The organism is Nonomuraea sp. CA-141351, from assembly GCF_050944675.1.
Lineage (GTDB): Bacteria > Actinomycetota > Actinomycetes > Streptosporangiales > Streptosporangiaceae > Nonomuraea.
In genome coordinates this window covers 12149181-12377214 of the sequence record NZ_CP191982.1, presented here as the reverse complement: position 1 = coordinate 12377214, position 228034 = coordinate 12149181, and the positions used below count along the sequence as shown (strand labels likewise).

Below are 228034 nucleotides of genomic sequence, written 5' to 3'. Positions count from 1 at the left end.
CGGACGGGACCCTGTACTGGCCGATGTTGCGGCCCGCGGACGGGAACTAGCCCCGCCGCGCGACGCGGCGGGGCCTTCGTGGCGGCCTACTGGCGGGTCTGCCGGAGGGTGACCGTGTACGTGTACGCCGTCTCGTCGGTCCCCTGGATGATGGTCGTGTCGTCGGCGTGCTGGCCGGCGGAGAGACCCTCGCAGGTGGACTGGTACGCCGTCGCCCAGCCCAGGTGGTCGCCGTCGGAGACGATGGGCGGGGTGACCTCGCGCAGGTCGAAAGACTCGTTCCCGCTGCCCACGACGAGGAGCGTGGTCGGGTTGCCGAAGGCGGCGGCGTACGCGGTGTCACCGCTCTTCATGGCGTGGTACTTGTCGCCGAACTTCGGGAACAGGTTGCCGTCCACCTCGAAGCGGAGCTCGTCCTGCCCGTCCTTCTCCGCCACGTTGTTGGCCACGATCTTGAAGAGGTCGACGCGGCACGACGCGGCCGTGGCGTGCGCGGGCGTCGCGGCCAGCACCGCCGGTGCGGCGAGGCCGGTTGCCAGCGCGAGCCCGGCGATCAGCTTGTGAGAGCGCATGTTGTCTCCTTGATGTCGGTACGCCTCGCGGCCCTCGCGAGACGTGGCATCAGGCTGGGCCGGGCATCGTGAGCGCATCGTTAAAGCCCAGGTCAGTAGCGCACGGCACGCTCCATCCGCGCCTTTTTGCACAGTGCGGCGGCAGGTTCGCGCCTACCTTCTGCGTCCATGGGAGACTCGCTGACCCTGCTCATGCTGGGCACGCCGGACATGGCCGTCGGCGGAGCGCCCGTGGGCATCCGCTCCGCCAAGACCCGGGCGCTGCTCTGCTACCTGGCCGTCGCGCCGGGCCCGCGCCCGCGCGCCGAGCTGGCCGCGCTGCTGTGGGGCGAGCGTCCCGACGCCAACGCGCGGGGCAGCCTACGGCTCTCGCTGTCGGAGCTGCGCAAGGAGGTGGGCGGCTGGCTGGACATCACCCGCGACCACGTGGGCTTCCGCGCCGACCACGCCTGCTTCGTGGACCACCGTCGTCTCACCCAGGCGCCGACGGTGGCGGAGGCGCTGAGGCTGTGGCGCGGCGACTTCCTGGACGGCGTCTCGTTCGGCGACGCCCCGGCCTTCGCCGACTGGCTGGAGTCGGAGCGCCGGCGGGTGCGGCTGCTGCTGCGGGGACTGCTCGTCCGCTCGGACGCCTCCCCCTCCGACGACGTGGTACGGCTGGCGCGCATCGTGGCCCGCCTCGACCCGTACGACGAGGAGGCGCATCGGCTGCTGATGAGGGCACTGGCCGGGGCGGGCAACCGGGCGGCGGCGCTGACCTGCTACGAAGAGCTGCGCCGGCGGCTGTCCGCCGAGCTGGGCGTCGAACCCGCACCGGAGACCCTGGAGGTCAGGCGGCAGCTCGCGCCCAGGGCGTCGCACGCCCCGCGAGCGGCCCTGCCCGTGCCGGGCACGGAGCTGATCGGCAGGCAGGACGACGTCCGGCGCCTGCGCGCGCTGATGGCCCGCGAGCGCCTGGTCACCCTGCTCGGACCGGGCGGCATCGGCAAGACCCGCCTCGCCATCGCCGCCGCGTCGGGAGACGAGGGAAACCCGGGGACGCGTCCGGGCCGTTGGGATGGCGAGGGGGCGCGTCCGGGCCGTCGGCGGGATGTCGCGTTCGTCTCCTTCGCGGGCGTGCGGCCCGAGGCGGCCGTCACCACGCTGGCCCGCCGCCTCGGCGTGGACCTCTCGCCGCCGCGCCCCGCCACGGACCTCCTCCTCGCCGCCCTGGCCCGCCGCTCGACCCTCCTCGTGCTCGACAACCTCGACCACCTCCCGGCTCTCGACCCGGTCATCGGCGAGATCCTCCGCACAGCCCCGCAGGTGCGGGTGCTGGCGACGAGCAGGCGCCGCCTGGACCTGCCCGGCCAGGCGATCGTCCGGGTGGAGGGGCTGCCGGGACCGGCCGCCGAGGAGCTGTTCACCGCCAGGGCGCTCAGGGCGCAACCGTCGTTCGACGCGGACCGCGAGGCCGCCCAGGTGGCCGCGATCTGCGCCGTCACCGGCGGGATGCCGCTGGCCGTCGAGCTGGCGGCCGGCCTGCTGCGCGCCATACCCTGCGCGGAGCTGGCCCAGCGCCTGGGCGCGGACGCCGGCGGCCTGCTCTCCGCCGCGGGACCCGCTGCCAGGCCCCGGCACGCCGGCATGCGTACGGTTTTCGAGACCTCCTGGCGCCTGCTGGACCCGGCCGGCCAGTCGGCGCTGGCCGCGCTGTCGGTGTTCGGAGGCGGGTGCACGTTGCGCTCGGCCCTGGAGGTGGCCGAAACCACCCCGCAGGTGCTGGTCCGCCTGGTGGACCACAGCATGATCAGCCTCACCCCGTCCGGCCGGTACGCCCTCCACCCGCTCATCCAGCAGTTCGCCGCTGCCCATCTGCGGGAGGACCCTCTCGCTCACCGGTCAGTACGCGAGCGGCACGCGGCCCACTTCGCCGGGCTGCTCGAGCACCACGCACCGGCCCTGCACGACGCGTCGGACACGGAGGTGACCCGCGTGCTCGGGGCGGAGATGGACAACATCCGGCTGGCCTGGGCCGCGTCGGGCGAGCCGCGGTTCCTCGACCGGTACTGGACGCTGTGCCTGCGGCTACGCCTCTACGAGGAGTCGGCGGCCATCGTCCGGCGCCATCTCGCCCGTACACCGCAGGCTCCGCACCTGCGTGCCCGCGGGCTGCGGATGGCGGGGGTGAGCGCGTACCAGCTCGCCAGGGTGGCGGAGGCCGCGTGCCTGGCCAGGACCGCGCTCGACGCTCTGGGCGAGCCGCTTCCCGTGTCGGCGGCCGGCCTCGCCGCCGCCACGCTGACCGCCGCCGCGCGGCAGGCCGTACACCGCGTTCTGCCCTTCGGCCGTGTGGACGCCGCCGGGCCGGAGGCCGCGCAGGCGCTCGCGTTGCTGGCCAGGCTCGCCTACCACCAGCACGATCTGCCCACGATGCTGGCCGCCTCGCTCCGCCAGCTCAACGCCGCCGAACGGGCCACCGACCCGGCGTTGCGGGCCGAGGCGTACGCGAACTTCGCCGCGATCGTCCGCATAGCCGGCCGCCACCGCCTCGCGCGCCGCTACGGCACGCTCTCCGACGAGGCCCTGGCCGAGATTCGGCATCCCACGGACGCCGCGAACCGCGCCAGGCTGTCCCGGGGGCTCGATCAGCTCCATTCGGGCGCCTTCGAGAGCGCCCGGCAGTCCTTCGCCGAGGGCCGGGCCAGGACCCTGGACCCGCGGATGGCCGAGAACTGCGCGGGCATGCTCGCGGAGACCGCGCTCTGGCAGGGGGACTTCGCGGCGGCGGCAGCCCTGTTCGCCGAGACGGAGGAGCTGGCGGCCGGCCGGGTGGGCGGAGACGACATCGGCCGCCACTGGTGCCTGACGGGCCGTGCCGAGGCGCTGCTGCGGATGGACGGGGTGGCTCCCGAGCGGATCGTGGAGGTGCTGGCGGCCGCCCGCGCGTCGACGGAGCGCCGCCGCACGCACGAGAAGGAGCTCGGCCTGCGGGACGGGCCGGTCATGCGGGCCATCCAGGAGATGCGCCTCATCACGGCGGCCGCGCGGCTGGACCTCCGCGCCCCGGAGAACCCCAGCCTGGCCGGCGCGCTCGACCGGGCGCTCGCGCTGGCCCGGCGGCTGCCGCCGGCGCAGCCCGGGATGCTGGAGTGCTGGACAGGACTGGCGGAGCTGCTCTGGACGCTCGACCCGCGGCCGGACCGCGCGACCACGCGGCTGCTCCACGCCCATCTGCGCGCGTACCTGGCGCGCCACCCCGGTGCCGCGGCCCGCATCGGCTGGGCCGGCGCCCTCGTGCTGGCCGCGGGGGGCAGGGAGAAGGCGGCGAGGAAGGCGGCGGCGCGGGCCATGGCCGACGCGGAACGCCTGGCCACACCGTACGACCACCACCGGGCCGAGCTGCTAGCCCGTACGTTGTGAAGCGAAAGCGCAGGTCAGACGGGTATTGGGTTTGCCGGGCGGCACCGGGTACGGTCGGGACCATGCACGCGTACCGGACCGGATTCGTGACACTCGCCACGGTGGCCGCGCTGTCCGCCGCGTGCGGCGGCGCCGCGCCCGCCGCGCCCGCCGCTCAGAAGACGGCGCCGCCCGCGTCGCCGTCCCGGAGCCGGTCGCCCGCCGGGCAGGCGCTGGCAGGCAAGACCGTCGTGATCGACCCCGGCCACAACGGCGGGAACGCCGCGCACCCCAAGGAGATCAACCGCCAGGTCGACGTCATCACCGGCAGGAAGCCGTGCAACACGACCGGCACCGAGACCGACGCCGGATACCCGGAGCACGCCTTCACCTGGGACGTCGCCAGGAGGCTCAAGCCGATCCTGGAGAAGATGGGCGCCAAGGTCGTGTTCACCAGGCCCGACGACAAGGGCGTCGGTCCGTGCGTCACCGAGCGGGCCGCCATCGGCAACGAGGCCAGGGCGGACGCGGTCCTGTCGATCCACGGCGACGGCGCCGCCCCGGGCGGGCACGGCTTCCACGTGATCCTGCCGGGGCTGGTCGCGGGGCACAACGACGCCATCGTCAAGCCCTCCCGCCGGCTCGGGGTGGCGATCAGGAACGCCTACCACTCCGGCACGGGGCTCCCGTACTCCACCTACACCGCCGTGGACGGGCTGCAGACCCGCACCGACCTGGGCGGGCTCAACCTCTCCACGCGCCCTGCGGTGTTCATCGAGTGCGGCAACATGCGCAACCGCGGGGACGCCGCCAAGATGTCCGACCCCGCCTTCCGCGAGCGCATGGCCCGATACCTGGCCGGCGGGCTCAGGAAGTTCCTGAGCTAGCGGCCCCGTACGCGCGCAGGAACGCCGCGACGGCGGCCTCGGAGAGCCGCTCCAGGTCGGCTTCCGTGTAGTGGTCGCCGCCTCCCCAGAACATGACCTTGTTCACCGGTATCCACAGCAGCAGCCCCACGAAGTGCTCGGCGGCCAGTTGGGGGTCGTCCAGGCGGAGCAGCCCGCGCTCCGCCAGACGTTCGAAGGCGGTGGCCATGGTCCTCAGCGAGCGCTCGAAGCCCTGCTGGTACCAGGTGCGGCCGAGGTCGGGAAAGCGGTCGGCCTCCGCGATCACCAGCCGCCGCAGGCGGAGCAGGTCCGGCCGCATGAGCGCGCCGAGGAACTGGCGGGCCAGCTCGCCCAGGTCCTTCTCCAGGTCGTCGCTGTCGTCGAGGGCCGCCGTGATCAGCTTGGCCAGTCCGTCCACCCCAGCCGTCGTGTCGAGGATGATGCTGGTGAACAGCTGCTCCTTGTCGGTGAAGTGCTTGTAGACGGTCTGCTTCGAGACCGCCGCCAGCGCGGCCACCTCGTCCATGCTCGCGCCCACATAGCCGTTGCGCAGGAAGACGGGCCGCGCCGCGTCCATGATCTGCCTGCGCTTGCGTGCCGTGCGGCCGTCCTCTTCCACTGCCATGACCACTCCTCCGCGCTTCGACGACATCAGAGTACTAGACAGTTCCGTACCGATGTGAGTACTGTACCGTCTAGTTCCCCAAGTGACCAAGGACATTCCATGAATGATCTCCAGAAGCAGGTGCAGGAAGCCGCCGACAGGCTCGTCGAGTCAGGCGAGGAGCGCGGGCTCCAGGTCGCGGTCTATCGCGACGGCGTCCAGATCGTGGACGTGGTGGCGGGGGTGGCCGACCCCGAGACCGGGCGGCCTGTCACGTCCGAGACGCCCTTCTACAACTTCTCGATCGGCAAGGGCGCCACCGCCACCGTCGCCCATGTGCTGGCCGGGCGGGGGTTGTTCGGCTACGACACGCCGGTGGCAGAGCTGTGGCCGGAGTTCGGCCGGCACGGCAAGCAGGGCGTGACCGTACGTCACGTGCTGTCGCACACGGCGGGCGTCCCCGGCGTACCGCTCGACACGACGCCCGAGGACGTCTGCGACTGGGGCAAGATGGTCGCCGCGCTGGAGGACGCCGAGCTGTGGTGGGAGCCGGGCACGAAGGTGGGCTACCACGCGTACACGTTCGGGTTCCTGGTCGGCGAGATCGTCCGCCGGGTCACCGGCAAGCCCATCTCCCAGGTGCTGCTCGAGGACGTGGCGGGGCCGCTGGGCGTGGGCGACGAGCTCTACTTCGGGATGCCGGAGAAGGAGCAGGCCCGGCTGGCCAGGCTGGAGGACGCGCCGGTGGACATGTCGGCGTGGGGGGAGATGCCGGCGGACCTGCCGATGTTCAAGGCGGGGCCGATGTCGCTGATGCCGACCGCCGAGCTGGGCAACCGGCCCGACTACCTGTCCGCCGACATCCCCGCGGGCGGCAAGACCTCGGCCAGGGCCATCGCGCGCGTGTACGCGGCGCTGCTCGGCGAGGTGGACGGGACGCGGCTGATCTCGCCCGAACGGCTGCGCGAGGTGACGGCGGTGGCTTCCAGCGGGGTCGACGAGGTGTTCGGCATGCCTTCGGCGTGGGGGCTCGGGTACGGCATCGGCGGCCCCGACTCGACGGCCGAGGCGAGCCCGACGGTCTTCGGGGTGCCGGGCGCGGGAGGCAGCGCGGCCTGGGCCGACACGGCGACCGGCACGGCGTTCGCGCTCACGAAGAACCGGCTCACCAACGACTTCGCGGCGGTCTCCCAGATCGGCGCCATCGTCAAAGGCGCCTGACGCGCTCCCACCCCTCCTTGCAAGGGCCCGTCGCCAATCCCACGGGCCACGGCGGCACCATCGCGCCCTCCCCTTCAAGGGACGGCCACCGCCCATGTGGCCGATCCCTTTCTTCCCCAAGGGACGGTCACCACTGACTGCGGTAACGCCGGTTCGGCGGGAAGCGGAGCGGCCCGTTCCCCAAAAGGGCGGCCACCACCGACCGCCGTCTCATTGAGGCCGGCTGGTCAGCCGTCACGGCACAGTGGTTTGCCGCCGACCACGCAGGCGATGTCGTCGAGCTGGCAGCTCAGCAAGGTGCCGTCCATGCCGAGCACGAGCACGAGATCGCGCCTGGACGGATGAGCCAGCATGACCCTGCCGACCACGCCATTATCCAAGATCACGGTCGGGCGGCCTGCCGCGTTGTCCATGCCCTCGTGACTCCTCTCAGCTGCGGAACGGAATCCGTTCCCCACCAGGATGCACAGGTGTGTGCCATGAGCGCATCGGCCATCCGGCTCTAATTCCGGTCCTGAGGTCGGAAAGCCGTGGAAGACTGACTCCAGCAGGCGTTATGGAGGTAGTGATCTTGCGCACCTGGCTTACTGACCGGTTCGGTTTGAGGGTCCCCTTGGTGGGCGCGCCGATGGCGGGAGTGGGCGCGGGCCGGCTGGCCGCCGCGATCTCCGGGGCCGGGGCGCTGGGCGTGATCGGGGCCGCCTCCGCCGCCACGGGGGAGTGGATCACGAAGGAGGCCGCCGTCGCGGGCGGCGGGCCGTACGGGGTCGGGCTCATGGCCTGGGCGCTGCCCGGCAACCCGGCCCAGCTCGACGCCGTGCTCGAGCTCCGGCCGGCGATGGTCTCCGTGAGCTTCGGACCGTACGCGCGCTATGTCGAGGAGCTCCGGCAGGCGGGCATCACGGTCGTCACCCAGGCGGGCACCACCGACGAGGCCCGCGCCGCCGAGCAGGCCGGGGTTGACGCGGTGGTGGCGCGCGGTGCCGAGGCCGGCGGGCACGGGCGCGACGAGGTGGGCACCTTGCCGCTGCTGCAGAGCGTCCTCGACGCGGTGAGGGTCCCGGTGATGGCGGCGGGCGGCATCGTGACGGCGCGCGGGCTCGCCGCCGTGCTGGCCGCCGGCGCTGCCGGGGCGTGGGTGGGCACGGCCTTCATGGGATGTGTGGAGACCTCCCTTTCCGCGGAGGCCGGCGATCGGGTGCTGGCCGCTGAGGAGACGGGCACCGCGTACGGCCGGGTCTTCGACATCGCCCAGCGCCTCGGGTGGCCGCCGGAGTACGGCGGGCGGGCGTTGCGTAACGCGTTCTTCGACCGCTGGGCAGGGCGGGAGGACGAGCTGGCCACTGACGACGCCGCCCAGGCCCTGCTGGAGGCGGCGCGGCGAGAGGGCGACTTCGACACCGCCTACATTTACGCGGGGCAGGGCGTGGGGATGGTGCGCGAGCGGCGTACGGCGGCTGACGTGGTGGCCGGCTTCGCCGCCGCCGAGCGACTCCTGACCCGCTTCACGGCTCCTGACGCCTGACGGCGGCCGCGGTCGCGCACGGAGCGCGCAATAACGAGAACGTGTTCTGTTTCGCCTGCCATTCCCGTTGAAGGGACTTCGCCGACCTCGGCCTTCCGCGCGGAAGCGCCGAGTAGTATGGCGTTCGAGTCGTACGCGCCTAAGGAGACGGCCCCCCGTGACCGAGCTAGAACGCGTTCCGCACGGCGTGGACCCGACTGTTCCCAGCTCCGCCCGGGTGTACGACTATCTGCTCGGCGGCAAGGACCACGTCGCGGTCGATCGGGCGGTGGCCGAGAAGCTCCTCGCGGTCGCACCGGACACGCGCCAGGTGGCCAGGGCGAACCGCAGATTCCAGGTCGAAGTCGTCCGCCATCTGGCAGAGCAGGGCGTGCGGCAGTTCATCGATCTGGGCACCGGCATCCCGACCTCGCCCAGCATCCACGAGACCGCCCGCTCGGTGAGTCCCGCCTGCCGGGTGATCTACGTGGACCACGACCCGGTGGTGCGGCTGCACGCCCAGGTGCGGCTCGCCGACTCGGCCGGCGTCGCCAGCGTCCAGGCCGACCTGCGCCGCCCCGCCGACGTGCTGTCCGACCCCAACGTCACCGGCCTGATCGACTTCGACCAGCCGGTGTGCGTGCTGATGGTCGGCGTGCTGCACTACGTGATGGACGAGGAGGATCCCGCCGGCATCGTGGCCGCGTTCAGGCAGCGCATGGCGCCGGGCAGCCATCTCGTGATCTCCCACGCGATGTCGGAGAGCGACCCTCAGGTGATCGCCCAGCTCACGATGGCGACGGCCGACACCCCTGCGCAGGCGAGGTTCAGGACCCGGGAGGAGGTGCTGCGGTTGTTCGACGGGTTCGAGCTGATCGGGCCCGGCCTGGTGCCGGTCCACGACTGGCACGTCGGCGAGGAGCCCCACATCCCCCTCCTGAACGGCATGCCGCAACTCCGCGTCGACGGTGGGGTCGGCCGGCTCAGAGCTTGATGCCGTTGATGATCTTCGCCAGCTCGGGTACGAGGGGCCGGCTGGCCATCACGGTGACGACGACTCCCTCGCGCTCGACCCAGCCCGCGTACCGGCCGTCGCCCAGCGCGCCGTCGCCCTCCTGGGTGAGCACCTGACGGCCGCCGATCTTCACGGTCCTGGTGTCTCCGGAGAACGTCCCCATGTCGAACGGCCCGTTCTTGAGCTGCGCCAGCTCGCTCGCCTTCGGCCAGCACACCACCCTGACCCACAGCGACCGCTGCTTGGGGTCCGCGTTGGGGCGGTCATCCCCCCACTGGTAGCCGTACTCGGTGATGCCATGGTGCTTGTTGACGACGACCCCGCCGTACGTGAAGCCCTTCGGGATGTGGTTGACGCGGACTCCCTTGATGGCGGCGGCGCCCCTGGGCGGCTGGTCGACCTTGGTGTCGGACGACCGCTTCACCTCCGCCTTGGTCGGCATGGGGCAGGCGGGGCGCTCCGCGGCCTGGGCCGGGAGCGCCATCAGAGCCGCGGCGACGGGCAGTGCGGACAGCACGGCGAGCTTCTGAATCTTGTTCATGTCGGAGTTGGATGCGACCGGCGTGAGAAAAGTTCAGTAGCTCTTGAGCGCGATATCGGTCGCGAACTTGTCGGTCAGCTTCATCATCAGACCGAGCAGGAAGCTGTACTTGAACATCCAGTTCCGCATCCGGAGCCTGGCCGGAGTGCCGGGGGCGAGGAAGGGGCCCGCGTTGCCGTTCTTGGCGATCTTGGCGTATCCGCGCATCTGCGCCTCGTACTGCGCGAAGGCCACCTGGTGATCGCCGGCGGCCGCGGCCAGCTCGCCCGCGAGCACGTACGCGCCGACCATGGCCAGGCCCGTGCCGAAGCCGCCCAGGGTGTTGCCGTACGCGGAGTCGCCCAGCAGCACCACGCGGCCCTGGCTGTAGCGGTCGATCGTGACCTTGCTGATGGAGTCGAGGTAGACGTCCTGGGAGCGGCGCACCTCCTCCATGACCGCCGGGACCTTCCAGCCCATGCCCGCGTACGCGCGGGCCAGGATGTCCTTCTGCTGCCGCATGTCGTACCGGTCGTAGTCGAGACGCTCGGAGGCGAAGACGAAGAACGCGGGCGCCTTCGGCCCGCCGACGGTGGCCATCCTGCCGGGCTCGTTGTACATCCTCGGCACCTCGCCGAAGGCCGCCGGGACGTCGACCAGGGCGTAGTAGTGGCCGAGGAACTCGACGTGGTCGGCCTCCGGGCCGAAGGCGAGGCGGCGCACGTTGGAGTGGATGCCGTCCGCCCCCACGACCAGGTCGAACGTGCGGGGGGCCGAGCGCTCGAAAGTGACGTGGACGCCGCTGGGGGTCTCGGTCAGAGAGGTGATCGAGTCGCCGAAGACGTACTCGCAGTCGGGGGCGGTCCTCTCGTACAGGAGTCTCGACAGGTCCCCACGCCTGATCTCGATGTCGCCGCCGATGAACTCGCCGGGGATGACCGCCAGGCCGTGGCCGTTCGCGTCGATGATCTCCTGGTCGGCGCCGCCGGTCTGGAGCGCCTTGACGTCTTCGAGTATCCCCATGCGGGTCAGGACGGTGAGGTGGGTCTCGCCCTTGAAGTCGACGGCCTGCCCGCCCAGGCGGAGGGCCGGGGCCCTCTCGACGACGGTGACGTTGAAGCCGTAGCGGGTGAGCCAGTGTGCGAGGGCGGGGCCGCCGATGCTGGCGCCGGAGATGAGGACGTTGGTGTTCTTCATGTCCGTCAGCTTCTCGACCGCTGCTGACAGCGGGGCGACCACCGGCTGACAGCCGCGATGGGCTCTGTCAGCGGCCGGGGCCTGTGGTCGCGGTCAGAGTGGCGAACGCGTCGTCCCTGCTCATCGACGCGCCCTTGGAGAACGCCGCCGCGAACCCTTCGGGCCCGAGGACCTCCGTGGCGGCGGCGGCGATCCTGGCGACGTCCCGATCCCCGGCGACGGCCATGCCGCGCAGCGCCACCCCCACGCCGAGCAGCAACGCCGCCCGCTCCGCCGAACCTCCGCCCTCCGTCGTCGCGCCGACCGGAAGGAACTGGCCCGCCAGGCCTTCCGCGGCGTCGGCGAGGTCGATGGTCAGCGGCGACTTCAGCGCCACGGCCAGGGCCTCCGCGTGCCTGCGCGCCGCCTCGGCGGCGTCGCCGGTCGCCTCGGCCAGGCGGCCGAGCGCCGTCCGTACGTGCGACCTGGCCCCGTGGGCCCTGAACCGGTCGATCTCGGAGGCAGCGAGCGCGGCTTCCAGATGGCGGGACGCCTCCGCCAGGTCGCCCTCGAAGCGGGCGATCTCGCCCAGCCGCAGACGCACCCACGCCATCAGCTCGGGGCGCCCGAGCCGGCGGGCCAGCTCCCCGGCCCGCTCGCAGTCGGCGCGGGCGGCCAGGGCGTCGCCGGCCCGCCAGTGCGCCTCGGCGCGCCGGTTCAGCACGTCCACCAGCTCCTCCAACGCCCCCAGCTCTTCCAGCAGGCGGACCGCGTCCTCCCACAGCCCCATGGCGCGTCCCCACTCACCGCGCCAGCTCGCGATCAATCCGAGCCAGTCGAGCCCCTGCGTCTTCCCCCAGCGCTCGCCCAAGGCGCCGAACTCCGCGACCATCGACTCCAGTTCCCGCTCCGCGCCCGCGACACCGCCACCCAGCAGCACCATCAACGCGCCGCTGAGCCTTTCGAGCGCCCTGCTCCAGGGATCCGACCCGAACACGTGCCCGGCCACCGGCTCCCCGGGCTCGGGCGGCCCCGCGAGCATCCCCCACAGGGCCGGGCCGAATCGGCACCGCATCGGCCCGCCGAGCGACTCGAGGACCGCCCGGGCCTGCTTCCAGTGCGGCGACCCGGAGCCGGGTACGGCGTGCAGCACCACCAGCGCGTACTCCTCCGCCGGCTCGGGCCCTATCACGTCGAGGAGGCGCACGGCATGTGGGGTCGCCTGCCCCCGCCGCCCGCTCAGCCACCAGTACATGGCCAGCGCCGCCACGAGCCGCGCCGCCGTCGGCCTGTCGTGCTCCACGCTCCACCGCAGCGCCGCCTGCAGGTTCGCGTTGTCAGCCGAGAGCAGGGCCAGCCACTGGAGCTGCTCGGCGCTGTAGAGGTGGTCGTCGGCGCGGCGGGCGAACTCCAGGAACCAGGCGGCGTGGGCCGCCCTCAGCCGTTCCTCCTCGCCCGCCTCCGCCAGCCGCTCCGCGCAGAACAGGCGGATGGTGTCGAGCATGTGGTAGCGCTCGCCGTCGGTCTCGACCAGCGACTTGTCCACCAGGTCGGCCAGTAGGTCGGCGCTGTCCGCGCCGCAGACCCGTTCCACCGCCTCCAGGCTCGCGCCTCCGGCGAACACGGAGAACCTCCTGGCCAGCTCCTGCTCCTCCGCGTCGAGGAGGCTCCAGCTCCACTCCACGACCGCGTACAGCGTCTGGTGGCGAGTCGGGCCGGTACGGTCGCCGCGCGACAGAAGCCTGAACCTGTCGTGCTCGGCCAGCCGGGTGGCGATCTCCTCCACCCCGAACGTACGCATCCGGGCGGCCGCCAGCTCGATGGCCAGCGGCAGGCAGTCCAGCGCCGCGCAGATCCGCAGGACGGCGTCCCGGTTGCCGGGCCCGACCGCGAACTCCTGCCGCACGGCCGCCGCCCGCTGGGCGAACAGCCTGACGGCCGGGTCGGTGGGCAGGGGCGCCAGCGGGACCAGGTGCTCGCCGGTGATGCCCAGCGGCTCCCTGCTCGTGGCCATGATCGCCAGGCCGGGAGAAGCGGCGAGGAGGCGGCGGGCCAGCGCGGCGACCTCGGAGAGCACGTGCTCGCAGTTGTCCAGGACGAGGAGGAGGTCCTGCTCGGCCAGCGCCGCCACCAGGCGTTCGGCGGGGTCGGGGAGCCCACGCAGCGCCGACTCGCGCAGTCCGAGCGCCGCCAGCACGGTGCCCGCCACCTGCCCGGGCCCCTCTACGAGGGACAAGTCCACGAAGCACGCCTCCCTGGCGCGATGGGCTTCAGACTCGTCGCCACCGGCCCTCCCGGTGCGCAGCGCATCACGGTCGGGCCGGGAGGCGGGTCGGGGTGCCGCACCGGGCAGGGGCGCCGGGTGAAGGCCACGGGTGGCGGCTTCGATGGCCAGGCGGGTCTTGCCGATGCCGCCGGGGCCGACGAGCGTCAACAGGCGGGCGCCGCGCAGAGCGGCCAGCCGCGCGAGCTCCTCCTCCCGCCCGACGATCTGGCTCAGCTGGGCCGGCGGCGCGACCCGCCGGACCTGGTGCCGGTCGGCGCGCAGGATCGCCAGGTGCAGGGCCGCCAGCTCGGGCGAGGGGTCGGTGCCGAGCTCGTCGGCGAGCAGGCGGCGCGTCTCGTCGAAGACCGCGAGCGCCTCGGACGGCCGCCCCGCCGCCTCCAGCGCGCGCATCAGCAGCCCGCGCGGCCGCTCGCGCAACGGGTGTGCGGCCACCAGGTCCTGCAGCGCGGCCACCGGGCTGCCCTCGGGCAGGCCCAGCTCGGCCTCCATCAGGTCCTCCATGGCGGACAGCCTGAGCTCCTCCAGCCGGAGCGCCTGCGGACCCGCGAACGGCGCGTCGGCCACGTCCGCGAGCGCCGGTCCCCGCCACAGCTCGAGAGCCTCCCTGAGCGAGGACGCGGCTCCGGGGAAACGACCGGCCGCCAGCATCTTCCGCCCTTCGCGAGACAGCCGCTCGAAACGGTGCGCGTCCACGTCATCCGGCGAGACCACCAGCCGGTACCCCGCCCCGTGGAACTCGATCAGGCCGGCAGGCAGGCTCCGCCTGAGCCGGGAGATCTGCGCCTGGATGGCGTTGGCGGCCTCCGCGGGCGGCCGGTCGCCGTACTGGCCGTCGATGAGCCGCTCGACGCTCACCATCCGCCCGGCGTCGAGCAGCAGCAGCGCGAGCAGGGCACGCGGGCGCGGACCGCCGATCGCCAGGGGGTCGCCGTCGGTGGAGCGCACCAGGAGCGGGCCCAGGATGCCGAATCGCACGTCCCCGATTGTCCCTCAACTGAGCAGTCAAAACGGAATTATCGGTATACCTACCGATGCGTATACGTATTTCCCAGTCGGGAGTGACCGTTTAGCGTCGCGGCATCAAGGCGCAACAGTCCTGCTAGCTTCCCACCCCCCAATCTCCCTGCGATCCCGCCGCCGAGGCGATCCCCGTGCGGCGCGCCGGGCCGTCGTGCGCTCACAAAGTGCGCCGGCCTCGAGGGAGAACGTCGAAAGGAGCAGCACAGCGTGAAACGTGAAGCCTTACTCGCTGCGGTCGTCGGCGTGGCCACGGCCACGACGCTGGCCTTACAGGCGCTGCCCGCGAACGCCGCCCCTCCGGGAGCGGCCCCACGTAAGGAGAGCGCGCTGGCGGGCGACCCCGCCTCGCTCGCCGCGCAGGTCGCGGACAAGGCCGTCTCCAGCCAGGTCGACGAACTCACCAGAGGGCCTGACGAGGCCTACAGCCGTGTGGCTGTCACCCCGGGCGCGGCCGACATGTACTACGTGTCGTACGAGCGCACGTACAAGGGCCTGCCGATGGTCGGCGGCGACGCCGTCGTGGTCACCGACGCGGCGGGGAACGTCAGGGACACGGTCGCGGCGGCGGGCCCGAGCCCGAGCGACGTGCCGACCAGCGCGACGATCAGCGCCGGGCGGGCCACGCGGGTCGCCAAGACCAGGCTCTCGCGCGTGGACGACACCGCGGCGCCCCGCCTGGTCGTGCTGGCCTGGGGCGAGAAGCCGCGGCTGACCTGGGAGGCCGTGGTCAGCGGCATCGCCGAGGGCAAGCCGAGCATCCAGCACGTGTTCGTGGACGCGCGCACCGGCGAGATCGCCGACTCGTACGACCTGGTACGCGCGGGCACCGGCAACGGCTACTACTACGGCCAGGTCACCATCCAGACGAGCGGATCCGGCAGCTCGTACTCGATGACCGACTCGACCAGGCCCGGCGTCCAGTGCGGCGGCCAGAACGGCAGCGCGTACACAGGCACGGACGACGCCTGGGGCAACGCCTCGGGCACCAACCTGGAGACCGCCTGCGTGGACGCGCTCTACGGCGTGCAGCGCGAGTGGGACATGCTGCGTGACTGGCTCGGCCGCAACGGCATCAACGGCAGCGGCCGCGGCTTCCCCGCCCGGGTCGGGCTCGCCGACGTGAACGCCTACTGGAACGGCAGCTACACCAACTTCGGCCACAACCAGGCCAACACCCGGCAGGCGACCCCCATCGACGTCGTGGCGCACGAGTTCGGGCACGCGATCTTCCAGACCACCCCGGGCGGCGCCGGATCGGGCAACGAGAACGGCGGCATCAACGAGGGCACCGGCGACATCTTCGGCGCGCTCACCGAGGCGTACGCCGCCAACCCGAACGACCCGGCCGACTACACGGTGGGCGAGGAGGTCGACCTGGTCGGCGACGGGCCGATCCGCGTCATGTACAACCCGAGCGCGGTCGGCGACCCGAACTGCTACTCCTCCTCGATCCCGAACACCGAGGTGCACGCGGCGGCGGGCCCGCTGAACCACTGGTTCTACCTGCTGGCCGAGGGCAGCAACCCCGGCGGCGGCAAGCCGTCCAGCCCGATCTGCTCCGGCGGCCCCTCGTCGGTCACCGGCGTCGGCGTCCAGAACGCCGGCAAGATCTTCATGGGTGCGCTGGCCCGCAAGACCTCGTCCTGGCGGTACACGAACGTCCGCGCCGCCTCGGTCGCGGCCGCGATCGAGCTGTTCGGGGCCAACAGCGCCCAGTGCAACACCACCAAGGCGGCGTGGAGCGCGGTGAGTGTGGCGGCGGCGTCGGGCGAGCCCGCGTGCGGCACATCGACCAGCGACTTCTCGATCTCGCTCAGCCCGACGTCCGGCAGCGCGGCGCCCGGAGGCCAGGCGACGGCCACGGTCGGCACGCAGACCACCTCCGGCAGCGCCCAGACCGTTAGCCTGAGCGCCTCGGGTCTGCCCAGCGGCACCACGGCGAGCTTCAGCCCGTCGTCGGTGACCTCGGGCAACTCCTCGACGCTGACGCTCTCGGTCGGCTCGTCGACGGCGGCGGGTACGTACAACATCACCGTCACCGGAACCGGCTCGACGACGCATACCGCGACGTACGCGCTCACCGTCAGCTCGAACCCGCCGACGCGTGACTTCTCGGTCTCGGCCGGCCCAGCGTCCGGCACCGTGCAGGCGGGCTCGGCGGCGACGACCACGATCGGCACGAGCACCACGGCGGGCACGGCGCAGACGGTGAACCTGTCGGCCAGCGGTCTGCCGACGGGCGCCACGGCCGCGTTCAACCCGGCCTCGGTGACCTCGGGCGGCTCGTCCACGCTGACGATCTCGACCGCGCCCACCACGCCGGCCGGCAGCTACAACGTCACCGTGACCGGCACGGGTGAGACGGCCACGCACACGGCGACGTACGCGCTGACCGTCCAGAGCACCTCGGGCGGCAGGACATTCACCAACGGCACCGACTACACGATCGACGACTGGAGCATCATCGACAGCTCGATCACGTCCACCGCGACGGGCACCGCGACCTCGCCGGTCAAGCTGTCCATCACGATCAGCCACACGTGCGCGGAGGACCTCGACATCTGGCTGCGCGGCCCGAACGGCACGTGGTACGCGGTCGACAGGTACGGCGGCACCACCTGCACGCAGTACGGCACCAGGACGTTCTCCGTCCCGGTGAGCCAGCAGGCGGCGGGCACCTGGATCCTCGAGATCGAGGACGTCTACCTCGGTGACACCGGCTACCTGGACACCTGGAGCATCACCGTCTAACTCTCCACGAGCCCCGGCCGGTCGTCCGGCCGGGGCTCCCGCACGTCCGCCCTCGTGCGCACGCCGAGCTTGCGCAGCACCTTGGCCACGTGCGTGTCCACCGTGCGGCGCGACAGGAACAGCACCTCGGCGATCTCCCTGTTGGTCCGCCCGAGCGCGACCAGCCTGGCCACCTCGCTCTCCCGCGGCGACAGCACCCCGCTCCCGCCGCCGCGGACCCTGCGCCGCGCGGCGGCCCTGCTCATTTCCGGGCCGATCTCGCGCAGCAGGTGGCGGCAGCGGGCCGCGTCGTGAGTGGCGCCGAGCGCCGCGTACCGCTCGCCCGCGTCGGCGACGAGGTCCGCGGCCGGCTCCCGGTCGCCGAGCGCGAGCCGCGCGCCCGCCTCGGACTCCGCCGCCCTGGCCGCGCCGTACGGCCGCGGCATCGCCTCGTAGGCGCCGCGAGCCCTGGCGTAGTAGTGGGCCGCCTCGCAGGCGTCCTGGGCCAGCGCCCCTCTGGCGGCGTCGAGTCCGGCCTCCGCGGACGGCGCGTTCCTGCCCTCGATCCCCGCGGCGAACTCGGCCACCAGGCCGGCCGCGTCGCCCCGCCTGCCTGCCCTGAGCAGCACGCCGACCGCGACAGGCACGAGCTGGTCGCCCCACACCCACACGCCTTTGCGCCGCAGCCTGCCGACCGCGAGGTCGGCCTCGCGCAGCGCGGACTCGAGCGAGTCACGGGTCAGGTGCAGCTCGACCAGCCCGCTGGAGGCCGCCGCGGCGACGGGCAGGAATCCAGAGTCCAGGTCCCGTACGCCGGCCGCCTCGAGGTGCTCGCCGGCCTCGTCCCACTCGCCCCTGGCCAGGGCCAGCATGCCGAGCGTCAGCCGGGCGTCGACCGCCAGCAGCGGCGCCTCGAAGGTCATCTCGACGGCGGCGACGGCACGCTCGCGCAGGCCCTCCCAGCGGCCGGTCAGCAGGTCGAGCCTGATCGACGACATCTCCACCAGGAACTCGGGATAGAGCGCGCCGGTCTCCTCGGCGATGCGCCGGCTCTGCTCCGCGAACCGCTCGGCCGCCGCGTAGTGCCCGAGCGCCACCGCGGCGTCGTACAGGTTGGAGTAGCCACGCGCCACCTGGCGGCGCACGGCAGTGGCGGGGGCGTCGACCGGCAGCGCGGCCACCAGCTCGAACGCCTCGGGTGCGCCGACCAGCATGGCGAGGCTGACCTTGTTGGCCAGCACGGCGGCGGTCAGCTCGGGGTCGCGGTCGTCGAGGAGCTTCTCGGCCTGGTCCATCCACTCCTGGTGCATGGAGAGCGGTTCGCCGCCCCAGGCGGGCATCGCCAGCAGGGCGAGGCCGCGGGCGGCGAGGCTCGGGCTGTCGTGCAGGTCGGGGAGCGCCGCGAGGATCTCCTGGCGTCCCGCGGCGACCGCGCCCGCCTGGTTGGACAGGAGGATGCCCAGGTTGAGCCTGGCCTGACCGCGTACCTGCGGGGACAGGAAGTCGTCCTTGAGCAGGTGGCGCAGGATGCGTACGACCCTCCGGTGGGACAGGCCGATGGCGGCGACCCTGCTGAGCCTGAGCGCCAGCGGGCCGCGGGCGTCGCGGGGGAGCTTGGGGTCGGCGAGCAGCCCTTCGAGCACCTCGACGGCGAGCGGGATGTCGCCGAGCGCGGCGGCGCGGTCGGCGGCGGCGCTGCCGTGGCGCTGCCAGGCCGCGAAGTCGCCGGCGCGGCGGGCGTGGTGGGCCAGCTGGACGAAGGGCGGCGGGTCGAGCACTGCCAGCGCGGCCATGGCCCGCTGGTGGATCAGGCGCCGCTCAGGGCCGGGGATCGTGTCGTAGACGGCCTGCTGGGCGAGGGTGTGGCGGAAGCCGTACTGGCCGTCGGGGTGCTCGAGCAGCACGCCCGCCTCCAGCGCCTGGCCCAGCCCGGTCTCGGAAGGGGCCGGGACGGAGACGGCGGTGATCAGGGGCTCGTCGGCGGGCAGTCCCAGGACGGCGGCGGCGCGTACGGTGCTCAGCGCGGCCGGCGACAGCCCGGCGAGCCGCTCGGCCATCGCCTCGCGCAGCAGCAGCGGCACGGCCATGCGATCGAGCGCCTCCGGCTCGGGTAACCGGCCCTCGTCATCGAGCAACGAGCGCACCACCTCCTCGATCACGAACGGCACCCCCGCGGTGCGTTCGTGCAGCTTGGCGGCGAACTCGGGGCTCGGCGCCGACCGGCCCAGCAGCGCGCCGGCCAGGCTGCGCACACCCTCGACGTCGAGCGGCGTCAGCGAGATCACCTCGCCGCGCACCCCGGGAGCCCGCCGGTACGCGTGCCCGAACGGCAACCCCGGCACCGGCAGCTCCTCCCTCCGGAACGTCACCACCAGCGCCAGCCTGTCCGGCGGCTGGTCGGTGAGGAAGCGCAGCAGATCACGCGTGCCGTCGTCGGCCCAGTGCAGGTCCTCGACCACCAGCACGACCGGACCCGCGTCGGCCAGCAGCGCGTGGACCGCGCGGAACAGCCGGTGCCGCTCGGCCCGCGGATCGTCGAGCGGCGGCGACGACGGGGCGCACGGGAGCCGGTCCGCCAGCTCGGGAAGGTAACCGCGCAGGACCCCGGTGAGCGGGCTGAGCCGGTCCCGGGGCGGCAGCGCCGCGGCGACGTGCCGCAGCGCGTCGAACACCGGCCCGTACGGGAGCGGCTCGCGGATCTGGTGGCAGTGGCCGAGCAGCACCGTCCGCTCGTCTTCGACTTCGTGCAGCGGATCGATGGCCGCCCTGATGAGCCTGGTCTTGCCTATGCCCGCCTCGCCCTGCACCTGGATGACGGAGGGCGGCTCGGTGATGGCGCCGTTGAGCAGCCGCAGCTGGGCGTCACGCCCGACCAGTGCGGGAGAAGCCGCGCTTGCCATCGGGGTCTCCGTAACAGTGCAGGTTTACTCCCTTTGTCGGAATTCCGTTATCCACTACGTGCGAGCCCGGGTCAAGCCTCCGCCCTGAGGGCCGGCGCGCTTCCTGTGGGGAAAGGCGAGCGCCCGCCCCGCGGTGCTCGGTCGGGAAGCGCGGGGCGGGCGCTCGTTCGGAGGGCCGCGGGCGGGAGCGCGTCCGCCCGCGACGGTGGTACAGGGTCAGGAGCAGGTGGCGCTGCCGGGCTGGCTCGCGGGGCCGTTGGCGGTGAAGCCGATCGCCACGGAGGCGCCCGGCGCGAGGCTCTTCGCGTAGTCGGGGCCCTTGGCGGTCCACGTCGTGCCCGACTGGGTCACGACCGCGTTCCAGGCGTTGACCAGCGTCACTCCCGACGGGAACGTCCACGTGGCGTTCCAGTTGCTGATCGTGCCGGTCCCGGTGTTCTTCACCGTCAGCTCGCCCTGGAAACCGCCCTGCCAGGCGTTGGTCTCCTTGTACGTCACCGCGCACTGCCCCGGCGGATTGGCCGTGGGCGTCTCGGAGGGCTGCCCGGTGCCGCCGGACGGCGGGATCAGGTAGGGCTGCAGGATGTCCTGCTTGGCCTGGTTGACCGTGGTCCAGTCGTCGTTGAGTATGCCGCCGGTGTCACCGGAGTTCGGGTTCCACGACCAGTACGTGAACGACATCCCGTTCACCCCGGTCCCCGTGTACTTCAGGAGCTCCTGCAGCCAGATCTTGTCCACGTTCGAGGCCAGCGTGGTGCCGAACTCGCCGATCATGATCGGTGCGATGTTCTGCTTGTACAGGTATCCCCAGTACTTGTCCCAGATCCCCGGCAGGTTGGCGGGGTAGTCGGGGGCGTCGAACCAGGTCTGGTGGTAGACCGAGGTCGCGTAGTCGTGGGGCGAGTAGACAAGGCGGTTGGCCACGTTGAGCCGTACCGGATACTGTCCCGCCTTCGACAGGTTGCCGCCCCACCAGCCGCAGTCCTCGTCGTTACTGGGATCGCCGTCCCAGACGTTGGACAGGCCGCCGCTCGGGCAGCTGACGCCCTCCACGAAGATCAGCCAGTTGGGGTTGACAGACAGGACCGCGTTGCCGGCCCGCTCGGCGGCCAGCCGCCAGTCGCGCGCCTGGTCGCCGCAGCCCCAGCACGCGCCGGTCGCGTTGGGGTTGGTGCCCTCGGCGTGCGGCTCGTTGTGCAGGTCGGCGCCGATGACGGTGGGGTTGTTCGCGTAGTGCTGGGCCAGCGTCTTCCAGTCGTTGATCCAGGTGCTCTCCGGCGTGGCGGAGACGTACCAGAGCGGGGACTGGCCCGCGGCGGTCGGGCGGTGGCGGTCGAGGATGATCCGCATGCCCTTGGTGCCCGCGTACGCGATGATCTTGTCCAGGATCTGCATCGGCGACAGGCCGATCAGGTCGGGGTTGACGTAGTCGTTGATGCCGGTGGCGGTGGCGCCGGACTTGAGCGCGTCGTTGGAGTACGGCACCCGGATCGTGTTGTAGCCCAGCGAGGCCATCTTGTCGATGTGGCCCTTCCAGGGGGTGCTCGACCACAGGCCGTGGAAGGTCCTGTTGTCGGTCTCCATGCCGAACCAGTTGATGCCGGTCAGGCGCACGGTCGCGCCCGTGCTGTCGACGATCTTGTTCCCGTTGGTGTGCAGGTAACCGGTGCCCGTGCCGGCGAGGGCCCCTGCCGGGGCGGCGGTGGTCACGGCGATCGCGACCGATGCCGCTGCCACCAGCGTGGCGAGGGCGGCCGTCATCGCCTTGGACAAGTGCATGAGGGTGCCCTTTCGGAGAGGGAGGACGCGGCGTCATGCTCGCCAGCCCGCTTCGGACGCGTCAACGCGTCGCCCGCTAATCGGCTCTGACCTGCGCGAACGCGTGAAAGTTTCACGAGGCGCCTAACTCTCGGAGACGGGGGACAACCGTCGTACGCCTGCGGCCACCCAGATCGTGCCAAGCCCGGCGTACACGGACAGCAGCGCGATGGTCGGCGAGCCGATGGTCGCGGACGCGACGATCGCGATCCCCAGCAGGCCCGCCCAGCCGTACAGGATCCCGCGGCCGCGGGCCGAGCCCGTGTGCGTGGCCTCCTGCACCGGGGTGACCAGCGCCATGACCGCCGCACCCGCCATGCCGAGCGCCTCCTGGCCGAGCGCGACGCCCGCCGCGAGCACCGCCGCCCCGGCGACGAGGAGGGCGCAGCCCGCCAAGGCCGCGCGGGCCTCGACGCCCTCGAAGAGCAGGCGGGTCGCCCTGGCGCGGGCCAGCCGCAGCACGGTCACCGCCTCGGCCACCCACGCCGCCCAGTGCAGCACGGCGATGAGGACGAACACGATGATGAGCGGCGGGATCACGGGCAGCAGGAACACCATCTGCCAGCCGCCCCTGAACCTGCGCAGGTGGGTCAGGATCCGGTAGAGCGGGTTGCGGTGCTTCAGCGCCGTCACCAGCAGTTCCCTGGCCGGGTCGAAGCCGGGGTCGAGCCGGAGCACCTCGCGGAAGGCCTCGGCGGCCGTCCTGGGGTCGCCGGCGATCAGCGCCGCCCGGCCGTACGCCAGGTGCGCGGTGGCGCTCTCCGGATCCAGCTGTACGGCGTTCGCGGCGGCGGCCCTGGCCTCCTCCGCCTCCCCGAGCTTCTCGTGGGCCACCGCCAGCAGGCTCACCAGATCCGAGACCTGCGGATCGATGGCCAGCCCGCGGCGGGCCGCATCGACCACCTCGCGGTACTGGCCCATCATCAGGTGCGCGCGGGCCAGCAGCTCCCAGGCCGACGCCTGCTCGGGGTTGTGCGCCAGCGACGCCCGCACGGAGGTGATGGCCAGGTCCGGCCGTCGAATGCGGAGGTAGACCTGCCCGGCCATGTAGTGCGGGTACGACTGGTCGGGCGCCAGCCGTACCGCCTCCTGGGCGGAGGAGACCGCCTCCGCGGCCTTGCCCTGCTGGACCAGCGCCAGGCCGAGCAGCGAGTGCGCGGTGAAGTGGTCGGGCCGTACGGCGAGCACGCCGCGCAGCTCCCGCTCCGCATCGGCCGGGCGGCGCATCTCCAGCAGCGTGCCGGCCCGCTGAATCGACTCGCGCGGGTTCACCACTTGCGCTTGATCCAGGGCATCAGCTCGTCCCACGCGCCGGACTCGTTGGCGTGCAGCACGTAGTTGCGCGCGGTGGCCAGCCACTCGCGTACCGCCGTGGGCCTGGTGCCCTGGGCGGCGGCCAGCAGATCATTGGTGGTCATCGGGATGGGGCGCCCCGCGCTGATCGACTGCTGCAGCTTGACCTCCACCGCGCGGTCCACCAGGCCCTTCAGGTCCGCGCCGACGAAAAAGTCGGTGACCCGCGCCACCGCGTCGAAGTCCATCTCGGCCAGCGGTTTGTCGCGGCAGAGGATGCGCAGGATGGCGGCGCGCGCCGCGGCGTCCGGCGGCGGCACGAACACGAGCTGGTCGAATCTCCCCGGGCGGCGGAACGCCACGTCGATGTACCAGGGCGCGTTCGTGGCGGCCAGCACCAGCACGCCCTCGTTGGCGTTCGGGTCCACGCCGTCGAGCTCGGCCAGGAACTGGTTGACCAGCTGCCGGGTGTGCGCCTGGCGCATGTCGGAGCGGCGCGCGGCCAGCGCGTCCACCTCGTCGAAGAACAGCACGCACGGGCGGTTGCGGCGGGCCAGGTCGAAGGTCGCGCGCAGGTTGCGCTCGCTCGAGCCGACGTACATGTCGAGGATGTCGGCCAGGCCGACGTTGACGAACGCCGCACCGAGCTCGCCGGCCGCGGCCCTGGCCAGGTGGGTCTTGCCCGCTCCCGGAGGGCCGTACATCAGGACGCCGCCGCCGGCGCGCTTGCCGTACGCGGCGAACAGGTCGGGCTGCTGGATCGGCAGCAGCAGTTTCACCCGCAGCGACTCCTTGACCGCCTCCATCCCGGCGACGTCGGCGAAGTTCATCTTCGACTTCTCGACCTCGGCCCCCGAGGGCGCGTCGGCCGGCGTCGCGTACGCGGGACCAGGTGGGGGCGCGTAGGCAGGGGTGGATGGGGCCGGGATGGTCAGGCGGGCGGCCAGCTCCGGATCGGCGACGGACGGGTCCCGGGAGACCGCCTCGTGGTAGCGCTGGGCCGCCCTGCCGGTCTCGCCCTCGCCGAGCAGCGCCCTGGCGGCGAGTACGCCCATGCGCGGCGGGTAGCCGGGGGCGGCCAGGAACGGCTCCAGCGCCGACAGCGCGGCGCCATGGGCGCTCTGCCGTACGAACGCCTCGGCCAGCCCCGCCGTGATGTCCGCGTCCTTGGGCGCGAGCATGAGAGCGGCGCGGAACTCGGTCTCCGCGTCGGCCAGATAACCCTTGGCCAGGAGCTGCTCGGCGAGATGCCGCCGGAGAGGGAGATTGTCCGGAGACAGGCGCGCCGCCTCGCGGAGTGCCTGGAGGCCGGCATCGTCGAGCACGTGCCTGGTCCCTTCTGTCGCAGGATTCGGTCGTCCCTAAAACTACGCAGGTTATCGAAATCCAGTGCATAGCGGCGTGGGGGAGGGTAGCGCTGGCTCTACCCCCGGCTCTCGCGGTAGCGCCCGTGTGCGCCCGCGCTCCCGGCGCTTGGATCAATGGCATGACGATCACGCACACGCTTCCCGGGCGCTGGGTCGAGGGCGCCGGTCTGGTGCTCGGCCCGGCGCTGCTCATCGCCGGGGTGCTCATCCGGGCGGGCGAGGGCGACTTCTTCCCCGACCAGCTCGCCGCCTACGCCGCCCGGCCGGACGAGATGGTCCTGTCCTACAGCCTGTTCTCGGCCGGGGTCGTGCTGCTGTGGCCCGCGGTGACCGCGCTCGCCCGCCGGATCGGCGCCGAGCAGCCGGGCTGGGCGCGATGGGGCGCCACGCTGGTGATCCTCGGCCTGTTTGGTCGGGTCTTCCACGCCGGGGTGAGCCACCTGGCCTTCCACCTGGTGGACACCCTCGGCCTGGCGGCGGCGCAGCGGGCGGTCGAGGCCACCTACGGCGCGTTCCACGTGTTCAAGGCGGTCAACATCTGCATCATGGGCGGCTGGATCGTGCTCGCCATCGGCGCCTACCGCGCGAGGGCGCTGGGCGTGATCAGGTGCGTCTGCCTGGCCCTGGCGGCCGGGCTGCCGCTTGGCGTGCTCAAGGGCAGCAGCGACCCGGTCGCGCTGGCCGCCCTGGCGGGGCTGGCGGTCGCGCTCGTGCCCCTCGGCGTCGCCGTGCTGCGCGACGGCCCGGCTCCCCGCTGGTGGGCCGTCGCCCTCACCCTCGGCCTGATCCCCGCCGCGTTCTTCTTCGGCCTGTCCGGTTGAGCTAGCTCGCCAGGAGCTTGACGATCGCCACGACGCCGATGCAGACGATCACGCCACGCAGGATCGGGGCGGGCAGCCTGCGGCCCACGCGGGCGCCGAGGAAGCCGCCGATCATCGAGCCCAGCGCCACCAGCAGCACGGCGAGCCAGTCCACGTCGGCGACCAGCGCGTACAGGATGGCGGCGGTGAAGTTCACCAGCAGGGCGAGCACGTTCTTGGCCGCGTTGATCCGCTGCAGCTCCTCGTCCAGGAGGATGCCCATCAGGCCGATGAGCAGGATGCCCTGACCGGCGCCGAAGTAGCCGCCGTAGGCGCCCGCCGCCAGCGCGCCCAGCCACAGCCACGGGCCGCCGTGCGCGTGCCCCGGGCGGGCGGCCAGCATGCGGCTGAGCCTGGGCTGGATCACGACCAGCACGCAGGACAGCGCGATCAGCACGCTCACGATCACGTTGAAGCTGCTCTCGGGCAGGTTGAGCAGCAGCAGGCCGCCGGCCAGCGAGCCGATGACCGAGGCGGGGGCCAGCCTGAGCAGCCGCTCGCGCTGGCCCTTCAGCTCGGGCCGGTAGCCCATGACACCGGTGAGGCCGCCCGGGACCAGGCCGATGTTGTTGGAGACGTTCGCCGTGATCGGCGGCAGACCGACGGCCAGCAGCGTGGGGAACGTGATCAGCGATCCGGATCCGACCACGGTGTTGATGCCTCCGCCCGCGACGCCGGCCACCAGAACCGCGACCATCTCCAAAGGTGTCATGCCTGGAGACTCTAGGGCATGTCTTATTCCCTAAGACGAATCGTACCGACATGTGAGACCTGGGGTGTGGAAAACCGCAGGTCGGTCCGGGCACATGCATCATTCCGCCGCCCAGGTCAGCGTACCTAGCGTTCCAGGTCATGATGGGAAAGTTGTTCGACGTCCCCCGCCGGGCGCCGGCCGGGGTGTGCGCTCTGCTCGCGCTGGCGGGAGTGATCATGCTGATCGCCATGACGAACAGCACGATGCAGCCGCTGCCCGCCTCCGCGCCGGCCGGGCAGTTCAGCGCCGAGCGGGCCGTGCGCCACCTCGAGAGGTTCGCCACCGAGCGGCGTCCGATCGGCAGCCAGGCCGGTGACCGGGCCAGGGACTACCTCGCCGGGCAGCTCCGCGCGGCGGGGCTCGACGTGCGGGTCCAGCGGGCGATCGGCGCGGACTCGTCGGCGGGGCTGGCGTCGTTCGGTCAGGTGGACAACATCGTGGCCACGGCGAAGGGCGCCGACCCGACCGGGACGCTGGTGATCGCCGCGCACTACGACTCCGCGGCGATGGGGCCGGGCGCCTCCGACGACGCCGCCGCGGTGGCGGCGATGCTGGAGACGGTACGGGCGCTCAAGGGCACCGCGCTCCGCAACGACCTGGTGCTGCTGATGACGGACGGCGAAGAGGACGGAACGCTGGGCGCCCAGGCTTTCATCAGGGAGCACCCGCTGGGCCGCGAGGGCGGGGTCCTGCTCAACTGGGAGGCCCGGGGCGTGAGCGGCCCGTCGCTGATGTTCGAGACGTCCAAGAACAACGCCGGGCTGGTCGAGACGTTCGCGAGCGCCGTGCCGCACCCGCGCGGTGACTCCACGATGGTGGAGATATACCGGCTGCTCCCCAACAACACGGACTTCACCCCGATGTCCGAAAGCGGCTTCACGGGAATGAACTTCGCCTACATCGAGGGCTCGTCGCGCTATCACACCGCCGACGACTCGCTCGCCCACCTCGACCGGGGCAGCCTGCAGCATCACGGCTCGAACATGCTGGCGCTGGCCCGCGCCCTCGGGAACGCCGACCTTCAGGCGCTGGCCTCCGACCACGACGTCACCTATTTCCGCGTCTTCGGGACCATGGTCACGTACTCGAACGCGCTCGTCCTGCCGCTGGCCGGGCTCGCGGTGGCAGCGCTGGCCGCGCTGGCGCTGGTCGCGCGCCAGCGGCGGCTGATCAGCCTGCCGCGGCTCGCCGTCGGCGCGGTGTCCGCCCTCGTGCCGCTGGTGCTCGCGGCGGCCCTGGCGCAGGGGTTGTGGGAGGTGCTGGTCGCCGCGCGGCCCGTGTACGACGGGATGGGCGGGCTGCTGCACCATCCGCAGGTGTTCCAGGCGGCCGTCGCGGCTCTGTCAGGGCTGGCGCTGCTCTGCTGGTACCTGCCGCTGCGCCGCCGCCTCGGGCCCGCGGCGCTCGCCATCGGGGCGCTGGCCTGGCCGGCCGGGCTCGGCCTGCTGTGTGCCCAGTTCGCGCCGGGCGCGTCGTTCGTCTTCACGCTGCCCGCGCTGCTCTGCGCTCTTGGCGGTATGGCCGCGGTCCTGCTGCGCGGCGCGGCCTGGCGGGTGGCGGCCGTGACGCTGGGCGCGGTCATGGCGGCGATGCTGCTGCCCGCCCTGGCCGGGAACGCGTTCGACGGGATGGGCCTCGCGCTCGGCGGCGTGCCCGCGCTGGTGCTGGCGCTGTTCGGGCTGACGGTGCTGCCGATCGCGGAGCTGTGCCTGCCCGAGCGAGTGCCGAGCCTGGTCCCTGTCGCCGCCGCCGGGCTCGCCGTGGCGCTGGTCGGCGGCGGTCTGGCCACGGACGGCTTCGATGCGGACGATCCGCTGCGCACGCACCTCGCGTACGTGATGGACGCCGACAGCGAGACCGCGAACTGGGTCAGCGCCGACCCGGAACCGCCGGCCTGGACCAGGAAGTACGTGTCGGGCCATGACACCACGAAGCTGCCTCCCGGCTACACCCGCGGCACCTCACTCTGGACGGGACCAGCGCCGGCGATCAGGGCGGCCGAGCCCCGGGTCACCGTGCTCTCGCGCGACGGCGACACGGTCAAGCTCCGCGTGAGCGCCGGCCGGGCCGCCCGCTCGGTCACGCTGAGAGTCGAGCGGCCCATCACGGGGGCGACCGCCGCCGCCGCGGGCATGACCCCCGTGAGCGTCGACGTCACCGGCACGCGGGCCAACACCTGGCCAGGCGAGGTCCGCTTCCGCGGTCTGCCCGGCACCGGCGCGGAGATCACCCTGCGGGTTCCGCGGGCGGACCGGTTCAGGGTGACCGCCATCGCCGAGACCGACGGTTTCCAGCAGGTGCCCGGCTTCGTCCCGAGGCCGGCGGGTGTGGTGGCGGCGACCCGCGAGGACGGCGATCTCGTGGCGGTCACGCGTACGTACACGATCAGCGCGAGATGAGAGCCCGCTTGAGGATCTTGCCCGTGGGGCTCATCGGGAGCTCGTCCACGAACGAGATGCGCCGCGGGTACTTGTAGGCCGCCACCCGCTCCCTCACGAAATCGCGCAGGTCCTCGCAGGTCACCGAGGCGCGTACCGCCACCACGGCCTCGATCTCCTCGCCGAGCCCCGGGTGCGGCACGCCGAAGACGGCCGCCTGCCGCACCGCCGGGTGCTCGTACAGGACCTCCTCGACCTCGCGCGGATAGACGGTGTAGCCGCCGCGGATGATCACGTCGCGGCGGCGGTCGACCAGGTAGAAGTAGCCGTCCTCGTCCACCCTGCCGAGGTCGCCGGTGTGGAACCAGCCGTCGCGGAGGGCCTCCGCCGTGGCGGCGGGGTTGTTCCAGTAGCCCTTCATCACGTTGGGGCCGCGCACGACGATCTCCCCGATCTGGCCGCGCGGCGCCTCGTGGCCGTCCTCGTCGACGATCCTCATCTCGACGTCCCTGATCGGCCAGCCGATGGAGCCGGGCCTGCGGTGGTGGCCGCCCCGGTTCGTGGCGGCCACGGGGGACGTCTCGCTGAGCCCGTACCCCTCGATGATCTCGCAGCCGAACCGGGTCTCGTACGCGCGCAGCACGTCCAGCGGCAGCGCCGCCCCGCCGGACGCGCAGACGCGCAGCATCGACAGGTCCGAGGCGCCGGGATGGTCGAGCAGCGAGATGTACATGGCGGGCACGCCCTGGAAGACCGTCACCCCGTCGCGCCTGATCACCTCCAGCGCCCGCCCCGCCTCGAACCGCCGCAGCAGCGTCAGCCGGGCCCCCGCGTGCACGGTCGCGTTGAGCGAGCACGTCTGCCCGAACGTGTGGTACAGCGGCAGCGCCCCCAGCACCACGTCGTCCACGCCGAGCGCGTGCATGCGGGCCACCGTGGCGGCGTTGCCGCCTAGGTTCGCGTGGGTCAGTTCGATGCCTTTCGGACGGCCCGTCGTCCCGGACGTGTAGTGGATGACGGCCGTGTCGCCGTCTCCCGTGGAGGCGATCTCGCGCTCGGCCGCCACGCCCCGCAGCAGCCTGCGAAACTCCTCGGGCACCACGAAGAAGCAGTCCGTCTTCGTGCCCGCCGAGCCCGCCTCGGCGGTCTCCGCGAACGCGTGCCAGGCGATCAGCAGCCGCGCCCCGCAGTCACCCAGGTAAGCGGCGATCTCCCGCCGCTTCAGCAGCGGGTCCAGGGGCACCACGATCGCGCCGATCCGCAGCACCCCGTAATAGACGACGCCGAACTCCGGCACGTTCGGCAGCATGATCGCGACCCGGTCGCCGACGCCGATCCCGCGGCACCGCAGCAGCCCCGCGAGCCGGGCGCTCAGCTCGTCGAGCCCGCCGTAGGTGAGCTCCGCCTCGTCCAGCGTGAGAACCGCTCTGCCGCCGAGACGCCCGGCGGCGAGGTGGAGCCGGTCAGCGAGGTTCATGGCAAGACCGTACGTCCGCTCTCCCACGCCCCTCATTGGTCGCGGTGCCCAGTCTTTCGCGTCCGGCATTGGTGGGGAGCGAGTCCTGCAGCGCGATCGCCACGAGCAGTTCGACGAGATCGCTGATCGAGCGCAGGCTGCGCCCCGTGCGCTCCTGGATCCTGCGCAACCGGTATTGAGCGGTGTTCGGATGGATCTGCAGCCGCTCGGCCGCGGCCCGCAGGTTCAGGTCGGCGGCGGCGAAGGCCCTGATCGTGGCCGTCAGTACGCCGCCCCGCGCCCGGTCCTCGGCCAGCAGCGATGTGATGCGCGGGTCCACCAGGTGGCGGGCGGTGTCGTCGGCCTTCAGCGCCAGGTACTGGAACGGCGTGATCCGCGGCAGCGCCGCCACCCCGCCCTCCTCGGGCACGAAGTCCAGCACGGCCCTGGCCTCCTGGTAGGCGTGCGGGATCTGCGCGGTCCCCGCCGACACCGTGCTGATGCCCATGGCCAGCCTGATCCCCTCACCGGCCAGGCCCTCCAGCACCGCCTGCAGCCGGTCGCACAGCTCCTCGGGGCCCGCGCCGGGGCCGAGCACGGGGATCGCCACGATCTCCGACTGGCGCACGACCGACAGCGTACGGGTGCCGTTCCCGCCGGTCCTGGCGATGGCCGCGCAGGCCGCGTGCCGGGCGTCGGCGCCCCCGTCGAAGGCCGCGGGCGGCCCGGCGAGCACGGCGATCACCACGAGCAGCGGCGTGCGCGCGTCCGGGCCGAGACCGTGCGCCTGCGCCGCCGCCAGCTCCCTGCCCCGCGTCGGCACGCAGCCCGCCAGCAGTGTCTCCAGCAGGTCACGGCTCTCACGCACCGCCTCCGCGGCCGCGTACTGCCGGAACTCCATGTACGCGTTCGCCGTGTGCGTGCCGGCGAAGTCGGCGTACCGCATCAGCGGCGCCACCAGCGACAGGGCCGCCTCACGACCGGCGTACGTGTGCCCGGCCCGCTCGACCACGGCCTCCCAGAAGACCCGCTGCCCGACCCTGAACGCGTTGATGTAGTCGGCCAGGGGCACCCCCGCACTGGCCCGGCGCATGGCCGCCCGGCGGGTGAACGAGATGTCCGCGTGCGTGACCGTGCGCTCCTCCAGCAGCACGGCCAGCTTGGCGCGGTAGTGCCTGACCACGTGCTCCCGCACGTCGGCGTGGAAGTCAGGCCCCTGCGCCGCGTAGACCGGGATCTCCCTCAGTATCGCGGCGAGCGCGGCATCGGCCAGTGCGCCGACGTCGGTGAGCAGCTCGGAGAGGATCCGCGTGCGCTCCACGCGGACGGCTTCCACGGTGTACGAACCGGTGGACATGCCCGGGATGATCCATGGCCGTCGCCGGGAGGTCAACGGGTCGTAACCGGTCCGAGACCCACCCTGTGCTCAGCGGACAACTCGCCTGAAACATCTTGGGTCACCGTGCCCAATGCGGCCTTTGACCGGCGGATCCTACGCTGAGCCCACATTCAGAACATTGTTCTCCAGGAGGCCGGATGCTGGAGGTAGACGATCTCACCGTCCGCTTCGGCGGCATCACGGCGCTGGACGGCGTGGGCTTCGAGGTGGGGCGCGGCGAGATGGTGGGGCTCATCGGGCCGAACGGGGCCGGCAAGACCACCCTGTTCAACTGCCTCACCCGTCGGTACGACCCCGACTCCGGGACGATCGTGTACGAGGGCGGGGACCTGACGGCCGTGGCGCCGTACGCGATCGCGGGAATGGGCATCGCGCGGACCTTCCAGAACCTGGGCCTCTTCCCCCAGCTGTCCGTACGCGACAACGTGCTGGTAGGCGCCCACCACAGGGGCCGCGCCGGCTTCCTCGGCGCGGGGCTGCGGCTGCCCGGCGTGCGCCGCGAGGAGCGCGGGCTGCGCGCGGACGCCGACGCCGTGATCGAGCGGCTGGGCCTGACCGGCGTGGCCGATCATCCGGCGACCGGGCTGCCGTTCGGGACGCTCAAGCGGGTCGAGCTGGCCCGCGCGCTCGTCGGCAGGCCCCGGCTGCTGCTGCTCGACGAGCCGGTGAACGGGCTGAACGCGGCCGAGGTCGAGGAGTTCGCGGGCACGCTGGGCGCGATCAGATCCGAGTACGACCTGACCGTGATCGTGGTCGAGCACCACATGGGGTTCGTCATGGGGATCTGCGAGCGGATCGTGTGCCTGGACTTCGGCCGCAAGATCGCCGAGGGGCCGCCTGGCGAGGTGCAGCGCGACCCCGGCGTCATCGAGGCGTACCTGGGGACCGCCGTATGACACTCGTCGTCGAGGACCTCGCGGCCGGGTACGGGGACGCGCGCGTGCTGCACGGCGTGAGCCTGACCGTCCGCGAGGGGGAGATCTGCGCGATTCTCGGACCGAACGGCGCGGGCAAGACGACGCTGCTTCGTGCCCTGTCCGGCATGGTCAAGGCACGTGGCCGGGTCTCGCTCGACGGCACGGACCTGGCGGGCCGCCCGCCCGACGCGCTCGCCCGGCAGGGCGTGGCCCACGTGCCCGAGGGGCGGGGCACGTTCATGCCGCTGACCGTCGAGGAGAACCTCCGGCTCGGCGCCTTCGTCCGGCGGGGTCGTGCCGCCGTGGAGGAGGACCTCGAACGCATCCACACGTACTTCCCGGTGCTGAAGACCCGGCTCAAGCAGGCCGCGGGCAGCCTCAGCGGCGGCGAGCAGCAGATGCTGGCCATCGGCCGGGCCCTCATGCTGCGGCCCAGGCTGCTCCTGCTCGACGAGCCGTCGCTCGGCCTGGCCCCGCTGGTCACCCGGGAACTGTTCCGCATCGTCCGGGCCGTCAACGCGGAGGAGCGGACCACCGTGGTCGTCGTCGAGCAGAACGCCCATCTCGCGCTCGGCATCGCCCAGCAGGCGCACGTGCTGGAGACCGGGCGGATCGTCCTGTCGGGCACGGCCGGGCAGATCAGGGCCGACGAGCAGGTGGCCCAGTCCTACCTGGGATACCGGGTGTAGCCGATGACCGGATTCCTGCAGCAGGTCGTCGAGGGGCTCGGCGCGGGCGCCATCTACGCCAGCCTGGCGCTGGCCCTGGTGCTGATCTACCGGTTCACCGGGATCGTGAACTTCGCCCAGGGTGAGCTGGCCATGTTCTCCACGTACGTCGCCTGGCAGTGCGTGGCCGCCGGGCTGCCGTTCTGGCCGGCGCTGGCGCTCACGCTGGTGGTGTCGTTCGCGGGTGGGATGCTCATCGAACGGCTGATCATCCGGCCGGTCGAGGGCGCGCCCGAGCTGACGCTGGTCATCGTCACCGTGGGCCTGTTCATCTTCGTCAACGCCGCCGCCGGGTGGATCTGGACGTTCCTGATCAAGGACTTCCCCAACCCGTTCCCGGACGGCGCGCTGGAGGCGGCCGGGGTCAGCGTGAGCTTCTCGACGCTCGGGGTGCTCGCCGTGGTGGCGGCGGTCATGGGACTCCTGTTCGTGCTCTTCCAGCACACCAAGATCGGGCTGGGGATGCGGGCGGTGGCGAGCAACCCCGAGTCGGCGCGGCTGGTCGGGATCAGGGTGGGCTGGACGCTCGCGCTCGGCTGGGGGCTGGCGGCCACCGTGGGCGCGGTGTCGGGGGTGCTGGTGGCGCCGCTGCTGTTCCTGGAGCCGAACATGATGGGCGGCGTCCTCATCTACGCGTTCGCGGCGGCGACCCTCGGCGGGTTCGACAGCCCGGTGGGGGCGGTCGTGGGCGGGCTGATCGTCGGGGTGGCGGAGACGATGGCCGGGGCCTACGTCGGGTTCATCGGGTCCGACCTCAAGGTGGGGGTGCCGCTGGTGATCATCCTGGGCGTGCTCCTGCTGCGGCCCCGGGGCCTGTTCGGGCGAGCGGTGGTGGAGCGGTCGTGACGCCCACCGTGATCTCCAAAGGCAGGCAGGCCACGACGCTGCGTACAACGCGCCTGCGGTGGGCAGCCGCGGCCGTCCTCCTGGCCGCGGCGTGCTACGCCCCCTTCCAGCTCGACCCGTTCCACGTCTTCCAGCTCACAATGGTGCTGGTCTACGCGGTGGCGCTGCTCGGGCTCAACCTCCTCGTCGGCCACGCCGGTCAGATCTCACTCGGACACGGCGCGTTCTTCGCCGTCGGCGCGTACGCGACCGCGATCCTCCTCGACCGCTGGGCGCTCCCGTACCCCGTGACCCTCCCCATCGCGGCGGGAGTGGCGTTCGTGCTCGGGCTGGCGTTCGGCCTGCCGGCCATGCGATTGCGCGGCCTCTACCTGGCGCTCGTCACGCTCGCCGTGGCGATCTTCCTCGTGCCGCTGCTCAAGCGCTTCGAGCCGGTCACCGGCGGGTCCATGGGGCTGACGCTGGCCAAGCCCGCGCCGCCCGCCTGGAGCGGCCTGGCCGAGGACCAGTGGCTGTACTTCCTCACCTTGATCGTCGCCGTCGCGGCGTTCCTGGTGGCGGGCAGCCTGCTGCGGTCGCGGGTGGGCCGGGCGCTGCACGCGATCAGGGACGACGAGGCCGCGGCCGAGGTCATGGGCGTACGGCTGTCGTCCTACAAGACGCTCGCGTTCGCGTGGAGCGCGATGTTCGCCGGAGTGGCGGGCTGTCTCTACACGTGGGTGATCGGGTTCGTGTCGCCGGACTCGTTCACCGTCAACCTGTCGATCACCCTGCTGGCCGGACTGGTCGTCGGCGGGCTCGGCTCGCTGTCCGGGCCCGTGCTGGGCGGGCTGTTCGTGATGTTCGTGCCCAGTATCGCGCAGGACATCAACGACGCCGCTCCCGGCGTCGTCTTCGGCCTGCTGATCATCGCGGTGATGTACGTGGCCCCCACGGGCCTCGCCGGGCTGGCCGGGCGCTTGATCAAGAAGGTTCCCCGGAAGGAGTAAGAACGATGCGTGTATCCGCGATCGGGGCTGCTGGGTTGCTTCTCCTGGTCGCCGCCTGCGGGGGGCGTGACAGCGGCGGCGCGGGCACGGCGGCGTCGGGCGAGTGCCGAGGACAGCAGACGACCGGCATCACCGACAAGAGCATCAAGCTGGGCGGCATCTACCCGCTGTCCGGTCCCGCCTCCGCCTACGGGGACATCCCCAAGGGCATCAAGGCGTACTTCGACTACATCAACGCGGAGAAGGGCGGCATCGGCGGGCGCAAGGTCGAGTTCGTCGTCCGCGACGACGGCTACCAGCCGCCCAAGGCCGTCGAGGAGGCGCGCAGGCTGGTGGAGCAGGAGCAGGTGTTCGCGCTGTTCCAGACGCTCGGCACGCCCTCGACCACCGCCACCTGGGACTACACGAACCAGCGCAAGGTCCCGCAGGTCTTCGTCGCCACCGGCGCCTCCAAGTGGGGCACCGACACCGCGCACCCGTGGACGATCGGCTGGCAGCCCAACTACGTCTCCGAGGCCCGCGTCTACGCCCAGTACCTCAAGAAGGAGAAGCCCCAGGCCAAGGTCGCCGTCCTCTACCAGAACGACGACTTCGGCAAGGACCTGCTCGGCGGGTTCAAGCGGGCCGTCGAGGGCACCGGGATCACGATCGTGGCCGAGCAGAGCTACGAGGTGACCGACCCCAGCATCGACCCCCAGATGCGCAACCTCGCGGAGTCGAAGGCCGAGGTGTTCCTCGACATCACCACGCCCAAGTTCGGCTCGCAGGCGCTGGCCGCCGACGCCAGGAACACGGCCTGGAACCCGCTGCACCTCATCAACAACGTCTCCGCCTCGATCACCGTGCTCAAGCCCGTCGGCTTCGCGAACGTGCAGGGCGTCGTCTCGGCCACGTACTACAAGGACCCCAACGACCCGACGTGGCAGAACGACCCGGAGATGACGCTGTACAGGCAGAAGATGCGGCAGTACGCGCCCGGCGCCGACCCCGATGTCCCCTACCACACCTTCGGCTGGGCCGTGGCGAACAGCTTCCACAAAGCCATGGAGGCGGCCAGGTGCCCGACCCGCGAGGGGCTGCGTGACTCCGTACGCGACCTCAAGGGCGTCAAGATCGACATGCTGCTGCCGGGCGTGACGCTCGACACCGGTCAGGGAGACGGCTTCCCGATCGAGTCGATGCAGCTCATGAGGTTCAAGGGCGAGCGCTGGGAGCTCTTCGGCGACGTCATCGACACGCGGAAGGAGTTCGGCCCCCTCACGGGGTGATGGTTCCGGCTCTGACCAGCCAGTCGACCGCCTCGGAGACGGCCTCGAGCGGCGTGTGGCGGGGCCGGTGCCCCAGGAGCCGCTCGGCCTTCTCCATGCTGCAGTGGGGGCTGTACGAGATGTGGTCGAGCGTGATCCGCCTGTCCTCCTCCGACACCGTCTCCCGCCACCGCTCGAACGGCAGGAAGGTCAGCCGCGCCTCCCTCCCGAACCAGCCCGCCACCGCCTCGGCGTAGCCGCGCAGCGTCAGGGCGGTGGTGGCCACGGAGTGGAAGCTCTCGCCCACGGCGACGGACGGGTTGACCATCGCGTCCATGAACAGCCGCGCCACGTCGTCGGCGTGCACGTGCTGGACGGTCTCCATGCCGAAGTTCGGCAGCGCCAGCTCGGCGCCGTCGGCCAGCGTCTGGAACACGGCGGGGTTGACGTTGCCCGCGGGGTTGACCGGCACCCAGCCCGGCCCGGTGATGTGCCCGGGATGGATGATCGTGGCGGGGAAGCCGTCGCGATGCGCGCGTTCGAGGAGGTGGGCCTCGATGGCGGCCTTCTGCTTGCCGTACTCGCCGATCGGCCGCTTGGGCCGGTCCTCGGTGGTCGGCACCCGGCTGCTGGGCCCGTGCGTCCAGATCGTCCCGCAGTGCAGGAAGTGCCGGACCCGCCCGGTCAGCGCCGCCGCGAGGTCGCGGGCGCTGGTCTCCGTGAAGCAGATGAGATCGATGACGACGTCCGCGTCCAGGTCCGCGATCCGCCGCCCGAACGTCCCGTCGGCGTCCTCCGCGTCGCGGTCGGCGGTGACGGGGGTGACCCACTGCCAGGCCCCGTGCGGGCTGTAGGGCCCCCGCTTGCCCCTGCTGACGGCGACGACGTCGTGTCCGGCGTCGACCAGCCGGGGGATGAGATACGTACCGATATGACCGCTGGCGCCAATCACCGCTACTCGCATGCGCCCCAGCGTAGACCCCCGTCTGGACCCGCCACCCTCACACTGTCTCCCGAAGAACCTTCACCGAAGTGCGGCGGAGAGGTGACGTGCGGAGCCCGATACGCTGCTGAACGTCCCATTTCGGAGGTTGGTGCGTGTCGGGGGTTGTCGCGGCGTTCGCCGCACTGGTGTCCGTTGCCGTGCTGGGTTACCTGGTCGGAGTGGGCGGCCTGCTGCGGGCCAGCGACGAGTTAGTGCTGTCGCGGCTGGCGTTCTTCGTGGCGACTCCCGCGCTGATGTTCGCCACCGTCTCGAGGGCGGACCTGCACACACTCTTCTCGCCGGTGCTGCTGACCGAGGTGGTGGCGGTGGTCTGCGTCCAGCTCGTCTACGTGCTGGTGGCGAGGCTGGCCTGGCGGCGCGACCGCCGCGAGGCGACGATCGGCGCCCTGGCCTCGTCGTACGTCAACGCGGGCAACCTGGGCGTGCCCATCTCGATCTACGTGCTGGGCGACGGCGCCCTGGTCGCCCCGATCCTGCTCTTCCAGCTGATCGTCATCACCCCGATCTCGTTCCTGATCCTCGACAAGGGAGGGCGCTCGGCACGTGCGGCCCTGCTCCTCCCGTTCCGCAATCCGCTCACGGTCGCCTCGCTCCTCGGGCTCGCGTTCGCGCTCAGCGGGATCTCCCTGCCCGCCCCGGTCATGCGCCCGGTCGAGCTGCTGGGCGGCGCGGCCGTGCCCGTGGCGCTGCTGGCGTACGGTCTCAGCCTGTACGGCTCCCGGCGCGCCCCCACGGTCCCCGAGGCGAACGGCGTCGGCAAAGACATCGCCCTCGCGGTCGCGCTGAAGGCCTTCGTCCAGCCGGCCATCGCCTACCTGACCGCCAGCCTCGCCCTCGGTCTCGAGGGCAGCGCCCTCCTGGCCGCCACCCTCTTCGCCGCCCTGCCGACGGCGCAGAACATCTACGTGTACGCGGTGAACTACGACACCGGCCGGCGCCTGGCCCGCAGCGCGGTCCTGCTGACCACGGGCCTGTCCATCCCGATCATGACCGCGATCGGCGCGGCCCTCGGGTGATTACCATGAAGGAGTGCTTCGGTCCGTGTGGAACGAGCCCCGTCCTCCCGACCCTCCGTTACGCGTCTGGCGGGACTGGGCGCTCGTAGGGGTGCTCGTGCTGGTCGCGGTGCTCGAAGGGGTCCTGCGGCCGGACCTCCCGTGGCGGGCCGTCTCGGTGGCCCTCACGATCGGGCTGGTGCCCACGCTGCTGTGGCGCCGCACCAGGCCACTGCTGATGCTCGCGATCACCTTCGTGGCCACGAGCCTGGCTCCGCTGCTCACGGGCGGGGTGCGGGCGGAGACGTACACGATGGTGTTCCTGCTGATCGTGGTCTACGCGCTGTTCAGGTGGGGGTCCGGGCGGGAGGCCGCGGCCGGGCTGGCGATCATGCTGGTCTCGGTCGGCGTCTCGGTGGCCTTCTACGGGCTCGCCCCCGCCGACGCCGTCGCCGCGTTCGTCGTCATGTTCTCGGCCATCGCCCTGGGGCTGGCGGTCCGGTATCGGGGTAGGGCGCGGACACGCGAGCTCGAGCAGGTCAAGCTGCTCGAACGCGAGCAACTGGCCCGCGACCTGCACGACACCGTGGCTCACCACGTGTCCGCCATGGCGATCCGCGCGCAGGCAGGCCTGGCGACGGCGGCCACACAACCGGAGGCCGCGACCGACGCGCTCCGCGTGATCGAGGCAGAGGCGTCGCGCACTCTAGCCGAGATGCGCGCCATGGTCCGCCTCCTGCGCCGCAACGAGCCGGCGGAGCTGGCGCCGGGGCGGCAGATCGCCGATCTCGAACAGCTCGCCGGCCGGGCCCGCGTCGGCCCGTCCGTCGACGTGGAGATCTTCGGCGACCTCGACGGCCTGCCGCCGTCGGTCGGGGCAGCGATCTTCCGTATCGCGCAGGAGTCGGTCACCAACGCCCGGAGGCACGCCCGCCACGCCACCCGCATCGCGATCCAGGTCGCCGCCGACGACACGTCGGTGCGCCTGCGCGTCAGCGACGACGGCGACACCACTTCCGTACGCACGATGCCCGGCTACGGGCTCCTGGGGATGATCGAACGTGCCGGGTTGCTCGGCGGCACCTGCGAAGCAGGGCCGAACCCCGACCGGGGCTGGACCGTGACCGCCGTGCTGCCCCGCACCGGGGCGGCGACATGACCGGCGAAGGCATCCGGGTGATCGTCGCCGACGACCAGGAGATCGCCCGCACCGGGCTCAGGATGATCCTCGACGCGCAGCCCGGCATCGAGGTCGTCGGCGAGGCCGCCGACGGGCGCCGCGCCGTCGAGCTGGCGCGGCGCCTGCGCCCCGACGTGTGCCTGTTCGACATCCGCATGCCCGGCCTCGACGGCATCGAGGCCACCCGCCGCCTGGCCGGCCCGGGCGTCGCCGACCCCCTCGCCGTCGTCGTCATCACCACCTTCGACCTCGACGAGTACGTCTACGCCGCGCTCCGGGCAGGCGCCCGAGGCTTCCTGCTCAAGGACGCCGGCCCCGACCTGCTCTCCCAGGCCGTCCGCGCCGCCGCCAACGGCGACGCCCTCATCGCCCCGAACATCACCGCCCGTCTGCTCGAGACCTTCGCCTTCGCCGGGCGCGCCACACCGCCCGCCAAACCCATCGAGGCGCTCACCGGCCGGGAAGAGGAGATCCTCGCCACCGTGGCGCGCGGGCGGACCAACAGCGAGATCGCCGACGAACTGCACATCTCGCTCAGCACGGTCAAGAGCCACATCGCCAGCCTCATGACCAAGCTGGGCGTGCGCAATCGGGTCGAGATCGCCATGTGGGCGTACGAGACCAAGCGCGTGCGCAACTGATCCGGCCGATCGGCCGGTGAGAAGGTCGTACTTTCGGCTGTAGAGCGTGCCCGGGGGGTCTGGCGACACTTGTGGCGAGTCCCCGAAGAGGAGAAATGCGATGAAAGCGTTCGTCTCACGCTCGTACGGCTCACCCCTCCAGCTCACGGACATCGACCGGCCCGTGCCCGGCGACGGCGAGGTGCTGATCCGGGTGCGCGCCACCTCCGTCCAGCCCTACGACTGGCACTTCTTGCGCGGCGAGCCGTACGTCGCGCGCCTGATGCCCGGCGGCCCCGGCCTGCGCAAGCCGCCGTTCGCCATCCTGGGCGCCGACGTGGCCGGGGAGGTCGAGGCGGTCGGCAAGGGCGTGACGGAGTTCGCCCCGGGCGACGGGGTGTACGCGATGCCCAAGCAGGGCGGCTTCGCCGAGTACGTGTGCGTGCCGGAGAGCGAGCTGGCGCCGAAGCCGGAGAACCTGTCGTTCGAGGAGGCGGCGGCGGTGCCGATGGCGGCGAACACCGCCCTGATCGCCCTGCGCGACTCGGCACGCGTCCTGCCGGGGCAGAAGGTCCTCGTCAACGGGGCCTCCGGAGGTGTGGGCACGTTCGCCGTGCAACTCGCCAAGGCGTTCGGCGCGCGGGTCACCGGCGTCTGCGGCCCGCGGAACGTGGACATGGTGCGGTCGATCGGCGCGGACGAGGTCATCGACTACACCAAAGAGGACTTCACCCGTAACGGGCAGCGCTACGACGTGCTGGTGGACATCGCGGGCAGCCGCCCCGCCTCGGCCTGCCGGCGGGTGATGACCCGCAAGGGGGCCCTGGTCCTCGTCGGCGGCCCGGCCGGCCGCTGGCTGCAGCCCGCCGGTCACGTGTTCGCGACGCTCGCGGCGGGGACGTTCGCGTCCCAGAGGACGGTCATGGCGGACGTGGTGCGCTGCACGGAGAACAGGCGGAACCTGACGACGCTGACCGAGCTCATCGAGAGCGGCGAGGTCCATCCGGTCATCGATCGGAGCTACCCGTTCGAGGAGATCCCGGCGGCCGTCAGGTACCAGGAGGCGGGCCACGCGGCGGGGAAGGTCGTGATCGCCCTCTAGAGGTGCCCGGATGGAAACATCGCGCTCCAGAAAGAGAGCAGGGTGACTCTGTATCCGCGGGAGGAGATCGGGCTACTTCCCCTCTGACGGCCGGCCGAGCGCCAGGTGCAGGGCGCCGTCCGGGTCCTCGCCGCGCCAGGCCACGTGCTGGTCGGGGCGGACCAGCGTCAGGGGCTCGCCGGGCAGGTCCACCGCCTGAAGCGGCACGCCCAGCTCGCGCGCCTGCTCGGCCAGCACGGCGGCGCCAGGCGCGCGCTGGTCGCCGACCACGCTGAAGCCCCGGCCGAGCCGGTCATAGAGGGAGTCGCCGGGCGACAGCCACCGGTGCGGCAGGCGCTCGCCGGCGCCTTCCGCGACGATGGGGGAGCCCGCGTACGTGTAGCCGAGCACCAGGTCCAGGCTGTGGAACTCGTTGTCCTTGGTCCTCAGCACGGCCTCCGCCACGGCCGGGCGCACCTTCTCGAACTCGGCCTCGTCCCCCATCAGCGCCGGATCCGCGAGCTCGGGGGCGAGGACGGACATGTTCGCGGCGGCGGCCTCGATGGTGTCGGCGGCGATCGGGCGCCGCTCGGTCTCGTAGGTGGCCGGCAGCGTGGCCGGGGCCCACCCGTTCAGTACGGCGGCCAGTTTCCAGCCGATGTTGACCGCGTCCCCGATCCCGGTGTTGAACCCGTGCCCGCCGTACGGCGGGTTCTGGTGCGCCGCGTCGCCCGCCAGGAACACGCGATCGCTCGCGTACCGGTCGGCCAGCAGCATCCGGGCGTTCCACGGGTCGGTGGCCAGGATCTCGACCTCGATGCCGGCTCCCGCCAGGTTGTGGACCAGCCGCATCGGGTCCGCGCCCTCCGCGGGGACGCCCTGGGCGATGCACCACCAGGTGTCCTTCAGGTCGAGGCGGCCGACGATGCCCGGCTGGGCCGGGTTCAGCACCCAGTAGTGCACGGCGGGGCCGTGCGGCATGCGCTCGGCCAGGCCGGGGGCGCGGAAGACGACGTTGAAGTTGGGCCTGGCGTCCTGGCGGCCCTCGTAGCGGGCGCCGATGGCCGCCCTGGTCACGCTACGCGGGCCGTCGCAGCCGACCACGTACTGGGCGCGTACCTCGCGCTCCTCGCCCGCCGCGGACGTGATCCGCACCGACACGCCGCCGGCGTCCTCATTGAGCCCGGCCACCTGCCAACCGGTGAGCAGGGCGTCGCCGACGGCCTCGCGCAGCACCTCCTCCACCAGCGGCTGGGGCACCTGCTGGCCCGGCTCGGCCGCCAGGTCGGAGCCCACCAGGTCGAGCCCGAAGCACCCACCGATCCTGGTGATCTCCCGTCCGAGCAGACTGTTGACGAACACCGCCTGGTCCGACCACGAGACCGCCAGCGGCGCGCGCGCCCGTACCGTCTCGGCCAGACCCCACCTGCGCAGCAGCTCCATCGAGCGCGCCGACGTCGTCTTGGCCCGCGGCCGCAGCCACGACACCTCCTCGCGCGGCTCGACCACCAGGCAACGGACACCTTGATGGCGCAGCTCCACGGCGGTGGCCAGCCCCACGGGCCCGCCTCCGGCGATCAACACGGGCACCGACTCGGGCACATCCATGGAAACCATCCTCTTCTCATAAAGATCAGGGGCATGTTCCCCCCTGCCGCCGAACCCCCGCAACCCCGCCCCGCCCAAAGGACGGCAACCCCGTGTGGTGGGTCGCTTACGCGCCTCCCAGAAGGTCGGAAACCCCGTGCGGCGGGGCATTGGAGACCGCCCTTCCCGATTGTTACCGTTGACGCGTCAACGACGATCATCAAGGGGTTTGCATGACCGAGTCCTCGGCGATGCCGCCGCACATGCGGCGGATGGGGTTCGACCCGGCTCCCGAGCTGGCGGCGGTCCGGGACGAGGCGGGGGTCGTGCGCATCACAAGCGCGTTCGGCCTGGACGCCTGGCTCGTGACCCGGTACGCGGACGTACGTGAGGTCCTGGGCGACGCCGAGCGGTTCAAGATCGCCGAGCAGACGGTGGCGCGGCTGCCCGGAGCGCCGGAGATGACCCCGGAGCAGCTCGCCAAGGCGCAGGCGGGCAACCTGCTCGGCGCGGACCCGCCCAAGCACACGCGCCTGCGCAAGATGCTGACCCCCGAGTTCACCATCCGCAGGATGCAGAGGCTGGAGCCGCGGATCAGGCGCATCGTGGACGACCACCTGGACGCCATGGAGGCCGCCGGGGCGCCCGCGGACCTGGTGCCGTCGTTCTCGCTGCCGATCCCGTCGCTGGTCATCTGCGAGCTGCTCGGCGTCCCGTACGAGGACCGTGAGGGTTTCCAGCACCGCACCAGCAGGATGCTCGACATGTCGGTGCCGGGCGAGGAGCGCCTGGCGCTGCAGTTCGAGGCGCGGGCGTACATGGAGGACCTGGTCCGCCGCATCCAGCGGGATCCGGGCGACGAACTGCTCGGCATGCTGGTACGCGAGCACGGCGACGACCTGACCACCGACGAGCTCGTCGGGATCGGCGCCCTGCTGCTGTTCGCCGGTCACGAGACCACCTCCAACATGCTCGCCCTCGGCACCCTGGCTCTTCTCCGCCACCCCGAACAGCTCGAACTCCTCAGGAAGGAGCCCGAGCGCATCGATGCCGCGGTGGAGGAGCTGCTGCGCTGGTTGAGCATCGTCAACTCGGGCACCACCAAGGTCACGACCACGGAGGTCGAGCTCGGCGGCCGTACCATCGGCCCCGGTGAGCTGGTCGTCTGCGCCCTGCCCGCGGCCAACCGCGACCCGGCGCTGCTGCCCGACGCGGACACGTTCGACATCTCCCGCGGCGCCCCCGGCCACGTCGCCTTCGGCCACGGCATCCACCACTGCCTGGGCGCCCCGCTGGCCCGCATGGAGCTGCGCATCGCCTTCCCCGCGCTGCTCCAGCGCTTCCCGGGGCTGCGCGAGGCAGGCGCCGCGGACTTCCGCTCCTCCCACATCGTGTACGGCCTGAGCGCCCTGGAGGTGGCCTGGTAGCCGCTGTGGAAAATTGTCGGCCCAGGCGGCTAGCGTGCAAGCGTCATGCCTATCGACATCGCGGCACACGAGCTGATCGGCAGGGAGCACCCCGCCGCGCTGATGCGTGCCGAGATCGCCAGGGTGATCGGCAGCCACGGCGGCCTGGTGCTGGTCACCGGTGAGGCGGGCATCGGCAAGACCACGCTGGTCACGAGCGCGGCAGGTGAGGCCAGGGGGCAGGGCGCGCTGGTGGTCGGCGGCGCGTGCTGGGATTCCGGCAGCGCCCCTGGTTTCTGGCCGTGGGTCCAGGTCATCCGGGCCCTGCGGCGTGCCGCGGAGCCGCAGGAGTGGGCCGCGGTGGAGGCGGCGGCGGGCGACAGCCTGGCCGCCCTGCTCGGCGAGGGCAGGAGCCGCGCGGCGGCCACCGACGCCTTCCAGCTCTACGACGCGGTCACCTCAGCCCTGGTCTCGCTGTCGCAGCGGCGTCCGGTGGTGGTCGTCATCGACGACCTCCACGTGGCCGACCCGGCCTCGCTCCGGCTGCTGGAGTTCGCGGCGCAGCAGACCTGGTTCGAGCGGCTGCTGCTGATCGGCACCTATCGTGACGCCGAGGTCGAGCCGATCGACCACCCGCTGCGCGACCTGCTGTCGCCGCTCGTCGCGCGGGCCACCACCATCACGCTCACCGGGCTCGACCAGGCGGAGGTCGGCGCGCTCATGGCCCGCACGGCCGGCCAGGAGCCGCCGCCCGAGCTGGTCGCGGAGGTCCATCTGCGCACGGGCGGAAACCCCTTCTTCGTCGAGCAGACCGCCAGGCTGTGGCGCAGCGGCGGCTCGGCCAGCGCCGTCGCGCCCGGCGTGCGCGACGCGCTGCTGCGCCGCCTGTCCCTGCTGCCGCGGCAGGTGTCCGAGATGCTGCCCGCCGCGGCGGTGCTCGGGCGGGAGTTCCACCGGCAGGTGCTCGCCGCGAGCGTCGCGGCGCCCGTCGCGCACGTCGACCGGCTGCTTGACGTGGCCGTGGTGGCCAAGCTCGTGGTGGCCAAGGGCGGCGGCGTGTTCGCGTTCGCCCACGACCTGGTGCGCGAGACCCTCTACGACTCGCTGGACGACCCGCGCGAGCTGCACGGCGCGATCGTCCGCGCCCTCGACCGCTCGCCCGGGCTGGAGGGCAAGGTCCTGCCGGGCGACCTGGCCGGACACGCCCACCTCGCCCGCGACCGCCTGGCCCCTGATCGGGTGATCGACCTCCTGCTGGCGGCGGCCCGCGACGCGAAGGGCCGGCTGGCGGGGGAGGAGCAGCTGGGCCATATGCGCAGGGCGTACGAACTGAGCGCGGGCGTCGACCGGCGCAGGCACGCCGTGATCGCTCTCGACCTGGGCAGGGAGCTGCACCACCTCGGGGAGCAGGACGAGGCGAGGGAGGCGTTCGAGCAGGCCGCCGCCATCGCCCGCGAGCTCGACGACCCCGAGCTGCCGGCCCGGGTGGCGCTGACGTTGCACTCCCACTACGGCCTCGACGAGGCCCTCGATCGGTTGAGAGAGGCCCACGGCAGGCTGATCGGCGGCTCGGTGCCCGATGAGCGGCTGGCGCTCGAGCTCGTTCTCCACCTCGCCCAGCTGGCGAGGCGGGGAGGCGATGACGACGCGCTGGCGTTCAGCCTCTGGACGCACCACGACATCATCTGGGGGCCGGGCACGGCGGAGGAGCGAGTGGCGCTGACCGGCGAAATGATCGAGGTGGCCAGACGGACGTCCGACTGGGAGCTGGGCCACTTCGCCGCCGCGCTGCGCTGGGTCGCCATGATCGAGCAGGGCGACCCCCGCTACCTCGAGGCCTTCGACGACTACGCCGCCAGAGGCAGGCGCAGTGGCCGGCCCCATCTCGACCTGTCCACTTCCGTGGATGTGAGCATCGTGGCGGCCTTCACCGGCCGCTTCGCCGAGGCGGAGTCGGCGCTGTCGGGGATCCACGTGGACCCGCTGCACGACCATTTCGTGTTCATGATCGTCCATCATCGGTGGGCCCTGATGTCGCTGCAGGGCAGGGTCGAGGCGGCGGAAGAGCTGGCCCGCGAGCTCAGAGGCACCGGCCATCCGTGCGTGCCGGTACTGGAGGCGCTCACGGCCCTGCAGATCGGCGACCTCGACACCGCGTTGCGCCACTTCGCCGGCGGGGAGCCGCGCGAGCCCATGACGCAGCCGCTGTGGCTGCGGTTCCAGGCGGAGGTGGCGGCGGCCACCCAGGACCCGGAGCTGTGCGCGAGGGCCCGCGCCGCGCTGGCGCCGCATCGGGGGCGGTGGGTGGTGTCGCTGTTCGGCTGGGACATCAGCGGACCTTATGATCTCTGGCTCGCCCTGCTGGACGCCGCCGAGGGGCGCTGGGCGCAGGCCGTCGAGGGGTTCACGGCCGCCTACCGCTCCGCCGACCGGATGCGGGCGCGGCCGTGGTCGGTGATCGCCCGCGCGCGCCTGGCCGAGACGCTGCTCTCCCGTGGCGGGCCCGGCGACGCCGAGGCGGCGGAGGGGCTGCTCGCCGGGGTGCGCAGGGAGGCGGGCGAGCTGGGCATGCGCCACCTCCTGGAGTCCGTACGCCCGGCGCGGCCCGAGCCGGTCGCACCTCGGCCGGAAAGCACCTTGACCGGTGACGCGGAGTTCAGGAGGGACGGTGAGGTCTGGTCGCTGGCGTTCGCGGGCCGGACCGCGCACATGCCCGACGCCAAGGGCCTGCGCGACCTCCACACGCTGCTGAGCCGTCCCGGTGACGACGTGCCCGCCGTGCTCCTGCTCGACCCCGCAGGCGGCGAGGTCGTGGTCGCGGCCCGGCGGATGGGCGGTGACGACGTGCTCGACGAGGAGGCCAAGAGCCGCTACCGGCGCCGCCTGGCCCTGCTCGACGACGAGATCGACCGGGCCGCGGAGCTGGGCGACGATCTGCGGGCGGCCGAGTTCGACCGGGAGCGGGCGGCGTTGCTGGAGGAGCTGCGGGCCGCGGCGGGGCTCGGCGGGCGGACGCGCCGCCTGGGCGACGAGGCGGAGCGCGCCCGCAAGACCGTCACCGCCAGGATCCGCGACGTGCTGCGCAAGCTCGACCGCGCCCATCCCGAGCTGGCCGCCCACCTCCGCGCCGCCGTCTCGACCGGCTCCACCTGCCGCTACCAGCCGGACCGTCCCATCGCCTGGCTCCTCTGACCGGGGGCGCCAGGTGACGTCTCACTTCCGGTTGTATCGACCCGGCGTCTCTCTGAACTGCAGCGATGCGCCGATAAGTGCCTTGAATTGGAGAAACGTAGTCCTTGTGCCCCGAGGACCGGCACGCAACATTCCGGTCATCCGACCCAGGCGATGCGGACGACGTACACCCGCTACTCGCCGCGCTCGACGTCGACGCCGCCCGCCGTTAGCACTTAGGGACGCGGGCGAGTGGTGGCGGCCGAAAGGGACAGCAGCCACAGTCGGCGGGATCGTTGCTAGATCCGATCTAGCGGCCCTTCTAGCGCCTAAGAGGTGACGGCGCAGGAAGGGGGCGCACCATGGATCCCTTGCGGGTGGCGATGATCATCGGCAGCACCCGGGTCGGCCGCGTCGGCGACAAGGTCGGCGCGTGGTTCGCCGAGCGGGCGCGCCGCCGCCGCGACCTGGCGGTCGAGGTGCTCGACCTGGCCGGGTACGCCTTCCCCAGGTGCTACCCGGAGGAGGCGACGCCGGACATGTGCGGCTTCGCCGGGTCCGTCGGCAGGGCGGAGGCGTTCGTCGTGGTCACCCCCGAGTACAACCGCAGCTTCCCCGCCTCGCTCAAGCAGGCGATCGACTTCGCCTACGACGAGTGGCAGGCCAAGCCCATCGGGTTCGTGGCGTACGGGTCGGGATCGGCCGGCATGTACGCGGTCGAGCAGCTCCGTACCGTCTTCTGCGCCCTGCACTCCGTGACCATGCGCGACTGGGTCGGGCTCGACCTGCTCGGCGAGGACGTCGACGAGCGCGGACGGCCGCGCGACACCGACGACCGCCTGCGGACCGTCGGGGCCATGCTCGACCAGCTCACCTGGTGGGGCCAGGCCCTGCGCGCCGCCCGGCACGCGCAGCCGTACGTCTCATGAAAGGACCGCAATGCCAGATCCAGCGATACAGACCTCCGGCCTGGTCAAGGTCTTCGGCGACACTCGCGCCGTGGACGGCCTCGACCTCGCCGTCCCGGCCGGCGCCGTGTACGGCGTGCTCGGCCCCAACGGCGCGGGCAAGACCACGGCCGTACGGATGCTGGCCACGCTGCTACGACCGGACGGCGGCGAGGCGACCGTGTTCGGGCACGACGTGGTGCGCGAGGCGGACGCCGTACGCAGCCGGGTCAGCCTGACCGGCCAGTACGCCTCCGTGGACGAGGAGATGACCGGCGCCGAGAACCTGATCCTGCTCGGCCGTCTCCTCGGCCACCGCAAGCCTGCCGCGAAGGAGCGGGCGGCGGAGCTGCTGGAGGCGTTCGGGCTGACGGAGGCCGCGGGGCGGCAGGTCAAGACGTATTCAGGCGGGATGCGCCGGCGGATCGACATCGCGGCCAGCATCCTCAACACGCCCGACCTGCTCTTCCTCGACGAGCCCACGACCGGCCTCGACCCGCGCAGCCGCAACCAGGTCTGGGACATCGTGCGCGTCGTCGTGGCCCACGGCACGACGGTGCTGTTGACCACGCAGTACCTGGAGGAGGCCGACCGGCTGGCGAGCCGCATCGCGGTCATCGACCACGGCAAGGTCATCGCCGAGGGCACCCCAGGTGAGCTGAAGTCGTCGATCGGGTCGGGCTCCGTCCACGTACGGCTGCGCGACCCGGCCGCCCGCGGCGACGCCGAGCGCCTGCTCGCCGAGACGCTGGACGCGCCCGTCTACCTGGAGGCGGACCCGGTGGCGCTCACGGCTCGCATCACCGGCGACGGCGGGGAGGCGGCGCAGGCCGCCCGCGCACTCGGGCGACTGGCCGAGGCCGGCATCGTCGTCGACGACTTCTCACTCGGCCAGCCAAGCCTGGACGAGGTCTTCCTGGCACTGACCGACCGCCCCGCGACCGAGGAGGCAGCATGAGCACCACCACCGAGACCACGTACGCGCCCGCGGCCGAGATGCTCGGCACGGTGCTCGCTCCCGGGGTCAAGCCGCCGCGGCCCAGCGCCTGGTCGGCGTCGGTCACGTTCGGCTGGCGGGCCGTGTTGAAGATCAAGCACGTGCCGGAGCAGCTGTTCGACGTGACGGCGTTCCCGCTGATGATGACGCTGATGTTCACGTACCTGTTCGGGGGCGCGCTGGCCGGGTCGCCGACCGAGTACCTGCAGTTCCTGCTGCCGGGCATCATGGTGACGAGCGTCGTGATGATCACGATGTACACCGGCGTGGAGGTCAACAAGGACATCGAGAAGGGCGTCTTCGACCGCTTCCGTACCCTGCCCATCTGGCGCCCTTCGACCATGGTCGGCTACCTGCTCGGCGACGTCCTGCGGTACACCCTGGCCTCGACGGTCATCCTGCTGGTCGGTCTGGTGCTGGGTTTCCGGCCGCAGGGCGGGGTGGCCGGTGTGCTGGGCGGGATCGTGGTGCTGCTGGGGTTCTCGTTCGCGTTCTCGTGGATCTGGACGATGTTCGGGCTGCTGCTGCGGAGCGAGAAGTCCGTGATGGGGGTCAGCATGCTGGTGCTGTTCCCGTTGACCTTCCTGAGCAACGTCTATGTGGAGCCCTCGACCATGCCGGGGTGGCTGCAGGTGTTCGTGAACGCGAACCCGATCACGCACCTGGTGGCTTCCGTGCGCTCGTTGATGGCGGGCGCGCCTGACGGCGCGGAGCTCATGTGGGTGCTGGTTTCGGCGCTGCTGCTCATCGCCGTGTTCGGCACCCTCACCATGCGGCTGTACAACCGGAAATAGCGGCACCACTTAACTACCTGCATAACCCCTGCGTGGCTCTGAGAGGGTGTTACGGGTCGGCGGGGCCACCACAGCATTGTGGCTCCCTGGCACCCCGAGGACATAGGGGCGTGGCCTCCTTGTGGCCCTTACGGTGGTGCCTGTGCACCGACACGTGTGGCACCCGTGACGGTCACGGAACGGATCGGCCCGTGGCACTTGCAGGATGGTGGTGCATCTGAGCCGCCGCCCACGCGCCGCGTGCCTCGTCTCCTCTAGGGACCACAGTCCACGACGGCGGTGCACCTGTGCCGCCATCACTTGCCCGCGTCCCTCCTCTCCCCCTGAAGGACCTCAACTCACGGCGGCGATGCGCTTGACTGCGGCGAGACGGTCCCGCCTGACCCGGGTTGATGTGCCGAGTCATCGAACGACTTGGGGGAGGTCGAGGGTGAAGACCGTGTCGCCCGGCACGCTGCGTACGTCCACCCGTCCACCGTGTGCCGCCGTGACCGCCGACACGATGGCCAGCCCCAGCCCGCTCCCTCCGGCCAGCCGGGAACGCGACCCGTCGCCCCGCGCGAACCGGCCGAACACCTGCGGCAGCACGTGCGCGGGAATCCCCGGCCCGTCGTCGGCGACCTCCACGGACACCCGCTCCCCGAGCCGGACCGTCGCGGTGACCGTGGTGCCGGGTGGGGTGTGGGTACGGGCGTTCGCGAGCAGATTGCTCATCACCTGGTGCAGGCGGTCGGCGTCGCCCAGGACCACGGCGGGCTGGTCGGGCAGGTCGATCAGCCAGCGGTGCCGGGGAGCGGCCGCGTAGGCGTCGCTGACCGCGTTGACCACGAGCGGCGACAGGTCCAGCTCGACCAGATCCAGCGGCCGGCCCGCGTCCAGCCTGGCCAGCAGCAGCAGGTCCTCGACCAGCGTCGTCATCCGGCCCGCCTCGGAGCGGATGCGTCCGAGTGCGTGCGTCGTCTGCGGTCCGTGCCGCTCGCCGCCCCGCCTGGTCAGCTCGGCGTACCCGACGATGGAGGCCAGCGGTGTGCGCAGCTCGTGGCTGGCGTCCGCGATGAACCGCCGCAGCCTCGTCTCGCTCTCGTGCCGCACGGCGAAGGCGGTCTCGACGTGCCCCAGCATGCGGTTCAGCGCGCCGCCCACCTGCCCGACCTCGGTGCGCGGATCGGTGTCGGCCTCGGGCACGCGGGCGAGCCGTACGGCGTGCCCGTTGGCCAGCGGCAGCTCCGACACCCTGGCGGCGGTGGCGGCGAGGCGCCCGAGCGGGCGTACGGCACGGCGTACGAGCACGGTGCAGGCGGCGGCCATCAGCGCGACGCCCACCAGCGTCACCGCGGCCTCCACCACGACGAGCCTGGTCAGCATGGAGGTGACGCCGGCCAGCGGCAGCCCGGTGACCAGCAGGTCGCCGTCGGGCGTCCGGGCGGCGGCCATCCGGTAGTCGCCCAGCGGGCCCAGGCCGACCGTGACCGGCTCGCGGGTGACGGTGGCGAGCGACGGCGGCGCGGCCACCTCGCGTACGGTGGCGATGCCGGTCAGCACCGCGGCGCGCCGCACCACGCCCTCGCGGACCCGCGCGCCGAACGTGCCCTCGGCCTGACCGGGAGACAGCAGGAACGACACCTCCCGCGCCTGCGGCGGCGTGCTGCCCGGCGTGTCGCCCGGCCGGGCCGCCGCGCTGGTCGAGCGGTGGGCGGCCGAGGTGACCTGGCTGTCGAGCCGGTCGATGAGGAAGTCGTGGAACAGCAGCGTCGTGGCGGCGGCGATGACGGCGGAGACGGCGGCCAGCAGCGCGATCGAGGAGGCCACCAGCTTGGTCTCCAGCGACACGGTCATACGGTGGGTCTGATCGTGTAGCCGACGCCGCGCACGGTGTGGATCATCGGCTCGCGATGCGCGTCGATCTTGCGCCGGAGGTACGAGATGTACAGCTCGACGACGTTGCTCTGGCCGCCGAAGTCGTACGCCCACACCCGGTCGAGTATCTGCGCCTTGCTCAGCACCCGGCCCGGGTTGTGCATGAGGAACCGGAGCAGCTCGAACTCCGTGGGCGTGAGCCTGATCTCCTTGCCGGCCCGCCGTACCTGGTGGGTCTCCTGGTCCAACGTGAGGTCCCCGACCATGAGCCCGGCGTCGGCCCGCGCCTGCGCCGCGCCCGAGCGGCGCAGCAGGCCGCGCAGCCTGATGACGACCTCCTCCAGGCTGAACGGCTTCGTGACGTAGTCGTCGGCGCCCGCCCGCAGGCCGACGAGCCGGTCCTGGAGCGAGTCGAGGGCCGTCAGGAACAGGATCGGCACGCCCGGCAGCACCGCGCGCAGCCTCGGCAGGAGCTCGATCCCGTCCATGTCGGGCAGCATCACGTCCAGGACTATCGCGTCGGGACGGAACCCGCGTGCGGCGCGGATGGCCTCGGAGCCGTTGTGCGCGCTGCGGACGTCCCAGGACTCCTGGCGCATCACCATGGAAAGGAGCTCGGTCAGCGGGGGCTCGTCATCCACGACGAGGATGTTGATCGAGCTGCCGTCGAGGCGGCGCACGGGCTCGGACGTGGAGTTCGGGCTGGTCGTGTGCATATTCGTGACGATGACGTGCCTTGATGAAGGTTTGATGATTCCTGCTTGTGAATCGCCTGTGAGCTGCGGAGAGCCGGCCCCCGCGTGACGCGCGGAAGGGCCCGGCGGCGTGCCGGACCCTTCCTATCCCTTTAAAGCGCAATCAGAGCTACGCAGAGCTGCTACCGCCTTTTCGGTCAGAAAAGCTTCCCGGACCAGACGTTGGCCGCGGCGGCGTAGACGCTGTAGGTCTCGCCGTCGAAGTACGGCGAGCTGATGTAGTCGACCCGGTCGTTCTCGTCCTGGTCGTAGAAGGCGCTGGTCACGCCGTTGAGATAGCCGAGCCGCTTGGCGCTGCTGTACTTCAGCAGCCACGGACCGCCGTCGGCGCCGGCTGTCATGGAGCACTTCAGGCCCACGTGCTCCTCGATCTTCTTGGCGGCCGAGCCCACGGTCTTGGCCGTGGTCGTGCCGTAGCACCACTTCGGCGTGACGCCCGTGAACGGCTTGTTGCCGTCGGGCTGCGCGGCCTGCGGGTAGCCGAAGACGTAGTGCGCCTTCTTCAGCGGCTGGTTCCAGGAGATGCCCTGGCCGCCGACGTTGTCGCCCAGGCGGCCCGCGTCCGAGGCGTCGATCACGTGGTACGTGTTCGACGACCGGTCGTAGTAGCCGTGGTCCGCCTTAGTCGTGTCGGTCCCCGGCTTGCCGCGGTCGGCGTCGTACTCGGACTTGGTGACGGTCGAGTCCTTGATCGTCACACCGTTGTAGACCGAGACGAACGCGTAGTCGCGGTCGTAGTCCTCGTACACGCTGTAGTCGTAGTGCACGAACGCCTGCTTGCCGACGTAGACGCCCCACGGGGCCTTGCCCTGGTAGTAGCCGGGTACGAAGACCCAGTTGTCCATGAGCTGCTCGTCGTTGGAGGTGTCGTACACGCAGTGGCCGGCCGTGGCGACCACGTTGGCGTACTTGCCCTGGATGGACGAGGCGGAGCACCAGCGCTTGTTGCCCGCCGAGTCGACGAAGAAGACCTTGCCGATGGTCTTGGGCAGGTTGACGTTCTTCGACTTGGTGGTGGTCGTGGTGGTGCCGGTCGGGGCGACCGAGCCCGCCTTGGTGTCGGTGGACGGGGTGCCCGTGGTGGTGAGCTTGTCGACGTCGGTGGTGTCCTCCTCGACGTAGGTTGCGGCCTTCAGCGCGGCGCCGTTGTTCTGCCCATTCTCCGAGGCGGACGCCGATCCTGAGAGCGAATCCGATAAGAACCTGAAAATCGCATAAGAGAAACTATGTGTTGCAGATCACTGACCCCCGGTCGAGCCTGCTACCTGCGCTTATCCAATACATAAGTTGATCAAAGGCGTTTCTCAGATTGGGGCGGAAGGGTGTTCGGCGTGGGGACGACCTTCGGGGCTGAATTCAGAAGTTCGGCCAGGTCGTCCCGGATCGGATTACTGACTCATGCGTTTCGCCAAGCCTTTCGTCGTGACCCTCGCCAGCGCCGCCGTGCTCGCCCTGCCCCTGTCGGGCGCCGCCCTCGCTGACGCCAGGCCGCAGCCCGCGGCGACCGCCAGGGCCCCGCAGCCGGCGCACTCGAGCCCCACCGTGCCCCAGGACCAGCTGTTCAAGGGTCGCGATGACGCTCGTGCGGCCTCGCTCAAGGTCTCCGTCGACTCGGACCACGTGCGTGCCGGCGCCTCGTACGACGTGACGATCGCCGCCAAGGGCCTGCCCTCGGGCACGGCCATTGTGACCAGCCCTGAGGGCAAGAACTACCGCGTCTCGCTTTCCGCCGGCCGCGCCACCAAGACCCTGACCGTGCCGTCCAAGGCCAAGCCGGGCACCGAGACGGTGACCGTGAAGGTCGGCAACAAGGTCGCCACCGCCACGTTCGAGGTCGTCGGCGGACGGAAGCCGCAGCGCGACGACCACCGCCGCCACGAGTCGAAGTAGTAGGTGGAGGGGCAAGCCGCCCTTCACGCCGTTGCCGGGTGGGCCTCCTGGAGCCCACCCGGGCGCGTTGATCGGTTGAGGCGAGGCGTTGGCCGAGTACGCAGCTACTTGGGTCAATTAGCACCTTTCCGGCATGCTGCCGTGTCAGCGGTCGCGTCAGGACGGCAACGGCTCGGTATCAGGGCGGACGGCGATGGTGGATGCCATGAACGGTTCAGCGCCTGTCCGTTCAGTTGGATCCCATAACAGTTCGAAGGAGCTCAACGCCATGTCGATCACCCTTACCGACCAGGACACGCTCACCCTGAGGGTCGCCGCGTGGGGCGCCGTCTCGTTGATGTCCGCCGCCGGCGCCGCCGGCTCGGCCCACAAGGTCGCCACCGAGGGCTCCATCGCCCTGACCTCCGCGACCGGCCTGGTCGGGCACGTGCTCACCAAGGCGCCCAAGGGCGTGAAGTACGGCAAGTCCGTAGCCGAACTCGCCGACCAGGTGCTGCCGGCCCTGACCGCAGCCATGAGCCTGCTCAACGAGCAGGCTCCGGCAGAGGCCGACAACTTCCGCCGCACCGTCCTGGTCGCCATCGAAGCAGCCGCCCGGCCCCAGAAGGGCGAGCCCAGCCCCACCCTGGCTGAGATGGCCCGCAAGATCACCGAGGCCCTCGACGCCGCTTGATGGACGTCGACCTGCGCAGCCGCAACTTGTCACGGGGTCCTCTCCGGACCCCGTGACACCCGGCCCATCGACGCCGATGAGGATGGCGATCTGCTGGAAACCGTTGTACAGCGCACGGCACTGTCATTGACGTTCTTGCGATGCTGGGGCTGGTGCTGGTGTGCGGAGACATGGAGCCGGTGCCGGCGCGCGACCAGGTCGTCATCGGCGACGGGCTGTGCGAGCGCCCCCAGAAGGCACCTCAAAGTAATCATGTAGCTACATATGGTTACCATGGGTCAGGTTCGTGGATGTACCACTCCAGGGGGGCTGGAAATGACTGATGACACCCGGGCTGACAGCGCCGAGCTCGAGGCGGGGGCGGTGGGCGGCGAGGCCGTGCTGCTGCACAGCCAGGACGATCCGGCGGCCGCCGCCGCGGTCGATGCGGCCGTCAGGAGCGAGCTGCTCGACGACTCCTCGATGCGCGAGGCGGTCGACGTCGAGTGGCCGGCGGCCAAGGGGGAGAGTGAGCGGCAGATCGCCGAGCTCCCGTCCGAGGACCAGGACCGCCTGCGCCGGCTCCAGAGCGAGCTGCGCACCATGGGCGCGGACGTCTGGCCGGTGTCCAGGTGGTGGGGGTTCGAGATCCACCTCAACGAGAGCGCCGCGCTGCTGGCCGCCGAGATCCCGCAGCTCATCGGCCAGACCGCGGCCATCGTGCTCGGCTCCTGGGTGGCGCCGATCGTCGAGCGGCAGGTGCGGGCCAAGGCCGACCGGATCGCCGCGGTCGCCCGGCCGTACGGCGTGAAGCTGGCCTCGCCCTGGACCTCGCCCGCCATGCTCGTGCCCGCCCGAGAGGACCGGCGCGCCGGCACCGGGCTGCACTGGGCCGTTCACGAGCCCGGCGAGGGGTGGAGCGCGGACCAGAGATTCATCGAGCACTTCAACGTGTCGGGCCCGGCCCTCGCCGAGTTCCAGGACCGGCTCTACCTCGTTCACCGCGGTGACGCCAACGACACCAGCCTGTGGTGGGCGGTCTACGACGCGAAGGAGGGCTGGAGCGAGGACCGGAAGTTCCCCGGGCACGTCAGCGACTCGGCCCCGGCGCTGGCGGCGTACGACGGCCGGCTCTACTGCGCGCACCGCGGCGACGGCAACGATTCCCTGTGGTGGACGCGGTGGGACGGCTCCTCCTGGACCGCCGACGCCAAGCTTTCGGACCACCCCAGCGTCGCGGGCCCGGCGCTGGCCGCCTACGACGGGCAGCTCTACTGCGTGCACGCCGGCACGGACTCCAGCCTGTGGTGGACCCGGTGGGACGGCTCCTCCTGGAGTCCCTGCCAGAAGCTGCCCAACCACGCCTGCCGGTCCAACCCCGCGCTGGCCGTCTACCGCGGCCACCTCTACTGCGTGCATGTCGGCGCCGACTCCAGCCTGTGGTGGACGCGCTGGGACGGCTCCTCCTGGACCCCCGATCAGAAGCTGTCCGGGTGCTCCACCGCCGAGGACCCGGCCCTCACCGTCTACAAGGACCGGATCTACTGCGTGCACCGCGACAGCTCCGACCAGAGCCTGTGGTGTGCCGGTTTCGACGGCTCCGGCTGGAGCGCCGGCGAGAGGCTGCCCGGCCATCACAGCGCCGAGGGGCCCGCCGTCATCGCCTACCGCGACAGGAACGCCACCCGCGACCAGCTCCTGTGCGTGCACCAGTGCGCCCGTTAGAGACGCGGAAGTGCCGGCTCGAGCGAGCCGGCACTTTTCCGCTCTACCAACCGGCGAGCTGCTCCAGGAACCAGTCGACCAGGACCTTGGAGACGTCGCCGTGCGCGGAGTTGCCCGTGTCGCAGCAGAACGCGTCCAGGAACGTCTCGTCCTTCGGCAGGTCGCTGAGGTCCTTGTAAAGGTCGGCATGCCACTGCAACGGGTCCCTGGCCAGGGCGATCGCGCTGACTGACGGGACGAAGCAGCTGCTGCGGAACCGCTCCTGGATCGGCAGCCCGATCGCGTCGCCCGCCCTGCCCCAGGAATCCAGCGTGCCACCCGGCGCCCCGTCGAACGCGGGCACGCGCGACGTGGCGCTCGTCCACACGGGAGCGCCGAACCTGATCGTGCCGATGTTCTGCAGCTCGCCCCCGTCCGGCTGGATCCTGGCCGTGAGCTGCAGCGGGTCGTGGTGCAGGTCGAACACCGGCGTGCCCGGCGTCAGGTCGGGCCCCGCGCCGTTGCCGACCCCGTTGGCCAGGCCCAGCTTGTACGGCCGCATCGGGAACCAGCCGACCCTGCGCAGGTCGTCCAGGAAGTCCGTACGCAGCCGGCTGGCGGTGGTCACCGGGCCCGAGTAGTCCTCGCTCCCGACCCAGCCCCACAGAAGCTGCTGCGCGGCCGGGCTGCGGATCAGCTCGGCCTGACCGGGACCGCCCGACTGTGGCAGCAGTGACTCGTGGAGGTAGGCGAGCTGCTGGAGCGCCAGCGGGATCCAGGCGCCGAGGTGCGGCGTGTCGTAGGAGAAGTACTTGTCGGTCTGGTGATCGACGCCCTCGCTCTCCAGGCGCGCGAGCGCGTACCTGGTGATCATGCCGCCCAGGCTGACGCCGCCGACGACCAGCGGGAGGTCACCCTGCCGCTCCTGGATGGCGCGCCCCACGCAGGTGGCCGCCACGGCCGCGTTGGCCTGGATGTACGTCTGCCGCTCGTCGAAGCCGAGGAGGATGACGTCGATGCCCATCGCCCGGAGCTGGTCGAGGAAACCGGACCCGTTGAAGCGGCTCCACAGCGCGTCGAGGTCGCTGGGCCCGTGGTCGAAGCCGTCGGCGAAGATCAACGGCCGGGTCAGCGCGGTGTGCCTCTCCGCCAGGTAGACCGCGGCCCGGCCGGTCGCCGTGCGTCCCTCATGCGGCTGGTCGCCCACCAGATCCCAGACGTGGTCAGGTCTGGGAGCCTCGACCGTGCGCGGCCGCGGGGTCGCGAACCAGACTCCCTGCTCCCCGAGCGCGTCGACGATCCGCTCCACCTGCTCCTCGGTCAGGCTGCCACTGACCGAGTCCGCTCCGGTCTCGACGTCGATTCTCGGTTCCTGCGCCATGCTCGATCCTCTCGCTAGGTTCCGAGGCCTCACTGGGGCCACTGACTCCACCTTATGGTCACTTTCAGCAATTGACCGAGTACTGTAGGTGAGTGGCGCGTCTTCCCAAATGCGCAGGTCACTCCGCCGATGGCCGGAGATCGACGGTGAGCGTGCCCGCCTCATGCCGGACCTCGGTGCCGAGGTCGGCGCAGGCGTTGGCGAAGCGGTGGCGGATCCAGCCGGACTCGGCTTCGTCCGCCATCCTGGTGCGGCAGTAGTCGAGCGCTATGGGCACGGCGCTCAGCCGTACCGGACCGTGCTCGTCCAGGGTGACCAGGAAGATCAGCCCGAGGTCGTTGCGTAGCTCGGGATCCACGATGTAGTCGTCGATGAAGTCGCCCATGTCGTACAGGACCGGCCCGGCCACCCCGTGGAAGACGTGCGCGGAGTGTCCGGCCACCAGGGTCGCTCCCGCGCCCACCAGCGCCTTGGCCGAGCGGCGGACGTGGGTGACGGGTGCGGCGGTCATGTTCGGGCCCCAGTGGACACAGACGAGGACGGCGTCGCCGCTCATGCTCCTGATCGTGTTCGTGAGGCGGTCCGGCACCCCGGTGCCCAGGTCTGCGTACGCGACGCCGGGCCTGCGCTCGGTGGCCGCGAACTCGGAGGGATGGTCGGTGACGCCCAGCACCGAAAGGCGCATGCCCCCTGCCTCCAGCACGGCGGGCTCCCACGCCTGGTCGAGGTCGGCGCCCGCGCCCACAGTGCGGATGCCGACGGCCGCCAGGTGGTCCAGGGTGTCCAGGAGGGCGTCCTGGCCGTAGTCGAGCGCGTGGTTGTTGGCCAGCGTGACCGCGTGCACGCCCAGCTCCGCCAGCATCGCCGCGGTCTGGGGCGGAGCCCGGAAGTGGAACGGCTTGCGCAACGGGTCCCACTGCCGGCCACGGTCCGATACGCAGCATTCGAGGTTGAGCAGGACGAGGTCGGCCCGGGCGAGCACCGCGCGCACACCCGTGTCGAAGAAGTGAGCCGGATCAGCGGTCAGTTCGAGCCGGTCGGCGACGCCGCGCCCGAGCATCGTGTCACCGGCCAGCGCCAGCGTGACCGTCATCGCGGGCTCCCCCGATGCCGTCGCGTTCCCTCGGTCATATCTGTCCAGCTTCCCTGCCGGGTGGCTTCGACACCCACTCTGGCCTGCGACGGAACCGTTCACGGGACGAGTTTGCGGGTATTGGCGCGGGTAAGGACGGGATGAATCTGGATGAGGGGGGCGAGGGCGCCCCTCACGGCCCGGGGGTGAGAAAGCAGTGACTTTGCCGATAAGGCGTAATCGCGGAACGGCGCAGACGGGCGTGCCCTGGCAGAGACGGGCGTGGGATCCCTTCACGGAGTTCCAGCAGTTGTGGGATCAGATGGGGCGGCTGTTCGAGCAGGGCGCCGAGACCGACGTCGCCGCCTGGCGGCCGGTGGCGGAGACCGAGGAGACCTCGGACGCCTACGTCGTACGCGCCGAGCTTCCCGGCATCAGGCGGGAGGACATCAACGTCGAGGTCAACGACAGCGAGCTCTGCGTGTCCGGGGAGATCAACGAGGAGGAGAAGGGCAACATGCTGCGGCGGCGCACCGGCCGGTTCGTCTACCGGACGGTCCTGCCCAGCGACGCCGACACCGAGCACATCGGCGGCGAGCTGGCCGACGGCATCCTGACCGTGCGCGTGCCCAAGACCGAGAAGGGCCGCGCCCGGCGCATCGAGATCAAGGGCTGACACGGGGGAGGCGCATGGCCGGCACGCAGGCCTTCTGGATCGCCGCCACGCGAGGGCATGACGGCGAGGACCAGGGCAACGCGCAGGAACGTTACGGCGAAGAGCTGCGCAAGTGGAGGCACGCGTTCGAGGCCGTGGACGGTGAACCGGCCGCGGGCGGCGTCACGCTGGACCCGCTGCACTTCGCGCTGGGCGCGTGGGAGGTGGCCACGCGCCCGGTGGCGGAGCACGCGTACGTACGCCGCCATCCGCGGGTGCTGGACGCGACCTGCCACCGGCCCGAGGAGGCGGCGGGGCTGCTCGCTGTGGTCGAGCTCGCGGCCCCTCCCCAGGTCGGGCTGCCCACGGGGTGGTGGACCTGGCAGCGCCAGGAGCCGACGTACGTGCCGCCGCCGTACGAGCGGCCGACCGCGCTGAGCACACTGGAGCTCCGGGTGCCCCTGCCGGTGGACCGCCTGCCCACGCCCACCCACGCGCGGGCCGAGGGGCTGCCGAACCTCGACGACGCGCAGGCCTCGCTCGAAGCGCTCCTTGCCGAGCTCAACGCCGTGGTCAACCCGTTCCTGCACGAGCTGGACGAAGCCGATCCGGCGAGGTGATTCAGGATGAAGAGGCGAGACAACGATCCCGAGGACGAGTTCTTCGCTCCCGTACTGCGTGAGCCGCCGCCTCCCGAGGAGATCAGCCCCTCCGGAGTGGTGAGCGACACCGGCGTGCCCGACGTGCCCGGAGGCGGCCACGGGGAGTGGCCGAAGTCGCCGCAGCCCTCCAGCCGGCTCAGCGTGCGCCTGCTGGCCGCCGCGCTCGGGCTGCTCGCCGGGGTGGTCCTGACCGTGCTGGCCCTGCTGGCCGGGCAGCCGCTCCTGGCCATCCCGCCGGCCGTCGTGGCGCTGGCGGCGGCCGTGTACCTCGTGGGGTTCAGCGTGCGGCGAACGCGTTCCGACGGAGGCCCGCCGACCTTCGGGTGAATAGGGCGGCTATCTGGGTAAACGCCCTGCTGAAGTCCAGTCCGGGGTAGAGGAGCGGATATGTCTCTCATCGATTACGAATGCGTTCGCCAGCTGCTGCAGTCGGAGCACGCCGACGCCACGCTGGTGTACGTCCGTGGTGAGTGCGTGGTCCTGCCCGCGAGCGAGGTGGACGACGCGCACAAGGTGCTGGTCATCGCGCGCCGTGACGAGATCGCGGCCCGGCTGCCGGAGGGTGAGCTGTCCGACCAGGCCCTGGAGGACCTGGCGACCCGGCTGGACAACGTCGCCCGCGATTTGGGCGACTGATCTACTTTCCGGCGCACAGGGCGCTGTCGAGGGCGGCGTTGACGCGTTCCGCGGAGGTCAGCGAGGTGGGCAGAGCGGTCACGGCGACCGTGGCCGCGCGGCCGTCCTCGGTGATGCCGTTGCGGGTCTCGAAGCCGTCGATGTCGCCGCCGTGGCCCCACGCGTAACCCCCGCAGCTCAGCGGGAACTTGATCAGCCCGAGCCCGTAACGCCAGCCCTTCGTCAGCGCGGGGGCCTCGACCGTCTGCTTCATCTGCCGGAGCTGCGCCGGCTTGAGCAGCTTGCCGTCCATCAGCCCGACGAGGAAGCGGTTGACGTCATCGGGGGTGGCGACGAGCTCCCCGGCCGCCCATCCCCATGACGGGTCCAGGTTCGTGACGTCCATCGGGGGCTCGCCGGGCTTCTTGACCGCGTACCCCTTGGGGTGCGGCCCGCGGATGACCTGCTCGCCGAGCGCGGGCCAGTAGGTGTCGCGCAGCCCGAGCGGCTCGATGATCCGGTCCGTGATCACCTCGCCGATCGGCCGCCCGGTGACCTTCTGGACGAGCAGGCCGAGCACGGTATAGCCGGTGTTGCTGTACTCCCAGCTCTTGCCGGGCGCGAACGACGGCTTGTGCGCCAGCGCCAGGTCCAGCGTCTCCCTGGGCTCCATGTACTTGTGCTGGAGCTCGGAGATCGGCGGGATGTACTTGGTGTAGTTCGGCAGGCCGCTGGTGTGCTGGAGCAGCCGGCGGACGGTGATCTTGCGGCCGTCGTTGCCGTTGCCGCGGATGAGTTTGGGCAGGTACTTCTCGATCGGCGCGTCCAGCTCGACCTTGCCCTCGCCGGCGAGCTGCAGGACGATCACGCTGGTGAACATCTTGGTGGCGCTGCCGATCCGCGCCCGCGCGTCGGCCGGGATCTCCGCCTCGGTCTCCAGGTCCGCCACACCCGCGGTGTAGCTCCGGGTCTTCCCGTCAGCGTCACGTACGGTGGCGAACGCCCCGGGGAAATCGGGGACCAGCTTGTTCAGATCCGCCTGTACGGGGTCCGCGGGAGCCTGGGCGTACGCCGGGGCGGCCAGCCCGGCGGCGGTGGCCAGCGCCGAGATCATGAGGGTGAGGGGCTTCTTCATGGGAGTTCTCCGTGCTTGGCGGGGCGTTTCCGACACCACCAAGCCTGTCGGTCAGGGCCCTCCTTGATCGATCCCGTGCACTGGAAAGCCGGGGTAGGGCTGGCACTACCCCTTCCCGTTCTCCAGACAGTGCAGGGGACGGCCGATGACCCGATTGTTATCCGGCCGTGGAACCAGATTGTCAGAAAGTGCGTTGCACAAGTCGTGCGGAAGGGATGGTTAGGGGCGGGGGTCGCCCTGGCTGGGACAGGCGCGGCGGGATGGGGGTACTTCCTGCGGCGCCCGTTGCCCGTCGAGCTGCCGATCCTGATCAACCTCGGGCTCCTGCTGGCGCTCGGGCTGCTGATCTGGCTGGTGATCGACCTGATCCGGCTGGCGCGTGCGACGGCTCGCGCGGAGGGGGACGACACCGGGCTGGCCGAGGCGCAGGTCACCGTGCGCGTACGGGCCATCGCGGTGGCCTTCGTCGCCGTACCACTGGCTCTGTACGGGATCGGGCGGGTACGGCAGACGTTCGCAGGAGGGCTGCCGGAGTACGGCGAGATCCTCTTCGGCACGGGCCTCGTGGCCGCCACGGCCGGCATCGTGCTCATGGCGGCGGTCGTGCCCGACTTCAGGGTCAAGCCCTTCGCGGGCATGGGTACCGGGCTGGCCGCCACGGCGGCGGTGCTGGCGGCGATGTCGCTCGCCGGCGCCACGCTGCCGGTCGAGGCCGTCACCGCAGGCGAGAGCGTCCTTCCTGAGGCGGCCGTGGCCGGGACGGTGAGCAGGCTCGCCTGGCGCTGGAACGTGCCGGACGGCACTCCCGCCAGGCAGGTGGCGGTCGCCGGCGGCAACGCGCTGGTGAGGACCGGCGACGGCGTCGTGGCGCTGGACACCCGTACGGGCCGCGAGCGCTGGCACTACCGCAGGCCCGCCGCGGCGGCCACCGGTTTCGAGGTCGCCCCCGACGGGAGCGTCATGGTGCTCACCTTCGGCCAGGAAATGGGTGAGGAGCAGACCAGGGGGCGCACGGTGGTGCTGGACGCCCGCACCGGCGAAGTGCGGGCCGAGCACGCCGGGCGGCCGTTCGCGGACACCGATCCGGCCTCGCACGGCCTCGTCGGGATCTCCCGCGACGGCACGATGATCGGAAGAGACCCTGCGGATCCCGCGAAGCATGTCTGGGAGCGTCCCGTGCGGAAGGGCTGCCACATCGACCGACGGCTGGTGAAACCGTATGCGGTGCTGCGTGACGTCGTCGCCGTGGTGTCCGACTGCGGTGAGGAGACCGAGGTGACCGGCCTCGACCCCGCCGACGGCGCCGAGGTGTGGCGGCACGAGAGCGAGAGGTCGGGCTACGTCGAGATCATCCCCTCCCACGATCTGAGCGCTGTGCGGCTGCGGATCGCGGACGAGACGGACCTGGTGCTGGACCAGAAGACGGGGAAGGCGGTCAAGGCCGTCACCGGGAGCGAGGCCACGCTCGACCGCTTCGTCGCCGACGGCCACGTGCTCCCGCGCGCGGAGAACCGCTCGGAGCCGTACGCCACCGGCGGGGCGAGGACCGCCCCGAGGCCGGACCAGGGCGATCATCCCGACTGGGGGAGCGGGTTCGTTCCGCTGAAGGACGGCGTGCTCGTGGCGGAGGTGACGGCGACCGGCCAGACCTCCATGACGGTCACGGCACACGTCATGCCCTGGAACGCGGCGGGCGGCACGGACATCCCGTTCGGGATGGACGTCAACGGGAACACGCGCGAAAACCGGTTCACGCTGCTCCCCGCCGCAGGGGCCGTCGTCGTCGCCCTCAGCGCGAGCGCCACGATCGTCGGCCTCACCTGAGGGCCGGTAGGGTGACGTCGTCGTTCGGCCGTTCGAGGAGAGGAGCGCGCTTGCTGGGCGCCGAGGTACACGCCTATCTCAGGTCGGCGGCAGGTGATCGGGTTGTCCGGTCCGGGCCGTTCCTGATGCGGTTCGACGAGCATGTCGACGCGCTCCCGTTCAACTACGCCATCCCCGACGACGACGCCGCGCCGACGGCGGACGAGGTCGCCGCGCTGATCGCGGCGTTCCGGGGGCGGGCCAGGACGCCCCGGCTCGAGTACGTGCCGCAGGTGGCCCCGAAGGTGGAAGACGCCCTGCTCGAGGCCGGTTTCACCGCGGAGGGCCGCTACCCGCTGCTGGTCTGCCGGCCGGACGAGGTGGTGGACGCACCGGTTGATGTACGGGTCGCGCTCGTGACCGACGATGCCAGTCTCTGGCACGTCGCGCGGGTGATGAACGAGGCGTTCGAGGCGCCTGAGGCCACCGAGCACGACGTCGCCCGGCTCCGGCGGGTCCTGGACGGCGGCGGCCTGGTCGCGGCCGCCGTGGATGGCGACGAAGTCGTCGGCGCAGGGCAGCTCGGCCGCCCGCACCAAGGGGTCGCCGAGGTGGCGGGCATCGCGGTGCAGGCCTCGCACCGGCGACGCGGCATCGCGGGCGCGGTCACTGCGCTGCTGACTCACGAGGGCGCGGCTGCCGGGATCATGACCCCGTTCCTCACGCCCGCCGACGACGGCGCCGCACGGGTTTACGCCCGCGTCGGCTACCGGAAGGTGGGCGAGGCCCTCCACATCTCCCTCCGCTGAAGCGGGGCCGCCCTCTGGAACAGCCGCCTCCCTTGTCCTCACCCCGCAAAGGGACGCCGACGGTCAGTCGGCCGGTGTGGTCAGGGCGAGGCCGGCGATGCGGTCGGGGTCGGAGAGGATGTCCAGGGCGGCGATCCTGCCGTCCGTGACGATGAAGCTCAGCACCGACCGGGGCTCCCCGTTCAGCATGCCGACGAACCCCACAACCCCGTTCACCAGCACCGGCTCCGCCGTGTAGGTGGTGCTGAACCGCTTGAAGTTGGCCATCTGCCCGGCCACGGCCGCGGCGCCGTTGATCGTCCACATGCCGCCCTTCGCCACGGCTCCCGCGTCCACGCGCATCACCACGTCGGGATCGAGGAGGGCGAGGAGCGCCTCGAAGTCGCCGCCACGCGCCGCGGCCAGGAAGGCGTCCACGACCCGGCGCTGCCGGCTCGGGTCGGGATCCGGCGACGGCACCGTCCCCCGCACGCGCTGGCGCGCCCGGCTGGCGAGCTTCTTGGCCGTGGCCGGGGTGCGGTCCACGATCGGGGCGATCTGCTCGAACGGCACCGCGAACATGTCGTGCAGCACGAACGCCAACCGCTCCGCGGGGCTCAGTGACTCCAGCACCACGAGCAGCGCGAGTCCCACCGCGTCGGCGACCAGCACCTGCTGCTCGGGATCGCCTCCGTCCTCGCCGCTGATGACCGGGTCCGGCAGCCGCTGCTCCAGCGGGTCCTCACGCCGCGAGGTCCGCGTGCGGAGCATGTCCAGGCATACCCGGCCGACGACCGTGGTCAGCCAGCCGCCCAGGTTGTCGATCTCACCCGAGTCCGTACGGCTGAGCCGCAGCCACGCCTCCTGCACGGCGTCGTCAGCCTCGGCGAGCGAGCCGAGCATCCGGTAGGCCACCGCCTTGAGATGGCTGCGGTGTTCCTCGAATCGGCCGGCCAGAAAGTCGTTGGCGTCCACGGTCACATCCTCGATCGGGCTCATACCTCAATGACGGAACAAGCCCCTCAATGGTGACCGAAAGGGGCCCGCGACCCGCGAGGCGTGCTCCGCGCAGCGCAGTGGTCGAGCGCGCGGCCACGTAAAGGCCGTGCGCCGGAAGCCGTGGCGGCTCCCGGCGCTCGACGTGGACGGCGGAACGCTACTTCTTCTCCTCCATGGTCACCGTCACGGAGCTCGTCTTCCCGTCCCGCTGGTACGTGACCTGCACCTGCTGGCCGATCTTGAACCCGCGGACCTGCCCGACGACCGTGTCACCGCCCTGGACGGCCGTGTTGCCGATCTTGGTGATCAGGTCGCCCTGCTTCAACCCGGCCTTCTCCGCCGGGCTGCCCGCGGTCACCTGGCGGATCAGCGCGCCGGGCACGTCGCCGGTGGCGTCGGTGACGCTCACTCCGAGGAACGCGTGGCTCACCTTCCCCTTGCTGATGAGCTGCTCGGAGACCTGCTTGGCGGTGTTCACCGGGATCGCGAAGCCGAGGTTGACCCCGTCGGCGGCGACCGCGCTGTTGATGCCGACCAGCTCGCCGGCGGCGTTGACCAGGGCGCCGCCCGAGTTGCCGGGGTTGATCGCCGCGTCCGTCTGGATCATGCCGCCGAGCGTGGTCGTCTCGGATGCCTGCCCCTGCTGCCCCCAGCCCGGCGGGAGCTGCTGGTCCTGGCCGCCGCTCCCAGCGGTCACCGTACGGTCGAGCGCGCTGATGATGCCCGACGTCACCGTTCCGTCCAGTCCGAGCGGGCTGCCGATCGCCAGGACGTCGTCCCCCACCTTGAGCTGGTCGCTGTCGCCCAGCGTGGCCTTGGCCAGCCCCGACACACCCGCCGCCCTGATGACGGCGAGGTCGGTGGCCGGGTCGGTGCCGACCACGCTCGCCTTGGCCGTCTTGCCGTCGCTGAACTTCACCGTCAACTGGTCACCCTGCCCGGCCACGACGTGGTTGTTGGTCAGGATCAGCCCGTCCTCCGACAGCACCACGCCGGACCCCTCGGCGTTCTGCCCCTGGATCATCACCACCGACGGCTGCACCTTCTCCGCCACCTGCGCGACCGTGAGCTGCCCCGAGGCCGTGCGGAAGACCGGGCTCGCCACGGTCGTGGTGACGGTCGGCGCCGGGCGCGCGCCTTCCGCCACGTACGCGCCCACGGCCCCGCCCCCGAGCGCCGCCGCCGTCAACGCCGTCACGGCGGCCAGCGCGAGCCCGGCGATCGCCTTGCGCGTGAGCACGAACCCCGCCCGCCGTGGCGGAGGGGGCGGCGGCAGCACCGGCCCCGGCCGGGTGAAGGTCCCGGCTGTGGGCGGCTTGTCACCGAACTGGCTCCAGCCGCCGGCGTTGTCCTCGCGAGGCGCGTTCGCGTCCATGTCATCTCCTAGAGTCCCGATGACACCAGAGTGACGAAGGACGAGTAAGTCCTGCTTAAGGCGAAGATCCCCTCGCCCGGCGCCCCCTGACACCGGCCTTATCGCCGCAGGCAGCACCGACGCGCACCGGCCAGAAGTTTCTCATCGTGGCCGTCCATCCATGGGTGCCTTGCGCACAGCAGACTCTCATGCGTACGCTGTTCGCACAACGAGAGCGATGTACGCACACTGTGGAAGGTTTCCGATGTATACAAGTTCGCGCCGCTGGCTGATCCTGGTGGTGTTGTGCCTCAGCACGCTCGTGCTGGTGATCGACAACATGGTGCTCTCCGTGGCGAACCCGCCGCTGACCGCCGATCTGGGCGCGAGCGCGCAGGACGTTCAGTGGATCCTGGACTCGTACATCCTGGTCTTCGCCGGGCTGCTGCTGACGGCCGGCAGCCTGTCCGACCGGTACGGCAGGCGCCGCGTGATGGTCATCGGGCTGGCGCTGTTCGGCGTGGCCTCGCTGGCGGCCGCCTATGCCACCGACCCGGTGCTGCTGATCGCCGCCCGCACGGTGATGGGCGTCGGCGGCGCGCTGATCATGCCGAGCACCTTGTCGATCCTGATCACCGTGTTCGACGAGCGGGAGCGGCGCAAGGCGATGGCCGCCTGGAGCGCGGTCGCCATGGTCGGCCTGGTCGGCGGGCCGGTGCTGGGCGGAGCGCTGATCGCGTGGTTCTGGTGGGGCGCGGTCTTCCTGATCAACGTGCCGATCGCGGCGCTGGCGATCGTCGCCTCCCTGGTGCTCATGCCCGAGTCCAAGGGGCCGCAGACCAGGCCGGACCCGGTCGGCGCGGTCCTGTCGGTGGCCGGCATGTCGGCCCTGGTCTGGACGATCATCGAGCTGCCGCACGGACTGTCCGTGCCCGCGCCGGCCGTGGCCGTCGTCGCGCTCGCCGGGTTCGTGGTCTGGGAGCTGCGTACGCCGTACCCGATGGTCCCGCTCCGCCTGTTCCGCAACCGCACCTTCAGCGGCGGCAGCTTCTCGCTCACCCTCGTGCAGATCGGCAACGGCGGCCTGCTGCTGGTGCTCACCCAGTACCCGCAGTACGTCCTCGGCTACACGCCCACCGAGGCGGGCCTGGCCTTCATCCCGATGGCCGTCGCCTCGCTGGCCTGCAACACCCTGGGCGCCGCCCTCGGCTCGAAGATCGGTAACCGGACGCTGATCGTCACCGGGTTCGCCGTGAGCGCGGCCGGATTCGTGCTGCTGAGCACCATGGACCCGTCGAGCGGCCTCGTCACCGCGGCCTCGGCGCTGCTCCTGATGGGGGCGGGCGGCGGCCTGGCCATGCCCGCGGCGGTCTCGGCCCTCATGGGCACGATCCCGGCCGAGCACGCCGGCGTCGGCTCCGCGCTGAACGACACCATCCAGCAGGCCGGAGCGGCGCTGGGCATCGCCGTCCTGGGCAGCGTGCTGGCGAGCGCCTACACCGCGGCCATGCCCGCGACCGCTCCGGACGCGGCCCGGCTCTCGATCGGGAACGCGCTCAGCCTTGCGACGCAGGGATCGCGCGGGCCGCCCGCGACGCCTTCACCACGGCCATGTCCTCAGCCTTCCTCATCAGCGCCGCCGGCGTGGTGGCGGCCGCCGTACTGGCGCTGCTGGTGATGCCCAAGAAGACCGCCCTTTCCTGACCTCGAGGAGAAAGATCATGAACGCGAACTGGAACGCCACGGGCGACTGGGGAACGCTGAACTCGACCGGGCGGAGCTTCTACCCCGAGCGCTGGCAGCACCGCCTCGACGAGCTGCGCGCCGCCCACCACGTGCCGGGTGCGACCCTGGCCGTGCTGACCGGCGGGCAGGTCTACGAGCTGGCCAGCGGCGTGCTCCACCGGGGCACCGGCGTGGCGGCGACCCCCGACTCGGTGTTCCTGTCCGGCTCGATCGCCAAGGTCTACACCGCGACGCTGGTGATGCAGCTGGTCGGCGACGGGAAGCTGGACCTCGACGCGCCGGTGGTGGACGTGCTGCCGGAGTTCGCCACCCCTGACGAGGCGGCGACCAGGGCGATCACCGTGCGTCAGTTGCTCAGCCACACCGGCGGGGTCACCAACGACTTCACCTACGACTCGGGCCGCGGAGACGACTGCCTGGCCGAGTATGTCAAGGCCGCCCGGGATGTGGCCCTGGACTGCCCGCCGGGGACGGCGGTCTCTTACGGCGGCCTCGGTTACGTCGTCCTGGGCCGCCTCGTCGAGGTGCTGACCGGCAAGACCTGGGACCAGGCGCTCAAGGACATGATCTTCGCCCCGCTCGGGCTGGAGCGTTCGGTGACGTTGCCGGAGGAGGCGCTGCGGTTCCAGGTGGCGATGAGCCACCTGGGCGAGCCGGGCCAGGACCCCGACCCGGCGCCGGTCTGGGACATGATGCCGCGCTCGGCGGGCCCGTACGGCAGGATCATCACCTCATCGGGTGACCTCGTCCGCTTCGCCCGGATGCACCTGGCCGGGGGCCTGGCCCCCGACGGCGCACGCGTCGTTACCGCCGACGCGGTGGCGGCCATGCAGCGGCACGAGGTGGACGTACCGGACAAGTGGACCGTGAGCGCGGACGGCTGGGGCCTGGGCTGGACCCTGTACGACTGGGATGGCGTGTTCGGCTACGGCCATGACGGCGCCGCCATCGGGCAGTACGCCTACCTGCGCGTCATTCCCGAAGCAGGCGTGGCCGTGGCGCTGATGACCAACGGGGGCGGGGCCAGGCAGCTGTACGCCGCCCTGTTCCGCGAGCTGCTCGACGAGCTGGCCGGCGTGCGCATGCCGGAGCCGTTCGGCCCGCCGGCCGATCCGCCCGCGGTGGACATGACGCCGTACGTGGGCACGTACAAGCGCGAGGGCGTCGTCATCACCGTCACCCCCGACCGGATCCGGTACGAGTTCGTGGACGGCATGAAGGACCTGTCCCCGCCGCTGGAGGCGGAGCTGACCGCGGTCACGGAGACGGTGTTCGCCGCCTCCGGCGCCGGCCCGTCGTTCAGCGAGGACTACATGCCCGTGGTCTTCTCGACCCTGCCCAACGGAACCCTGGTGTGCTATGTCGGCATGCGCGCAACGCCGAAGATCTCCGGCTGAGGTTGTCGATTCCGGCCCGGCTCGTCCCTCGTGGTGAATGAGGGAAGGAGAAACCACATGCGGAAGCTGACGGTGACCACGTTCGTCTCGCTGGACGGCGTCATGCAGGGGCCGGGCGGGCCCGACGAGGACCGCGACGGCGGGTTCGAGCACGGCGGCTGGACCGTGCCCCACTTCGACCAGCACCTCATGGGGGTGATGACGGCGCTGGTCGAGCGGGGCGACGCGCTGCTGCTCGGGCGCAGGACGTACGAGATCTTCGCCGCCGCCTGGCCCCTGGCCCCCGCCGACGACCCGATCGGGGCGAAGCTGAACAGCATGCCCAAGTACGTCGCCTCGCGGACCCTGGACCGCGTGGCCTGGCAGAACTCGACGCTGCTCGCCGGCGACGCCGCTGAGGCGGTGGCCGAGCTCAAGCGGGGAGGGGGCGGCGAGATCCAGGTCCACGGCAGCGGCAACCTCGTGCAGACGCTCGTCGAGCACGACCTGGTCGACGAGTTCCATCTGCTGGTCTTCCCGGTGCTCCTCGGCTCCGGCAAGCGACTCTTCGCCGAGGGCACCATCCCCGCCGGGCTCCGGCTCGTCGACAGCGCGACGTCGGGCTCGGGTGTCATCGAGGCCACGTACGAGCGACAAGGGAAGGTCGAGTACGGCGAGATGGGCCCGGAGACCGGCAACTGGTGACCGCTCCCTATGAGCGGGTGAACTCCGGGCGCAGGCCGCGGGCACGCACCTCCGCGGCCGACGGACTTACTACTGCATTGTCTAGCTGTTACAGCAATAACCGAAATATCTGAATGAAGCAAGACGAGACGTCGACGGATCAGTCTTCGGGCGTGAAAGTCTGGGGGCGCTTCGGGCAAGAAGGGGCGACCGCCGTTACCCGACCCAGCGGAGACGCCTGCATGGCTGTTCCACCCGACCTGACCGACCCTCCCGATCTACGGGCCGGCTTCGAGCAGATCTTCAACGCCCACTTCGCCGAGATCCACCGCTACATCGCCAGGCGGCTGTCGGACGACACCGCCGACGATCTGGCCGCCGAGGTGTTCCTGGCGGCCTACCGGGGCGGCTACGACGCGTCCAGGGGTGGGGTGCGGCCGTGGTTGTACGGCATCGCCACCCACCTCGTCGCGCGGCATCGCCGTACCGAGATCCGCAGGTGGAAGGCGCTCAGCCGGACCGCAGAACGCGCCGAGCACGACCCCGAGGACGTCGCGCTGGCCCGCGTGGCGGCGGGGGAGCTGATCGGGAGGCTGGCGGAGGCGCTGGCCGGGCTCAACCGTGGGGACCGAGACGTGGTCCTGCTGAGTGCGCTGGGCGAGCTCAGCCACGCCGAGGTCGCCGCGGCCCTTCAGATCCCGGTGGGCACGGTGGCGTCGCGGCTCAACCGGGCACGCAAGAAGCTCCGTAAGACGCTCGGCGAAGTCAACCCCCTGAAGGAGTCCCATGGATGAGCTCGACCTCCTGGCCAGATCGCTGCCCGACGCGCCGCCGCCCTCAGCCGAGGTGGTCGAGCGGGCCCGCGCCCGGCTCTTCGCCGCCCAGCACGAGCCGACCCGGCCGTCCATGAAGTTCGGGCCGGTACGGCGCCGCTTCGGCTGGGGCTGGACCCTTGGGACTGCTGTCGTCACGATCGCCGTCGTCATGGCCGTCGTCACGCTGGTGTCGAACATGACCGCCGTACCCGCGCCCGTGCTGGTGCCGACACGGGGCAACGACGCCCTGCGCCAGTTGGCGGACCAGGTCGCGAAGCTGCCGGACGACACCGGTGCGTACTGGCGTAAATCTCTGATGGATGAGGGCCTGACCCGGGTACGCGCGGGCGGAAGGACCTTCAATGCGCTGGACTCGACGAGAACGGAGTGGTGGGCGCCACGTGACCCGAAGGATCCCGTTCAGACGCGGAGGGAGGAGACAGGACTTCGTCCGGCGACCCCCGCGGACGAGCGCGCGTGGCGGGCGGCCGGGTCTCCCGCCAAGGTCCAGAGAGTGTGCACGCCTGGCACCCGAGCGGCCGACTGTCCGAAAGTGCAGATGAGCTCCAAGCGCCTGGACTGCCAGTACCAGCGCGCGGTCGAGCCGGACGGCGTGCTCGGCGACCGGCGACTGGGCGATCTCACCATGGCGGAGCTCGCCGCCCTGCCCGCCGACGACAAGGGGCTACGGGAGTGGGTGCGCGCCCATTGGCGGCTGGCCAAGGAGACGGACGAGGAGGTGCTCGCCCGCTCCCGTCACCTGCTGGAAATGGCGATCAGGCCCCCTGCCAGGGCTGCCGTCCTGCGCCTGCTCGCCGACCTGCCGGCGACCAGCGTACGGGGCCGCTCCACCGACCCGCTGGGACGGCCTGGCCTTGAGGTGGACTTCGACAAGGGCAACCCTTACTTCGCCGAGTTCGGCAAGGACGACGAGGTGACCGAGGACCACACGACCGTCCTCGATCTGCGCACGGGCGTCATCCTGGCGGACGTCACGGCGGCGGGGGAGAGCACGGAGGGGCTCCCCAAAGGGACCATCATGTACTACACGGCATGGGCGCCGGAGTCCGGCTGGACCGACGACCGCCCCGAGCGGCCCCGCGGCTGCCGCCGCGAGCAGGGCTCACACCCGTAGCAGCGAAGGCCAGGTCTCCGGGCCGACGAACCCGTCCTCCTCGATGCCCTCGGCGTGCTGGAACCCGCGTACCAGCTCGACGAGGCCGGGGTCGCAGCGGGTGGACTTGAGCCAGTCCTCCAGCCCGACCTGCTCATAGGCGGACACGGGGACCCGGCCCCGGGCGAACAGGCAACCTCTGACGGTCTTGACGTCGTAGTTGTCGTCGCCGAGCCGGATCATCGGCAGGTCCTTCACGATCTCCTCCGTCCAGGAGAGTTTGCCCTCGATCCGGGCGGCGACGGCCGCCCGGAAGTCGTTCATGTCGATGGAGTGGGGGTCCGGCTTGGACGTGTTGACCTCGCGGTGCGCCTTCACGCGCGAGGCGGGCAGGCCGAACTCGCGGCACAGCTCCGCGCACAGCCGGATATAGGCGTCCTTCTGGGCGTCGGGCCAGGGCTGGGTGCCGTTGTTCTCGGCCTCGATGCCGATCGAGCTGGAGTTGTCGTGGTAGGGCGAGGTCGAGGGGGCGTTGTGCCAGCAGCGTCCCGCCGCGATGACGTAGATGTGGCCGGACCTGCCGAGCCCGAAGTGCGACAGCGGCCCGTCGAGGCCGGGGCGGCCGTCGCGCACGGCGGCGAGCGACGGGTAGTCGCCGCCGCCGGCCGGGCCCGCGGTGTGGTGGCACACGATGCCCTGCACCTCGGGCTGCGGCCCGTGCCCGCGGGTCTTCCACCCGGCCACTTCGGTCACCGGGCTGCCCGTGCTCCGGGCGACGTCGGCCAGCTGGGTCAAGTACGGCATGAGGGACCTCCGTAAAGCGTTTCCTCGATCTCGCCGATCGGCCCCTTCTGCCCGGCCCGCGGCGCGGATCACCATGGGCCACAGGACGGGCGCGGTCTTCCGCTGAGCACCGCCTCCGTGAAACCGGCACCGTCGCGCGGGCGATGGAGCGGAGGCGCTGGTCAGGCGCCCCTGAAGGATCCATCGCCAGGTGGTGCCGACGGGGATGGGGTGAATGATCGCGGCTTTCGTGATGATCGAGGCTCGTGCTTGCAGGTCCTTAGCATGCCCCTAATTGGGGGCGATTGTCGGTAATTCGCGGGATCTTGGGCTGGACCGCCATGGCGCTGAAACGGTGTCGGCGTAGGAGACCTCGCGTGCTCCGGCGAACGCGGCAAGCTCCGCGATCGCCGCGCCGATGGCCCGGACGGACGCCTCGTCGCCCGGGAAGCCCGGCTCCGGGAACACACCCTCGATCTCCAGCACGCCCCGGCGGCGGTCAAGACGCGGCACGAGGCGCCCGACCAGCCGCTCGCCGTGCAGGATCGGCATGATGTAGTAGCCGTACTGCCGCTTGTGCTTGGGCACGTACATCTCCGTGCGGAACTCGAAGCCCCACAGCCGCACGGTGCGGGCCCGGTCGCAGATGAGGTTGTCGAACGGCGACAACAGCGTGGTGCGCGGCTGCCAGTCCTGATCGAGCAGGCCCAGGGCGTCGCGGTGCACGTACCAGCGCTCCGGCCCGCCCTCGACCTCGGCGGGCACGACGTGGCCCGAGTGCTCCAGCTCCTGCAGGATCTCGGCGAGGCCGGGATAGCGGTCGCGGATGAAGTGGCGCTCGATGTCGGCGGCACGGGCCACGCCCAGCGCACGCAGGGCGTGCTCGGCCGCCAGCGACACCGCCTCCCGCCGCGGCAGCGGGGCGGCGCCGGACGCCCACGTGGGCAGCCAGCGCTCGGCCAGGTCCCACTGGCGTGTGCGGCCCGCCCTCCCCGCGACCATGATCTGGCCCTGGAACCACAGGAAGTCGAGCATCCGCTCGACGCCGCGGCCGTTGGTCCACCCGGTGGACTGCCAGGCCACGCTCACGCGGCCCTCGAACGCCCCGGGCGGCAGCGGCCCCGCCTCGCGTAACCGGTCGAGCACGTGCTGACGCAGCTCGTCGTTGGCCGTGAGCCAGTCGCGGACCCGCTGCGCGTAGGTCGACTCTCCCCGTGGGTAGCCGCGCATCATGACGTGGTGGATCGGATAGTCCTCCGCCAGCACGATGGACGCGGCATGCGCCCAGTATTCGAAGAGCCACCGCTCCTTCCACAGCAGCGCGTCGAGGCCTGCGGGGTCGTAGGCCCCGACCCGGCTCCAGAGCACCAGCAGGTGGCTGCGGGCCACCACGTTGATCGGGTCGAGCTGCAGGCACCGCAACGTGCGCAGCACCTGCCGCAGCCCGTCGACGTCGCCGCCGGGCCGCGGCCCGGCCAGGTGCTGACACGTCACGGCCAGCCGTCGCGCGGTCTCCAGGCTGAGGGCCAGGGGGTTCGGCATGGCCAGCAGTGTAATCGAAAAAGAGTTCGACGATGTCTCACCCGAGCCCGCGGATCAGCGCGTCGAGGGCGGCCGGGTAGGCGTGGGCCGGTGGCGTGGCGTATCCGACGACCAGCGATGGCGGGTGACGGTCGCCGCGCGCGTACCGGCCGAGCGAATGGGTGTCGACCGAGGCCGCGCGCAACGCCTCCAGGGCGGCCTGCTCCGTAAGGCCCGAGGGGAGTTCGAGCACGGCGTGCAGGCCCGCGTCGATGCCGCGGACGCGGGCGCCCGGCAGGCCGGATCGTACGGCCGCGACCAGAGTGTCCCGGCGTCGCCGGTAACCGCGGCGCACGGTTCGCAGGTGGTGGTCGTAGTCGCCCACGTCGATCATGCGCGTGAGTGCCAGCTGGTCCAGGGGGTGGGTCTCGCGGGCCCGGCGTTTGGCCTCCGTCAGGGGCTCCAGCAACAGGGGCGGGCAGGCGATCCAGCCCAGTCGTACGGCGGGGCCGATGGTCTTGCTGGTCGAGCCGACGTACACGATGCGGGACGGGCGGCGGGACTGGAGCGCGGCGATCGGATGCCGGTCGTAGCGGAACTCGCCGTCGTAGTCGTCCTCGACGATCCACCCGAGGCTGTCGTCCGCCCACGCCAGCAGCTCGGACCGGCGCTCCGGCGCCATGCTCATCCCCAGCGGGAACTGGTGCGCCGGGGTGCAGACGGCCACCTCGGCGCCCGACGCGCGCAACGCGTCCACGCGCAGGCCCGCGCAGTCGACGGGGATGTCGGCGACGCGCAGGCGGCCGGCGAGCAGGCGGACATGGTCGTCGGTGGCCGGGTCCTCCATCCCCGCGGTGCGCACGCCCAGCTCGGCGAAGACCTCCGCCAGCAGGCCGAGCGCCTGCGTGTAGCCCGAGCACACGATCAGGTTCGCCGGGTCGATCCGTACGCCGCGCGTCCGGCCGAGATACGACGCCAGGGCTGTACGCAGCTCGATCCGCCCCCGCGGGTCGCCGAAGCCGAACACCTCGGTCGGCGCCTCCCTCAGGACGTGCCGCATCGCACGGGCCCACGCCTGGCGGGGGAACGCGTACGCGTCCGGGCGCCCGGGCCGCAGGTCATGACGCGGCGAAGCTCTCAGAGCGACCGCCTCCGCCGTGCCTTCCGCGACTCGGGACTCCGCGGTGCCCTCCGCCACGCGGGTGCCCGAGCCCTGCCGCGCCGTCAGCCAGCCCTCGGCGACCAACTGCTCGTACGCCTGCGTCACCGTCCCCCGCGAGAGCCCGAGCTGGGCGGCGAGATCCCGGCTCGAGGGCAGGCGCGCCCCTGCCACGAGCCGCCCGCCGCGGATCGCGGTCCGCAACGCCTCCTCCAGCGCCCTGCGGCGGGAACCCCAGCCGGACAGGTCCAGCGGGAGCTCGGGCCCAAGTGTCTCCGCCATCAAATTGGTCCAATTTCCCGGCCGACAACTGGTCCATAGTAATGGGACGATCGCCCCCTAGCCTGGCCGGGTGAGTGTCGATCAACAGGGGCTTTCCCGTGGCCTGAGCCTGCTCATGGCGCTGGCGTGCGGGCCCGCCCGCTCCCGCCACCGTTCGCGTCTCATAACCTGAGGAACCATCATGCATGTCTTCGTCGCAGGCGCCGCGGGCGCCATCGGCCGCTACCTCGTCCCCCAGCTGATCGAGGCCGGTCACCGCGTCACGGGCACCTCCCGTACCGAATCCGGCCTCGACCGGCTGCGCGCCCAGGGTGCCACCGCCGTGCGGCTGGACGTCTTCGACGCCGATGCGGTCGCCCGCGCGGTGGCCGACGCGTCCCCTGACGCGATCGTTCACCAGCTGACCGCGCTGAACGGCGGCAACCCCGCCGACAACGGCCGCATCCGAAGGATCGGCACCCGCAACCTGGTCGACGCCGCGAAGCTCGCCGGTGTGTCCCGCATCGTCGCCCAGTCCATCGCCTGGGCCTACGCGCCGGGCGACGGCCCGGCCACGGAGGACACGCCCCTGGACGTGACCGCGCCCGCCCCGCGCTCGAACGTGATCGGCGGCATCCAGGCCCTGGAGGAGGCCGTCACCGAGCTGGACGAGCACGTCGTGCTCCGCTACGGCCTCTTCTACGGACCGGGCACGTGGTACCGGCCCGGTGGCCTCGTGGCGGACGTGCTGCGTAACGGCGGCCCCACCGACGACCCGGCCTCGGTCTTCCTCGGTGACCTGGCGGCCGACGACGCGGTCACCTCTTTCGTGCACGTCGAGGACGCGGCAAGCGCCACCGTCGCGGCGCTCCGCTGGCCGCGCGGGACCGTCAACATCGTGGACGACGAGCCCGCGCCCGCCCGCGAGTGGCTGCCCGCGCTGGCCGCCGCCGTCGGGGCTCCCGCCCCCGCTCCCACCGGCGGGCGGGCCGACTGGCAGCGCGGCGCCGACAACACCCTCGCCCGCTCTCTCGGGTGGACGCCCCGGCACTCCACCTGGCGCACGGGGTTCATGAGCTAGACACCGACCGGTGTTGTCCGTATCTGGCCGGACTCGTCCCGAGGCCCGCGTCCACCATGGCTCGGGTACGCGACATCGGGAGGTCCACGTTGCAACCGCCGCTCTTCCTGGAGACGGACCCGGCTGCGGAGGAGCCGCGGTTCGATCCCACGTTCGCCGCCGCGCGCCGTGTCCAGCTCGACGCCACCTCCTGGGTCGAACACGTCCCAGGCTGGCTGCGCGGCAGCCGGCGGCTGCTCGAATCGCTGTCGGCGAAGGCCGGGTGGGAGCAGCGCGACCGGTGGATGTTCGACAAGAAGTACGCCGAGCCCCGGCTCACCGCCGAGTACACGGACCTGGCCGACGTGCCGGAGCCCTTGCTGCTCGCGATCACCGCCGCGCTGTCGGAGCACTACGGGGTGCCGTACGACGGGCTCTGGATCAACCTCTACCGCGACCACCGCGACAGCACCGGCTGGCACGGCGACTGGCAGACCTGCAAGCGGGACGAATGCGTCGTCCCGGTCCTGAGCCTCGGCGCGACCCGGCGGTTCCTGCTCAAACCGAGGACCGGAGGGCGCAGCGTCGTGCTGACGCCGGCCTCCGGGGACCTGGTGGTGATGGGCGGCAGGTGCCAGCGTGACTGGCGGCACTGCGTGCCCAAGCAGGCCGCTCCGGCAGGCGTGCGGATCAGCGTCAACTTCTCCAGCCGCCTCCAGGCCACTCGCGGGTGACCGTGTCCGGGTCCAGCCGCTTCCCGGCCCCGCCGGTGACCGTGTCCGAATTCGGCCGGTGGACGGGCCGCGGGTGACGTAAACCTAGGGCATGACCACGTACTCCGCCGTCGTCACCACCGGCATCTACTGCCGGCCGGGGTGCGGCGCCAAGCCGCTGGCCCGCAACACGCGCACGTACGAGCACCCGGCCGTCGCCGAGGCCGCCGGGTTCCGGGCGTGCCTGCGCTGCCGGCCCTACCGGGTGGCCGCGCCGATCGCGGCGGGCGCACCCGAACTGGTGTGCCGGGCGTGGCAGCTGATCATCGACGGTGTGCTGGACGACGGCACCGAGGCGGGGCTGGCGGCGCGGATGGGCATGTCGCCGCGGCACCTGCGCCGGCTGTTCATCAAGCACCTCGGGGCGACCCCGGACCAGCTCGCCCGTTCGCGGCGGGCGCACTTCGCCCGGCGCCTCCTGGACGACACCGATCTGACGGTGCTGGACGTGGCCTTCGCCTCGGGGTTCGGGAGCCTGCGGCAGTTCAACAGGACCATGCGGGAGGTGTTCCGGGCCTCGCCGACCGACCTGCGCGACCGGCGGCGCCGTGCCGACCGGCTGGTCGCCGACGGCGGGCTGGTGCTGCGGCTGCCGTTCGTGCCCGGTTACGACTGGACGGCCGTGCGGGACTTCCTCGGCGTACGGGCCGTGCCGGGGGTCGAGGAGGTGGACGGTGACACCTACCGCCGCACGATCACCGTGGACGGCGCACCGGGGGTGCTGGAGGTGTCGCCGGGCGACGACGGGCACCTGCTGCTCCGCGCTCACCTGCCGTACTGGGAGGGGCTGATCCACGTGGTGGGGCAGGTGGGGCGGATGCTCGGCGTGGACGCCGACCACACGGCTGGGGTGGCGGCGCTGTCGGCTGACCCGGTGCTCGGCCCGCTGGTGCGGGCGCGCCCCGGGCTCGCCGTGCCGGCGGCGTGGGGCGCTCAGGAGGCCGGCGTCCGGGCCGTGCTCGGGCGCGGCAGGACCCCGCGGGAGGCGGCGGACCGGCTGGGGGCGCTCGTGACCAGGCTGGGGGCGAGGGTGCCCGGGCTGCCCGGCGGCCTCACGCACACGTTCCCCGACGCCGCCGCGATCGTCCAGGCCGAGGTCACCGAGGAGGAAGCGGCCTTGATCGGACTGCTGGCGGCCGACGTCGCCCGTGGCCACGGGGCGCTCGACCACGGCACCAGCCTGGACGCCCTGGCCACTCTGTCCTACGCCGATCACGACCTGCGCCACGACCTGGCCTTCCGGCTCGGGAGCCGGGAGGCGTTCCCGCTGGGCGACGCGTCCCTCCGCGCCGCGCTGGCCGACCTCGGCCTCGGCCCCGCCACCTGCCGGGAACGGTGGCGCCCATGGCGGTCACTGGCGGCGGCCCACCTGATGGCCTGTGGCGACGCCCGGTGAGTATCAGGAGTCCGTACCCCACCAGCCGCGGCGCGCGGCGAGCAGCCCGGCCTGGAACCGGGTGCGGGCGCCCAGCCGGTCCATCAGCTCGCTGACCCGCCGGTGCACGGTACGCAGGCTCACCCCGAGCTGACGCGCCACGGCCTCGTCCTTGAGCCCGGCCGCCAGCAGCGCGAACAGCTCCGGATCCGGCAGGTCCGCGGGGGAGGGGGAGGCCGCCAGGGGCTTGAGCGGCAGCGGCAGCGCCGACCGCCACAGGACCTCGAACAGGGTGACCAGCGCGTCGAGCAACGTCGAGGAGTGCACGATGACCGCGCTGTCGGCGTAGGCGGAGGCGTCGGTGCTCAGCGGCAGGATCGCGGTCTTCCTGTCGGCGATGGCCAGCTTCATCGGCACCTCGGGGCTGACCCTGGCCTGCTCTCCGGCCGCCGCCGACTCCTGGGCGAGGCGCAGCTTGCCGGGGATCTCCAGCGCCGAGGCGTCATAGATGCCGCGTATCAGGAGGCCGTGCGCGAGGCGATCCATCTCGGCGGCGTTCTGCTGGGTGGGGTCCTGGGCGTACGGTGGCCGGTCCAGCACCAGGAGCTCCTCGGTCGCGATCTGCTGCAGCTGTGTGAAGCGCTGCACCACGGCCGCCTGACCCTGCACGACCTCGACCAGCTCCTCGGGAGCCAGGTTCTCCGTCCGCGGTGTCTCGGCGAGCAGCGTGAGCGCGGCCAGCCGCGCCTGGGCCAGCCCCTCTTCGCGGCGGGAGATGAGGGCGGCCACCGCCACGTCGGGCCTGGTCGGCACGTACCGGACAGGACGGCCCGCCATGCGGCTGACCAGGCCGAGCGCCTCGAGCCTGGAGAAGGCCCGGCGCAGGGCCACCGTGGTACGGCCGGTGCGCGCGGCCAGCTCTGGCAGCGTGGTACGCGGCCGGCGCAGCAGGTCTCGGTAGAGCCGCTCGTCTTCTGCGTCTACTCCGACCGCCGCGAGCGCGTTGTCGTCCGTGTTCATGATCCATCAGTGTGTCAGATACCTGCAATGGCACAAACCTGCCGTCATTTGAGCTAGCCCGGGCGCTCCGCTCACCGATAGGACGGAGTCCGTAAGACCGGCTTGTCGGGGAGGCAGTGTTGAAGAAGGCATTAACTATCGGACTCGCGACCGCGTTGGCGGTCCTGTCGGCCGCCACGCCCGCCGTCGCGGGAGACGATCCCGCCGGCGACGGCCTCGCAGGCTGGCGTCAGCCGAGCTGCCATACGGTCACTGGCGACGGGTCGGTGACGTACACGCGGAACGACGGCAGGACGATCGCATCCACCAGCCAGGTGCTGCGGCCGGTCGTCTACACCACCGGACTCGTCGCACTCGACCGTCCGAACGAACTGCTCGCCATGTCCAACAACCAGCTGCTGAGCTCGAAGGACGCGGGCTGCACCTGGACGGCGGCCGGCGAGGTGAGCGGCAGGCACATCGAGCTGGCCGCGGCTCGGGACGGCCTGGCCTACGCCTGGGACCGCGACGGCGACATCACGCTCGCGACGCCCGGCGGCGTCACCCCGCTCACCTCACCAGCCGGCGAGCTGGTCGGCCTCGGCACGGACCGGCGCCGCGGCGACCACCTGCGGGTGGCCGACGGTTCCGGCCGGCTGTACGACTCGGGGGACGGCGGGCGTACGTGGCAGCCCATCGGCGTGCCCGCGTGGCCGCAGAGCGACCTGCTCATGGTCTACACCGCGGTGTTCGACCCGTACGACCTGGACCACGTGGTGCTGGGCGCGTCGGACACCGGCGCCCGCGTCACCTTCGACGGCGGCCGCACCTGGACCACGTCCAGCGGCCTGACCCAGACCGGCAACAAGATCAACGTGTTCAGCGCCGCGATCTCCCCGGCCGCCCCGAACGTCGTGTACGCGATGGGGCTCGACATCGCCGAGTCGGAGGCGGGTGCGCCGTCCGGCGGCCGGCACATCTACCGGTCGGATGACGGCGGCCGGCGCTTCACCCGCGTCGTGGACCAGGGCGACGGGGTCACACTTGTCAACGGTCCGCTGCTCGTCCCGCACCCGACGGACCCGGGCGTGCTCTATTTCGACTTCGGCACGGGGTGGTCGGGCATCGGCACGGACATCTACAAGTACGACTCCCGGCTGAACCGGGTCACCATCAACCACAACTCCTATGACCGGGTCACCTCCATCGCCTTCAACCCCTCGAACCCGAGGGTGATGTACCTGGGGGTGGCTGAGGAGGTGTGACGATGTTCTGTTACGGGTGACCGGTTTCAGGGCGGTTGTCTGTTCTTGTGGTACTCGTGATGCTACGGTGAGTGTTGTTCATGTTCGCACACTGTCGTGAAGCAGACACAGTAAGTCGCGGGGCTTAGGCCATGCCTGACCGCCTCCGCCCTGAGGACCCCCCAATGCAAGAAGACGTACCTCGACGGACCCGGCGAAGTGCCTTCCACTACCTCTGGTGACGTACGAGAAACCGCAGTCGACGCGCTGAAAATCGTGATCGTCGGTGGCTTCGGCGTGGGCAAGACGACCATGGTCGGCTCGGTGAGCGAGATCCGCCCGCTCAGCACCGAAGAGATCATGACCCAGGCCGGCGAGGCCGTCGACGACGCCGGCCGGGTGCGGGCCAAGACCACCACGACGGTCACCTTCGACTTCGGCCGGATCACGGTGACCGCCGGCAAGGTGCTGTACCTGTTCGGCGCGCCGGGGCAGCAGCGCTTCTGGTTCGGGTGGGACCAGCTGTTCGCCGGCAGCCTCGGCGCGGTCGTCCTGGTGGACACTCGGCGCCTGCAGGACTCCTGGTACTCCATCGATTGGCTGGAGCGCCACCGGACGCCGTTCGTCGTCGCCGTCAACCGCTTCGCCGACGGCCCTTCGCTGGACGCCGTGCGCGAGGCGCTCGCGCTGTCGCCCGAGGTCCCGCTCATCGAGTGCGACGCGCGCAAACGCCCCTCGTGCATGCATGTGCTCATCACGCTCATGAAGCACATCGCCCGCACCCGGCCGGGGGCGTACGAGCCCTGATCAGCGCACGGTCTCGCCCGTGGCGCTGAGGTCGCGGCGGAAGGACTCCGGCGCCTTGTACACCGCGAACATCGTGATCAGGGCGCCGATCATGACGTACGCGGCGACCAGCGGCCAGCGGGAGCCGTCCTGACCGGCCAGCGCCGTGGCGATGAACGGGGTCAGGCCGCCCGCGAAGATGGAGGCGATCTCGCGGCCCGCCGCGGCGCCCGTGTAGCGGCGCTCGGCGGGGAACAACTCGGCGAAGAACGCCGGCTGGATGGCGTTGATGGCGTTGTGCCCGAAGTTGAGGATCAGCACGTACCCGAGCACGATCAGCACCATCGACCCGCTGTGCAGCATGGCGAAGAACGGGAAGGCCATCACGAACACCACGACGGCGCCGAAGAAGTAGATCGGCCGCCGCCCGACGCGGTCGGAGATCGCGGCGAACACGCCGTGGCTGACGAAGGAGAGCACGGCGGCGATGAGGATCGCGTTGTTCAGCTGGGTCTTCTCGAGGCCGAGCGCGCTGGTGCCGTAGGACAGCGCGAACACCGTGAGCAGGAAGTACGGCACGGACTCGGCGAACCGCAGGCCGATGATCAGCAGCAGGTTGCGCCAGTCGTCCACGAAGATCGTACGGATGGGCCCGCGCTTGGGGCGCTCGGCCTCCGCGGCGGCCGTCCCGCTCTCCTGGTCCGCGGCCACAGCCTTGGTGAAGACCGGTGTCTCGTGCAGGCTGCGCCGCATCCAGAACGTCACGACGAGGACCACGGCCGACAGCAGGAACGGGATCCGCCAGCCCCAGCTCAGCAGCTGATCGTCGGGGAGCGTGTAGACGTACGCGAAGATCCCGGTGATGAGGATCTGTGCGGAGAACCCGCCGGTGTTGGGCCAGGCGCTGAAGAATCCGCGGCGGTTCGGCGGTGCCGACTCCAGCACGATGATCATCGAGCCGCCCCACTCGCCGCCGACCGCGAACCCCTGCAGCAACCGCAGCGCCACCAGCAGGACGGGTGACCAGATCCCGATCGTGCCGAATCCCGGCAGCAGTCCGATGAGGATGGTGCTGAGTCCCATCAGGGTGAGCGTGACCATCAGGGTGGACTTGCGGCCGTGCCGGTCGCCCCGGCTCCCGAAGAACAGCCCGCCCAACGGCCTGGCGAGGAATCCGACGGCGAAGGTGCCGAATGCGGAGAGCGTGGCCACGAAGCCGCTGGCGTCGGGGAAGAACACCTTCGGGAAGACGACGGCGGCGGCTGTTCCGTAGACGAGGAAGTCGTAGTACTCCAGCGTGTTGCCGAGGAAGCTGGAGGCCGTGACCTTCCAGGTGTAGCGGGCATCTGTCTTCGGAAGGGTCGCGACCATGGCGCCTCCCTTTCTGCTGGCGGCTTTCTGTTTCCGCAGTGGTTCAGTTGTCGCACACTATTACTTGGATGACGGTTAACCGTCAACAGTCATCCGTTAACGTTGACCGTATGCAGTTGTGCGGGATAGTCTCCGGTCGGGCGGAGACTCACGAGAGGAGAGCAGGTGTCGATCACCAATCCGTTGCGCAATCCACCGCTCGGAGATCAGCTGCTCGCCCAGCTTCGCTCGCTCATCGTGCGTGGCGAGCTCAGCGTGGACACGCACCTGGTCGAGGGCCGGATCGCGGAGCAATTCGGAGTGAGCCGCGGGCCGGTCCGTGACGCGCTTCGCCAGCTGGAGATCGAGGGGCTGGTGGAGACGCGCAGGCGGGGCGTCTTCGTCCGCGGCCTGTCTGACCAGGACCTTCGTGAACTCTACGCGCTTCGTGGCGCACTCGAGAGCCTGGCCATCAAGGAGGCCGTCGCGCGCCTCGACGCCGCCGACTGGTCCGCGATCGACGAGGCGGTCGAGCAGATGCGGGCCGCGGCCGACGGCTCCGACGCCGCCAAGTTCGCCGCCGCCGACCTCGACTTCCACAGCGGCTTCTACACGATCGGCGACAACCGCTGGCTCACCGCCACCTGGGCGCTGCACCGGCCGTTGTTCGCGGCGGTGCTGGAGATCACCAACACCGACCGTGACCTGGTGCCCGTCGCCCAGGACCACGCCGACCTCAGGGACATCGTCCGCTCGGGCGACGTCGATGCCGCGCTGGCCGCACTCACCGCCCACCTCGACGGATCCTGCGCCCGGATCCGCGCGACGCTGATCGAGCGGGAGCGCGCCCAGCCCGCCCTCTGACCTGCCCCCCTTCTGCCCTGGGTCCGCCCGGGGTCCCGTCCGCCTGCCATCAATGACGTACCGAGGCATCGCCGTGCCTCATCATCGACGAACCGAGGCTTTGCCATGCCACAAAACACCGCCATGCCGGCGAACATCCGGCCCCGCGCCGAAGTCCTGGCCGCCGTCCCGACCCTCTTCGACGAGGCCGGCGAGCTCGACCACGCCGCCACCAAGGCCCACTTCGCGGATCTCGCGCGCCGCGTCGACGGTGTCTTCGTGTGCGGCACCACCGGCGAGTTCCCCGCGCTCGACCGCGCGGAGCGCCGTGCCGTCGCCGAGATCGCGCTGGCCGTGTTCGGTCCCGAGCGGGTCGTGGTGCACGTCGGCGCCGCGGCCACCCGGGAGGCGGTGGCGCTGACCCGCGACGCCGTGGCGCTCGGGGCGCGCAGGCTGGCCACACTGACCCCGTACTACCTGCCTGCCGACAACGGCGCCGTGCTCAGGCACTTCGCCGCTGTGACGGAGGCGGCGGGTCCCGCCGCCGTCTACGGCTACCTCTTCAGCGAGCGCTCCGGCGTGGTCGTCGAGCCCGCCGACTTCGCTGCGATCGCCGGTGAGACCGGGCTGGCCGGGGCCAAGCTGAGCGGCCTGGCGGCCGAGCGGTTCGCGGAGTACCGCGCGGCGCTGCCGGACTCCGCCCGGCTGTGGTCGGGCTCGGACACCAAGCTCGCCGAGGTCGTCCGGGGCGGTGGCGCGGGGGTCGTCTCCGGGCTGTCGGCGGCGTTCCCCGAGCCGTTCGCGCTGCTCGCCGACTCCGTGGCGAGCGGAGACGCCGACGCGGAACGGTCCGCGCAGGCCCGGGTGGACGAGGTGCTGGCCGCGCTGGGCGGCACCGTGGAGGGAATCAAGCTGGCGCTGAGCCACCTCGGACGCGGTACGGGCGCACTCCGTATGCCCGCCCCCGAGATCGGCCCCGACATGCGCCGGCACATCGCGCGGCTGGCCGAGACGGTCCTGGGATGATCCACCGGGAGTTCGTGACCATTGACGATCCCCGCTGGACGCAGTGCCACGCGTCCACGCTCGCGGTGGTGGACGGCGCTCCCGTCGTCGCCTGGTTCGCAGGGACCAGGGAGGGCACGCCCGACAACCGCATCCGCATCGCCCGGGGCGGAGAGCTGCGCACCCTGGACACCGGCAGGCACGTCGCGCACTGGAACCCGGTGCTGGCGCCCGGGCCCGACGGCGCGCTGTGGCTGTTCTGCAAGGCTGGCGAGCGTATCTCCGAGTGGGTCACGCTGGTCACCCGCTCGCACGACGCCGGCGCCACGTGGGAGCCGGTGCGCGAGCTCGTCTCCGGAGACGGCTCCGGCGGCCGAGGCCCGGTCAAGAACCCGCCGCTGCTCGCTCCCGGGGGCCGGCGCTGGCTGGCGCCCGGCTCGACGGAGCGGTGGGGTGAGCCGCCCCGCTGGGACCCGTTCGTGGACGTCTCCGACGACGGAGGGCTGAGCTGGACACGCGCGCCGATCCCCGTCGACCACGACGTGCTGGCCGGTGCCGGGCACATCCAGCCCGCGCTGTGGTGGGGCGCGGACGGCCCCGTCGCGCTGATGCGCAGCACCGAGGGGCGGGCGTACCGCTCTGTCTCCCGCGACGGCGGGCGCGCCTGGACGCCCGCCGAGCCCACGGGCCTGCCCAACAACAACAGCGGCCTCACGGCGGTCGCGCTGCCGTCGGGACGGGTGGCCTGCGTGCACAATCCGAGCGCCGAGTCGTGGGGCAGCCGCTGCCCGCTCGTGGTCTCGCTGTCGGACGACGACGGGCTGACCTGGCACCCGGGACCGACCGTGGACGACGGCGTCGTGGCTGTCGATCCGGACGTGCCGCGGCTCCTGGAACCCGGCACCGGGCCCGGGTTCGCGCCTGGTGACGCAGGGGTCGTCACCGGCGGCGTCGCCGAGTACAGCTACCCCTCCGCCGTCCTCACCCCCGATCACCTCCTCGTCACCTACACCTGGCAGCGCAGGGGAATCGTTCTCGCCCGGCTGCCCCTCGCCGATCTGGAGCCGCAATGACCAGTACGTACCGCATGCCCGTACCCCGCCAGGAGCGGCCCGCCGAGCCGCGCACCGCGTACCTGATCGCCAGCGGAGACCTGCGCCTGTCGGCGAACGTCGCCGGCTGGGCCGCGCAGGAAGCCCTCGAAAAGGCGGTCACCTCGGCGTTCGACGACCTCGGCTGGACGGTGGTCCGCGCGCACGAGGCGGACCCCGCCAAGGGCCACGGCTTCATCGACAGCCAGCGGATGGGCCTGGAGGTCTTCAAGACCATCCCGTCCGACGCGCCGCTGATCGTCGCCGAGGCCGTGTGGCAGTACAGCCACCACGTGCTGGCCGGGCTCCGCACCCACCAGGGCCCGATCCTCACCGTCGCCAACTTCGACGGCACGTGGCCGGGACTGGTCGGCCTGCTCGGGCTCAACGCGGGACTGACCAAGATGGGCCGCCCGTACTCGACGATCTGGTCGGTCGACTTCACCGACCGCTACTTCCTGGACGGCATCGCGAGCTGGGTGCAGACCGGCTACATCGTGCACGACTCCTCCCACGTCCGCCCGCTGCCGCCGCTGCCGGCCGGCCCCGAGTCCGAGCTGGGCCTCGCGCTGGCCGAGGAACTGCTGCGTGACAAGGCCATCGTCGGCGTGTTCGACGAGGGCTGCATGGGCATGTACAACGCGATCATCGACGACGAGCTGCTCAACCCCCTCGGCATCTTCAAGGAGCGGCTGTCGCAGAGCGCCCTCTACGCCGAGATGCTCAAGGTGCCGGACGTCGAGGCCAAGGCCGCGCGCGAGTGGCTCGACGCCGCGGGGATGCGCTTCGCCACCGGCTCCGACGAGGCCACCGAGCTCACCGACCGGCAGCTGCACGAGCAGCTCAAGATGTACGTCGCCGCGCTGCGGATCGCCGACGACTTCGGCCTCGACGCCGTCGGGATCCAGTACCAGCAGGGACTGAAGGACCTCACTCCGGCGTCCGACCTGGCGGAAGGGCTGCTCAACAACGTCGTCCGCCCGCCGGTGACCAGCCGCGACGGCACCCGCGTGCTCTACGACGGCGCCCCGCTGCCGCACTTCAACGAGGCCGACGAGGGCGTGGCCGTGGACGCGCTGATCACCAACAGGGTGTGGACGGCCATGGGCCTCGACCCCGCCACCACGCTGCACGACGTGCGCTGGGGCGAGCAGTACGGCGACGACTTCGTCTGGGTCTACGAGATCTCCGGCTCGGTGCCGCCGTCCCACCTGAAGGGCGGGTACGCGGGCGCGGTGAGCCGGCGGCAGAACCCGATGTACTTCCCCGCCGGCGGCGGCACGATCAAGGGCGTGAGCAGGCCGGGCGAGATCGTCTGGTCCCGGCTCTACATCGCCGACGCCCGGCTCCAGCTCGACATCGGCCGCGCCTCCGTCGTGGAACTGCCCGATGAGGAGACCGAGCGGCGGTGGGCGGCGACCAACCCGGAGTGGCCGATCGCGCACGTCGTCCACCACGGGATCGACCGCGACCAGTTCATGGCCCGCCACAAGGCCAACCACGCCCAGGTCGCCTACGCTCCCGACGCCGCCACGGCCGACAAGGCGCTCGTCGCGAAGGCCGCCTTCTTCCACCGCCTCGGCGTGGAGGTGCACGTGTGCGGAGACGTCGACATCTAGGCGCCCGTACGCCTGGGCGGCTCGCCCGCTGCGCGCTCGGCGGGTGCCATGGCTGTCCTGCTGTGCGCATGGCGGCGCCACGGCTGACCCGCTGGACGCACAGTGGCGCCATGGCTGTCCCTGTCGATACCGGTCGAAGACCTGGCTGCGGCGCGTGGTCGGCCGCCGTGCGTCGTCGACCGTGGGGCGAAGGTGCATGACCGGCCCGCCGGGCGAAGGGCCCGGCACGGCCATGATCTCGGGCTCAGGAACGGGCGGCCGCCGCGAAGGCGTGTAGTTCGCGCTCGACATCGGGCCCGGCTGGCACGTAAACGATCTCGGTGACGCCGGCCGCGGCGGATTTGCCGATTCGTTCACCGATCGAGGCGGCGTCGCCGCTCCAGCCGGCGCGCAGGAAGGCCGGCCCGGTGGCGGCGACCAGGTCGCGGTCCCGGTCGGTCAGCGACGAGAGATGGCCCTGGTGGGCGACGAGATGGCGGAGGCCTTCCTGGCGGTCCGCCTCGAGAGCCGCCCGCCACCGGGCGCCGCCCGGCACGGAATCGACGGCCTCCTTCCCGTGCTCCCACACGGCGTGGACGGTGCTGGCGTAACCGGGACCGGCCGCCTCGACCACGCGCGGGCTGGTGTGATCCTCGCCGGGCTCCAGAACGGTGCCGAAGCGCAGCAGCGCGAAGTCGGCCCAGCCCTGGTTGCCTTCCTCCGGGACGGCGGTCACGACCACCCCGGGCACGCCGAGCTCCCGTGCCACGCCGAACCCCCTCGGCCCCGAGGCCGCGACCCACACCGGCACGCCGATCGGGCGGTCCGGGGCGAAGCCGGGCAGGTGCATCATCTGGCACGGATGGCCGTCGATCTCGACCACCTCACCACGCAGCAGCGCCCTCACCTGCCGGACATAGACTTCCAGCTTCGCCCATGTGACGGGCCTCTGCCCCAGCGTGCTCCGGCCGGTGTAGCCCGTCCCGAAGGCGACGACCAGCCGTCCGGGCGCCAGCTCCTCGACCGAGGCCACGGCCGAAGCCGTCACCATCGGGTGCCGCAGCCCTGGGATCGCGACTCCCGTGGCCAGGCCGATGCGCTCGGTCGCCTCCGCGACGCGGGCCAGCGCGACCCAGGTGTCGCCATAGACGGCCGGTGACTCGAACACCCAGACGCGGTGGTAGCCCAGCCGCTCGGCCAGCCGGGCCTTGTCGACGACGTCGGCGCTCGGCGGCAGGGCACACGAATACCGGGGCGTCATCGCCTGGCTTCCCACAGCGCGAGAGTCGCGTTGGTGGGATCGTCGATCACCGCGACCGATCCTTGCGGAAGGTCCACCCGGGCCCGGACCACGGTCGCGCCCAGGTCGACGGCCCGCTCCACTGCCCGGTCGAGGTCCGCCACAGGCGCGTAGGGAATCCACTGCGGGCGGCGCCCGTCGTTCTCGGCGAGCTGCGTGAGTCCACCCCACGGAGCGCCGCCGGCGGTGAACATCGGCACGGTGTCAGGCCCGGCGGGCACGTCGGTGACCGTCCATCCGAGCAGCTCGCTGTAGAAGCTGCGGGATCGCTCGCGGTCGGTGGTCCGGAGATCCATGAAGACGAACGGGTGGCTCATGCTTCCCTCCCTCTCGGTAAGTTGGGACACGTGTCCTGAATTTAGGACACGTGTCCCAACTCGTCAAGGCGTGAGGTACGCTGGCCGCTGTGGCGGCATCCTCAGCGAGCAGGGCGAAGCACACCGACGGCAACCGGCGGGCCAAGCAGGAGCAGATCATCGAGGCGGCCAAAGACGTGCTCGCCCGCGAAGGCGTGGCGGCCTGCACGGCACGCGCCGTCGCCGACGCCAGCCCGCTCACGAAGAGCGCCATCCACTACTACTTCACAGACATCAACGAGATCGTGGACCGTGCCGTGTCCGCGCACGTCGACACGATGCTCGACGACCTGCGGCGGGTCTCGGGGGAGACGGACGACCCGTACGAGCGGCTTCTGCGCGTGGTGGACGCCTACCTCACCACGTTCGCCGACAGGCCGCACGCCGCGTTCCTCTGGTTCGAGTACTGGATCAACGCGGGGCGGCGCGAATCCCTCGACGTGGCCGACCGCATGCTGGGCCAGGTCCACACCCTCCTGCTCGACCTCGTGGCCGAGCTCGCCCCGGAGGCCCCCGACCGGACCGCCCACGCCCTGGTGTCCTGGCTGCTCGGCACCATCGTCCAGCAGCACCTCCGTCCGAGGCCGGCCGAGGCACTCCACGATGAGATCGCGCTGATCCTCGCAACCGCCGGCACCCCACCCCACCGCACCGCGACGGATCCCACCGCCCGTTGAAAGAGTCCCAGCCGGTGACGGCGGCGAGGCGTGGCTCCGGCCGCCCGCTCTGGTTGCCTCTCCATGGGTGCGCGTGCACAGCCGTTGCGGGCTGGGGTCCCGTGGGGGAAAGGACGTGAGCGGGTGGTCAGGGCCGGACCCGGCCTGCTGAGCAGCGCATATCCCGCCGCCGCGAAATATCCGACCTGCCGCGCCCGACGTGGCAAGATTGAGCGGGCCGGACTGTGGCAAGTTGCCGATTGAGGAGCATGTATGTCGACTGCTCACGATAGGGGTGACCTGGCCGAAGCGCCCGATAGGGATACCGTCCGATCCGGGCCGACCGCGCTGCGCATCCTGGTCGGCGCGCAGCTGCGCAGGTTCCGGGAGGCCGGCGGGGTCTCTCGCGAGGACGCCGCATATGCCATCCGTGGCTCGCACTCCAAGATCAGCCGCATGGAGGGCGGGCGCACGAGTTTCAAGATGCGCGACGTCGCCGACCTGCTCGCCCTGTACGGCGTGGCCGACGAAGCCGAGCGGGAGGCCGTGCTCGCCCTGGCCAAACAGGCCAACGAGCCCACCTGGTGGCACGACTACCGCGACGTGGTCCCCGACTGGTTCGAGGACTACCTCGGACTCGAGCAGGACGCCGCGCTGATCCGCACCTACGAGGTCCAGTTCGTGCCCGGCCTGCTCCAGACCGAGGACTACGCCCGTGCGATCTTCAGCCTGGGCAACAAGGGCGACTCGGCCGAGCGGATCGAGCGCCGCGTCGAGGTGCGGATGCGCCGCCAGCGGATCATCGCCCCGCCCATGTCGCGCAAGCTCTGGGTGGTGCTGGACGAGGCGGCGCTGCGCCACCGCGTCGGCAGCCCGGAGATCATGCGTGCCCAGCTCGAGCACCTCGGCCGGATGGCCGCACAGCCCAACATCACCGTGCAGGTGGTCCCGTTCACCTCCGGCTGGATCGTCGGCGGCGTCGGGCCCGTCACCGTCCTGCGCTTCGCCCAGGCCGAGCTGCGCGACGTGGTCTACCTCGAGCAGCTGGCCGGCGCGCAATACCTCGTCAAGGAGTCCGAGGTGCTGCCGTACCAGACGCTCATGGACGAGCTCGGGGTGCATGCCTCGCCCGCGCCCGACACCCCGGCCATCCTGCGTCAGATCATCGACACGCTCTGACCGTCACGGTTTGCGGGCCACGCCGCAGAACGCGTCGACCTCCGGGGGCAGCCCGAACGCGTCTGACTCCAGCTGCCAGCGGGAGACGGACACGATGCCTGGATCCACGAGCTCCAGCCCGTCGAAGAAGCGGGCGATCTCCGCGGGGGTCCGCAGCCGGTAGTCGTACACCTCGCCCTTGTCGCGGAGGCGCTCGGCCTCCGCTGCCGCGTCGGGCTTGACCGTGTTCGTGCCGTCCTCGAACACCAGGTAGCTGCCCGGGGGCAGCGCGTCCATCAGGTGCCGCACCAGCGCGTACGCCTGGTCGTCGTCGAAGACGGTGCCCATCACGCCCAGGAGCATGAGCGCGGTCGGACGGCGGAAGTCCAGCGTCTTGGACGCGAACTCCAGGATGGTGTCCGGCTCGCGCACGTCGGCCTCGATGTAGTCGCAGGCCCCTCGTGGGTCGCTGGTGAGCAGGGCGCGCGCGTGCACCAGCACCAGCGGGTCGTTGTCGACGTAGACGACGCGGCTCGCCGGGTCCACCCGCTGGGCCACCTCATGGGTGTGGTCAACGGTCGGCAGGCCCGTGCCGACATCCAGGAACTGCCGGATGCCTGCCTTTCCGGCGAGATATCTGACGGCTCGACCCAGGAAGACGCGGGAATGGCGGGCGATGTCTTCCATGCCCGGATAGATGTCGCGGAGTTTCTCGGCGAGCTGCCGGTCGACGGGGTAGTTGTCCTTGCCGCCCAGCCAATGGTTCCAGACCCTGGCCTGATGCGGCTTGCTGGTGTCGATCCTGGAAAGGAGCGCGGGGTCCAGGGGTGAGTCATCCGTCACGAAGAGCTTCACCTCATATGTTGATATGTCGCATCTTGCGGGCTTTTGCCTTTGTACCAGGCGTGCTCGGTGATGTCATTCGGGCTCAGTGATGAACCAGGGCCGCCTGCTGAACCCGCGCGGGCGCCAGGCCGTACCTCGCTGTAGGACGAGATGGGGAGGTCGGCCACGTGCGGCGCCAGATCACGAGTGTGGGCATCGGGCTGCTGCTGTCGCTGGCGCTGGTCGCCGCGCCGGCGGGTGCGCACGGCGCGCTGCAGAGGCCGCTCAGCCGGGCGGCTGCCTGCGGCGCCGACAGCCCGCTCAAGGCCCGGCCGGCCGCCTGCCGTGCGGCCGTGGCGGCGAGCGGCGAGGCCATGCCCGCCAGCTGGGACAACCTCCGGGTGGCGAACGTCGCGGGCAGGGACCGTGAGGTGATCCCGGACGGCAAGCTGTGCAGCGGCGGCATCCCCGAGTTCAAGGGGCTCGACCTCGCCCGCGCCGACTGGCCGGCCACGACGCTGAAGGCGGGAGCCCGCTTCACCTTCAGGTACCGCGGCACCATCCCGCACCGGGGGACCTTCCGGCTGTACGTCACGAAGGACGGCTACGATCCGGCCAAGCCGCTGAAGTGGTCGGACCTGGAGCGCAAGCCGTTCCTCCAGGCCACCGACCCGAAGCTGACGGACGGCTCGTACGTCATCAAGGGCCGCCTGCCCTCCGGCAGGACCGGTCGCCACCTGATCTACACGATCTGGCAGAACTCCGACACCCCGGACACCTATTACTCCTGCTCGGACGTGATCTTCCGCAGCGCAGCCGCCGCAGCGGCGGCGGTCCAGCCCCGGCCCCGGCCGGTGGCCTACAGGACCGCCGGGTACACCGGCATCCCATGGCTGGTCACTTTGGGGGCCCTGTTCGCGGCCGGAGCCGCAGCCATGGTCATCCTCATGGTCCGGCCCCGTCGCCGCTAGGCGGCGGGCCACGTAGGCGATGTCACGGTTGTGAGGTCTCCAGCAGGGCGGCGCTGAGCCCGCAGATCGCCGTGATCAGGTGCTCGCCCAGCCGGCGCCACGACTGCTCGGCGTCGGCCGGGGCGACCCGCCCGCTGGCCAGATCGCCTTCCAGTTCGGCGCACATGTGCACGATGAGCAGGCGGATCATGGCCCCGTACTGGGCGGTCAGGTCGGGGTCGCGATCCTGGCCGCGCGGGGGCCGCAGCTTCTCCAGGCGGCGGAACGAGGGCGTCCGCAGATTCGCCTGGACGGCGTAATCACGCAAGGAGGGCTCGACGACGGCCTGCGCGAGGAACCGCCCGTACCAGGACGGCGTGCCCAGCTCGATGTGATGCTGGATGTTCGGCGCGATGACGCAGGTGATCCACTCCCGGAGCGACACTTCGCCCGACGCCTCCAACGCGGCCACCATCGGGATCCGGTGCTCGTCGATGGCGGCCGCGTGGCGGGCCAGGATCTCCTGGATCAGCTCGTCGCGGGTGCTGAAGTGGTATTGGACGGCGGACTTGTTGCGCTGGCCCGCCGCCTCGCTGATCATCCTGATCGAGACGTTCGCGAAGCCGTGTTCGGCGTAGAGCCGCTCGGCGGTGTGCATCAGCTTGTCTCTGGCGCGCATCGATCGGGGAGACGGCGTGGCGACCGCCGTACTGACTTGCATGACTGATCCTTGATCTCTTCTTTCTTCACCGTCCCCCGATGATTATCGCCTCTTATCGTTAGTGCGCGCAGGTCACCAGGTGACCCATACGTCCTGGAGTCCGCCGGTCATCGCACCGATGCGCATCCGCAGGTCCTCGGGGGAGTCCCGCAGTTGCAGGCCCGGCAGTCTACGCGCCAGGGTGCCCAGCACGACCTGGAGCTCGGCCCTGGCCAGCGGCTGCCCGAGGCAGTAGTGCGGGCCCGCGCCGAAGGTGAGGTGCTGGTTGCTGTTCTGCCGCCGCGGGTCGAACTGGTCCGGGTCGGCGAACTTGCCCGGGTCACGGTTGGCGGCGGGGATGCTGGGGATCACCGTGCTGCCGGCGGGCACCGTGGTGTCGCTGAACGTGACGTCCTCGGTGAGGTACCTGGGCACTCCGCCGACGGCCGACAGCGTGCTGTCCAGGCGCAGGACCTCCTCGACGGTGCCCGGGATCAGGTCGGGCTCGTCGATCACGGCCTCGAAGCGCTGCCGGTCGGAGAGCAGCATGGCCACCATGATTGCGATCATGTTCGAGGTCGTCTCGTGGCCGGCCAGCAGCAGCCCCCTGACGGTGGCGATCAGCTCGGCCTGGCTGAGCCGGCCGTCCTCGGTGTCGGTGATCTGGGTCAGCTCGCTGAGCAGGTCGTCGCCGGGGTTCTCCCGGTTGTGGTCGACCAGGTCCGACACGTACGCGTTGAACTCCTGGTAGGCCTGGTCGACCTCTTCCTGGGTATTGCGCGTGAGCGTGAGCATGGTGCGAGACCAGTGCGCGAACTTGTCCTGGTCCTCGGCCGGCGCGCCGACCAGCGCGCAGATGACCCGCACGGGAAGCGGCAGGGCCAGCCCGGCCGACAGGTTGCCCGGGGAGCCCTTGGCCAGCATGGAGTCCAGCAGGTCGTCGGCCATCGCCTGGACCCTGGGCCGCCACACCTCCATCTTCCGTGCGGTGAACCAGCGGCTGAGCAGGCGCCGCCAGCGCATGTGGCCCTGCCCCTCGCTGATGTCCGTGGTGCCGTCCTTGCGCCGGTTGAACAGGCCGCCGTCCTCGGTGGTGGCCAGCCGGGCGGCGCCCTCCCTGGCGAGGTTGCGGCTGAAGCGCGGGTCCGCCAGCACCGCGCGGGAGTCGTCGTACCTGGTCACCAGCGTGGCCACATCGCCGCTCGGCAGCCGTACGTGCGACACCGGGCATTTCTCCCGCAGCTCAGCCAGCTGCGGCGGCGGCTCCAAGGCCGTGGGACGGTCGAACGGGAACTCCTGGATCGCGTCAGCAGTCATCATTGTCCTCCAGCTCGGAAGCCCGACAATTCCGAATATAAGGCGACCGCCTTATTAAGGCAATCGCCTTGAAAGCCTCGCGCCAAGCTTTACCCGACCCTGGAGGACCGGCTCACAGCGTGCCGGCGCTCTGCGCCGCCTGGTAGACGGCCATCGCCTCGTTCCCGAAGAACGGGCCGAACATGAAATCGGGGGCGAAGTCGTACTTGAAGCTGTTGACGGAGTTCAGCATGCCGAGCCCGGTGGACTCGTTGAAGCCCTGGAACCACGGGCCGCCACTCGACCCGCCGGTCATGTTGCAGCGCAGCCCCTGGTCCGCGGTCATGACGGTGTCGTTGAACGTGCGCCCGCTGCAGTAGATCAACCGGGAGCCGTCGAACGGCGCCGCCGCCGGATAGCCGAAGGAGAACATCTGCCGCCCCCTGGACTGGTTGAACGCCACGCCCTGCCCGCCCACGACGTCGGTCAGCGTCCGCCCCTGCAGCGGTGCGACCACGGCGGCGGCGACGTCGAAGTTGATGTCCTCGCGGGCGTTCCACTGCTGGGTGGTCAGCAGCGTGGTGGCGACCCACGTGCCGAACGGGCGCCGGCCGTTGTCGAACCCGGGGACGAACACCCAGTTGCGGTGCGCGGCGCCGTTCAGCTTCACACAGTGCCCCGCGGTCATCACGACGCTCTCGTTGGCGCTGGTCACGGCCGAGCCGGAGCAGGACGCGTTGTTGCCGTCCGCGGTGGTGAAGAAGACACGTCCGGTGGTGCGCACGATGGCGCCGCCGTCCGTCCAGCGCAGGCCCCGGCTGTTGGGCACCGCGGCCACCTGCTGGGCGTCGACGGCCGCGGTGCCGCGGATGGACCAGGGGGCGCCCTGAGCGGTGACGCCTGAGGCGACGCCGCGGGTGGTCCAGGAGGTGCGCCGGGTGGTGGTGTCCGAGGCGCCGCGGGTGGCCCAAGGAGTGCCCTCGGTCGGCCCGCCCGAGCGGGTGCGTCGCGCCGCGAGCGTGTCCAGCGGCTGCGCCGCCAGCATGCGCTGCGGCGTCCAGTAGCGCAGGACGGTCCTGGCCTCCGACCAGGAGTCCGCGCCGGACCACCCGGCCGGCCTGGGGTCGAGGCCGTTCGTGGTGCTGGCCTGCGCGCTGCCCGTGGGGACCAGGGCGCCCGCCACGGTGAGCACGACGGCGGAGAGCAGGACGACTCTGCGGTGCATTGCGTACCTCCCGGAACCTGAATCTGCCGTTTGGAGGTACGTACGGGGATCTCCATCTTCCTCAAGCCATGCGCAAATGGGTATGACTGACGCCCTATCGGCGGAGCAGCCGGGCAGGGACCGCGTCCGCCAGGGCCTTGTAGCCGGTGGGGCTCAGGTGGAGATGGTCTCCTACGTCGAAGGCCGCGATCAGGCGGCGCGGGTCGGCGGGGTCGCGGGTGGCCCGGTCGAGGTCGATCACCGCGTCGAACCTGCCGCTCGTGCGGATCCACTCGTTGACCGTCTGCCGGGCCGCCTCGCGGTATCCCTGGGCGTCGTCGTAGAAGCTGCCGCCGAAGGGAGTGAGCGTGGCGCCGTACACCTTGATGTCCTGCGCGTGCGCGCGCACGATGATCTGGTCGTAGGCGGCGATCAGCTCGTCGGCGATCTTCTTCTGGGCGTCCTGGGTGTCACCCGCCGTGCCGATGTCGTTGACGCCCTCGAAGACGATCAGCCAGGAGACACCGCTCTGCGCGAGCACGTCGCGGTCGAGCCGGGCCAGGGCGTTGGGGCCGAGGCCGTCGTTCAGCACGCGGTTGCCGCCTGCCGCCTGGTTGGCGATGGCGACGCCCGCGGTGCGGCGATCGGTCTGCAGCCGGTCGAAGAGCTGGTCCGGCCAGCGGTTGTTCTGGTTGGTGGTGGAGCCCCTGCCGTCGGTCAGCGAGTCGCCGAGCAGGGCGAGCGTCGCGGTGGCGGGCTTGGACCAGACCTCGATGCCGCTGAGGAAGTACCAGTGGTCGACGGGGGTGGCGCCGGTCAGGTCGGCGGCCTCGGCCTGGTTGCCGCCGGCGAGGTAGGAGGTGGTGCGGGAGCCGGGGTGTGAGGTGACGTCCGCGGACGCCTGGCCGTCGGCGAGGTAGAGGGTCACGCTCAAGACGGTGCCAGGGGGCAGCGCGAGGTCGAGCGGGTCGGACACGATCTGCGCGCCGACGGGCACGACCGCCGAGGGGCGCCCGTAGAACGTCACCGGCTGCAGGGTCTCCGGCTGGATCGCGCTCACCCCGGACTTGCCGCCGCTCGGCAGCGCCACGGTGGCGCGGGTGACGGGCAGTGGCGCGCCGCCGAAGGCGTTGGAGAAGCGCAGTCGCAGCCGCTGCCCGCCGACCGACACCCGCACGGTCTGCCGCACCGTGCTGTCGGCCAGGACCAGATTCTCCTTCGTGTACGGCGGGGGCGGCATGTTGCCGGGCTCGGTGAGCTGCGGCATCGCCGTCCACGTGGTGACCCAGTGCCCGCTGGGCTCGGAGGACCCGTCAGCCACCCCCGACGCTCCCATGGCGAGTCCCAGAACCGCGACGATGGCCCATTTCAGCGCCCTACCCATAGACCGGCCTCCCGAAATGTTTCGGGCAGGTGTCGAATATTTCGATCGCGAACGTATGACAGGTGGCCGCTGCGGTCAATGGTGTCCGGGATGCCCAGTTCATGATGAGGTCATGCCGGGCTCATGATCGTGTCTCTGGTGGGCGAGTTCGCAGGCCAGCAGGGTTGCACTCAGTCGATGTGAAGGAGTCGTCATGGGTGTCCTGCCTCAGCCACGTGAACTTCGGACGTGGCATGGTCCGCTGAGCTATTGTGCGGCGGCAATGGCGGTGCTGGCCGCCGTCAGCGTGATGGGGTTCGTCGTCGACGAGCGAACGCTGCTCGGCCAGGGGGTATGGCTCAAGCCGTTCAAGTTCTCGGTCTCCTTCGCCCTCTACGCGATCACGCTGGCCTGGATGATCGGCCAGGCCGCGCGGTGGCGGCGGACGTTGTGGTGGCTGGGCACCGTGACCGTGGGCGGGTTCATCGCCCCTGAGATCACGGCCATCACCTTCCAGGCGGCACGCGGCGTTCCCAGCCACTTCAACCTCTCCACCGGGCTGGACGACACGGTATTCAAGATCATGGGTGGGGCGGCCTATCTCGGCTGGCTGATGACCCTCGCGGTGGGGGTCCTCGTGGTGGCACAGCGCAGGGTGGACCGGGCGATGGCGTGGGCCATTCCGCTCGGGGTCGTCATCTCGCTCGCCGGCATGTCCATCGGCTACCTGATGACCGCTCCCACTCCTGACCAGGCGCAGGAACTGGCCCGCGGGCTGCGCCTGGCCACGCTCGGCGCGCACAGCGTCGGCGCTCCCGACGGCGGGCCCGGCATGCCGGTCACCGGCTGGGAGACGGGCGCGGGCGATCTGAGGGTGGCGCACTTCGTCGGCCTGCACGCCTTGCAGGTGCTCCCGCTGGTCGCGGTCGGCCTGCGCCTGCTCTCCCGCCGTCTTGACGTCCTCGCGGGCAGCGCCACCCGCACGGCACTGGTGATCAACGCCGCGTTCGGCTACGCCGGGCTCACCGCGTTGGTGTTGTGGCAGGCGCGGCGGGGACAGGCCCTCGTCCACCCCGACGCGCTGACGCTGGGGGCCGCAGCCGGTCTCGTCGCTCTGGTGTCGGCCGGTGCGGCCGTGATCGTGGGCGTCTCCGCGATCCGGCGGGCCCGGAGCGCCGGGCTGGGAGGACTGCCCGCCCGGCCGGCCGGGGCACTTGCCGGGCGGTGAGCCGATCCCGCGTCCGGATCCCGGAGACGGGTCTCCTAGGCTGCACGGGTGCGCAGGCAGGCGAAGCTGATCGTGGTCGTGGCGTTCGCGGGCTTCGCGAGCATCTACCTGGTGGCCGGGTCGCCGCTCGCGCCGGCCGTGTTCGGGGTGCAGGTCGTCTTCGCCGGGCGCCGTTCGTGGTGGCTGGTCGCACTCCAGGCCGCCCTGGCGTACGCCTCGGTGCTGGTGTACGGCTCTTCCGTCGGCATCCTCGGCTTCGTCGGCGGGGCGCTGCTGCTGACCCCGCTGTGGCCGCTGGCCCTGGCGGTGGTGGCCAGCGCCGCCCTGCTCGGCCCCGCCGACCCCGTGATCAGCATGGTCCTGGTCTCACTGGTTGTCTACGGCCTGACCAGGATGATCGACCGGATCGAGGAGGTGAACGCGGCCAGGCTGTCGCTGGCGGTGACCGCGGCGGCCGAGGAACGGCTGCGCATCGCCGCCGAGCTGAGCGCGGGCCTGGGCGGGGCGCTGGCCACGATCGCCGACGGCGCGCGTACGGGGACGCCCGACGTCGAGACGGCGCGCCGATCCCTGGCCGAGGCCAGGGCCGCCGCGGCCGGTTACCGGGCCATGTCCTTGGCCCCCGAGATCACCACGGCCAAGGCGATGCTGACCGCCGCGGGCGTCACCGTGAACGTGCGCGTGGGGCACGGCGAGCCGCTCGGCCCGGCGGGCGCGCTCCTGGCTGCGGTGCTCAGGGAGGCCGTGACAGAGATCGTCCGGCGGCGCACCGCCACCACCTGCCTCATCGAGACCCTCACCGAAGGCGACACGGTACGGCTGCGCGTCTCCAACGACGGCGCGCGCACGGCCGGCGACGAGAACCTGGGCGACCTGCCGGCCCAGGTCGAGGCGGCGGGCGGCACGCTCACGGTCGAGCTCGCCGGGGACGCCTCGATGACCGTGGAGGCCGTGCTGCCCACCACGCGCCCGCCCGCCCGGCCCGCTCGCGACAGCGCGCTGTCGACGGCGCTGCTGGCGGCCGTGCTGGTGGGGTTCTCGGTGAAGGCGCTCCTGATGGTCGGCTCGCTGTGGCCGGCGGCCCTGCTGGCCGTCATCGTCTTCATGCAGCTCCGATCGGTCGAGGGGCGGCACCCGGTGGCGCTGTCGATCATGGCGGTACTGACGTTCGCCCCGATCCCGCTGTTCGGGCAGGCGTGGCTGGGAGTGGCGGGGTTCCTGGCCGGGCCTATCCTGCTCGCCTTCTCGTGGCCTGTCGCGCTGCCGCTGGTCGCGGGCATCGTCGCGGTCGTCGCGGCCGCCGGCGTGCTGCTCGGCATGCCGGTCCCGCTGACCGTGAACTACGCGATCAGCACGCTGGTCACCGGCGTGGTCGTGTACGGGCTCCTCAGGCTGGCCCAGCTCGCCAGAGAGCTGCGCGAGTCGAGGGACAGCCTGGCCCGCGCGGCCGTCGTCGAGGAACGCCTGCGTGCCGCCCGCGATCTGCACGACCTCCTCGGCCACACCTTGGCGGCCATCCTGCTCAAATGCGAGCTCGCCCGCAGGCTCGACGCCGAGCGGGCACGCAAGGAGCTCGACGACGTGCTGACGATGACCGAGCGGGCGATGGAAGACCTGCGAACGGTGTCGGGCGAGCGCGGGGAGCTGTCACTGGCCGCGGAGGCCGAGTCGGCGCGATCGCTGCTGGCGGCCGCAGGCATCGAGGTCGAGCTCGACCTCGGCCATGGCAGGCTCGGCAGCGAGGTGGACACCACGCTCGGCATCGTGCTCAGGGAGGCTGTCACCAACGTCCTGCGGCACAGTTCGGCCGGCCGGTGCACGATCACGACCTCCGCACGGGACGGCACCGTGCGGCTGGTCGTGCGCAACGACGGGGTGCGTGCCACGCTGGGACGCCGCGGATCGGCCGGGATCGGCAACCTCACCACCCGGCTGGCGGCGCTCGACGGGCGGCTGGACGTCCGCCGCGAGCACGACTGGTTCGAGCTGGCCGCCACGGTTCCGACGCAGGCCTGGGTCCCGGCCTAGATCCAGCCCGCCTCTGCGGCGATGCGTACGGCGTCGGTGCGGTTGCGGGCGTTCAACTTGGTGACGATCGCCGTGATGTAGTTGCGGACGGTCCCGGCGCTCAGGAAGAGCCGGCCGGCGATCTCCGTGGCCTCGGCGCCCGCCGCGACCAGCCGCAGGACGTCGGCCTCACGCGGGGTGAGCGGGTTGTCGGCCAGGTTCCACGCGGTGATGGCGAGCGAGGGGTCGAGCACACGTTCTCCCCGGGCCACCTTCCTGATCGCGGACGTCAGCTCGTCCGGTGAGGCGGTCTTCAGCATGAACCCGTCCACCTGGGAGTCGAGCGCGCGGCGGAGGTGGCCCGGCTTGCCGTGGCCGGTGAGCATGAGCGTGCGGCAGCCGGGCAGTCTCGAACGCAGCTCGCCGGCGGCGGTGAGGCCGTCGATCGTGCCGGGCATGTCGATGTCCAGGACGGCCACGTCCGGCCGGTGGACGAGGGCGGCCGAGACCGCCGCGTCCCCCGACTCGACCGCCTCGACGACCTCGATGTCGGGCTCGAGGGTGAGCAGGGTCACGAGGGCTTCCCTGATCACATGCTGGTCCTCCGCCAGGATCATACGAATCACCTGACCATTATGTCCGGATCATGATGATGTCATGGCGGAGTGGTGAGCGGCTCTCTGGTGGGTGAAAGCGCAGATCAGCAGGCTGGAGCCCATGACAGACGCAGTGCGGTTGGATGCGGTGAGCAAGGTGTACGGCAGGGGCCAGGGCGCGGTGGCGGCCCTGCGCGAGGTGTCGGTCGGCATCCCCCGGGGGACCTTCACCGCCGTCATGGGCCCCTCGGGCTCCGGCAAGAGCACGTTCCTGCATTGTGCGGCCGGTCTCGACGTCCCCAGCTCGGGATCGGTACGGCTGGGCGGCACCGACCTGGCGGGCATGGACGAGAACGCGCTGACCCACCTCAGGCGGCGCCGCATCGGCTTCGTGTTCCAGGCCTTCAACCTGGTCTCCGCGCTGACCGTGACGGAGAACATCACGCTGCCGCTCAAACTGGCCGGCGCCCGGGTCGACCGGGCCTGGCTGGACGAGGTCGTGCACAGGGTGGGCCTCGGCGGGCGTACAGATCACCGCCCGGCCCAGCTCTCCGGCGGCCAGCAGCAGCGCGTGGCGATCGCCAGGGCGCTGGTGACCAGGCCGGAAGTGGTGTTCGGCGACGAGCCGACCGGCGCGCTGGACACCATGACCGCCCGCGACGTGCTGACGCTGCTGAGGGAGGCGGTCCACGCGCTCGGCCAGACCGTGGTGATGGTCACCCACGACCCGATGGCCGCCGCGTACGCCGGCACCGTGTTGTTCCTGGCGGACGGCCAGATCGTGGACACGATGACGGCTCCGACCGCCGAGAAGGTGGCCGAGCGCATGACCAGGCTCGGAGCGTGGAAGCGATGATCTCCTTCGCGTTGAAGACGCTCAGGCACCGCAAGGCCGGATTCGCCGGCGCGTTCGTGGCCCTGCTGTGTGCCGGCGCGCTGGTGACGGCGTGCGGGATGTTGCTGGAGACGGGCCTGCGCGGCGGGGTGATGCCCGAGAGGTACGCGGGCGCCCCGATGATCGTGGCCGGCGACCAGTACGTCAGGCAGGCCAAGGAGAGCGGGAAACAGAAGGCCAAGCTCCTGTCCGAGCGCAGGTGGATCCCCTCCTCCATCGCGGAGCGGATCGCACGCACTCCCGGTGTCGCGAAGGTGGTCACCGAGGTGAGCTTCCCCTACGCCGGGTTCACCGCACACGGCTGGGAGTCCGCCGCGCTCACCCCCTTCACGCTCGCCGAGGGCCGCGCCCCGAGGGCCGCGGACGAGGTGGTCGTCGACGCCCGCCACGCGGATCGGCAGATCCCCGGCTACCGCGTGGTCGGGGTGACCGAGCAGGCGCTGCCCAGCCAGGACACGATCTTCTTCACCACCGGTGAGGCCCGCCGCCTGGCCGGGCGAGATGGTCTCGTGACGGCGATCGGCGTCTGGCCGCGGGTCGACGTCACCGTCCAGGGCGCGGTCGTCCACACAGGTGACGAGCGCGGCGCGGTCGAGTTCCCGGATGCGGAGAACTCCCGCGTCATGCTCATCAGCCTGGGCGGCGCGCTCGGCGGCACCTCGCTGCTGGTGGCGATCCTCGTCGTGGTGGGCACGTTCGCCCTGTCCATGCAGCAGCGCCGGCGTGAGATCGCCATGCTGCGCGCGGTCGGCGCCACGCCACGGCAGGCAAGGAAGCTCATCGGCGGCGAGGCCCTGCTCATCGGCCTGGTCGCGGGGCCGCTCGGCTCCGGCGCCGGGATCCTGCTGGGGCTCTGGCTGCGGACCCGGTTTGTCGCGCTGGGCGCCATGCCCGCCAACCTGCGGCTGGTCGTCAGCCCGTTCCCCGCGATCGTCGCGGCGGTGACCACTCTCGTGGCCGCGTGGGTGGCGGCGCGGGTCTCCGCCCGCCGTACTGCGAGGATCAGGCCGGTGGAGGCGCTGGGCGAGACGGCGCTGTCGGCGGGCGGCCTGCCGCCGGTCCGGTTGATCGCCGGCCTGCTCGCCCTCGCCGGCGGCGTGGCGCTGACGATCGTGCTGTCCTCCCTGTCCACCGAGGCGGCCTCCAGCCCCGTCACCATGCTCACCGCGCTGGTGTGGACGACGGCGGTCGCCCTGCTCGGGCCGTCGATCGCGCGGGCGGCGACGGCGCTGCCCTTGCGGGCGCCCGGCGTCGTGGGGTACCTGGCACGGAAGAGCCTGCGCGCCGGCACCGGGCGGCTGGCCTCGGTGATCACCCCGTTGACCCTGATGACGGCGATGACGTGCACGATCCTGTTCGTGCAGACCACCATGGGGCACGCCGCCCGGAGCGAGCTGAACGCGGGCGTCAGAGCCGACTACGTGCTCGGCCCGGGCGCGTCCGCGGACGCGGCACGCAAGGTGCCCGGCGTGCGCACCGCCACCGAGGTGCTGCGCACTTCTGTCCGGATCGATCTCGAGAAGTACGCGGTCCAGGCCGTCACGCCCGACGGGCTGGGCCGGACGATGGATCTGGGCGTGGTGGCGGGCTCGCTGGACGGGTTCGGCGACACGTCGGCGGCGATCAGCCGGACGGCCGCCGAACGCCTGGACGCCGGCCTCGGCGACCAGGTCCGGCTGGTGCTCGGCGACGGCACCCCCGCCACGGTGCGGATCACCGCGATCTACGCCCGGGGCCTCGGCTTCGGCGACCTGACCCTCTCCTACCGCCTCGTCGCGGGCCACGTCGACGACCCCCGGGGCACCGTCCTGGTCGCCGGAGGAGACCGCGAGGCTCTTGGCAGGCTGCCCGGCGTGACCGTGCTCGACCAGGCGCAGGCGGCGGAGGCGGGCACGCCCGACGCGGCGGTGACCTACGTCGCGATGGGCCTGATCATCGCCTTCTGCGCGATCGCCGTGGTGAACACGCTGGCCATGTCCACGCTGGCCAGGTCCCGCGAGCTTGCCCTGCTGCGTGTCGTGGGCACCACACGGCGGCAGGTGGCGCGGATGCTGCGAATGGAGACGCTGACGGCGACCGGCCTCGCCGTGGTCGCCGGCACGGCGATCTCGCTGGTGACGCTGGTGGCCTTCAGCAGGGGGATGACGGGGTCGGCGCTGCCGTACGCGCCGCCGGTCACCTACCTCGCGGTGGTCGTCGCCGTGGCGGGGCTGGCGCTGACGGCCACGGCGATTCCGGCCAGGTTCCTGCTGGGCCCACGACCGGCCGACGCGCTCGGCGCACGCGAGTGACGATGCCGAATCAGGCGAATGTTCAGCGAGGTGTAAGCATTCCACTCCAAGCTGGAGGGAATACGTCTATGCCACGGGGTGAACATGCGCCGAATGCTGATCGCGCTGGGCCTTGGTCTCGTGCTCGCGCCCGCGCCGGCTGCAGCCGCCGCACCGTCCTACACGCTGCCCAAGACGGTCGTCACCGCCACCGTGAACGGCGACGGCACGGTGAAGGTGGTCGAGGACCACACGTTCCGGTTCTCGGAGGCCGGTCACGGGGCCTACGTCGACATCCCGCGCCTGGGCGGGACCGAGGTGGAGAACGTCACGGTCGGCGAAGGCAAGGCCCTCTACCATGCCGAAGGGACGCCGGAGCTGAACGTGGCGCGCCCGGAGGAGACGTTCGCGGAGGGCGACTGCACTGACGGGCCGCATCGGGTGGTCTGGTACTTCTCCGCCGAACCCGGGACCACGCACACGTTCCGGCTGGCGTACACGCTCAGGGGCGCGGTCACGGCGTACGAGAAGCACGCCTTCCTGCACCTCCCGCTCTGGGGCAGCGGCTGGAAGCGCGACCTGGACGAGCTGCGGGTCTCGGTACGGCTGCCGCGAGCCGCCAAGGGCGGGCACCAGCAGTACCGGGCGTACGGGCGCTCGGACAGCGGCTTCAAGCCCGCCCTCTCCAAGGACAAGCGGACCGTCACCGGCACCGCCCGGGACGTGGCCGCCGGGCATCCCGTCTCGCTCGACCTGGCCCTGCCCACCGCCCAGCTGACCGACGTGACCCCCGAGAAGGGGACCGGCGCGGCCAGGCTGGCAAAGCTCGAGAAGAGCGTGCCCGAGGCGGCCACGACCTCCCAGTGCGTGCTGGACTCCGTGGAGGAGGAGGATCACGTGCCGCCTGAGACCTTCTCCGACACCGGCTCCTCGTCCACGGGGTTCGGCGGCTTCTTCATAGGCCTCGTGGTCGTGGTGGGCCTGATCTTCTTCATAGGATCCCTGATACGCAGGGCCGGGGCGGCCGGAGGGTGGACTTACGGGACGTCACGCCCGCGCAACCATTATCGGCACACGCACCATTCTCATACTTGGAGCAGCGGGAGCTCGAGCAGCGGTTTCAGCAGCTCCAGTGACTCCGGCAGCTCCGGCAGCTCCGACTCCGGTGGCTCGGGTAGCTCCGGCAGCAGCTCCAGTGACGGCGGCGGCGGAGCCTGGTGAGCCGTTAATTCGGTTGCGCCGGGTTTCGGATGGCTCGTACTGTTACGGACATGCGCCTTTACCTGTAATTCGCACTCAGCAGCGATACCGCATCAGTCCACCCAGACGCGGCAGCTGTGCATGTCGAGCGGCCTCCACGAGCCGCGTCGCGAGTTACGTAGAGGAGCTTCCTTATGCGAGTTCGTTCCGGCAAGAAGAATCGGCCCGAGTTGCCCGCGCCACGGCAAATGCCCAGGATGCCGCAACGCCCGGTCGCGCCACCCAGGCGCATCCCGTCCAAGGGCCGCTGAGGACAACTACCCGGGATGGTAGTTAGCGAGCGCCGCCTCCACCGTACGCCAGGAGGCGGCGCTCGCCCTTTTCACGCCCATGCGCTGAGCTTCGCGGGATTGCGCATGGCCCAGACGTGCTCGATGAGACCGTCCGCGAGCCCGACCGACACCACGGCGAGGGGCTGTCCTGCCTCATCACGGGCCACGAGCCCTGGCTGCCCGTTCACGGTGGTCGTGTGTATGGTCAGGTCGGGTTGCCGCCTGTGCACGCCGAGGAGGAAGCGGGCGATCCGTTCGGCTCCCTCGATGGGGTCGAGTGCGGCGCTGACGAGGCCGCCGCCGTCGGTGATGGCGGTCGCGTCCGGGTCGAGCAGTCCGACCAGGGCCGTCAGGTCACCGCTCTCCCACGCCGACTTGAACGCGGTGACGATGCGCGTGTGCTCCTCCGCGGGCACGTGATTGTCGTCGCGTTCCCGTACGCGACGGCGTGCCGATGAGGCGAGCTTGCGACACGCCTGCGGCGAGCGGCCCACGATGTCGCCGATCTCAGCGAACGTGTACGTGAACACGTCATGCAGGACGAACGTCACCCGCTCGGCCGGAGTCATCGACTCGAGCACGACGAGCAGCGCCATGCTTATCGACTCGTCCAGTGAGACCCGGTCGGCCGGATCTACAGCGCTGTCGGTGACAGTCTGGCTCGTCCACCGGGTCGAGGCCGGGACGGGCTCGGGCAGCCACTCGCCCACGTACTGTTCATGCCTGGCCCGGGCGGAGCCGAGGACGTCGAGGCAGATCCTGCTCACTGTCGTGACGAGCCAGCCCATCGGGGAGGCGATCTCGGCCCGCTTCCGATCCGGCAGGGCGTACCACCGCGTCAGGGCCTCCTGAACGGCATCCTCCGACTCCGACACCGAACCGAGCAGGCGGTAGGCGACGCTCATGAGCACCCCTCGATCCACCGCCGGTGACGTCATGCTCTCCGCTTCTCCCAATGCGCTCCTCACGACAGTAATGACGAAACACCACCCCGAAGTGTGAGGCGACGCCGGCCCCCCGCGAGCGACTTCACACTTCAGGCGGCTGCGTCGTCATCAGCAATGGGGCACAAACGACCCCACCGCCCGAGGAACCCATTGAAGGCACCACATGTCGATCGCATACGTCACGGTGGCCATCGCCACCATCGGGGCCAACGCGTGGGCCGCCGTCGCCGACTTCGCCCGCGCCAAGTTCGTCCTGGCCAACTCCGCAGAGCTCGACATCTCCCAGTCGTGGCTGCCCACGCTGGGCGCACTCAAGGCCGCCGGCGCGGCGGGTCTGCTGCTGGGGCTCCTCGGTGTGCCCGCCATCGGGCTCATGGCGGCCACCGGCCTCGTGCTGTACTTCGTCGGCGCCGTCATCGTCCACGTCCGGGCGCGCGCCTACGTCAAGATCGCTATCCCCGGGCTCTTCCTGGCGCTCGCGGCCGCCGCATTGGCCCTCACATTGACTCACTGACGGCCGCCGCCTTTTTGCTTTCTTTGATCGGCCATCGGGCAGAGCTGAACTCATTTCCGAGGGCCGTTGCTATCGTCAAGTGGGTCATGCTCATGAGAATGGCGGAGGACACGTTGCGGGCATTCGTACGGATTGTTGTGGCAGTCGTGGTCGGGGGCAGCGCGCTGCTGGGCGCGACCGCCGCGTCAGCCTCCGCGCCGCTGCCGCCGGAGAATTCCCTGCTGACCCGCCTGTTCGGCGCCGACGTCGGCACCGTGCTCGGGACACTCCCCAGTGTTTTCTGCGGCAATCGCCTGTTCAACTACAACTCGCCGTCGACCGATTCGCCGACGACGTGTGTCAATGGCCCGGTTAATTCCGGCAACTCCACGAACAGCGGGAATTACCATAGCGAGGGCGATCCCATCAACAGTGGTAACTTCGCGAACACCAACGGTTCCACAGGCAGCGGCAACACCGGCAGTGGCGGTAACTTCGCCAACGGGGACCAGTCCATTTCTCCGGACTGGTGACGGGGCATGAGGGCTTTGCCGCGGAGGGCCGGAGCGGTCGTGGCGGGTCTCGGGCTGATGGTGGCGACGGCCGCGATGTCGATGCCGCCGGCCGAACCCGCCGTGCCGGCCGAGGTCCCCGTTTTCTGGCCCCGCTTCCCCAAGGGCAGCGGCAACACGCGGAAGAGCGGCAACTACTGGAGCAGGGGCCGCCAGGTGAACAGCGGCAACTTCTCGGTCGCGAACGCCTCCCCGAAGAGCAACAACGTCTACAGCGGATCCAACTACGCCAACGGCCCCCAGTGCTTCATCGAGCGCAACGCCGTCGTCAAGCGGCGGGGCTGTTGACCGGTCCCGCGGACGGGGCGCCCATGGGCTCCCCGGCCCGAGCGCTCGGCGACGCCCTGGTCAAGGGCGGCACGTGAGGCGAAGCCGGGCCCACGAGTTGTTGTCATAGCCCTTGGGATTCCACAGCGCCGCCGGAGATTCCGGCTGCAGGGCGCCGGTGGAGTCCCAGGCGCGGGCGGTCACCACCGTCTCGCCGGGGGACAGCTCGATGGTGGTGCGCCAGTGCTGCCACGCCCACGGGCTCTGGGGCTCGTCGAGTTCGGCCTGGATCCAGGTGCGGCCGTCGTCAACGGACACGTCGAGCCGGGCAACGATGCGGTCGTCGCCGGCGAAGGCGTAGCCGGTGACCTCCACCGGGCCGGGGGGCAGGGGAGTGGCGCCGTCCGGTCGCAGAATGTCGCAGTTCAGAGCGACCGGTCCCAGAGAGATCCCGTCGCCCGGGCGGGCCCGATGAGGGTCGGCCTCGGCGGGGAGGATCTGATAGTCCACGGCCTGGAAATAGTTGGCGGACGGCTCGCTCAGAGCGGTGATCTGCCGGAGCCATTTGACGCTCCGGGCGCCGATCCAGCCGGGCACGACGGCGCGCAACGGCGCACCGTGGACTCGTGGCAGGGGCCGGCCGTTCATGCCCCAGGCGAGCAGGACCTCGCCCGACAGGGCCTTGGCCACCGGAATCGAACCGCCGAAGGGCTGGGGCGGTTCGGCGGCTTGGGACACGTCCGCGGCGGCGAAGGCTGTATGCGCGGCTTCGGGCAGTAGTCCCGCCTCGGCGAGAACGTCGGCCAGCCGTACACCGCTCCACACCGCGGTGGCGGTCGCGCACGGGCCCCAAGGATTCTCTCCGGGGATGTCGCGAACCTCCATCAGCCCGGCGCGCCGATTGCCCGCGCATTGCAGCGTCGCCGTGACGTCACATTGCTCGAACCTGTCGTGCAGTTCGCGCAGGGACAGTATCAACGGCCGCTCAACCAGCCCGCCGACCTCCAGCTGCCAGGTGTCCGCGTCGAGCTCAGGAACGGGGCCGTGGTTGCGGCTGTAGAAACTCTCGAACGAAGTGATCGTATTATCGGCCAAGGCCTGCCGAGGTGGCTCCGCGTTGTACGGCTCCCGGCTGTGCACGATCATGTCGCTTCTTTTGCCCCACGGTTTCATGGGGACGATGTACCCGGTGCCCCTTCTCAGCCTCCGTTCATGTTCTACCCAGGTTTCCAAAAGACAGCTCGGTCAGGATCGCAGCAAGCAAGGACGTCGAGGGACGGTTCAGAGTGAAATCAACGAGATTCAAGGTGGCCGTGGTCGCGCTGGCCGCGTGTGCCTCTCTCGCGGCGTGCGGATCGAGCTCCGGCGACACCTCCGCGGCATCGACCACAGCCCCCGCGAGCAGCGCCGCGAGCAAGACCGGGAAGGTGTCGGCCAACACCGCCGGCGAGAGCGAGATCGCGGCGGCGCTCCAGGCCGCGGGCGTCGACAACGCCGAGCGGTGGGCCCGCGAGGTGACGGAGTATCGCCCGTACGCCGCCGACGACCCTAACCTCACCTCGCTGCGGGACAACCTCGCCAAATACAACCCCGGCCAGGAGACCGTCGACAAGATCGTCTCCGCGCTGGTCCCGTGAACCGGACGCTCGTCCGGCGCGCCCTGCTGGCGCTGACGGCGGTCGGCGTCCTCGGCGCCGCCTTCGAGCTCGCCACGGAGCAGCACTGGAAGAGCACCGAGCAACTGATACCCTGGGGCGCCCTCGCGCTCCTCGGGATCGCGGTGCTCCTCATGCTCGTCAAGGATTCGCCCCGGCTGGTCGCCGCCGTCCGGCTGATCGCGCTGGCCGTCGTGGTCGCATCGGCGTTCGGCGTCTACGCGCACATCACGGCGAATTACGACGCGGGTCCGCTCGACCAGCGCTACGCCTCGACGTGGGATGCCCTGCCGACCCTCACACGCTGGTGGTACGCACTGACCAAGGCTGTGGGGCCGGCACCGCCGCTCGCCCCCGGCATGCTCGGACAGTCGGCCCTCATGCTGCTGCTCGCCACCCTCATCGGGCGCGGGCCCGCTCCAACTGACGCCCCCGAAGTACTGCGCCTGGAGGCCCCCGGCTCCCGATGACACCCGGCCGGGCAGCCCCGCCTCACACCAGTGGCAGGCTGCGGTCCAGGCCGGTGATACGCAGCAGCTTGGACATGGATGGGCGGGGCGCGGCCAGGGCCAGCGTGATGCCCATCAGCCGGGCGCGGTGCTGGATGCCGACCATGACGCCCAGGCCGGAGGCATCGCAGAAGGACACCGCGGACAGGTCGAGGATGAGCATGCTCCTGCTGGACTTCAGGATGCTCAGCAGACGCGAGCGCAGCGCCGGGCTGGTGAAGATGTCGATCTCACCGGACAGGCGGACGGTGGTCGGCGCCGACAGGTCCGCCCTGCCGAGTGGGAAGGTGTCGGTGCAGGTCATGCGGTGCTCCGGCGGGGGAAGGGATTCGGCTTGACCCATCCGGTGCGGGCGGGACACGTCCTGATCGATGACTTGCCCGCCCTCGTTCTCCCAGCCGGCGAAGGCGTCGTCCTCCGGCGCGCCGGTGGCCGGCTCGGCAGGCATGTACCCGCCGTAGGAGCGCGCCGCCTGGCCGGAACCGGTGCCGGGCGGAACGACCATCAGCGTGACGGGTTCGGCCCCCGCGAAGGTCAGGACGATCAGGTGCGGATCGGCTCCGCGCAAGCAGTCCACCCCGACCTCCCGGCCACGGGCGGGGATACGGTACGGGATGCCGTCCCAGAGATCCGCATGCAGGCCGATGCGTAGCGTGATCCGGTCCAGCCGCTGGTCGACCGCGGCAATGAGGCCGGGCAGTTCGGCGGCGGCGTCGCGAGAGTACGGCCACCACACTCCGTCCCTGCTGCCACGCCGGTCAGGGACGGGATCCAGCCAGAGCCGGACCGTGGAGTCGATGGCGGGGGTTGCACCGACGGCGCTCAGCGGTGGCGCGGGGTGCGTGAGAAATGCCATGATCGTCGGCCTGTCCGGGCCCCTTCACAGGGCCGATTGTCCATCGCCGGGGGCGACGCCGACCTGAATGCCAACGCTCGGAAAGTCCTCGGTAATTTCAGGTTAACCCTGCATTTCGGAATAGCCCCATTTGGAGAGTAAAATTCAGTCGTGATTTTAGAAATCATCCGAATTCGGTAAACGGCGTGCATCGAAGTGGCATTCACCAAAGAGGCCGCCCGCATCCCCGGTTCAAACCGCGCCCACGGCCGGCCTTCGTGGGATCGACGAAGCGCGCTACGACAAGCTCCACCGAGCGCCGTCCTTCCTCGCCGTGAAGCTTGCGACGTCCCTGATCACAACCTAGAAGCCACCTCCTGGCGTACGTCCGCGTCCTGTTCGGCGTCGGATCGCTCACCCCCGCCTACGTCGACGCGCTGGTCGACCGCCGGCTCGTCTTCCCCGGCAGAAGCCCAGGGGGCGCGGCCTCGATGTCCCGGACTTCGCCGCCGACGAACGCGCACGGGGAATCGGAGTCCGCGTAACACACCCACAGATCAGGATTTATCCCGTTAGGGTGCAGAAGGTCCGCCCCGGCCGTCACAGGAGTAACTCCACTCATGCCGAATGCCGAACCACTGCGCCCAGGAGACCCCCAGACGATCGCGGCCTACCGGATCGTCGGGCGGCTCGGCGAGGGAGGACAGGGGATCGTCTACCTCGGCCAGGCCCCGGACGGCCGGCCCGTGGCCGTCAAGGTGCTGCGGCAGTCCGTCGGCGGCGACAACCGGTTCGCCAATGAGATCGCCGCGGCCCGGCGTGTGGAGCCGTTCTGCATCGCCCAAGTGCTCGACGCGTCGATGGGCGCGCGTCCGTACATCGTCAGCGAGTACGTCGAAGGGCCGTCGCTGCAGCAGACGGGTCGCCATCACGGCGCCGACCTGCAGCGTCTGGCCGTCAGCACGGCCACGGCGCTGGCCGCCATCCACAAGGCGGGCATTGTGCACCGTGACTTCAAGCCCGCCAACGTGCTGCTCGGACGGGACGGGCCGCGTGTCATCGACTTCGGCATCGCGCGCGTCGCCGACTCCGCGGTCACCGTCACCAGCAGCGTCGTCGGGACGCCCGCGTACATGGCCCCCGAGCAGCTCGCCGGCGCGTACGTCGGCCCGGCGGCGGACGTCTTCGCCTGGGCCTCTGTCATGGTGTTCGCGGGGACGGGCACGCCGCCGTTCGGCGACGATTCGCTGCCCGCCGTCATCAACCGCGTCCTGAACCACGAGCCGTTCCTGGGCGACTTACCGGAGCCGCTGCGCTCGGTCGTGTACGCCTGCCTGGCCAAGGACCCCGGCGCCCGCCCGCAGATGCGGGACGTCCTGCTGCGCCTGCTCGGCGGGCAACGGTCCGCCTCCGGAAGCCCGGTGGGGCATCAGCACCCCGCACCCGGCCCCTGGCACGCGCCGGCAGGTGGCGGTCAGCCCCGTACCCTTCCGCCGCGCCGCGCGGCACCGCGTTTCCCGCTGATCGCCGGCGTCTCCGGAGCGGTCGCCGTGTGCCTGGCGGCCGGCGTCGTCGTCTGGAACGCCTCGAGGGATCCCGCCCCCCCACCGGCGCTGGCCGCCGGCTCCAGCGAGCCGTCCCCCTCCGCCACCACCACGGCCAAGCACAAGAAGACCGTCGCGCCCAAGAAGACGACGCGGACCCCACCGATCACCCCCAAGACCACGCGGCCGCGCCCGACCCCCTCGCCGTCTCAGGCGCGCACCACCATCCGTCCAACGCCCACGCGGACGCCGACGAAGAAGCCGGCCACCACGCGCCCGTCGCCCACCGCGAGCAAGACCAAGGCCGCCTCGTTCAGCCTCGCCTACGTACGGGTCGCCGGCGCGTCTAGGATCAACGACGCGGGCGTCACCTGTTACTCGGGCTCGGTGAGCTTCGGCGTCGGGCTGGACGCGTCTGAAATGGGAGCCCCGTTCTCCTACCAGTGGCTCGTCGACGGCCAGGTGATCGAGAGCGGCTCCAGGCGGATACCGTCCTACGGCCGAAGCGACTATTTCGGCTCGAAGAAGCAGGTCAGCCCCGACCTCGGGTCCAAGCACACGGTGGTCTTCCAGCTCATCTCGCCGGTGCGGAAGACGAAGTCGACCACGTGGACCATGTGCTGACCCGTACTTGGCTGTGGGGCACCGCGACCATGGTGCTGAAATCTACGAGTCGGCGACGTTTGCCATGCTCGGAAAATGTTTGTCGTGATTCGCCCTGGTTTAACGGACGGAAAGCGGGATGAAGCCGTACGAAATTCTGGGGAAAAACGTAGTCCGGGCCTGCACCCTGGTGGGTGCGGGCCCGGACTAGTGACACGCGTCGAGTCAGGCGGCGACGATGTTCTCCGCCTGCGGGCCCTTCTGGCCCTGGACGATGTCGAAGGACACCTTCTGGCCCTCGGTCAGCTCACGGTAGCCGCCGTTGGACACGATGTTGGAGTAGTGCGCGAAGACGTCGGCGCCGCCGCCGTCCTGCGCGATGAAGCCGAAGCCCTTTTCAGAGTTGAACCACTTCACGGTTCCGGTTGCCATGTCGATCTCCTTCAGATAAGTGCTGAATCCCGAGGAATTCACGTCGCGCGGATTCTGTGTCGCCGCGATGAGCCCATCCGGAAATGACCGGCAAACGAAACGCGCCCGAAGATCATACTCTGCGGGCGCGCACAAAGTCCTTATGGGTACCACAACTACAACGCAGGACAGTCTAGCACGCACTTCTGGTGCACCGCGCTAAGGCGTTTCCCGTTTTTATCGCCACCTCTGATGAGGTTTGCCCGTAATGACTGTTTCTCCTCGCGCCGACTCCGAGTAGAGCTCGCCGTTGTGGGCGCCGGAGGCGAACCGAAACGGCTGGAGCTCCTGCCCTACGACGAGTGCGGCCTGTCGGTCGAGCCCGGGGCTCGGCCGGGCCAAGGGCCTACGCCCTGGATTCCACTCTCACCAAGCCTCCATCTTCCGGCATCGGCCGTTCGAGATCCGGCACGGCGAAACCGATCACGGCCGGCCGGCATCGAGCGCGCGGAGGGTGGCAGCGACGCCGTCGGCGTTGAGCCGCTCCAGGCAGTCCGTGACCAGCTCGCGGAAGACCCGGTGCTCCCGGAGGTCGGCGCCGAAGATCTCCTCGATCGCCAGCAGGCGGTTCACGGTCGCCGCGGCGGAGCCCGTTCCGTCTCCGCGCAGCCGGTCGGCCAGCGGGTCGTCCAGCTCGCGTGACGTGGTGACGTGCCGCATCCACCCGCCCACGGCCAGCGCGATCCACCGGGGTTCGTGCCCGCCGGCCAGCCGGTCGCGCGCCGGGTCCAGCAGGCGCTGCGGCAGCTTCTGCGAGCCGTCCACCGCGATCTGCGCGACGCGGTGCCGCAGGCCGGGGTTGGCGAACCTGGTCAGCAGCGACTCCTTGTACCCCGCGAGGTCGAACCCGTCCAGCCCGTCCAAGGTGGGCGAGAGGTCGTCGTCCATCAGCCGGCGGAGGAACCCGGCGAACGCGGGATCGTCCACGGCCCCGGACACGTGCGCCGCCCCCGACAGGTAGGCGATGGCCGAATGGCTGCCGTTGAGCAGGCGCAGCTTCATGCGCTCGTACGGCCGGACGTCACCCACCAGGAGCGCCCCCGCCTTGTCCCAGGCCGGCCGGTCCCCGGCGAAGGAATCCTCGATCACCCACTGCGTGAACGGCTCGGTGACGACCGCGCCCAGGTCGGTCACGCCGAGCCTGGCGGCCATGTCGTCCAGGTCGGCCTGCGTGGTCGCGGGGACGATCCTGTCCACCATGGTCGCGGGGAACCTGACGTTCTCCTCGACCCACTGGAGCAGCGGCGGCTCGCACAGCTCTGTCACGAGCCCGGCGAGGGTGGCGCCGTTGTCGGGGAGGTTGTCGCAGGAGACGACGGTGAGCGGGCCCGCGTCCGCGGCGGCACGGGCGCGTAGCCCGGCGACGAGCCTCCCGATCGCGCCGGGCCGCGGGTCGCGGCGGTACGCCTTCTCCGTGATGGTCAACGTGACGACCGCGGTCTCCGGCGCGGCCAGCCGTGCGGCGAGGTCGTCACCAGGGGCGAGCACGTCGCGCACTGATCCGACCACGCGGACCTCGTCGCCGGTGCGCACGCCGTACAGGCAGTCCTGGGGGCGGAGCCGGTCGGCCACGTCGGTGCTGCGCTGGCTGGCTCCGCAGATGCCCCAGCGGTCGTCGCCGGTCTCCGCCATGGCGCGCTCGGTGTAGACGGCCTGGTGGGCCCGGTGGAAGGCGCCGATGCCGAGGTGCACGACGCCGGTGAGGCGCGGCTCCGCGAGCGGGCGCGCGGTGGGCGCGACCCTGGACAGGGTGGCGCGGCTGAGTCTCACCAATTGTGCATGCTCCCGTCCGTCAGCCGGTTGACCGGCAGGTAGGCCGGTTCGTAGGGATAGCGGGCGGCGAGCTTCTCGTCGATGTCGACGCCGAGGCCGGGCTCCTCGCTCGGATGGAGGTAGCCGTCGGCGAAGTGGTAACCGTGCGGGAACACCTCGTCGGTGGCCTCGGTATGCCGCATGTACTCCTGGATGCCGAAGTTGGGGACGGCGATGTCAAGGTGGAGCGCGGCCGACATGCAGACGGGGGAGAGGTCGGTGGCGCCGTGCGAGCCGGTGCGCACGTGGTGGAGCGCGGCGAGGTCGAAGATCCGCCGCAGGTGGGTGATCCCGCCCGCGTGGACGACCGTGGCCCGGATGTAGTCGATGAGCTGCTCGCGGATCAGCTGCTCGCAGTCCCAGATCGAGTTGAACACCTCGCCGACCGCGATCGGTGCCGTGGTGTGCTGCCTGATCAGCCGGAACCCCTCCTGGAGCTCGGCGGGCACCGGATCCTCCAGCCAGAAGGGCGCGTACTCCTCCAGCCGCGAACCGAGCCGACCGGCCTCGATAGGGGTGAGCCGGTGGTGGATGTCGTGCAGGATGTGCAGGTCGTGGCCGAAGCGGTCGCGTACGGCGGCGAACAGCTCGGGCACGACGCGCAGGTAGCGCTCGGTCGACCAGGTGGCCTCGCTCGGCAGCTTGGCGTCGGCGGGCTCGTAGAACATCTTGTCGTTGCTGACGCCGTAGGTCACGTCGAGACCGGGTACGCCGCACTGCACGCGGACCGCGCGGTAGCCGAGTTCGACATACTTCGCGACCTCGTCGAGCACCTCGGGAATCGTCTCGCCGTTGGCGTGGCCGTACACGGTGACGCCCTCGCGTGAGCGCCCGCCGAGCAGCTGGTAGACGGGCAGCCCGGCGACCTTGCCCTTGATGTCCCACAGGGCAGTGTCGACGGCCGCGATCGCGGTCATCGTGACCGGGCCGCGCCGCCAGTACGCGCCGCGGTAGAGGTACTGCCAGGTGTCCTCGATGCGCGCGGGGTCGCGGCCGATGAGCAGCGGGCAGACGTGGTCGCGCAGGTAGGACGCGACCGCGAGCTCCCTGCCGTTGAGCGTCGCGTCGCCGATGCCGGTGACGCCGTCCGAGGTCGTGATCTTCAGGGTGACGAAGTTCCGGCCCGGGCTGGTGACGATGACCTTGGCGTCGGTGATTCTCACTGGTAGGCCTCCAGGTCGGCGAAGAGCGTGCAGTCCGGGTGGGTACGCAGGATCGAGGCGGGACAGCTCTCGGCGACCGGCCCGTCGAGCGCGGCGGCGAGCGCGGCCTTCTTGTTCGGGCCGGGCACGGTGGCGACCAGCGTGCGCCCGGCCATCAGCGTGGGAACGGTCAGCGTGATCGCCCGCTCGGGCACGTCCGCGAGCGTGGCGAAGCACCCGTCGCTGACCTGTTGCCGACGGCAGGCGTCGTCGAGCTCGACGACCTTGACCGCGAGGGGATCGCCGAAGTCGGCCACCGGAGGATCGTTGAACGCCAGGTGGCCGTTGTCGCCGATGCCCAGGCAGACCAGATCGATCGGGCCGCGGCCGAGGAGTTCGGCGTAGCGCGCGCTCTCCGCCTCCGGGTCGTCGCCCGGCTCGATCACGTGGACCGCGCCGGGCCGTACGGCGTCCCAGAGCTCGTGGTGGAGGAAGCGGCCGAACCGCTGGGGCGCGTCCGCGGGCAGGCCGATGTACTCGTCCATGTGGAAGACGACGACCCTGGACCAGTCGATCCCCTCGGCCGTGCGCAGGCCGGCCAGCGTCTCACGCTGCGAGGGCGCGGCGGCGAAGACCACCCTGGCCTCGCCGCGGGTGGCGAGCGCCGTCCGCAACGCCTCCGCCGCGGCACGCGCCGCCGCGGAGCCGGACTCCGCCCTGTCGCTGAATATCCGGACATCGAGGCGTCCGGCGACCCGCTTGATCACGGGGTCCGTGTTCGTGGCCGTCACGGCCGGCCTCCCTGAGCGCCGAGTTCGAGGATCTGCATGAGGTTCCTGGAGATGTGGTACGGGTCCTTGACCGGCAGGGCGACGACTTCATCAAGCGGGGCCCCGGCCCGGTCCCTGATCTGGACCCACTCCTCGCCGTCCGCTCCGCCGGGGAACGTGCCGAGCGTGTAGTCCCAGATCCGGTCGAACCAGCCGGCCGCCTCCCGGTCGCCGTAGCGCACGGCCACCAGCCGGGTGGTGTAGGCGGCTTCCGTGTGGACCCACCACAGCTTGGTCGACCAGGTCCGCCTGACCAGGTCTTCGTACGGCCCGCCGTACGGCCGGCCGGAGACGCCGACGTAGCGGAACAGGCCGCCGTGCTCGTCGTCCCACCCGGCCTCGCACAGCGCGGAGACACTGGCGACCAGGTCACCGTGGTCGCCGGTCTCGCCGAGCAACTCGCCTGCCTCCAGCGCCATCCAGATCCCCTCCAGCGCGTGGCCGGGGGTGTGGTGCCTGGCCAGGACCGTGTCCCGCATGCCGGGATCGGCCACGAACGTCTCGGTGAACAGGCCGCTCTCCTCCCGGTGCGCGACCATGGCCCGGCGCGCGGCGCGCAGCTCGTCCGCGTAGGGGAGCGTGTCCGCCGACACCGCCTGGTGCGCGCGTACCTGGTCGAGCCTGGCGTTGAGGACGATCATGCGGGAGCCGAACCCCGAGCAGCCGGGCGGCAACGGGTATGGCGGCGTCGGCGGATCACCCGCCTCCACGTCGTCCGCGATCCGCTGGACGATCACATCGATCGTGGGGAGGTAATCGGGCGAGCCGGTGTATCTGGTGAGCTCCGCGAGCCCCATGGCGACGAAGGCGTCGGCGAAGATGCTGCGCTCCGCGGGCAGCGGCCCGCCCTCCTCGTCCAGGACGTAGGCGCACCGGCCGTCAGGCAGGACGGCGTGGTCGAGGAGGAAGGACGCGCCGCGTTCCGCGTGCCGTACGAGCGTGGCGGGGTCGAAACGCCGCGAGAGCAGGCCGCGGTCGGCGAGCCGGGCGGCGCGGGCGAGCAGCCAGACGAAACGCCCCTGCGACCAGGTGAACTTGTTCGTGGACAGCCGGCGACGGCCGCGATTGTCGAAGCAGGTGAAGAACCCGCCGTGCTCGGTGTCGATGCCGTTCGCGAGCCAGAACGGGAGGATGACGTCTTCGAGTTGCCTGCGGGCGATCTGCTCGGGCTGCTCGGAACCCATGCCGTCCTTTCCATGGAGGACAATGAAAGCGATTGCATGGATTCTGGCTTCGCTAGAGTACTTCGGTCAAGCCGGGGTCGAGCCAATGCTGAGGAGTGCGGTGTGAGCAAGCCGACGATCTACTCCATCGCCCAGCGGTGCGGCGTCTCCGCCGCGACCGTGTCGCGGGCCTTCAACCGCCCTGAGCTGGTCAGCGCGGAGGTCAGGGAACGGATCATGGCCGCCGCCCTCGAGCTCGGCTACCAGCCGAGCTCGGCCGCGCGCGGTCTGGTCACGGGCAGGGCGGAGATGATCGGGCTGGTCGTCTCCGACATCACCAACCCGTTCTTTCCGCTGCTCGTGCGGGCGATCCAGCGTACGGCGGAGCGGATGGGGAGCTCGGTCATGCTGGTCGACGCGGAGGAGAGCGCGGCGGCGGAAGTGAGACACGTCGCCCAGCTCCGCAGCAGGGTGGACGGGGTGATCGTGGCCTCGCCGCGCTCGTCGTCGTCGGCGCTGCGCGAGGCCGCGAGGGGGCTTCCCTGCGTCCTGCTCAACCGCCCGCTGCGCGACCTCTCCTCGGTGATCTGCGACAACACCAGCGCGCTCTTCGACGCGGGCGAGCATCTCCACAAGCATGGGCACCGCTCGTTCGCGCTGCTCGCCGGGCCGAGCGCGTCGTGGGCCGCGGGCCGGCGCTCGCACGCGATCCGCAGGTGGGCGCGGGGCCGCGGGGTCGAGCTCGTGGAGCTCGGCCCGTTCCGCGCGACGTTCAAGGGCGGCAGGCAGGCCGGTGCCGCGCTGCTCGGGACCGACGCCACCGCCGCCTTCGCCTTCGACGACCTCACCGCGTGCGGGGTGCTCGCCGAGCTGGCCGGGCGCGGCGTCTCCGTGCCGGGGGAGCGCAGCGTCGTGGGCTGCGACGACGTGCTTCTCGCAAGGACCGTGACGCCGAGCCTGACCACGGTGACCGCGCCTATGGACGACCTCGGCGCCACCGCGGTCCAGGTCCTGACCAGGCAGATCGAGGCTCCGGGCGGTGCGCCTGAGCACATCAGGCTGCCCGGCGTCTTCGTCGCACGCGACTCCACGGGCCCACGAGCCGCCTCTTGACCGGGATTCGGGCATGGACTTAAATGCCTGCAATCGCTTTCATCGGTCACGAGGAGCCTGCAGGTGCAAAACGGACGGCACGCGTCGCTCATGCGGACGTACGCCGAGCAGGTCGCAGGCCTGATCGGCAGGATCGAAACCGAGGAGGCCGACGCCATCGGGGCGGCGGCGAAGCTCATCGCCGACCACATCACCCGGCACGGGACGGACCGGCTGATCTACGTCTACGGCCCGGGAGGGCACTCGAACCTCGCCGCGCAGGAGGTGTTCTTCCGCGCCGGCGGCCTGGTCAACGTCAGCGCGATCCTCGACGAGGGCACGCTGCTGTCCGGCGGCGCGCTGCGCTCGATGGCGATCGAACGCACCCCTGGTTACGGCCGCGTCGTCATCGAGGACAACAGGCTCGGCGCGGGCGACCTGCTCATCCTGGTCAACGCCTACGGGATCAACGCCGCACTCATCGACGCCGCGCTGACCGCCCGGGAGCACGGTGTCACCGTCATCGGCGTCTCATCCAGGGACCACGCCGACCGGACCGCGCCCGGCCACCCGGCCAGGCACCCCACCAAGCAGAACCTGCACGACCTCGTCGACCTGCACATCGACACGAAGGTGCCGATCGGCGACGCCGTGCTCGAGATCGAGGGGGTCCCCGAGCGGGTCGGCGCGATCTCGACGTTCGCCAACGCCTACACACTCAACTGCGTCATGGCCGCGGCGATCGCCGAGCTGGCCGAGCGCGGCACGGTTCCCGAGATCTGGCGCAGCGGGAACGCGCCGGGCGGCGACGAGCGCAACGGGCTCTTCCTCGACCGCTTCCGCGGGCGGGTCCGATGGCTGTGAACAGGCTGTTCGCCGGGGCCGCGGTCGCCGACATCACGCCGCCGGCCGGCGGCTCGCTCGCCGGTTACGCCGCCCGTACCTCCGCTTCCACCGCGGTGCACGACCCGCTGCTGGCCACCGCTGTGGCGGTCTCCGACGGCGCGACCACGTCCATCGTGATCTCCGCCGATCTCATCGCGCTCGACCCGGACACCACCCGGCGGATCGCCCGTGACCTGCACGAGCGCACCGGGATCCCGGAGGAACGGGTGGCCGTGGCGGCGACGCACACGCACGCGGGGCCCGCGGTGACCAGGGGCGGCATCGGCGGCGTCGCCGACCCGCGATACGTCCGGGACGCCTGCTCGCAGATCGCCGGCGCCGGCGCCGCCGCGCTCGGCGCGCTGGCGCCTGCCGTGCTCCGCCGTGGCTGCGGCACGCTCCACGGCGTCGCGCACAACCGGCGCGGCGGGACCCTCACCGACCCCGCGGTCCCGGTCGTACGGCTGGAGCGCGAGAACGGCGAGCCCATCGCCACCGTGTTCTCCCACGCCTGTCACCCGGTGACGCTCGGCCCCGACAACCTTCAGATCACCGCGGACTGGCCCGGCTACGCGCGGCGGCACCTGGAGTCCACGATCGGCGGTGTGGCCGTGTTCCTCCAGGGCTGCTGCGGCCAGCTCAACACCGGGCACACCGCGCTCGACAGCCTGCGCGGCACCGAGCCACGCCCGGGCAGGACCTTCGAGGCCGCGGAGCGGATCGGGACCCAGGTGGGGGAGGCCGCGCTCGGTGCCGGCACGGAACCGTTCGCGGGGCCGGTGTCGGTGGCCGCCACGCGCGTCGACCTGCCGCTCGGCGACCCGCTCACGCCGGCCGAGCTGCGCGCGCTCGCGGACGAACCCGACGGGGTGTGGGCGGGGTGGGCGCTGGCCCAGTTGGCCGACCCCGGGCCGGCGTCGGTCGAGGTCCAGGTCGCCGTGCACCGGTGGGGCGGCGTGCCGCTGGTGTTCCTTCCCTGCGAGCCCTTCGTCGAGTTCGCCGTGGAACTGCGTGCCGCGCTCGGCGATCCCGGGCTGCTCGTCGCCGGTTACACGGGCGGGGTGCCCGGCTACCTGCCCTATCCGGAGACACACTACGACGAGGGCGGCTACGAGATCTGCGAGGCCCATCGGGCCTATGGGCTGCGTGCCGCTTTCACACCCGACGCCGGCCGCCTGGTCATGGCCGCCGCCCAGGCACTCGCGGGGGAGGCGGTGTGACGGTCTTCGAGGGCAGGCTCGCGGACGGGCGCCCCGTACGGGTCGACCTGGATGGGCCGCGGATCGCCGCGGTCACCGAGATCAGTGACGCACCCGACGAGCTCATCCTCCCGGGCCTGGTGGACATCCAGGTCAACGGGTACGGCGGGCGCGACTTCAACGCGGACGACCTCTCGACCGGCGACGTGGTCGAGCTGGTACGCGAGCTGTGGAAGCGCGGCACCACAACGCTGTGCCCCACGATCATCACGGCGCCGGAAGACAAGATCACCAGAAACCTGCGCGTGATCGCGGCGGCGCGACAGGCCGATCCGCTGGTCAGGCATGCCATACCCGGCCTGCACGTAGAGGGGCCCTACCTGGCGCCCGAGGACGGGCCGCGGGGCGCGCATGAAGCCGATCACCTGCGCGACCCCGACATCGCCGAGTTCGGGCGCTGGCAGGAGGCGAGCGGCGGGCTCGTGAAGATCGTCACGTTGGCTCCCGAGCGGGCGGGCGCCGTCGATTACATCGCCGAGCTCTCCCGGCGGAACGTCGTCGCGTCCATCGGGCACACCGCGGCGGCGCCCGCCGACATCAAGGCGGCCGTGCGGGCGGGTGCACGGCTCTCGACCCACCTGGGCAACGGCTCGCACGCGATGATCCGCAGGCATCCCAACTACATCTGGGCGCAGCTCGCCGAGGACCGGCTCGCCGCGACGTTCATCGCGGACGGGCACCACCTGCCCGCCGACACGTTCACCGCGATGCTCCGTGCCAAGGGGACCGGCCGCGCGCTGCTTGTCAGCGACTCCGTCGCGCTGGCCGGCTGCGCTCCGGGCGACTACACGACCCCGGTCGGCGGCCGGATCACGGTGCGTGAGGACGGCCGGGTGACTCTGCCCGGCGGTGAGCTGCTCGCCGGTTCGGGGAGCTCGTTGATCGAGTGCCTCGCCTGGGCGGTCACGCGTACCGAGGTCGAGCTCGGCACCGCGGTGGGCCTGGCCGCGGCGAACCCGGCCCGGCTGCTCGGAACCGGCCGCGGCCGCGTCGAACCCGGCGCGCCCGCCGACCTGATCGTCACCACTCCCGATCTGTCTGTCTTGCACACCTTTGTGAACGGCGTGCCTATCCACAGCGCCTGACCTGCACCGCTCCCCACCCCCCCGACCTGGGAGATCTCATGGGTTTTCTCGACTGGCTAGTGATCTGCGGCTACTTCGTCGTGATGATCGCGATCGGCGTCTGGGCGAAGTCCCGCATCCGCGACGCCAAGGACTTCTTCACCGCCGGCGGCAAGATGCCCTGGTGGCTGTCCGGGATCTCCCACCACATGTCGGGCTACAGCTCGGCGGTCTTCGTCGGCTACGCGGCCATCGCCTACACCGCCGGTTTCACCCTGTACGTCTGGTGGGCGATCGGCATCACGTTCGCGATGCTGGTCGGGTCGTTCCTGTTCGCGCCGCGCTGGCCGAGGCTGCGGCAGCGGCTCGGGATCATCTCGCCGCTGGAATATCTCGCGACCCGCTACAACGTGCCGGCGCAGCAGGTGCTCGCGTGGAGCGGCACCGCTCTCAAGGTCTTCGACGTCGGCGCCAAGTGGGCGGCGACCGCGCTCCTGCTCCAGGTGTTCGCGGGCGTGCCGATCGCCTGGGGCGTGCTGCTCACCGGAGGGGTCACGCTGATCTACTCGACGATCGGCGGGCTGTGGGCTGACGCGCTCACCGACCTCGGTCAGTTCATCATCCAGCTCGTCGCGGGGATCACGCTGTTCGTCGCCGTGCTCGCCAAGCTCGGTGGCCTGTCCGCGATCTGGACGCTGTGGGACCGGCTTCCCGAAGGACACGGCCAGCCGTTCAACGACAAGTACACCATGGGCTTCGTCCTGGTCTACCTGCTGATCAACACGCTTTCCTACAACGGCGGGACCTGGAACCTCGCGCAGCGTTTCATCGCGGCGCCGACCGGGGACTCGGCCCGTCGCGCCGCGCTGTTCTCCGCGGGCCTCTACCTCTTCTGGCCGCTCGTGCTGTTCTTCCCGATGTGGGCCGCGCCGGTATTGCTCCCCAACCTGGCCGAGCCCGACCAGTCCTACGCGCTGCTGACCCAGCAGCTGCTGCCCGGCGGGCTCATCGGCCTCGTGCTCGCCGGGATGTTCGCGCACACGATGGCGATGACGTCTTCGGACGCCAACGCGATCTCCTCGGTGGTGATCAGGGACATCATCCCCGCGGTCTGGAAGCGGGCACACCAGCTCTCGTCCAAGTCCGAGCTGCTGGCCGGCCGGGTCTCCACGTCCCTGTTCATCGCGCTGTCGATGGGCATCGCGCTCAGCGCGGACAACTTCGGCGGTGTGCTGGGCCTGCTGATCCTCTGGTTCGGCGCGCTGGTCGGTCCTATCGCCATCCCGATGCTGCTCGGTATGCTGCCGATGTTCCGCCGCTGCGGTCCCGCCGCCGCGATCGGATCCTGGGCGACCGGGCTCGTGGTCTTCGCGCTCCTGAAGTACGTCTTCCCCGGTCAGGGCCAGACCGTGGAGGTGGCCGCCCCGGTCCTGTCCGCGCTGGTGGTGTTCGTACTCATCGGTCTTGTCGCTCCGGCCCGCGACGCCGAGGCCGACGCGCTGGTCGACTCGCTGAACACCGAGCAGCCCGAGGTCGCGCAGGCACGGAACGGTTGATCTCCAGTAGGTGGCGCCCCAGTAACAGCCGCTTGTGCGGTGGCTCATGGACGCGCTGTCGGCGGTGACCTCGTCAGCAGCGGCATCCGGCGCCCAGATCCGCGACGTACGAGGAATGATCGATGAAGCGCTACATCCTGACCGGCACCCCTGGAGCCGGGAAGACCGCGATCCTCCGTTGGCTGGAGCGTGACGGCTACACCGTCGTCGAGGAGGCGGCCACAGACGTCATCGCCCTGCACCAGGCCCAGGGCGATCGCGAGCCGTGGACGAAGTCGTCCTTCGTGGAGGCGATCATCGCCTTGCAGCGCCGACGGCAGGAACAGGCCGCGGCCCTTCCCGGCGAGGTACAGATCTACGATCGATCGCCTGTCTGCACCTACGCCCTGGCTACCTATCTCGGCCATCCCGTCTCTCCGGGCCTGTCCCGCGAATTGGAGCGCATCCAGGCCCGGCAGATCTACGAGAAGAAGGTCTTCTTCATCCAGAATCTCGGGTTCGTCGCGCCGACCGACGCGCGGCTGATCACCTTTGAGGAGTCGCTGCGATTCGAGCAGATCCACCAGGACGCCTACACCTCACTCGGCTACGAGTGCGTGCCGATCGCCCCGGGCATGCTGCCGGACCGGGTGGCAGCGGTCAAGAAGCAGCTCGAAGCCGCACCATGACAACGAATCGACCTGCGGCGAGGTGGTGTCGCCTTCCGGCCGAGGCTCAGCTGGGGCTCGGTGTGGACGATCCGGCTCCTCGTTCCAGCGGCAGTACCGGGATGCGCAGGGTGAGGGTGCCGGTGGAGAAGCGGAATGTGACGTCGATCGGAGTGGCCCCGAGCGGGCGGTGGATGTCGATGAGTTCCAGGTGAGGGCGGTCGTGCCCCTCTTGGAGTGAGAGGGTGCCGCGAGCGGGGATCGTCACGTGGACGGGTTGCCGGGGAGCGGAGGGGCTTTCGCGGTAGACGACCCTTTCCGCGTGCACGGTGCTGACGCCGTCGAGTTTCTGGGGTTTGTCGCTGTTGTTGACCAGGGTCAGGTACAGGCCCAGGTCGTCTCCTGCCTTCTGCTTGTCCATGGGCGGGGCCAGGATGTGGACGTGCAGCAGCCGCATCGCACCGACCTGCCCATCGACCAGGCCGTTACGGTTCCAGGTGGGTTGAGGCGCGACGGACTGCATCGGGGAGCCGCAGGCCGGGAGGAGCAGCAGGCAAGCCGTCAGTAGCAAGGGAATCGCCGCGTGCCGCGCATCGACTCGAAGGTCCCCATATGAAGTCTTCATACCGCGCTCCTGTGCTGTGCTTCGTTGGGCGCGGTATACGCGGCACGAACCATGCGCCGCGGAGGCTGTCTTCCAAGGGCCGTACTTGGGAGCGCCGCCTGCAGAGGGTTGACCGCAAGCACGATGTACCCACCTGAGCGAAGGGCATGTCATCCTGCGATGCCTCCCTCCGCCGCGCCCCCTCGTAGATTCCTTCGAATGAGGTAACCTATGGCCACCGAGGACATTCCGTGCGTTGGCATCCAGGTCGGCGTCGCCCACGGCGAACCACGTTTCGGCCCTTCGAGGGCCCGGACAGGCCAGGCGATCATGATGCCGACCCTTCTCTCTCGTCTCAAGCTCCTGAGTCCCGTCGCTTCAGCGTTTCCAGCCTGCGACTCCACGATCCGGCTCAGCCTGAGTCCCGCGCTCGACCGGCGAGCCACCGTGGACGGGGCCTGGTGGCCCCGCTCCAGCGACGCCGCCGCCATTGATCAGCGGCTCGGCCGGTCCACGATGCGCGTCAGCGTGTACAGGGACGCCTGGGTCCACATCCCGCGCCGTATCCCGGCACGCGGGCGGCAGGTCAGAGTCGGCTGGTTCGGCCACGCCGACCCCCGCGTGGTCATCTCGACCCTCGCCGGCTCAGAGCAGATCGTCCTGCTGATCACTGAGCCGGACACGGCCCGTGGTCCCGCCGAGGCCACGCTCGAACTCGCCACGCAGGACACGACGGGCTTCAGCCCTACGGAGATCCTCACCATCGCGCACCTTCCCGCCGTCCCGTACACCCGGGAGCGCCCATGACCGATCGCGGAACCGTCCATCACACCGACCCGCCGACCGCCCCGGTGTGATCACGCGCCGCCTGCCGGCCGGATTGAGCAGTGCTGACACCGCCCCTTCTGGCGGCCCACCGCTCTCCCGCCGGCAGGCGCCTCATCCCTTCTCTTCTCCGATCGGAGACCTCATGAGCATCATCGACACCGCCCCGTCCGGCGGGGCAGGCTCAGCGGCCCCCACCACCGTCCACCTGGTGGGCGAGATCGACATCTTCACCAGCAAGGCCCTGCGCCGGCAGCTGCTGATCACGCTGCGCCACAGCACCAGCCCGCTCATCATCGACCTGTCACAGGTGCCCTTCTGCGATGTCGGCGGGCTGGCCGTGCTGGTCGGCATCCAGCGTCGCGCCCGTGCTCAGGGCATCACCCTCGCCTTGGCCGCACCTCGTCCGGAGGTGTTCCGGCTGCTGCACGTAACCGGCCTGGACCGTGGCCTGACCCTGGTGACCTGACCGCTCACCTGGGGGCGGCATCGGCCGTAGGCAGCCCGCATCGGCCCGATCTCAAGCGGGCGCCGCCACGTCCTGACGCAGGTCGCGGGGCACGCTCTCGCCGGTGAAGACGAGCCTGAGGCCGTCAGCGGTGACCTTGACGACCTGGCCCGGCCGGAGTTCGCCGTACAGGATCTTCTCCGACAGCGAGTCCTCAAGCTCGCGCTGGATCGTACGGCGCAGCGGACGGGCGCCCATGACCGGGTCGTAACCCCGGTCGGCCAGCAACTGCTTGGCCTCAGGCGAAACCTCCAGCCCCATGTCGCGGTCCTTCAGCCGGGCATCGACCTGAGCCAGCATCAGATCCACGATCTTGATGATCTCGGCCGGCGTCAGCTGATGGAAGACCACGATGTCATCGACACGGTTGAGGAACTCCGGCCGGAAGTGCTGCTTGAGCTCCTCCTGCACCTTCGACTTCATCCGGTCGTAGTTGGAGTCGGCGTCATTCGACTTCGCGAACCCCACCCCGATGCCCTTGGAGATATCCCGCGTGCCCAGGTTGGTGGTCATGATGATGACCGTGTTCTTGAAGTCCACCACACGACCCTGAGCATCGGTCAGACGACCATCCTCCAGGATCTGCAGCAGCGAGTTGAAGATGTCCGGATGAGCCTTCTCGATCTCATCGAACAAGACCACCGAGAACGGCTTACGCCGCACCTTCTCCGTCAGCTGACCACCCTCCTCATACCCGACATAGCCGGGAGGCGAGCCGAACAGCCGCGAAACGGTGTGCTTCTCCATGAACTCCGACATGTCCAGGCTGATCAGAGCATCCTCATCACCGAAGAGGAACTCCGCCAGAGCCTTCGACAGCTCCGTCTTACCCACACCAGAAGGACCCGCGAAGATGAACGAACCACCAGGACGACGCGGGTCCTTCAGACCAGCACGCGTACGCCGGATCGACCGCGACAGACCCTTGATCGCATCATCCTGACCGATGATCCGCTTGTGCAGCTCATCCTCCATACGGAGCAGACGCTGCGACTCCTCCTCGGTCAACTTGAAGACCGGGATGCCAGTGGCGGTCGCCAGAACCTCGGCGATCAGCTCCTCGGTGACGACGTCCTCGGTGTACGGGCCGGCCGAAGCGGTCATCCTGTGAATACGCAGCCGTGCCCCTGCCTCGTCGATGAGGTCGATCGCCTTGTCGGGAAGGTAGCGGTCGCTGATGTAGCGGTCGGCCAGCTGCGCGGCGGCCACCAGCGCGTCGTCGGTGATGGACACGCGGTGGTGCGCCTCGTAGCGGTCGCGCAGACCCTTGAGGATCTCGATCGTGTGGCTGAGCGAGGGCTCGGCCACCTGGATCGGCTGGAAGCGGCGCTCCAGCGCGGCGTCCTTCTCGAGGTACTTGCGGTATTCGTCGAGCGTGGTCGCGCCGATCGTCTGAAGCTCGCCACGCGCCAGCATCGGCTTGAGAATGCTGGCCGCGTCGATCGCGCCCTCAGCCGCGCCCGCGCCCACGAGCGTGTGCAGCTCGTCGATGAACAGGATGATGTCGCCACGCGTACGGATCTCCTTGAGCACCTTCTTCAGACGCTCTTCGAAATCACCGCGGTAACGGGAACCGGCGACCAGAGCACCGAGGTCAAGCGTGTACAGCTGCTTGTCCTTCAGCGTCTCGGGCACCTCACCCCTGACGATCTTCTGCGACAGCCCCTCGACGACGGCGGTCTTGCCGACACCGGGCTCGCCGATCAGAACCGGGTTGTTCTTGGTCCTCCGCGAGAGGACCTGCATGACCCGCTCGATCTCCTTCTCACGGCCGATCACCGGATCCAGCTTGCCCTCACGGGCCGCCTGGGTCAGGTTGCGGCCGAACTGCTCGAGCATCCCGGAGATCGGCCGGGCCGACTCCTTGAATACGCTCGCCGCCGGCTCGTCGTCGCCGCGGCCGGAGAGCGCCTGGAGGACCCAGTCCCGGACGCGTCCGGGATCGGCCTCAAGCTTGACCAGCACTTGCGTGGCCACACCTTCACCCTCACGGATGAGCCCGAGCAGGATGTGCTCAGTGCCGATGTATTCGTGACCCAGCTGCAAAGCCTCACGGGCCGCCAGCTCGAGGACCTTCTTGGCCCGCGAAGTGAACGGGATGTGCCCCGACTCGGCCGGTTGACCATGACCGATGATCTCCTCGACCTGCTGGCGCACGCCCACAAGGCTGACGCCCAAGCTCTCCAGAGCCTTGGCGGCCACGCCCTCACCTTCATGGATCAAACCAAGAAGAATGTGCTCAGTACCGATGAAATTGTGATTGAGCATCCTGGCCTCTTCCTGCGCCAGGATGACGACACGCCTCGCTTGGTCGGTGAACTTCTCGAACATCTCAAGCCTCCTGGCGGAGCGGAATGTGCCGGATGACCGCGACCAGATAGGCGATGATCCACATCTGGGCACCGTCAGGAGCTCCTGGGGCGTGGCCGTCGTCAGCCACTGTCAGCGGGGTGCATCGGCTCGGCTCTGAGCCGTACTCGATCAGCGGGTGTTCGGTGCCGGCCGTCGGCCATGATGGCCCCCAGGTAGACCCCACGCGTTCCACGGAACGGGCGGTGTGATCACCGCGCGACATCGTCCGGCGTACTTAGTCGGCGACTGCTGGCCTTCGCGTGGGTCTGCGTGTGCGACCTCGTCGGGCTCCGGCGGATATCCGGACCTGATTACCACCTTAGTACTTATTGTGGTAATTACCCTGGATTCAGCCACCAGCCGAACGAGCCGACCCGGAGAAGGCGCCATCGGCGATCGCCGGGACGCCCGGAGGCCACATCTCGCTCTCGCTACCCCCCCGTGGCGTTCCTGGCGGGCGTCGACCCCGATCTCGTCGCGGCGAGGCCCGTGCGGTGCTTGTTCCGGATCGCCGTCCGCATGGCGGCATGCGACGTCACCGGCGACAGAGGGCTACTCGTGGCAGGGATGCGCCGCATTCGGGTCACCGCGACAGCCCGGCCCGCACCTCGTGACCGCCGATCGGCCGAGGTGAGCAGGCGGCCGGCTATGTGCACCGAATGGGGCGGCGAGGGGTTGTGGCCGTTGCCGGCGTGTGAGTTCACCCATGCCGAACTGCCGCTGCTACGGCACGTCGTGGGGGTGCAGGCCGCACAACGCCGAAGCATGACCGTGATCATTTCAGCGGCGACCACACAGCGTTACAATATCAATTGACGAAAGAAGGTTTTGCCGAAAAAAATCCGCACGACGACTCGATCGGGTCAGCTCATTTTCCCGTAAGAGAGACGTTGACGTCATGCGTACGCCCTTCTCGACCGCGTTCCGGAGGAGGCGTGGGAGCTGATCGTGACCGAGTTGCCGGAGATTCCTGCGGAGGAGCTTAATGGCGGACGTAGACGTATGGATGTATGTGCTGTCGAGTGTGGAAGGCAACGAACAGCGGGTCACGGTCCACCTGCGCGGAGGTCAGTCGCTCAAGGGGGCTGTCGTCGAACTGGATCGTTCCCGCAACACCGTTGTGCTCGATGAGTACGCGCATGGATCCGCTTCGACACGACACGAATCACCCGTGCACACGATCCTGTTGACAGCGATCCAAGCGGTCACGATCCACAAGGAGGAGTAGGCGGGCGACCTCGACGGAGCCCGGCGACTCGCCGAGCGGCTCGGATGGCTGGACTCCTCCGCCCCTCATGAGGCCAGGCACGCAGTGGTGGGCGGTAGGCGAACGGTGCAGCCGGAGGGGCGGCTTCCCGCCGCCCCTCCTCCACGGCCGGACGGCTCTCCCGGAGGGTGTGCTAGACTGAAGGTGTTGCAGTTGTGGTACCCATAGACTTTGTGCGCGCCCGACAGAATGTAATGTTGGGCGCGTTTTGTTTTTGCCGGTCATTTCCGGATGGGCTCATTGCGACGACACGGGACTCCGCACGGTGCGGATTCCGTTTGGTCTGCACATATCTGAAGGAGATCGACATGGCAACCGGAACCGTGAAGTGGTTCAACTCTGAAAAGGGCTTCGGCTTCATCGCGCAGGACGGCGGCGGCGCCGACGTCTTCGCGCACTACTCCAACATCGTGTCCACCGGCGGCTACCGCGAGCTGACCGAGGGACAGAAGGTGTCCTTCGACGTCGTCCAGGGCCAGAAGGGCCCGCAGGCGGAGAACATCGTTCCCGCCTGACCCGACTGACGCGCGCGTCATACGTCCGGGCCTGCTCCACACCTGTGGGGCAGGCCCGAACCATTTCTCCAGCCCGTCGGTGCGCCGTTTCATGCCCGTCGGCGCCGGCCTGTTTGCGCGGCCTGGTCATGCCCCGGTTCATCCGCAGATCGCCGCATTGTGCAGGTGGTTCGGCGGTGCGACCCCGGCCTTTGCCGTGATGACCAGGTCGTCTGGATAGGGGGACAGGCCGACCCCGGGAACGGCCGAACCCCCGGCAGGCGAACGTCCGCAGTCAGCCGTTGACGACGCGGAGCGTGCCGAGGTGACGGCCGGCCAGGCGATCGAGCGCGGCAGACGACGCCTCGTCCGCCGGAAGGTAGGCGATCAGGCGCAGGTCGTCGGCGAGCTCGAGGGCCTCGTACGCGAGGCGCAGTTCCCCGGCCTCCGGATGCGCCAAGCGCTGGACACCGGCCCGCTCGGGGATGCCCGGCGTCGTGAGCCGCTCGGTGAAGGGTCTGCCGGCCGTGACGGTGAGCTCGTCGGCGAGGGCCGCCACGTGCGGGTCGGCGAGACCCGCCGCGCACTTGAGGATGGCGACCTGCTGGGTCGCGACGGTGTTCCAGTCGGGGTAGACGTCGCGGGCACGCGGGTCGGTGAACACGAACCGCACGAAGGTGGGCTCGGCCGCGTCCAGGAGGCCGGTGGGCCGGGCCAGGCGCTCGAAGCCCGTGGTGTACGCGAGCACCTGCGTCATCCGGTTGATCAGCACCGCCGGGGCGGGTTCCAGCTTGTCGAGCAGCGCCCGTACGGTCGGCCGGATGGAAACGACCGGCGGCTGCGCCGAAGGGCAGACGAAGGGGCTGCCGCCTTCGGTCGCCTTCGCCAAGAGCCTGAGGTGGAAACGCTCGTCGGTGGACATCCGCAGCGCGTCGGCGAGCGCGCCGAGCACCTGCGGGGACGGATGCCGGTCGCGGCCCTGCTCCAGCCGTGCGAGGTACTCCACGCTGATCCCCGCGAGCGTGGCCAGCTCGGTACGGCGCAGCCCGGGGGTCCGCCGCCGGACCCCGGCGGGAAGCCCCACCTTGGCGGGACTGATGGCCTCCCGGCGGCTCCGCAGGAACGCGCCCAGCTCGTTGTCGCTCACACCCGCAACCTACCGATTCCCGGCGCGCTCATCGTCGCCCTGTCAGGGCCAGCCTCAGCCCGGCCTCCCTATGCGCCGCCGCCCGGGCCAGGTTGGGGGGCATGACTTCCAAGACCACCACGACGACGCCGACCGCTCTGCCGCTCCTCGCCGGCCACTGGACCCTCGACCCGTTCCACTCGGCGGTCGGCTTCACGATCCGCCACCTCGGCATCTCGAAGGTGCGCGGCCAGTTCGGGCGCTTCGAGGCGGACCTCATCGTCAGCGACACCCTCGACAGCTGCGCGGTCACCGCCACCGTCGCGCTCGACTCGATCGACACCGGCAACGCCGACCGCGACGCCCACGTCAGCGGCCCCGACATGCTCGACGTCGCCAACCGCCCGGCCATGGCGTTCCGCTCCACCAGGATCGAAGGCGACGGCAACGACTGGACCATGGAGGGCGACCTCACCATCGGCGAGGTGACCCGGTCCGTCATCTTCGACGTCGAGTTCGGCGGGGTCGAGGACTCCATCGTCGACGGACGCCGGCATGCCGGTTTCGAGGCGAAGGGCGAGATCCGCCGGAGCGACTTCGGTCTCGGCTTCGCCCCCGCCATCCTCAGTGACTCCATCAAGATCCAGCTCGACATGCAGTTCATCGAGCCCCAGTAACACACAGGGGTCGGGTCGGGGCCGCCGGCGGCGATCCGGGCATAGAGATCCTTGTCCCGCGCCACCAGGTGGCGTTGCCGCGGCGGCAGCCGGCTGATCGGACGGTGTCACGCTTGCTGTCGCGTGCTCGCTGGCCGGTGGTCTCCGTGACACCGGCCACGCGGCTGCGCCGGCACCGCGACGCCGTGCCGCACGCCGGCTCCGTGGAGGCGCTCAGCATCGACAGGCTGGACGTCGGCCCGCAGATCGACGGCGGCCCCGCCGAAATGCCGCTCCCGCCAGGGCTAACTGGCCGAGGGCGCCGGGGTCGTCCCGCGGCCAGAGGCCTGGGGGAATACGGTCAAGGGCCCTGACCGGCTACGGCGACCCAGCTGAGTACCGTGAATGGAGTGCGGCACGACGGATGGTGTACGCGGCCCGCAGTGATCCGATAAGGAGCGCTCTGAGCGTCCCCGGCCGACCCTAACGGCACCTGCACGATACCGACGTCCTGCTCGATGCGGGCCAGCCTGCCGTCGCAGGGCCCCCCGATGCAGATGGCGTTCGGTCTTGGTTTCATGCCGGAACGAGTCCTCGTGTGTGTGCCTCGATTCCCCTCACAGGACGACCCTCCGGAACCTTGGCCAGTCTCAACGAGACTATCCGGCAGCGCTTCGGTGCCCGGCGTCGGCCCACTCTTACGTCGAGCCGTCAGGCACGGAGCGGGGCACGGAGGTCCGCGTCGCCGCACACGTATACGTGGGCTCCGTCCTGCAGCCAGCCCAGAGTCGGGCGCCGTGCTCGCGCAGGCGGTCCTGAACGTAGACCTTGGCGCGGTGCCACAGTCGCAGCCGACGGTGACGCGCCATTGGGGGCGAACTACCGGCCCGGCATTTCAGCGAGTCGATGAAAGTTACAGGCCTTTCGGCGTGTTTGCCCAGCTCGCGAGCACCTGTACTTGACCGGGCCTTCGCTCCGCGGAAAGAGTCGTTTCGAGCCTTTCTGCGTTGGGAGTCCGATGAGTCACGCTCGTCGCTGGTTACTTGCCGTTGTGCTTCCCGGTTTCCTGGTCGCGTTCTGCGCCTTGGTGCCCTTGATGCAACAGTCCGCCGGCGCGGCCAGTGACCCGCCCGGCCCCGTGACGGGCAACGCCACCTACTTCGACGGACTCGGCATGCCGTACGGCGGCTGCGGAGTGCCCCAGGCGAACCTCGACTCACAGGATTTCGTCGCGCTCAACGTCTACAACACGCCCGGCGATTACACCTTCTACCCGCGGCCGCTGACGGGGGCCGATCTCAGCAAGGCCGGGTTGTGGAACAACGGCCTGAACTGCGGCCGCTACGTGCAGGTCGAGATCGGCGATCTCTGTACGGGCACCAACGACGGCGCGCAGAACCAGCCGTTCTGCCGCGGCGGTTCCTGGGTCTCCGACACCTACAACGGCGCGAAGCTGACCATGCTCGTCGCCGACAGTTGCGGCGACTCCAACGGCTGGTGCCGGGATGACCCCTACCATCTGGACCTGGCCAAGGACTCGCTCAACCGGTTCGTGAAGAACGGTGCCGCGGTCGCGGACATGTATCCCAACCATTGGAACAACCGGCACGTCACCTGGTCGTTCGTCCCCGCGCCCAACTACAGCGGCGATATCAACATCGGGTTCCTGCAGTCCGCCCAGGTCTGGTGGCCGGCCATCTCCGTCTCGCACCTGGCCAACGGCATCCACAGCGTCGAGTACTTCTCCAACGGAGCGTGGCAGACGGCCCAGATGAACGGTGACATGGGCCAGTCCTACGTCATCGGCGGGACCACGTCGGGCGGCAACCAGTTCCAGATCCGGGTGCGAGACGTCACAGACACGCTGATCAACGGCGGGCGCGTGTACAGCTTCACGCTTCCGTCGGCCTGCAACCCGCAGTGCGGTACGCCGTACACCAAGGTCAGCTACACCACCTCAGAGGGCTCGACCTCCACACCCACGGCGACCCCCACCGTCACGCCCACGCCCACGGGCGGCACCGGTGTCTCCTGCGGCGTGAACTACCAGGTCGCCAACGCCTGGCAGGGCGGCTTTTCGACCAATGTCACCGTGCGGAACACGGGCACCACGACCTGGAACAACTGGACGATCACGTGGACCGCGCCGTCCGGCGTGACCCTGGTCAACGCCTGGAGCTCCACCATCACGCCGTCGGGCACCACATGGACGATCAAGGCACCGAGCTGGGCCACGAGCCTCGCACCGGGCGCGTCGGCCACCTTCGGCTTCCAGGCCAACGGCCCGTCCACGCCCGGCCCGGCCAACATCACCTGTACCTAGGCCGGACGCGGCCTGACCAGGAGGATGGCGTTCGACCTCGGACTGCCGACGACCGGCCACCATTCCCTGCTCGACCACCTCCCCACCCCGCTCACCCCCGTCCCGACGGCCGCGGGCCTCCACCTGAGCGCCCTCCAGCCAGGCCCCCGCGCACTCATCGCGGCCCTCGTCAGCGGGTGAAGGCGAAGGCGATCGGAGCATCAATATGTGAGTTCTCCATACATCGCGCCGCATCTCTCCGTAAGGTCTTCGTCACCGTAAGTATCGGCGAGGGGGAGGGGCTCGGTGAGCTTAACCAAGGGGCAGGTCCGTCTGGTGATGACGGGCCTGGTGCTCGCCATGCTGCTCGCGGCGTTGGATCAGATGATCGTGGCCACTGCGCTGCCGCGGATCGTCGGCGAGCTGGGCGGCATCGATCACCTCTCCTGGGTGGTCACCGCCTACCTGCTGGCATCCACGGCGGGCACCCCGCTGTACGGCAAGCTCTCCGATCTCTATGGCCGCAAGCGGGTCTTCCAGAGCGCGATCATCATCTTCCTGATCGGCTCGGTGCTCTGCGGCGTCGCGCAGGACATGCCCCAACTGATCGCCTTTCGCGGGCTGCAGGGCCTGGGCGGCGGCGGGCTGATGGCGCTTGCCATGGCGGTGATCGCGGACGTGGTGCCGCCCCGGGAGATCGGCCGTTACCAGGGCATGTTCGGTGGCGTCTTCGGCCTTGCCAGCGTCGCCGGACCGTTGGTGGGTGGATTCTTCACCGACCACGCGAGCTGGCGCTGGATCTTCTGGATCAACCTGCCTTTGGGCGTCGTCGCCATGGCGGTCATCGCCATCGCGCTGCGCGTGCCGGTCCGGCGGCTACAGCACCGCATCGACTACCTCGGTGCGGCACTGCTGGTCGCGGCGGTCTGCTGCGTGCTCCTCATAACCGTATGGGGAGGTCAGACCTACGACTGGAACTCGCCGCAGATCGCGGGCCTCGCGGTGGCCGGCCTGGTGCTGACCACCGCGTTCGTGGTCTGGGAGCACAGGGCGTCGGAGCCGATCCTGCCGCCGCGGCTGATGGCCGACCCGGTGGTCGCCGTCTCCTCCGGCCTGGCCCTGCTGAGCGGCGTGGCGATGTTCGGCGCCGTCGTCTACCTGCCGGGCTACCTGCAGATCGTCAAGGGCCAGAGCGCCACGCAATCCGGCCTCGCGCTGGTCCCGCTGACCATCGGCATCATCGTCTCTTCCGCCCTCTCGGGCCAGCTCGTATCCCGCACCGGACGCTACAAGGTTCATCCGATCGCGGGCGCCGTGGTGCTGGCGGCCGGGCTCTGGCTGCTGAGCCGGGTCGAGGCCGACACCTCCATGCCGGTTCTCCTGTCCTTCACAGTGGTGGTCGGGCTGGGAATGGGCCTGTTCATCCAGGTCCCCCTGATCGCCACCCAGAACGCCGTACGGCCAGGCGACATCGGCGTCGCCTCCAGCGTGATCGCCTTCTTCCGCACGCTGGGCGGGGCGATGGGCACCGCGTTGTTCGGCACCGTGCAGGCGCGCTCGCTGGAAGACGCGGGGGTGCGTACCGTGCCCGCGGATCCCGCGGTGCTGGAGCGGATCCCGCTCGCGGAGTTGCACCGGTTGCTGGAGGCGTTCACTGACGGCGTGCAGGCGGTCTACCTGTGGGCCGTGCCGTTCGCCGTGGCCAGCCTGCTGCTGGCGCTCGTGCTGCGCGAGGTCCCGCTGCGCGGCGCCGCCGAACCACCGCTGCCGCCACTCGTCCTGGCGCTGGCCGGGGTGGCGCTCACCTGGCTGGCCGAGCGCATCGAGCACGACGCCTCGCCCCGGCTCGTCTCCGCCGCCTCCGCGCTGGTCCCGGCGGAGCAGACGGGCGACGAGACCGCGCGGGCGAGGAGCGCCGCGCGTCAGGTGCTGCGACCGCTGGCCGGGCGGTTGCTGCTGGCCGCCATCCAGTCGAAGGGAAATCCATGATCCGTTACCTTGCCGGACTCGTCACCTCGGCAGCCGCCCTGGTCGCCGGAGGGTGGTTACTGCTGGCCCCCTTCGCGCTGGGCCACGAGGGTGATCCGCGTACCATCGACCTCGCGACCGGAGCAGGCGTCTGCGTGATCGCGATGGTCACGGCGATGTCCTGGGCCACCGCTTGGCGCGCCCGGCTGCGCGCCGACGGGGTGCTGGCCCAGCGCCGCCCGGCCCTCGCTCCCGAGCAGCCGGCCGTGCCCTCGGTCGAGGAGCTCCACGCCCTGCTCAAACCCTTGGTCGCCGCGCTCGCCGCCGACCAGGCCGACCGAGGGGAGATGCGGGCATGAGGAAGCTCGGCAAGATCGGCTTGGCGCTCATCTTCCTGGCCGGCGTCTGGTTGGTCGCCGCCCCCTTCGTCACCGGGCAGCAGCCGATGCGCGAGCCGTGGACGGCTGCCACCAGGGACGACGTGATCGTCGGTGCGGTGCTGGCCGTCCTGGGCCTCGCCGGCTTCTTCACCGCCCTGGCCGGACAGGTCGCCGATCTCTACCGGAGATCACCCAGTCGCCATCAGCCCTGAGACGCCATCGGCGCTGGGCTCGGCGCCGTCAAGGCCCGGCGGGTGCGGGGCGGCTTCTTGTCCGAGACTTTCCTTTGGCGTTGTCTCCACCGAGGCGGGTTTCGTTACCGTAAAGGTGTGGGCATCTGGTTGCAGAGATTCCGCCCACGGTCGATTCGCGGGCGGCTCACGATGCTGAGCATCGTGTGCACGCTGCTGATCCTCATCCCCGTGGCCGTGGCGATGAGCTTGATGATCTCGCAAGTGATCGCCAATGTCATGTGGAACGGCACCGAGCAGCAGGCCATCCTGGTGGCGGCAATTGTCCGTAAGGGCAGCCTGCCTCGCGTGATCAAACCATCGGTGCCGGGCGTCGATCTGATCCAGGTCGTGGCCCCGGGCGGGCGAGTGCTCGCCGCGTCCCCCGCTGCCGGGAACAGACAGCCGATCGTAAGGGTCTGGCCCGCGCCCGGAGACACGATGCAGGATTCGCAGACCTGCGCCAACATCGAGCCGGGCTGCCTTCGTTTCAGCGCGCTACGGGTGGGCTCCGGAGCCCAATCCCCGGTGGTCTACGCCGGTGATCGCACGACCACGATGATGTCCACCACCTTCGACAATGCCATCGTGGCCGCGCAGGCGGCCCTGCTCACCGCTGCCGTCGGCTGGATCACCTGGCACGTCACAGGTCGCATCCTGCGCCCCGTGGAGTCCATCACGTCAGAGCTCGCCACGACGACCTTCAACGACCTGAGCCGCCGCATCCCCCAACAGGCCGGAGACGACGAGATCGCCAGGTTGGTCCGCACGCTCAACCAGACCCTGCACCGGCTGGAACGGGCCACGCACCGCCAACGAGGGTTCGTCGCCGACGCCTCCCACGAACTACGCACCCCGCTGGCCGGACTGCGCGTCAAACTTGAAGAGGCTCGGATACACCCACACGACTTCGACGCGGAGGAACTGCTCGACGACACCCTCCGCGACGTCGACCGCCTGCAGGCCATCATGGCCGATCTTCTCCTGCTCGCCGGTCTCGAATCCAGCGCGGCGACCGTACGCGAGAGGGTGGACCTCGCGGACCTCACCCGTGCCGAGTTGAACCGTCGCGCCGACCGCCTCCCGGTCCGGGTTGTTTTGCAGGACGGCGTCACCGTGGACGGCGCGCCTGCACAGCTCGCCCGGTTGCTGACCAACCTCCTGGACAACGCGCAACGCCACGCCCGTGACCGGGTCGAGGTAGCGGTGAGGCGCGACAACGGCCAGGCGCTCCTGGCCGTCTCCGACGACGGCCCCGGAATTCCCGAGAGCGACCGCGAACGGATCTTCGAACGCTTCACCCGGCTGGACACGGCCCGCAGCCGTCACCTGGGCGGCACCGGTCTGGGCCTGGCGATCGCCAACGACATCGCACACGGCCATTCGGGAACCATCACCGTCAACGACTCCGCCCACGGCGGCGCCTGCTTCGAAGTACGCATCCCCCTCTCGCCCAGTTCATCAGCCACCCCCTAACCGGGAGGCAGAAACGGCTGAGGGCGCGCGGAGCCTTCCACTCTTGACGCACATCCACGGCGCTGAGCATGCCCGAACGCTTCCGTTTCGCAGGATCGAAGGATGATGGGTCAAGAAGCCGGGGGAGTCCCGGCGAATGGCTGGCGGAAATGAATTTCCGCTCCGCTGCGGCGTGTAGGCATCGTGTTGGTGCAGGTCATTCCGCTCCTGCTGGTTGTCGCGTTCGTCCTCACCTGGGCGCCGTACACACCTGTGTGACATTTGACGAGGCCGAAGCGGCCGGGATATCCGAAAGGCCTGGACAAAGGTGAGGTCTGGCAGCGCAGCTCTTGCCCCGAGTGGCGTTGAACCCGAACCAGACCCTACGCGCGAATTTCGACGCGCCATGGGATGATCCGGATATTAACGCAGCGCGTTAAGTACGGCGGGAGGTCTGCTGGTGAGCGTGGCCGAGGGCGTGAGGTTCGGCGTTCTGGGGCCGCTCCGGGCCGAGGTCGGCGGTCACATGGCAGGGCTCGGCGGCCCCCGTCAGCGGGCCGTGTTGGCGCTGCTGCTGATCGCGCGGGGCAGGAGCGTCTCGGCGGAGCGGATCCTCTCCGAACTGTGGGAGGGCTCGCGGCTTCCCTCTCTGACGACACTCCATGGGTACGTCGCCGATCTGCGCAGGACGCTGGAGCCAGAAAGAGCACGCGGGGCCCCGGCCCGGCTGCTGGTGCGCGAGGGACCCGGATACGCCCTTCGGGCAGTACCCGCCGCGGTCGACGCCGAGCGCTTCACCGATCTGGCCGCTCGTGGCCGGCGGGCGTTGGAGGGCGGCGAACCGCAACTCGCCGCGGACCTGCTCGGACAGGCGCTCGAGCTGTGGCGAGGCCCGGCCTATGCCGACTTCGGCGGAGCCGCCTTCACGGTGCCCGACGCGACCCGGCTGGAGGATCTGCGGGCCACGGTCCGCGAGGACCGGCTCGCCGCCGTCATCGAGTCGGGGCAGCACGCCGCTGCCGTGGGCGAGCTGGAGGCGCTGATCGCCGAGCAGCCGCTGCGGGAGCGCGGCTGGGAGTTACTGGTCCTCGCCTTATACCGGTCGGGGCGGCAGGCCGACGCGCTCGCCGCGCTTCGAGCGGTACGCAGAAGGCTGGCCGACGAGCTGGGCATCGACCCGGGACGCGGCCTGCGCGACCTGGAGGCGGCCGTGCTGGCCCAGGACCCGCGGCTGGCCCCGGCGCCGGCTGAGCCCAGCCGCATGTCCCACCCTCCGGCCGCGGCTCCGGCACCGCCCTCGGGCAATCTGCCGTTCCGCGCTGTCCAGCTTCGTCGGCCGGGGCGGCGACCTCGCGGCCGTCGCATCTCTGCTGGACGGGCAGCGGCTGGTCACGCTCACCGGCCCGGGCGGGGTCGGCAAGACCCGCCTGGCCTTGAAGGTCGCACGCGCCCGTACCGACGCCGACGGGCCCTGGCTCGTGGAGATGGCAGGTCTGCACACGCCCGAACTGCTCACCGCGACCGTGGCCGCCGCCCTGGGGCTGCCCACCGCGGCGTCCCCTGATCAGCTGGCCGCGATGATCGCCGACCGTGACATGCTGATCGTCCTGGACAACTGCGAGCATCTGCTGGCCCCCGCCGCCATGCTGGTCCACACCCTGCTGACCCGCTGCGGCACTGTGCGGATGCTGTGCACCAGCCGCGAACCCCTGGGCATCTCGGGTGAAACGGCCTACGAAGTACCGCCCTTGGACGCCGCCACAGAGGCCGCGGACCTGTTCCTGCGCCGTGCGGCAGCCGTCTCTCCTGGCTGGGCGGCCGAGCCGGACGCCAGGGAAAGGATCGCCGCCCTGTGCGCGCGGCTGGACGGCATCCCGTTGGCCATCGAACTCGCCGCCGCACAGTGCCGGGCGCTGTCCGTCGCCCAGATCGCCGACGCCGTAGAGGACCGCTTCACCCTGCTGGTGGACGGATCAGCCGGACGGCCGGACCGCCATCGCACTCTGCTGGACACGGTCGCCTGGAGCGATCAATTGCTGCAGCCGGCGGAACGCCGGCTCTTCCACCGGCTGGGCGTGTTCGAAGCCGGCTTCGACCTGGAGGCGGCCGCCGCGGTCGGAGGAGTCGATCCCGTCCTGGTGCCGCTGTCGGCGTTGGTCCGCAAGTCGCTGGTCACCGCCGAACCCGGCACGGCGCCACGCCGCTACCGGATGCTGGAGACCCTGCGCCAGTACGCCCTGGCCGCGCTCTCCCCGGACGAGATGGCCCAGGCACAGGAACGCCACCGCGCCTGGGCCCTGGCCCGGGCTGAGAACGCCGAACATCATCTCCGCGGCCCGCAGGGAGCGGCGTTGCTGAACGGGCTGAGCCGCGATCAGGCGGAGTTCCGGGCCGCGTTCGCCTCGTCGCTGGCAGCGGGTCACGGCGAGTACGCGCTACGGCTGAGCGGCGCGCTGTTCTGGTTCTGGTTCCGCATGGGGCATGTCGCGGAGGGCCTGGCCTGGTTGTCCGAGGCGTTCGCGGCGGCCCCGCGAGCAGGTGCGGATGTCCGGGCGCGTGCCCGGTACGCGGTCACGGGACTGCACTACCTGGCCGGACAGCCGCAACAGGCGTACCAGGCGGCCCGTTCGGCGATCGAGGAGGCTCGCCAGGCAGGGGACCCGGTGACGGAGGCGAGCGCGACTTCGTACGCCGCCTACCTGGGCCTGCTGGCCGGGGTGGCGCTCGACGCCGAGGCCCTCACCCGCGAGGCCGTCGAGATCGCCCGGCGCAGCACCCTGGACTGGCTGGAGGCCGAAACGCTCATGATCCACGGCATGGTCCTGCGGGTGCTGGGGGATCTGCCGGGCGCCGACAGGGTCTTTCAGGAGGCCATCGGCGCCGCTCGCGCCAGCGGCCACGACTGGGCCGCGGACGGGGCAGCCTGGTGCGACATGAAGACGGCCTCGGACCGTGGGGACGGCACTCGGGCACTGGCCATCGCGGCGGACATCCTGGCCGCGATGGACCGTTACGGAGACATCTCCTTCTGGCTGGTGACGGTACACAGCGCGGCCCGCGCCCTCGCGCTGACCGGGCAGGCCGAGCACGCGGCGGTGCTGATGGGGGTCGTGGAGGCCATCGGCAAGCGAGCCGGCGTCTCCCCGGAGCTGATGGACCCGTTGGACGGGCCGCGCGAGGCCGCCGCCGTACGCGGGGCACTTCCGCCGGAGGAGTACGAACGCCATGCGGCCCGCGGGCGCGCGATGTCCCGGCAGGATGCGAGCGCCCTGCTCACCTCGTTGATCGCTGGACGGTGATCCCCCTCCGCCGATGTCGGCGGGGGCGCTGATCGGGTCGCTTGGAAGCCTTGGAAGTCGCTGGGAAAGCCCGTTCCCAGCGGCCCCGAAGCAGGCCGGTCCACTCTCGTTGTCGTGAACGCTTCGCCGCCTGGTCCGGGCGGCCGGACAACGAGGTGAATCATGATCAAGCGAATGATCCGTACCGCATCGGCGGCGGGAATCGCGCTGGGAGTCCTGCTCGGCCTGGGCGCCACGGCGGCCCACGCCACCGACGGTGACCCCAGCCAATGGGCTGTGGCGGGCGATCCCTCCCAGTGGGGCTGATCCGGAGAGAGGGGTGAGGAAGCCATGACAAGCATCGGACACCCGCCCACCGGACACGCCGTCGTCGCGGGAGCGGGGATCGGCGGGCTCCTGGTGGCCCGGGTGCTCAGCGAGACGTTCGACCGGGTCACGGTGGTCGACCGTGACGCACTGCCCGCCCAGGGCGTCCCCCGGCGGGGCGTGCCGCAAGGGCATCACGCGCACGGGCTGTTGTCGCGGGGCTGCGAGATCCTCGAAGATCTGTTCCCCCGGCTGACTGCGGACCTGGTCGCCGCGGGCGCAAGCACGTGCGACATCCAGGACGACGTCCGCTGGTACAACGACGGCCGGCTGCTGCACCCCGCGCCTTCGCAGCTGCGCGGCCTGACGGTGAGCCGGCCGGAACTCGAACGGTATCTGCGGTCCCGGGTCGCGGATCTTCCCGGCGTGGTGATCCGCGAGCGCTGCGAGGTGGTCGAGCCGATCGCCGGCGGGGACGGCGCGGTCACCGGAGTACGTCTGCAGCGTCCGGGGCACCAGCCCGAGGACATGGCCGCCGATCTCGTGGTGAACGCCGTGGGCCGGGGGAACCGGGGCGCGGAGTGGCTGCGCCGGCTGGGATACGAGCCCGCACCGGAGGAACGTGTCGACTCCCGGCTGCAGTACGTTTCCCGTGAGTACCGGCGCCGGCCGGGCGACGCCGACTTCGTCGCCATGGTGGTGGGGCACAGCGCGTCCGTCCCGAGGGGCGGGGTCGCCCTCAGCGGGGAGGGAGACCGCTGGCTCGTCACCCTGTTCGGCATGGGCGACGACGTCCCACCCGTCGACCCGGACGGGTACCACGGGTTCGCCGCCCGGCTTCCGGTCCCGGATCTGCACCGCCTCCTGGAGCGCCTGGAACCGCTCGGGGAGCCGCGGCATATGCGCATCCCAGTGAGCATTCGGCGCCGCTACGAACAGCTGGGCCGTTTCCCCGAGGGTTATGCGGTGTTCGGCGACGCCCTGTGCCAGTTCAACCCCAGCTACGGGCAGGGCATGACGGTGGCCGCCTGCGAGGCCGTGGCCCTGCGTGAGTGCTTGGAGGACGGCCGACGCGACGGCCTGGGCCGCCGCTTCTTCGAGCGGGCCGCGCGGATCATCGACGTGCCCTGGGACCTGTCGGTCGGAGGTGATCTGCGGTTCCCGTCCGTCGAGGCTCCACGCCCTCTGCGCGTGAGGCTGCTCAACCGCTACATCACACGCCTCCACGTGGCCGCGGCGGTGGACCCGGTGGTCGGTCACGCATTCCTGAGCGTCGCCAACCTGCAGGCCCCTCCACAGCGCCTGTTGTCGCCCGGCGTCCTGGCCCGTGTGCTCCTGCCGCGTCCCGGCGGCGGCCCGGCCCACCCCCGGCTTCCGGCCCGGGAACAGATCCCGGCCGGTCAGTGACATCGCGCCTCAGCCTGGGGCGCCGACATCCGAAGAACCGATAACCGTCCCCAAGGGATGGAGAGAAAGGACACCTCATGTTGAGAAACATCACCGCAGGCATCGTGCTGGCGACCGCCGTGGCCGGTGGGCTGACGGCCATCGCGGCCCCGGCCTCGGCGGCGACGGCCGGCGCGGGCAACGCGGTCTGGGTCGAGGTCGGCGCCACCAGATCCTTCCTGGTCATGTGCCCTTCGTACGCCCCCACGATGCTGACCGATACGATCACCATCGCCGCCGGCACCGGGGTGTCGGTCTCGACCAGCCTGGACACGACTTCGGACGCGTTCAGCCGCGACAAGCTCACGGTGACGGCCACGAACGGAGGCGCCGTCCGCCGGTACGTCTCGGTCACGGCCACCTGCTCGAGCTGACCGTCCCCCGCTCCGCTCTCGCCCCTTCCTGGGCTGCGGCCCTTCGGTTACCCTCGCATGGGATCTTCACGAGTTGTGCGAGGGGCCGATGGGTGGCGTCGATCTCGATGCTGTGCGATTCGGGGTGCTCGGTCCCCTCCGGGCCGAGCTGGCGGGACGGACGGTCGGCCTGGGGGGTCTGCGACAGCGGGCGGTCCTGGCCGTTCTGCTGATCGCGAGGGGCAGGATGGTCTCCGCCGAGCGGATCACCTCCCAGGTGTGGGAAGGCTCCCCGCCCTCCTCACCGACGACCCTCCACGCGTACATCTCCCAGCTGCGCCGGGCCCTGGAGCCGGAACGCTCGCCCGGCGCTCCGCCCCGGCTACTGGTCCGTGAGGGGACGGGATACGCGCTGCGGACCGATCCGTCCGCAGTCGACGCCGAGCGCTTCGCCGACCTCGCCGTGGCGGGGCGGCGTGCCCTGGACGGCGGCAGACCAGGCCCTGCCGCGGAACTGCTCACCGAGGCGCTGGAGCTGTGGCGTGGTCCCGCCTACGCGGACTTCGACGGGGCCGGGTTCGCCTTCACAGAAGCGGCCCGGCTGGAGGACCTGCGTGCGGCCGCGTACGAGGACCGGCTGGCCGCCACCATCGACCTGGGCAGGCACGCTGCGGCGGTCGGCGAGCTGGAGGCCCTGGTGGCCGAGCAACCGCTGCGGGAACGCGGCTGGGAGCTGCTCGTCCTTGCCCTGTACCGGTCCGGGCGGCAGGGTGACGCGATCACGGCGCTGCGCACGGTGCGGCAACGGCTCGCCGACGAGCTGGGCATCGACCCAGGACTCGCGTTACGCGACCTGGAGTCCGCGGTGCTCGCCCAGGATCCCCGGCTCGACCCGCCGCCCGCCCGCTCCGCCGGAACCATCGGCGCCACTCCCGCCGCTACCAGGCCCCGCACCGCTCCCGTCGTGCCGGCCCAACGTTCGGCGGCGGCGCCCGTCGGCAACCTGCCGTTCGCACTGTCAAGCCTCGTCGGACGCACGGACGACATCGCCGCCGTGGACCGTCTGCTGGCCGAGTACCGGCTCGTCACCCTCACCGGCCCGGGCGGAGTGGGCAAGACACGCCTCGCGCTGGAGACGGCCAGAGGCCGGACCGACAGCGCCGACGGGCCCTGGCTGGTGGAACTGGCCGGCCTCACCTCACCCGAACTGCTGCCCGCGACGATCGGCGCCGCCGTCGGCATCCCAGGGGTGTCCTCCGCCGAAGACCTGGCGGCCGTGCTCGCCGGGCGGCGACTACTGCTGGTCCTCGACAACTGCGAACACCTGCTGGGCGAGGTGACCACCCTGACCGGTGTGCTGCTGAGCCGCTGCGGTGGCCTGCGGGTACTGTCCACCAGCCGCGAAGCGCTGGGCGTGGAGGGCGAGGCGGTCTACGAGGTACGCCCGCTCGACCCGGACGGGGATGGCACCGAACTCTTCCGGAAACGGGCCGCCGCGGTGCTGCCCGCGTGGTCCCCCGACCTGGACGACCTCGACCGGATCCCCGGGCTCTGCGCCGGTCTCGACGGCATTCCGCTCGCCATCGAACTGGCCGCTGCGCAATGCCGGATGCTCTCCATCGGCCAGATCGCCGACGCCTTGGAGAACCGCTTCGATGTACTGGTCGACGGCCCGCGCGACCTGCCCGCCCGGCATCGTGCGCTGGAGTCCGCCATCGCGTGGAGCCACCGGCTTCTCGAACCCGAGGAACGGCGGCTCTTCCACCGGCTGAGCGTGTTCGCCGCCGGATTCGACCTCGACGCCGCGGGCGCGGTCGGAGGCCAGACTCCCGTGCTGCCTCCCTTGTCGGCCCTGGTCCGCAAGTCGCTGGTCGGCGTCGAGCCCGGCACGGCGCCGCGCCGCTACCGGCTGCTGGAGACGCTGCGTCAGTACGCGCTGCGGGAACTCGACTCGGACGACCTCGCGCGGACCCAGCAACGGCACCGAGCCTGGGTACTGGCTCAGGCGGAGAGCGCCGAGCGCAGGCTCCACGGCCCCCAGGCGGCCGTGCTGCTGGGCCGGCTGACCCGGGAGCAGCCGGAGTTCCGCGCCGCCTTCGCCTCCGCGCTGGCCGCCGGGGACGGCGACTACGCGCTGCGCCTGGGCGGAGCGCTGTACTGGTTCTGGTATCGCATGGGCCACATCGCCGAAGGCCTGTCCTGGATGTCCAAGGCTTTCGCCGCGGCGCCGCACGCCGAGCCCGCGGTCCGGGCACGGGCCCGGCTCGCCGTCAGCGGGCTCAGCTATCTGGCCGGGCAGCCGGCGCAGGCGTACGAGGCCGTCGTGCTGGCGGAGCAGGAGGCACGGGAGGCCGGTGACCTGATGGCCGAGGCATCCGCACGGGTCTACCAGACGCACTTCGGCGTACTCGCCGGAATACCCGTTGACGCTCCGGCGCTCGCCCGCAGCGCGGTCGAACTCGCCCGGCGGGCCGGCGAGGACTGGCTGGTGGCCGAGGCGCTGATGGTGCAGGGCATGCTCGCCCGGGTTCTGGGAGATCTTCCGACCGCCGCCACGGTCCTGGCCGAAGCCGTCACGACCGCCGACTCCTGCGGCCACGACTGGGCGGCAGGCTCCTCCGCGTGGGCCGCCATGAAAACCGCGTGCGACCGTGGCGACGGTCGGCGTGCCCTGGAGGTCGCCGCCGGCATTCTGGACGCGCTCGACCGTCACCAGGACGTCACCTCCAGGCTTGTGCTGATCCACACCGCCGCCCACGCCCTCGTGCTGACCGGACAGGCCGAGCAGGCAGCCCTGCTGATGGGCGGCGTGGAGGCTGTCGGCCGCCGGGTGGGCTTTTCTCCCGAGTTGATGGACCCGCTGGACGGCCCTCGCGAGGCCGCTGCCGTACGCGAAGCCCTCCCGCAGGACAAGTACGAACGCCTGGTGGCCCGGGGACGCGAACTGTCCCTGGCGGAACTGACCACCCTCCTGGTCGGTCTCCTCAAGACCCGGTGACTGCGGAGCAGTCGCACCGTGACGGCGCCATCGAGTTTCCGGTCGAAGTGGATCACAAGCTAACTGAGGGGAAGGCGCAGGACGAGCCGAGCGCCTCGGGGGCTGTCCTCGATCTGCAGCGTGCCGCCGTGTGCCTCCGCGATCTGCCGCGCGATCGGCAGGCCCAGCCCGGTGCCTCCGGCGTGCCGGTCGCGTGCGGTGTCGAGCCGGGCGAAGCGCTGGAAGACCAGCTCACGCTTGCTCGGATCGATGCCCGGCCCGTCATCGATCACCTCCAGCACCGCGACGCCCTGGGGGAAGCGTTGCATGTCACGCTTGGGGCTGGGCGAGCGCCGTACGTGGACGGTGATGGTGCTGGCGGCGTGTCGCTCGGCATTGTCGAACAGGTTGGTGAGCAAGCGCGACAGCCGATATCGGTCGCCTTTCACCACCACACCGGGCTCGGGCGAGTATTCGTACCTCTTGTCCGTCTGAGGTCGCCTCTCGCATTCGGTGGTCACAAGTTCGGCCAGGTCGACCGGCTCGAACTCGACCGGCCCTCCTTTCTCCAGACGCGCGATGGCCAGCAGGTCGCCCACGATCGCCTCGAGCCGGTCCACGCTGCCCAGAACGGTCGTGCCCAGCGTGGGCACGCTCGTCTCCTCGGGCGCGTGCAGAGCGTCCTCGACCTCGGCCCGTATCGCGGCGATCGGGGTACGCAGTTCGTGGGAGGCGTCCGAGGTGAACTGGCGCTGCTGTTGCATCGCGGCCTGCAGGCGGGCCAGTGTCCGGTTGACGCTGTCGGCCAGATCGTGGATTTCATCCTGGCTCGGGGGGAGGGGTACCCGGCGATCGGGGGAGGTCTCGGTGATGTGGTCGAGCTCCGCGCGAATGGCGGTCACCGGCCTGAGGGATGCTGTGACGATCCGATGCCCCAGGGCGGTGATGACCGCCGTCAGCAGGACCGCCGCGCCGATCACTGTCGCGGCCAGCCACGGGTCGACAAACGGAGGGATTGTGGGAGAGGCGCTGTAAACGATCCAGTCCTGTCCGGCCCTGTAGGCCGTTTGCGCGACCACAATGTTGCACTGACCGGGCGGGAAGATTCCACCGCATACGACGTCGGTGGTGGTGTGCGTGCGGCCGGGGTCGAGGTCGGCCATGGCCGGCTTGCCCCGTAGCTGCGGCGTCGAGGCGACGACCGCACCTTTGTCGTTGACGATCTGCACGTTGCGTTCCCTGTGCGCAACCAGCGGTCTGACCACGTCGCTGTGCTCCACCTCATAGACCACACGCCCACCGGCCGCGGTGATCTCACTGATGAGATCTTCTGTGGCATATCGATGGATCACGATCAGGAGCGTCGTGGCCAGGAACGCGGACAGCAGAGCCGCCACCACCCCGGTGAACAGGGTGATACGGGCTGTAATGGACATGTGGTGCCAGGTATTCATGTTCTTCCCCTCATCAGGGAAACACATGCGTGGTAGCACTCTGAGAGCGGAAGGGTTCGGTGTCGGCAGCGGTGATCCCAAGGTCCCGCCAATTAACGTCACCTGCGTGGCGTTCCCCCAAACGTTATTCCGAGCCGCTGGCCGGACTCTGTGGTCGCAGGCGCTCGCTGTGGATCGAAAGGCACACGCGAGGCAAAGGGCGGTCAATTAATCCGTGGTATTCCATGCCCTCCCCGGTGTTTCGTATAAGCACTTATGGAGTTGTATCCCTGGCGGGGCCGCCGGTCGGCGGATCGAGGCGGCGGAAGTGGTTCCTCAGCGGCGGGTGCCGCCGTCCGGGCTGATCACCTCGTGGCGACCGCACCCGGCCGTGCGCCGGACCGGGGAAACAATCCGGAAATCTTCTCTTGACAACCAGCTCGCCCCGGGACCACAGTACTAGCCACCTGCTGACTACGTAGTCAGCAGTCTGACTACGTAGTCAGTCCAGGAGCTGTGAATGTCTGAGACCAGGCGCAGACCCCCGGGCAGTACGGATGTCGCCCGACTGGCCGGGGTGTCGCAGAAGACCGTCTCGCGCGTCATGAACGACGAGCCGTACGTGAGCGCCGAGATCCGTGAGCGGGTGCTGGCGGCGGCCCGCGAACTCGGCTACCGGCGCAACACCGCCGCCCGGGCGCTCAACCTGGGCCGCTTTCACCGCATCGGGGTGGTCTCGCTCGGCAGCGCACTCTACGGCCCGGCTTCGCAGCTGATCGAGCTGGAACGGCGGGCCAGGGAGATCGGCTACGCGCTCAGCGTGGTCAACACCCTCGAAGGTGACGACAGAGGCGTGGCGAAGGCCGTGGAGTCTCTGCTGGAGCAGGGCGTGGACGGCATCGTGCTGTCCGAGCCGATAGACGTCGGCGAGGAGCTGCGCATAGACCCAGGTGTCCCGATGCTCAGTTTGGGACCGATCGCCGGGCTCGACGAGACACAGATGATCATCAGCAGCCCTTCCAACGTGGACGCGGGCCGGGAGGCCACCGGGCATCTGCTCGGGCTCGGCCACGCCACCGTGTGGCACGTCGCCGGGCCCAGCAGGTGGTGGGCGGCGCGGGACCGCGTGCGAGGCTGGCGCGAGGCGCTGGCTGCCGCGGGCACCCCCGAACCGCCGATGCTCGAGGGCGACTGGTCGCCGGCGTCGGGCTACGTCGCGGGACAGATCCTCGCAGCGAATCCGGAGGTCACGGCGGTGTTCGTGGCCAATGACGACATGGCGATCGGTGTGCTGCGCGCCCTGGCCGAGGCGGGTCGCGCGGTACCCGAGCAGGTGAGCGTTGTCGGGATGGATGACATCCCAGCCGCCGCGTACCTGTCACCGCCCCTGACCACCATCCACCAGGACTTCAAGGCAACCATCGTGCATGGCTTGGCATTACTCGTTGAGCGAATCGAGGGTGGCTCCGGCACGGCCGCCCAGAACTCCCCTTCCACGCACCTGGTGGTGCGCCGATCAACGAAACCCCCCGAGGAGAAGACATGACCATGTCACGCACCCGGTGGCTCGCCACGGCGGCCGCGGCCACCTTGTGCCTCGCCGGCTGCGGCGGCGGAGGCGGCGCAGAGACCCAGCAACCCGCGGGCGGCCGGCCGCCGGCCACCGTCAGCCAGGCCGACATCGACAAGGCCATGCAGACGCCCACCGAGCTGACCTTCTGGACCTGGGTCCCGGACATCCAGAAGGAGGTGGCGCTGTTCCAGAAGAAGTACCCGGCGATCAAGGTGAACGTGGTCAACGCCGGGCAGGGCGTGCCGCAGTACACCAAGCTGCGCACGGCGCTGAAGGCGGGCAGCGGCGCGCCGGACGTCGTGCAGGTCGAGTATCAGTACATCCCGACCTTCACCATCACCAACAGCCTGCTCGACCTGCGGCCCTACGGCGCGGAGGCGTTGAAGGACAAGTTCGTGGACTGGACCTGGGGCCAGATCACCGGCAAGAACGGCGAGGTCTGGGCGATCCCGCAGGACACCGGCCCGATGGGCATGCTGTATCGCAAGGACATCTTCGACAAGCACGGCATCCAGCCGCCGAAGACGTGGGACGAGTTCGCGGCCGCGGCCCGCAAGCTGCACGCCGCCGACCCGAACCTCTACATCACCAACCTGGCCCCCAACCAGAACGGAGCGTGGATGGGGCTGCTGTGGCAGGCGGGCGGCAAACCCTTCCAGATGGCGGCTGCCGACCAGATCAGCGTTAACGCTAACAATGAGCCGTCCAAGAAGCTCGCGAGCTACTGGGGCGGGCTGGTCAAGGAGGGCGTCGTCTCGACCGACCCGGACTTCACCGACCAGTGGTATCAGGCGCTCAACAAGGGCAAGTACGCCACCTGGCTGACCGCCGCCTGGGGGCCGGTGTTCTTGTCCACCAGCGCCAAGGCCACCAGCGGCAAGTGGCGGGCCGCGCCCCTGCCGCAGTGGGCCGCCGGGGAGAACAAGTCCGGCAACTGGGGCGGCTCCACCAGCGCTGTGATCAAGTCGACGAAGAACCCGATCGCCGCGGCGAAGTTCGCCGAGTTTCTCAACACCGACCCCGAGTCGGCCAAGATGATGGCGACCGAGCAGTTCCTGTTCCCGCCGACCAAGGCGCTGCTGGGCGATGCGGCGTTCGCCGCGCAGAAGCCGGAGTTCTACGGTGGGCAGACCGTCAATCAGGTCTTCGCCGAGATCAGTGACACCGTCTCCGCCGACTTCGGCTGGCCGCCGTTCCTGGATCAGACGGTCAAGGATTGGGACGAGACCGTGGGCAAGTCCCTGGCCGACAAGACCGACCCTGCCGCCGCCCTGGATCAGTGGCAGCAGCGGATCACCACATACGCCGAGGGCCAGGGCTTCAAGGTCGCGAAGTGAGTGTCACGGCAGCGCCGCGAGCCCGCCGGGCGGCGGCCGGATATCTCTTCATCGCGCCTTTCATGGTCGTGTTCGTGGCCATGCTGGTGGTGCCGCTGGCCTACGCCGGCTACCTGAGCCTGTTCAAGCAGCAGCTCATCGGCGGCACCACGTTCGTCGGGCTGGACAACTACGTGCGGGCGCTGACGGATGAGCGGCTGCTCGGCGGCGTGCTGCGGGTGGCCGAGTTCTTCCTCATCCAGGTGCCGCTGATGCTGCTGCTCGGGTTGCTGTTCGCGCTCGCGCTGGACAGCGGCATGCTGTGGCTGTCGCGGTTCATCCGGCTCGGCATCTTCGTGCCGTACGCGGTGCCCAGCGTCGTGGCGGCGCTGATGTGGGGCTACCTGTACGGGCCCGAGTTCGGCCCGATCGCCCAGCTCGCCGAGAGCCTCGGCCTGCCCGCGCCCAAGCTGCTCGGCGGCGACCTCATGCTGGGCTCGCTGGCGAACATCGTGACCTGGGAGTTCGCCGGCTACAACATGATCATCCTGTACGCGGCGCTGCGCGCCATCCCCTCCGAGCTGTACGAGGCTGCGGCCGTGGACGGGGCCGGGGCCTGGCGGACCGCGTGGAGTGTGAAGATCCCGGCGCTGCGGCCCGCCCTGATGATGGCCCTGATCTTCTCGGTGATCGGCAGCTTCCAGCTGTTCAACGAGCCGCAGCTGATGCAGCGCCTGGCGCCCAACGTCATCGACAGCGCCTACACCCCCAACCTGTACGCCTACTCGCTGGCCTTCACCAGCCAGGACCTCAACTACGCGGCGGCGGTGTCGTTCCTGCTCGGGCTCGTCATCGTCGTGGTGTCCTACACCGTCCAGCTCGCCCTCACCCGGAGGCGGACATGACCACCACCGCAACGGCGCCCGCCATGAGGACCGCGAGCACCGCGAGCGCCGGGACCGGCAGGCGGCGCAGCCCTCTCCTGACCCTCGGAATGCTGGCCTTCCTCATCTACTTCCTGCTCCCGCTGTTCTGGCTGCTGGTGGCGTCCACGAAGACCACCGGCGACCTGTTCGCCAGCTTCGGGCTCTGGTTCGGCGACGACTTCGCGCTGCCGGGCAACGTGCGGAACGTGTTCGCCGCCGAGAACGGCGTGTACGGCCGGTGGCTGCTCAACACCGCCCTCTACTCGGTGGTGAGCGCGGGTGGCGCGGCGCTGCTGTGCGCGCTGGGCGGCTACGGGTTCGCCAAGTTCGGCTTCCGCGGCAACAAGGCGCTCTTCGGCCTGGTGCTGGGGGCCATCATGGTGCCGAGCACCGCGCTGGCCATCCCCACCTACCTGATCTTCGCGGAGATCGGGCTGGTCAACACACCGTGGGCGATCATCCTGCCCTCACTGGTGAACCCGTTCGGTCTCTACCTCATGCGGGTCTACGCCGAGGGCGCGGTGCCCGACAGCATCCTGGAGGCTGCCCGCATCGACGGCGCCGGCGAGTTCCGCATCTTCTGGAAGGTCGTGCTGCGGCTGCTCGCCCCGGGCTTCGTCACGGTGCTGCTGTTCACCCTGGTGGCCACCTGGAACAACTACTTCCTGCCCCTGATCATGCTCAACAACCCGTCGCTGTACCCGGTGACCGTGGGCCTGGCCAACTGGGCCGCGCAGGCCTCGGTCGCCGGTGGCAGCGGCGACGTCATCCCGTTGGTCGTCACCGGCTCGCTGCTGTCGATCATCCCGCTGGTTGTGGCGTTCCTGATGCTGCAGCGTTACTGGCAGAGCGGGCTCGCCGCCGGCGGTGTCAAACAATGAATCTCACGGAAGGATCTTTTGTGTCGCGAGTGCTTTTCGGCGCCGCCTACTACCCCGAGTATCACCCCGCCGAGCTGCTGAAGACCGACTTGGACCTGATGGCCGAGGCACGCTTCTCGGCCATCCGGGTGGGCGAGTCGGTCTGGTCCACCTGGGAGCCGGAAAACGGCCGCTTTGACCTGGACTGGTTGCAGCCGACGCTGGACGGGGCGCACGAGCGGGGCATCGGGGTCATCTTGGGCACCCCGACGTACGCGGTGCCGCCATGGCTGGCCCGGCTCTACCCCGAGATCGCCGGCGAGCGGGCCACCGGCCGCCGCATCCCATGGGGCGCCCGCCAGGAGATGGACTTCACCCATCCGGCGTTCCGCTTCCACGCCGAACGGATCATCCGCAAGGTCGTCGAACGCTACGCCGACCACCCGTCGGTCATCGGCTTCCAGGTGGACAACGAGCCGGGGCTGCACCTCCTGCACAACCACGGCGTCTTTCAGCGCTTCGTCGATTGGCTGCGCTCGAAGTACGGCGATGTGGAGACGCTGAACCGAGAGTGGGGACTGGTCTACTGGTCGCACCGGCTGTCGGACTGGGCCGACCTGTGGACCCCGGACGGCAACGCCCAGCCCCAGTACGAGCAGGCCTGGCGACGCTTCCAGGCCGACCAGGTCACCGAGTTCATCGCCTGGCAGGCCGACATCGTGCGAGAGTACGCGCGGCCCGAGCAGTTCGTCACCACCTGCATCGCCTACGACCGGCCCGCCGTGGCCGACGACGACCTGACCCGGCGGCTGGACGTCACCGCGGGCAACCCGTACTACACGATGCAGGACGGGCTCACCCTGCCGGCCGGGCAGAGCAGCGGCCAGCACTGGAAGACCGAGGACACGTGGGCGCTCTACCGGGCGGCCGACCGCATGTACTCCTCCCGGCAGGAACCGTTCCTCGTCACCGAGACCAACGCCCAGGCCATCGGGCCGTCGTGGGTCAACCATCCCGCCTACGACGGGCAGTGGCGGCAGGCCGCCTGGGCGCTCGTCTCCCGGGGCGCCTCCATGATCGAGTACTGGCAGTGGCGGACGCTCGTGTTCGGCACGGAGACGTACTGGGGTGGCGTGCTGCCGCACAGCGGCAGACCCGGGCGCACCTACCGGGAGATCGCCCGTATCGGCGCCGAACTGGAGAAGGCAGGCGACGTGGTAGCCGGCCTGACCCCGGACGCCGACGTCGCCATGCTCTACTCCCACCCCAGCAAATGGGCCATGGCCGCCCAGCCGGCGCTGGCGCTCCCCGACGGTGACCCGGACCGGCGCTCCTACGAAGCCATCTTCGACGCCTTCTACCGGGGCGCGTTCGAGGCCGGGCTACAGACGCGGGTGCTGCACGCCGCTCAGGCCACGGCCGAGAACCCGGCCGAGATCGCGAGGCGCCGGCCGGTGCTGGTGGCCGCCGGGCTGTACGTGGCCGACGACGCCACCCTCGACTGGCTGACCGCCTACGCCGAGGCCGGCGGCCACCTCGTGCTGGGCCCGCGCACCGCGTATGCCGACCATGAGGCCCGGGCGCGCCGCGACGTGCAGCCCGCCCGGCTCGCCGACGCCGCCGGAGCCTGGTACGACGAGTTCAGCAACCTCGACACCGACCTACCCGTACGGGCGGCGGACGGCTCGCCCCTGGACCTGTCCGACACTGCGGCCGGCACCCGCTGGGCCGACGGCCTGCACGCCGACGGGGCACAGGTGCTGGCCGGCTACCGGCATCCGCACTTCGGCCAGTTCGCCGCCGTCACCACCCGCACGCATGGCAGGGGCCGCATCACCTACGTCGGCACCGTCCCGAACGCGCCGCTGGGCGCGGCCCTGTTCCGCTGGCTGGCCCAGGACGCGGGCCCCTGGGGATCGGCGCCGGTCGGCGTCACCTCCACCGGCGCCACCGCGAAGGACGGGCGGCGGCTGCGCTTCCTGCACAACTGGACCTGGCAGGAGACCACTGTGGCGGTCCCGGTCGCCGTGCGCGACATCCTGCACGACACAGCCCACGAGGCGGGCGCGGAACTGCGGCTCGGCCCATGGGACGTGCGCGTCCTGCTGGAGACGTAGCGGCGAAGGGACATCCCCGGCAGCCGTAGCCGGTACGCGGCACGAACCCGGTCCCGCCCCGGCGGGACCCACACCCCCCTCTCAAGTGAGGCACCCCCCATGAAAACGAGACGGCGTCCCCCTCGCCTGCTGCACATAGTGGCTGCGGCTCTCGACGAGATGACGAAAGGTGAATCATGATGATCGATATCCGGCACACCCGGCCCGCGCGGGCCACCTTGAACCTCGGGGAGACATCATGACTGCTCGGCCTGCGGGTCGCTTCGGCGTGGTCGGGAGCGGATGGCGTTCGGAGTTCTTCCTGCGACTGGCCAGGCGGCTTCCCGAGCGGCTGTCGGTGTCGGGCGTGGTCACCCGGACGGCGGAGCGTGGGGCCGAGGTGGAGGCCCGGTGGGGGGTGCCGACGTTCCGCACCGTTGAGGACATGCTGGCCGCGGAGCGCCCGGAGTTCGTCATCCCTTCGGTGCCGTGGCCGGTCACCCCGGAGGTGACCAAGGAGCTGGTCGGGTTCGGCGTCCCCGTGCTGGCCGAGACGCCGCCCGCGGCCGACCTGGACGGGCTGCGCGATTTGTGGTCGGCCGTGGGGTCCAGCGGTCTGGTGCAGGTGGCGGAGCAGTACCTGCACATGCCGGGGCACGCGGCGCGGCTGGCGTTGGTGCGCGAGGGGGTCATCGGGCAGGTGACGTCCGTGCAGATCTCTTCGACGCACCTGTACCACGCGGTGTCGATGATCCGGCACATGCTCGGGGCCGGGTACGAGGACGCGACCGTGCACGCCCGCTCGTTCACCGCCCCGCTCGTGGACCCGCTGTCCAAGGACGGCTGGGCGGGTGAGGTCACGCCCAAGGACGTCGCCACGACGATCGCCACTGTGGAGTTCTCCAGCGGGATGGGCCTGTACGACTTCACCGACAACCAGTGGTGGAACCCGCTCCGAACCCGCCGGATCGTCATCCGGGGGTCGCTGGGGGAGCTGGTGGACGACCGCGTCGTGCGCCTGGCCGACCCCAGGACGCCGGTGGAGTCGCACCTCATACGGCGGCAGACGGGCATCGACCTGAACCTGGAGGGGTTCGACCTCGACCACATCAGCTTCGACGGGCGCGTGGTCTATCGCAACGAGTATCAGGGGGCGCGTTTCTCCGAGGACGACCTGGCCGTCGTCTCGCTGCTGTGCCACATGACGGACTGGTGCCGGGGCGAGGCCCCTGAGCCGTACCCGCTGGCCGAGGGGTGCCAGGATCACCTCATCAGCTTGGCGATCGGCGAGTCGCTGCGTACGGGCGCGGGCGTCACGACGGCGCAGGAGGCCTGGGCACGCTAGGCGAACTCGACGACCTGCGATCCATCAGCCGAAAATCCGCCGCCACAGGCATGGACAACTAGCGGTACAGGATCAGCTCATGGCGTCGAGCCGGTTGCGGACCTTGACGAGCAGGTTGCGTGGGAGCGGGCCGTAGCCGTACAGGGAGAGGTAGGACTGGCCGGCGTCGCTGGCGGTGTAGTGCAGGAAGGTGCGCACCAGGGGGTCGGAGGTGGTCGAGCAGGTGATCTCGTAGGTGATCAGGACGATGGGATAGGCGCCTTTGCCTTTGGTCCGGTAGTCGAAGGCCACGACCAGGTCGCCGTTCTTGCCGATGATGCGGGCGTCTTGCAGGGCTTTGGTGGCGCTTTGGGGGGAGAGAGCGACGTATTCGCCGGAGGCGTTGCGGATTTGAGCGGTTTGCAGCCGGACATTGCTGGCGAAGCCGTATTCGACGTATCCGAGAGCGCCCTCGGTTTGCGCGATGGCTTGGGTGATGCCGAGGGAGCCGGCGACGCCTTGGCCGGCGCCGGTCCAGGTGCGTGAGGGCGAGTGTGGCCATCCGCCGGCGGCTTGGAGGTAGGTGGTGAAATTGTGTGTGGTGCCCGAATCGTCGGAGCGGTGGAAGAGCCGGATGGGGGAGTGCGGCAGGGCGGTTCGCGGGTTGTCCGCGGCGATCTGGGGGGCGTCCCAGGTGGTGACCTGGCCGGTGAAGATACCGGTCAGGGTGGCGGGGGAGAGTTTGAGGTCCGGTACGGTCGGCAGGTTGTAGGCGAGGGCGATGGGGCCGATCACCATGGGCAGGTGTACGGCTCTGCTGCCGCAGCGCCGGTCGGCCAGGGCTTGTTCGGAGGGTCGCATGGCGACGTCGGCGCCGGCGAACGTGGTGGTCCCGGTGATGAAGTCGCGGATGCCGGCTCCCGATCCGTTGGGCCGGTAGTACACCTGCAGGTCGGGGTGGATGCGGTTGAACTCCGCACGCCAGGCGTCCATCGCGCCTTTCTGCGCGGTCGAGCCCGACCCGGAGATCGACGCGGCGACCGGGGAGCTCTTGGGTGCGTCCTCCCTGGGCAACAACGCGGTCCCGCTCAGGCCGGCGGCCAGGATGAGGGCGACGACCAGACCTGAGCCCACGATCCATTTCAAGGGAAACACATTTTTTAATTATATGAACCGGAAATGTTGGGCACGTTTAATCGCCGTCAAGCTCCCGGGCATAATCGGTCCTCGAACCACAAGTTGAGCCCGTGAGCGCCTTGATTGCTATTGACGGTAGGGCCTCGAGGAGGCCTGTTGTTCAGCCGGCGACGGCTCGCTGGGCGATCACCCTGTCGGCACGCAGCCGTACCAGGTACTCCCCGGGGGCGGCGTTGCGCATGCCGTACTCCTCGGCTCGCTCATCTCCCATGTATCGCCGGGCGATTTCGGTGGCCCACACCAGCATTTCCTCCAGGTCGAGCGAGAGGGTGACATCGCCCTTGATCAGTACGTAGGAGTACGGAGGGTCCTGGTCGTCCACGCACAATGCGGCCCGGGGGTCACGGCTCAGGGCCTTGCCCTTGAGGCCGGTCTCGGAGGTGGTGAAGACCACTTCGTCTTCGTCGAGCAGAAACCAGACCGGCGTGACGTGCGGCATGCCGTCAGCCGGAGCCACCGCCAGCTTTCCGGTGCGCGTCCCGGTCATGATGAACTGACGCCATTCGTCATCACTCATTCGTTCCATGACGCTACGCTACGCTACATTCCAGCTGGCCGGACCTTAAGCCATCCCTCGAGATCATGGACGTGGAGCGGCACTCCTTGCATAGCCGGTTCAGGCGTCCGATATGGTCTATTTTGGTCATGTCTATGCTCGGTCTTGGGGGTCAATGCCGTGCGCGGAAGGCTGCTGATCGTGGCTCTTGTCTTGAGCCTGTCCGGCTGCGGTGTGGTCCCCAGGCTGGTCTCCAGGCCCGCCGACGCGCCCACGCCGACCCCGGTGACCTCACAGGCCACGCCTCCCGCGAGCGCCGCCCCCACACCCTCGGCGACCAGGGCGGCGCTGACCATCCCCCGGGCCAGGCAGGCCGTGCAGGAGTGGGTGGGCAAGTACAACGCGACGCTCAAGAGGCGCAAGTGGTGGCAATCGAACGCCCGGCTCGACGCGCTGTTCGTCGAGGGGGCGCTGCACGAGGGTGTGCTCGAACGCAACCATGAGGACTTCGGGTGGAAGACGGAGCACAAGCCGATCAACCCGGCGGGCCCCCCGACGGTCTTCCTGCCCCGGCCGGAGCGGCAGCCGTCGGTCGGGGACTGGTTCATCGCGCAGGCGACCTACAAGGACACCAAGGGCCATGTCCGCCCGCACGTGCTCGCGTTCTTCCGCTCCCCCGGGCAGTCCTTCAGGCTGGCCGTCGCGACCCCGATCCACTGGGGCCGGCGGATGCCCAAGCCGCTGCTCGACGCCGACGGCTACGTCACCGACATGGACAACTCCATGGCGCGCGCCGTGACCAAGGAGTACCGGAACTTCTGGAACGGCGAGAGGAAGAAGGAGGGCGACTCCGGCTACCGCCTGGCCAGGAACAGCTACAGCCGCAAGGCGTTCCCCGCGGTCAACAAGGGGGCGTACGTCGGGTTCGCCGGCACCGGTTCGGTCTTCGGCTTCCGTACGGCCGACGGGGGCTCCTTCTTCCTGTTCGCCCTGCTCAATGACTCCAAGAGCGTCAACAACGTGCTGAGCGAAGCGCTGCTGGTGCCCAAGGGCAGCACCACCATCCAGGAACTCGGCGCCAACTGGTTCTCCTAGGCGGCCGGGCCGGGACAGGGGAGTACGGCAACGGGTTCTGGGCAGATCTGCCGTACCTCGGCGGTGCGGCAGATGGAGGAGGTGGCGAGGTGTGTCGTTTGTTCGGCCTGAGCAGCGCTCCTCAACGCACGCATGCCACGTTCTGGCTGCTGGAGGCCCCGGACAGCCTGAGGGAGCAGAGCCAACGTGAGCCGGACGGGACCGGATTGGGGTATTTCGATGCCGATGGCACCCCGGAGGTCCACAAGGCGCCCATCGCCGCCTACGAAGACCGGTGCTTCGCCGAAGAGGCCAAGGAGGCGGAATCCACCACCTTCATCGCCCACATCCGTTTTGCGTCCATCGGCGGTCTGGAAGATCGCAATACCCATCCCTTCCTGCAGGAGGGGCGGCTCTTCGCCCACAACGGGGTGATCGAGGGCCTGGACGAACTCGACGCGGAGCTGGGAGAGGATCGGTCGCTGGTCAAGGGAGACACCGATTCCGAGCGGTTCTTCGCCCTGATCACCCGCGAGACCAGGGCGCTGGGCGGGGACGTCACCGCCGGCCTCCAGCGCGCCGCCCGGTGGATCGCCCGGAATCTTCCCGTTTACTCCCTCAATCTGGTCCTCACCGCCCCGGGGGAGCTGTGGGCACTGCGTTACCCCGACACGCACAAGTTGTATGTGCTCCCGCGTTCCGCCGGCGGCCACCACGGCGACCGGCACCTCGACCACACGGGCACTGGCGGCCACATGCGCATTCGTTCCCGCGACCTGTCCGGTGCCCCCGCGTTCGTGGTCGCCAGCGAACGTATGGACGACAACCCCTACTGGCGCATGATGGAGCCCGGCGAACTCCTTCACGTCGGGCCGGACCGCAGGACCCACCGGGTCGTCTTGCACGAACAGCCGACGTACCGGCTGAGCCTTACCGACCTGCATCCCAAGGCCGCGGCCTCGCAAACAGGCGCCGGCGAAATCGGTCGAGCCACGAGTCGGCGCGCGACTTGATGAACTCAGATATCACCCACAGGCCGCCGGCGATGTGCCGGCGGCCGTTCGGGATTCAGCTGTCCGCGGCGGCTCGGGGGAGTGCCGCGATGGTTCAGCGGTGGCCGAAGATCTTCTTGCTGGAGCCGAGACGGAGGAAGACCGTCTCACCGGTCGCATCGGCCAGGCCGTCGTTGTCCGTCATGGCGTAGACCTGGCCGTCGCCGCCCACTGTCAGCCCTTCGAGCTTCTCCTGTGTCCAGCCGTTCGTGGCGCGCAGGTCGGGGAGCACGTCGTGGGCGAGCTGCTTGGGCAGGACCTGCAGCGGGCCGGACGGGGCGGCGGACTTCGGCATCTCGACCGTGTACACGCGCTTGATCACGGCGGCAGGGCCGTTCAGCTTGTCCCGCTCGATGAGGGCGAGCTTGTCGCCGACCGCGGTGATCTCGGACAGGCCGATCCAGTCGCCGGGGGTGGCGGTGGTGCCGATCTGGTAGCCGTACCAGCTCCAGGTGCCGGCCTGCACGTCGTAGCGGCCGAGCCGGACGATCCCGGTCGGGTCGCCCTTGACCTCGCGCTGCAGGGTGGCCCAGACGACCTCGCGGCCGTCGCCGTCGGTGGTGGCGGTGACGCCTTCGAAGCCCTGCTTGCCCAGGCCCGCGGCGACGTCCGCCGGGAGCGGGACGACTTGCTGGGTCACGCCGTCGTGGTCGAGCCGGACCAGCTTGTTGCCGCCGCCGGTGGCACCCTCGACGGCGAGCCAGAAGCCGCCCTGGGGCCGGGCGAAGATGCCTTCGGCGTCGTAGCCGACCGGCTTGCCGTCGGCGTCCTTGACGGTGAGCGCCTGGGTGATGACCGCCGGCCGGCGCGACGTGTCGATGGTCATGATCTCGGTGACGGAGTACGCCGCGTCGGTGACGGTGTACAGCTCGTGCGGCATGCCGGGGACGGCGGACAGCGCGCCGAGCGCGCCCCAGCCGATCGGCGCGCCGGAGGAGTCCGGGGCCGACACGATGCTCGGGAACGCGGGGGTGCCCGCGCCCAACTGGAACAGGCTCACCGAGGCCCGCACGTTGACTGAGGCGTCGTCCTCCTCGCTGGAGACCGCGAGCAGGTCGCGCGACGGGATCGCCAGCAGTCCTTCGGGGCCGTTGGTGGTGGCCAGCACCTGGCGGAAGACCGGGGCGGTCGGCCGGCTCAGGTCGTAGACGGCGACGAAGTTGCTCCGCTCGGAGCCGACGAAGGCGTACCGCACACCGTGGAAGGTGGCGACGACCACGCCCTCCGGCTCGGTGCCCTTCTTGCCCGCGCGGTCCTCGTTGTGCAGGCCGTAGCGGACGGCGATCCGCTCGAAGCTGTTGCCCGCGTCCCAGGCGACCTCGCCGGTACGGCTGTCGAAGACGGACCAGCCCCGGGTGCCGCCCTTCCAGTCGCCCTCGTTGGCGGTGGCGAGGTAGCGGTCGTCGATCCAGTTGATGGCGTCGGGCTCGCGCCGTACGTCGGTGATCGAGCCCGTCTGGTCGATCACGCCGTCCTTGACGGTGTCGATGCCGTCCACCGTGGCCGTGCCGGCGCTGAAGGCCTTGGTGATCTTGCCCGTCGGCAGGTCCACCAGGACGATGCCGTTGTTCTCCTGCAGCGTCACGGCCAGCTGGTTGCGGCTGTTGACGGAGACGTACTCCGGCTCCGGGTCGGTGGGCTCGACGATTCCGGCGTCGGCCAGCACGGGCAGCGCGGTGCCGTCGGGCCGGGTCAGCGGCACGGACCGGGTGCGCCACTGCTGCGGCGAGGTGCCCTTGAGGTCGACGATCTGCACGAAACCGGCCGGGGCCTGGGGCAGGCCGCCCTTCTCGCCCCCGGGCGGGGTCGCTGCCTCGTCGCGCTCGTTCTCGATCGCGATGGCGGCGTACCGCTTGTCCTTGGAGATCGTGATGGAGTCCGGCTGGCCGCCGAGGTCGAAGCTGGTGACCCGCTTGCGGTCGCGCAGCGATATGACGTCGAGCCGCCCCGACGGGGTGGAGTAGCCGGCGCTGGTGTTCACCACGACCAGGACGTACTGGCCGAGCACGGCCACCGAGGTCGGCTCGTCCTCGGCGTCGCCGAGCGCCGCCAGCGACAGCGTGCCGAGCCCGTGCGGGCTGCCGGGCGTGCTGATGTCGAGGAAGCCGATCCGCCGGGCCAGCGCGTCGGTGTAGATCAGGGTCCGGCCGTCCTCGCTGACCGCCGAGATCTCGGCGACGGTCGCCGAGGCCGGGTCCTCATCGGCCGGCCGGTTCTGGAAGACCGGATACGTGGCCGTGCGCTGGAAGACCGGCGGCACGTGCGGCTGGTCGGCACTCGCGGGGCTCGCACCGACCAGCGTGCCGGCAGCGACAGCCACGGTCGTCAGCACGGCGTGGGTTTTCTTGGACAGCATCGTCTCTCCGTCACGCTCCAACAGGAGACGAAGCCTCACATAAGCGGACAATCGCCGCTCATCATCCAGGTGAACAGCAGCCGAAGACGACTCGTGTACCTCGGTCCAGCAGGATCTGGGCGACCCGGTGTCAGCGGCGTTCGGGGTCGAGCGTCTGCGTGAAGAGAGCCCCGCCCTCGACGTCCTTGAGGGTGACGGTCAGCTGCTTCGTGCCCGGGTCGATGTCGACCTGGCCGAAGAACTGGTAGCCCTCCAGCGGCGAGGTGGACGCCCGCGGCGGCACGGCCTGGAAGACGGCCTCCGGGCCGAAGGTCGCGTCGAGCGCGTTCGGGCCGAAAGCGCCTGCGTTGAGCGGACCGGAGACGAACTCCCAGAACGGGTCGAAGTCCTGGTACGCCGCCCGGTCGGGGTGGTAGTGGTGCGCGGCGGTGTAGTGCACGTCGGCGGTGAGCCAGACGTGGTTGCGGATGCCGAGCCGCTTGATCTGCGTGAGGAGGTAGGCGATGTCGAGCTCGCGGCCCAGCGGCGCACCCGGGTCGCCGTTGGACGACGACTCCTGGTTGCCGCCGTCGGGCACGACGAGGCCGATCGGCAGGTCGTTGGCGATCACCTTCCAGGTCGCCTTCGACGCCTTGAGCTCGCGCAGCAGCCACGCGGTCTGCTCCTTGCCGAGCAGGCCACCGTCTGCGACGGTCTCGCGGCCGGTGGTGTTCGGGTCCTTGTAGGTGCGCATGTCGAGGATGAACAGATCCATCAGCGGTCCGTAGGACAGCTTGCGGTAGACGCGGCCAACCTTGTCCGGCGAGACCGGCGAGACCGGGATGTACTCGTGGAACGCCTGGCGGGCACGAGCCGCCAGCGGGTCCACGAGCGTGCCGTCGGGGAACCCGGCGCGCCCGACCAGGACCTCCCCGGGGTACCAGTTGTTGAGCACCTCGTGGTCGTCCCACTGGGCGACGATCGCGGTCTCGGCGAGGAAGGCGCGCCAGTTGTCGGCGAGCAGGTTGTACTTGAACTGGCCGCGGTACTGGTCGAGCGTCTGCGCGACCGCGGTCTTCTCCTCGATCACCAGGTTGCGCCAGATCCGTCCGTCGGGCAGGGTCACGGTCTCGGTGACCGGCCCGTCGGAGTACACGTTGTCACCGGAGGAGAGGAAGAAGTCGGCGTTCGCCGCGCGCATCGCGTCGGCGATCCGGAACCCGCCCAGGTCGGGGTTGACGCCCCAGCCCTGGCCGGCGATGTCGCCGGACCAGATGAAGCGGATCGGGCGGTGGCCGTCGTGCCGGCCCAGGCCCGCGCGGAAGCGGCCGACGAGCGGCTCGCTGCTGCGGTCGTGGTCGTGCTGGTCGGCGGCGGTGATCCGGTAGTAGAGGTCGGTGGCGGTGGGCAGGCCGCGCACGTTGATCTGGCCGGTCAGATCCGAGGCGGGGGTGACGGTCGGCCCGGTGACGCTACGCAGGATCCGGCGGAAGGAGGGGTCTGTGGCGATCTCCGCACGCAGACGGGCAGGACGGTCGACGCGGGTCCACAGGGAGACGGAGCCGTCGACGGCGTCGCCGGCCTGGATGCCGTGGGTGAGGACGGGTCGGTTGGCCAGTATCTGCCCGGGGCCGCGGCGGGCGAAGGCAGGAGAGCTGAGCACAGGGGGAAGGGCGAGCCCGACTCCGAGGGCGGTCGTGCCCCGGAGCAGCGTGCGGCGGTTGAGCGCAGTCATGCGCAGAGCTTGGTGCGATCCAGACAACACCGGGTAACGCGCCGGGAACCAGGTGCTGAAGCCGGAGCGATCAGCGAGTACGCCGCCACGCGGACCAGCAGCATCCCGAGCCCGCCACCCTCGAACGGCTCGGCGTCGCCGGCGCGTGCGCGCTCGTCCTGCGCGCGCCGGTCCAGGCTGACGCCGGGGTACGAGACACGGCAGCTCGGTAGTGACCAAGAGAGGGCGACTGCTCGGTGGTGGCGCAGAGGGGCGACTGCGAACGGGGCGCCCTCGGCCGGAGGGCGCCCCGTTCCTGCATGGTCGCTAGAACTGCGAAACCGTCAGCACCACCGCGTAGTGCGAGGACGCCGTGGACCCGAACCGCTGGTCGTTGACGACGGCGCCGTATCCCGCACCGCCGGCCCAGTTCAGCCGCATGACCGGCGGCCGGGAGCCGAAGTCCACGCGGCCGACCATTTCGGTGAACGCGCTGCTTCCACCGATGGCCGCCGCGTTGTGGGCGGAGAAGGAGACGGTGTTCCCGCGCACCTGGTACCTTCCCCGGAGCGGGTACAAATCGGTGCGTACGTTGGTGGTGTCGAAGGCGAACGTCCCGTTGGAGTAGAAGACCCAGACCGCGTTGACCACCCGGTTGTACGCCGACGTCTGCCAGGCCGCCTGCCCGGCGAGCTGCTGGAACTGCAGGATCTGCTGAGTGCGTAGCCGTACCGTGCCGCTGTCCGCGGCAACTGTGGCCTGGGCGCTGGTGGTGGACAGCAGCATGGCGGCCGCGAGTGCTGTGGCGACGGCGAGAGTCAGCCTGCGGATCATTGTTTCCCTCCCTGTCCGGACGCTTGCCGGTGACCTCGACGCTAGGAACGAGGCTCTCCGGCGACCACGAGGTTGGGCCCACAGCTCGCTCACAGGAGCGACCCGCATCTATCGTGGGTTAATGGCCGAGGAGTCCTTCGCTCAGCTCTTACGCCGGCTCCGGATCAGTGTGGGGCTCACCCAGGAAGAACTCGCCCACCGCTCCACCGTCAGCGCGCGCTCGATCAGCGATCTGGAACGTGCCATCTACCGCACCGCGCGCAAGGAAACCGCTCGGCTGCTGGCCGACGCGCTGGAGTTGTCCGGCACCGTACGCGCCCAGTTCGAGTCGACGGCGCGCGGCAAGGCCACCGACCCGGCCCTGTCGGCTGTGCTGTCGCTACCCGTGCCGCTCACCCCGCTGATCGGCCGCGAGTCCGAGATCGCCACCGTCTGCACGCTGCTGCAGCGCCAGGACGTGCGCCTGCTCACCCTGACCGGGGTAGGCGGAGTGGGCAAGACCCGCGTCTGCCTTGCCGTGGCCCAACGCCTGTCCCCTGACTACCCCGACGGCGTGTTCTTCGCCGACCTGACCGCCGCGGGCACCCCCGAGCTGGCGCTGTCGGCGATCGCCCAGGCTGTAGGGGTCCGCGACGACGGGGCCACCCCGCTCGCCCGCACCCTCGTCAGCCACCTGCGTGGACGGCAGTGCCTGCTCGCCGCCGACAATTTCGAACATCTCGCGGACCGGGCGGCGGAGATCGTCGGCGGCCTGCTCGCCGAGTGCCCCGCGCTGACCTGCCTGGTGACGAGCCGCCGCACATTGCCCCTGCGCGGCGGCCACGAGGTGGCGATCCAGCCGCTGCACGTCGACGCCGCCGTCGCGCTGTTCGCCCGGTGCGTGCAGGCCCACTGGCGTGAATGGAGCCCCGAGGAGGCCGGTCCCGAGGTCGTGGCGGAGATCTGCGCACGGCTGGACGGTCTGCCCCTGGCCCTGGAGCTCGCTGCGGCCCGTATGAAGCTGCTGTCTGCTGAGGAGCTCCTGGACCGGCTCGCCCTCGGCGACGCCCTTCGCGCCACCCTGGACTGGAGCTACGGGTTGCTCGACGAGCGCGCCCGCACCCTCTTCACCCGCCTGTCGGTGTTCTCCGGCGGGTGGACGCTGGAAGCCGTCGAGGAGATCTGCCGCTGCCGGCTCGACGATCTCGCCACGCTCGTCGACAACAGCCTGATCCACCGGTCCGGTGGCCGGTTCGTTCTCCTGGAGTCCGTTCGTCAGTACGCCGAGGAGCTCCTGACCGAGGAGGAGGCGGCCGACATCGCCTCGCGCCACCTCGACTGGTTCGTCGCGCTCGCCGAGACGGCCGACCGCGAACTAGTCGGAGCCGGCCAGCGGCGCTGGCTCGACCTGCTGGCCGGCGACCATGACAACCTCCGGTGCGCGATCGGCAACGCGCTGGCGACCGGTGACGCCACCCGCGCCCAGCGGCTGACCGGGGCTCTCTGGCGTTTCTGGGAGATGTGCGGGCACCTCGCGGAGGGCCGCGCCTGGCTGGGGAAGGCGCTCGACCTGCCCGGCGACAGTCCGCCGCTGGTCCGGGGGCTGGCCTTCAAGGCAGCGGGGAACCTGGCCAGAGACCAGGGAGACGTGGCGGAAGCGCGGGAGCTGCACACCCGGAGCCTCGAGCTCCTCGAGTCCGCCGGCTACCCGACGGGCGTCGCGACTGCCCTCAACAACCTCGGCAACATCCTGCTCGACGAAGGCGACCACGAAGCCGCAGCGGCCTACTACGAGCAGAGCCTGGAGCGATTCCGCCTGCTGGGCGACGGCCCCCACATTGCCCTGCTGCTCAACAATCTGGCGCTGGCCCTGCGCAAGACACCCGCCACGCTCTCCCGCGCCGAGTCGCTGGCGCGGGAGAGCGTGGCGGAGTTCCACAAGCTGAAGGACAAGCGCGGCGAGGCCCGCGCGCTGGAGACGCTGGCCCGCATCCTCGACCACACCGGAGACCACCGCGCCGGGGCTGACCTGCACCGGCAGGCCGTCGAACTCCGCCACGCCGTCAACGACCGGGGCGGGCTGGCGCGCTCGCTCGAGGGCCTGGCACACGCGCGGGCGGCGGTGGGCGAATCGGAGCTTCCCGCCTGGCTCCTGGGACACGCAGCCGCCATCAGGGCCGCCACCGGCGACTTCCGCAACGCTGACGACGAGTTCGAATGGCAGGGCACCGTGCGAGACCTGCGCGGCAGCCTGGGTCCCGAGGCCTTCGACGCCCAGTGGTCCGCCGGCCAGGCCGCGACCACCGAGGAAGCCGTTCGCCGCTGCGGCTAGGGGCGAAAATCCCCAGCCGTACGAGAACGCTCGCGGTGTGACCGACTCATGACGCAGCTGTCGAAGGTTGACCAGCCGGCGATCGTCTGGGCGATCCGCAGGTCCCCCCGCCGTGACGGTGCGCCGCGGCGGGGTCGGCCGGCACCAACGAGGGCGGCGACAAGGCACAGGACTCGGATCATGCCCGCTCGGCGTCGGCCGCGCTGGACAGGCCCGGCTCGGCAGTGACCGCGTTGGGCAGGAACAGCGCCCCGAGCGCCAGCCCGATCAGTCCGGCGACGACCGGCGCGCCGGTCCACAGCTCGGGCACGGTGGGCAGGCCGCCCCCTGTGGCCGAGGCGACCCCGATGTACAGCGACCAGGTGGCGAAGGCCGACAGCCCGGCGAAGGCCCAGTAGGCGGCGCGCCGCTCACCTGACGGCCGCAGCCGGCGGATCAGCAGATCGCTCACGACCCCGGCGGCCACGAACGACAACAGGATCGGCACGTTGCGGAACCCCGTCTGGGCGCCCGGCATGAGCACCATGATCGTGTACATGACGGTCACCGAGCCGAACGGCAACAGCCAGCGGCGCACCAGGAGCAGCACAGGGCTGAGCATGATGACGTTGGTGACGACCATCGCGGCGGCCACTCGATCGGCGCCCAGGGCGACAGGTCTGGGACCGGCGCCCCGCGGCGCGGCGCCCGAGTCCTGCGCCATGGAGAACGCCTGGACGATTGCCTGGGGCCGGTACTGCATGGCGTCGCCGTACGACAGGAACAGTGACACCAGCGTGGCGGCGAACGCGAGCCCGAGCAGCGCAGGCAGCAGGCGCCCGAGCGACGGCCGGGCGCCGACGTCGGGGGCGTTCCACGCCGAGCGCAGTGGTGTCGTGATGATGATCATCATCGTCACGACGAGGCCGAGGTGCGACGGGCTGAAAAAGATGTCAATGGTCGTCTCGATGCCGAGAATGGTGTGCCACATCATGTCGGCTAGTCCGAAGGCGGCGAACGCGGGAATCGCTACCAGCCCGGCGAGGTATCCGGTGGGGATGGCCGTCAGCCCCTGCCGTCCGGCGCGCACGTTGCGCCAAACCTGCCAGATGATCCAGCCGGAGACCACTGCGAAGCCGGAATAGAACACCGCGTGCCATGGGGTGAAGAACGTCTCCAGCTCCGCCAGGTTGCTGTGCGCCCAGGCGTCGATCATCAGTCCGACTCCGAACCAGATTCCGAGCAGCGCCATCACCAGATCTGTCCTGGGGGACACCCATCCGCGGGGTTCCCCCGTGTCCACCATGAGTCGCCGAATGCCGGTGGAGTCAGATGCCACTTCATGATTCCTTTCCGTAGATCAAATCGATTCATTCAGAGGTCTCTACGGGTCCGGCCGTCACTGACGTCGTCGATTCGATACAGCGGGTGTCGCGGTCGTTGTGCCGGCCTCGGTCCGCTGAGTGCAGCTGCTGCCGATGCCTGCTGAACTGGGCCGGTCAGGCTGTTTCGGCGCTGAGGGTCTGCGCCACGGGCCGTCTGGCCGCCAGGCGTGCGGGCAGGGCGGTGAGCGCCGCCGTCGCCAGGAGAGTCGCGAGCGCGGCGCCGAGCAGCCAGGAGGAGGGGGCCTCCGCCGCATTCGGGGCGGCGAAGAGCGAGAGCAGGCCGCCGCCCAGAGGGACGCCGATGACGGCGCCGGGCAGGGCGGGCAGGAGTTGGGCGGTGGACAGTCCCGCGGTGATCTGTCCGGGGGTGGCGCCGAGTGTACGTGCGATGGCCATGTTCGCCCGGGCCTCTATGGCTGTGGTCCAGGTGAGCGTGATGGTGTTCACGACGGCGAGTGCGATCAGCAGGATGGTGACGGTGAGCATCAACTGGCGGTCGTGCTCGCCCCGCAGGTTGGGCAGGGTGAAGGAGCCGTCCAGACCGTAGCCTCTCTCCGGCTGGGCGTAGAGGGTCAGCAGGGCGACGATCGCGATCACTGTGGTGGCGGTGGAGCACGCCTGCAGCACGGCGCGGCCCGGCCGGCGAGCGGTCAGCCGCAGCCCGAGCAGCAGCGGCGTGGGCAGCAGCGACGACAGCGCGGTCAGCCAGGGTCGGTGACGGGGCTGGTGCGCGGTGGCGGCCAGCGCCGTGACGGTCGCCGTACGCATGGCCCGCAGCGTAGGGCGCAGCGTGGACAGCACCGCCACCGCCACGGCCAGGACGGTCGCCGTGGCAACGGTGGCGCCAACCGGTCCGGTGGCGTCGCCGATCCGGCTGGCGGTGGGGCTGGCGATGGCGGGTACGGTCAGGCGGGCGATCACCAGTCCCAGCGCGTCGCCGGCCAGCGCCAGCGCCAGGTACTCGGTGAACAGGACGGCGGCGATCAGGCCGGGAGTGGCGCCGACGGCCTTGAGCAGTCCCGCCCGGCGCGTCTGCTCGACGGCGCGTCCCGCGGCCAGCGCCGCCACCCCGGTGATGGCCAGGAAGCTGAGCAGCCAGCTACCGACGACCAGGATCGGCTGGCTGTTCTTGAGGATGACCATGTCCTGCTCGGCCTTGAACTGCCAGGAGTGGAAGTTGATCCTGGTGGTGGAGATGTCATGGGCGTCGCGGAAGGCCTGGGTGGCGGCGGGGTCGCGCAGCTTGAGGTCCAGGGCCATGGTCACCGGGAGATCTCGGGACGCGGCCAGTGTCCGGGCATCTGATCGGGTCATCCAGGCCAGGCCGGTGTAGTCGTCGGGGCCGCCGCCCGGGCCGATCTGCGCCGCCCAGGGGTAGATGGAGGTGGCCGCGGTGACGGCGATCCCGACGACGGGGTACGACCGGCCGGCGATGGTGACGTGGTCGCCGACGCTGATGCCCAGCGCGGTGGCGAAGCCGCGTTCGAGGACCGTGCCGCCCGGGCGTACCCAATGACCCGAGGTCACCAGCGGCCGGTTGACCGTGCCGGGCGTCTCTGCGAAGCCGTGCACCACCACCGGGGAGGAGGTGGAATCGCGCGTGGTGAGGTCGGCGTAGACGATGCGATAGGGGCCATGGTGGGCGATGACTTCGGGAGCGTTCGCCAGCGAGGCCAGGGCCGGGGCCACTGCGGGACCCGGGTCGGGGGCCAGCGCCACCACGTCCGGCCCGGCGGTGGCCGCCCGGGTCTGCTCATACAGCGCCTCGCTCACGCCGCGCAGGGACAGGCCCAGTGCCATCGTGGCGGTGGCCACGGTCACCGCGAGCAGGAGCATCGCGGCCTGGACCTTGTGCCGGCGCACGTCAGCCAGCACCAGGCGGACGACGAGCACGATGGAGCCCATGGCTTCAGTCCTCCAGCCCGATCAGCCCGCCGAGCCCGCGCGTGTAGGAGCCGGCCAGCCGGGTGTCGTCGACGAACATCCCGTCGCGCATCGAGATCAGCCGGTCCGCGCTGGCCGCCACCCGTTCGTCGTGCGTGACGACCACGAGGGTCTGCCCTGCCGAACGCAGATCCTCGAAGAGCCTCAGCACGTCGAGGGTCGCCGCGGTGTCGAGGTTGCCGGTCGGCTCGTCGGCCAGGACGACCAGCGGCTCGTTGGCCAGCGCGCGGGCGATGGCGACCCGCTGACGCTGCCCGCCGGACAGCTGCGACGGCAGATGACGGGCACGGCCGGCGAGCCCGACCCGTTCCAGCAGCAGGCTCGTGCGCCGCCTGGCCTCACGCCGCGAGCGCCCGGCCAGCAGCACGGGCAGCTCCACGTTCTCGGCCGCCGACAGCTCCTCCACCAGATGGAAGGCCTGGAAGACGAACCCCACCGACCGGCGCCGCAGCCGCGCCAAGGCCCGCTCGCCCAGGGTGTCGACGCGCCGCCCGGCCAGCCACACCTCTCCACCGGTGGGCCGCTCCAGGCCACCCAGCAGGTGCAGCAGGGTCGATTTCCCGCAGCCGCTGGGCCCCATCACCGCCAGCATCTGCCCCTGCGGCACCTCCAGGTCGACCTCGTCGACCGCGCGGATGCGGCTCTGCCCCTGACCATGCTCCTTCACCAGGCCGCGGACCCCGACCACAGCACTCGACTCGTTCATGCACCCTCGGCTTCGTCATCGACCTTGGACCAGGCTCGCTCGCAGGCCTCCAACCAGCGCAGGTCCGCCTGCAACCGCAGCACGACCCCTTCCAGCAGCAGGCCGGCGGCCGATCCCACCGGCTCGGCCAGCGCCACGTGCTGCGCCTCACGCAAACGGCGCAGCAACTCACGGCGCTGCGCCGCCACCAGTTCCACCGGGTCGGCCAGCCGGGCCGCGGCAGCAGCGACGAGCTTGAGATGAAACTCCGCCAGGTCCGGTTTCGGCCAGCCCACCTCGGTCAGCCAAGCGGCCACCCGCTGCTGCCCGGCCGGCGTCAGCGCATAGACCTTGCGCTCCGGCCGCTCAGGCAGGCCATCCGCCCGTTCGCAGACAACGAGCCCCGCTTTCTCCAACCGGGACAACGTCACATAGATCTGACCGGGGTTCATCGACTCGCCCAGCGGGCCGAGACTCTGCTGCAGCCGAGCACGCAGGTGGTATCCGTGCGACGGTTCTTTGGCGAGCATCGCCAGCACTGCGTCTTGCACTCCACATCCCCTAACGGTTAGCCAATAGATAGCGGTTACCCATAAGAGGTGTCAAAATGCTACGCCTGGCGATCTCCTGAACTGGCCCGCCAGTAGCTGATGCATGGAGGCAGAGGCAGCGGGACGGACCGGTCGACCTGTCCGGCGAGGACGGTGAGCCCGCGTGGAAGGCGCCACGGTTCTCATAAACGGACCGTCTCCTGCGCGACAGTGCGTCTTAGCCGTAGGCATGTCGGCCATGGAGCCTCATCAGCGCATTCCCCCGAGTTGCGCCGCGACCTGGTCGACTTCATCAACCTGGAGCTTGAGCCGCACTCCCTGTTCTGAGGCTCACGAAGCCGTGGAAAACTGGGCCGGCAGGCCGTCCAGCAACTGGCTCAGCAGCGGGTATCCGCCGTCGACGGGGATCACCTGGCCGGTGACCGTGGCGAACGCGCCGTCCACGAGCGCGGCGATCGGGCGAGCCAGGTCCTGCGGCCGCAGCATCGTGCCGGTCACCGATCGGTCGCCGAAGTAGCGCCGGATCCCATCGGTGAACACCTCAGCGGTGGCATCGGTACCGACCGCGCCAGGGGCAACGGTATTGACGGTGATGCCGTCCCGTATGGCCTCGCCGGCGATCTGCTGGGCGAAGGCGTTCACGGCGGCCTTGGCCGTGGAGTGGGCCGCGCTGCCGATGATCAGCTCGGCTGCGGTGGCGGAGACGTAGACGATCCGGCCGGACCGCTGTTGGCGCATGATCGGCAGCACCCGCCGGGTCAGGTGGTAGACGCCGGCCAGTTCATCGCCGACCTTGGCAACGAACGCCTCCCACGGCACGTGCTCCAGCGGGCCGAACGGCGGCGCCGCGGTGTTGGCGTTGCCCACCAGCACGTCGATCCGCCCGTGCTCGGCGACTATCCGGTCCACCAGCGTGGTCACCTGGACCTCGTCGGTCACGTCGGCCTGGATCGCCTGCGCGGCGTCGATCTGCTTGGCCACCTGCTCTGCGGACTCGGCGTCGCGCAGATAGTTGACGATCACGTGATAGCCGAGCCGGCCCAACTCGAGCGCGGTCGCGGCCCCGATTCCCCGGCTGGCTCCGCTGACCAGCGCCACCTGCTTGCTGTTCATCTGTCTCTCCTGACTCGTCGTACGAAGACGCGAGAGACATTAGGTTTTGGGCTTACTCTTTGTAAGTACGTACCGTGAGGTAAGCCCGAGAGGTAGCAGTAGGGGAGCAGGTGGACGAGAGCGACGCCCGGTGGATCAGTGACACATTTCACAGCGACTGTCCCGGACGGGAGGTGATGGAACATGTCACCGGACGGTGGGTGCCGCTGATCCTGGCCGCCCTGACGCCTGGGCCGATGCGCTTCTTCGAGCTGAGCCAGCGCATCGACGGCATCAGCGAGAAGATGCTCTCCGCCAAGCTGCGGACCCTGGTCCGCGATGGGCTGGTAGAGCGCACCGTGGTGCCGACCACCCCGCCGCAGGTCAGCTATGAGCTGACCGAGTTGGGCCAAGGCCTGTCCCGCCCGTTCGCTCAACTGGTCCGTTGGATTTCGGCGCACACCACCGAGGTCATCGCGGCCCAGCAGCGCTATGACGACAGCGCGAATCGTGCGGGTCAGGTGGTTCTGAGTCCGTAATGCAGATCGCGGCGATCCCATCCGGCATCATCCGCTCGCTGCTGCTCGAACCGTGGTGAACGCTGCAAGATCGGCGTCTTCACCGGCATTGATACGCGCGACTCCGCGAGCCTGGCACGCGCACACCGGGAACTCGCCCGCATCCGGGCCACGGTCCCGATGCCGCCACCGATGGACTGGCAGGTGGCCGAGAAGTCTCTCGCCGACCGTTCCCGGAGTCATCGGCGCGCTCGGAGCAGCGCGCTGGTTACAACGGTCGCGGATCGAGCAGAACGGGTGGACGGATCCAGTTCGAGCGGTCCCAATGCACTCATCGAGGAGGCGAAGTGTCTGGCCGGCCACGGATGACGCTGACAGCTACTGTGCTCGACTCAGCCGACGCCGCGCAATTGGCGGGTTTCTATCAGCGGTTGCTCGGGTGGGAGGTGCGGCAGGAGGAGCCGGACTGGGTGGTGATCTGCCCGCCGCACGGCGGGGCCGGGCTGTCGTTCCAGACCGAGCGGGCCTACATCAGGCCGGTGTGGCCGGCCGGTCCCAGCGAACCACCGATGATGATGCATCTCGACATCGAGGTGGACGACCTCAAGACCGCCGGTGAGCACGCGATCGCCACCGGGGCGACCCTCGCGGACTACCAGCCCCAGGACGACGTCCGCGTTTACCTCGACCCGGACGGCCACCCGTTCTGCCTGTATACGCCGGCGCGCCCAGTCAGTTCCCAGCCTGTCACACCGGCTTAGACACCGAGTTCGATCGCGGCCAGGGACGGCCTCTGTGGAGTGCGCGTGACCGCGATCGGGTCCGCGGCACGGTGCGTGACGTGTTCAGCGACGTCACGTTTCCATGAGGACGTTCAGGGTGGGCAGGGGACCGCCGGGGAACTGCTGCAACCGCCCGCCGACGGCGCCGTGCGCGGGTCGGCGCCAAGGACGCCGGGGGTGAGGGTGTTGCCCGCAGGACAATGCCTCTGAGCTGCGGTGACTTAGTTCCGGCTCACGGCGGACGCGCGTACGCCGGTCAGGATCAGTTCGAGGCCGTCGCGGAAGGCGCGGTCGCGTTGCTCTCGCGGCCAGCCGTCGGCGCCGATCTTGCGGGCCTGTTCCTCGACCGTGAAGCCGTTGACGTAGGCCAGGACGGTGTCCACGGCGAGGACCGCCGTCTCGGACGGGACGCCTCCGGCGGCCAGGGCGGCGATGAGACCGTGGAAGGTGGCGATCGCATCGCCGCCCGGGTGGTGGAAACTGGCGATCAGGCGCGCGCCGTCGCGATGGGCCAGCATGATCTCGCGCATGCCGGTCGCGACGTCACGTAGTTGCTCGTCCCAGGCCCCGCCGGGAGGCGGGGCGGCGTCGGCCGGCGGCGTGGCCAGGTAGGCGACCATGGCGTCCAGCAGCGCCTGCTTACTGGGGTAATGCCGGTACAGGGCGCTCGCCCGCACACCGAGCCGGCTCGCCAGCAAGCGCATGGTGAGACCGTCCAGGCCGACCTCGTCGAGCAGCTCGATCGCCGCCTGAAGCACCTGCGCGCGTCGATGCCCCATCGTTTCCTCCCCGATTGACAGATCGGCACTTCTCATGTGAACAATGTACACGTGAACGTTGTTCACCTGGAATGGAGGATGAGGCGAATGACCGAGCGGAACCTCGCACGGGTGCTGGTGATCGGGGCGGGAATCGGCGGGCTGACGCTCGCCCACGCGCTCGTCCGTACCGGCATCGACGTGCGCGTGTACGAGGCCGATGACGGCACCGGCGATCGACCCCAGGGCTACCGGATCGGGCTGGCGTCTGCCGGAATGGAGGGGTTACGCGCGAGCCTGCCGAGGCGGCTCTACGAGCTGGTCGAGGCCACCAGCGGCAGCCTCACCGGGCCCGGTCTGCTGTTCGACGAACAGCTCACCGTGCTCCACCGCGACCTGGAGGGACCTCCGGCGGACTCCAGGGCGATGGACCGGCAGGTGCTGCGGCGGATTCTGCTCGGCGGGCTGAAGGATCGGGTCGCGTACGGCAAGCGACTGACGGGCTTCGCGGAGCGAACGGACGGTACCGTGACCGCGCGCTTCGCCGACGGCACGGAGGCGACGGGCGAGGTGCTGGTCGGCGCCGATGGCGGGAACTCCGTGGTGCGGCGGCACCTGGCGCCCGAGGTCGGCCTCGTCGCCGCGGACCTGTGCGGGGCGATGGGACGCACCCCCGGCACAGACCGCTTCCTGCGGCTGGTGCCAGGACGCGGCACGATGGTGAAGGGGCCGGGGATCACGCTGATGCTGGGGCGCATGCACTTCGGCACCGAGCCGTCGGCGGCCGCCGCCGAGCTCGCCCCCGAACTCGACATGCCGTACCGCGACAGTTACGTGCGATGGGTGCTGTTGGTGCCGCCGGAGCACCCTGCGGCCGCCGATCCCCAGCGTGGCCGGCGGGACGCGCGCGAGCTGGTGCTGGAGCTCATCGACGGCTGGCATCCCGATCTGCGGGACCTGGTGCGCTCCGCCGACATGAGCGCCGTCGGCCGCTCCATGGTCTACGACCGGCCGATGCCGTCCTGGCCGGTGGGCCGGGTCACGCTGCTCGGCGACGCGGCCCACCTGACTCTGGCCAGCGGCGGAAACGGCGCGACCACGGCGATAAACGACGCCGTACGGCTGAGCGCGCGCCTGGCCGAGGTCCGGCACGGCGAACGCGGCCTGGCTTCGGCCCTTGAGGAGTACCAGGCCGACCTGCTCGACCGCGGGAACGCGGCGGTGGAGTTCGGCAAGGAAGCACTGAAGAGGTTCGTCCCGGCGGCGGAAACCGCGGACGCGCGCCCGGCCACAGCCGACGAGAGGTGACGCAGTGAGCGAATACAGCAAGGGCCGGGTCCGTTCCACAGACGGGACCACGATCGGCTACCGGCTCTATGGCAACGGCCCCGGACTGATCCTCCTGCACGGCGGAATGCTGGCGTCGCAGCATCTCACGAAGCTCGCCGACGCGATGGCGGCCGAATACACCGTGTACGTGCCCGACCGGCGTGGACGCGGGCTCAGCGGAGGACACGGCGATGACTTCCATGTGACACGTGAGGTCGAGGACGTACAGGCGCTCGTCACGGCGACCGGAGCGTCGAAGATCTTCGGCCTGAGTTCGGGCGCGCTCGTCGCGCTGCGCACTGCCCTCGTCAGCCCCACGCTCGACCGGGTCGCCCTGTACGAGCCTCCCCTGTCCGTCGACGGCTCGGTACCGGTGGACTGGCTGCCGCGCTATGAGCGGGAGGTCGCCGCCGGCAGACTCACCGCCGCGCTGATCACGATTTTCAAGGGCCTGAGGACCGAGCCGGTGGCGAACTGGACTCCGCGATCCGTGCTCCTGCCGCTGGGGACGATCGGCTCGCGCCTGCTGCGCGAGTCCTCGGGCGATGACGTATCGATCATGGAGCTCATACCGACGGAGTATTTCGACATGCAGATCATACGGGAGCTGGCCGACACCGCGCAGGACTACACGGAGCTGCGGGCGCGGGTACTGCTGCTCGGCGGGTCGAAGAGCCCGGCGTACTTTTCCGTCGCACTGGAGAAACTCGCGGCCGTTCTCCCCCACGCGCGGAGGATGACCCTCAAGGGTCTCGGGCACTCGGGGCCGGAGAACGACGGAGACCCCGTCCTCGTCGCCCAGGCTCTACGCGAGTTCTTCGACGAACAGTGAAGAAGTGGGCTCAGCCGCATCTCTCCCCGGCTACGCCAACAGCGTGGTGCGCTCGGCCGGTTACCCCTTATTCGCTTGGGGTGCGGCCTGCGAGGTGACGGCTGAATGGCCGTGACGGCGATCTCGGGCATGTAGTGCCCGCTGTTCTTGGCGGTGCGCAGCTTGCTGCGGCTGGACAGGCGGAGCCACTTGCGCTGGCCCGCGGTCCATGCCTGCTCCAGGCGCGGCCCGTAGGTGGGGATGGCCGCGAGGTACTGCTTGCCGTGCCGTATCACCTCGACCGGGATGTTGCCGGCGGAACGGACCTTGCCGTCGGTGATGACGAGCTTCTCCGGGTTCTGTCCCTGGAAGATCGCGAGGTTCTGGGCGCGCACCTCGGATCTAGGCTGGTGAGAGGCCGGATGCAGCGTTCTGATCAGCCGATCAGCAGTTCTAAACGAGGTTGATCATGCTTCGGGGAGCCTCAGCAGCTGTGATGCGGGCGGAGTACACCCGGTAGGCCTTGCGCGCGGCCGGGTCGGTGCCGTCGACGAGGGCGACACTTTGCTCCAGGGCGGCGCGGTGAAGGGCAAGCGGGGCCGCGAGGCGCGCCGAGCGGTCCTGGCCACGGCGGATGATCTGCCCGGTCCCAGTAGTCCTGTAGGAAGAACCACCGGATATGGCCCTGACCTGAGGCTACGCGCTCCTGTTGAGGTGTCGGTAGATGGTGGGGCGGGTGACGCCGAATTCATCGACGATCTGTTGGACGGTGTAGCGGCGCTTGCCGTCCTCTCACCGGCGCCGATCCGCACAGCGAGAAGGGCGTCGACTGCCCCGGTGAGCTGCCCTCCGCCAGCGACCCGCTGTTGGTGGAACGGGCGCGCAAGGCGAAGGAGGCGCTCGGCGAGAACCATGAAGTGTGAATTCGAAGCCAGACATAGATCAGCTGCCTGGCGGTAGGGCACGTTCGAGAGCGGAGGGCCCTGATGGGGAGCCGGGGTTGGTGTTGGCGAGCAAGGTCAGGCTGGTGACGAGGCTGGCGGCCTCGGGGGAGGCGAGCCGGTAGCGGACGACGCGTCCGAAACGGTGGGAGGTCACCAGTCCGGCCGAACGCAGTACGGCCAGATGGTTCGACATGTTCGGCTGGGTGACGCCCATGCGGCCGGTCAGCTCGCCCACGGAAGCGTCTCCCTCGGCGAGCGTCTGCAACACGGCAAGCCGGACTGTGCAGCTCAACGCACGCCCGATTGCGGAGAGCCGGTCGTTGCTATCCATCAGTGTCAGATGATACCTTCCGCTACATATCAGTGTTGAGTGATGTATTTGTGCGGGAAGGCAGGTTATGGTCAGGAATGCCGTCGTCACAGGTGCCGGCAAGGGCATCGGGCTGGCCATAGTCACCGCGTTACGCGACGAGGGATACCGGGTCGTGGCGGGAGCACGGACGATCAGCTCCGAACTCAGACAGGTCACCCCGTTCGCTGTCTCTGTGGACCTCCGCACTCCCAGCGGGCCCGCTCACCTCATCGACACGGCCATGGCCGAACTCGGCGGCATCGACCTGCTGGTCAACAACGTCGCCGGCACCACCGGCCCGCACCCGGGCGGGTTCCTGTCCATCTCCGACGACGACTGGCAGCACGCCCTCGACCTGACCCTGCTCAGTGCCGTACGAGCCAGCAGGGCCGCGCTACCCAGCATCGTCGAGCGCAAGGGCCACATCATCAACATCGGTTCGGTCAACGCCCGCCGCCCGGCGGCCCATCTGACGGACATCTCCGCTGCCAAAGCGGCTCTGGCCAGCCTGGGCAAGGCCCTCGCCGAGGAGTTCGGCCCCCAGAGTGTCAGAGTCAACACCATCTCGCCCGGACCAGTACGTACCGCGGTGTGGACCGAGCCGGGCAGTACCGGGGACGCGCTCGCGAAGAAGGCCGGCATCTCGCGCGAAGAGCTGCTTGACTCCCTTCCCGCCGCCCTTGGGATGTCCACCGGGCACATCACCGAACCGGCGGAGATCGCTGCCCTGGTCGTGTTCCTGGCCTCCGGGAAGGCGCCCAACATCAACGGCTCCGACCTCGTCATCGACGGTGGCCTGCGCAAAGAGTGGTAGCGGTCAGGACAGCAGGCCCGCGCGGTCGTCATCGGGCAGATCGGGGATCTCGCCGAGCCGGCGCAGGCCATCAGCGGGTGCAGAGGCGGAGATGGCGTAACGGCCCAGGAAGTTGAGGTGGGCGTGACCGATCGGGGACAGCCCGTCGCATCCCTGGCGTTCTCGGCGTGGCCGCGGCGCACCGGCCGCGCTAGCTCGTGAAGGAATCGTCATGCGACTGTTGAAGCAACTCGTGCCCGTCGCGGCGCTCGCCCTCGCCGGCTGGCGCGGCAACCTGGACGCTCGCCGGCGCGGCGCCCGGTCCGGCGAGCCCGCTAGGCTCGCTCGATGATCGATCTCCGTCGCGTCAAGGACCTGTGGCGGCGGTGTGATGTCACGGTCCGGGATTCTCCGTTCGCGCTGCTGCTCACCGTCGCGTCACTCCTGCCGGCGTTCCAAGGCCACGGGACGCAGATCGGCGACCTCCCGGCCCGCCCCTACGACGCGCTGGCCGTCGTGGTGGTCGCCCTCGAGTGCCTCCCGCTCGCCGTGCGCCGACGGTGGCCGGCCGTCAGTCTCGTCCTGGTGTCGCTCGGCTTCGCCCTCGACCAGCTCTTCGCCTATCACGCGTTAGCGGGCACCGCGCTCCCCATCGCGCTCATCAGCGCGGGCGCCCACCTGGAGCGCCACCGGCGCGTCACCGTGACCCTTCTCTCCGCTGCGTACCTGCCGCTGATGGTCGCGCTCGACCGGCTCGGCTCGCACGAGGGGCCGGCCGATATCGCACTGTTCTACCTGGCGCTGGTCCTCGCGTGGGGCATCGGGACCTGGCTGCGCTCCACCCGGGCCGCCGAGGTCGAACGCCGCCGCCACGTCGCCGAGGCCACCCGCGCCGCCGAACGCACCCGCATCGCCCGCGAACTCCACGACGTCGTGACCCACCACGTGACGGCGATGGTCGTGCAGGCCGAGGCGGCGCGCTACCTGACCGCCGCGCCCGATCGCCTCGACGCGACCCTGAGCGCCGTCACCGACACCGGCCGGCGGGCCATCACCGACCTGCGGCACATGCTCGACCTGCTCAACCCCGACCACGACACCGACGCCAGGACGCCGTCCATCAGCGAGCTCCACACGCTCGTGGAGCACACCCGCCGGGCCGGGCAGCCGGTGGAGTTCACCGAGGAGGGCAGTGCGGCGGAATCGGCGGGCAGTGCCGAGTTCGTGGCCTATAGGGTCGTGCAGGAGGCCCTGACGAACGCCCTCAAATACGCCCACGGCAGCCCCACCGCGGTCCGGGTGCGCTACGGCGAGAAGGAGATCAGCGTGGAGGTCGGCACCGACGGCTCCGGCTCCCGGACCGCCTCTCCCGGCGGGAGCGGGCGGGGCCTGGCCGGGCTCCGCGAGCGGGTCGACGCCCTGGGCGGCGAGTTCAGCGCCGACCGGCAGCCGGGAGGCGGCTTCCTCGTACGGGCCCGCATCCCCGCGGGGAGCCCGTCGTGAACCCGCCGGTCCGGGTCCTGATCTGCGACGACCAGGCGCTGATCCGCACCGGCTTCGCGACGATCATCGACGCGCAGCCCGACCTCGAGGTGGTGGGCGAGTGCGGGGATGGTCGTGCCGCGGTCGACCTCGCCCGCCGGCTGAACCCGGACATAGTGGTGATGGACGTACGGATGCCGGTGCTCGACGGCATCGAGGCGACCCGCCTGCTGGCCGGCGCGGGGGTGGCCGATCCGGTCAAGGTGCTCGTGGTGACGACGTTCAACCTGGATGAGTACGTGTACGAGGCGTTGCGTGCGGGAGCGAGCGGGTTCCTGCTCAAGGATGCCCCGCCGGCGCAGTTGATGCATGGCATCCGCACTGTCGCGGCTGGTGCCGCGTTGCTGGCGCCGGAGGTGACGCGGCAGCTCGTCGGCAGGTACGCGTCGCGGATCCGCCCCGCCGAGGACACACCGGACGAGGTCGCGCTGACTCCGCGCGAGCTGGAGGTGCTGCGCCTCATCGCCGACGGCCTGTCCAACAGCGAGATCGCCGCGATGTTGGTGATCAGCCAGGAGACCGTCAAGACGTACGTGTCGCGCATCCTCACCAAGCTCGACCTGCGTGACCGTGTGCAGGCGGTGGTCTACGCCTACCGCAAGGGCCTGGTGACTTGAGAGACACCGCCCAGGCTCGCAGCGCGAGACGGTATCCCGCTCGAAAACCCGGTTTCGGGCTGTGAGCTGGGGTTTGCTGGCGCCCAGGACGGCCCGGCACCCGTCAGCGGGTCCTCCTCGGGGACGACACCGTCGCGACCTCCGAAGGACCTCGTCGAGACCCGGTGACGATGTGCGGGGCACCGTCGCTGCGGCAGATTGAGCCGGGTGAACACCTCTCATCCAGGAAACCGCCGTATGGTCGTGCCAGTCCTGATCATCGGGGTCTGGTCGGTGAGCTATCTGGTTCTCGGCCTGCTCTGGGCTCTCGGGGGGCCCGGATATCCGTTTGACGCAGGCCGCGCGGGCGCCGGCAACACCCTGCTCGACCCCGTTCCGGCGGCGGTCGGCGGGAGCGTGCTGGTGGTCGTCGGCGTCGCCGTGCTCGCCGCCAGGGGCCCGCTCAACCGGGCCCCCGCCGTCGTGGCCGTCGTGGCCGGCGTCGGTCTGGCGGTGGTCCTGCCCGACGTACGCAGCATGATGACCGCGGGGTACCTGCCGGTGATGCTGGCCGCCGCGCTCGCCGGCCAGGCCGAGTTCTCGATGATCGCGAGCATGCTGACCTGGCCGAGCGTCAACCTGCTCATCCTGACGGCAGTCGGCGTCAGCCTGATGGTCCTGGGAATGCTGGGCGCTCCTCGGAGGGCCCAGGCGGTCCTTCAGCGCCGCCGGCGCGCTCAGGATCGGGCGGTACGCGACAGCCGTCGCGGTCGCCGTCCCCGTCGTCTATGCCGTCACTCGCTTTGGCTGGCTCCTGGGCGTGCCCGTCGGCATCAGCGACGAGTTCCTGACCTACATCGCCGAGATCACCCCAATCGGCGCCGGTCTCGGCACTCTCGGTCTCATCGGTGCGGGCCTGACCGTCGGTCTGGTCCAGCCCTGGGGTGAGATCTGGCCGCGCTGGGTGCCGTTCCTGCGCGGGCGGCCGGTTCTGGCGCGTTTCCCGGCCTACTCGGCGCCGGCTGTCTCCCTCCCCATCACGTCCGCTGGGCTGATGTACGTGCGCAAGAAGCTCAGCGGCGAGCAGGTCGGTCCGGCAGGGGCGGGCGACGAACTGGGCGCCTGGTTGCCGGAGATGTTGTGGCCGCTGTGGGGCGCGGCCCTGGCGGTGGCCGCGCTGGCGTACCTCAGCAGGCGAGGGCACCTCGCTCACGGACGTTGACAATAATGGTGGGTGTGAAGGAGCCCCCGTTCCCGGACCGCGTCGTCAAGCGCGCGCATGGTCTCCTCGATCGGCGTGTCACGGTCCCACATGTGCACCCAGTACACGTCCACGTAGTCAGTGCGCAGCCGGCGCAGGCTGGTCTCCAGCGACGCCCGCAGGTTCTTGCGGTGGTTCCCCGCGGCGTTGGGGTCGGCGCGATCACGCGACACGGTGTACTTCGTGCCGAGCACGAACGACTCTCGCCGGCCCCTCCAGCAGTTCGCCGAGTATCTGTTCGCTGGCCCCGTCACGGTAGTTGACGGCGGTGTCGATCATGTTGCCGCCGGCCTCGGCGTACAGGTCGAGCATCTGCCGGCACTCCGGCAGCGGCGCGCCGACCGCGCCCTGCTCGCCGAAGGTCATGGCGCCCAGGATCAGCTCGGAGACCCGCAGGCCGGTCGCGCCCAGAGTGCGGTACCTCATGCCGTCGCCGACCCGCTGAACAGTTCCGCGGCCCGGGAGACGATCTCGTCGTGCGGCACGTCGCGGATGTGCTGGTCCAGCGCCCAGCGGTGCCCGAACGGGTCGAGCAACTGGCCGGTGCGCTCGCCCCAGAAAGCGTCGTGCACCGGCTCGAAGACCGTGGCTCCAGCCTCCAGCGCCCGCGCCCAGGCCGCTTCGACGTCAGGGACCGGTACGTGAAGGGCGGCGGAGGTGCCGCCGAGGGCGGCCGGTGAACGCATGCCCAGCGCGGGCATCTCCCCGGCCACCGCCAGGACGGTGTCGCCGAGCAGGAGGTCGACCGTCAGCGTGCGGCCGTCGGGAAGCGTGATGCGGTTCGTCTCCCGCGCGCCCAGAGCCTCGGCGTACCACGTGGCGGCCTGGTCCGGGTCGGTGACGACCAGGTGGATCGCTATCTGCGTCATAATCGATTACCATACACACTGTATGGACAAATCGTCTATACAGTGTGTCCGTACAGGCGGTCATATGCTGGGGCGCATGTCTGCTAAGCGCACCGCGCGCTCCGCCCGCCGATCCGGCGCGGCGCCGGCCTCCGCCGAGCTGCGGGAGCGCATCCTGTCGGCGACGCGCGAGCTGCTGCAGGAGTGCCGCTTCGACGCCCTGAGCGTGGCCGACATCCTGGTGGCCGCCGAGGTCTCCCGGGCCAGCTTCTACTTCTACTTCCCGAGCAAGCAAGCCGTGCTCGGCGAGCTGGTGCGCGAGGCCGTGGCGCAGGGGCAGCAGGCGGCGGAACCCTGGATCGACGGGCAGCACGACCCGGCCGCCGCGCTCCGGGCCGGTGTGAGCGACGGCGCCCGGCTGTGGCGCGCCAACGCGGGAGTCCTCATGGCGATCGTGGAGAGCTGGGGCTCCGACGAGGGGCTGCGAGCGCTGTGGCTCGAACAGATGGACCTGTTCACCGAGGCCGCCGCGGCCCGCATCCGATCCGACCCCGACGCGCTCCGGCAGCTCGGCGACGTGGACGTGCGCGCCGTGGCCGCCTCGCTGACCTGGCTGGGGGAACGGCTCTACTACCTCGCCGCGGCGGGGGTGCCGCCCTTCGACGACGAGAAGGTCCTCATCGACGTCCTCACCAACGCCTGGATGTCGCTGCTCTACGGCCACGCCGTCACCGGCCCGCGGTCACCTTCGGAGCGGTGAGGGTCTCCACAGGCGGCCGAGGCGGAACCGGGCCGCGCAGTGCGCTGCCGGGCTGGCCGCTCACCGCTCCTGACTGCACAAGCATGCGCCTTCCTGTCCCGAGCGCGTAGGCGGCTGGCCTTCGTGAAGCCCAAGGGCCAATCCCGCCCCCGCTGATCCCACCCCCCGGGTCCAGCAGGCTGAACGGGAGGCCGCGGTGGAGCGGTGGCAGGACTATGACCTTGTCTGGTGCCACGAGGACTGCCGCCCCATAGACGCCGGCCAGGACCGGGATGAATGGAAGGAACTCCTCCGCCTGGCCGAAGTCGAGAAAGATGCCCGTGTCCACGACGCCCGTCACACCGCGGCGACACTCTCGACCGAAGCAGCGGCTCGCATGGGCCGGGCTCTCTGGGGATACGGCTCGCTTCTCGAACGCTCCGCGAGCGGCCGGCGGGTCCCGTTGCCGCCCGGTGTGGGGCTTGCGTAACTCCTAGCCGCCAAGGCGGATGATCCCCCGCGTGGCCGCCACGGTCACGGCGGCGGTGCGGTCGTCGACGTCGAGCTTGGCGAAGATGTGCAGCAGGTGGGTCTTGACCGTGGCCTCGCTGATGCACAGGTGGGCGGCAATGGCCTTGTTGCTCATCCCCTGGGCGACCGCGCCCAGAACCTCGATCTCCCGGCCGCTGAGGGCGCCGGGCGCGTCGGCGCGCGCCCACGACAACACCCGGGTCGCGATCGCCGGCGACAGGGCGCTCTCCCCTCGGGCCGCCGCCCTGATGGCGTCGAACAACTGCTCACGGTGGGTGTCCTTGAGCAGGTAGCCGATCGCTCCGGCGTCGATGGCACGGGAGATGTCGCTGTCGGTGTCATAGGTGGTCAGGACGATCACCCTGGCGCCGGGGTCGTGCTCGCGGATCCGGCTGATCGCTGTCGCGCCGTCGAGCTCGGGCATCTGCAGGTCCATCAGCGTGACATCCGGCCGCAGGTCACACGCCAGCCGTACCGCGTCCGAGCCTGAGACCGCCTCGCCGACCACCTGCAGATCGTCCTGGGTGCCGAGCATCGCCCGGATGCCGTCACGGACCACCGGGTGGTCGTCGGCGATCAGGACCCGGATCGCGCCCCGCGCGGTCATCGCACCATTACCGGGAGGCTGGCCACGATCGTGGTGCCCTCCCCGGACGCGCTTTCCACGAGGAGCGTGCCGCCGAGCTGCTGCATCCGCTCAAGCATGATCAGCAGGCCGTGGCCGGCGGCGGCCCGCTCGGGATCGAAGCCGTCGCCGTCGTCGTGGACATCCAGCACGACCAGGTCCTCCATGTACGACAGGGTCAGGGTGACCTGCTCGGCATGGGCGTGGCGGCGAGCGTTGGCGACCGCCTCCTGCGCCACCCGCAGCAGCTCCACCTGGACGTGCGCGTCCAGGGGCCGCAGCGCCCCGGTGATCACGGTGTGCGCGTCGATGCCGGTCTCGTCGGACAGCCGGCCCGACAGCCGCCGCAGCGCCTCCGGCAGGCCGCCGTCGTCGAGCTCGCCGGGCCGCAGCGCCCGCACCACGCGGCGGCTTTCCGCGAGGTTCTCCCTGGCCGCCCGCAACGCCTGCGTCAGGTGCCGGTCGTCCGGCAACCGCTCCTGCGCCGCCTCCAGCAGCATCACCACGCTGGCGAACCCCTGGGTCAGGCTGTCGTGGATGTCGCGAGCCAGCCGCTGCCGCTCGGCGGCCACGCCCGCCTGCCGTTCGGCCGCCGCCCGCGCCTCCTGGGCGGCCTGCAACTGGTCGATCAGCTCCTTGCGCTCGGCGCTCTGCCGGGCCACCGAATAGAAGTACCCGACCGAGGTGGCCGCGCTGATCGCGATCAGCGCGGTGATGGCGATCTCGGTCCAGGTGATCGACCCGCCTTCGTGGTAGCTGTGCCACAACCAGCCCCCGGCGCACGACAGCACCGCGACCAGCCCGACGCGCACGGCGTCCATGCAGTACGGGACGAGCACGCTCAGGCAGACCACCAGGAAGGACGAGTCGATCGCGAACAGCCCCAGCCAGAGCAACCCGCCGCCGACCACGTACGGCAGGGGCACTTCACCCGCGGGAGGTGTGCGAAGCACGAACCACACCGCATACCAGGCGGCCAGCCCGGCCACGAGCGCCACCGGCAGGACCTGACCCACCTCCATCAGCGGCCCGGCCGAGGTCAGCACCAGCCACGAGACGAAGAAGGCGTGCTGCCACCGGCGCCGGGACCGCTCCCAGGACTCCACAGCACCGACGATAATCAGCCACCCGCCGCTCCGGCATCAACCAGTCGACTGACCCGGCGATCGGTGTACCGCTCGATGTGCGCGCAGCCGCACCGGAGCAAGACTCGACGGTGTGACAGCCATCCCCAGTCCGTCCCAAGCCGTCTGGTACCTCGGCCCGCTGCCCATCCGCGCCTATTCCCTGCTCATGGTGCTCGCCGTCGCCGTCGGCATCTGGGTCACCCAACGCCGCTGGACGGCCCGCGGCGGCGAGCGTGGCGTAATAGGGGACATCGCCACATGGGCCGTGCCGTTCGGCCTGATCGGTGCGCGGATCTACCACGTGGCCACAGACTGGCAGCGCTACTTCGGCCCCGGCAAGGACCCCCTGCGCGCCTTCGCGATCTGGGAGGGCGGGATCAGCATCTGGGGCGCCGTCGCCGGCGGCGCGTTCGGCGCGTGGCTGGCCTGCCGCCGGCGCGGCATTCCACTGCGCGACTTCGCCGACGCCGTCGCACCCGGGATCGCACTCGGGCAGGCGATCGCCCGCTGGGGCAATTGGTTCAACCAGGAGTTGTACGGCAGACCGACCACCCTGCCCTGGGCGCTCGAGATCGACCTCGCCCACCGACCGCCGGGCATGGAATCCACGGCCACCTACCACCCGGCCTTCCTTTACGAGTCGTTGTGGAACCTGGGTGTGGCCGGGCTCGTCCTCTGGGCCGAGCGGCGCTTCCGGCTGGACCGTGGCCGGGTGTTCGCCCTGTACGCCGCGGCCTACACCACCGGCCGCGCCTGGATCGAGTGGCTGCGCATGGACCCCGCCCCTCTCATCCTGGGGCTGCGCTTCAACGTCTGGACCGCGCTGCTGGTCTTCGGGGCGGCGGTCGCCTACCTGACCGCCACCAGCCAGACGCAGACCACTGACCCCCGGCCTGCGGGACGAGGTTGAACGGGTTCCGCGTATGTTCCGGATCAACCTGCCGGTGCGCACGGTCAGAGAGTTCTCGTCCGACCTGCGCCTAGCGGTACACGCTCGAGCGCCGTCCAGAGCATCGGCTGTTGCCTGCGCCCTCAAGGGACAGCGACGTGCAAGCCAGATGACAGTGCCGCTTGAGAGGCTCCGACCAGGAAATCCCGTAGCGACGCGCCGACGAGGGCGCGGCTCCGGCGTGATGGGAGTTTTGGACATCTTGCGCGCAAGCCCATGGGGGAGGACAAGGCAAGAATGAGCGACAACTCGGGACGTCAGCAGGTGACCTTCCGACCTCGTCTACGACGGCGGATGGTCACATGTGTCGCTCCCATCGCGATCATGACTGCAGGTGCTGGTGTGTGGGGCGCATGGAAACTCACCCTGAGCGGTCTGCCGTTGCTTGGCCTGATGGCGGGGGGACTCGTGGTGGGCGGCGCCTTGGCCGTCCGCAATGCCATGGTCGGCGTCACCGTCGCTCCTGGCGAAGTAGTGATCGTAAATGGCCGCAAGACCATTCGGATACCTGTTGAGAAGCTTGAGGGCTTCGACTGGGGAGATTACGGTCTCGTTGCCGTATGGGACGACAATGGCGGCAGGCAGGTGACCCCGGTCGCGGCGTTCAACAAGATCGCCAACCCTATGGCCGACCTCGAGCACGGCCATGAGGTCTGGGAGCAGTTGAAAGACTTGTCCAGGAAGCCGGTACGGCGTCCGCAGCGACCACGGCCGCGCAGGCGGCTGAACTGAGTGTACGCGCCCGGCGCGAAGGCCAGTCCCTTGCCATCGCACCTCACGTTCTTGTGCTCGGCGAACAGGGTGCCGTCGAGGGCGGTCGCGAGGTCGTTCACCTCCTCGGCGTGCAGGGCGGCCAGCGTGCAGGGCGGGAAGGTTCCGCACTAGCCACTCGAAGGTGCCGGGCAGGTCGGCCCAGCCCTCCGGGGTCTACTCCGCGTCGGTGTCGATCAGCCGCCAGCGGGCACGCTCCAACTCTTCCTGGCCGAGGCGGTCGCGGACGTGGGCCAGGACCGCGGAACGGAACACGAGCACTGGCTGGTCGGTGCGCTGCTCCAGCAGTGAGAGGCCCTCGATCCGGGCGATCAGCCCCCTGGAACCGGGATCAGCAAGGTCCGTACGGGACGGGGGCCGCTCGGCGATGCGCGCGGCCACGCCAGCGGCTGACTCCCCTGCCACCTCTGGCTGAGGATCGCCGCGTGGGGCCAGGTCCAGGGCCGGCGGCCAGCCGCCGGTCAGCTCCGCTTGCGCTTTCGAGACCTCGTTCAGCACCTCGCCCGGCTCCTGCAGGAACAACGCTGTCGCGCAGCCCCCGAAAGGCAGCCGAGCCTCGACATGCCACCCCGCAAGCGATCACGGTGCTGCGCTGGCTTGGCGGCGAGAACAGCCTCATGATCGATTACCTGCCGAAGCCCCGCAGGACAACTGGCTGCCGGTGAGAGTCGTCGGGGCGGTGCCGCGTCACTCCGCCCCCGGCAACCTCTCCTGCCCTGACCTTGCGGGTGCGAATATTCATCCGTGCAGGTCGAAGACCTGATTGACGCCATCAAGGTCGCCTGTGGGGTGCGGAAAGTGGGTCAGTGAAGCTGACCTGCAGGTTGATGGCCGAAGCACGGTGAGGTAGCGGTCATCCTGGCTGCTTGTGTTCTGGTCCTTCCTCCACCTCATGCTCGGCCATGTCCTTCGGCTCCTGCTCCTGTTGTCGCGTGGTGACCGGACAAAGAGCTGGAGATCCTCGTGCTCCGGCATCAGGTCGCTGTCCTACGCCGTCAGGTACACCGCCCCGATCTCAATGATGCAGACTGTGTCCTGCTGGCGGCGCTGTCGCGGCGGGTGCCTCGCCCTTCGTGGGAGGTGTTCTTCGTGACGCCAGCGACGCTCCTTCACTGGCACCGAGATCTGATCGCCCGCAGATGGATCTACAAACGGAACCGTCAAGGCCGCCCATCCACCAGGAAACACATTCGAGATACGGTGCTGCGCCTGGCTCGTGAGAACCCGACCTGGGGCTATCAGCGGATCAGCGGCGAGCTCGCCGGTGCCGGGATCCGGGTACCGCCCAGTACCGTGCGCGACATCCTCAGACGCGCTGGCCTGGATCCCGCACCGCGAAGGGCTGGGCCGAGCTGGGGCCAGTTCCTGAGAGCGCAGGCCAAGGGCATTCTTGCCTGTGACCTGTTCCATGTCGGCACTGTGTTCGGCACGCGGATCTATGTGCTGTTCTTCATCGCGCATGCCACCCGGGCCGTTCACGTCATGGGCGTCACGACCAAGCCGACTGGGCCCTGGGTCGCTCAGCAGGCCAGGAACCTGCTCATGGACTTGGGGGAGCGGGTCGAGCACATCAGATTCCTCATCCGCGACCGCGACGCCAAATACACCAGCGTCTTCGATGAGGTGTTCACCTCGCTTGGTGCACGGGTTATAAAGATTCCGGTGCGGGCTTGGGCGAACGCGATCGCCGAACGCTGGATCGGGACGGCGCGGCGCGAATGCACCGACCGGCTCCTCATCTACAACGAGCGCCACCTACGTCGCGTACTCGCCGACTACGAGAGGCACTACAACCACCACCGTCCTCATCGGGCACGGGACCGGCGACCACCACAACCGACCTCAACGGTAGCTCCCGCCCTCGACGGGACCTGGGTCAGACGCGAGGAGGTCCTCGGCGGCTTGATCAACGAGTACAGATCCGCAGCGTGATGCATGAAGAAAGCGCTGGTCAGCAGCCGCAATTGAGTATCCGCACCCACAGGGTACGCGTATCACGCCTGCACGCGTGCTAAGCTACCTGTAGTTGCAGTTGTGGTACCCATAATGAACTTGTGTGCGCCTGACGGTATGTAGCCTCAGGTGCATTTTTTGTTTGCCGGTCTTCTCCGGGTGTGGGCCTATCTCGGCGACGCGGAATTCGTGCAGCGCGGATTTCGGCTTTGCACCTATCAAGAGGAGATCAACATGGCTTCTGGCACCGTGAAGTGGTTCAACGCGGAAAAGGGCTTCGGCTTCATCGAGCAGGACGGCGGCGGCGCCGACGTCTTCGCGCACTACTCCAACATCGTCTCTCAGGGCGGCTACCGCGAGCTGCGCGAGGGCCAGAAGGTGGCCTTCGATGTCACCCAGGGCCAGAAGGGCCCTCAGGCCGAAAACATCGTTGCCGCCTGACAAGTAGCGCCACGCATCAGGGCTCGCACCTTCACGGGTGCGAGCCCTGACGCGTTTCCGGTTGCCGCATCGCTGCCCGCATGAGAATCGGCGGCACGGGATATCCACCACAGCCGCACAGCTCCTCGATACCAGTAATCAACAGCGTGTGAAACGTCGTCACGCCTGGCAGAAGGCATGGATTCCGGGAGATGCGAGGCCAGCGGACAACAAGCGCGACCAAGTCGCCGAGCTGCACACCAAGACCCGGTCAGCTTCGCGCTGCCGGGTCTTCTCGCACCGCCGGTGCTAGTGTCCGGCCGGGCGGTCGCGCGCGTTGTTGATGCGCAGCGCCTCGGCGAGCTGGTCTTCCAAGATGATGATCCGGCAGGCGGCTTCCACAGGCGTGCCTTGATCGACGAGTTCCCGGGCGCGGGCAGCCAGGCGCAGTTGGTAGCGGGAGTAGCGGCGGTGGCCGCCGCTGGAGCGTATCGGCTCGATGAGTTTGGCGGCGCCCAGAGCCCGTAGGAACGACGGGCTGACACCGAGCATCTCCGCGGCCGCGCCCATGCTGTAGGCGGGGTAGTCCTCATCGTCGAACCGGTCTTCGGCCCTGGATCCAGCCCCGGATCCGGCCGTGTCCGCAATCCTGCCGTGAGCGAGCGTGTCACCCTCGGCAGCCGAGCGACGTTGATCCATACATTCCTTTCCATCACGCGCACAGGGGGCCCCGGCGCCTGTCGCGCCGGGGCCCCGAAGAGTTCAACACCATCTACCGGCCATCTGGCCAGCTCACTGTTTTCCGCATCCGCCGTACTGAGCGGCGGTGATGCGGGGATCGCGGATGCGTGACCGTAGACCACCTTCCTATCTGTGGAACTGCGGTACCCGAGCGGCGAGACTCAGCCGACAACGGGCGATCCCGATGGCGTTCAACACTCCCTTCATCTCTATCTTCCGGACCACTGTCCAACTTCACCTGCGGCAGCGCGTCCACGATCAGGGCCCCTAACCACTGCGCTGGCCCGTCACGTCCGACCTTCTGCCATCAACTTCCACTTCATCTTGCTCCGGGCAGTTCATCGTGGTGCTAATACTTCCGCTGCCCGGTCGATCCGTTCCTTGCGATGTGAGAAACACTAGCCTCCGCGGTCACAAATGTCTACTGCGGCGAAAACAGATTTTCTGTGTCGGGCGCGGCAATCTTCCGGCGACGCCATTGACCAGCGGGAACGCCGCTAACGCCGGATCTCGTTCCAAGTCACTCTGACCCCCGACTCCTCAACCCACGCCATCACGAGACCCGCTCGCCGAGCTCCTCTGCCAGCTGGACGAGTTTCTCCGCAGCCGCAACCCTGCCGTTCTCGATGCCCTCGTCGAGTTCATGACGGAGCGCGGACACCCACATCCCGGCTTGGCGGCCCGCAACTTGATCGACGAGCAGCCAAGCGGGGAGACATGGGCGCCCAAACGCGTGAGCGACTGTGTTTCGGCATCGTCCATCAGATGGCCGATGAGGATGTCCGTGGCCGCCATCAACGCTCCCGCGGCCAGCGTGGCATTCTCCTGGGTGGCTGGGCTGGTGTCGTCGGACTTGTCGCCGTAGTGCCCGAAGTGTTCGAGACCGAACGCCTTCAACCGGGAGGCCTCGGCAGTGAGCGCCGCCCGGATCTGACTTCCCCTCTCCTCGTCGCACTCCGGCTTCATTTGCGCCCTCCCAGCGCCCGCCGCAGCATGCTCCGCCAGATCATCATGGGATGGGAACTCATCCGGCAGGGCCAAGCCGGCGTGCAAGGCCTCGTCGGTGATGCCGACCTCACAGCGCACGACGAGCCAGTCCGCCAGCAGTTCGCTGCGTTCCAGCACCGCCTCAATGAGGTGCCGGACGCCATCTTCGCGAACTCCAACGCCGACGTCTCTACGGGCCACGACCAGCAGCGCCCCTCGCGGGGAGGTGGCGACCTGGAAGTCGATCAGATCAAGTTCGACCCCATCCGGCCCGTTGAGCTGTTCGACACTGCTCAGCCCTCGAGACAGCAGCGCACTCAAACCACGGCGCTGGAACTCGTCCAGTTGCAGCGTGCTCTGGGCCGGGGTGACCTCGACCTGTACGGCGTAGTCCACGCCTGCCATGGTTGTTGACCGCCGGATCTCACGTGCGCACATTTCGGGAGTTGAGGATGGCCCGGCCAGGCCCTAGCCTGCCGCTCAGCTGTCGCCATGCACGCAGGTGGTGCGAGCCTGACCGGGTCGCCCCGGTTTACCCGAGAAAGCCGGCACGGTCTCACCGGCACCGGCCGCCACCTTCACGCGCTCGCCCACCTGCCGGTTCTGAAAGCAATCGGCCGGCTGCGGGATCACCCCAACCCGGACGCGCTCCGCTACCGCAGCCTGCCAGAACCGGCCAGCACCAGCCGAGTCCGCCGGAGCCTGGTAGGCGGCTTGGCGGGCCTGGTCGGGCTTGGCCAGCGGCCATCAGGCGATCCCATTCCCGGGTCGACGGGGCACCTGAAGGATGGGGAGCACCATGCACTGACGACCTCATCCAGAGCTATGTCGACGATGTGGCCCGCCTGCTGCCACGCAGGCTGCGGCGCGATGTTCGCAGCCTGCCCTGTGGGGTGGGCGCTCCTTGCCGTACTACGGAGGAGGCCAGGAGTACGCCCACAAAGCGGCTGTCCGGAATCACCGTGGCCCCTCAGAGCGGTAGGGCGGGTGGGACTTGAACCCATGACCCACGGATTATGACGGTACGTACTAACGCGACGCGCCTGCGCGTTCCAACAGTTCGGTGGTCGCCTCCCACAGGCGCCGCTCCCGGTCGCGGTCGTGGGCGACCGGCTGCACCTCGGTCAGCTTGGTCTTCACCACGAACGCGCCCTCGCGCAAGTGCGCCCACTTGTCGTCGAGGGCCATCGCAGCCAGCAGTGGCCCCGAGCGTTGCGGAGTCGACACGCCGGGTACACGGCCCAAGGCGCGGCTCATCGCCTGAACCGCCTTGGGGGCGCCACGGCCCAGCGCGGTGCCGGGCATCCAGCCCGGTTCGAACACCGACACATTGATCTCGGCGCCGGCGCGACGCTGCAGCTCATGGGCGTAGTACAGGATCGCCAACTTGGCGTTGGAGTAGGCGACGCCGGACGCGGCCATGCCCGGGGCCTGCTCGCCGGTGTCAGGGCGGGCGAGCTCGACGGGATCGGCCCACTTGGCCTCGGCCACGCCCAGCAGCTTGCGCCAGAAATTGGCGTGATAGGTGTTCGAGCCGAGCAGCACGACCCGTGCCGGGGCGGTGAACGAACCAAGCAGGTCGCCGATGAGCTGGGCGTGGGCGAGGTAGTTGACGGCGAAAGTCATCTCGTAGCCATCGGGCGAGGCCCGCCGGGTGTCGGACGACATGGTGCCGGCGTTGGCGACCAGCGCGCGCAGCGGCCGTACGGTGCCGGCGGCGAGCAGGGCGCGCACGGTGGCCGCGGCGGCACGGACATCGGCCAGGCGCGACAGGTCGCAGCCGATCTCGCGGACGCTGGCGCCGCGCGCGCGGGCCTCGTCGGCGACCGCCGTCAGGTCCCGCCCGGCGCGGCCGATCAGCAGCAGGTCGGGTCGCCGCCCGTCCGGGCGGTCGGCCATGGCCAGCACGGCGTGACGGCCCAGGTTGCGGGTCGGGCCGGTGATCAGAACGGTTCCGGGGTCGGTCATGGCCCCAGCCTGCGGGACCGGTCGGGCTGCAGCCAGTCGTCCGGTTTTCGTAGGACTGCCAGGGCCAGGACAACCCGTGCAGATACGCGCAGAATGGAGAGCGTGGAAGCGTGGGAGTTCGGCCGGATGGTGCGCCGCTGGCGCGACCGGGTGGCACCCGAGGCCGTTGGTGTGCAGGTGGGCCGCCGACGCCGGGCCGGCGGGTTGCGCCGCGAGGAGCTCGCCGCGCTCGCCGGCATCTCGGCCGACTACCTGACCCGCCTCGAGCAGGGGCGCGCGACCGCGCCGTCGGCGCAGGTCGTGGAGTCGCTGGCCCGAGCGCTGCGCTTGTCCGACACTGAACGCGACCTGCTCTACCGGCTGGCCGGGCACGCCGCGCCCGGCCCGGACATCGTGCCGTCGCGGGTCACCCCGAGCGTGCAACGTCTGCTCGACCGGCTGTCGCACACCCCCGTCGTCGTGTACGACGCCAGCTGGACACTCGTGCTGGCCAACGAGCCCTACGACGCGCTCATGGGCGAGACGACCACCTGGCGCGGCCTGGAACGCAACGCCGTCTGGCGCAACGTCGCCCGCCTGCCCTCGCGGGTCGTGCACACCCCGCAGGAGCAGGCCGAGCACGAAGCCCGGCTCGTGGCCGACCTGCGCCTGACGGCCTCGCGCTACCCCGCCGACCGCACCCTGCGACGCTTGATCACCGACCTGGCCTCCGGCAGCCCGCGCTTCGCCGAACTCTGGGACGCCGAGACACCACCGCCCCTAACCGACACGTCCAGACAAAAGACCATCAACCACCCGGCGGTCGGCCCGATCACCCTCGACTGCGACACGCTGTTCGTCGCCCTGGACGACCTGCGCATCACCGTCTACACCGCCGAGCCCGGCACCGAGGACGCCGACCGCCTGGCCCTCGCCATCGTCGTGGGCACTCAGTCGCTACAGCTCTGACCACGAATGTTCGGGGTGTCGGGTGACACGCCATCGGGCGTGTCGGCTTGCCTGGTGCAGTGAAGTCACCGGGTGCTCGACCTGGAGGCGGGCGTTCGTCTCCATGAAGAACGCGCGGTCGTTCTCGTCCACGAGGAACTCGAAGGTGCCGACGTACAAGACGGGACAGATCCAGCTGTGGGACATGGCCAACCGTCGCCCCTTTGGCCTCCCTCTCACCGGATTCTTCATGCCCAAGGACACCCCCGAGCCCCACCCGGTCACTGCCCTGGCCCGAGAGGGTGGATGAGGCCGCGGCATGCCTTCGGCAAGTGCTTCGACGTGCGGGGGCGAGGACCGAGAACAGCGTGAATATCATCCAGTGGGGGCTGCGCCGGCTTCGGTGACAATCCTCCCTTCCATCCGTCACATGTAGGCCAGCGGTCGCGTTGAAGGCGTGGGCTAGCCGGGCGGCGCCGCGTCGTCTGCCCACATCTGCGAGCTGACGTACGGACTGCGCGTCCAACGGGCCCTGGCCAGGGGCGAGACCGCCTCCTGGCGGTTCAGGGGAGCGCCAGGAGCGCTCGGGCGTTGACGCCGCCGCCGAGGTCGCCGGTCTGCTCGAAGATTTCCAGCGCGGCCCGGGCCAGCTCGTGCGCACGCTCGGTCGTGCCCTCCGCCCGGTAGACCTTGGCCAGCGCCAGCAGGGCGTGCGCGTCGAGCAGACGGTCACCGAGGCGTACCGCGATGCCTCTGGCCTGCTCGGCGGCGGCCCTGGCGGCCGGCTTGGCGCCCTGCGCCAGGCGTACCGCGGACAGCTGCAGCAGCGTGTCGGCCTGCCGGTGGCGATCCCCCAGCTCGGAGAGATGTCCGACCGCGGCCAGCAGTCGGTCGGCGGCCTCGTCGAGCCGGCCCGCCCGATGCAGCACGAGGCCGAACACCTGCTCGGCGTCAGCGGCGTCGCGCTGGTTGTCCACGCCCGCCAGGCACGTGAGCAATGCGCGCTCTGCCTCCTCCAGGCGGCCCAGTTCCAGGTGCACGCGGCCGAGGCGGCGCCGGGTGCGGTTGACGTCGCGGGCCCTGGTGGCCTGTCCGCGCAGGCGCAGGAACATGCCGAGCGCCAGCCGTAGCTTCTCGTGCGCGCGCTCCCACTCCCGCTCGGCCAGGTGCAGGTCTCCCTGGTCGAGCAGGATCAGCGCCTCGCCCCGGTCGTCGCCCGTCCGCCGCGCGGACTCCAGCGCCCGGCCGGCCACCGCGCGCCAGTCGTCGAGGAACCGGTACCGCTCCAGGTACGGCGCCAGCAGGTGCGCCAGTCGCCAGCACCCGTCGTCCAGCCCCGCCTCGTGCAGATCGCCGACCAGGCTGACCAGGAACGCCCGCTCGGCCGCCAGCCACTCCACGGACTCCCTGATGTCCCGCGTCGCCACGGCGGTGGCCGGATCTCCGGACGCCAGCGAGAACCGGGAGGCCCGTACCCTGGCCAGCACCACCTCTGACAACTGCGCCAGCACGCCGGGCACCGGCTGATCGCGGGCGAACAGCCGGGTCAGGTCGTGCAGCCGGTAGCGGACCTGACCCGCGGCGTCCACGCCGTGCGTCTCCAGCAGCCCGGCGTCCACCAGCGCCTCGGCCTGCCCGCCCAGCCGCTCGGTCACCCAGTCCGCGAAGTCGGGGGCGGACAGCGCGCCGAGCCCGCGCAGCGTCAGCTTGGCCGCCTCCGGCAGTCCGTCGAACCCGATCGTAAACACGCTCCGCACCGCCAGGTCGCCCGCGTGCAGCCGGTTCAGCCGCTCGTGCTCGTCCTCCAGCAGCCCCACCAGGTAGTCCACGGTCCACTCAGGGCGGGCCGCCAGCCGGGAGCCCGCGATGCGCAGAGCGATCGGCAGTCCGCCGCAGAAGCGCGCGAGTCTGCGCATCGCATCGTCCGCGGGTCGTCCGGAGCTCCTGACCAGCAGCTCCAGCGCCTCCTGGTCGTCCAGCACGCCTACCGACAGCCGCAGCGCACCGGGCAGGCCACTTAGCGGGGAGCGGCTGGTCACCACCGTCGGGCACGAGCTCAGCAGCGGCCGCACCTGCGCTTCGTTCGCCGCGTTGTCCAGCACCACCAGCAGCCGGCGGTTGGCGGTGTAGGTGCGGAACAGCCGCTCGCGCTGCTCCGGCGTCGCCGGTATCGCCTGGGCCGGGCAGCCCAGCCAGCGCAGGAAGTCCTCAAGCACCGCCGCCGGCGCGGTGGTTTCGCGCAGGTCAGCGTACAGGATGCCGTCGGGGAAGCCCTCACGTCTCCGCCAGGACGCGTGCACGGCCAGCGCGGACTTGCCCGCTCCCGCCTGGCCGTGCACCACGACCTGGCCGCCGACCACCCGATCCAGCAGGTCTGCCCGGCCGGTGAAGTCGGTGATGTCGGGGGGCAGCAACACCGGTGGCCCGGCCGACACGTGCAGCGACGCGTCGTCGTGCAACATGCGGTGGTAGAGCAGTTGCAGTTCCGGGTCCGGCTCGATCGCGTGGCCGCCGTCGAGCTGGTCGCGCAGGACCGCGTAAGCGGCCAGCGCGTCCACCCGGCGGCCGCTGCGGTAGAGGGCCAGCATGTACTGGCCACGGAAGCGCTGCCACATCGGGTGCTGCTTCGTCAGGCGCCGCAGCTCGGCCAGCAGCTCGCGGTGACGGCCCGCGTCCATGTCAGCTTGCAGCCTGCGCTCCAGCGCCAGCAGCCGCAGCTCCTCCAGCTCCTCGCGCAGTCGCCGGGTCTCAACCCATCGTTCGCCCTCGGGGTCGACGTCCTCCAGGACCTCGCCGCGCCACAGCGCCAGGGCCTCCTCGTGCGCGCCCCGGTCCACGAGCAGCCGGAACCGGTCGACGTCCAGCTGACCTTCGCCCGGAGCCAGCATGTACGAGCCGGACACGGTGGTGATCGCGTCCTGGCCGATCAACCGGCGCAGCTGCCCCACGTAGCCGCGGATCAGGGAGTCGGACCGGTCGCCGCCCTCGCGCGGCCACAGCAGCCTGCGCAGTCGCTCGGCCGTCAGCGGGCGCCCCGCGTTCAACAGGAACAACGCCAGCAGGTCGCGATGCTTCGGCACGGTCGGTGTGCGATCTCGCCCGTCACCGTCGACGACCTCGAGTAGCCCCATGATGCGAAATTCCACACGGCCTTCCTTCGGGAGGAGATCTGGATCAGAATGGCACATTCGATGACTCCTCTCACTCCCGCGGACTGCACCGCCTCGGCGGCTACTGGCTGGCCGGGCGCCTGGGGGCGGGTGGCCAGGGCGTGGCGTACGAGGCGTACGGACCGGCGGGCGAGCGCGTCGCGGTCAAGGCGCCCAGGTTCGACAGCGCCGAGACCCGGGCCAGGCTGGTCAGGGAGGCGGCGGCCCGGCGGGTGGCCTCGTTCTGCACGGCCAGGGTGATCGACGTCCAGACCGGAGTGCCCGCCCCGTACATCGTCAGCGAGTTCGTCCCCGGGCCCAATCTGCGGCAGGTGGTCGCGGAGTCGGGGCCGTACGAAGGGGACCGGCTGTACCGCCTGGCCGCCGCCGTGGCGACCGCGCTCACGGCCATCCACCAGGTCGGCATCGTGCACCGCGACCTCAAACCGGACAACATTATCCTCGGCCCCGACGGGCCGCGGGTGATCGACTTCGGGGTGGTGTGCGAGGTCGGGCCGACCACGTCGGGACCCGCCATGGGGACGCCCGGCTACATGTCACCCGAGGTGCTCGCCGGGCGAGGCGCCACCGAGGCGGCCGACCTGTGGGCGTGGGGCATGGTGGTGCTTTTCGCGGCGTGAGGGAAGGACACGATCGAGTCGGACGACCCGATGGCGGTGGTCACCCGCGTGCTCGACTTCCGGCCGGACACAAGCGATCTCCCCGGCCCGCTCGGCCGGCTGGTGTCGGCCGCCCTCGACCGCGATCCCGTCAAGAGCGGCCGGCCGCCAGGATCGTGCTGCCGTGAGGCTTGACTGGGCCGCCGTGTGGCGGATGCTCGCGTTGTTTGCTACGGCGGGGGTGTCGGTGGATTCTGGGCGTACGTACGGGGACGCGAACGCAAGCAGGTCGAACGCCCCCGCCACCGCGGGACAGAACCTGTGAGAGATGCCTTCCTGGAAGGCGAGGCGTTCGCCTTCCGGGAGGGTGCCGCACCGGTGTCCTTCCGGGGTGCTGCCCGGTTCGTGCGGCGGCCCGCTGCTTGTGGACCGCCTGCGGTGGGCCCGCGTCAGGACGGTCGTGCCTGGCCAGTCTGGCTCGGGCTCAGGACGTCGTGCTGGTCGAGCCTCACAGCCCACCATGCTGCCTTAGCGAGCAGCCAGCTCCAGCCCCCTTCAAGAACCGTCGGCGTTGCCGATCATCACCGGCAGGCACAGCTTGCGCTCCTCCAGTCGGACGTCGACGTGGATGCCATCGACCGGCGTGTGGGCTGGCCTGCTCGCCGTCCCCCTCAACGAATACTCAACAAGTTCTCAACACCGCTCGGCGCACCATGTGGATCGCCATTGGATCAACAAGACAAAGAGGGGGCAACATGCGATTCGGGATCAAGGCAGTAGGAATGCTGGTCACGACTGGCGCGATCATGGCGGCGATACTTGTGAGCGGGCCGGCTGCGTCGGCTATCCCGCCTCCTCCGTGCTCCCTGTACGACGCCTCCATCTCCAACCTGGACGGCGGCTACGGCGTCATGGAGGGCTCCTACAACCTCAAGAAGGGGCCGCAGGCGGACCAGTGCGGGAACGTGGCCAGGCTCCGCAGGGGGCAGGTGATTTACTTCCACTGCTGGGTGAAGAACGGATACGGCAACCTCTGGGTCTATGGCCGAGTAAAAGGGACGAGGACGTACGGGTGGATGTCGATCGACAACTTCCGTACCATCCGTCACTCGAACTACGAGACGTGCAGGCCGAACGCCGATCGCGATCACACATAGAAGAACCCTCGTGAGAATCAAGAACCAGGGCCATCACCTTCATCCTGGCGGCGGGTCTGCTCATCCCCGACATGGAATGCTTGGGCTTGCGGCAACACGGAAGGGTCGTAGTCGACGTACCGGGGTCCGTGCACTCGGCGTGATCGCTTGAGCGATCGGCGGATTTGCTGTCGTCAGCAGGTGGCTCGGCCACTACGGAAAGCGGCACAGGTGTGCCTTCCCGGCCGACGCTGCAACCTCGGCCTTATCTCGAAACCACTCGCTTTCATCGGCAACTTGATGACGTGACGGCGCGTCAAAGCCCTTAGTACGAAGCGGGCCGAAATCGGACGGGGGACAGACGAATGGTTGACACGCCGAGAGCAACGGCGACCCTTCTCTCGCTGGTCTTGGCAGCAAGCCTCGTTGCCTGTTCCGCAGCCAGCGAAGCGCGCGGGCCGGGAGCAGACGCCGGTCAGAGGTCCTCGGAATCTGCAACCAGTGGAAACTTCGCACAGCAGAACATGATTGTCACGGCTGTCTGCTCGCGGGGGAACGACAGTGGCGGAGTCATCAACGTCGATGGCTGGGACCCGCAAAGCTGGAAGCACATGGCGCATACGGAGTTCCAACTGCCGGACACGGCGATTGTCGAGTCCGACAAGGCCACGCCGAACACCGCCGTGAGGAAACTGTGCGAGCCGGATGAGCTGCCGGCTGACGGCGGGGATGCGACCGCCATCAGGTCACTCTTCGACCAGGACTTCACGAAGATGGCCGTGGTCACGGAGGACCCGCAGACCGAGGCGACTCATGTGGGGTACGTCGACCGTTCGGGCAAGTTCACCGATCTCACCGGGAACGAGGGCTTCGGCAACACCCCGCACGAGCACAACGCGGCCTTCTCACGGGACGGGAGCGCGGTCTGGTTCACGTACGAGGCGCCCGACAGCGGATATTACGAAACCAAGAACCGCATCGCGAGCCGAGCGCTTGCCGGGGACCACAAGGCGGTCGACCAGTTGGAGATCGGGATGGTCGGCGAGAGCAACCTCATCGTGGTGGGGAGAACGCCGAGCAGGGCGGTGCTGGCCAGCAGCGCCTTCCTCTCGCCGGACGGCGAACGCCTCCTGGCGGAAAGTCACGTCCTGGACGTCCCGGCGGAGGGCCGAGGGGTGGGCCCGGACCTCGTGGAGAAGGGCAGAGACATCTCTTGCGGCAGCGGCGGCTGGCTCGACAACGACACGGTGCTGTGTTTCGCGGACGGCAGGTTCGCCGCGCTCGACATCGCCTCGGGGTCGAAGCCTGGAGCGCCCATAGTCCCCAGCAACGACTACAACAACCACGCCATGGTGATCTCCCCCGACGGTCAGAGATTCGCGTTTCTCTCCGAGAAGGGGGCCGCGATAAATTACTACCTCTGCGACACCAAGCCGGGATCCACGCCCCAGAAGGTCGAGCGGACCGGGAAGTTCTCCACGCTCGGTGACACTGCCGCGTTCATCGAGTGGCGCTGAAGAGCATGCCTCCGGCGAGGACTCCGGATCAAGGGCGATCATCTATCGGGCTTGGCGCGTACGCTCTCGGCGTACTTAGGCTCCACGCCGATGTTCGGCATCCGGCAGCTGTCCTTGACCTTCAGCCCATCCGGAGTTTCCCGAAATGGCACGCTCAATGGCTCCTCTCACCCCATCAGACCCGCGGCGTTTGGGTCGTTACTGGCTGGCCGGCCGGCTGGGCGCGGGCGGCCAGGGTGTCGTCTACGAGGGCTACGGGGAGGTGGGAGAGCGGGTCGCGATCAAGGTCCCCAGGTACGACAGCGCCGAATCACGCGCCAGACTCGCGAAGGAGGCGGCGGCGGCCCAGCGGGTGGCCTCGTTCTGCACCGCCAAGGTGATCGAGGCACAGGTCGATTCGGCGCCGCTGTACATCGTCAGCGAGTTCGTGCCAGGGCCGAGCCTGAGGCGGGTGGTGGCGGAGTCGGGGTCATACGAGAAGGACGCGCTGCGCCGGCTGGCGATCGGGGTGGCGACCGCGCTGACAGCCATCCACCAGGGCGGGATCGTGCATCGCGATCTCAAGCCGGACAACATCATCATGGGGCCGGACGGACCGCGCCTGATCGATTTCGGTGTGGCCCGTGAGGTTGGGCCGACGACGAGCGGGCCGATCATGGGAACGCCCGGATACATGCCGCCGGAGGTGTTCGCGGGGCGGGGTGCGAGCGAGGCGGCCGACCTGTGGGCGTGGGCGATGGTGGTGCTGTTCGCAGCCCGGGGCAAGGACGTGATTGAGGCGGGGGATCCGGCCGCCGTCATTGCGCGGGTGATGGAGTTCGAGCCGGACGTGTGCGGCCTGCCTGAACCCCTGGATGTGTTGGTGGCCGCAGCGCTTGCCCGGGATCCCACGGAGCGGCCGGCCGCCGGGGAGGTGCTGCTGCGGCTGCTGGGCCATGGCGGTGAGGCGCTGCTCCGGCGCGGCGATGACCTGCTCGAACGCGGCCTTACGCAGGCGGGTGCCCTGACCGGACGGTCCGAGCCCGATCTGGGCGCGATCGCGGAGGAGCTATACGGCGAGCTGACCGAGGCCGAGCGTGCGACCGCGCCCGAGGTGTTCCTGCGGATGATCGACGGCGACGAACTCCGGCCCGTCGGCAGGGACGAGCTGCCGGACTCGCAGGCCGTGGACGCGATGCTCACCGTGTTCGGCGCCGCGGGCCTGGTCACGCGGTCCGGTGCCGCGTACGAACTGGCCACGCCCGGCCTCCTGCACGCCTGGCCCCGGCTGCGCGACTGGGTGGCGGGCAACCGCGAAGGGCTGCCCGTCCACCGGCGACTTGCCGAGGCGGCCGCGCTGTGGAATGAGCACGGCAGAAGACCGGCCGACCTGCTGCACGGCTCGGCACTCGACCGGACGCTGCAGTGGGCCGCCACCGCGCACAAGGACCTCACGCTGGGACGGCGCGAACGCGAGTTCCTCGACGAGGCGGTGAGCCTGGCCCGTACGAGGGCGAGGAGAGGCCGTCTGGTCGCGGCGGCCCTGGCCGCACTGCTCGTGGTCGCGCTCGGCGGGCTCGGCACCGCAGACTACCTGCGCAGGGAGTCGAGCCGCCAGCGCGACGACGCGCTGGCGCGGGAGCTCGCGCTGCGAGCCGCCGACCTGCGGCAGAGCGATCCTCAGGTCGCGAAACTGCTGAGCGTGGCCGGCTGGCGGTTGAGCCCGGAGCTGCCCGAGACCCGCGGCGCGCTCTACGACTCGCTCTCTCAGACCGCGACCTCCGTCTTCCTCGACCCCGACTACACGGCCGCGACCGTGCAGAACCTCAGACAGGACGGCCGCGTGCTCGTGTCCGTGGACGGCGGGACAGCCAGGATCTGGGACGTCACCGGCCAACGGCGGATCGGCGTGCTGTCCGGGGTGAGCGCGGACGTGTCCCAAGCCGCGCTCACTCCCGACGGGCACACCCTGGCCCTCCTCGACCACGAGGGGGTACGGCTGTGGGACACGCGCACGGGAAGGCCGCTCGGCGCCCCCATCGCCCGTCAAGGCAGGCGATCGGGCGGCGGCACGCTGAACTTCGACAGCTCGGGGCGCTACCTCGCCATCCCCTGGGGAGCGAAAGCCCTGCCCGAATGGTGGGACGTCGCCAAGCGTAAGCAGCTCACCGCTCCCTCGGGAGCCGCGCTCAACGCGATCAGCCGGGACGGCCGCTTCGGCTACGTGGTTAAAGGCCATGACGCGGAGTTGTGGGACCTGCGCCGGGGCAAGAGGACGCCGATCCCGTCGCTCGAGCAGGACAGGGGCGTCATCAACCAGACCACCTTCAGCGACGACGGCACGATGATGATGACCACGGAGCTGGTGAATTCGAGAGAGACGAGCAGGATCCGTATGTTCGAGCTGCCGTCCGGTGCGGAGGTGATGGAGCAGGAGGGCGGGATGGGGCCGGGGGGCGGGGTGGGCCCGGAGGCCGGTTTCGTCTTCGGTGACGCTTTCATCGCCAACTGGGGCAGCCGGGAGCAGCTGACCTTTCAGCGCCGCTCCACCCCTAACACGGTGTACGGCGAGGCCATGCCCGCCTTCTATGTCACGGTGTACAGCCAGGCCATGCCCGCCTTCGTCGGCGCGCTCCGCTTCGACCACGCCGGCCGGGCCGTCCGCTATCTGGACGAACACGGCGCCGTCCACATCGAGGACGTCTCGATGGTGTTCGACCCGCCGATCGGCGGCGGCAGCGAGAGCGGGAACGTACGGCTGGACCCCTCCGCGCGCGTGCTGGCCGCGATCTGGGAAGACCGGGTGGAGGTCAGGGACGCGGCGACGGGCCGCGCTTTGATGAAACTGATCAGCCGGTCGGGCGGTGGCGGTGCGACCGCCTTCAGTCCCGACGGCCGCCGGCTCGCCCTGGCCGCCGACGACACAGTCCACATCGTGGATCTGCCCGGGTATAAGGTGTCGGCCCGGCTCAAGCTGCGGGGCGACCGCGAGCAGGGCGCCCAGGCGCTGGCGTTCAGTCCGGACGGACGCACGCTGGCCGTGTCGCGCTACGGGGAGCACGGTCGCGTCGAACTGTGGGACCTCGAACGCGGATCTCGACGAGCGGAGACCGGGACGGGCGCGAACGACCTCGCCTTCCGCCCCGACGGACGGCTGCTCGTGACCGGAAACCCGCTCCAGCTCATCGATCCGGAGAAGGGCGTCATCCGGCCTCCCGCGTCGGGCACCGGGCAGCTCGCCGGTGCCTTCGCCTTCAGCCCGGACGGCCGGCAGGTGGCCTTCTCCGGGCCCGGCCGGCTCACTTTGTGGGACGGCGACGTCAGGACCCGGATCGCCGAGTTCCCCGCGGTGCCGGGCAGCGAGGTCACCATGCTGGCCTGGTCGCCTGATGGGCGCACGATCGCGACGTACGAGAAGGGCTTGCGCGTACGTCTCTGGGACGTACCGAGCCGGCGACCGCTGGGCGTCGTCTTCGACGGCAAGCAGGCGGCGGACGGCGCCGACGGCGGGTGGGTGGCATTCTCTGCGGACAGCACGAAGCTCCACACCGCCGCTCCCGACGGCACGATCCGTGTGTTCGACGTGGACGAGCGGCACGTGGCCGCGACCTTGTGCGTGCGCGCCGGTCGTACGCTCACCGCCGGTGAATGGTCCCGCCACCTGCCTGGCATCGAACCGTTCACGATGTGCCCCTAGCTAGTAGGGCCTCGGGCATACCGGAGCAACCAGTGAGGTGGTCGGGGTCGAGGGCATCCAGACGCTGTTTGGCCTCGCCGGTGATTCGTTCGTTGCCCGCCCTCGCCCCGCGCCTTCCTCTGCCGGTACGACGGCACGCAGCTCCTCGGCGAGCTCTCCGCTCTGTTTCCACGACCTTGCGCCTGCCGACCGCGCCCCCCGTCACGCGCGCCGCAGAAGCCGCCGATGTCCTGGCCGCTTTCCTAAAGGCTCTTCACCAACCCGCCCTCGCGGGCGCCCGCCCTCCGCTTTGGCCGCGAAGGGTCGCTGGCCGACTGCTCTGAGCGGTTTACCAAGCAGCTCGCCGAAGCCACTGAGCTGGGGCTGATCCCCTGCGCGGACACCGTCCGCGGATCTGGGACGCCGCCGCCGTGCCCGACTGAGTCGGCCCGGCGCTGTGGCTCCACAGCGGCTCGTATCCGGCCAACATCCTCACCGCGGACGGCACCATCTGCGGCGTGACCGACTTCGGCGACCTGTTCACCGGCGATCCGGCCGTCGACCTCGCCGCCGCCTGGACTCTGCTGCCGGACGGCACCGCCGACAGCTTCTATGGCGCTCACCAGCCCGCCCCGGACGCCGCAACCCTGCGCCGCGCCCGCGGAATGGGCCGTGATCCGCACCCGCGTCGGCCTCCACGTCGGCGACGCCGGTGTCCACGGCCGACCAGGCGGCAAGGCCACATGGGGGCCCAACGCGACACTGCGACGCCTCATCGCTGACCGGTCACCCCTCCACGCGCTCGAAAACCTTCGCGCCGGACCCCACCATGCTCGGCGTGCCGGGGTCTACTTGCCTGACGTGCCCAAGCGACCTTCATGCGACTGCACCAGCAGGTCCGCTTGATGGCGGGGGCGACTGACTGGTGCCTGGGATCAGCCGGATGCCGGCCGGCGCGTCGCGGATGAGCTTGCCGGTGGCGATGGCGGAGCGGCCTGCGTATAAGCCGTCGACCTGAGTGACATGCCCCGGATGTGCTGGACCCGCCAGCCCAAAACTAGCCGAGGGCCCTTCGGGGTACTGTGGCGCTCACCGTGGTGCCTTCTCCTTGTACGCCATTGACGGTGAGGCCGCCGCCCATTCCTGCGAGCTCGACCCGTCTGCTACGCAGACTGGCCTCATACGCCGGTCACTTGACGGCTCCTCCGGTGATGCCGGAGATGATCCGTCTTTGGGCGACGACGAAGACGACGACCAGCGGCAGGCTCATGAGGACGACGTAGGCGAAAACGAGGTTCCAGTTGTTCTGATACAGGTTGCTGCTGGCCACCGAGTACAGGTTCAGGGGAAGTGTCGAGTACGTCCCTCCGCCGAGCACGAAGAAGGCGTAGAAGACGTCATTCCAGATGTAGAGGCAGATGAGGATCGTGGCGGTCGCGATGACCGGGCGCAGCAGCGGCAGGACGACCTTGATGAAGATGCCGAGCGGCCGTGCGCCGTCCATGCGGGCCGCTTCCTCCACCTCGACCGGTATGGTCCGCACGAAACCGGTGACGAAGAAGATCACCAGGGACATGTACATGCCCATGTAGACCAGCATCATGCCGATCGGCGTGCTGGCCAGGTGGAGCTGCCGGAGCAGGAGCACGATCGTGACGACGGCCGGGGGCAGGATGATCCCGCTGATCGCGGCCGAGTAGAGCACAGCCATGACGCGCCCTGCCCGCCGAGCCAGGACCCATGAGGCCAGCGAGCCGAAGATCAGCACCCCGGCGACGGACGGCACCATGACCAGCAGGCTGCCGAACAGCGCCCACAGCATGTGGCCCTGCGTGAACGCCTGGGAGTAGTTGTCCCACAGGTGCCACACCCGTGGGAGGGACAGGTCGGGCAGGTTCGCCTCGCCTTGCGACTTGGCGGAGGTCACCAGGGCCAGCCACAACGGGATTCCGATGACGACGGCGGTCAGGATGATGACGACGGCCGGGTGAACGAGGCGGGACCAGCCCCGGGCGGAGATCCTCACAGGACACGCTCCCTCTTGCGCAGGTAGCCGATGACAGGGAAGGCCAGCAGAGCGACCAGGAGAAGGAGGGCGAGGCTCATCGTGGTCGCCTGGGCGAACAGGCCGTTGCCGTAGACGCGGAAGATGTAGATGTCGAGCACCTCGGTCTGCTGTGCGGGCCCTCCCCCCGTGGTCGCCAGGATCGTGTCGAACCCGTTGAAGGAGCCCAGCAGCGCGGTCGCGACGTTGAAGGTCACCGCGGGGGCGATCAGCGGGAACCGGATCGATCGGAAGGTCCTCCACCTGCCGGCGCCGTCGATCCTGGCCGCCTCCAGCACGTCGGCCGGGATCGTCTTGAGACCGGCGAGGAAGATCACCATCGCCAGCCCCATCCACTTCCAGGAGTTCACGAAGGCCACCGTCACCACCGTCCACGTGGTGCTGCCGAGCCAGGGGATCGTCACGTGCTGGCCGGTGAGAGCGCCGATGAGCCCGTTGAGCGGACCGTCGGGCTTGAGGAGCGCCTGGAAGGTGTACCCCACCGCCAGGGCGGACATCAGCACCGGGATGAAGAAGACGACCCTGGCGAACCGGTTGATCCGGGTGTCGCGCTCCAGGAGCAGGGCGAGCCCCAGCCCGAACCCCGTCTGCATGATCGCCACCAGGACCGCGTAGACGATGGTGATCCGCAGTGACGACAGCAGGGCGCCGTTGGACAGCACCGCCTTGACGTTCGCCAGCCCCACGGGACGGATGTCGTCATGGAAGGCCGACCAGTCCGTGAAGGCGTAGACGAAGTTGAAGACGGTCGGTAGGAAGAAGAACACGGCCAGCACGGCGAACGCCGGAGCGAGGAACGAGCTCGGGTACAACACCGCTCGCCGCGGCGAGCGACCGGAAGCGGCCGAAAGAGAAGAGATCATGGCGATCCTGCACACCTTTCAGTGTGGTGGCGGGGCGGGAGGGGGCCCGTGCCCCCACCGCCGTCAGAAGCCCTGGATCCCGAGTGCCTGGGCGAGCTGGGCGAACTGCGACTGTGTAGTAGAGGTCACCTGTTCGGGGGTCATGGTCCCGTTGACCATGTTCGCCAGGTTCACGTAGAAGTCCGGGTTCACCGCGGCGTTCTGCTGCATCGAGCCGGCCGCGTCGTCCAGCGCGGCCGAGGCCTGCTTCACGACCTCCGGCACCCCGGCGGGAGCCGGTACGGCGGGTTCGATCGACACGGTGCCGGCAGACTTCACGTAGTCGGGGTAGTAGGTCTCCAGCCAGAACCGCAGGAACTGCCGGGCGCCGGACTCCCGCTTCGGATCTCCGGTCTTGAAGGCGACCAGGGCGTTGTCACCGCCGGGCACCGACGTGGCGATGTTGCCGTCCTTGGAGATGGGGAACCAGCCGATCTCGCGGTCTATGGTCGCCGTGTCCGCCGTCGACTGCATCAGCGACGCGAACGAGGTGAGCTGCAGCACCATCGCTGCCTCGCCCTTGAGCAGGGCCGGGCCGGACTCGGTGTACTTGGAGGTCTTGTCGTCCTTGTTGAACAGACCCTGCTTCACCATGTCTTGGAACTGCCGGACGGCGCCGAGGATCTCAGGATCGGTGAACTTCTCCTTGTTCTGGCTGACCCGCTCCCACAGGCCCTTCTTCGACGCCTCGGCCAGCAGGACCTGCGGCCACCACTGGGTGGGCCACTGGTCGCCGGCGGCGCCGAAGAACGGCGCCACTCCCTTCGCCTTGATCTTCTGGGCGTCGGCAAGCAACTCGTTGAAGTTCTTGGGCGTGCTCGTGATCCCCGCCTTCTGGAACACCGACTTGTTGTAGAAGACACCCAGAACGGAGGGGACGTTGACGAAGGCCGCGTAGTGATGCCCGTTCACCAGACCCAGCTTCTGGATGGCCGGCGTCTGCTTGGCCAGCCACGGCGCGCCGTCCAGGCTCTGCAGGTCGGTGGACGGCTTGAGCAGCGCGAGCATGCTGCCTGTCGGCTGCCAGGTGGCGAGGTCCGGTTTGGCGCCCGTGGCCAGCTTGGTCGGCGCGTTGGTCTCGTAGACGTCGGGAATGACGACCTTGTTGATCTTCGCTCCGGTCTTGGCCTCGAACGACTTGATGACGTTGTCGGCCATCGCGGCGGTCTGCGTCGACATCCACAGGGTGAGGGTCACCCCCTGCAGGCCGGCGCCCGGTTCAGGCCAGGTCGTGGGGGCGGCTGTGGCTGAGGACGTCCCGGGGTTGCCCGCCGAGCAGCCGGCCAGCAGCAGCGCCCCGCACGTGGCGGCGGCTGCCGCGCGGGAAAGGCCTCGTGTCTTCATGGATTCTCCTGGTGTGTGGTGGGAGGTGAGGGCTGCCACCCTGAAAGGGATCAGTTCTCCGGCCGCAGGCGGAGCAGGCGTGCGGACGGTCCGGGTAGGGCAGGACGGACCGTGAGCCGCGCGGTGGAGGCGTCCCACCGGTGCTGCCAGCCGGGTAGCGTCGCCGGATACTCGGTCTCCACCCGCAGCCGGCGGCCGCGCAGGCCGGGCAGGTCCACGTGGATGTCGTGCGGCCCGCCGTCGCGTTGCCATACGGCCAGGCGCACCGTGTCACCGGTGCGCAGGCCCAGCGCGACGACATCGTCGGACCAGGCGGGCAGCCCCAGCGGCCAGAACGGCTCGGCCGTGGCGACCTCGGCCCTGATCCGCTTGTGCACGGCCACCCCGTCCGCGACGAGCTCCCGCTCGGCCCGGCTCATCTTGTCGAGATGCCCCGACAGGTAGAGCCGTCCGGCCAGGCCGTTGATCATGGTGAAGGCCAGAGCCTCCGCGGGCATCCCCGGCTGCGGGTAGGCCCAGTTGCCTGCCTGCTCGGGGAGCATCGTGGCGGGCGCGGACGCCGCGATGGCGGCGTAGAGCCGCCAGTCCTGCTGGTCCGAGGTGGACTGGAGCTGGAGGCGGGACAGCATGGCGTAGTCGGCCCGCATGGCTCCCGAGGCGCAGTTCTCGAAGATCACCTCTGGGTGGCGGACGAGCAGGTCGTCCAGCCACTCCAGGTGGGCCCGGTTGTGCTCGAGCAGTCCCTCTCCCGGCTGGAGCGCGCCCCGGTCGGTGCCCGGCCCCGGGGTGACGTTGTAGTCGAGTTTGAAGAATCCGGTGCCGTAGTCGTGCACGAGGCGATCGACCACCTCGTCGAGATGCTTCCTGGCGGAGGGGTGGCGCAGGTCGAGGAAGTACCGGCCGTGCTCCACGACCCGCTCGCCGTTGCGGCTCAGGAACGCCTCGTCAGGCAGCATCGCGGCGACAGGGCTGCGCACCCCGACGACCTCCGGCTCCAGCCACAGGCCGGGGCGCATGTCCCTGGCCCTGATGTGGTCGAAGACCCGGGCGAGCCCGCCGTCCGGGAAGCGGCCGGTCGAGGGGCGCCACTCGCCGACGCTGTCCCACCAGTTCCCGCCGTCGTCGTACCAGCCCGCGTCGACGCAGAAGTACTCGGCGCCGGTCTCCGCGGCGGCGTCGATGAGAGGCAGCAGGCGCTCGGTGGTCGGGTCGCCCATGAGGGTGTTCATGTAGTCGTTGAAGATGACCGGCAACGCGTCACCTGTGGAATGCGCGCGGCGGATCGCCCTCCGCTGCCGGGTGAGGGCGGCCAGCGCTCCCTGGCAACCCTCGTCGGACACAGCGACGGACACGGGAACGGCGACGAAGCGCTCCCCCGGGAGCAGCCGGGTGCTCCACTGGTGGTCGAGGTCGGTGGGGCCGCTCAGCACGAGGCAGACGGCGTTCGCCCCGTCGCGGCGGCGGTCCACCTCCCAGCGCCAGGCGCCGTTGTGCTCGATCTGCCAGCCCCAGGCCCGGCCGGTGCGGGCGCTCGCCAGGACGCCGGTCGGCAGGTACTCGCCCGAGGACCAGGTGCTCTTGCTCACCGTGACGAGCGTGCCCCGGCCGTCGTGCTGGTGCAGTTCGCTGTTGATGTCCGCCAGCCCGTCCGGCCCGGACAGCGGGATGGCCGCCCACCTGCCCTCGGCGCACCAGTCGGCGCGCGCCCGCCACAGGACCAGGTCGCCGTCGTCCGCCGTCTCGGCCAGCGCGCCGGAGGCGAAGGACGACACCATCTGCAGAACCCGGGGCGCCGGCCCGGTGTTCGTGACCTCGGTCCAGGTCTGCAGGGCCGGGACGTCCGTCCTGGCGCGAAAGACGCTGGTCGCCTCCAGCCCGGTCACCTCGTCACGCTGTCTCACCCGCAGCTCGCGCCAGTCGCCGTCCGCCTGCTCGACGGCGTCCACGAACCGGAGCCGCGATCCGGCGGCGGTGTCAGTGAACCGGGTGTTGGACAGCCCCCGGCCCTCCCCCAGAACCATCAGCTCCACCAGCGGCTGCATCCGGAACAGGTCCACGGGGCTCGGTGCGGGCGACGCGGTCCCGAGCCTCGCGATGCGGGCCGGAGCGTCTTCGGGCCGCTCGACTACCAGGTCGAGTGAGCCGGGACGCCACTGGATGGTTCTGCTCGTCATCACGTTCCTTAAGCCAGACATATGGGGCGATTCAGCTATGAAAACGTTTATCAAGCGATGTGACAAGGGGACCACGGGAAATAGGCTGATAACGCTTTCAACACGAGAATGTCATGAAGGAACTTGACCACGCGTTCGCGCGGTTCCAGGGGTTCCTAGGCCGAGGTCAGCCGGCGGGTGGAGCGGTGCTCTTGCGCACGACCAGGCGCGGGGTCGACCGCGCCGCCGCGACCGGCACGCCGGCCAGCCTGCCGAGCAGGAAGTCGACCGCCATGCGCCCCAGTTCGGCGAAGTCCTCGCTCATCGTGGTCAGCGAAGGAGTCCAGATCTCGGCCAGCGGGTGGTCGTCGAAGCCGACGACGCTGACGTCCTCGGGGACCCGCGAACCCTCGTCCTGCAAGGCCTTGATCACGCCGAAGGCGACCTCGTCGTTGCCACACAGCACCGCGGTCACGTCGCCGCGCCTGGCCAGGCGCGCGCCGGCCTGGAGGCCCGAGCGCGGGGTCCCGTCACTCTCCACGATCTCCGGAACCGGGGCTCCCGCCGCCTCCAGCGCCTCCCGCCAGCCCAGCAGCCGCCCGCTCGGCCGGCCGGAGGCCGGTATCCCCACGTGGTGCACGGTGCGATGACCCAGTCCGAGCAGGTAGTTCGTCGCATCCCGCGCGCCGGCGTGGTCGTCGAACAGGGCCCGCGGGACGCTCCTGCCCTGCCCGGCGGAGGACACCGCCGCCACGGGGAGCGTGTCGGGCAATGCCGCCAGCGCCCGGCTGCCCTGGATATCGAACTCGAGCACGATCATCCCGGCGAGCGGCTGGTCGAGCGCGAGGTCCACGGCCACCCGCGCCGACTCCTCGTCGTCGCCGTCCAGCATCGTCAGGGCGACCACCAGGCCGACCGCGCGGGCGGCCTCCTCGATCCCCCGTATCGTGCTGGCATAACCGTACCGGGTGGTGTCGCTGGTCAGCACGCTGATGATGGAGCGCCGGCCAGTCACCAGGGCACGCGCCGCGGCGTTGGGGCGGTATCCCAGCTCCTGGATCGCGCGCAGGACCTGTCTGCGCTTATCGGCGCTCACCGGCGCGGACCCGCTCAGCACCCGAGACACCGTGGGGACGGACACGCCGGCGACCCTCGCCACGTCCGCGAGGACGGGAGGGCGGGTGTGCGGGCGGCGGGTCACACCGGTAAGCGTACATACCAGGAGGTGAAGGCTTAGACGAGCGGCTCCTGCGGCCGGATACGGCAGGCCGACCCGCTCACGGCGCCACCACCTTGGCCAGGGCGCCCATGCACGGCGCCAGCGCCTCGTGACGGGACACCCCGTCGGCCCGGCTGTGCATCCACGCGCCGTAGAGCAGCGACCAGAGCACGTGCTGCAACCAGAATGGGCGTTCTATAGAGTCCTCCGCCTCTGACAGGTACGCGAGCTGCGCGGCGCCCGCACGTGTACCTGCTCGTTGGCTGCGGACTCCCCGCCCGCCAGGTCGGAGACCGTGGCCATCACAGGGCAGCCGCGCTCCTTACTCTCTGCGCCTGCCGAAAATCTCATCCACGCAGGTCACGCCCCTGCGAAAGGCTTCGCGTGGCGGCGCGAGCTCCGGCCTGTGGGTGCCCGAGACTCGGCCGTTGGGGCTGGGGCCATTCCCGTTCTTGCGGGCAGGATCGCTTCGACCGAGCTGAGCATGATCTTTACACTTCGCGTTTGTTTGACTACTCTGAGTAAGCAAGCGCAGGTCAAGGAACTCCTGCGACTCCCTCTCCGACGAAAGGTCGAAACGGTATGCGTGTGGTTGCCCGCATCGCTCAACTCCTCGCAGTCGTCGCCGCCGCCTTCCTGGCAATGCCGGCCCTCTCCGCCGCGGCCGGCCCATTCCCCCCGCTATCAGGCCCGCCCATTCCCGGAAATTCGCCCTCCATCGACCCGCCCAGCGCCGAATGCTTCAAGTTCCCCTACTTCGGCCCCAAGGGCCACGCGAACTTCGACTTCGGCGACAAGATCGTCAGCCTGCTCACCGAGCGCGGCATTCAGGTGGAGGGCGTCGACCCCATGCAGGCCAAAGCGGGCAATGCTGGCATCTACATGCCCATCGGCTGGCAGCAGGACCACATCGACCCCTGCAAGGGCGTGTACTACCCCGGCGGCTTCACGCTGAACGACGTCCAGAGCGGGCACAAGGTCACCATCCATGACATCTACCTGCGCCCTGACGGCGCCCACGCCCAGGTCGAGCTCGACGGTCAGGAGCAGGGGGAGCAGCTGGTGGCGACGTACAAGCTGGAAGAGTTCGCTTGGAACGTCCCGACACCGCGTCCACTCGAAGGCGGCATCGGGCCGAAGTACTGGCCCTTCTACGTCAGCGCGTACCTCAGCCAGAAGGTCAGGGAACTCACCGGTATTCAGCTGGCCGAGGGCGACTATCTCGCCAACCTCGACGCGGTCGTCCAGTACGTGCCGTGACGCCCGTCCTCACCTGAGATCCACCGCCCGCGCCCGCGGTGAGACCCGCGGGCCGGGCGCCCCGCGAAACGAGGGACAGATGCACCACACCGGCAGCCAGAGCAGGAGAGCCTGGCTCCTCATCGCCGCCGTATCCACGGCCGTGCTGACGACTACCGCGCTACTCGGCCCCGCGATGCGGGCGGGCGAGGCGACCAGTCACTGGGACGCCCCGGCCACCTTCGCCGACAAGCAGATCGATGCCAGCGACCTGTACGCCTTCACCAGCCCGGAGAACCCGGACACGGTGACGATCATCGCCGACTACATCCCCTTCCAGATCCCGCACAAGCCGTATTACTTCGACACCAACACCCGTTACGAGGTGCACATCGACAACACGGGCACGGGCAGGCCCGCGATCACCTACCGGTGGACGTTCAAGACCAACAGCCCGCTGCCTGGCGTGCCTTCCTCCATCCGCAAGCGCACCCATCAGGCGGGCCCGGTCGACTCCCTGGTCGAGCAGAGCTACACGCTCACCAAGCTGCAGGAGGGCAAGCCCGCGCAGACCCTGGTCACCAACGGGTACGTGGCGCCCACCGACATGGGCCCCCTGGTCACGCCCGGCTACTCGCGGCTCCGCCAGAAGGCCGTACGCGACCTGCCCGGTGGCGGGAAGGTCTTCACCGGCACGGCCGCGGACCCGTTCTACTCCGACAACGACGCCGTGAACACGCTCAGGTTCGGCCTGCGGTTCTTCCCGATCAAGTCCGGCGTGCCGATGAACGTCAGTTCGCTGGCCCTCCAACTCCCCAAGTCGGAGCTGGCGCTCGGCGGCGACGCCTCGGCCAACCCTGTCGTCGGCATCTGGACCACGGCCTCGCGCAAGTCGCTCGGCTCCGACTACCGGCAGGTGTCGCGGCTCGGCAACCCGAACTACAACGAGGTCATCATTCCGCTCGTCGAACGCGACCGCTTCAACACCCTGCGGCCGCAGGACGACGAGAGCGGCGGGCTCGTCGGCCCGTCCACCCTGGACCCGCACCAGGCCAAGGTCGTCGCCGACCGGGTGAACGCCCAGGCGCCGCCCGCGCCGCGCAAGGACCTGGAGGAGATCTACCTCACCGGGCTCACCACCGAGCGTGACGGCCCGATCAAGGAGGACCTCAACTCCCACCTGCTCAACCGGGACGTCTCCGACATCCCGCGCGTGGAGGAGCTGCGGCTGAACATGAGCACGCCCCTGGCCGCCAAGCCCGACAAGTGGGGCATCCTCAAGGGCGACAAGCAAGGCTACCCCAACGGCCGCCGCCTCATCGACGACGTGGTCACCATCAACCTGCGTATGCTCCTGGGCGAGCCCGCGGGCAAGGGCAAACCCGACGTGGTCGATGAGAACAGCCCGGCCTTTCTGTGGAAGCCGATCTCCGGCAGCTTCCCCTACCTCGCGCTGCCCGTCACCGCCGCCCCCTAGGTCCCACCGGTGGACCCACGGAGTAGACCCATTGCGTAGCCCCACTGAGGACGTCCGATCAGATGACACGCGTACGACGATTCCTGCCCCTGCTCGGCTGCCTGCTACTGGGGTGCGCTCTGCTGGCCCTGTTCGCCCCCGGCGGGCTGTTGCGCCGGGACGACGGGCCGCCCCCACGCGTTGAGGAGCGGCCCGAGGGGTGGTCGCCGTACGAGCTGAGCGGATACATCGAGGACGCCCAGGAACACCTGCGCCATCACCCGGATGATGCGGCGACCTGGGCGAGCCTCGGCGGCGCCTACCTGGAGCAGGCGCGCCGCAGCGCCGATGTCACCTACTACGGCAAGGCGCAGGGCGCCTTCGAGCGTTCCCTGCGCCTGCCCGCGGACGATGGCGGGCCGAACATCGACGCCGTGATCGGGATGGGCGCCCTGGCCAACGCCAGGCACGACTTCGCCGGCGGGCTGCGCTGGGCCGAGCAGGCCCGCAAGGCGGCGCCATACCGGTGGGCACTCTACGGCGTGCTCACCGACGCCTACCTGGAACTCGGCGAGTACGAACGGGCCCAGAGCGCACTGCGCCGCATGCTCCAGGGGCGGCCTGACCTCGCCTCCTTCACCAGAGCCGCCCGCCTGGAACACCTGCACGGGCGCACCGGCCCCGCCCGCACAGCGCTGGAACGGGCACGTGAGATCGCCGGAGATCCCGCAGAGTACGCGTTCGTGCTGTGGCAACTCGGCGAGCTGGCCTGGAGCGGCGGCGACCCACGGGCCGCACTCGGCTTCTACGAGCAGGCGCTGGCCGCCGACCGCACGCACGCGCCCTCGCTGGCCGGCCGGGCCCGTGCCGAGGCCGCCCTCGGCCGCACCGAACAGGCGTTGCGCGGCTACACCGCCGCCGTCGCCCGCTCACCCTCGTTCGTCGTCGAGTACGGCGAACTTCTCGAACACCTCGGCGACCAGGCCGAGGCCAGACGGCAGTACACCGTGTTCAGGGGGCAGCTCAAGCTGCTGGCCGCCAACGGGATCAAGGACGACCTCGCATTCGGCCGGTTCGAAGCGGACCACGGCGACCCGGACACGGCCGTTCGGCACCTGCGGGCGGAATGGGCGCGGCGGCAGAGCGTGGAGGTGGCCGACGCGCTTGCCTGGGCCCTGCACCGCGCCGGCCACGACACCGAGGCCGCTGGGTACGCCACCCGCGCCGCCCGGCTCGGCGGCCGGGACGCGTTGTTCGCCTATCACCGCGGTGAGATCGAGCGGGCGCTGGGGCACGCCGGGGCTGCGCGGGCCTACCTGACTCAAGCGTTGTCCATCAACCCGCACTTCTCACCGTACGGCGCGGCCAGGGCACGGGCCGCGCTGGCCCAGTTGGAGAGTGACGCAACGTGATCGCGGCCGCCGCTCTGGCCGGGGTGGTGCTGGTCGCCCATCCGCTGGGCAACTTCAGCGTCAACCACTACGACGGGCTGACGGTGCGCCACGACAGGATCGAGGACGTCGCGATCGTCGACAGCGCCGAGATCCCGACGCTTCAGGAGCCGCTGATCGGCCCGGCAGACGTTCACGCGCGGCGAGCCTGCGAGGAACTGCGCGGCGACGTGGCCGGGCAGGCCGAGGGCCGGGCACTGGCGTGGCGGGTCGAGGAGGCGTCCTTCGTGTACCGGCCGGGCGCGGCGGGACTGCGTACCAGCAGACTCACCTGCCGCCTGAGCGCCCCGATCCGCGTGGACCGGCCGCTCACCCTCACCTTCGCCAACGCGCACCGGGTCGACGCAGTGGGCTGGCGGGAGATCACCGCGACCGGCTCAGGCGTGCGGCTGCGCGACTCCAGCGTGCCCTCGCGCAGCATGTCGGCTGAGCTGCGCGACTACCCGTCCGACCTGCTCAGCTCGCCGCCCGATGTCCGGCAGGCGCGGTTCACAGCGGAGCCGGGCAGCGGGGAGCGCGGGACGGCGGCGAGCGTTCCCGGCGTAGACGTGATCACCCGCTACACGGGGATGCTGGCCGACCGTCTCAACGCGGTGATCGGCGCGGAGCGGCTGACCATGCCGCTCGGACTGCTGGCCCTCCTGCTCTCACTGGTCCTCGGCGCCGTGCACGCCGCCATGCCCGGCCACGGCAAGACAGTCATGGCGGCCTACCTCGCCGGACGCGATGGCCGGCTGCGGGACGCCTGCACGGTCACGGCCACTGTGACGCTGACGCACACGGCGGGCGTGCTGGTCCTGGGCCTGCTCGTCACGATCGCCGCGTCGGTGGCCGGGGAAGTGGTGCTCGGCTGGCTCGGGGTGGTCAGCGGCCTGCTCATCGTCTTGATCGGCACCGCGCTCCTCCGCTCCGCCCTGCGCTCCAGGAAGGCCGGGCACGGGCACGGCCACGGCCACGGGCACGGCCACGGGCACGGGCATCGGGGAGTGGTGGCGCTAGGGGTCGCGGGCGGGCTGGTGCCCAGTCCGTCCGCGCTGGTGGTGCTGCTCGGCGCGATGGCGCTGGGACGTACGGCGTTCGGGGTCATGACCGTCGTGTGCTACGGCCTGGGCATGGCGGCGACGCTGCTGGCCACGGCGCTCGTGCTGCGCCGCTTCCGCGATCTCGCCCTCGCGGGGCGCCTGCGGCGGTTGCGGCCGTACACGGCGACGATGACCGCCGCGCTCGTCCTCTTGGTCGGTACAGGCGTCACCGTACGGGCAGTGGCCGCGCTCATCTGAACGACGGCGCTGCGGTTCTCTCAGCACTCATGCTTGAAGGCTGTTAATACTCCGTTCACGGTTGTGGGCTGCGGGTTCGTCCCGGCTTCCTGGTCGAAGTAGTGGTCAGTGTCGGGCATGCTCGAGGCTCGTGGCGCTCCGTCCCTTCTGTTTGATCTTCTGCCGCATCGTGGGCTGGCTGACAATGCTGGCTCGTGGCGACGCGTCCAAGACCTTGGAGATCCTCGTACTGCGGCATGAGGTAGCAGTGCTGCGCCGTCAGGTGGGCCGTCCGAGGCTGTCGTGGGCGGATCGAGCGGTGCTGGCCGCGCTGGCTCGGGGACTGCCGGCGGCGCTGCGTGCCCACCGACTGGTGATGCCGGGGACGCTGCTGCGCCGGCACCGGCGTCTGATCGCGCGTCACTGGACCTACCCGGACCGGGGGATGGGACGGCCTGCGACCGATCCGGCGGTCGTGACGTTGATTCAGAGGCTGGCGCGGGAGAATCCGCGCTGCGGTTACGAGCGTATCCGGGGCGAACTGCGGCATCTGGGCTATCAGGTGAGCAGTGCGACGATCCGCCGCATCCTGGTCGGCCTTCTCCTGAATGACCGCCTTAATCCGGCGCCGGCGCAGGTAGGCGCGGGGCCACGGGAAGAGTACGCCTTATCGGCGGCTACCGCGCCCGGCCTGGTGCGCGGACGGTCGATCGGCAGGCGGATCTTGATACGCTCCAGCACGGCGCGAAACCGCGGGCTGCCTCCGGCTTGGGCCGGGAGTCAGGACGAAGGACAGCGGACGGCATCGACGGTCGGCCGACCGGTGTACCTTGCTGGTCAGCCCGCCCCGCGAGCTGTCCAGCCCGGCCGCCGTCAGCCGGAACCGGCGCCGGCGGCGTGGTGATGGGCGCGGGCTGTGGTGGAGTCCACGCTGACCAGGTCGAGGTCGGCCTGCCCACGAGCCGCAGCGTCGGCGATTGCCGCAGGTTCGGGATCGGGCCTCGCTCACCCAACGGCGATCAAGGACCATTCCTTGTCGCTGAGGTCTCCACGGGGCCATGCCGGATGGCCTACCAGGATCGCAGACCGCACCGCAGGAGATTCCACTGATCTCAACTCCGGATAGGCTCTGGTGGCCCCTGTTTTAGTCCTCCAAGGCGTCGAGCACTTGCTGATAGCTCGTCTTGCCGGTGTTCTTGGCGGGAATCTGCCAGCGGATCGGCGTGCCGTTCCTGGTGGCCCACTCCAGGGTGCCGCCCGCCCGGGGCAGGTCAAACGTCTTGATAACCACGTCGGGGTGTCCAGGCTTCACGTTCATCACGCCCTCATTGACGCGGCCGGCCCAGGGGGCGCTCATCACGTTCCCCGAGTTGGTGTCGAACGTGCGGGCGCCGGACTTGACCCGCCACATATTGCCGCTGATCGGGTCTGGCATCCGGTCAGCCTTGAACAGAGCGGTGACGCGGATGGCCACGGCGACGAACCACTTCTGCTTGGGCTTGATCGAGGCGTCGGCCGACGGCCGGTAGTAGTAGACGCCGAGCGGGGCGACTCGCAGCGGGCGGCCCCATTCTCCGCTGACGCGCGCGGACTGGCCGAACCGCAGCAGCTTCGGCGCAGCCATCGTTGCGGCCGCCGACGCGGCGTTGGCAGGAGCCTGGACGGCGGTGACCGTTACGGCGGAGAGTAACCCGGCTACGGGCAAGGCGGCAAGACAGTGCAGTCGCACAAAGCCTCCAGATACGGATCGTTCTATCCCCAACCTTGATCACCCTAGCGGTGCCGCCCGCGATGTAAGACGCCGGAGCGTCGTGATCACATGGAGTGGTTCAGAGGGGTCAAGTCCTCGTCGACGCCCAGCGTGATGGTGGACGGCTCGCCGATCGAGCTCGCCCGGCGGCTTAACAACTTGCTGGACAACGCCGAACGGCACGCCACCTCCGCCGTCACCGTCACCCTGACGCTGGGATGCTGGCGTCGCGGTGCTGGGGGTGCTCCATGACGGCGAAGGCATCGCCCCCGAGCAGCGGGAGGCCATCTTCCAGCGGTTCACGCGCCTGGAGGCCTCCCGCGCGCGACCCGGGTGGCACCGGGCTCGGGCTGCAGATCGCCCAAGCCCGCGGCGGCACCCTGACCGCGTAGGGCAGCCCCTGCGGGGCCCGATTTGTGCTGCGCAGCCCGCCCGCCCGCACCACCTGCCGGCCGCTGCCGGGATGAGCGGACCTGAGCGCAGCGCCGGTCAACGCCAGCCCAGGAACGAGGCGCAAGTACGGAGGTGGCCGAGCTGATCGACACCGGTCGGCGCGGTCACCCCACCCCGGACCTGCGGGCCCGCGCCCAAGCCAAGATCGCCGAGGTGAATGCGAAGATCGACGACCTGACCACCATCTGTCGCGCGCTCGATGCGGTGGTGTCGGCTGGCTGCGACAGCCTGACCCACTGCACCTGTCCCGACTGCCCCTCGCCCTTCGCCGACCTGGCCGAAGGCCGCGCTCCCGAGGAGAACTGACCGCCGTGAGCACCCACCACGACCACCGCACCCCCGCCAGCACATCCACAGGGCCCGTCCCGGTGACCTCTGTCCGCTCACGGCCAGGCGCCGAGCGAGACACCGACGGCCACTTTCAAGCGGCCCTCCACTCGTGACAGCGGCGCTCCGACGGCGGCCTGTGGCTGCGGGCCCACGTGGTACCTCCTACGATGCGCAGCCGGCGTTCGACGGTGCGTTTGAGCAACTCGACCTCAAAGCGGTTGTGCGTGAGGGGGCCCGTCCGCCCGCGCGGCCGCCGCGGCCCACAGGGCGTCCGAGGGCCGCGCGCCGGTGAGCCGCCGCTCGACCGCGGGCAGCCTCCACGGCACCGTGCCCACGCCCCCCCGACGGCGATCTTCGCCTGGCGGATCACTCCGCCGCGTACGTGCAGGGCGACGCCCGCGGAGGTGAGCGCGAACTCATACGACTGCCGGTCGCGGACCTTCAGATAGCCCGACTTCAGCGGGCGCGGATGCGCCGGAATCTCCACAGCCGTGATCAGCTCGCCGGGGGGCGCAGAGCCTGCTCACGGTCGGGGGTGTCTCGGGGCTGAAGGCGAAAGGCACGCTGCGCTGCCCGTCCGGCCCCAGCGCCGCCAAGGCCACGGCGAGGTCGGAGGGGTGGGTGGCCACGGAGGCATCGGAGGTGCCGAGGATGGCGTGGGTGCGGTTGTAGCCGTGCAGGGCGGCGCTGCCGATCAATGGTCGGTGATCAGGGCGTCCAGGGCCGCGGCTTGTGCGGCCTGCCGGTCGTAGGCGTTGACGATGGCGTCCAGGAGGCCGGGAAAGCGGGCGTCGAGATCGTCCATGCGCAGTGTCGTCCAACGGCGGTTGCCTTCCTCGCGCTGGCGGATGATCCCGGCTTCGCGGAGCACCCGAAAGTGGTGGGTGAGTGTGGACGGCGCGACGTCCACCGGGAAGGTGCCGCAGGCCCGCTCGGGGGCGGCGCGCAGGGTCTGCACGATGGTCATACGCGTCGGATCGGCCAGCGCGTGCAGAACGTCGAGTACGTCCAACTCTTCGGTGCCCGGGTGGACCAGCATGGGGCGGCGGCGGTGCATGCGGGGCATCTCACGTCTTTCTATTTCGACAAGCAGCGTACAAGCATGATACGACGTTCGTCGTACGACGAACGTAGAAAGGGAAACCATGCGTGCCTTGGTGATGACCGCGCCATCAGAGGGGTCGGATCGCACAGAGATCAGGGAGATTGTCGAACCACGTCCCGGCGACGGAGAGGTGAGTATCGATGTCACCTACGCCGGAGTGAACTTCATGGACGTGATGGCGCGCCGCGGCGATCCCGGCTACGCCTCGTCCTGGCCGTACGTGCCCGGACTCGAGGTGGCCGGAACCGTACGGGAGCTCGGCGCCGGTGTGAGCGGGCTGGCCGTGGGGCAGCGGGTGGTGGCGTTCACAGCGGGAGGCGGCTTCGCCGAGGTGGCGATCGCGCGGGCAGCGCTCACCGTACCGGTGCCGGATGAGATCCCGTTGCTGACGGCGGCGGGCACGCCGATGGTGTTCTCCACCGCGCTGCTGTTGCTGACCGACGCTGCCAGGCTCGCCTCGGCAGAGAGCGTTCTGGTGCACTCGGCCGGCGGTGGTGTGGGAAGCGCCCTGGCGCAGTTGGTGCCGGTGCTGGGCGGCAGTCTGCTCATCGGGACCGTCGGCCGGCCGGACAAGGTCGACGCTGCACGGCAGAGCGGTTATGACATCGCATTCGCTCGCGGCGCTGATCTGGTCGACTTGGTACATGCCGCCACCGAAGGGAACGGCGTCGACGTCGTCCTGGACCCCCTGGGCACCAGCCTGGTCGATGTTGACCTGGCGATCACGGCGCCGGGAGGGCGGATCGTCCTGTTCGGCAACGCCGGAGGCGGGCAGCCCGCTCCGCTGCCACCCCTCGGAAAGCTCATCGGCGGCAACGTGGCGATCGGCGGCTTCAGCATCACCAGCCTGAGCAGATCCGCTCCAGAACGGGTCGCTGCGGCTCTACGCCGCGTCCTGGACCTGATCAGCGCAGGCCGGCTGGATGTCGCGGTCACGGACATCGGCTCGCTGACCGACGTGCCCGCCATGCACCAGTTGCTCGCGGACGGCAGCGGCAGCGGCAAATACGTGGCGCGTATTGCCTAATCATCACGCCGGGGCCCGCGCCTTCCGGCAACTCCCGGGCGGCGACAGGCAGCGCCTCTCGGCTGCGCGTACCGCCCGGAAAGCCGGCATGGGATGTGGGCTTCTCCACGTTACGTGGAGAAGCCCACACCCCAGAGCCGGTGACCGCCCTCCTGCGGGCGCCGATCTGGTCTCACTTGGCCGGGCGTTCCTGGCCAACCCCGACCTGGTCGAACGGTTCCGTCGCGGCGCGCCGCTCAACCCGGTTCGCGCAGAACCTTGGTACGAGCTCGGATACACCGATTATCCGGTGCCGGTCACCGCCCGGGAAGGGCGCGGTCCGGTCATGGTCTGATCAGACGCGCGGCTCGCCACGCCCTGGACTGTGCCGACCACCAGCTCGCCTCGGATCGTTTCCGGTCGGGTCACACCGTCTGCCGGTGAAAGCGGTCCAGCAAGGCGAGTTCCTCGGCCGACAGGCGCAGCGCGCCCGCGGCCACGTTCGCGGCCACGTGGTCGGGATCGCTGGTGCCGGGTATGGCCAGAACGTGCGGCCCTTGGTGCAGGGTCCACGCGAGCCGGATCTGCGCCGCGCTCGCCCCGTGTGACCGCGCGACGGCCAGGATCTCCTTGCGGTCGGCACCCTGCGCGCCCCTTGTGCGCCCGGTGGCGGCGATCGAATAGAACGGCACGAAGGCGATCCCCTGCTCCCCGCAGGCGCGGACGAACTCCTCCTGGTCGGGGCGGACTCCGAGACCGTACATGTTCTGCACACAGACCACCGGGGCGATGGCTTGGGCCTCGGCAAGGTGGCCAGGGGTGACGTTGGACAGGCCTAGATGCCGGATAAGTCCGGCCTGGCGGAGCTCGGCCAGCACGCCGAACCGCTCAGCGATCGAGTCAGTGCCCACGATGCGCAGATTGACCAGGTCCAGGTGGTCGCGGCCGAGCTGGCGCAGGTTCTCCTCGACCTGTCCGCGCAGCTCGCCGGCGGCGGCGTGAGGGAGCCAGTGGCCCGCCGGGTTGCGGCCCGGCCCGACCTTGGTGGCGATGACCAGGCCGTCCGGATAGGGGGAGAGGGCCCGGTTGATCAGCTCGTTGGCCGAACGCGAGGGAGAGAAGTAGAACGCTGCGGTGTCGATGTGGTTCACGCCCAGCTCGACCGCGCGGCGCAACACGGCGATCGCCTGGTCGCGGTCGAGCGGCACCGCGTCCGGCACCAGCGCCTCGCCATGTTGGGGGAGTCGCATAGCGCCGAAGCCGATGCGGTTGATGTCGAGGGCGCCGAGTTTCCAGGTGCCCGCTGCCGCGGCTGTGATCGTCATGACGGGAATGATGGGCACGCTGTAGGGTGACCGCCATTGATTCAGACATAGGTGAATGGTCATGGCGGAGCTGCGATTCTCGGTGGGCGACCTGGCACAGACGCGCTTCGCCGTCTCGCCCATGTGGGAGGTCGGGACCAGCTTCCGGCTCCTGGCCTCCGGCAGCGCCCATCCGGTGCATCGCTCCTGGATCGAGCAGGTACGGCCGCGGTTGGCGGCCGCCGGGCTGGAGACGGGCTGGCTCGCCGAGCTGGTCGGGCCCGCCGGGTACGTCCCCGACTTCCTCAACCCGGCGCCGACCGAGCCGGCCCCCACTCTGGCGGCCGAGCTGGTCCAGGTCCTGGCCGCTCCCGCCGTCGAGGTCCGCCGCGATCTGGACCGCCTGGCCGGCGAGCGCGGTCTCGGCCCTCGACTGCGCGCCCTGCGCGCCGAGCCGCAGTCCCGCCTGCCGCGGCTGGCGGAGGAGATCCAGACCTACTGGGAGCTGGCCCTGGCTCCCTACTGGGTACGGATCCGGGCCGTGCTCGACGCCGAGGTGTTCCACCGCGCCCGCCAGGTCGCCGAGTACGGCGTGGCCCACGTTCTCAACGACCTGCACACCTCGGTGAAGTGGGACGAGGACACGTTGCGGCTACTGCTGCGGCGCGCGCTGACCCGCGAGACGGCGGGTGGAGGGCTCCTGCTGATCCCCTCGGCCTTCACCGGGCCGGGCCTGTTCACCCGCGTCACGCCGCCGGATCCGCCACAGCTGGCCTATCCGGCACGCGGCATCGGTGCGCTGTGGGAGCCCCGCTCCGCCGCCGGGACCGCCGCCCTGACCGCCGTACTCGGCCGCTCGCGAACCCGGCTGCTGAGCGAGCTGGACGCCCCCGCCTCCACCACCGAGCTGGCCGAGCGCACCGGGCTCTCTCCCGCGGGAGTGTCTCAGCACCTCACCGCGATGCGCGACGCGGGCCTGGTCAGCGCTCATCGGGCCGGCCGCTCAGTGCTCTACGCCCGCACTGCCGCTGCCGAAACTCTCCTCGCGGCATCCGGCGGCCGGGCCACAGCCCCAGCTCTCCTGCGTGATCGCGTGAGGGTCGAAGACGGTGCGTGACGACTCAGGCGGCGCCAGGGCCGACGCTGGGCGGTCGATCCGGCGATAGAAGAATACGCCGGCTCGCAGCCTACGGGGGCAAGAGGAGAGCAAGGTTCGGCGAATTCAACTCGAGAACAATTGCTTTACCCCACTCGCCCGACGAGCCCATGACCGACTCCTCGAATTTAGCTCAAGTAAACCCGATATGTATCCATATGTCCGAGATGTGGTTGCGATGTAGCCGCCTCGGCGAGTATTGATGCGAAGCGGTTTCCGACACAAATGTCAAGGAGGTGCGGAATGACGCCGGATGTCATTTCTTCCGTGATCGGTGACCTGGTCGCGACCATGGAGGTCTGCGAAGGGCGCCTGCTGGAGCTCGTCGTCCATTTCGTGTGAGACAGGGACCGCCCCGAGTCATCGGGGCGGTCACGCCTTTACCGCGACGAGATGACCAAGGAGACGGCATGCCTGCAGATAAGGACGTTCGACCTTTCTTCGACCTCACTCCATCGGACCTGGCCCGGCTGATGAAGCGTCTGCCCATGGCGCGGATCACCGATCTCGGAGCCTTTCGCGACCACA

At 70.4% G+C, this 228034-nt stretch carries 200 protein-coding genes and 3 pseudogenes (1 of these 203 running past the window's edge); 121 read left to right on the top strand and 82 right to left on the bottom strand.

The genetic code is table 11. The features are described from left to right. Nucleotides 1-50, top strand: the 3' end of a protein-coding gene (locus ACQPWU_RS58190) for a GNAT family N-acetyltransferase (protein WP_433435649.1). Its footprint begins 550 nt before the window's first position; 50 of the gene's 600 nt are visible here — the last part of the coding sequence; its start codon lies beyond the left edge, outside the window; the stop codon is at nt 48-50. A 36-nt stretch (nt 51-86) separates the two neighbouring features. Here ACQPWU_RS58190 and ACQPWU_RS58185 read toward each other — a convergent pair whose 3' ends face one another. After that, nucleotides 87-572, bottom strand: a complete 486-nt coding sequence (locus tag ACQPWU_RS58185; RefSeq protein ID WP_433435648.1) for a hypothetical protein — start codon at nt 570-572, stop codon at nt 87-89. A 168-nt stretch (nt 573-740) separates the two neighbouring features. On the opposite strand from ACQPWU_RS58185, the gene ACQPWU_RS58180 reads away from it, so the two are divergent. Together ACQPWU_RS58180 and ACQPWU_RS58175 are read left to right on the top strand one after the other, a co-directional pair. Continuing rightward, nucleotides 741-3974 (top strand): ATP-binding protein, encoded by a 3234-nt coding sequence (locus tag ACQPWU_RS58180; protein ID WP_433435647.1) that lies wholly within the window; start codon nt 741-743, stop codon nt 3972-3974. 62 nt (nt 3975-4036) lie between these two features. After that, nucleotides 4037-4840, top strand: coding sequence for an N-acetylmuramoyl-L-alanine amidase (locus ACQPWU_RS58175; RefSeq protein WP_433435646.1), 804 nt, complete (start codon nt 4037-4039; stop codon nt 4838-4840). Here ACQPWU_RS58175 and ACQPWU_RS58170 read toward each other — a convergent pair. Beyond that, on the bottom strand, nt 4821-5465 hold the full coding sequence (locus tag ACQPWU_RS58170; protein WP_433435645.1) for a TetR/AcrR family transcriptional regulator: 645 nt from the start codon (nt 5463-5465) through the stop codon (nt 4821-4823). The two genes, ACQPWU_RS58175 and ACQPWU_RS58170, sit on opposite strands and share 20 nt — an antisense overlap. Nucleotides 5466-5564: 99 nt before the next feature. Here ACQPWU_RS58170 and ACQPWU_RS58165 point away from each other — a divergent pair, with 99 nt between their 5' ends. Continuing rightward, a complete protein-coding gene (locus ACQPWU_RS58165; protein ID WP_433435644.1) occupies nt 5565-6665 on the top strand; it encodes a serine hydrolase domain-containing protein in 1101 nt (366 codons plus the stop codon). 227 nt (nt 6666-6892) lie between these two features. Here ACQPWU_RS58165 and ACQPWU_RS58160 read toward each other — a convergent pair whose 3' ends face one another. Next, complete coding sequence (locus ACQPWU_RS58160; RefSeq protein WP_345000866.1) at nt 6893-7078, bottom strand: hypothetical protein; 186 nt, start codon at nt 7076-7078, stop codon at nt 6893-6895. Between the two features lie 143 nt (nt 7079-7221). Between ACQPWU_RS58160 and ACQPWU_RS58155 the strand changes: the two genes are divergently transcribed. Continuing rightward, nucleotides 7222-8190, top strand: coding sequence for an NAD(P)H-dependent flavin oxidoreductase (locus ACQPWU_RS58155; protein WP_433435643.1), 969 nt, complete (start codon nt 7222-7224; stop codon nt 8188-8190). A gap of 157 nt (nt 8191-8347) precedes the next feature. After that, the gene (locus tag ACQPWU_RS58150; protein WP_433435642.1) at nt 8348-9163 is read left to right on the top strand and encodes an SAM-dependent methyltransferase; all 816 of its coding nucleotides are present in this window, start codon (nt 8348-8350) and stop codon (nt 9161-9163) included. Here ACQPWU_RS58150 and ACQPWU_RS58145 read toward each other — a convergent pair. The 3 genes from ACQPWU_RS58145 to ACQPWU_RS58135 form a co-directional block, all read right to left on the bottom strand. Next, the gene (locus ACQPWU_RS58145) at nt 9153-9725 is read right to left on the bottom strand and encodes a hypothetical protein (RefSeq protein ID WP_433435641.1); all 573 of its coding nucleotides are present in this window, start codon (nt 9723-9725) and stop codon (nt 9153-9155) included. The two genes, ACQPWU_RS58150 and ACQPWU_RS58145, sit on opposite strands and share 11 nt — an antisense overlap. 33 nt (nt 9726-9758) lie before the next feature. Then, nucleotides 9759-10901 carry an FAD-dependent monooxygenase gene (locus ACQPWU_RS58140; protein WP_433435640.1) on the bottom strand — a complete coding sequence of 381 codons (1143 nt, stop codon included), beginning with the start codon at nt 10899-10901 and terminating at the stop codon, nt 9759-9761. A 67-nt stretch (nt 10902-10968) separates the two neighbouring features. Then, nucleotides 10969-14142, bottom strand: a complete 3174-nt coding sequence (locus ACQPWU_RS58135) for a BTAD domain-containing putative transcriptional regulator (protein WP_433435639.1) — start codon at nt 14140-14142, stop codon at nt 10969-10971. Between the two features lie 252 nt (nt 14143-14394). Here ACQPWU_RS58135 and ACQPWU_RS58130 point away from each other — a divergent pair, with 252 nt between their 5' ends. After that, nucleotides 14395-16938, top strand: a complete 2544-nt coding sequence (locus ACQPWU_RS58130) for a M4 family metallopeptidase (RefSeq protein WP_433435638.1) — start codon at nt 14395-14397, stop codon at nt 16936-16938. Here ACQPWU_RS58130 and ACQPWU_RS58125 read toward each other — a convergent pair. The 4 genes from ACQPWU_RS58125 to ACQPWU_RS58110 form a co-directional block, all read right to left on the bottom strand. Further along, entirely contained in the window at nt 16935-19817 is a 2883-nt protein-coding gene (locus ACQPWU_RS58125) for an ATP-binding protein (protein WP_433435637.1), read from the bottom strand. The two genes, ACQPWU_RS58130 and ACQPWU_RS58125, sit on opposite strands and share 4 nt — an antisense overlap. Before the next feature lie 216 nt (nt 19818-20033). Continuing rightward, nucleotides 20034-21596: a cellulase family glycosylhydrolase gene (locus ACQPWU_RS58120; RefSeq protein ID WP_433435636.1), complete on the bottom strand. Its 1563-nt coding sequence runs from the start codon at nt 21594-21596 to the stop codon at nt 20034-20036. 123 nt (nt 21597-21719) lie between these two features. Beyond that, nucleotides 21720-22910, bottom strand: a complete 1191-nt coding sequence (locus tag ACQPWU_RS58115; protein ID WP_433435635.1) for a tetratricopeptide repeat protein — start codon at nt 22908-22910, stop codon at nt 21720-21722. Then, complete coding sequence (locus ACQPWU_RS58110; protein ID WP_433435634.1) at nt 22904-24253, bottom strand: AAA family ATPase; 1350 nt, start codon at nt 24251-24253, stop codon at nt 22904-22906. Before ACQPWU_RS58110 ends, ACQPWU_RS58115 begins: the two co-directional genes overlap by 7 nt. A 161-nt stretch (nt 24254-24414) precedes the next feature. On the opposite strand from ACQPWU_RS58110, the gene ACQPWU_RS58105 reads away from it, so the two are divergent. Further along, complete coding sequence (locus tag ACQPWU_RS58105; RefSeq protein WP_433435633.1) at nt 24415-25116, top strand: hypothetical protein; 702 nt, start codon at nt 24415-24417, stop codon at nt 25114-25116. Nucleotide 25117: 1 nt separating this feature from the next. Here ACQPWU_RS58105 and ACQPWU_RS58100 read toward each other — a convergent pair whose 3' ends face one another. Next, on the bottom strand, nt 25118-25867 hold the full coding sequence (locus ACQPWU_RS58100) for a sulfite exporter TauE/SafE family protein (RefSeq protein WP_433435632.1): 750 nt from the start codon (nt 25865-25867) through the stop codon (nt 25118-25120). A gap of 140 nt (nt 25868-26007) precedes the next feature. On the opposite strand from ACQPWU_RS58100, the gene ACQPWU_RS58095 reads away from it, so the two are divergent. Continuing rightward, nucleotides 26008-28308 (top strand): M20/M25/M40 family metallo-hydrolase, encoded by a 2301-nt coding sequence (locus tag ACQPWU_RS58095; protein WP_433435631.1) that lies wholly within the window; start codon nt 26008-26010, stop codon nt 28306-28308. Here ACQPWU_RS58095 and ACQPWU_RS58090 read toward each other — a convergent pair. Together ACQPWU_RS58090 and ACQPWU_RS58085 are read right to left on the bottom strand one after the other, a co-directional pair. Continuing rightward, nucleotides 28295-29764, bottom strand: a complete 1470-nt coding sequence (locus tag ACQPWU_RS58090; protein WP_433435630.1) for a long-chain-fatty-acid--CoA ligase — start codon at nt 29762-29764, stop codon at nt 28295-28297. The two genes, ACQPWU_RS58095 and ACQPWU_RS58090, sit on opposite strands and share 14 nt — an antisense overlap. Next, nucleotides 29751-31100: a PucR family transcriptional regulator gene (locus tag ACQPWU_RS58085; protein ID WP_433435629.1), complete on the bottom strand. Its 1350-nt coding sequence runs from the start codon at nt 31098-31100 to the stop codon at nt 29751-29753. The genes ACQPWU_RS58090 and ACQPWU_RS58085 overlap by 14 nt, the downstream gene beginning before the upstream one ends. A 179-nt stretch (nt 31101-31279) precedes the next feature. Here ACQPWU_RS58085 and ACQPWU_RS58080 point away from each other — a divergent pair, with 179 nt between their 5' ends. From ACQPWU_RS58080 to ACQPWU_RS58060, 5 genes are read left to right on the top strand one after another with little or no spacing between them, the layout of a single operon-like run. Continuing rightward, entirely contained in the window at nt 31280-32038 is a 759-nt protein-coding gene (locus ACQPWU_RS58080) for an ABC transporter ATP-binding protein (RefSeq protein WP_433435628.1), read from the top strand. Beyond that, nucleotides 32035-32748 carry an ABC transporter ATP-binding protein gene (locus tag ACQPWU_RS58075; protein WP_433435627.1) on the top strand — a complete coding sequence of 238 codons (714 nt, stop codon included), beginning with the start codon at nt 32035-32037 and terminating at the stop codon, nt 32746-32748. Before ACQPWU_RS58080 ends, ACQPWU_RS58075 begins: the two co-directional genes overlap by 4 nt. 3 nt (nt 32749-32751) lie before the next feature. Further along, nucleotides 32752-33633 (top strand): branched-chain amino acid ABC transporter permease, encoded by an 882-nt coding sequence (locus ACQPWU_RS58070; protein ID WP_433435626.1) that lies wholly within the window; start codon nt 32752-32754, stop codon nt 33631-33633. Beyond that, nucleotides 33630-34622: a branched-chain amino acid ABC transporter permease gene (locus tag ACQPWU_RS58065; RefSeq protein ID WP_433435625.1), complete on the top strand. Its 993-nt coding sequence runs from the start codon at nt 33630-33632 to the stop codon at nt 34620-34622. The genes ACQPWU_RS58070 and ACQPWU_RS58065 overlap by 4 nt, the downstream gene beginning before the upstream one ends. Before the next feature lie 5 nt (nt 34623-34627). Continuing rightward, nucleotides 34628-35890, top strand: coding sequence for an ABC transporter substrate-binding protein (locus ACQPWU_RS58060; RefSeq protein WP_433435624.1), 1263 nt, complete (start codon nt 34628-34630; stop codon nt 35888-35890). On the opposite strand, the gene ACQPWU_RS58055 is transcribed toward ACQPWU_RS58060, so the two are convergent. Continuing rightward, entirely contained in the window at nt 35880-36833 is a 954-nt protein-coding gene (locus ACQPWU_RS58055; protein WP_433435623.1) for an NAD-dependent epimerase/dehydratase family protein, read from the bottom strand. The genes ACQPWU_RS58060 and ACQPWU_RS58055 overlap by 11 nt on opposite strands. Before the next feature lie 134 nt (nt 36834-36967). On the opposite strand from ACQPWU_RS58055, the gene ACQPWU_RS58050 reads away from it, so the two are divergent. From ACQPWU_RS58050 to ACQPWU_RS58035, 4 genes are all read left to right on the top strand, one after another. Then, nucleotides 36968-37891: an AEC family transporter gene (locus ACQPWU_RS58050; RefSeq protein WP_433435622.1), complete on the top strand. Its 924-nt coding sequence runs from the start codon at nt 36968-36970 to the stop codon at nt 37889-37891. Between the two features lie 13 nt (nt 37892-37904). Then, nucleotides 37905-39029, top strand: a complete 1125-nt coding sequence (locus tag ACQPWU_RS58045; RefSeq protein ID WP_433435621.1) for a sensor histidine kinase — start codon at nt 37905-37907, stop codon at nt 39027-39029. After that, nucleotides 39026-39691, top strand: coding sequence for a response regulator (locus ACQPWU_RS58040; protein ID WP_433435620.1), 666 nt, complete (start codon nt 39026-39028; stop codon nt 39689-39691). Before ACQPWU_RS58045 ends, ACQPWU_RS58040 begins: the two co-directional genes overlap by 4 nt. A gap of 100 nt (nt 39692-39791) precedes the next feature. Continuing rightward, entirely contained in the window at nt 39792-40772 is a 981-nt protein-coding gene (locus tag ACQPWU_RS58035; protein ID WP_433435619.1) for an NAD(P)-dependent alcohol dehydrogenase, read from the top strand. 72 nt (nt 40773-40844) lie between these two features. On the opposite strand, the gene ACQPWU_RS58030 is transcribed toward ACQPWU_RS58035, so the two are convergent. After that, nucleotides 40845-42359: an FAD-dependent monooxygenase gene (locus tag ACQPWU_RS58030; RefSeq protein WP_433435618.1), complete on the bottom strand. Its 1515-nt coding sequence runs from the start codon at nt 42357-42359 to the stop codon at nt 40845-40847. Between the two features lie 212 nt (nt 42360-42571). On the opposite strand from ACQPWU_RS58030, the gene ACQPWU_RS58025 reads away from it, so the two are divergent. From ACQPWU_RS58025 to ACQPWU_RS58005, 5 genes are all read left to right on the top strand, one after another. Next, entirely contained in the window at nt 42572-43765 is a 1194-nt protein-coding gene (locus ACQPWU_RS58025) for a cytochrome P450 (RefSeq protein WP_433435617.1), read from the top strand. A 45-nt stretch (nt 43766-43810) separates the two neighbouring features. Continuing rightward, entirely contained in the window at nt 43811-46936 is a 3126-nt protein-coding gene (locus tag ACQPWU_RS58020) for an ATP-binding protein (RefSeq protein ID WP_433435616.1), read from the top strand. Nucleotides 46937-47277: 341 nt separating this feature from the next. After that, complete coding sequence (locus ACQPWU_RS58015; protein WP_433435615.1) at nt 47278-47844, top strand: NADPH-dependent FMN reductase; 567 nt, start codon at nt 47278-47280, stop codon at nt 47842-47844. 10 nt (nt 47845-47854) lie between these two features. Then, a complete protein-coding gene (locus tag ACQPWU_RS58010) occupies nt 47855-48820 on the top strand; it encodes an ATP-binding cassette domain-containing protein (RefSeq protein WP_433435614.1) in 966 nt (321 codons plus the stop codon). Further along, nucleotides 48817-49653, top strand: a complete 837-nt coding sequence (locus tag ACQPWU_RS58005) for an ABC transporter permease (protein WP_433435613.1) — start codon at nt 48817-48819, stop codon at nt 49651-49653. The genes ACQPWU_RS58010 and ACQPWU_RS58005 overlap by 4 nt, the downstream gene beginning before the upstream one ends. Before the next feature lie 402 nt (nt 49654-50055). Here ACQPWU_RS58005 and ACQPWU_RS58000 read toward each other — a convergent pair whose 3' ends face one another. From ACQPWU_RS58000 to ACQPWU_RS57990, 3 genes are all read right to left on the bottom strand, one after another. Beyond that, nucleotides 50056-51489, bottom strand: a complete 1434-nt coding sequence (locus tag ACQPWU_RS58000) for a sensor histidine kinase (RefSeq protein ID WP_433435612.1) — start codon at nt 51487-51489, stop codon at nt 50056-50058. Continuing rightward, complete coding sequence (locus tag ACQPWU_RS57995) at nt 51486-52226, bottom strand: response regulator transcription factor (RefSeq protein WP_433435611.1); 741 nt, start codon at nt 52224-52226, stop codon at nt 51486-51488. The genes ACQPWU_RS58000 and ACQPWU_RS57995 overlap by 4 nt, the downstream gene beginning before the upstream one ends. A gap of 176 nt (nt 52227-52402) precedes the next feature. Further along, on the bottom strand, nt 52403-53164 hold the full coding sequence (locus ACQPWU_RS57990) for a trypsin-like serine peptidase (protein ID WP_433435610.1): 762 nt from the start codon (nt 53162-53164) through the stop codon (nt 52403-52405). On the opposite strand from ACQPWU_RS57990, the gene ACQPWU_RS57985 reads away from it, so the two are divergent. The 4 genes from ACQPWU_RS57985 to ACQPWU_RS57970 all read left to right on the top strand — a co-directional run bounded on the left by ACQPWU_RS57985 (nt 53154) and on the right by ACQPWU_RS57970 (nt 56532). Further along, nucleotides 53154-53387, top strand: coding sequence for a hypothetical protein (locus ACQPWU_RS57985; RefSeq protein ID WP_433435609.1), 234 nt, complete (start codon nt 53154-53156; stop codon nt 53385-53387). The genes ACQPWU_RS57990 and ACQPWU_RS57985 overlap by 11 nt on opposite strands. Nucleotides 53388-53687: 300 nt before the next feature. Next, a complete protein-coding gene (locus ACQPWU_RS57980) occupies nt 53688-54155 on the top strand; it encodes a hypothetical protein (protein ID WP_433435608.1) in 468 nt (155 codons plus the stop codon). 268 nt (nt 54156-54423) lie between these two features. After that, complete coding sequence (locus ACQPWU_RS57975) at nt 54424-54828, top strand: hypothetical protein (RefSeq protein WP_433435607.1); 405 nt, start codon at nt 54424-54426, stop codon at nt 54826-54828. A 315-nt stretch (nt 54829-55143) separates the two neighbouring features. After that, nucleotides 55144-56532, top strand: coding sequence for a hypothetical protein (locus ACQPWU_RS57970; protein WP_433435606.1), 1389 nt, complete (start codon nt 55144-55146; stop codon nt 56530-56532). A 43-nt stretch (nt 56533-56575) separates the two neighbouring features. On the opposite strand, the gene ACQPWU_RS57965 is transcribed toward ACQPWU_RS57970, so the two are convergent. After that, nucleotides 56576-57892 (bottom strand): hypothetical protein, encoded by a 1317-nt coding sequence (locus tag ACQPWU_RS57965; protein WP_433435605.1) that lies wholly within the window; start codon nt 57890-57892, stop codon nt 56576-56578. Nucleotides 57893-58010: 118 nt separating this feature from the next. Next, nucleotides 58011-58985, bottom strand: coding sequence for a CapA family protein (locus ACQPWU_RS57960; RefSeq protein ID WP_433435604.1), 975 nt, complete (start codon nt 58983-58985; stop codon nt 58011-58013). 241 nt (nt 58986-59226) lie between these two features. Between ACQPWU_RS57960 and ACQPWU_RS57955 the strand changes: the two genes are divergently transcribed. From ACQPWU_RS57955 to ACQPWU_RS57940, 4 genes are read left to right on the top strand one after another with little or no spacing between them, the layout of a single operon-like run. Continuing rightward, nucleotides 59227-59640, top strand: a complete 414-nt coding sequence (locus ACQPWU_RS57955) for an Hsp20/alpha crystallin family protein (RefSeq protein WP_360685065.1) — start codon at nt 59227-59229, stop codon at nt 59638-59640. 14 nt (nt 59641-59654) lie between these two features. After that, the gene (locus ACQPWU_RS57950; RefSeq protein WP_433435603.1) at nt 59655-60239 is read left to right on the top strand and encodes a hypothetical protein; all 585 of its coding nucleotides are present in this window, start codon (nt 59655-59657) and stop codon (nt 60237-60239) included. A 6-nt stretch (nt 60240-60245) separates the two neighbouring features. Then, nucleotides 60246-60608, top strand: a complete 363-nt coding sequence (locus ACQPWU_RS57945) for a hypothetical protein (protein WP_433435602.1) — start codon at nt 60246-60248, stop codon at nt 60606-60608. A 60-nt stretch (nt 60609-60668) separates the two neighbouring features. Beyond that, a complete protein-coding gene (locus tag ACQPWU_RS57940; protein ID WP_433435601.1) occupies nt 60669-60917 on the top strand; it encodes a hypothetical protein in 249 nt (82 codons plus the stop codon). Between the two features lies 1 nt (nt 60918). Here ACQPWU_RS57940 and ACQPWU_RS57935 read toward each other — a convergent pair whose 3' ends face one another. Then, complete coding sequence (locus ACQPWU_RS57935; protein WP_433435600.1) at nt 60919-62031, bottom strand: serine hydrolase domain-containing protein; 1113 nt, start codon at nt 62029-62031, stop codon at nt 60919-60921. 204 nt (nt 62032-62235) lie between these two features. On the opposite strand from ACQPWU_RS57935, the gene ACQPWU_RS57930 reads away from it, so the two are divergent. Continuing rightward, nucleotides 62236-63855: a PQQ-binding-like beta-propeller repeat protein gene (locus ACQPWU_RS57930; RefSeq protein ID WP_433435599.1), complete on the top strand. Its 1620-nt coding sequence runs from the start codon at nt 62236-62238 to the stop codon at nt 63853-63855. Nucleotides 63856-63905: 50 nt separating this feature from the next. Continuing rightward, nucleotides 63906-64643: a GNAT family N-acetyltransferase gene (locus ACQPWU_RS57925; protein ID WP_433435598.1), complete on the top strand. Its 738-nt coding sequence runs from the start codon at nt 63906-63908 to the stop codon at nt 64641-64643. 63 nt (nt 64644-64706) lie between these two features. Here the strand turns inward: ACQPWU_RS57925 and ACQPWU_RS57920 are convergent, their stop codons facing one another. After that, a complete protein-coding gene (locus tag ACQPWU_RS57920) occupies nt 64707-65597 on the bottom strand; it encodes a sigma-70 family RNA polymerase sigma factor (protein WP_433445558.1) in 891 nt (296 codons plus the stop codon). 181 nt (nt 65598-65778) lie between these two features. Further along, nucleotides 65779-66996 carry a S1C family serine protease gene (locus ACQPWU_RS57915; RefSeq protein ID WP_433435597.1) on the bottom strand — a complete coding sequence of 406 codons (1218 nt, stop codon included), beginning with the start codon at nt 66994-66996 and terminating at the stop codon, nt 65779-65781. Nucleotides 66997-67240: 244 nt separating this feature from the next. Here ACQPWU_RS57915 and ACQPWU_RS57910 point away from each other — a divergent pair, with 244 nt between their 5' ends. From ACQPWU_RS57910 to ACQPWU_RS57890, 5 genes are all read left to right on the top strand, one after another. Further along, nucleotides 67241-68653 (top strand): MFS transporter, encoded by a 1413-nt coding sequence (locus tag ACQPWU_RS57910; protein ID WP_433435596.1) that lies wholly within the window; start codon nt 67241-67243, stop codon nt 68651-68653. 43 nt (nt 68654-68696) lie between these two features. Beyond that, a complete protein-coding gene (locus ACQPWU_RS57905; protein WP_433435595.1) occupies nt 68697-70118 on the top strand; it encodes a serine hydrolase domain-containing protein in 1422 nt (473 codons plus the stop codon). A gap of 57 nt (nt 70119-70175) precedes the next feature. Further along, entirely contained in the window at nt 70176-70802 is a 627-nt protein-coding gene (locus ACQPWU_RS57900) for a dihydrofolate reductase family protein (RefSeq protein ID WP_433435594.1), read from the top strand. 221 nt (nt 70803-71023) lie between these two features. After that, nucleotides 71024-71575: an RNA polymerase sigma factor gene (locus tag ACQPWU_RS57895; RefSeq protein ID WP_433435593.1), complete on the top strand. Its 552-nt coding sequence runs from the start codon at nt 71024-71026 to the stop codon at nt 71573-71575. Next, on the top strand, nt 71568-72731 hold the full coding sequence (locus ACQPWU_RS57890) for a hypothetical protein (RefSeq protein WP_433435592.1): 1164 nt from the start codon (nt 71568-71570) through the stop codon (nt 72729-72731). The genes ACQPWU_RS57895 and ACQPWU_RS57890 overlap by 8 nt, the downstream gene beginning before the upstream one ends. Here ACQPWU_RS57890 and ACQPWU_RS57885 read toward each other — a convergent pair. From ACQPWU_RS57885 to ACQPWU_RS57875, 3 genes are all read right to left on the bottom strand, one after another. Further along, nucleotides 72720-73514: a peptidoglycan recognition protein family protein gene (locus tag ACQPWU_RS57885; protein ID WP_433435591.1), complete on the bottom strand. Its 795-nt coding sequence runs from the start codon at nt 73512-73514 to the stop codon at nt 72720-72722. The genes ACQPWU_RS57890 and ACQPWU_RS57885 overlap by 12 nt on opposite strands. Before the next feature lie 270 nt (nt 73515-73784). Then, nucleotides 73785-75035, bottom strand: coding sequence for a winged helix-turn-helix domain-containing protein (locus ACQPWU_RS57880; RefSeq protein ID WP_433435590.1), 1251 nt, complete (start codon nt 75033-75035; stop codon nt 73785-73787). A gap of 37 nt (nt 75036-75072) precedes the next feature. Continuing rightward, a complete protein-coding gene (locus tag ACQPWU_RS57875) occupies nt 75073-76455 on the bottom strand; it encodes a PLP-dependent aminotransferase family protein (protein WP_433435589.1) in 1383 nt (460 codons plus the stop codon). Nucleotides 76456-76636: 181 nt separating this feature from the next. Here ACQPWU_RS57875 and ACQPWU_RS57870 point away from each other — a divergent pair, with 181 nt between their 5' ends. From ACQPWU_RS57870 to ACQPWU_RS57860, 3 genes are all read left to right on the top strand, one after another. Further along, on the top strand, nt 76637-77515 hold the full coding sequence (locus ACQPWU_RS57870) for an NAD-dependent epimerase/dehydratase family protein (protein ID WP_433435588.1): 879 nt from the start codon (nt 76637-76639) through the stop codon (nt 77513-77515). A gap of 89 nt (nt 77516-77604) precedes the next feature. Next, nucleotides 77605-78228 carry an alpha-ketoglutarate-dependent dioxygenase AlkB gene (locus tag ACQPWU_RS57865; protein ID WP_433435587.1) on the top strand — a complete coding sequence of 208 codons (624 nt, stop codon included), beginning with the start codon at nt 77605-77607 and terminating at the stop codon, nt 78226-78228. Between the two features lie 91 nt (nt 78229-78319). Continuing rightward, a complete protein-coding gene (locus tag ACQPWU_RS57860) occupies nt 78320-79663 on the top strand; it encodes a bifunctional transcriptional activator/DNA repair enzyme AdaA (RefSeq protein WP_433435586.1) in 1344 nt (447 codons plus the stop codon). A gap of 3 nt (nt 79664-79666) precedes the next feature. Here ACQPWU_RS57860 and ACQPWU_RS57855 read toward each other — a convergent pair whose 3' ends face one another. Beyond that, entirely contained in the window at nt 79667-80662 is a 996-nt protein-coding gene (locus ACQPWU_RS57855) for a helix-turn-helix transcriptional regulator (protein WP_433435585.1), read from the bottom strand. A gap of 119 nt (nt 80663-80781) precedes the next feature. Here ACQPWU_RS57855 and ACQPWU_RS57850 point away from each other — a divergent pair, with 119 nt between their 5' ends. Both ACQPWU_RS57850 and ACQPWU_RS57845 read left to right on the top strand, forming a co-directional pair. Beyond that, complete coding sequence (locus ACQPWU_RS57850) at nt 80782-81906, top strand: hypothetical protein (RefSeq protein ID WP_433435584.1); 1125 nt, start codon at nt 80782-80784, stop codon at nt 81904-81906. Between the two features lie 198 nt (nt 81907-82104). Further along, nucleotides 82105-82692, top strand: coding sequence for a GTP-binding protein (locus ACQPWU_RS57845; RefSeq protein WP_433435583.1), 588 nt, complete (start codon nt 82105-82107; stop codon nt 82690-82692). Here the strand turns inward: ACQPWU_RS57845 and ACQPWU_RS57840 are convergent, their stop codons facing one another. Further along, the gene (locus ACQPWU_RS57840) at nt 82693-84042 is read right to left on the bottom strand and encodes an MFS transporter (RefSeq protein WP_433435582.1); all 1350 of its coding nucleotides are present in this window, start codon (nt 84040-84042) and stop codon (nt 82693-82695) included. Nucleotides 84043-84207: 165 nt separating this feature from the next. Between ACQPWU_RS57840 and ACQPWU_RS57835 the strand changes: the two genes are divergently transcribed. The 4 genes from ACQPWU_RS57835 to ACQPWU_RS57820 all read left to right on the top strand — a co-directional run bounded on the left by ACQPWU_RS57835 (nt 84208) and on the right by ACQPWU_RS57820 (nt 88579). Then, a complete protein-coding gene (locus tag ACQPWU_RS57835; protein ID WP_433435581.1) occupies nt 84208-84885 on the top strand; it encodes a GntR family transcriptional regulator in 678 nt (225 codons plus the stop codon). Nucleotides 84886-84990: 105 nt separating this feature from the next. Further along, entirely contained in the window at nt 84991-85890 is a 900-nt protein-coding gene (locus ACQPWU_RS57830; RefSeq protein WP_433435580.1) for a dihydrodipicolinate synthase family protein, read from the top strand. Continuing rightward, entirely contained in the window at nt 85887-86942 is a 1056-nt protein-coding gene (locus ACQPWU_RS57825) for an exo-alpha-sialidase (protein ID WP_433435579.1), read from the top strand. Before ACQPWU_RS57830 ends, ACQPWU_RS57825 begins: the two co-directional genes overlap by 4 nt. After that, a complete protein-coding gene (locus ACQPWU_RS57820) occupies nt 86939-88579 on the top strand; it encodes a hypothetical protein (RefSeq protein WP_433435578.1) in 1641 nt (546 codons plus the stop codon). The genes ACQPWU_RS57825 and ACQPWU_RS57820 overlap by 4 nt, the downstream gene beginning before the upstream one ends. 244 nt (nt 88580-88823) lie before the next feature. Here ACQPWU_RS57820 and ACQPWU_RS57815 read toward each other — a convergent pair whose 3' ends face one another. After that, nucleotides 88824-89819 carry an LLM class flavin-dependent oxidoreductase gene (locus ACQPWU_RS57815; protein WP_433435577.1) on the bottom strand — a complete coding sequence of 332 codons (996 nt, stop codon included), beginning with the start codon at nt 89817-89819 and terminating at the stop codon, nt 88824-88826. Further along, on the bottom strand, nt 89816-90175 hold the full coding sequence (locus tag ACQPWU_RS57810) for a VOC family protein (protein WP_433435576.1): 360 nt from the start codon (nt 90173-90175) through the stop codon (nt 89816-89818). The genes ACQPWU_RS57815 and ACQPWU_RS57810 overlap by 4 nt, the downstream gene beginning before the upstream one ends. Before the next feature lie 89 nt (nt 90176-90264). Between ACQPWU_RS57810 and ACQPWU_RS57805 the strand changes: the two genes are divergently transcribed. Further along, nucleotides 90265-90891 (top strand): TetR/AcrR family transcriptional regulator, encoded by a 627-nt coding sequence (locus tag ACQPWU_RS57805; protein ID WP_433435575.1) that lies wholly within the window; start codon nt 90265-90267, stop codon nt 90889-90891. Nucleotides 90892-91143: 252 nt separating this feature from the next. Next, nucleotides 91144-92049 (top strand): helix-turn-helix domain-containing protein, encoded by a 906-nt coding sequence (locus tag ACQPWU_RS57800; protein ID WP_433435574.1) that lies wholly within the window; start codon nt 91144-91146, stop codon nt 92047-92049. A 3-nt stretch (nt 92050-92052) separates the two neighbouring features. On the opposite strand, the gene ACQPWU_RS57795 is transcribed toward ACQPWU_RS57800, so the two are convergent. After that, entirely contained in the window at nt 92053-92871 is an 819-nt protein-coding gene (locus ACQPWU_RS57795; RefSeq protein WP_433435573.1) for an SAM-dependent methyltransferase, read from the bottom strand. A 170-nt stretch (nt 92872-93041) separates the two neighbouring features. Between ACQPWU_RS57795 and ACQPWU_RS57790 the strand changes: the two genes are divergently transcribed. Continuing rightward, nucleotides 93042-93824, top strand: coding sequence for a lytic polysaccharide monooxygenase auxiliary activity family 9 protein (locus tag ACQPWU_RS57790; RefSeq protein WP_433435572.1), 783 nt, complete (start codon nt 93042-93044; stop codon nt 93822-93824). A 22-nt stretch (nt 93825-93846) separates the two neighbouring features. Here ACQPWU_RS57790 and ACQPWU_RS57785 read toward each other — a convergent pair whose 3' ends face one another. From ACQPWU_RS57785 to ACQPWU_RS57770, 4 genes are all read right to left on the bottom strand, one after another. Then, nucleotides 93847-94524 (bottom strand): TetR/AcrR family transcriptional regulator, encoded by a 678-nt coding sequence (locus ACQPWU_RS57785; RefSeq protein WP_433435571.1) that lies wholly within the window; start codon nt 94522-94524, stop codon nt 93847-93849. Nucleotides 94525-94596: 72 nt separating this feature from the next. After that, nucleotides 94597-95823: a cytochrome P450 gene (locus tag ACQPWU_RS57780; protein ID WP_433435570.1), complete on the bottom strand. Its 1227-nt coding sequence runs from the start codon at nt 95821-95823 to the stop codon at nt 94597-94599. A gap of 109 nt (nt 95824-95932) precedes the next feature. Then, a complete protein-coding gene (locus ACQPWU_RS57775) occupies nt 95933-97024 on the bottom strand; it encodes a trypsin-like serine peptidase (RefSeq protein WP_433435569.1) in 1092 nt (363 codons plus the stop codon). Between the two features lie 94 nt (nt 97025-97118). Continuing rightward, nucleotides 97119-98387, bottom strand: coding sequence for an SGNH/GDSL hydrolase family protein (locus ACQPWU_RS57770; protein WP_433435568.1), 1269 nt, complete (start codon nt 98385-98387; stop codon nt 97119-97121). A gap of 262 nt (nt 98388-98649) precedes the next feature. On the opposite strand from ACQPWU_RS57770, the gene ACQPWU_RS57765 reads away from it, so the two are divergent. After that, on the top strand, nt 98650-99594 hold the full coding sequence (locus ACQPWU_RS57765; RefSeq protein WP_433435567.1) for a hypothetical protein: 945 nt from the start codon (nt 98650-98652) through the stop codon (nt 99592-99594). A 48-nt stretch (nt 99595-99642) separates the two neighbouring features. Beyond that, a complete protein-coding gene (locus ACQPWU_RS57760; RefSeq protein ID WP_433435566.1) occupies nt 99643-101622 on the top strand; it encodes a histidine kinase in 1980 nt (659 codons plus the stop codon). Here the strand turns inward: ACQPWU_RS57760 and ACQPWU_RS57755 are convergent. After that, the gene (locus ACQPWU_RS57755) at nt 101619-102227 is read right to left on the bottom strand and encodes a response regulator transcription factor (protein WP_433435565.1); all 609 of its coding nucleotides are present in this window, start codon (nt 102225-102227) and stop codon (nt 101619-101621) included. The two genes, ACQPWU_RS57760 and ACQPWU_RS57755, sit on opposite strands and share 4 nt — an antisense overlap. 91 nt (nt 102228-102318) lie before the next feature. Here ACQPWU_RS57755 and ACQPWU_RS57750 point away from each other — a divergent pair, with 91 nt between their 5' ends. The 3 genes from ACQPWU_RS57750 to ACQPWU_RS57740 all read left to right on the top strand — a co-directional run bounded on the left by ACQPWU_RS57750 (nt 102319) and on the right by ACQPWU_RS57740 (nt 106583). Then, entirely contained in the window at nt 102319-103053 is a 735-nt protein-coding gene (locus tag ACQPWU_RS57750) for an ABC transporter ATP-binding protein (protein ID WP_433435564.1), read from the top strand. Further along, nucleotides 103050-105383, top strand: coding sequence for an FtsX-like permease family protein (locus ACQPWU_RS57745; RefSeq protein ID WP_433445556.1), 2334 nt, complete (start codon nt 103050-103052; stop codon nt 105381-105383). The genes ACQPWU_RS57750 and ACQPWU_RS57745 overlap by 4 nt, the downstream gene beginning before the upstream one ends. 93 nt (nt 105384-105476) lie before the next feature. Beyond that, entirely contained in the window at nt 105477-106583 is a 1107-nt protein-coding gene (locus ACQPWU_RS57740; RefSeq protein ID WP_433435563.1) for a DUF2207 domain-containing protein, read from the top strand. 361 nt (nt 106584-106944) lie between these two features. Here the strand turns inward: ACQPWU_RS57740 and sigJ are convergent, their stop codons facing one another. Further along, complete coding sequence (gene sigJ, locus ACQPWU_RS57735; RefSeq protein ID WP_433435562.1) at nt 106945-107832, bottom strand: RNA polymerase sigma factor SigJ; 888 nt, start codon at nt 107830-107832, stop codon at nt 106945-106947. A 172-nt stretch (nt 107833-108004) separates the two neighbouring features. Between sigJ and ACQPWU_RS57730 the strand changes: the two genes are divergently transcribed. The 3 genes from ACQPWU_RS57730 to ACQPWU_RS57720 all read left to right on the top strand — a co-directional run bounded on the left by ACQPWU_RS57730 (nt 108005) and on the right by ACQPWU_RS57720 (nt 109194). Beyond that, nucleotides 108005-108355 carry a DoxX family protein gene (locus ACQPWU_RS57730; RefSeq protein ID WP_433435561.1) on the top strand — a complete coding sequence of 117 codons (351 nt, stop codon included), beginning with the start codon at nt 108005-108007 and terminating at the stop codon, nt 108353-108355. A gap of 98 nt (nt 108356-108453) precedes the next feature. Further along, nucleotides 108454-108867: a hypothetical protein gene (locus tag ACQPWU_RS57725; protein WP_433435560.1), complete on the top strand. Its 414-nt coding sequence runs from the start codon at nt 108454-108456 to the stop codon at nt 108865-108867. Nucleotides 108868-108873: 6 nt separating this feature from the next. After that, nucleotides 108874-109194, top strand: coding sequence for a hypothetical protein (locus ACQPWU_RS57720; protein ID WP_433435559.1), 321 nt, complete (start codon nt 108874-108876; stop codon nt 109192-109194). A 60-nt stretch (nt 109195-109254) separates the two neighbouring features. Here ACQPWU_RS57720 and ACQPWU_RS57715 read toward each other — a convergent pair whose 3' ends face one another. Further along, complete coding sequence (locus ACQPWU_RS57715; RefSeq protein WP_433435558.1) at nt 109255-110319, bottom strand: sulfite oxidase; 1065 nt, start codon at nt 110317-110319, stop codon at nt 109255-109257. A 140-nt stretch (nt 110320-110459) separates the two neighbouring features. Here ACQPWU_RS57715 and ACQPWU_RS57710 point away from each other — a divergent pair, with 140 nt between their 5' ends. After that, entirely contained in the window at nt 110460-110810 is a 351-nt protein-coding gene (locus tag ACQPWU_RS57710; protein WP_433435557.1) for a hypothetical protein, read from the top strand. Beyond that, on the top strand, nt 110807-111298 hold the full coding sequence (locus tag ACQPWU_RS57705; RefSeq protein WP_433435556.1) for a hypothetical protein: 492 nt from the start codon (nt 110807-110809) through the stop codon (nt 111296-111298). The genes ACQPWU_RS57710 and ACQPWU_RS57705 overlap by 4 nt, the downstream gene beginning before the upstream one ends. Before the next feature lie 22 nt (nt 111299-111320). On the opposite strand, the gene ACQPWU_RS57700 is transcribed toward ACQPWU_RS57705, so the two are convergent. Then, nucleotides 111321-112193: an STAS domain-containing protein gene (locus ACQPWU_RS57700; RefSeq protein WP_433435555.1), complete on the bottom strand. Its 873-nt coding sequence runs from the start codon at nt 112191-112193 to the stop codon at nt 111321-111323. Between the two features lie 599 nt (nt 112194-112792). Between ACQPWU_RS57700 and ACQPWU_RS57695 the strand changes: the two genes are divergently transcribed. Continuing rightward, a complete protein-coding gene (locus ACQPWU_RS57695) occupies nt 112793-114340 on the top strand; it encodes a serine/threonine protein kinase (protein ID WP_433435554.1) in 1548 nt (515 codons plus the stop codon). A gap of 204 nt (nt 114341-114544) precedes the next feature. On the opposite strand, the gene ACQPWU_RS57690 is transcribed toward ACQPWU_RS57695, so the two are convergent. From ACQPWU_RS57690 to ACQPWU_RS57670, 5 genes are all read right to left on the bottom strand, one after another. Continuing rightward, a complete protein-coding gene (locus ACQPWU_RS57690; RefSeq protein WP_360684920.1) occupies nt 114545-114751 on the bottom strand; it encodes a cold-shock protein in 207 nt (68 codons plus the stop codon). A 462-nt stretch (nt 114752-115213) separates the two neighbouring features. Continuing rightward, nucleotides 115214-116560, bottom strand: coding sequence for a mannitol dehydrogenase family protein (locus tag ACQPWU_RS57685; protein WP_433445554.1), 1347 nt, complete (start codon nt 116558-116560; stop codon nt 115214-115216). Continuing rightward, nucleotides 116557-117765 (bottom strand): D-mannonate dehydratase ManD, encoded by a 1209-nt coding sequence (gene manD / locus ACQPWU_RS57680; RefSeq protein WP_433435553.1) that lies wholly within the window; start codon nt 117763-117765, stop codon nt 116557-116559. The genes ACQPWU_RS57685 and manD overlap by 4 nt, the downstream gene beginning before the upstream one ends. Beyond that, a complete protein-coding gene (locus ACQPWU_RS57675; protein ID WP_433435552.1) occupies nt 117762-118535 on the bottom strand; it encodes a 6-phosphogluconolactonase in 774 nt (257 codons plus the stop codon). The genes manD and ACQPWU_RS57675 overlap by 4 nt, the downstream gene beginning before the upstream one ends. Then, complete coding sequence (locus tag ACQPWU_RS57670) at nt 118532-119758, bottom strand: AGE family epimerase/isomerase (RefSeq protein WP_433435551.1); 1227 nt, start codon at nt 119756-119758, stop codon at nt 118532-118534. The genes ACQPWU_RS57675 and ACQPWU_RS57670 overlap by 4 nt, the downstream gene beginning before the upstream one ends. A 102-nt stretch (nt 119759-119860) precedes the next feature. Between ACQPWU_RS57670 and ACQPWU_RS57665 the strand changes: the two genes are divergently transcribed. From ACQPWU_RS57665 to ACQPWU_RS57640, 6 genes are all read left to right on the top strand, one after another. Continuing rightward, nucleotides 119861-120850 (top strand): LacI family DNA-binding transcriptional regulator, encoded by a 990-nt coding sequence (locus ACQPWU_RS57665; RefSeq protein ID WP_433435550.1) that lies wholly within the window; start codon nt 119861-119863, stop codon nt 120848-120850. 63 nt (nt 120851-120913) lie between these two features. Next, nucleotides 120914-121693 carry a sugar isomerase domain-containing protein gene (locus ACQPWU_RS57660; RefSeq protein WP_433435549.1) on the top strand — a complete coding sequence of 260 codons (780 nt, stop codon included), beginning with the start codon at nt 120914-120916 and terminating at the stop codon, nt 121691-121693. After that, entirely contained in the window at nt 121684-122934 is a 1251-nt protein-coding gene (locus tag ACQPWU_RS57655) for a neutral/alkaline non-lysosomal ceramidase N-terminal domain-containing protein (RefSeq protein ID WP_433435548.1), read from the top strand. Before ACQPWU_RS57660 ends, ACQPWU_RS57655 begins: the two co-directional genes overlap by 10 nt. Further along, the gene (locus tag ACQPWU_RS57650) at nt 122931-124058 is read left to right on the top strand and encodes an N-acetylglucosamine-6-phosphate deacetylase (protein WP_433435547.1); all 1128 of its coding nucleotides are present in this window, start codon (nt 122931-122933) and stop codon (nt 124056-124058) included. Before ACQPWU_RS57655 ends, ACQPWU_RS57650 begins: the two co-directional genes overlap by 4 nt. A 38-nt stretch (nt 124059-124096) precedes the next feature. Continuing rightward, nucleotides 124097-125593, top strand: coding sequence for a sodium:solute symporter family protein (locus ACQPWU_RS57645; protein WP_433435546.1), 1497 nt, complete (start codon nt 124097-124099; stop codon nt 125591-125593). A 122-nt stretch (nt 125594-125715) separates the two neighbouring features. After that, nucleotides 125716-126261 (top strand): AAA family ATPase, encoded by a 546-nt coding sequence (locus tag ACQPWU_RS57640; RefSeq protein ID WP_433435545.1) that lies wholly within the window; start codon nt 125716-125718, stop codon nt 126259-126261. A 46-nt stretch (nt 126262-126307) separates the two neighbouring features. Here ACQPWU_RS57640 and ACQPWU_RS57635 read toward each other — a convergent pair whose 3' ends face one another. Further along, complete coding sequence (locus ACQPWU_RS57635) at nt 126308-126865, bottom strand: copper chaperone PCu(A)C (RefSeq protein ID WP_433435544.1); 558 nt, start codon at nt 126863-126865, stop codon at nt 126308-126310. 210 nt (nt 126866-127075) lie between these two features. Here ACQPWU_RS57635 and ACQPWU_RS57630 point away from each other — a divergent pair, with 210 nt between their 5' ends. Both ACQPWU_RS57630 and ACQPWU_RS57625 read left to right on the top strand, forming a co-directional pair. Next, complete coding sequence (locus ACQPWU_RS57630) at nt 127076-127651, top strand: DUF5994 family protein (RefSeq protein WP_433435543.1); 576 nt, start codon at nt 127076-127078, stop codon at nt 127649-127651. Nucleotides 127652-127814: 163 nt separating this feature from the next. Next, complete coding sequence (locus ACQPWU_RS57625) at nt 127815-128138, top strand: STAS domain-containing protein (protein WP_433435542.1); 324 nt, start codon at nt 127815-127817, stop codon at nt 128136-128138. A 51-nt stretch (nt 128139-128189) separates the two neighbouring features. Here ACQPWU_RS57625 and ACQPWU_RS57620 read toward each other — a convergent pair whose 3' ends face one another. Next, a complete protein-coding gene (locus tag ACQPWU_RS57620) occupies nt 128190-130508 on the bottom strand; it encodes an ATP-dependent Clp protease ATP-binding subunit (protein WP_433435541.1) in 2319 nt (772 codons plus the stop codon). Nucleotides 130509-130970: 462 nt separating this feature from the next. Here ACQPWU_RS57620 and ACQPWU_RS57615 point away from each other — a divergent pair, with 462 nt between their 5' ends. The 3 genes from ACQPWU_RS57615 to ACQPWU_RS57605 all read left to right on the top strand — a co-directional run bounded on the left by ACQPWU_RS57615 (nt 130971) and on the right by ACQPWU_RS57605 (nt 132311). After that, nucleotides 130971-131345 (top strand): hypothetical protein, encoded by a 375-nt coding sequence (locus ACQPWU_RS57615; RefSeq protein ID WP_433435540.1) that lies wholly within the window; start codon nt 130971-130973, stop codon nt 131343-131345. A 169-nt stretch (nt 131346-131514) separates the two neighbouring features. Next, entirely contained in the window at nt 131515-131757 is a 243-nt protein-coding gene (locus tag ACQPWU_RS57610; RefSeq protein ID WP_433435539.1) for a hypothetical protein, read from the top strand. A 347-nt stretch (nt 131758-132104) separates the two neighbouring features. Further along, on the top strand, nt 132105-132311 hold the full coding sequence (locus tag ACQPWU_RS57605) for a cold-shock protein (protein ID WP_433435538.1): 207 nt from the start codon (nt 132105-132107) through the stop codon (nt 132309-132311). Between the two features lie 274 nt (nt 132312-132585). On the opposite strand, the gene ACQPWU_RS57600 is transcribed toward ACQPWU_RS57605, so the two are convergent. After that, complete coding sequence (locus tag ACQPWU_RS57600) at nt 132586-133437, bottom strand: helix-turn-helix domain-containing protein (RefSeq protein WP_433435537.1); 852 nt, start codon at nt 133435-133437, stop codon at nt 132586-132588. Nucleotides 133438-133538: 101 nt separating this feature from the next. On the opposite strand from ACQPWU_RS57600, the gene ACQPWU_RS57595 reads away from it, so the two are divergent. The 12 genes from ACQPWU_RS57595 to ACQPWU_RS57540 all read left to right on the top strand — a co-directional run bounded on the left by ACQPWU_RS57595 (nt 133539) and on the right by ACQPWU_RS57540 (nt 148809). After that, nucleotides 133539-134093 (top strand): YceI family protein, encoded by a 555-nt coding sequence (locus ACQPWU_RS57595; RefSeq protein WP_433435536.1) that lies wholly within the window; start codon nt 133539-133541, stop codon nt 134091-134093. Between the two features lie 1075 nt (nt 134094-135168). Further along, nucleotides 135169-136395: a cellulose binding domain-containing protein gene (locus tag ACQPWU_RS57590; protein WP_433435535.1), complete on the top strand. Its 1227-nt coding sequence runs from the start codon at nt 135169-135171 to the stop codon at nt 136393-136395. 24 nt (nt 136396-136419) lie between these two features. Further along, the gene (locus tag ACQPWU_RS57585) at nt 136420-136575 is read left to right on the top strand and encodes a hypothetical protein (RefSeq protein WP_433435534.1); all 156 of its coding nucleotides are present in this window, start codon (nt 136420-136422) and stop codon (nt 136573-136575) included. A gap of 105 nt (nt 136576-136680) precedes the next feature. Beyond that, complete coding sequence (locus ACQPWU_RS57580; RefSeq protein ID WP_433435533.1) at nt 136681-138363, top strand: MDR family MFS transporter; 1683 nt, start codon at nt 136681-136683, stop codon at nt 138361-138363. Further along, nucleotides 138360-138701 (top strand): hypothetical protein, encoded by a 342-nt coding sequence (locus tag ACQPWU_RS57575; RefSeq protein ID WP_433435532.1) that lies wholly within the window; start codon nt 138360-138362, stop codon nt 138699-138701. The genes ACQPWU_RS57580 and ACQPWU_RS57575 overlap by 4 nt, the downstream gene beginning before the upstream one ends. Continuing rightward, nucleotides 138698-138934 carry an SPW repeat domain-containing protein gene (locus tag ACQPWU_RS57570; RefSeq protein WP_433435531.1) on the top strand — a complete coding sequence of 79 codons (237 nt, stop codon included), beginning with the start codon at nt 138698-138700 and terminating at the stop codon, nt 138932-138934. Before ACQPWU_RS57575 ends, ACQPWU_RS57570 begins: the two co-directional genes overlap by 4 nt. 117 nt (nt 138935-139051) lie before the next feature. After that, a complete protein-coding gene (locus ACQPWU_RS57565; protein ID WP_433435530.1) occupies nt 139052-140428 on the top strand; it encodes a HAMP domain-containing sensor histidine kinase in 1377 nt (458 codons plus the stop codon). A 439-nt stretch (nt 140429-140867) separates the two neighbouring features. Beyond that, nucleotides 140868-141971, top strand: coding sequence for an AfsR/SARP family transcriptional regulator (locus ACQPWU_RS57560; protein ID WP_433435529.1), 1104 nt, complete (start codon nt 140868-140870; stop codon nt 141969-141971). A 1897-nt stretch (nt 141972-143868) separates the two neighbouring features. After that, on the top strand, nt 143869-144012 hold the full coding sequence (locus tag ACQPWU_RS57555) for a hypothetical protein (RefSeq protein ID WP_433435528.1): 144 nt from the start codon (nt 143869-143871) through the stop codon (nt 144010-144012). A gap of 24 nt (nt 144013-144036) precedes the next feature. Then, on the top strand, nt 144037-145419 hold the full coding sequence (locus tag ACQPWU_RS57550) for an NAD(P)/FAD-dependent oxidoreductase (RefSeq protein WP_433435527.1): 1383 nt from the start codon (nt 144037-144039) through the stop codon (nt 145417-145419). Nucleotides 145420-145496: 77 nt separating this feature from the next. After that, nucleotides 145497-145832: a hypothetical protein gene (locus ACQPWU_RS57545; RefSeq protein ID WP_433435526.1), complete on the top strand. Its 336-nt coding sequence runs from the start codon at nt 145497-145499 to the stop codon at nt 145830-145832. A gap of 88 nt (nt 145833-145920) precedes the next feature. After that, nucleotides 145921-148809 carry an AfsR/SARP family transcriptional regulator gene (locus tag ACQPWU_RS57540; RefSeq protein ID WP_433435525.1) on the top strand — a complete coding sequence of 963 codons (2889 nt, stop codon included), beginning with the start codon at nt 145921-145923 and terminating at the stop codon, nt 148807-148809. 59 nt (nt 148810-148868) lie between these two features. Here the strand turns inward: ACQPWU_RS57540 and ACQPWU_RS57535 are convergent, their stop codons facing one another. Further along, nucleotides 148869-149552: a sensor histidine kinase gene (locus ACQPWU_RS57535; RefSeq protein WP_433445553.1), complete on the bottom strand. Its 684-nt coding sequence runs from the start codon at nt 149550-149552 to the stop codon at nt 148869-148871. 1189 nt (nt 149553-150741) lie between these two features. On the opposite strand from ACQPWU_RS57535, the gene ACQPWU_RS57530 reads away from it, so the two are divergent. The 6 genes from ACQPWU_RS57530 to ACQPWU_RS57505 all read left to right on the top strand — a co-directional run bounded on the left by ACQPWU_RS57530 (nt 150742) and on the right by ACQPWU_RS57505 (nt 158337). Next, the gene (locus ACQPWU_RS57530; protein WP_433435524.1) at nt 150742-151767 is read left to right on the top strand and encodes a LacI family DNA-binding transcriptional regulator; all 1026 of its coding nucleotides are present in this window, start codon (nt 150742-150744) and stop codon (nt 151765-151767) included. Further along, nucleotides 151764-153131: an ABC transporter substrate-binding protein gene (locus tag ACQPWU_RS57525; RefSeq protein WP_433435523.1), complete on the top strand. Its 1368-nt coding sequence runs from the start codon at nt 151764-151766 to the stop codon at nt 153129-153131. The genes ACQPWU_RS57530 and ACQPWU_RS57525 overlap by 4 nt, the downstream gene beginning before the upstream one ends. After that, nucleotides 153128-154015, top strand: coding sequence for a carbohydrate ABC transporter permease (locus ACQPWU_RS57520; protein ID WP_433435522.1), 888 nt, complete (start codon nt 153128-153130; stop codon nt 154013-154015). The genes ACQPWU_RS57525 and ACQPWU_RS57520 overlap by 4 nt, the downstream gene beginning before the upstream one ends. Further along, nucleotides 154012-154917, top strand: a complete 906-nt coding sequence (locus ACQPWU_RS57515) for a carbohydrate ABC transporter permease (RefSeq protein WP_433435521.1) — start codon at nt 154012-154014, stop codon at nt 154915-154917. Before ACQPWU_RS57520 ends, ACQPWU_RS57515 begins: the two co-directional genes overlap by 4 nt. Before the next feature lie 20 nt (nt 154918-154937). Next, nucleotides 154938-157013 carry a beta-galactosidase gene (locus ACQPWU_RS57510; protein WP_433435520.1) on the top strand — a complete coding sequence of 692 codons (2076 nt, stop codon included), beginning with the start codon at nt 154938-154940 and terminating at the stop codon, nt 157011-157013. Between the two features lie 238 nt (nt 157014-157251). Further along, on the top strand, nt 157252-158337 hold the full coding sequence (locus ACQPWU_RS57505; RefSeq protein WP_433435519.1) for a Gfo/Idh/MocA family protein: 1086 nt from the start codon (nt 157252-157254) through the stop codon (nt 158335-158337). A gap of 72 nt (nt 158338-158409) precedes the next feature. On the opposite strand, the gene pstS is transcribed toward ACQPWU_RS57505, so the two are convergent. Continuing rightward, on the bottom strand, nt 158410-159462 hold the full coding sequence (gene pstS / locus ACQPWU_RS57500) for a phosphate ABC transporter substrate-binding protein PstS (protein ID WP_433435518.1): 1053 nt from the start codon (nt 159460-159462) through the stop codon (nt 158410-158412). 151 nt (nt 159463-159613) lie between these two features. Then, a complete protein-coding gene (locus tag ACQPWU_RS57495) occupies nt 159614-160030 on the bottom strand; it encodes a PPOX class F420-dependent oxidoreductase (RefSeq protein ID WP_433435517.1) in 417 nt (138 codons plus the stop codon). Nucleotides 160031-160210: 180 nt separating this feature from the next. On the opposite strand from ACQPWU_RS57495, the gene ACQPWU_RS57490 reads away from it, so the two are divergent. Continuing rightward, entirely contained in the window at nt 160211-161104 is an 894-nt protein-coding gene (locus ACQPWU_RS57490; RefSeq protein ID WP_433435516.1) for a hypothetical protein, read from the top strand. A 98-nt stretch (nt 161105-161202) separates the two neighbouring features. Next, nucleotides 161203-162096, top strand: coding sequence for a class II glutamine amidotransferase (locus ACQPWU_RS57485; RefSeq protein WP_433435515.1), 894 nt, complete (start codon nt 161203-161205; stop codon nt 162094-162096). A gap of 94 nt (nt 162097-162190) precedes the next feature. On the opposite strand, the gene ACQPWU_RS57480 is transcribed toward ACQPWU_RS57485, so the two are convergent. The 3 genes from ACQPWU_RS57480 to ACQPWU_RS57470 form a co-directional block, all read right to left on the bottom strand. Then, on the bottom strand, nt 162191-164491 hold the full coding sequence (locus tag ACQPWU_RS57480) for an esterase-like activity of phytase family protein (RefSeq protein ID WP_433435514.1): 2301 nt from the start codon (nt 164489-164491) through the stop codon (nt 162191-162193). Between the two features lie 130 nt (nt 164492-164621). After that, entirely contained in the window at nt 164622-166205 is a 1584-nt protein-coding gene (locus tag ACQPWU_RS57475; RefSeq protein WP_433435513.1) for an alkaline phosphatase D family protein, read from the bottom strand. 306 nt (nt 166206-166511) lie between these two features. Then, the gene (locus ACQPWU_RS57470) at nt 166512-167018 is read right to left on the bottom strand and encodes a hypothetical protein (RefSeq protein ID WP_433435512.1); all 507 of its coding nucleotides are present in this window, start codon (nt 167016-167018) and stop codon (nt 166512-166514) included. 121 nt (nt 167019-167139) lie between these two features. Here ACQPWU_RS57470 and ACQPWU_RS57465 point away from each other — a divergent pair, with 121 nt between their 5' ends. Further along, nucleotides 167140-169329 (top strand): ATP-binding protein, encoded by a 2190-nt coding sequence (locus ACQPWU_RS57465; protein ID WP_433435511.1) that lies wholly within the window; start codon nt 167140-167142, stop codon nt 169327-169329. Between the two features lie 178 nt (nt 169330-169507). Here ACQPWU_RS57465 and ACQPWU_RS57460 read toward each other — a convergent pair whose 3' ends face one another. The 5 genes from ACQPWU_RS57460 to ACQPWU_RS57440 all read right to left on the bottom strand — a co-directional run bounded on the left by ACQPWU_RS57460 (nt 169508) and on the right by ACQPWU_RS57440 (nt 174986). Continuing rightward, complete coding sequence (locus tag ACQPWU_RS57460) at nt 169508-170647, bottom strand: hypothetical protein (protein ID WP_433435510.1); 1140 nt, start codon at nt 170645-170647, stop codon at nt 169508-169510. Nucleotides 170648-170807: 160 nt separating this feature from the next. After that, nucleotides 170808-172598, bottom strand: coding sequence for an FtsX-like permease family protein (locus tag ACQPWU_RS57455; protein WP_433435509.1), 1791 nt, complete (start codon nt 172596-172598; stop codon nt 170808-170810). 4 nt (nt 172599-172602) lie between these two features. After that, nucleotides 172603-173343 carry an ABC transporter ATP-binding protein gene (locus ACQPWU_RS57450; protein WP_433435508.1) on the bottom strand — a complete coding sequence of 247 codons (741 nt, stop codon included), beginning with the start codon at nt 173341-173343 and terminating at the stop codon, nt 172603-172605. Then, nucleotides 173340-173852, bottom strand: a complete 513-nt coding sequence (locus tag ACQPWU_RS57445) for a PadR family transcriptional regulator (RefSeq protein ID WP_433445552.1) — start codon at nt 173850-173852, stop codon at nt 173340-173342. Before ACQPWU_RS57445 ends, ACQPWU_RS57450 begins: the two co-directional genes overlap by 4 nt. 351 nt (nt 173853-174203) lie before the next feature. Continuing rightward, entirely contained in the window at nt 174204-174986 is a 783-nt protein-coding gene (locus ACQPWU_RS57440; protein ID WP_433435507.1) for an SDR family NAD(P)-dependent oxidoreductase, read from the bottom strand. Between the two features lie 110 nt (nt 174987-175096). Here ACQPWU_RS57440 and ACQPWU_RS57435 point away from each other — a divergent pair, with 110 nt between their 5' ends. Further along, a complete protein-coding gene (locus tag ACQPWU_RS57435; RefSeq protein ID WP_433435506.1) occupies nt 175097-175504 on the top strand; it encodes a winged helix-turn-helix transcriptional regulator in 408 nt (135 codons plus the stop codon). Between the two features lie 326 nt (nt 175505-175830). Beyond that, nucleotides 175831-176244: a VOC family protein gene (locus ACQPWU_RS57430; RefSeq protein ID WP_433435505.1), complete on the top strand. Its 414-nt coding sequence runs from the start codon at nt 175831-175833 to the stop codon at nt 176242-176244. A 242-nt stretch (nt 176245-176486) separates the two neighbouring features. Here ACQPWU_RS57430 and ACQPWU_RS57425 read toward each other — a convergent pair whose 3' ends face one another. Next, nucleotides 176487-177044 (bottom strand): TetR/AcrR family transcriptional regulator C-terminal domain-containing protein, encoded by a 558-nt coding sequence (locus ACQPWU_RS57425; RefSeq protein WP_433435504.1) that lies wholly within the window; start codon nt 177042-177044, stop codon nt 176487-176489. An 87-nt stretch (nt 177045-177131) separates the two neighbouring features. On the opposite strand from ACQPWU_RS57425, the gene ACQPWU_RS57420 reads away from it, so the two are divergent. Both ACQPWU_RS57420 and ACQPWU_RS57415 read left to right on the top strand, forming a co-directional pair. Continuing rightward, the gene (locus ACQPWU_RS57420; RefSeq protein ID WP_433435503.1) at nt 177132-178331 is read left to right on the top strand and encodes an FAD-dependent oxidoreductase; all 1200 of its coding nucleotides are present in this window, start codon (nt 177132-177134) and stop codon (nt 178329-178331) included. A gap of 4 nt (nt 178332-178335) precedes the next feature. Beyond that, nucleotides 178336-179184, top strand: a complete 849-nt coding sequence (locus ACQPWU_RS57415) for an alpha/beta fold hydrolase (protein ID WP_433435502.1) — start codon at nt 178336-178338, stop codon at nt 179182-179184. A 675-nt stretch (nt 179185-179859) separates the two neighbouring features. On the opposite strand, the pseudogene ACQPWU_RS57410 reads toward ACQPWU_RS57415, so the two are convergent. Together ACQPWU_RS57410 and ACQPWU_RS57405 are read right to left on the bottom strand one after the other, a co-directional pair. After that, a pseudogene (locus ACQPWU_RS57410) lies at nt 179860-179934 on the bottom strand (helix-turn-helix domain-containing protein); the annotation flags it as partial. 171 nt (nt 179935-180105) lie between these two features. Continuing rightward, complete coding sequence (locus ACQPWU_RS57405) at nt 180106-180438, bottom strand: ArsR/SmtB family transcription factor (RefSeq protein ID WP_433435501.1); 333 nt, start codon at nt 180436-180438, stop codon at nt 180106-180108. Nucleotides 180439-180505: 67 nt separating this feature from the next. On the opposite strand from ACQPWU_RS57405, the gene ACQPWU_RS57400 reads away from it, so the two are divergent. Then, nucleotides 180506-181273, top strand: coding sequence for an SDR family oxidoreductase (locus ACQPWU_RS57400; RefSeq protein ID WP_433435500.1), 768 nt, complete (start codon nt 180506-180508; stop codon nt 181271-181273). A gap of 3 nt (nt 181274-181276) precedes the next feature. On the opposite strand, the gene ACQPWU_RS57395 is transcribed toward ACQPWU_RS57400, so the two are convergent. Then, nucleotides 181277-181486: a hypothetical protein gene (locus ACQPWU_RS57395; protein ID WP_433435499.1), complete on the bottom strand. Its 210-nt coding sequence runs from the start codon at nt 181484-181486 to the stop codon at nt 181277-181279. A gap of 114 nt (nt 181487-181600) precedes the next feature. On the opposite strand from ACQPWU_RS57395, the gene ACQPWU_RS57390 reads away from it, so the two are divergent. Both ACQPWU_RS57390 and ACQPWU_RS57385 read left to right on the top strand, forming a co-directional pair. Next, the gene (locus ACQPWU_RS57390; RefSeq protein WP_433435498.1) at nt 181601-182755 is read left to right on the top strand and encodes a sensor histidine kinase; all 1155 of its coding nucleotides are present in this window, start codon (nt 181601-181603) and stop codon (nt 182753-182755) included. Further along, entirely contained in the window at nt 182752-183411 is a 660-nt protein-coding gene (locus ACQPWU_RS57385; RefSeq protein ID WP_433435497.1) for a response regulator, read from the top strand. Before ACQPWU_RS57390 ends, ACQPWU_RS57385 begins: the two co-directional genes overlap by 4 nt. A gap of 278 nt (nt 183412-183689) precedes the next feature. On the opposite strand, the gene ACQPWU_RS57380 is transcribed toward ACQPWU_RS57385, so the two are convergent. Further along, complete coding sequence (locus tag ACQPWU_RS57380) at nt 183690-184037, bottom strand: hypothetical protein (protein WP_433435496.1); 348 nt, start codon at nt 184035-184037, stop codon at nt 183690-183692. Nucleotides 184038-184210: 173 nt separating this feature from the next. Between ACQPWU_RS57380 and ACQPWU_RS57375 the strand changes: the two genes are divergently transcribed. Next, nucleotides 184211-184612, top strand: coding sequence for a hypothetical protein (locus tag ACQPWU_RS57375; protein WP_433435495.1), 402 nt, complete (start codon nt 184211-184213; stop codon nt 184610-184612). Here ACQPWU_RS57375 and ACQPWU_RS57370 read toward each other — a convergent pair. Beyond that, nucleotides 184600-185017 (bottom strand): annotated as a pseudogene (locus ACQPWU_RS57370) (aldo/keto reductase). The gene ACQPWU_RS57375 and the pseudogene ACQPWU_RS57370 overlap by 13 nt on opposite strands. Before the next feature lie 56 nt (nt 185018-185073). After that, nucleotides 185074-185520, bottom strand: coding sequence for a VOC family protein (locus tag ACQPWU_RS57365; protein ID WP_433435494.1), 447 nt, complete (start codon nt 185518-185520; stop codon nt 185074-185076). A gap of 76 nt (nt 185521-185596) precedes the next feature. Here ACQPWU_RS57365 and ACQPWU_RS57360 point away from each other — a divergent pair, with 76 nt between their 5' ends. Continuing rightward, a complete protein-coding gene (locus ACQPWU_RS57360) occupies nt 185597-186259 on the top strand; it encodes a TetR/AcrR family transcriptional regulator (protein WP_433435493.1) in 663 nt (220 codons plus the stop codon). Between the two features lie 472 nt (nt 186260-186731). On the opposite strand, the gene ACQPWU_RS57355 is transcribed toward ACQPWU_RS57360, so the two are convergent. Together ACQPWU_RS57355 and ACQPWU_RS57350 are read right to left on the bottom strand one after the other, a co-directional pair. Beyond that, nucleotides 186732-187376: a response regulator gene (locus ACQPWU_RS57355; protein WP_433435492.1), complete on the bottom strand. Its 645-nt coding sequence runs from the start codon at nt 187374-187376 to the stop codon at nt 186732-186734. Further along, a complete protein-coding gene (locus tag ACQPWU_RS57350; RefSeq protein WP_433435491.1) occupies nt 187373-188500 on the bottom strand; it encodes a sensor histidine kinase in 1128 nt (375 codons plus the stop codon). Before ACQPWU_RS57350 ends, ACQPWU_RS57355 begins: the two co-directional genes overlap by 4 nt. 112 nt (nt 188501-188612) lie before the next feature. Here ACQPWU_RS57350 and lgt point away from each other — a divergent pair, with 112 nt between their 5' ends. Next, complete coding sequence (gene lgt / locus ACQPWU_RS57345; protein WP_433435490.1) at nt 188613-189431, top strand: prolipoprotein diacylglyceryl transferase; 819 nt, start codon at nt 188613-188615, stop codon at nt 189429-189431. Between the two features lie 363 nt (nt 189432-189794). After that, the gene (locus ACQPWU_RS57340) at nt 189795-190202 is read left to right on the top strand and encodes a hypothetical protein (protein WP_433435489.1); all 408 of its coding nucleotides are present in this window, start codon (nt 189795-189797) and stop codon (nt 190200-190202) included. Between the two features lie 195 nt (nt 190203-190397). Here the strand turns inward: ACQPWU_RS57340 and ACQPWU_RS57335 are convergent, their stop codons facing one another. After that, entirely contained in the window at nt 190398-190739 is a 342-nt protein-coding gene (locus ACQPWU_RS57335; protein ID WP_433435488.1) for a hypothetical protein, read from the bottom strand. Between the two features lie 465 nt (nt 190740-191204). On the opposite strand from ACQPWU_RS57335, the gene ACQPWU_RS57330 reads away from it, so the two are divergent. Next, nucleotides 191205-192173 (top strand): integrase core domain-containing protein, encoded by a 969-nt coding sequence (locus ACQPWU_RS57330; RefSeq protein WP_433435487.1) that lies wholly within the window; start codon nt 191205-191207, stop codon nt 192171-192173. Nucleotides 192174-192428: 255 nt separating this feature from the next. Beyond that, entirely contained in the window at nt 192429-192635 is a 207-nt protein-coding gene (locus tag ACQPWU_RS57325; RefSeq protein WP_061253952.1) for a cold-shock protein, read from the top strand. A gap of 288 nt (nt 192636-192923) precedes the next feature. Here ACQPWU_RS57325 and ACQPWU_RS57320 read toward each other — a convergent pair whose 3' ends face one another. The 3 genes from ACQPWU_RS57320 to ACQPWU_RS57310 all read right to left on the bottom strand — a co-directional run bounded on the left by ACQPWU_RS57320 (nt 192924) and on the right by ACQPWU_RS57310 (nt 196310). Then, nucleotides 192924-193184 carry a MerR family transcriptional regulator gene (locus ACQPWU_RS57320; protein ID WP_360713628.1) on the bottom strand — a complete coding sequence of 87 codons (261 nt, stop codon included), beginning with the start codon at nt 193182-193184 and terminating at the stop codon, nt 192924-192926. Nucleotides 193185-193895: 711 nt separating this feature from the next. Then, complete coding sequence (locus tag ACQPWU_RS57315; RefSeq protein WP_433435486.1) at nt 193896-194738, bottom strand: hypothetical protein; 843 nt, start codon at nt 194736-194738, stop codon at nt 193896-193898. A 633-nt stretch (nt 194739-195371) separates the two neighbouring features. Continuing rightward, nucleotides 195372-196310: an SDR family NAD(P)-dependent oxidoreductase gene (locus tag ACQPWU_RS57310; RefSeq protein ID WP_433435485.1), complete on the bottom strand. Its 939-nt coding sequence runs from the start codon at nt 196308-196310 to the stop codon at nt 195372-195374. Nucleotides 196311-196412: 102 nt separating this feature from the next. Between ACQPWU_RS57310 and ACQPWU_RS57305 the strand changes: the two genes are divergently transcribed. Continuing rightward, nucleotides 196413-197258, top strand: coding sequence for a helix-turn-helix transcriptional regulator (locus ACQPWU_RS57305; protein WP_433435484.1), 846 nt, complete (start codon nt 196413-196415; stop codon nt 197256-197258). On the opposite strand, the gene ACQPWU_RS57300 is transcribed toward ACQPWU_RS57305, so the two are convergent. Both ACQPWU_RS57300 and ACQPWU_RS57295 read right to left on the bottom strand, forming a co-directional pair. Beyond that, a complete protein-coding gene (locus tag ACQPWU_RS57300; RefSeq protein WP_433435483.1) occupies nt 197247-197444 on the bottom strand; it encodes a hypothetical protein in 198 nt (65 codons plus the stop codon). The two genes, ACQPWU_RS57305 and ACQPWU_RS57300, sit on opposite strands and share 12 nt — an antisense overlap. A 356-nt stretch (nt 197445-197800) precedes the next feature. Beyond that, on the bottom strand, nt 197801-200383 hold the full coding sequence (locus tag ACQPWU_RS57295) for a BTAD domain-containing putative transcriptional regulator (RefSeq protein WP_433435482.1): 2583 nt from the start codon (nt 200381-200383) through the stop codon (nt 197801-197803). Here ACQPWU_RS57295 and ACQPWU_RS57290 point away from each other — a divergent pair. The 6 genes from ACQPWU_RS57290 to ACQPWU_RS57265 all read left to right on the top strand — a co-directional run bounded on the left by ACQPWU_RS57290 (nt 200377) and on the right by ACQPWU_RS57265 (nt 208096). Then, nucleotides 200377-201027, top strand: coding sequence for a serine/threonine-protein kinase (locus ACQPWU_RS57290; RefSeq protein ID WP_433445551.1), 651 nt, complete (start codon nt 200377-200379; stop codon nt 201025-201027). The genes ACQPWU_RS57295 and ACQPWU_RS57290 overlap by 7 nt on opposite strands. Before the next feature lie 30 nt (nt 201028-201057). Then, complete coding sequence (locus tag ACQPWU_RS57285) at nt 201058-201201, top strand: hypothetical protein (RefSeq protein WP_433435481.1); 144 nt, start codon at nt 201058-201060, stop codon at nt 201199-201201. Between the two features lie 560 nt (nt 201202-201761). Then, the gene (locus ACQPWU_RS57280; protein WP_433435480.1) at nt 201762-202163 is read left to right on the top strand and encodes a hypothetical protein; all 402 of its coding nucleotides are present in this window, start codon (nt 201762-201764) and stop codon (nt 202161-202163) included. 590 nt (nt 202164-202753) lie between these two features. Continuing rightward, entirely contained in the window at nt 202754-203659 is a 906-nt protein-coding gene (locus tag ACQPWU_RS57275) for a hypothetical protein (RefSeq protein WP_433435479.1), read from the top strand. A gap of 190 nt (nt 203660-203849) precedes the next feature. Further along, entirely contained in the window at nt 203850-207335 is a 3486-nt protein-coding gene (locus ACQPWU_RS57270) for a protein kinase domain-containing protein (RefSeq protein WP_433435478.1), read from the top strand. A 434-nt stretch (nt 207336-207769) separates the two neighbouring features. Further along, nucleotides 207770-208096 (top strand): phosphotransferase, encoded by a 327-nt coding sequence (locus tag ACQPWU_RS57265; RefSeq protein WP_433445549.1) that lies wholly within the window; start codon nt 207770-207772, stop codon nt 208094-208096. A gap of 407 nt (nt 208097-208503) precedes the next feature. Here the strand turns inward: ACQPWU_RS57265 and ACQPWU_RS57260 are convergent, their stop codons facing one another. The 5 genes from ACQPWU_RS57260 to ACQPWU_RS57240 all read right to left on the bottom strand — a co-directional run bounded on the left by ACQPWU_RS57260 (nt 208504) and on the right by ACQPWU_RS57240 (nt 214979). Further along, the gene (locus ACQPWU_RS57260; RefSeq protein ID WP_344988465.1) at nt 208504-209340 is read right to left on the bottom strand and encodes a carbohydrate ABC transporter permease; all 837 of its coding nucleotides are present in this window, start codon (nt 209338-209340) and stop codon (nt 208504-208506) included. Further along, nucleotides 209337-210242, bottom strand: a complete 906-nt coding sequence (locus ACQPWU_RS57255; protein ID WP_433435477.1) for a carbohydrate ABC transporter permease — start codon at nt 210240-210242, stop codon at nt 209337-209339. Before ACQPWU_RS57255 ends, ACQPWU_RS57260 begins: the two co-directional genes overlap by 4 nt. Nucleotides 210243-210305: 63 nt before the next feature. Further along, nucleotides 210306-211625: an ABC transporter substrate-binding protein gene (locus ACQPWU_RS57250; RefSeq protein WP_433435476.1), complete on the bottom strand. Its 1320-nt coding sequence runs from the start codon at nt 211623-211625 to the stop codon at nt 210306-210308. Between the two features lie 50 nt (nt 211626-211675). Then, entirely contained in the window at nt 211676-213799 is a 2124-nt protein-coding gene (locus tag ACQPWU_RS57245) for a glycoside hydrolase family 36 protein (RefSeq protein WP_433435475.1), read from the bottom strand. 166 nt (nt 213800-213965) lie between these two features. After that, the gene (locus tag ACQPWU_RS57240; protein WP_433435474.1) at nt 213966-214979 is read right to left on the bottom strand and encodes a LacI family DNA-binding transcriptional regulator; all 1014 of its coding nucleotides are present in this window, start codon (nt 214977-214979) and stop codon (nt 213966-213968) included. Nucleotides 214980-215579: 600 nt separating this feature from the next. On the opposite strand from ACQPWU_RS57240, the gene ACQPWU_RS57235 reads away from it, so the two are divergent. The 4 genes from ACQPWU_RS57235 (at nt 215580) to ACQPWU_RS57220 (ending at nt 220423) form a co-directional block, all read left to right on the top strand. Next, nucleotides 215580-216257 (top strand): hypothetical protein, encoded by a 678-nt coding sequence (locus ACQPWU_RS57235; RefSeq protein WP_433435473.1) that lies wholly within the window; start codon nt 215580-215582, stop codon nt 216255-216257. Nucleotides 216258-216336: 79 nt separating this feature from the next. After that, nucleotides 216337-217713 (top strand): DUF4331 domain-containing protein, encoded by a 1377-nt coding sequence (locus ACQPWU_RS57230; RefSeq protein ID WP_433435472.1) that lies wholly within the window; start codon nt 216337-216339, stop codon nt 217711-217713. Between the two features lie 62 nt (nt 217714-217775). Then, nucleotides 217776-219104 (top strand): tetratricopeptide repeat protein, encoded by a 1329-nt coding sequence (locus ACQPWU_RS57225; protein ID WP_433435471.1) that lies wholly within the window; start codon nt 217776-217778, stop codon nt 219102-219104. After that, a complete protein-coding gene (locus ACQPWU_RS57220) occupies nt 219101-220423 on the top strand; it encodes a nickel/cobalt transporter (protein ID WP_433435470.1) in 1323 nt (440 codons plus the stop codon). The genes ACQPWU_RS57225 and ACQPWU_RS57220 overlap by 4 nt, the downstream gene beginning before the upstream one ends. A 550-nt stretch (nt 220424-220973) precedes the next feature. Here ACQPWU_RS57220 and ACQPWU_RS57215 read toward each other — a convergent pair. Then, a pseudogene (locus ACQPWU_RS57215) lies at nt 220974-221380 on the bottom strand (transposase); the annotation flags it as partial. Nucleotides 221381-221546: 166 nt separating this feature from the next. Continuing rightward, complete coding sequence (locus tag ACQPWU_RS57210) at nt 221547-222131, bottom strand: hypothetical protein (protein WP_433435469.1); 585 nt, start codon at nt 222129-222131, stop codon at nt 221547-221549. A gap of 90 nt (nt 222132-222221) precedes the next feature. Between ACQPWU_RS57210 and ACQPWU_RS57205 the strand changes: the two genes are divergently transcribed. Beyond that, the gene (locus ACQPWU_RS57205; protein WP_433435468.1) at nt 222222-222404 is read left to right on the top strand and encodes a hypothetical protein; all 183 of its coding nucleotides are present in this window, start codon (nt 222222-222224) and stop codon (nt 222402-222404) included. Nucleotides 222405-222677: 273 nt separating this feature from the next. After that, a complete protein-coding gene (locus ACQPWU_RS57200) occupies nt 222678-222911 on the top strand; it encodes a hypothetical protein (RefSeq protein ID WP_433435467.1) in 234 nt (77 codons plus the stop codon). 718 nt (nt 222912-223629) lie between these two features. Here ACQPWU_RS57200 and ACQPWU_RS57195 read toward each other — a convergent pair. Next, complete coding sequence (locus ACQPWU_RS57195; protein ID WP_433435466.1) at nt 223630-224001, bottom strand: ArsR/SmtB family transcription factor; 372 nt, start codon at nt 223999-224001, stop codon at nt 223630-223632. A gap of 169 nt (nt 224002-224170) precedes the next feature. Here ACQPWU_RS57195 and ACQPWU_RS57190 point away from each other — a divergent pair, with 169 nt between their 5' ends. Beyond that, nucleotides 224171-225067 carry a quinone oxidoreductase family protein gene (locus ACQPWU_RS57190; protein WP_433435465.1) on the top strand — a complete coding sequence of 299 codons (897 nt, stop codon included), beginning with the start codon at nt 224171-224173 and terminating at the stop codon, nt 225065-225067. 404 nt (nt 225068-225471) lie between these two features. On the opposite strand, the gene ACQPWU_RS57185 is transcribed toward ACQPWU_RS57190, so the two are convergent. Next, entirely contained in the window at nt 225472-226371 is a 900-nt protein-coding gene (locus ACQPWU_RS57185) for an aldo/keto reductase (RefSeq protein ID WP_433435464.1), read from the bottom strand. A gap of 61 nt (nt 226372-226432) precedes the next feature. On the opposite strand from ACQPWU_RS57185, the gene ACQPWU_RS57180 reads away from it, so the two are divergent. After that, complete coding sequence (locus ACQPWU_RS57180) at nt 226433-227467, top strand: DUF5937 family protein (protein ID WP_433435463.1); 1035 nt, start codon at nt 226433-226435, stop codon at nt 227465-227467. The last annotated feature ends 567 nt before the right edge of the window (nt 227468-228034 follow it).

Bases quoted from the DNA above. Each gene is read 5' to 3' on its own strand.
- ACQPWU_RS57950 (WP_433435603.1), top strand. From the start codon at position 59,655: ATGGCCGGCACGCAGGCCTTCTGGATCGCCGCCACGCGAGGGCATGAC.
- ACQPWU_RS58075 (WP_433435627.1), top strand. From the start codon at position 32,035: ATGACACTCGTCGTCGAGGACCTCGCGGCCGGGTACGGGGACGCGCGC.
- ACQPWU_RS57605 (WP_433435538.1), top strand. From the start codon at position 132,105: ATGGCAACCGGAACCGTGAAGTGGTTCAACTCTGAAAAGGGCTTCGGC.
- ACQPWU_RS57635 (WP_433435544.1), bottom strand. From the start codon at position 126,865: ATGAAGACTTCATATGGGGACCTTCGAGTCGATGCGCGGCACGCGGCG.
- ACQPWU_RS57590 (WP_433435535.1), top strand. From the start codon at position 135,169: ATGCAACAGTCCGCCGGCGCGGCCAGTGACCCGCCCGGCCCCGTGACG.
- ACQPWU_RS57550 (WP_433435527.1), top strand. From the start codon at position 144,037: ATGACAAGCATCGGACACCCGCCCACCGGACACGCCGTCGTCGCGGGA.
- ACQPWU_RS57730 (WP_433435561.1), top strand. From the start codon at position 108,005: ATGTCGATCGCATACGTCACGGTGGCCATCGCCACCATCGGGGCCAAC.
- ACQPWU_RS57895 (WP_433435593.1), top strand. From the start codon at position 71,024: ATGGCTGTTCCACCCGACCTGACCGACCCTCCCGATCTACGGGCCGGC.
- ACQPWU_RS57855 (WP_433435585.1), bottom strand. From the start codon at position 80,662: ATGAACACGGACGACAACGCGCTCGCGGCGGTCGGAGTAGACGCAGAA.
- ACQPWU_RS57695 (WP_433435554.1), top strand. From the start codon at position 112,793: ATGCCGAATGCCGAACCACTGCGCCCAGGAGACCCCCAGACGATCGCG.
- ACQPWU_RS58140 (WP_433435640.1), bottom strand. From the start codon at position 10,901: ATGAAGAACACCAACGTCCTCATCTCCGGCGCCAGCATCGGCGGCCCC.
- ACQPWU_RS57945 (WP_433435602.1), top strand. From the start codon at position 60,246: ATGAAGAGGCGAGACAACGATCCCGAGGACGAGTTCTTCGCTCCCGTA.
- ACQPWU_RS57245 (WP_433435475.1), bottom strand. From the start codon at position 213,799: ATGACGAGCAGAACCATCCAGTGGCGTCCCGGCTCACTCGACCTGGTA.
- ACQPWU_RS57450 (WP_433435508.1), bottom strand. From the start codon at position 173,343: ATGAACGAGTCGAGTGCTGTGGTCGGGGTCCGCGGCCTGGTGAAGGAG.
- ACQPWU_RS57840 (WP_433435582.1), bottom strand. From the start codon at position 84,042: ATGGTCGCGACCCTTCCGAAGACAGATGCCCGCTACACCTGGAAGGTC.
- ACQPWU_RS58080 (WP_433435628.1), top strand. From the start codon at position 31,280: ATGCTGGAGGTAGACGATCTCACCGTCCGCTTCGGCGGCATCACGGCG.
- ACQPWU_RS57700 (WP_433435555.1), bottom strand. From the start codon at position 112,193: ATGGCATTTCTCACGCACCCCGCGCCACCGCTGAGCGCCGTCGGTGCA.
- ACQPWU_RS57205 (WP_433435468.1), top strand. From the start codon at position 222,222: ATGGAGTGGTTCAGAGGGGTCAAGTCCTCGTCGACGCCCAGCGTGATG.
- ACQPWU_RS58155 (WP_433435643.1), top strand. From the start codon at position 7,222: ATGGAGGTAGTGATCTTGCGCACCTGGCTTACTGACCGGTTCGGTTTG.
- ACQPWU_RS57780 (WP_433435570.1), bottom strand. From the start codon at position 95,823: ATGATGACTGCTGACGCGATCCAGGAGTTCCCGTTCGACCGTCCCACG.
- ACQPWU_RS58030 (WP_433435618.1), bottom strand. From the start codon at position 42,359: ATGGATGTGCCCGAGTCGGTGCCCGTGTTGATCGCCGGAGGCGGGCCC.
- ACQPWU_RS58095 (WP_433435631.1), top strand. From the start codon at position 26,008: ATGATGGGAAAGTTGTTCGACGTCCCCCGCCGGGCGCCGGCCGGGGTG.
- ACQPWU_RS57655 (WP_433435548.1), top strand. From the start codon at position 121,684: ATGGCTGTGAACAGGCTGTTCGCCGGGGCCGCGGTCGCCGACATCACG.
- ACQPWU_RS57595 (WP_433435536.1), top strand. From the start codon at position 133,539: ATGACTTCCAAGACCACCACGACGACGCCGACCGCTCTGCCGCTCCTC.
- ACQPWU_RS57535 (WP_433445553.1), bottom strand. From the start codon at position 149,552: ATGCAACAGCAGCGCCAGTTCACCTCGGACGCCTCCCACGAACTGCGT.
- ACQPWU_RS57860 (WP_433435586.1), top strand. From the start codon at position 78,320: ATGACCACGTACTCCGCCGTCGTCACCACCGGCATCTACTGCCGGCCG.
- ACQPWU_RS57525 (WP_433435523.1), top strand. From the start codon at position 151,764: ATGACCATGTCACGCACCCGGTGGCTCGCCACGGCGGCCGCGGCCACC.
- ACQPWU_RS57405 (WP_433435501.1), bottom strand. From the start codon at position 180,438: ATGGATAGCAACGACCGGCTCTCCGCAATCGGGCGTGCGTTGAGCTGC.
- ACQPWU_RS57275 (WP_433435479.1), top strand. From the start codon at position 202,754: ATGGCGCATACGGAGTTCCAACTGCCGGACACGGCGATTGTCGAGTCC.
- ACQPWU_RS57250 (WP_433435476.1), bottom strand. From the start codon at position 211,625: ATGAAGACACGAGGCCTTTCCCGCGCGGCAGCCGCCGCCACGTGCGGG.
- ACQPWU_RS57555 (WP_433435528.1), top strand. From the start codon at position 143,869: ATGATCAAGCGAATGATCCGTACCGCATCGGCGGCGGGAATCGCGCTG.
- ACQPWU_RS58175 (WP_433435646.1), top strand. From the start codon at position 4,037: ATGCACGCGTACCGGACCGGATTCGTGACACTCGCCACGGTGGCCGCG.
- ACQPWU_RS57420 (WP_433435503.1), top strand. From the start codon at position 177,132: ATGACCGAGCGGAACCTCGCACGGGTGCTGGTGATCGGGGCGGGAATC.
- ACQPWU_RS57935 (WP_433435600.1), bottom strand. From the start codon at position 62,031: ATGAAGAAGCCCCTCACCCTCATGATCTCGGCGCTGGCCACCGCCGCC.
- ACQPWU_RS58020 (WP_433435616.1), top strand. From the start codon at position 43,811: ATGCCTATCGACATCGCGGCACACGAGCTGATCGGCAGGGAGCACCCC.
- ACQPWU_RS57715 (WP_433435558.1), bottom strand. From the start codon at position 110,319: ATGATCGTGCACAGCCGGGAGCCGTACAACGCGGAGCCACCTCGGCAG.
- ACQPWU_RS57610 (WP_433435539.1), top strand. From the start codon at position 131,515: ATGGCGGACGTAGACGTATGGATGTATGTGCTGTCGAGTGTGGAAGGC.
- ACQPWU_RS57395 (WP_433435499.1), bottom strand. From the start codon at position 181,486: ATGACGATTCCTTCACGAGCTAGCGCGGCCGGTGCGCCGCGGCCACGC.
- ACQPWU_RS58100 (WP_433435632.1), bottom strand. From the start codon at position 25,867: ATGACACCTTTGGAGATGGTCGCGGTTCTGGTGGCCGGCGTCGCGGGC.
- ACQPWU_RS58060 (WP_433435624.1), top strand. From the start codon at position 34,628: ATGCGTGTATCCGCGATCGGGGCTGCTGGGTTGCTTCTCCTGGTCGCC.
- ACQPWU_RS57465 (WP_433435511.1), top strand. From the start codon at position 167,140: ATGGCCGAGGAGTCCTTCGCTCAGCTCTTACGCCGGCTCCGGATCAGT.
- ACQPWU_RS57310 (WP_433435485.1), bottom strand. From the start codon at position 196,310: ATGACCGACCCCGGAACCGTTCTGATCACCGGCCCGACCCGCAACCTG.
- ACQPWU_RS57575 (WP_433435532.1), top strand. From the start codon at position 138,360: ATGATCCGTTACCTTGCCGGACTCGTCACCTCGGCAGCCGCCCTGGTC.
- ACQPWU_RS58165 (WP_433435644.1), top strand. From the start codon at position 5,565: ATGAATGATCTCCAGAAGCAGGTGCAGGAAGCCGCCGACAGGCTCGTC.
- ACQPWU_RS58015 (WP_433435615.1), top strand. From the start codon at position 47,278: ATGGATCCCTTGCGGGTGGCGATGATCATCGGCAGCACCCGGGTCGGC.
- ACQPWU_RS58185 (WP_433435648.1), bottom strand. From the start codon at position 572: ATGCGCTCTCACAAGCTGATCGCCGGGCTCGCGCTGGCAACCGGCCTC.
- ACQPWU_RS57180 (WP_433435463.1), top strand. From the start codon at position 226,433: ATGGCGGAGCTGCGATTCTCGGTGGGCGACCTGGCACAGACGCGCTTC.
- ACQPWU_RS57400 (WP_433435500.1), top strand. From the start codon at position 180,506: ATGGTCAGGAATGCCGTCGTCACAGGTGCCGGCAAGGGCATCGGGCTG.
- ACQPWU_RS57640 (WP_433435545.1), top strand. From the start codon at position 125,716: ATGAAGCGCTACATCCTGACCGGCACCCCTGGAGCCGGGAAGACCGCG.
- ACQPWU_RS57690 (WP_360684920.1), bottom strand. From the start codon at position 114,751: ATGGCAACCGGAACCGTGAAGTGGTTCAACTCTGAAAAGGGCTTCGGC.
- ACQPWU_RS57475 (WP_433435513.1), bottom strand. From the start codon at position 166,205: ATGACTGCGCTCAACCGCCGCACGCTGCTCCGGGGCACGACCGCCCTC.
- ACQPWU_RS57815 (WP_433435577.1), bottom strand. From the start codon at position 89,819: ATGACGCCCCGGTATTCGTGTGCCCTGCCGCCGAGCGCCGACGTCGTC.
- ACQPWU_RS57505 (WP_433435519.1), top strand. From the start codon at position 157,252: ATGACTGCTCGGCCTGCGGGTCGCTTCGGCGTGGTCGGGAGCGGATGG.
- ACQPWU_RS57280 (WP_433435480.1), top strand. From the start codon at position 201,762: ATGCGATTCGGGATCAAGGCAGTAGGAATGCTGGTCACGACTGGCGCG.
- ACQPWU_RS57975 (WP_433435607.1), top strand. From the start codon at position 54,424: ATGTCGATCACCCTTACCGACCAGGACACGCTCACCCTGAGGGTCGCC.
- ACQPWU_RS57820 (WP_433435578.1), top strand. From the start codon at position 86,939: ATGACCAGTACGTACCGCATGCCCGTACCCCGCCAGGAGCGGCCCGCC.
- ACQPWU_RS57455 (WP_433435509.1), bottom strand. From the start codon at position 172,598: ATGGGCTCCATCGTGCTCGTCGTCCGCCTGGTGCTGGCTGACGTGCGC.
- ACQPWU_RS57225 (WP_433435471.1), top strand. From the start codon at position 217,776: ATGACACGCGTACGACGATTCCTGCCCCTGCTCGGCTGCCTGCTACTG.
- ACQPWU_RS57625 (WP_433435542.1), top strand. From the start codon at position 127,815: ATGAGCATCATCGACACCGCCCCGTCCGGCGGGGCAGGCTCAGCGGCC.
- ACQPWU_RS57785 (WP_433435571.1), bottom strand. From the start codon at position 94,524: ATGCAAGTCAGTACGGCGGTCGCCACGCCGTCTCCCCGATCGATGCGC.
- ACQPWU_RS58040 (WP_433435620.1), top strand. From the start codon at position 39,026: ATGACCGGCGAAGGCATCCGGGTGATCGTCGCCGACGACCAGGAGATC.
- ACQPWU_RS57875 (WP_433435589.1), bottom strand. From the start codon at position 76,455: ATGGCGGAGACACTTGGGCCCGAGCTCCCGCTGGACCTGTCCGGCTGG.
- ACQPWU_RS57720 (WP_433435559.1), top strand. From the start codon at position 108,874: ATGAGGGCTTTGCCGCGGAGGGCCGGAGCGGTCGTGGCGGGTCTCGGG.
- ACQPWU_RS57540 (WP_433435525.1), top strand. From the start codon at position 145,921: ATGGGTGGCGTCGATCTCGATGCTGTGCGATTCGGGGTGCTCGGTCCC.
- ACQPWU_RS57670 (WP_433435551.1), bottom strand. From the start codon at position 119,758: ATGGGTTCCGAGCAGCCCGAGCAGATCGCCCGCAGGCAACTCGAAGAC.
- ACQPWU_RS58025 (WP_433435617.1), top strand. From the start codon at position 42,572: ATGACCGAGTCCTCGGCGATGCCGCCGCACATGCGGCGGATGGGGTTC.
- ACQPWU_RS57425 (WP_433435504.1), bottom strand. From the start codon at position 177,044: ATGGGGCATCGACGCGCGCAGGTGCTTCAGGCGGCGATCGAGCTGCTC.
- ACQPWU_RS57800 (WP_433435574.1), top strand. From the start codon at position 91,144: ATGTCGACTGCTCACGATAGGGGTGACCTGGCCGAAGCGCCCGATAGG.
- ACQPWU_RS58070 (WP_433435626.1), top strand. From the start codon at position 32,752: ATGACCGGATTCCTGCAGCAGGTCGTCGAGGGGCTCGGCGCGGGCGCC.
- ACQPWU_RS57365 (WP_433435494.1), bottom strand. From the start codon at position 185,520: ATGACGCAGATAGCGATCCACCTGGTCGTCACCGACCCGGACCAGGCC.
- ACQPWU_RS57905 (WP_433435595.1), top strand. From the start codon at position 68,697: ATGAACGCGAACTGGAACGCCACGGGCGACTGGGGAACGCTGAACTCG.
- ACQPWU_RS57195 (WP_433435466.1), bottom strand. From the start codon at position 224,001: ATGCCCCGCATGCACCGCCGCCGCCCCATGCTGGTCCACCCGGGCACC.
- ACQPWU_RS57900 (WP_433435594.1), top strand. From the start codon at position 70,176: ATGCGGAAGCTGACGGTGACCACGTTCGTCTCGCTGGACGGCGTCATG.
- ACQPWU_RS57360 (WP_433435493.1), top strand. From the start codon at position 185,597: ATGTCTGCTAAGCGCACCGCGCGCTCCGCCCGCCGATCCGGCGCGGCG.
- ACQPWU_RS57630 (WP_433435543.1), top strand. From the start codon at position 127,076: ATGGCCACCGAGGACATTCCGTGCGTTGGCATCCAGGTCGGCGTCGCC.
- ACQPWU_RS57940 (WP_433435601.1), top strand. From the start codon at position 60,669: ATGTCTCTCATCGATTACGAATGCGTTCGCCAGCTGCTGCAGTCGGAG.
- ACQPWU_RS57915 (WP_433435597.1), bottom strand. From the start codon at position 66,996: ATGGACGCGAACGCGCCTCGCGAGGACAACGCCGGCGGCTGGAGCCAG.
- ACQPWU_RS57765 (WP_433435567.1), top strand. From the start codon at position 98,650: ATGGCGGTGCTGGCCGCCGTCAGCGTGATGGGGTTCGTCGTCGACGAG.
- ACQPWU_RS57340 (WP_433435489.1), top strand. From the start codon at position 189,795: ATGACTGCAGGTGCTGGTGTGTGGGGCGCATGGAAACTCACCCTGAGC.
- ACQPWU_RS57810 (WP_433435576.1), bottom strand. From the start codon at position 90,175: ATGAGCCACCCGTTCGTCTTCATGGATCTCCGGACCACCGACCGCGAG.
- ACQPWU_RS57585 (WP_433435534.1), top strand. From the start codon at position 136,420: ATGGCGTTCGACCTCGGACTGCCGACGACCGGCCACCATTCCCTGCTC.
- ACQPWU_RS58145 (WP_433435641.1), bottom strand. From the start codon at position 9,725: ATGAACAAGATTCAGAAGCTCGCCGTGCTGTCCGCACTGCCCGTCGCC.
- ACQPWU_RS57725 (WP_433435560.1), top strand. From the start codon at position 108,454: ATGGCGGAGGACACGTTGCGGGCATTCGTACGGATTGTTGTGGCAGTC.
- ACQPWU_RS57325 (WP_061253952.1), top strand. From the start codon at position 192,429: ATGGCTTCTGGCACCGTGAAGTGGTTCAACGCGGAAAAGGGCTTCGGC.
- ACQPWU_RS57745 (WP_433445556.1), top strand. From the start codon at position 103,050: ATGATCTCCTTCGCGTTGAAGACGCTCAGGCACCGCAAGGCCGGATTC.
- ACQPWU_RS58160 (WP_345000866.1), bottom strand. From the start codon at position 7,078: ATGGACAACGCGGCAGGCCGCCCGACCGTGATCTTGGATAATGGCGTG.
- ACQPWU_RS57750 (WP_433435564.1), top strand. From the start codon at position 102,319: ATGACAGACGCAGTGCGGTTGGATGCGGTGAGCAAGGTGTACGGCAGG.
- ACQPWU_RS57230 (WP_433435472.1), top strand. From the start codon at position 216,337: ATGCACCACACCGGCAGCCAGAGCAGGAGAGCCTGGCTCCTCATCGCC.
- ACQPWU_RS57775 (WP_433435569.1), bottom strand. From the start codon at position 97,024: ATGCACCGCAGAGTCGTCCTGCTCTCCGCCGTCGTGCTCACCGTGGCG.
- ACQPWU_RS57870 (WP_433435588.1), top strand. From the start codon at position 76,637: ATGCATGTCTTCGTCGCAGGCGCCGCGGGCGCCATCGGCCGCTACCTC.
- ACQPWU_RS57495 (WP_433435517.1), bottom strand. From the start codon at position 160,030: ATGAGTGATGACGAATGGCGTCAGTTCATCATGACCGGGACGCGCACC.
- ACQPWU_RS58010 (WP_433435614.1), top strand. From the start codon at position 47,855: ATGCCAGATCCAGCGATACAGACCTCCGGCCTGGTCAAGGTCTTCGGC.
- ACQPWU_RS58085 (WP_433435629.1), bottom strand. From the start codon at position 31,100: ATGTCCACCGGTTCGTACACCGTGGAAGCCGTCCGCGTGGAGCGCACG.
- ACQPWU_RS57390 (WP_433435498.1), top strand. From the start codon at position 181,601: ATGATCGATCTCCGTCGCGTCAAGGACCTGTGGCGGCGGTGTGATGTC.
- ACQPWU_RS57445 (WP_433445552.1), bottom strand. From the start codon at position 173,852: ATGCTCGCCAAAGAACCGTCGCACGGATACCACCTGCGTGCTCGGCTG.
- ACQPWU_RS57910 (WP_433435596.1), top strand. From the start codon at position 67,241: ATGTATACAAGTTCGCGCCGCTGGCTGATCCTGGTGGTGTTGTGCCTC.
- ACQPWU_RS57645 (WP_433435546.1), top strand. From the start codon at position 124,097: ATGGGTTTTCTCGACTGGCTAGTGATCTGCGGCTACTTCGTCGTGATG.
- ACQPWU_RS57740 (WP_433435563.1), top strand. From the start codon at position 105,477: ATGCTGATCGCGCTGGGCCTTGGTCTCGTGCTCGCGCCCGCGCCGGCT.
- ACQPWU_RS57880 (WP_433435590.1), bottom strand. From the start codon at position 75,035: ATGCCGAACCCCCTGGCCCTCAGCCTGGAGACCGCGCGACGGCTGGCC.
- ACQPWU_RS58120 (WP_433435636.1), bottom strand. From the start codon at position 21,596: ATGCACTTGTCCAAGGCGATGACGGCCGCCCTCGCCACGCTGGTGGCA.
- ACQPWU_RS57440 (WP_433435507.1), bottom strand. From the start codon at position 174,986: ATGAACAGCAAGCAGGTGGCGCTGGTCAGCGGAGCCAGCCGGGGAATC.
- ACQPWU_RS58090 (WP_433435630.1), bottom strand. From the start codon at position 29,764: ATGAACCTCGCTGACCGGCTCCACCTCGCCGCCGGGCGTCTCGGCGGC.
- ACQPWU_RS58055 (WP_433435623.1), bottom strand. From the start codon at position 36,833: ATGCGAGTAGCGGTGATTGGCGCCAGCGGTCATATCGGTACGTATCTC.
- sigJ (WP_433435562.1), bottom strand. From the start codon at position 107,832: ATGACGTCACCGGCGGTGGATCGAGGGGTGCTCATGAGCGTCGCCTAC.
- ACQPWU_RS58105 (WP_433435633.1), top strand. From the start codon at position 24,415: ATGACGATCACGCACACGCTTCCCGGGCGCTGGGTCGAGGGCGCCGGT.
- ACQPWU_RS57285 (WP_433435481.1), top strand. From the start codon at position 201,058: ATGGCGGTGGTCACCCGCGTGCTCGACTTCCGGCCGGACACAAGCGAT.
- ACQPWU_RS57545 (WP_433435526.1), top strand. From the start codon at position 145,497: ATGTTGAGAAACATCACCGCAGGCATCGTGCTGGCGACCGCCGTGGCC.
- ACQPWU_RS57235 (WP_433435473.1), top strand. From the start codon at position 215,580: ATGCGTGTGGTTGCCCGCATCGCTCAACTCCTCGCAGTCGTCGCCGCC.
- ACQPWU_RS57570 (WP_433435531.1), top strand. From the start codon at position 138,698: ATGAGGAAGCTCGGCAAGATCGGCTTGGCGCTCATCTTCCTGGCCGGC.
- ACQPWU_RS57620 (WP_433435541.1), bottom strand. From the start codon at position 130,508: ATGTTCGAGAAGTTCACCGACCAAGCGAGGCGTGTCGTCATCCTGGCG.
- ACQPWU_RS58035 (WP_433435619.1), top strand. From the start codon at position 39,792: ATGAAAGCGTTCGTCTCACGCTCGTACGGCTCACCCCTCCAGCTCACG.
- ACQPWU_RS57355 (WP_433435492.1), bottom strand. From the start codon at position 187,376: ATGACCGCGCGGGGCGCGATCCGGGTCCTGATCGCCGACGACCACCCG.
- ACQPWU_RS57770 (WP_433435568.1), bottom strand. From the start codon at position 98,387: ATGGGTAGGGCGCTGAAATGGGCCATCGTCGCGGTTCTGGGACTCGCC.
- ACQPWU_RS58005 (WP_433435613.1), top strand. From the start codon at position 48,817: ATGAGCACCACCACCGAGACCACGTACGCGCCCGCGGCCGAGATGCTC.
- ACQPWU_RS57970 (WP_433435606.1), top strand. From the start codon at position 55,144: ATGACTGATGACACCCGGGCTGACAGCGCCGAGCTCGAGGCGGGGGCG.
- ACQPWU_RS57530 (WP_433435524.1), top strand. From the start codon at position 150,742: ATGTCTGAGACCAGGCGCAGACCCCCGGGCAGTACGGATGTCGCCCGA.
- ACQPWU_RS57960 (WP_433435604.1), bottom strand. From the start codon at position 58,985: ATGACGGTCACGCTGGCGCTGGCCGGTGACACGATGCTCGGGCGCGGC.
- ACQPWU_RS57185 (WP_433435464.1), bottom strand. From the start codon at position 226,371: ATGACGATCACAGCCGCGGCAGCGGGCACCTGGAAACTCGGCGCCCTC.
- ACQPWU_RS57825 (WP_433435579.1), top strand. From the start codon at position 85,887: ATGATCCACCGGGAGTTCGTGACCATTGACGATCCCCGCTGGACGCAG.
- ACQPWU_RS57890 (WP_433435592.1), top strand. From the start codon at position 71,568: ATGGATGAGCTCGACCTCCTGGCCAGATCGCTGCCCGACGCGCCGCCG.
- ACQPWU_RS58170 (WP_433435645.1), bottom strand. From the start codon at position 5,465: ATGGCAGTGGAAGAGGACGGCCGCACGGCACGCAAGCGCAGGCAGATC.
- ACQPWU_RS57885 (WP_433435591.1), bottom strand. From the start codon at position 73,514: ATGCCGTACTTGACCCAGCTGGCCGACGTCGCCCGGAGCACGGGCAGC.
- ACQPWU_RS58125 (WP_433435637.1), bottom strand. From the start codon at position 19,817: ATGGCAAGCGCGGCTTCTCCCGCACTGGTCGGGCGTGACGCCCAGCTG.
- ACQPWU_RS57255 (WP_433435477.1), bottom strand. From the start codon at position 210,242: ATGATCTCTTCTCTTTCGGCCGCTTCCGGTCGCTCGCCGCGGCGAGCG.
- ACQPWU_RS58180 (WP_433435647.1), top strand. From the start codon at position 741: ATGGGAGACTCGCTGACCCTGCTCATGCTGGGCACGCCGGACATGGCC.
- ACQPWU_RS58000 (WP_433435612.1), bottom strand. From the start codon at position 51,489: ATGACCGTGTCGCTGGAGACCAAGCTGGTGGCCTCCTCGATCGCGCTG.
- ACQPWU_RS57480 (WP_433435514.1), bottom strand. From the start codon at position 164,491: ATGCTGTCCAAGAAAACCCACGCCGTGCTGACGACCGTGGCTGTCGCT.
- ACQPWU_RS57470 (WP_433435512.1), bottom strand. From the start codon at position 167,018: ATGATCCGCAGGCTGACTCTCGCCGTCGCCACAGCACTCGCGGCCGCC.
- ACQPWU_RS57830 (WP_433435580.1), top strand. From the start codon at position 84,991: ATGCCACAAAACACCGCCATGCCGGCGAACATCCGGCCCCGCGCCGAA.
- ACQPWU_RS57300 (WP_433435483.1), bottom strand. From the start codon at position 197,444: ATGTCCCACAGCTGGATCTGTCCCGTCTTGTACGTCGGCACCTTCGAG.
- ACQPWU_RS57965 (WP_433435605.1), bottom strand. From the start codon at position 57,892: ATGGCGCAGGAACCGAGAATCGACGTCGAGACCGGAGCGGACTCGGTC.
- ACQPWU_RS57380 (WP_433435496.1), bottom strand. From the start codon at position 184,037: ATGAGCAGGTTGACGCTCGGCCAGGTCAGCATGCTCGCGATCATCGAG.
- ACQPWU_RS57320 (WP_360713628.1), bottom strand. From the start codon at position 193,184: ATGGGCGCGGCCGCGGAGATGCTCGGTGTCAGCCCGTCGTTCCTACGG.
- ACQPWU_RS57515 (WP_433435521.1), top strand. From the start codon at position 154,012: ATGACCACCACCGCAACGGCGCCCGCCATGAGGACCGCGAGCACCGCG.
- ACQPWU_RS57995 (WP_433435611.1), bottom strand. From the start codon at position 52,226: ATGCACACGACCAGCCCGAACTCCACGTCCGAGCCCGTGCGCCGCCTC.